General features: G+C 66.7%; 217 protein-coding genes and 2 pseudogenes (1 of these 219 running past the window's edge). 115 read left to right on the forward strand and 104 right to left on the reverse strand.

The genetic code is table 11. The features are described from left to right. The 3 genes from KHN96_RS15275 to KHN96_RS15285 form a co-directional block, all read left to right on the forward strand. On the forward strand, positions 1–861 hold an 861-nt coding region (locus tag KHN96_RS15275; protein WP_211888723.1), incomplete at its 5' end, for a DUF3108 domain-containing protein. Next, the gene (pcaD, locus tag KHN96_RS15280; protein ID WP_062738676.1) at positions 858–1703 is read left to right on the forward strand and encodes a 3-oxoadipate enol-lactonase; all 846 of its coding nucleotides are present in this window, start codon (positions 858–860) and stop codon (positions 1701–1703) included. The genes KHN96_RS15275 and pcaD, both read left to right, overlap by 4 nt. Before the next feature lie 317 nt (positions 1704–2020). Further along, the gene (locus KHN96_RS15285; protein ID WP_045785635.1) at positions 2021–2278 is read left to right on the forward strand and encodes a BTH_I0359 family protein; all 258 of its coding nucleotides are present in this window, start codon (positions 2021–2023) and stop codon (positions 2276–2278) included. A 113-nt stretch (positions 2279–2391) separates the two neighbouring features. On the opposite strand, the gene KHN96_RS15290 is transcribed toward KHN96_RS15285, so the two are convergent. Then, complete coding sequence (locus KHN96_RS15290) at positions 2392–2784, reverse strand: rhodanese-like domain-containing protein (RefSeq protein WP_045785634.1); 393 nt, start codon at positions 2782–2784, stop codon at positions 2392–2394. 149 nt (positions 2785–2933) lie between these two features. Here KHN96_RS15290 and KHN96_RS15295 point away from each other — a divergent pair, with 149 nt between their 5' ends. The 7 genes from KHN96_RS15295 to KHN96_RS15325 all read left to right on the forward strand — a co-directional run bounded on the left by KHN96_RS15295 (position 2934) and on the right by KHN96_RS15325 (position 9454). Then, positions 2934–3986, forward strand: coding sequence for a homocysteine S-methyltransferase family protein (locus KHN96_RS15295; RefSeq protein WP_045785633.1), 1053 nt, complete (start codon positions 2934–2936; stop codon positions 3984–3986). 7 nt (positions 3987–3993) lie between these two features. Further along, on the forward strand, positions 3994–4347 hold the full coding sequence (locus KHN96_RS15300) for a bleomycin resistance protein (protein ID WP_062738677.1): 354 nt from the start codon (positions 3994–3996) through the stop codon (positions 4345–4347). Beyond that, on the forward strand, positions 4344–7082 hold the full coding sequence (metH, locus tag KHN96_RS15305) for a methionine synthase (protein ID WP_258558485.1): 2739 nt from the start codon (positions 4344–4346) through the stop codon (positions 7080–7082). Before KHN96_RS15300 ends, metH begins: the two co-directional genes overlap by 4 nt. A gap of 238 nt (positions 7083–7320) precedes the next feature. After that, positions 7321–7734, forward strand: coding sequence for a hypothetical protein (locus KHN96_RS15310; protein WP_062738678.1), 414 nt, complete (start codon positions 7321–7323; stop codon positions 7732–7734). A 311-nt stretch (positions 7735–8045) separates the two neighbouring features. Then, entirely contained in the window at positions 8046–8678 is a 633-nt protein-coding gene (locus KHN96_RS15315) for a response regulator (protein ID WP_045785630.1), read from the forward strand. 102 nt (positions 8679–8780) lie between these two features. Beyond that, positions 8781–9224: a response regulator gene (locus tag KHN96_RS15320; protein ID WP_045785629.1), complete on the forward strand. Its 444-nt coding sequence runs from the start codon at positions 8781–8783 to the stop codon at positions 9222–9224. A gap of 89 nt (positions 9225–9313) precedes the next feature. After that, positions 9314–9454, forward strand: a complete 141-nt coding sequence (locus tag KHN96_RS15325) for an entericidin A/B family lipoprotein (protein WP_045785628.1) — start codon at positions 9314–9316, stop codon at positions 9452–9454. Positions 9455–9521: 67 nt separating this feature from the next. Here the strand turns inward: KHN96_RS15325 and KHN96_RS15330 are convergent, their stop codons facing one another. Then, positions 9522–10931 carry a sensor histidine kinase gene (locus KHN96_RS15330; RefSeq protein WP_045785627.1) on the reverse strand — a complete coding sequence of 470 codons (1410 nt, stop codon included), beginning with the start codon at positions 10929–10931 and terminating at the stop codon, positions 9522–9524. Between the two features lie 217 nt (positions 10932–11148). Here KHN96_RS15330 and KHN96_RS15335 point away from each other — a divergent pair, with 217 nt between their 5' ends. From KHN96_RS15335 to KHN96_RS15345, 3 genes are all read left to right on the forward strand, one after another. Beyond that, the gene (locus tag KHN96_RS15335) at positions 11149–11322 is read left to right on the forward strand and encodes a DUF1328 domain-containing protein (protein ID WP_045785626.1); all 174 of its coding nucleotides are present in this window, start codon (positions 11149–11151) and stop codon (positions 11320–11322) included. 130 nt (positions 11323–11452) lie between these two features. Continuing rightward, complete coding sequence (locus KHN96_RS15340) at positions 11453–11878, forward strand: DUF883 family protein (protein WP_062738679.1); 426 nt, start codon at positions 11453–11455, stop codon at positions 11876–11878. A gap of 54 nt (positions 11879–11932) precedes the next feature. Then, positions 11933–12496: a ferritin-like domain-containing protein gene (locus KHN96_RS15345; RefSeq protein ID WP_045785624.1), complete on the forward strand. Its 564-nt coding sequence runs from the start codon at positions 11933–11935 to the stop codon at positions 12494–12496. 145 nt (positions 12497–12641) lie between these two features. Here the strand turns inward: KHN96_RS15345 and KHN96_RS15350 are convergent, their stop codons facing one another. Continuing rightward, entirely contained in the window at positions 12642–12962 is a 321-nt protein-coding gene (locus KHN96_RS15350; RefSeq protein ID WP_062738680.1) for a DUF1840 domain-containing protein, read from the reverse strand. A gap of 189 nt (positions 12963–13151) precedes the next feature. Between KHN96_RS15350 and argS the strand changes: the two genes are divergently transcribed. The 5 genes from argS to KHN96_RS15375 all read left to right on the forward strand — a co-directional run bounded on the left by argS (position 13152) and on the right by KHN96_RS15375 (position 18265). Then, the gene (gene argS / locus KHN96_RS15355; protein WP_062738681.1) at positions 13152–14942 is read left to right on the forward strand and encodes an arginine--tRNA ligase; all 1791 of its coding nucleotides are present in this window, start codon (positions 13152–13154) and stop codon (positions 14940–14942) included. 88 nt (positions 14943–15030) lie between these two features. After that, positions 15031–15741, forward strand: a complete 711-nt coding sequence (locus tag KHN96_RS15360) for an SPOR domain-containing protein (RefSeq protein WP_045785621.1) — start codon at positions 15031–15033, stop codon at positions 15739–15741. Positions 15742–15838: 97 nt separating this feature from the next. Beyond that, entirely contained in the window at positions 15839–16519 is a 681-nt protein-coding gene (locus KHN96_RS15365; protein ID WP_045785620.1) for a thiol:disulfide interchange protein DsbA/DsbL, read from the forward strand. A 103-nt stretch (positions 16520–16622) separates the two neighbouring features. Further along, on the forward strand, positions 16623–17420 hold the full coding sequence (locus tag KHN96_RS15370; protein ID WP_045785619.1) for an SDR family oxidoreductase: 798 nt from the start codon (positions 16623–16625) through the stop codon (positions 17418–17420). Further along, complete coding sequence (locus KHN96_RS15375; protein WP_045785618.1) at positions 17420–18265, forward strand: helical backbone metal receptor; 846 nt, start codon at positions 17420–17422, stop codon at positions 18263–18265. Before KHN96_RS15370 ends, KHN96_RS15375 begins: the two co-directional genes overlap by 1 nt. 46 nt (positions 18266–18311) lie before the next feature. On the opposite strand, the gene KHN96_RS15380 is transcribed toward KHN96_RS15375, so the two are convergent. Together KHN96_RS15380 and KHN96_RS15385 are read right to left on the reverse strand one after the other, a co-directional pair. Then, positions 18312–18698 carry an antibiotic biosynthesis monooxygenase family protein gene (locus KHN96_RS15380; RefSeq protein ID WP_062738682.1) on the reverse strand — a complete coding sequence of 129 codons (387 nt, stop codon included), beginning with the start codon at positions 18696–18698 and terminating at the stop codon, positions 18312–18314. A 19-nt stretch (positions 18699–18717) separates the two neighbouring features. Then, positions 18718–19797 carry an MBL fold metallo-hydrolase gene (locus tag KHN96_RS15385; protein ID WP_062738683.1) on the reverse strand — a complete coding sequence of 360 codons (1080 nt, stop codon included), beginning with the start codon at positions 19795–19797 and terminating at the stop codon, positions 18718–18720. A 164-nt stretch (positions 19798–19961) separates the two neighbouring features. On the opposite strand from KHN96_RS15385, the gene KHN96_RS15390 reads away from it, so the two are divergent. From KHN96_RS15390 to KHN96_RS15495, 22 genes are all read left to right on the forward strand, one after another. Next, positions 19962–20459 (forward strand): MerR family transcriptional regulator, encoded by a 498-nt coding sequence (locus tag KHN96_RS15390; protein ID WP_062738684.1) that lies wholly within the window; start codon positions 19962–19964, stop codon positions 20457–20459. A gap of 172 nt (positions 20460–20631) precedes the next feature. Continuing rightward, entirely contained in the window at positions 20632–21813 is a 1182-nt protein-coding gene (locus KHN96_RS15395) for an isovaleryl-CoA dehydrogenase (RefSeq protein WP_045785614.1), read from the forward strand. 151 nt (positions 21814–21964) lie between these two features. Further along, positions 21965–23797 (forward strand): bifunctional isocitrate dehydrogenase kinase/phosphatase, encoded by a 1833-nt coding sequence (gene aceK / locus KHN96_RS15400; protein ID WP_062738685.1) that lies wholly within the window; start codon positions 21965–21967, stop codon positions 23795–23797. A 23-nt stretch (positions 23798–23820) separates the two neighbouring features. Further along, on the forward strand, positions 23821–24501 hold the full coding sequence (can, locus tag KHN96_RS15405; protein ID WP_062738686.1) for a carbonate dehydratase: 681 nt from the start codon (positions 23821–23823) through the stop codon (positions 24499–24501). Positions 24502–25171: 670 nt separating this feature from the next. Beyond that, positions 25172–26353, forward strand: a complete 1182-nt coding sequence (locus KHN96_RS15410; RefSeq protein WP_045785611.1) for an acetyl-CoA C-acetyltransferase — start codon at positions 25172–25174, stop codon at positions 26351–26353. A gap of 9 nt (positions 26354–26362) precedes the next feature. Beyond that, positions 26363–27076, forward strand: a complete 714-nt coding sequence (locus KHN96_RS15415) for an SDR family oxidoreductase (RefSeq protein ID WP_062738687.1) — start codon at positions 26363–26365, stop codon at positions 27074–27076. Between the two features lie 10 nt (positions 27077–27086). After that, positions 27087–28217: an acyl-CoA dehydrogenase family protein gene (locus KHN96_RS15420; RefSeq protein WP_062738688.1), complete on the forward strand. Its 1131-nt coding sequence runs from the start codon at positions 27087–27089 to the stop codon at positions 28215–28217. 28 nt (positions 28218–28245) lie between these two features. Next, entirely contained in the window at positions 28246–28935 is a 690-nt protein-coding gene (locus tag KHN96_RS15425) for an HAD family hydrolase (protein ID WP_045785608.1), read from the forward strand. 14 nt (positions 28936–28949) lie between these two features. After that, entirely contained in the window at positions 28950–29375 is a 426-nt protein-coding gene (locus KHN96_RS15430; RefSeq protein ID WP_062738719.1) for a YchJ family protein, read from the forward strand. 16 nt (positions 29376–29391) lie between these two features. Then, positions 29392–30999 carry a carboxyl transferase domain-containing protein gene (locus KHN96_RS15435; protein ID WP_062738689.1) on the forward strand — a complete coding sequence of 536 codons (1608 nt, stop codon included), beginning with the start codon at positions 29392–29394 and terminating at the stop codon, positions 30997–30999. Positions 31000–31028: 29 nt separating this feature from the next. Further along, positions 31029–31973, forward strand: coding sequence for a dienelactone hydrolase family protein (locus KHN96_RS15440; protein ID WP_045785606.1), 945 nt, complete (start codon positions 31029–31031; stop codon positions 31971–31973). Beyond that, on the forward strand, positions 31970–32764 hold the full coding sequence (locus tag KHN96_RS15445; protein ID WP_062738690.1) for an enoyl-CoA hydratase/isomerase family protein: 795 nt from the start codon (positions 31970–31972) through the stop codon (positions 32762–32764). Before KHN96_RS15440 ends, KHN96_RS15445 begins: the two co-directional genes overlap by 4 nt. A 43-nt stretch (positions 32765–32807) precedes the next feature. After that, a complete protein-coding gene (gene bioB / locus KHN96_RS15450) occupies positions 32808–33890 on the forward strand; it encodes a biotin synthase BioB (RefSeq protein WP_062738691.1) in 1083 nt (360 codons plus the stop codon). Between the two features lie 125 nt (positions 33891–34015). Next, complete coding sequence (locus KHN96_RS15455; protein WP_062738692.1) at positions 34016–36040, forward strand: acetyl/propionyl/methylcrotonyl-CoA carboxylase subunit alpha; 2025 nt, start codon at positions 34016–34018, stop codon at positions 36038–36040. Positions 36041–36124: 84 nt separating this feature from the next. Next, on the forward strand, positions 36125–37066 hold the full coding sequence (locus tag KHN96_RS15460; RefSeq protein WP_062738693.1) for a 2-hydroxyacid dehydrogenase: 942 nt from the start codon (positions 36125–36127) through the stop codon (positions 37064–37066). 1 nt (position 37067) lies between these two features. After that, positions 37068–37997, forward strand: a complete 930-nt coding sequence (locus KHN96_RS15465; RefSeq protein WP_062738694.1) for a hydroxymethylglutaryl-CoA lyase — start codon at positions 37068–37070, stop codon at positions 37995–37997. 22 nt (positions 37998–38019) lie between these two features. Further along, positions 38020–38520 (forward strand): YbaK/EbsC family protein, encoded by a 501-nt coding sequence (locus KHN96_RS15470; protein ID WP_062738695.1) that lies wholly within the window; start codon positions 38020–38022, stop codon positions 38518–38520. An 8-nt stretch (positions 38521–38528) separates the two neighbouring features. Next, positions 38529–38795, forward strand: coding sequence for a DUF1289 domain-containing protein (locus tag KHN96_RS15475; RefSeq protein ID WP_045785599.1), 267 nt, complete (start codon positions 38529–38531; stop codon positions 38793–38795). Position 38796: 1 nt separating this feature from the next. Further along, positions 38797–39744, forward strand: a complete 948-nt coding sequence (locus tag KHN96_RS15480; protein ID WP_062738696.1) for an MBL fold metallo-hydrolase — start codon at positions 38797–38799, stop codon at positions 39742–39744. 179 nt (positions 39745–39923) lie between these two features. Beyond that, positions 39924–42203 carry a TonB-dependent receptor gene (locus KHN96_RS15485; RefSeq protein ID WP_062738697.1) on the forward strand — a complete coding sequence of 760 codons (2280 nt, stop codon included), beginning with the start codon at positions 39924–39926 and terminating at the stop codon, positions 42201–42203. After that, positions 42203–42952, forward strand: coding sequence for a tetratricopeptide repeat protein (locus KHN96_RS15490; RefSeq protein ID WP_062738698.1), 750 nt, complete (start codon positions 42203–42205; stop codon positions 42950–42952). The genes KHN96_RS15485 and KHN96_RS15490 overlap by 1 nt, the downstream gene beginning before the upstream one ends. Continuing rightward, entirely contained in the window at positions 42943–43626 is a 684-nt protein-coding gene (locus KHN96_RS15495; RefSeq protein WP_062738699.1) for a Fe2+-dependent dioxygenase, read from the forward strand. The genes KHN96_RS15490 and KHN96_RS15495 overlap by 10 nt, the downstream gene beginning before the upstream one ends. 15 nt (positions 43627–43641) lie before the next feature. Here KHN96_RS15495 and KHN96_RS15500 read toward each other — a convergent pair whose 3' ends face one another. Continuing rightward, positions 43642–44568 carry an alpha/beta fold hydrolase gene (locus KHN96_RS15500; protein ID WP_062738700.1) on the reverse strand — a complete coding sequence of 309 codons (927 nt, stop codon included), beginning with the start codon at positions 44566–44568 and terminating at the stop codon, positions 43642–43644. A 127-nt stretch (positions 44569–44695) separates the two neighbouring features. Between KHN96_RS15500 and KHN96_RS15505 the strand changes: the two genes are divergently transcribed. The 3 genes from KHN96_RS15505 (at position 44696) to KHN96_RS15515 (ending at position 47950) form a co-directional block, all read left to right on the forward strand. Then, the gene (locus KHN96_RS15505) at positions 44696–45244 is read left to right on the forward strand and encodes a type 1 glutamine amidotransferase domain-containing protein (protein WP_062738701.1); all 549 of its coding nucleotides are present in this window, start codon (positions 44696–44698) and stop codon (positions 45242–45244) included. A 76-nt stretch (positions 45245–45320) separates the two neighbouring features. Further along, positions 45321–46304: an NAD(P)H-dependent flavin oxidoreductase gene (locus KHN96_RS15510; protein ID WP_062738702.1), complete on the forward strand. Its 984-nt coding sequence runs from the start codon at positions 45321–45323 to the stop codon at positions 46302–46304. A 197-nt stretch (positions 46305–46501) separates the two neighbouring features. Beyond that, complete coding sequence (locus KHN96_RS15515) at positions 46502–47950, forward strand: DUF1254 domain-containing protein (protein ID WP_062738703.1); 1449 nt, start codon at positions 46502–46504, stop codon at positions 47948–47950. Between the two features lie 21 nt (positions 47951–47971). On the opposite strand, the gene KHN96_RS15520 is transcribed toward KHN96_RS15515, so the two are convergent. Continuing rightward, complete coding sequence (locus KHN96_RS15520; protein WP_045785590.1) at positions 47972–49003, reverse strand: NADP-dependent oxidoreductase; 1032 nt, start codon at positions 49001–49003, stop codon at positions 47972–47974. Positions 49004–49184: 181 nt separating this feature from the next. Between KHN96_RS15520 and KHN96_RS15525 the strand changes: the two genes are divergently transcribed. Both KHN96_RS15525 and KHN96_RS15530 read left to right on the forward strand, forming a co-directional pair. Further along, complete coding sequence (locus tag KHN96_RS15525; RefSeq protein ID WP_062738704.1) at positions 49185–49769, forward strand: helix-turn-helix domain-containing protein; 585 nt, start codon at positions 49185–49187, stop codon at positions 49767–49769. Further along, positions 49769–50308 carry a GNAT family N-acetyltransferase gene (locus KHN96_RS15530; protein ID WP_045785588.1) on the forward strand — a complete coding sequence of 180 codons (540 nt, stop codon included), beginning with the start codon at positions 49769–49771 and terminating at the stop codon, positions 50306–50308. Before KHN96_RS15525 ends, KHN96_RS15530 begins: the two co-directional genes overlap by 1 nt. Here the strand turns inward: KHN96_RS15530 and KHN96_RS15535 are convergent. The 3 genes from KHN96_RS15535 to KHN96_RS15545 form a co-directional block, all read right to left on the reverse strand. Further along, positions 50305–51162 (reverse strand): PhzF family phenazine biosynthesis protein, encoded by an 858-nt coding sequence (locus KHN96_RS15535; protein WP_045787742.1) that lies wholly within the window; start codon positions 51160–51162, stop codon positions 50305–50307. The genes KHN96_RS15530 and KHN96_RS15535 overlap by 4 nt on opposite strands. A gap of 133 nt (positions 51163–51295) precedes the next feature. After that, positions 51296–51724, reverse strand: coding sequence for an acyl-CoA thioesterase (locus tag KHN96_RS15540; RefSeq protein ID WP_027678466.1), 429 nt, complete (start codon positions 51722–51724; stop codon positions 51296–51298). A gap of 29 nt (positions 51725–51753) precedes the next feature. Next, entirely contained in the window at positions 51754–52608 is an 855-nt protein-coding gene (locus KHN96_RS15545; protein ID WP_045785587.1) for a 3-hydroxybutyryl-CoA dehydrogenase, read from the reverse strand. Positions 52609–52793: 185 nt separating this feature from the next. Here KHN96_RS15545 and KHN96_RS15550 point away from each other — a divergent pair, with 185 nt between their 5' ends. From KHN96_RS15550 to KHN96_RS15580, 7 genes and pseudogenes are all read left to right on the forward strand, one after another. Further along, on the forward strand, positions 52794–53726 hold the full coding sequence (locus KHN96_RS15550; protein ID WP_062738705.1) for a LysR family transcriptional regulator: 933 nt from the start codon (positions 52794–52796) through the stop codon (positions 53724–53726). 255 nt (positions 53727–53981) lie between these two features. Then, a complete protein-coding gene (locus KHN96_RS15555) occupies positions 53982–54665 on the forward strand; it encodes a hydrolase (RefSeq protein ID WP_027678469.1) in 684 nt (227 codons plus the stop codon). Between the two features lie 104 nt (positions 54666–54769). Further along, positions 54770–54910: pseudogene (locus KHN96_RS15560) on the forward strand (alpha/beta fold hydrolase); the annotation flags it as partial. 17 nt (positions 54911–54927) lie between these two features. Then, positions 54928–55248: a XapX domain-containing protein gene (locus tag KHN96_RS15565; RefSeq protein ID WP_045785585.1), complete on the forward strand. Its 321-nt coding sequence runs from the start codon at positions 54928–54930 to the stop codon at positions 55246–55248. A gap of 4 nt (positions 55249–55252) precedes the next feature. Continuing rightward, complete coding sequence (locus KHN96_RS15570; RefSeq protein WP_045785584.1) at positions 55253–55684, forward strand: DoxX family protein; 432 nt, start codon at positions 55253–55255, stop codon at positions 55682–55684. Between the two features lie 4 nt (positions 55685–55688). Next, positions 55689–57527: an amidohydrolase gene (locus KHN96_RS15575; protein WP_062738706.1), complete on the forward strand. Its 1839-nt coding sequence runs from the start codon at positions 55689–55691 to the stop codon at positions 57525–57527. Next, entirely contained in the window at positions 57517–58224 is a 708-nt protein-coding gene (locus KHN96_RS15580) for a YoaK family protein (protein ID WP_062738707.1), read from the forward strand. Before KHN96_RS15575 ends, KHN96_RS15580 begins: the two co-directional genes overlap by 11 nt. Before the next feature lie 12 nt (positions 58225–58236). On the opposite strand, the gene KHN96_RS15585 is transcribed toward KHN96_RS15580, so the two are convergent. Beyond that, complete coding sequence (locus KHN96_RS15585; RefSeq protein WP_062738708.1) at positions 58237–58959, reverse strand: GntR family transcriptional regulator; 723 nt, start codon at positions 58957–58959, stop codon at positions 58237–58239. A gap of 274 nt (positions 58960–59233) precedes the next feature. On the opposite strand from KHN96_RS15585, the gene KHN96_RS15590 reads away from it, so the two are divergent. The 6 genes from KHN96_RS15590 (at position 59234) to KHN96_RS15615 (ending at position 65437) form a co-directional block, all read left to right on the forward strand. Further along, entirely contained in the window at positions 59234–60301 is a 1068-nt protein-coding gene (locus KHN96_RS15590; RefSeq protein WP_115043805.1) for a porin, read from the forward strand. 147 nt (positions 60302–60448) lie between these two features. Then, a complete protein-coding gene (locus tag KHN96_RS15595; RefSeq protein WP_062738710.1) occupies positions 60449–61507 on the forward strand; it encodes an ABC transporter ATP-binding protein in 1059 nt (352 codons plus the stop codon). Positions 61508–61584: 77 nt separating this feature from the next. Then, positions 61585–62850: an ABC transporter substrate-binding protein gene (locus tag KHN96_RS15600; RefSeq protein WP_062738711.1), complete on the forward strand. Its 1266-nt coding sequence runs from the start codon at positions 61585–61587 to the stop codon at positions 62848–62850. A gap of 2 nt (positions 62851–62852) precedes the next feature. After that, on the forward strand, positions 62853–63806 hold the full coding sequence (locus KHN96_RS15605) for an ABC transporter permease (RefSeq protein WP_062738712.1): 954 nt from the start codon (positions 62853–62855) through the stop codon (positions 63804–63806). Between the two features lies 1 nt (position 63807). Further along, entirely contained in the window at positions 63808–64704 is an 897-nt protein-coding gene (locus KHN96_RS15610; RefSeq protein ID WP_062738713.1) for an ABC transporter permease, read from the forward strand. 10 nt (positions 64705–64714) lie between these two features. Next, positions 64715–65437: an aspartate/glutamate racemase family protein gene (locus tag KHN96_RS15615; RefSeq protein WP_062738714.1), complete on the forward strand. Its 723-nt coding sequence runs from the start codon at positions 64715–64717 to the stop codon at positions 65435–65437. Positions 65438–65449: 12 nt separating this feature from the next. Here KHN96_RS15615 and icmF read toward each other — a convergent pair whose 3' ends face one another. Continuing rightward, positions 65450–68737, reverse strand: a complete 3288-nt coding sequence (icmF, locus tag KHN96_RS15620) for a fused isobutyryl-CoA mutase/GTPase IcmF (protein WP_062738715.1) — start codon at positions 68735–68737, stop codon at positions 65450–65452. A 309-nt stretch (positions 68738–69046) separates the two neighbouring features. On the opposite strand from icmF, the gene KHN96_RS15625 reads away from it, so the two are divergent. The 9 genes from KHN96_RS15625 to KHN96_RS15665 all read left to right on the forward strand — a co-directional run bounded on the left by KHN96_RS15625 (position 69047) and on the right by KHN96_RS15665 (position 78519). Beyond that, positions 69047–70075: a hypothetical protein gene (locus KHN96_RS15625; protein WP_045785574.1), complete on the forward strand. Its 1029-nt coding sequence runs from the start codon at positions 69047–69049 to the stop codon at positions 70073–70075. 255 nt (positions 70076–70330) lie between these two features. Further along, the gene (locus tag KHN96_RS15630) at positions 70331–71533 is read left to right on the forward strand and encodes an ammonium transporter (protein ID WP_027678482.1); all 1203 of its coding nucleotides are present in this window, start codon (positions 70331–70333) and stop codon (positions 71531–71533) included. A gap of 84 nt (positions 71534–71617) precedes the next feature. Further along, positions 71618–71974 (forward strand): DUF427 domain-containing protein, encoded by a 357-nt coding sequence (locus KHN96_RS15635; RefSeq protein WP_012760922.1) that lies wholly within the window; start codon positions 71618–71620, stop codon positions 71972–71974. Positions 71975–72148: 174 nt separating this feature from the next. Further along, positions 72149–72871 (forward strand): AraC family transcriptional regulator, encoded by a 723-nt coding sequence (locus KHN96_RS15640; RefSeq protein WP_062738716.1) that lies wholly within the window; start codon positions 72149–72151, stop codon positions 72869–72871. A gap of 106 nt (positions 72872–72977) precedes the next feature. Next, positions 72978–73958 (forward strand): DMT family transporter, encoded by a 981-nt coding sequence (locus KHN96_RS15645; RefSeq protein WP_062738717.1) that lies wholly within the window; start codon positions 72978–72980, stop codon positions 73956–73958. 638 nt (positions 73959–74596) lie between these two features. Next, positions 74597–75232 carry a LysE family translocator gene (locus KHN96_RS15650; RefSeq protein WP_027678504.1) on the forward strand — a complete coding sequence of 212 codons (636 nt, stop codon included), beginning with the start codon at positions 74597–74599 and terminating at the stop codon, positions 75230–75232. 33 nt (positions 75233–75265) lie between these two features. Then, positions 75266–76459, forward strand: a complete 1194-nt coding sequence (locus KHN96_RS15655; protein WP_062737542.1) for a low temperature requirement protein A — start codon at positions 75266–75268, stop codon at positions 76457–76459. 94 nt (positions 76460–76553) lie between these two features. Next, positions 76554–77261, forward strand: coding sequence for a glutathione binding-like protein (locus KHN96_RS15660; protein WP_062737543.1), 708 nt, complete (start codon positions 76554–76556; stop codon positions 77259–77261). Between the two features lie 61 nt (positions 77262–77322). Next, the gene (locus KHN96_RS15665) at positions 77323–78519 is read left to right on the forward strand and encodes an MFS transporter (RefSeq protein WP_062737544.1); all 1197 of its coding nucleotides are present in this window, start codon (positions 77323–77325) and stop codon (positions 78517–78519) included. A gap of 390 nt (positions 78520–78909) precedes the next feature. Here KHN96_RS15665 and KHN96_RS15670 read toward each other — a convergent pair whose 3' ends face one another. The 4 genes from KHN96_RS15670 to KHN96_RS15685 are packed head-to-tail and all read right to left on the reverse strand — an operon-like array spanning position 78910 to position 81312. Further along, complete coding sequence (locus KHN96_RS15670) at positions 78910–79164, reverse strand: hypothetical protein (protein ID WP_062737545.1); 255 nt, start codon at positions 79162–79164, stop codon at positions 78910–78912. Then, positions 79161–79577 (reverse strand): VOC family protein, encoded by a 417-nt coding sequence (locus KHN96_RS15675; protein ID WP_062737546.1) that lies wholly within the window; start codon positions 79575–79577, stop codon positions 79161–79163. Before KHN96_RS15675 ends, KHN96_RS15670 begins: the two co-directional genes overlap by 4 nt. After that, positions 79577–80083, reverse strand: coding sequence for a helix-turn-helix domain-containing protein (locus KHN96_RS15680; protein ID WP_045785567.1), 507 nt, complete (start codon positions 80081–80083; stop codon positions 79577–79579). The genes KHN96_RS15675 and KHN96_RS15680 overlap by 1 nt, the downstream gene beginning before the upstream one ends. A 20-nt stretch (positions 80084–80103) precedes the next feature. Then, the gene (locus KHN96_RS15685) at positions 80104–81312 is read right to left on the reverse strand and encodes an aminotransferase-like domain-containing protein (RefSeq protein WP_062737547.1); all 1209 of its coding nucleotides are present in this window, start codon (positions 81310–81312) and stop codon (positions 80104–80106) included. A 134-nt stretch (positions 81313–81446) separates the two neighbouring features. Between KHN96_RS15685 and KHN96_RS15690 the strand changes: the two genes are divergently transcribed. After that, on the forward strand, positions 81447–81800 hold the full coding sequence (locus KHN96_RS15690) for a VOC family protein (RefSeq protein ID WP_062737548.1): 354 nt from the start codon (positions 81447–81449) through the stop codon (positions 81798–81800). 64 nt (positions 81801–81864) lie between these two features. Here KHN96_RS15690 and KHN96_RS15695 read toward each other — a convergent pair whose 3' ends face one another. Together KHN96_RS15695 and KHN96_RS15700 are read right to left on the reverse strand one after the other, a co-directional pair. Then, positions 81865–82065 (reverse strand): hypothetical protein, encoded by a 201-nt coding sequence (locus tag KHN96_RS15695; protein WP_045785564.1) that lies wholly within the window; start codon positions 82063–82065, stop codon positions 81865–81867. Positions 82066–82123: 58 nt separating this feature from the next. After that, positions 82124–82519 carry a PRC-barrel domain-containing protein gene (locus KHN96_RS15700; RefSeq protein WP_233902665.1) on the reverse strand — a complete coding sequence of 132 codons (396 nt, stop codon included), beginning with the start codon at positions 82517–82519 and terminating at the stop codon, positions 82124–82126. Positions 82520–82784: 265 nt separating this feature from the next. Here KHN96_RS15700 and KHN96_RS15705 point away from each other — a divergent pair, with 265 nt between their 5' ends. Beyond that, positions 82785–83264, forward strand: coding sequence for a hemerythrin domain-containing protein (locus KHN96_RS15705; protein WP_062737549.1), 480 nt, complete (start codon positions 82785–82787; stop codon positions 83262–83264). Between the two features lie 12 nt (positions 83265–83276). After that, complete coding sequence (locus KHN96_RS15710) at positions 83277–85073, forward strand: thiamine pyrophosphate-requiring protein (protein WP_045785561.1); 1797 nt, start codon at positions 83277–83279, stop codon at positions 85071–85073. A gap of 6 nt (positions 85074–85079) precedes the next feature. Here the strand turns inward: KHN96_RS15710 and KHN96_RS15715 are convergent, their stop codons facing one another. Further along, positions 85080–85352 carry a hypothetical protein gene (locus KHN96_RS15715; protein ID WP_045785560.1) on the reverse strand — a complete coding sequence of 91 codons (273 nt, stop codon included), beginning with the start codon at positions 85350–85352 and terminating at the stop codon, positions 85080–85082. 225 nt (positions 85353–85577) lie between these two features. Between KHN96_RS15715 and KHN96_RS15720 the strand changes: the two genes are divergently transcribed. Both KHN96_RS15720 and KHN96_RS15725 read left to right on the forward strand, forming a co-directional pair. Continuing rightward, complete coding sequence (locus KHN96_RS15720) at positions 85578–85847, forward strand: MoaD/ThiS family protein (protein ID WP_045785559.1); 270 nt, start codon at positions 85578–85580, stop codon at positions 85845–85847. Positions 85848–85895: 48 nt separating this feature from the next. Next, positions 85896–87029, forward strand: coding sequence for a WD40/YVTN/BNR-like repeat-containing protein (locus tag KHN96_RS15725; protein ID WP_062737550.1), 1134 nt, complete (start codon positions 85896–85898; stop codon positions 87027–87029). A gap of 84 nt (positions 87030–87113) precedes the next feature. On the opposite strand, the gene glmS is transcribed toward KHN96_RS15725, so the two are convergent. The 3 genes from glmS to ttcA all read right to left on the reverse strand — a co-directional run bounded on the left by glmS (position 87114) and on the right by ttcA (position 91693). Further along, positions 87114–88952 carry a glutamine--fructose-6-phosphate transaminase (isomerizing) gene (gene glmS / locus KHN96_RS15730; protein WP_062737551.1) on the reverse strand — a complete coding sequence of 613 codons (1839 nt, stop codon included), beginning with the start codon at positions 88950–88952 and terminating at the stop codon, positions 87114–87116. A gap of 131 nt (positions 88953–89083) precedes the next feature. Beyond that, positions 89084–90451: a bifunctional UDP-N-acetylglucosamine diphosphorylase/glucosamine-1-phosphate N-acetyltransferase GlmU gene (glmU, locus tag KHN96_RS15735; protein ID WP_062737552.1), complete on the reverse strand. Its 1368-nt coding sequence runs from the start codon at positions 90449–90451 to the stop codon at positions 89084–89086. Positions 90452–90757: 306 nt separating this feature from the next. Beyond that, entirely contained in the window at positions 90758–91693 is a 936-nt protein-coding gene (gene ttcA / locus KHN96_RS15740) for a tRNA 2-thiocytidine(32) synthetase TtcA (RefSeq protein WP_045785535.1), read from the reverse strand. 151 nt (positions 91694–91844) lie between these two features. Between ttcA and panE the strand changes: the two genes are divergently transcribed. Then, positions 91845–92798, forward strand: a complete 954-nt coding sequence (panE, locus tag KHN96_RS15745; RefSeq protein WP_062737553.1) for a 2-dehydropantoate 2-reductase — start codon at positions 91845–91847, stop codon at positions 92796–92798. A 283-nt stretch (positions 92799–93081) separates the two neighbouring features. Here panE and KHN96_RS15750 read toward each other — a convergent pair whose 3' ends face one another. From KHN96_RS15750 to KHN96_RS15770, 5 genes are read right to left on the reverse strand one after another with little or no spacing between them, the layout of a single operon-like run. Further along, complete coding sequence (locus tag KHN96_RS15750) at positions 93082–94665, reverse strand: efflux transporter outer membrane subunit (protein WP_062737554.1); 1584 nt, start codon at positions 94663–94665, stop codon at positions 93082–93084. Positions 94666–94672: 7 nt separating this feature from the next. Next, positions 94673–95848: an ABC transporter permease gene (locus KHN96_RS15755; RefSeq protein WP_062737555.1), complete on the reverse strand. Its 1176-nt coding sequence runs from the start codon at positions 95846–95848 to the stop codon at positions 94673–94675. Continuing rightward, on the reverse strand, positions 95845–96807 hold the full coding sequence (locus KHN96_RS15760; RefSeq protein ID WP_045785531.1) for an ABC transporter ATP-binding protein: 963 nt from the start codon (positions 96805–96807) through the stop codon (positions 95845–95847). The genes KHN96_RS15755 and KHN96_RS15760 overlap by 4 nt, the downstream gene beginning before the upstream one ends. Further along, positions 96804–97769 (reverse strand): HlyD family secretion protein, encoded by a 966-nt coding sequence (locus KHN96_RS15765; protein ID WP_062737556.1) that lies wholly within the window; start codon positions 97767–97769, stop codon positions 96804–96806. Before KHN96_RS15765 ends, KHN96_RS15760 begins: the two co-directional genes overlap by 4 nt. Positions 97770–97825: 56 nt before the next feature. Next, on the reverse strand, positions 97826–98551 hold the full coding sequence (locus KHN96_RS15770) for a TetR/AcrR family transcriptional regulator (protein WP_045785529.1): 726 nt from the start codon (positions 98549–98551) through the stop codon (positions 97826–97828). Positions 98552–98638: 87 nt separating this feature from the next. On the opposite strand from KHN96_RS15770, the gene amaB reads away from it, so the two are divergent. Then, positions 98639–100180, forward strand: a complete 1542-nt coding sequence (gene amaB, locus KHN96_RS15775; RefSeq protein ID WP_373994660.1) for an L-piperidine-6-carboxylate dehydrogenase — start codon at positions 98639–98641, stop codon at positions 100178–100180. Positions 100181–100203: 23 nt separating this feature from the next. Here amaB and KHN96_RS15780 read toward each other — a convergent pair whose 3' ends face one another. After that, positions 100204–101130, reverse strand: a complete 927-nt coding sequence (locus KHN96_RS15780) for a LysR family transcriptional regulator (protein ID WP_045785527.1) — start codon at positions 101128–101130, stop codon at positions 100204–100206. 118 nt (positions 101131–101248) lie between these two features. On the opposite strand from KHN96_RS15780, the gene rocD reads away from it, so the two are divergent. Both rocD and KHN96_RS15790 read left to right on the forward strand, forming a co-directional pair. Then, complete coding sequence (gene rocD / locus KHN96_RS15785) at positions 101249–102475, forward strand: ornithine--oxo-acid transaminase (RefSeq protein WP_045787735.1); 1227 nt, start codon at positions 101249–101251, stop codon at positions 102473–102475. Positions 102476–102499: 24 nt separating this feature from the next. Then, positions 102500–103429: an arginase gene (locus KHN96_RS15790; protein WP_045785526.1), complete on the forward strand. Its 930-nt coding sequence runs from the start codon at positions 102500–102502 to the stop codon at positions 103427–103429. A 285-nt stretch (positions 103430–103714) separates the two neighbouring features. Here KHN96_RS15790 and KHN96_RS15795 read toward each other — a convergent pair whose 3' ends face one another. Together KHN96_RS15795 and KHN96_RS15800 are read right to left on the reverse strand one after the other, a co-directional pair. After that, the gene (locus tag KHN96_RS15795; RefSeq protein WP_045787734.1) at positions 103715–104113 is read right to left on the reverse strand and encodes a dihydroneopterin aldolase; all 399 of its coding nucleotides are present in this window, start codon (positions 104111–104113) and stop codon (positions 103715–103717) included. 20 nt (positions 104114–104133) lie between these two features. Then, positions 104134–104949 (reverse strand): SDR family oxidoreductase, encoded by an 816-nt coding sequence (locus KHN96_RS15800; RefSeq protein ID WP_045785525.1) that lies wholly within the window; start codon positions 104947–104949, stop codon positions 104134–104136. Positions 104950–104965: 16 nt separating this feature from the next. On the opposite strand from KHN96_RS15800, the gene KHN96_RS15805 reads away from it, so the two are divergent. Continuing rightward, positions 104966–106159, forward strand: a complete 1194-nt coding sequence (locus KHN96_RS15805) for a class I SAM-dependent methyltransferase (RefSeq protein WP_062737557.1) — start codon at positions 104966–104968, stop codon at positions 106157–106159. Here KHN96_RS15805 and KHN96_RS15810 read toward each other — a convergent pair. Further along, positions 106151–107449, reverse strand: coding sequence for a muropeptide transporter (locus KHN96_RS15810; protein ID WP_045785523.1), 1299 nt, complete (start codon positions 107447–107449; stop codon positions 106151–106153). The two genes, KHN96_RS15805 and KHN96_RS15810, sit on opposite strands and share 9 nt — an antisense overlap. A 111-nt stretch (positions 107450–107560) precedes the next feature. Between KHN96_RS15810 and KHN96_RS15815 the strand changes: the two genes are divergently transcribed. Further along, positions 107561–108505 (forward strand): M48 family metallopeptidase, encoded by a 945-nt coding sequence (locus KHN96_RS15815; RefSeq protein ID WP_062737558.1) that lies wholly within the window; start codon positions 107561–107563, stop codon positions 108503–108505. A gap of 352 nt (positions 108506–108857) precedes the next feature. After that, positions 108858–109739, forward strand: coding sequence for a hypothetical protein (locus KHN96_RS15820; protein WP_147282521.1), 882 nt, complete (start codon positions 108858–108860; stop codon positions 109737–109739). Positions 109740–109754: 15 nt separating this feature from the next. Here KHN96_RS15820 and KHN96_RS15825 read toward each other — a convergent pair whose 3' ends face one another. Both KHN96_RS15825 and KHN96_RS15830 read right to left on the reverse strand, forming a co-directional pair. After that, entirely contained in the window at positions 109755–110648 is an 894-nt protein-coding gene (locus KHN96_RS15825; RefSeq protein WP_062737693.1) for an EamA family transporter, read from the reverse strand. Between the two features lie 77 nt (positions 110649–110725). Next, positions 110726–111313 (reverse strand): nitroreductase family protein, encoded by a 588-nt coding sequence (locus tag KHN96_RS15830; RefSeq protein ID WP_062737560.1) that lies wholly within the window; start codon positions 111311–111313, stop codon positions 110726–110728. A 117-nt stretch (positions 111314–111430) separates the two neighbouring features. Between KHN96_RS15830 and KHN96_RS15835 the strand changes: the two genes are divergently transcribed. From KHN96_RS15835 to KHN96_RS15845, 3 genes are all read left to right on the forward strand, one after another. Continuing rightward, complete coding sequence (locus tag KHN96_RS15835) at positions 111431–111943, forward strand: MarR family winged helix-turn-helix transcriptional regulator (RefSeq protein WP_045785519.1); 513 nt, start codon at positions 111431–111433, stop codon at positions 111941–111943. Positions 111944–112057: 114 nt separating this feature from the next. Then, positions 112058–112813 (forward strand): YdcF family protein, encoded by a 756-nt coding sequence (locus tag KHN96_RS15840; RefSeq protein ID WP_062737694.1) that lies wholly within the window; start codon positions 112058–112060, stop codon positions 112811–112813. 76 nt (positions 112814–112889) lie between these two features. Continuing rightward, positions 112890–113837, forward strand: a complete 948-nt coding sequence (locus KHN96_RS15845) for a LysR family transcriptional regulator (RefSeq protein ID WP_062737561.1) — start codon at positions 112890–112892, stop codon at positions 113835–113837. A 19-nt stretch (positions 113838–113856) separates the two neighbouring features. Here the strand turns inward: KHN96_RS15845 and KHN96_RS15850 are convergent, their stop codons facing one another. The 3 genes from KHN96_RS15850 to KHN96_RS15860 form a co-directional block, all read right to left on the reverse strand. Beyond that, on the reverse strand, positions 113857–114720 hold the full coding sequence (locus KHN96_RS15850; RefSeq protein ID WP_045785517.1) for an NAD(P)-dependent oxidoreductase: 864 nt from the start codon (positions 114718–114720) through the stop codon (positions 113857–113859). Positions 114721–114916: 196 nt separating this feature from the next. Next, positions 114917–115930, reverse strand: a complete 1014-nt coding sequence (gene argC, locus KHN96_RS15855) for an N-acetyl-gamma-glutamyl-phosphate reductase (protein WP_045785516.1) — start codon at positions 115928–115930, stop codon at positions 114917–114919. Positions 115931–116057: 127 nt separating this feature from the next. Further along, positions 116058–116843 (reverse strand): exodeoxyribonuclease III, encoded by a 786-nt coding sequence (locus tag KHN96_RS15860; protein WP_045785515.1) that lies wholly within the window; start codon positions 116841–116843, stop codon positions 116058–116060. A gap of 32 nt (positions 116844–116875) precedes the next feature. Here KHN96_RS15860 and pyrE point away from each other — a divergent pair, with 32 nt between their 5' ends. After that, positions 116876–117553: an orotate phosphoribosyltransferase gene (gene pyrE / locus KHN96_RS15865; protein WP_045785514.1), complete on the forward strand. Its 678-nt coding sequence runs from the start codon at positions 116876–116878 to the stop codon at positions 117551–117553. A gap of 643 nt (positions 117554–118196) precedes the next feature. On the opposite strand, the gene KHN96_RS15870 is transcribed toward pyrE, so the two are convergent. The 4 genes from KHN96_RS15870 to KHN96_RS15885 all read right to left on the reverse strand — a co-directional run bounded on the left by KHN96_RS15870 (position 118197) and on the right by KHN96_RS15885 (position 121804). Then, positions 118197–119024: a polyphosphate kinase 2 family protein gene (locus KHN96_RS15870; protein WP_045785513.1), complete on the reverse strand. Its 828-nt coding sequence runs from the start codon at positions 119022–119024 to the stop codon at positions 118197–118199. A gap of 49 nt (positions 119025–119073) precedes the next feature. Continuing rightward, a complete protein-coding gene (dapF, locus tag KHN96_RS15875; protein ID WP_045785512.1) occupies positions 119074–119958 on the reverse strand; it encodes a diaminopimelate epimerase in 885 nt (294 codons plus the stop codon). 90 nt (positions 119959–120048) lie between these two features. Next, positions 120049–120942 (reverse strand): lipid A biosynthesis lauroyl acyltransferase, encoded by an 894-nt coding sequence (locus KHN96_RS15880; protein WP_045787731.1) that lies wholly within the window; start codon positions 120940–120942, stop codon positions 120049–120051. A 13-nt stretch (positions 120943–120955) separates the two neighbouring features. Continuing rightward, the gene (locus KHN96_RS15885; protein ID WP_045785511.1) at positions 120956–121804 is read right to left on the reverse strand and encodes a lysophospholipid acyltransferase family protein; all 849 of its coding nucleotides are present in this window, start codon (positions 121802–121804) and stop codon (positions 120956–120958) included. Between the two features lie 243 nt (positions 121805–122047). Here KHN96_RS15885 and metK point away from each other — a divergent pair, with 243 nt between their 5' ends. Then, entirely contained in the window at positions 122048–123238 is a 1191-nt protein-coding gene (gene metK / locus KHN96_RS15890; protein WP_045785510.1) for a methionine adenosyltransferase, read from the forward strand. A gap of 114 nt (positions 123239–123352) precedes the next feature. On the opposite strand, the gene KHN96_RS15895 is transcribed toward metK, so the two are convergent. Next, on the reverse strand, positions 123353–123955 hold the full coding sequence (locus KHN96_RS15895; RefSeq protein WP_062737562.1) for a hypothetical protein: 603 nt from the start codon (positions 123953–123955) through the stop codon (positions 123353–123355). Beyond that, positions 123936–124565, reverse strand: a complete 630-nt coding sequence (locus KHN96_RS15900; RefSeq protein ID WP_045785508.1) for a hypothetical protein — start codon at positions 124563–124565, stop codon at positions 123936–123938. The genes KHN96_RS15895 and KHN96_RS15900 overlap by 20 nt, the downstream gene beginning before the upstream one ends. A gap of 219 nt (positions 124566–124784) precedes the next feature. Here KHN96_RS15900 and KHN96_RS15905 point away from each other — a divergent pair, with 219 nt between their 5' ends. Then, positions 124785–125669 carry an AraC family transcriptional regulator gene (locus tag KHN96_RS15905; protein ID WP_238587534.1) on the forward strand — a complete coding sequence of 295 codons (885 nt, stop codon included), beginning with the start codon at positions 124785–124787 and terminating at the stop codon, positions 125667–125669. A 4-nt stretch (positions 125670–125673) separates the two neighbouring features. Here the strand turns inward: KHN96_RS15905 and KHN96_RS15910 are convergent, their stop codons facing one another. Next, positions 125674–127659, reverse strand: coding sequence for an acid phosphatase (locus KHN96_RS15910; protein WP_062737563.1), 1986 nt, complete (start codon positions 127657–127659; stop codon positions 125674–125676). 240 nt (positions 127660–127899) lie between these two features. On the opposite strand from KHN96_RS15910, the gene KHN96_RS15915 reads away from it, so the two are divergent. After that, a complete protein-coding gene (locus KHN96_RS15915; protein WP_062737564.1) occupies positions 127900–129066 on the forward strand; it encodes an HPP family protein in 1167 nt (388 codons plus the stop codon). Positions 129067–129093: 27 nt separating this feature from the next. Here KHN96_RS15915 and KHN96_RS15920 read toward each other — a convergent pair whose 3' ends face one another. Further along, positions 129094–129708, reverse strand: a complete 615-nt coding sequence (locus KHN96_RS15920) for a glutathione S-transferase (protein ID WP_062737565.1) — start codon at positions 129706–129708, stop codon at positions 129094–129096. 201 nt (positions 129709–129909) lie between these two features. Here KHN96_RS15920 and KHN96_RS15925 point away from each other — a divergent pair, with 201 nt between their 5' ends. Further along, positions 129910–132135 (forward strand): response regulator, encoded by a 2226-nt coding sequence (locus KHN96_RS15925; protein ID WP_045785504.1) that lies wholly within the window; start codon positions 129910–129912, stop codon positions 132133–132135. 64 nt (positions 132136–132199) lie between these two features. Here the strand turns inward: KHN96_RS15925 and KHN96_RS15930 are convergent, their stop codons facing one another. Continuing rightward, positions 132200–132535: a GNAT family N-acetyltransferase gene (locus KHN96_RS15930; protein WP_238587535.1), complete on the reverse strand. Its 336-nt coding sequence runs from the start codon at positions 132533–132535 to the stop codon at positions 132200–132202. Between the two features lie 392 nt (positions 132536–132927). On the opposite strand from KHN96_RS15930, the gene KHN96_RS15935 reads away from it, so the two are divergent. Then, positions 132928–134472, forward strand: coding sequence for a lactonase family protein (locus tag KHN96_RS15935; protein ID WP_062737566.1), 1545 nt, complete (start codon positions 132928–132930; stop codon positions 134470–134472). Positions 134473–134590: 118 nt separating this feature from the next. Here the strand turns inward: KHN96_RS15935 and KHN96_RS15940 are convergent, their stop codons facing one another. The 7 genes from KHN96_RS15940 to KHN96_RS15970 all read right to left on the reverse strand — a co-directional run bounded on the left by KHN96_RS15940 (position 134591) and on the right by KHN96_RS15970 (position 140570). Next, the gene (locus tag KHN96_RS15940; RefSeq protein ID WP_045785502.1) at positions 134591–135328 is read right to left on the reverse strand and encodes an amino acid ABC transporter ATP-binding protein; all 738 of its coding nucleotides are present in this window, start codon (positions 135326–135328) and stop codon (positions 134591–134593) included. Continuing rightward, positions 135315–135968, reverse strand: a complete 654-nt coding sequence (locus tag KHN96_RS15945; RefSeq protein ID WP_062737567.1) for an amino acid ABC transporter permease — start codon at positions 135966–135968, stop codon at positions 135315–135317. The genes KHN96_RS15940 and KHN96_RS15945 overlap by 14 nt, the downstream gene beginning before the upstream one ends. Continuing rightward, positions 135965–136690, reverse strand: coding sequence for an amino acid ABC transporter permease (locus KHN96_RS15950; RefSeq protein ID WP_062737568.1), 726 nt, complete (start codon positions 136688–136690; stop codon positions 135965–135967). The genes KHN96_RS15945 and KHN96_RS15950 overlap by 4 nt, the downstream gene beginning before the upstream one ends. Before the next feature lie 68 nt (positions 136691–136758). Continuing rightward, positions 136759–137586 (reverse strand): transporter substrate-binding domain-containing protein, encoded by an 828-nt coding sequence (locus KHN96_RS15955; protein WP_115043802.1) that lies wholly within the window; start codon positions 137584–137586, stop codon positions 136759–136761. Further along, complete coding sequence (locus KHN96_RS15960; RefSeq protein WP_115043800.1) at positions 137583–138392, reverse strand: FadR/GntR family transcriptional regulator; 810 nt, start codon at positions 138390–138392, stop codon at positions 137583–137585. The genes KHN96_RS15955 and KHN96_RS15960 overlap by 4 nt, the downstream gene beginning before the upstream one ends. 327 nt (positions 138393–138719) lie before the next feature. Continuing rightward, the gene (locus tag KHN96_RS15965; protein WP_062737571.1) at positions 138720–139919 is read right to left on the reverse strand and encodes a DUF2252 family protein; all 1200 of its coding nucleotides are present in this window, start codon (positions 139917–139919) and stop codon (positions 138720–138722) included. 282 nt (positions 139920–140201) lie between these two features. After that, positions 140202–140570: a hypothetical protein gene (locus KHN96_RS15970; RefSeq protein WP_115075808.1), complete on the reverse strand. Its 369-nt coding sequence runs from the start codon at positions 140568–140570 to the stop codon at positions 140202–140204. A 406-nt stretch (positions 140571–140976) separates the two neighbouring features. Here KHN96_RS15970 and KHN96_RS15975 point away from each other — a divergent pair, with 406 nt between their 5' ends. Both KHN96_RS15975 and KHN96_RS15980 read left to right on the forward strand, forming a co-directional pair. Then, positions 140977–141387 carry an SRA domain-containing endonuclease gene (locus tag KHN96_RS15975; RefSeq protein WP_181817636.1) on the forward strand — a complete coding sequence of 137 codons (411 nt, stop codon included), beginning with the start codon at positions 140977–140979 and terminating at the stop codon, positions 141385–141387. Positions 141388–141443: 56 nt separating this feature from the next. After that, positions 141444–142619, forward strand: a pseudogene (locus KHN96_RS15980) (type I restriction-modification system subunit M); the annotation flags it as partial. 63 nt (positions 142620–142682) lie between these two features. Here KHN96_RS15980 and KHN96_RS15985 read toward each other — a convergent pair. From KHN96_RS15985 to dnaA, 6 genes are all read right to left on the reverse strand, one after another. Further along, positions 142683–143435, reverse strand: coding sequence for a radical SAM protein (locus KHN96_RS15985; protein WP_211888724.1), 753 nt, complete (start codon positions 143433–143435; stop codon positions 142683–142685). Further along, positions 143432–143722 carry a His-Xaa-Ser system protein HxsD gene (gene hxsD, locus KHN96_RS15990; RefSeq protein ID WP_045785489.1) on the reverse strand — a complete coding sequence of 97 codons (291 nt, stop codon included), beginning with the start codon at positions 143720–143722 and terminating at the stop codon, positions 143432–143434. Before hxsD ends, KHN96_RS15985 begins: the two co-directional genes overlap by 4 nt. Positions 143723–143780: 58 nt before the next feature. Beyond that, complete coding sequence (gene hxsA2, locus KHN96_RS15995) at positions 143781–144053, reverse strand: His-Xaa-Ser repeat protein HxsA2 (RefSeq protein WP_115077066.1); 273 nt, start codon at positions 144051–144053, stop codon at positions 143781–143783. 308 nt (positions 144054–144361) lie between these two features. Beyond that, positions 144362–146890, reverse strand: coding sequence for a DNA topoisomerase (ATP-hydrolyzing) subunit B (gene gyrB, locus KHN96_RS16000; protein WP_045785487.1), 2529 nt, complete (start codon positions 146888–146890; stop codon positions 144362–144364). A 129-nt stretch (positions 146891–147019) separates the two neighbouring features. Continuing rightward, a complete protein-coding gene (gene dnaN / locus KHN96_RS16005; RefSeq protein ID WP_045785486.1) occupies positions 147020–148135 on the reverse strand; it encodes a DNA polymerase III subunit beta in 1116 nt (371 codons plus the stop codon). Between the two features lie 278 nt (positions 148136–148413). Beyond that, positions 148414–150006 carry a chromosomal replication initiator protein DnaA gene (gene dnaA / locus KHN96_RS16010; RefSeq protein ID WP_062737576.1) on the reverse strand — a complete coding sequence of 531 codons (1593 nt, stop codon included), beginning with the start codon at positions 150004–150006 and terminating at the stop codon, positions 148414–148416. Between the two features lie 630 nt (positions 150007–150636). Between dnaA and rpmH the strand changes: the two genes are divergently transcribed. The 4 genes from rpmH (at position 150637) to yidC (ending at position 153217) form a co-directional block, all read left to right on the forward strand. Further along, positions 150637–150771 carry a 50S ribosomal protein L34 gene (gene rpmH, locus KHN96_RS16015; RefSeq protein ID WP_003262958.1) on the forward strand — a complete coding sequence of 45 codons (135 nt, stop codon included), beginning with the start codon at positions 150637–150639 and terminating at the stop codon, positions 150769–150771. A gap of 62 nt (positions 150772–150833) precedes the next feature. Then, on the forward strand, positions 150834–151241 hold the full coding sequence (gene rnpA, locus KHN96_RS16020) for a ribonuclease P protein component (RefSeq protein ID WP_045787726.1): 408 nt from the start codon (positions 150834–150836) through the stop codon (positions 151239–151241). Continuing rightward, on the forward strand, positions 151238–151549 hold the full coding sequence (yidD, locus tag KHN96_RS16025; RefSeq protein ID WP_082062824.1) for a membrane protein insertion efficiency factor YidD: 312 nt from the start codon (positions 151238–151240) through the stop codon (positions 151547–151549). The genes rnpA and yidD overlap by 4 nt, the downstream gene beginning before the upstream one ends. Positions 151550–151555: 6 nt before the next feature. Further along, the gene (gene yidC / locus KHN96_RS16030) at positions 151556–153217 is read left to right on the forward strand and encodes a membrane protein insertase YidC (RefSeq protein WP_045785484.1); all 1662 of its coding nucleotides are present in this window, start codon (positions 151556–151558) and stop codon (positions 153215–153217) included. A gap of 63 nt (positions 153218–153280) precedes the next feature. Here yidC and KHN96_RS16035 read toward each other — a convergent pair whose 3' ends face one another. Next, entirely contained in the window at positions 153281–153679 is a 399-nt protein-coding gene (locus KHN96_RS16035) for a VOC family protein (RefSeq protein ID WP_062737577.1), read from the reverse strand. A gap of 59 nt (positions 153680–153738) precedes the next feature. On the opposite strand from KHN96_RS16035, the gene mnmE reads away from it, so the two are divergent. Then, positions 153739–155184, forward strand: coding sequence for a tRNA uridine-5-carboxymethylaminomethyl(34) synthesis GTPase MnmE (gene mnmE / locus KHN96_RS16040; protein WP_045785482.1), 1446 nt, complete (start codon positions 153739–153741; stop codon positions 155182–155184). Between the two features lie 5 nt (positions 155185–155189). Further along, positions 155190–155579, forward strand: coding sequence for an NUDIX hydrolase (locus KHN96_RS16045; protein ID WP_115044390.1), 390 nt, complete (start codon positions 155190–155192; stop codon positions 155577–155579). A 34-nt stretch (positions 155580–155613) separates the two neighbouring features. Here the strand turns inward: KHN96_RS16045 and KHN96_RS16050 are convergent, their stop codons facing one another. Together KHN96_RS16050 and rpsU are read right to left on the reverse strand one after the other, a co-directional pair. Next, positions 155614–155865, reverse strand: a complete 252-nt coding sequence (locus KHN96_RS16050; protein ID WP_045785480.1) for a hypothetical protein — start codon at positions 155863–155865, stop codon at positions 155614–155616. 340 nt (positions 155866–156205) lie between these two features. Then, positions 156206–156418, reverse strand: coding sequence for a 30S ribosomal protein S21 (rpsU, locus tag KHN96_RS16055; protein ID WP_003262970.1), 213 nt, complete (start codon positions 156416–156418; stop codon positions 156206–156208). A gap of 236 nt (positions 156419–156654) precedes the next feature. On the opposite strand from rpsU, the gene KHN96_RS16060 reads away from it, so the two are divergent. After that, on the forward strand, positions 156655–157743 hold the full coding sequence (locus KHN96_RS16060) for a DNA topoisomerase IB (protein ID WP_062737579.1): 1089 nt from the start codon (positions 156655–156657) through the stop codon (positions 157741–157743). Between the two features lie 33 nt (positions 157744–157776). Here the strand turns inward: KHN96_RS16060 and KHN96_RS16065 are convergent, their stop codons facing one another. Genes KHN96_RS16065 through KHN96_RS16075 form a run of 3 tightly spaced genes read right to left on the reverse strand, consistent with a single transcriptional unit; the run spans position 157777 to position 163754 of the window. Beyond that, entirely contained in the window at positions 157777–159318 is a 1542-nt protein-coding gene (locus KHN96_RS16065) for an efflux transporter outer membrane subunit (RefSeq protein WP_062737580.1), read from the reverse strand. A gap of 2 nt (positions 159319–159320) precedes the next feature. Continuing rightward, positions 159321–162473: an efflux RND transporter permease subunit gene (locus KHN96_RS16070; RefSeq protein WP_045785477.1), complete on the reverse strand. Its 3153-nt coding sequence runs from the start codon at positions 162471–162473 to the stop codon at positions 159321–159323. Between the two features lie 15 nt (positions 162474–162488). Next, positions 162489–163754 carry an efflux RND transporter periplasmic adaptor subunit gene (locus KHN96_RS16075; protein ID WP_062737581.1) on the reverse strand — a complete coding sequence of 422 codons (1266 nt, stop codon included), beginning with the start codon at positions 163752–163754 and terminating at the stop codon, positions 162489–162491. 570 nt (positions 163755–164324) lie between these two features. On the opposite strand from KHN96_RS16075, the gene KHN96_RS16080 reads away from it, so the two are divergent. The 4 genes from KHN96_RS16080 (at position 164325) to KHN96_RS16095 (ending at position 168355) form a co-directional block, all read left to right on the forward strand. Then, entirely contained in the window at positions 164325–164990 is a 666-nt protein-coding gene (locus KHN96_RS16080) for a TetR family transcriptional regulator (RefSeq protein WP_045785475.1), read from the forward strand. Continuing rightward, on the forward strand, positions 164987–165880 hold the full coding sequence (locus KHN96_RS16085; protein WP_062737582.1) for a patatin-like phospholipase family protein: 894 nt from the start codon (positions 164987–164989) through the stop codon (positions 165878–165880). The genes KHN96_RS16080 and KHN96_RS16085 overlap by 4 nt, the downstream gene beginning before the upstream one ends. A 75-nt stretch (positions 165881–165955) precedes the next feature. Continuing rightward, entirely contained in the window at positions 165956–167347 is a 1392-nt protein-coding gene (locus KHN96_RS16090; protein WP_062737583.1) for a dihydrolipoyl dehydrogenase family protein, read from the forward strand. Positions 167348–167464: 117 nt separating this feature from the next. Further along, positions 167465–168355 (forward strand): DODA-type extradiol aromatic ring-opening family dioxygenase, encoded by an 891-nt coding sequence (locus tag KHN96_RS16095; RefSeq protein WP_062737584.1) that lies wholly within the window; start codon positions 167465–167467, stop codon positions 168353–168355. A 16-nt stretch (positions 168356–168371) separates the two neighbouring features. Here the strand turns inward: KHN96_RS16095 and KHN96_RS16100 are convergent, their stop codons facing one another. Beyond that, a complete protein-coding gene (locus KHN96_RS16100) occupies positions 168372–169400 on the reverse strand; it encodes a D-2-hydroxyacid dehydrogenase family protein (protein ID WP_045785471.1) in 1029 nt (342 codons plus the stop codon). A 412-nt stretch (positions 169401–169812) separates the two neighbouring features. On the opposite strand from KHN96_RS16100, the gene KHN96_RS16105 reads away from it, so the two are divergent. Together KHN96_RS16105 and KHN96_RS16110 are read left to right on the forward strand one after the other, a co-directional pair. Then, positions 169813–171681, forward strand: coding sequence for a phosphoenolpyruvate carboxykinase (GTP) (locus KHN96_RS16105; protein ID WP_062737585.1), 1869 nt, complete (start codon positions 169813–169815; stop codon positions 171679–171681). Positions 171682–172506: 825 nt separating this feature from the next. Next, positions 172507–173346 carry a winged helix-turn-helix domain-containing protein gene (locus KHN96_RS16110; protein ID WP_045785469.1) on the forward strand — a complete coding sequence of 280 codons (840 nt, stop codon included), beginning with the start codon at positions 172507–172509 and terminating at the stop codon, positions 173344–173346. Between the two features lie 73 nt (positions 173347–173419). Here the strand turns inward: KHN96_RS16110 and otnI are convergent, their stop codons facing one another. From otnI to KHN96_RS16140, 6 genes are read right to left on the reverse strand one after another with little or no spacing between them, the layout of a single operon-like run. Then, positions 173420–174214, reverse strand: a complete 795-nt coding sequence (gene otnI, locus KHN96_RS16115) for a 2-oxo-tetronate isomerase (protein ID WP_062737586.1) — start codon at positions 174212–174214, stop codon at positions 173420–173422. Positions 174215–174233: 19 nt separating this feature from the next. After that, complete coding sequence (locus KHN96_RS16120) at positions 174234–175565, reverse strand: MFS transporter (protein ID WP_045785467.1); 1332 nt, start codon at positions 175563–175565, stop codon at positions 174234–174236. Between the two features lie 40 nt (positions 175566–175605). Continuing rightward, positions 175606–176247, reverse strand: coding sequence for a 3-oxo-tetronate 4-phosphate decarboxylase (gene otnC, locus KHN96_RS16125; protein ID WP_045785466.1), 642 nt, complete (start codon positions 176245–176247; stop codon positions 175606–175608). Next, positions 176244–177575 (reverse strand): 3-oxo-tetronate kinase, encoded by a 1332-nt coding sequence (otnK, locus tag KHN96_RS16130; protein ID WP_062737588.1) that lies wholly within the window; start codon positions 177573–177575, stop codon positions 176244–176246. Before otnK ends, otnC begins: the two co-directional genes overlap by 4 nt. After that, a complete protein-coding gene (ltnD, locus tag KHN96_RS16135) occupies positions 177572–178483 on the reverse strand; it encodes an L-threonate dehydrogenase (protein ID WP_045785464.1) in 912 nt (303 codons plus the stop codon). Before ltnD ends, otnK begins: the two co-directional genes overlap by 4 nt. A 14-nt stretch (positions 178484–178497) precedes the next feature. Next, positions 178498–179214 (reverse strand): FadR/GntR family transcriptional regulator, encoded by a 717-nt coding sequence (locus tag KHN96_RS16140; protein WP_062737589.1) that lies wholly within the window; start codon positions 179212–179214, stop codon positions 178498–178500. A gap of 138 nt (positions 179215–179352) precedes the next feature. On the opposite strand from KHN96_RS16140, the gene denD reads away from it, so the two are divergent. Further along, the gene (denD, locus tag KHN96_RS16145) at positions 179353–180336 is read left to right on the forward strand and encodes a D-erythronate dehydrogenase (RefSeq protein ID WP_045785462.1); all 984 of its coding nucleotides are present in this window, start codon (positions 179353–179355) and stop codon (positions 180334–180336) included. 10 nt (positions 180337–180346) lie between these two features. Here denD and KHN96_RS16150 read toward each other — a convergent pair whose 3' ends face one another. Then, the gene (locus tag KHN96_RS16150) at positions 180347–180985 is read right to left on the reverse strand and encodes a response regulator (protein WP_096745609.1); all 639 of its coding nucleotides are present in this window, start codon (positions 180983–180985) and stop codon (positions 180347–180349) included. Between the two features lie 8 nt (positions 180986–180993). Further along, positions 180994–182418, reverse strand: a complete 1425-nt coding sequence (locus tag KHN96_RS16155; protein ID WP_045787724.1) for a cache domain-containing protein — start codon at positions 182416–182418, stop codon at positions 180994–180996. A 265-nt stretch (positions 182419–182683) separates the two neighbouring features. On the opposite strand from KHN96_RS16155, the gene KHN96_RS16160 reads away from it, so the two are divergent. Continuing rightward, on the forward strand, positions 182684–184738 hold the full coding sequence (locus KHN96_RS16160; RefSeq protein WP_045785461.1) for a carbon starvation CstA family protein: 2055 nt from the start codon (positions 182684–182686) through the stop codon (positions 184736–184738). Positions 184739–184746: 8 nt separating this feature from the next. Continuing rightward, positions 184747–184941, forward strand: coding sequence for a YbdD/YjiX family protein (locus KHN96_RS16165; RefSeq protein WP_045785460.1), 195 nt, complete (start codon positions 184747–184749; stop codon positions 184939–184941). Positions 184942–185016: 75 nt separating this feature from the next. Here KHN96_RS16165 and KHN96_RS16170 read toward each other — a convergent pair whose 3' ends face one another. From KHN96_RS16170 to gabT, 6 genes are all read right to left on the reverse strand, one after another. Further along, a complete protein-coding gene (locus KHN96_RS16170; protein WP_062737590.1) occupies positions 185017–185763 on the reverse strand; it encodes a tetratricopeptide repeat protein in 747 nt (248 codons plus the stop codon). Positions 185764–185867: 104 nt separating this feature from the next. Beyond that, positions 185868–186500, reverse strand: coding sequence for a methionine biosynthesis protein MetW (metW, locus tag KHN96_RS16175; protein ID WP_045785458.1), 633 nt, complete (start codon positions 186498–186500; stop codon positions 185868–185870). Continuing rightward, on the reverse strand, positions 186497–187720 hold the full coding sequence (gene metX, locus KHN96_RS16180) for a homoserine O-succinyltransferase MetX (protein ID WP_062737591.1): 1224 nt from the start codon (positions 187718–187720) through the stop codon (positions 186497–186499). Before metX ends, metW begins: the two co-directional genes overlap by 4 nt. A 210-nt stretch (positions 187721–187930) precedes the next feature. Beyond that, positions 187931–189343 carry a GABA permease gene (gene gabP, locus KHN96_RS16185; protein WP_062737592.1) on the reverse strand — a complete coding sequence of 471 codons (1413 nt, stop codon included), beginning with the start codon at positions 189341–189343 and terminating at the stop codon, positions 187931–187933. Positions 189344–189440: 97 nt separating this feature from the next. After that, a complete protein-coding gene (locus KHN96_RS16190) occupies positions 189441–190934 on the reverse strand; it encodes an NAD-dependent succinate-semialdehyde dehydrogenase (protein WP_045785455.1) in 1494 nt (497 codons plus the stop codon). A gap of 4 nt (positions 190935–190938) precedes the next feature. Further along, the gene (gene gabT / locus KHN96_RS16195; protein WP_045785454.1) at positions 190939–192219 is read right to left on the reverse strand and encodes a 4-aminobutyrate--2-oxoglutarate transaminase; all 1281 of its coding nucleotides are present in this window, start codon (positions 192217–192219) and stop codon (positions 190939–190941) included. Between the two features lie 159 nt (positions 192220–192378). On the opposite strand from gabT, the gene pdxR reads away from it, so the two are divergent. Further along, positions 192379–193878: a MocR-like pyridoxine biosynthesis transcription factor PdxR gene (gene pdxR / locus KHN96_RS16200; protein WP_115044449.1), complete on the forward strand. Its 1500-nt coding sequence runs from the start codon at positions 192379–192381 to the stop codon at positions 193876–193878. 63 nt (positions 193879–193941) lie between these two features. Here pdxR and slmA read toward each other — a convergent pair whose 3' ends face one another. From slmA to argB, 3 genes are read right to left on the reverse strand one after another with little or no spacing between them, the layout of a single operon-like run. Next, the gene (gene slmA / locus KHN96_RS16205) at positions 193942–194592 is read right to left on the reverse strand and encodes a nucleoid occlusion factor SlmA (RefSeq protein ID WP_045785453.1); all 651 of its coding nucleotides are present in this window, start codon (positions 194590–194592) and stop codon (positions 193942–193944) included. 48 nt (positions 194593–194640) lie between these two features. Further along, entirely contained in the window at positions 194641–195516 is an 876-nt protein-coding gene (locus tag KHN96_RS16210; protein ID WP_062737593.1) for a pyrimidine 5'-nucleotidase, read from the reverse strand. After that, positions 195516–196445: an acetylglutamate kinase gene (gene argB, locus KHN96_RS16215; RefSeq protein ID WP_045785451.1), complete on the reverse strand. Its 930-nt coding sequence runs from the start codon at positions 196443–196445 to the stop codon at positions 195516–195518. The genes KHN96_RS16210 and argB overlap by 1 nt, the downstream gene beginning before the upstream one ends. A gap of 165 nt (positions 196446–196610) precedes the next feature. On the opposite strand from argB, the gene KHN96_RS16220 reads away from it, so the two are divergent. The 3 genes from KHN96_RS16220 to KHN96_RS16230 are packed head-to-tail and all read left to right on the forward strand — an operon-like array spanning position 196611 to position 197632. Then, on the forward strand, positions 196611–197204 hold the full coding sequence (locus KHN96_RS16220) for a sigma-70 family RNA polymerase sigma factor (RefSeq protein WP_062737594.1): 594 nt from the start codon (positions 196611–196613) through the stop codon (positions 197202–197204). Positions 197205–197234: 30 nt separating this feature from the next. Then, positions 197235–197426 (forward strand): zf-HC2 domain-containing protein, encoded by a 192-nt coding sequence (locus tag KHN96_RS16225; RefSeq protein WP_373994659.1) that lies wholly within the window; start codon positions 197235–197237, stop codon positions 197424–197426. Then, positions 197426–197632, forward strand: coding sequence for a cysteine-rich CWC family protein (locus tag KHN96_RS16230; protein ID WP_045785448.1), 207 nt, complete (start codon positions 197426–197428; stop codon positions 197630–197632). Before KHN96_RS16225 ends, KHN96_RS16230 begins: the two co-directional genes overlap by 1 nt. A gap of 1 nt (position 197633) precedes the next feature. Here the strand turns inward: KHN96_RS16230 and KHN96_RS16235 are convergent, their stop codons facing one another. Continuing rightward, positions 197634–197852: a hypothetical protein gene (locus tag KHN96_RS16235; RefSeq protein ID WP_045787722.1), complete on the reverse strand. Its 219-nt coding sequence runs from the start codon at positions 197850–197852 to the stop codon at positions 197634–197636. A gap of 54 nt (positions 197853–197906) precedes the next feature. Then, a complete protein-coding gene (locus tag KHN96_RS16240) occupies positions 197907–198407 on the reverse strand; it encodes a copper chaperone PCu(A)C (RefSeq protein ID WP_115044447.1) in 501 nt (166 codons plus the stop codon). Positions 198408–198538: 131 nt separating this feature from the next. On the opposite strand from KHN96_RS16240, the gene KHN96_RS16245 reads away from it, so the two are divergent. Continuing rightward, the gene (locus KHN96_RS16245; protein ID WP_062737596.1) at positions 198539–199885 is read left to right on the forward strand and encodes an ATP-binding protein; all 1347 of its coding nucleotides are present in this window, start codon (positions 198539–198541) and stop codon (positions 199883–199885) included. 31 nt (positions 199886–199916) lie between these two features. After that, on the forward strand, positions 199917–200495 hold the full coding sequence (locus KHN96_RS16250) for a response regulator transcription factor (protein ID WP_062737597.1): 579 nt from the start codon (positions 199917–199919) through the stop codon (positions 200493–200495). 17 nt (positions 200496–200512) lie between these two features. On the opposite strand, the gene KHN96_RS16255 is transcribed toward KHN96_RS16250, so the two are convergent. The 20 genes from KHN96_RS16255 to gatC all read right to left on the reverse strand — a co-directional run bounded on the left by KHN96_RS16255 (position 200513) and on the right by gatC (position 220608). After that, on the reverse strand, positions 200513–200716 hold the full coding sequence (locus KHN96_RS16255) for a CsbD family protein (RefSeq protein ID WP_045785445.1): 204 nt from the start codon (positions 200714–200716) through the stop codon (positions 200513–200515). A gap of 78 nt (positions 200717–200794) precedes the next feature. After that, entirely contained in the window at positions 200795–201409 is a 615-nt protein-coding gene (locus KHN96_RS16260; RefSeq protein ID WP_115044388.1) for an HlyD family secretion protein, read from the reverse strand. 206 nt (positions 201410–201615) lie between these two features. Next, positions 201616–202947, reverse strand: coding sequence for an ATP-dependent protease ATPase subunit HslU (gene hslU, locus KHN96_RS16265; RefSeq protein WP_045785443.1), 1332 nt, complete (start codon positions 202945–202947; stop codon positions 201616–201618). A gap of 27 nt (positions 202948–202974) precedes the next feature. Continuing rightward, positions 202975–203511 carry an ATP-dependent protease subunit HslV gene (gene hslV / locus KHN96_RS16270; RefSeq protein ID WP_045785442.1) on the reverse strand — a complete coding sequence of 179 codons (537 nt, stop codon included), beginning with the start codon at positions 203509–203511 and terminating at the stop codon, positions 202975–202977. Positions 203512–203653: 142 nt separating this feature from the next. Then, complete coding sequence (locus KHN96_RS16275) at positions 203654–205246, reverse strand: ABC transporter substrate-binding protein (RefSeq protein ID WP_045785441.1); 1593 nt, start codon at positions 205244–205246, stop codon at positions 203654–203656. Between the two features lie 100 nt (positions 205247–205346). Next, positions 205347–206654, reverse strand: coding sequence for a zinc metallochaperone GTPase ZigA (gene zigA / locus KHN96_RS16280; protein ID WP_062737598.1), 1308 nt, complete (start codon positions 206652–206654; stop codon positions 205347–205349). A gap of 76 nt (positions 206655–206730) precedes the next feature. Then, positions 206731–207402 (reverse strand): RNA polymerase-binding protein DksA, encoded by a 672-nt coding sequence (gene dksA / locus KHN96_RS22815; protein ID WP_233902627.1) that lies wholly within the window; start codon positions 207400–207402, stop codon positions 206731–206733. 166 nt (positions 207403–207568) lie between these two features. After that, positions 207569–208642, reverse strand: coding sequence for a CobW family GTP-binding protein (locus KHN96_RS16290; protein ID WP_062737599.1), 1074 nt, complete (start codon positions 208640–208642; stop codon positions 207569–207571). Further along, a complete protein-coding gene (locus tag KHN96_RS16295) occupies positions 208630–209157 on the reverse strand; it encodes a Fur family transcriptional regulator (protein WP_062737600.1) in 528 nt (175 codons plus the stop codon). The genes KHN96_RS16290 and KHN96_RS16295 overlap by 13 nt, the downstream gene beginning before the upstream one ends. A gap of 88 nt (positions 209158–209245) precedes the next feature. Then, on the reverse strand, positions 209246–210484 hold the full coding sequence (locus KHN96_RS16300; RefSeq protein ID WP_062737601.1) for a lactonase family protein: 1239 nt from the start codon (positions 210482–210484) through the stop codon (positions 209246–209248). 12 nt (positions 210485–210496) lie between these two features. Then, positions 210497–212023 carry an FAD-binding oxidoreductase gene (locus KHN96_RS16305; RefSeq protein ID WP_062737602.1) on the reverse strand — a complete coding sequence of 509 codons (1527 nt, stop codon included), beginning with the start codon at positions 212021–212023 and terminating at the stop codon, positions 210497–210499. A gap of 132 nt (positions 212024–212155) precedes the next feature. Next, positions 212156–212674 carry a metal-dependent hydrolase gene (locus KHN96_RS16310; protein ID WP_045787720.1) on the reverse strand — a complete coding sequence of 173 codons (519 nt, stop codon included), beginning with the start codon at positions 212672–212674 and terminating at the stop codon, positions 212156–212158. A 78-nt stretch (positions 212675–212752) separates the two neighbouring features. Next, positions 212753–213946, reverse strand: a complete 1194-nt coding sequence (locus KHN96_RS16315) for a class I SAM-dependent rRNA methyltransferase (protein ID WP_045785434.1) — start codon at positions 213944–213946, stop codon at positions 212753–212755. Between the two features lie 39 nt (positions 213947–213985). After that, positions 213986–214972 (reverse strand): tyrosine recombinase XerC, encoded by a 987-nt coding sequence (gene xerC / locus KHN96_RS16320; RefSeq protein ID WP_062737603.1) that lies wholly within the window; start codon positions 214970–214972, stop codon positions 213986–213988. A 14-nt stretch (positions 214973–214986) separates the two neighbouring features. Then, the gene (locus KHN96_RS16325) at positions 214987–215676 is read right to left on the reverse strand and encodes a DUF484 family protein (protein ID WP_045787719.1); all 690 of its coding nucleotides are present in this window, start codon (positions 215674–215676) and stop codon (positions 214987–214989) included. Between the two features lie 14 nt (positions 215677–215690). Then, positions 215691–217157, reverse strand: a complete 1467-nt coding sequence (gatB, locus tag KHN96_RS16330; protein WP_045785432.1) for an Asp-tRNA(Asn)/Glu-tRNA(Gln) amidotransferase subunit GatB — start codon at positions 217155–217157, stop codon at positions 215691–215693. Between the two features lie 79 nt (positions 217158–217236). Continuing rightward, positions 217237–218202 (reverse strand): dienelactone hydrolase family protein, encoded by a 966-nt coding sequence (locus tag KHN96_RS16335; protein ID WP_045787718.1) that lies wholly within the window; start codon positions 218200–218202, stop codon positions 217237–217239. Continuing rightward, positions 218202–218684, reverse strand: coding sequence for a hypothetical protein (locus KHN96_RS16340; RefSeq protein ID WP_045785431.1), 483 nt, complete (start codon positions 218682–218684; stop codon positions 218202–218204). Before KHN96_RS16340 ends, KHN96_RS16335 begins: the two co-directional genes overlap by 1 nt. A 43-nt stretch (positions 218685–218727) precedes the next feature. Continuing rightward, positions 218728–220215 carry an Asp-tRNA(Asn)/Glu-tRNA(Gln) amidotransferase subunit GatA gene (gene gatA, locus KHN96_RS16345; RefSeq protein ID WP_062737604.1) on the reverse strand — a complete coding sequence of 496 codons (1488 nt, stop codon included), beginning with the start codon at positions 220213–220215 and terminating at the stop codon, positions 218728–218730. A gap of 93 nt (positions 220216–220308) precedes the next feature. Then, the gene (gatC, locus tag KHN96_RS16350) at positions 220309–220608 is read right to left on the reverse strand and encodes an Asp-tRNA(Asn)/Glu-tRNA(Gln) amidotransferase subunit GatC (protein ID WP_045785429.1); all 300 of its coding nucleotides are present in this window, start codon (positions 220606–220608) and stop codon (positions 220309–220311) included. A 499-nt stretch (positions 220609–221107) separates the two neighbouring features. On the opposite strand from gatC, the gene KHN96_RS16355 reads away from it, so the two are divergent. The 3 genes from KHN96_RS16355 to mreD all read left to right on the forward strand — a co-directional run. Continuing rightward, on the forward strand, positions 221108–222151 hold the full coding sequence (locus KHN96_RS16355; protein ID WP_045785428.1) for a rod shape-determining protein: 1044 nt from the start codon (positions 221108–221110) through the stop codon (positions 222149–222151). Between the two features lie 209 nt (positions 222152–222360). After that, on the forward strand, positions 222361–223413 hold the full coding sequence (mreC, locus tag KHN96_RS16360) for a rod shape-determining protein MreC (RefSeq protein ID WP_045785427.1): 1053 nt from the start codon (positions 222361–222363) through the stop codon (positions 223411–223413). 15 nt (positions 223414–223428) lie between these two features. Further along, positions 223429–223796, forward strand: partial view of a rod shape-determining protein MreD gene (gene mreD / locus KHN96_RS16365; RefSeq protein WP_062737605.1) — the 5' portion only. It continues 145 nt past the right edge of the window; only the first 368 of its 513 coding nucleotides appear in the window; it begins with the start codon at positions 223429–223431; its stop codon lies beyond the right edge, outside the window.

Raw genomic sequence — 223796 nt, forward strand, 5'->3', positions numbered from 1 at the left:
CCGGCCGCGACCCCGCCCGCGCGCGAGCCGATAGCCGCGCCCAGGCCCGCCCCGACCGGGTCGGACCTCTCCGACACAGACTCGTCGGACTTCCTCGGGGCCCAGGCGTCGGGCAATACCGGGATGGTGAAGGACCTCGGCGCAGAGGATCCCGGCGCGGGGGCTGCGCCAGGCGGCGCCGGCTTCTCCCTGCCGCCATCGACGACGCTGCGCTACGCCACGTACGTCAACGGCGTACGCAACGAAGACGGGCTGATCCGGTGGACGACCGATGGCAAAACTTACACGCTCTCCGTCGAAATTCCGTTGCCGCTGTTCTTTGGCGCGCTCGCCTTCCGAAGCACCGGCGCAGCCGGCCCGTACGGTCTGGCCCCCATGCGCTATGAAGAGGTGCGCGGCCGCCGACAGCCGGACGTGACAACGTTCCATTACCCCGATCCCAACGCAGCCACCTCGGGCACGCAGAGCGCACCCACCGTCACTTTTACGCGCACGCCGGCCGTGCTGCCCCTCCCGGAGGGCACGCAGGATCGCTTCAGTGTCTTCCTGCAGCTGACCGGCCTGGCGCGCGGCAATCCGGAACGGATGGCGAGCCCCGGGCTCACGCTCGACATCCCCATCGCGGATACAGACAGCGTGGAGTTCGCCCGCGTGCAGCATGTGGGCGAAGACACTGTCGACACGCCAAACGGCACGATTCGTGCACAGCACTTCATACGACTGCCGCGCCGGGCCGACGACAAGCGGCGCGTCGAAATCTGGCTCGCGGCCGAGCGTGGCTGGCTGCCGGTGCGCCTGCGCCAGACCGAGCCCAACGGCATGCAGTTCGATCTGGTCTACCAATCGCAGGAAGGAGGATGACCGTGTCACCAACCGCCCGCTCCGACTGGGGTGCCGTGCGCGCCAACGGCATCGACATCCATTACCGCATCGACGGCACGGACGGCTCCTGGGTCGTGCTGGCGCACGCGCTCGGCGTGGACCACCGATTGTGGGACGACATCGCTGCGCGCCTGTGCGATCGCCATCGGGTGCTGCGCTACGACGCGCGCGGCCACGGCAAGACCAGCGCCCCGCACGGCGCCTACACCCTCTTCCAGATGGCCGACGACGTGGCCGGGCTGCTCGACGCGCTGTCGATTGCGCAGGTGCATTTCGTCGGCCTGTCGATGGGCGGCATGGTCGGCCAGATCCTCGGCGTGCGGCACCCGCAGCGGCTGCTCTCGCTCACGCTGTGCGACACCGTCTGCTACACGCCGGTCTCTGCGCACGCCATGTGGGACGAGCGCATCGGCCAGGTGGAAGCCCATGGCATGAGCGGCATTGTCGAGCCCACCATCCAGCGCTGGCTCACCACACCGTTTCGCGAGGCCCATCCGGACGCGGTCGAACGCATCCGGGCGCTGTTGCGCGCCACACCGCCGCACGGCTACGTGGGCGCCTGCCTGGCCATCAAGGCGCTCGACACGCGCGGCTCGCTAGAGCGCATTGCCTGCCCCACCCTGGTCATGACCGGCGACCAGGACACCGGCGCACCGGTCGAAGTCGCGCGCGAGATCGCCACGCACATCCCGAACGCGCGCTTGAAAGTGATGTCCCACGCGGCCCATCTTGCCCCCGTCGAACAGGAGGAGGCCTTCCTCACCGCTCTGGATGAGTTCCTCGGGCACGCGGGATGCGGGAGTCAATGCGACACGCCGTAAGTCCCGTTTGCCGTGTCGATCACTGCGGGCGCCCCCCACACCGGGCGCCGGCCACCCGCCATATGGACGACGGTGGCCTGCAGCGTTCGATGCAGGCGCGGAAAGATCTGGTTACGCGATCACGACGCACGTCACACATTTCGCCTCGCATTTGCGAACTTTGTGGCCGATCATGAAGCCCAAGGGACAGATGGGCGGCACGATCATGGGTGGGAGTGGATCGGCTCTTGAAGTCATGGCCACGGGCCCCATCTACCCGGTGCAGCAGTAGAGCAGTCCCCACAACAGCAAGACGATTGACGCCTCGGAGGTGCACCATGCAAATGATCTACAACAGTGACAACTACTGTGTTGTCGAATTCGGTGCCGATGGCCAGCACGCCATGCTTTCCGCAGGCGGCTACGAGATCGTGGACAAAAACCTCAAGCGTGAAATCTTCCTCGGCGGCGAGCTGGCCGAGCATTTCCGCGAGGACGTGAAAAAGCTCATCGCGAGCGAGCCGACGGTCGAGGAGGTCGACGACTTCCTGGGCAAGTTCGACACCGTGATGACGCAGCCGGTCACGATGCACTGAACCGCCGGTGCGGGCCGCCCGCCCGCGTGACGCCTTCCAGAAAAACGCCCGGAGCTTGGCGCTGCCGGGCGTTTTTTCATGCGTGCATCGACTATCGCAGCGATAGTTTCTCTCTAGCACTGCTCCCACGGCAGCCCGGCATGGCGCCAGCCATTGAGCGTGTTGCGATGGCGCGTGGCATCGAGGTCGCCTTCAAAGCCGTGGCGCACGACGTAGACGTCGCTGAACCCCGCCTCTTCCAGCGCACGCGCGGCGGCCGCTGAACGGTTGCCGCTGCGGCAGATCAACACGATCGGCCGGTCAAAGCCGTGGCCGGAAAGCTTGCGCACGGTGGGCACGAACTCGGGGTTCACCTCCCAGTGCGGCCCATCGTTCCACGACACATGGTGCGCGCCGGCCGGATGGCCCACGAACAGGTGCTCCATTTCACTGCGGCAGTCGATGAACAGCGCGGCGGGCGTGCGCTGCAGGAAGGCATGGGCGTCGGTGGGGTCAAGCAGTTGCATGGTGGCGATCAGGACGGGAAGACGGCGTGATGTCGATTATAGGAGCGCGATTGCCCACACCGCCGGCAAGTCATTGATGCGACTGGTAAAATCGGTCTTTGGCCGCAACTTTTCAACCATTGCCGGCCGACGCACCCCGGAGTCCCCCCATGTCCGCGTCCACCATTGCGCCCCTGCCCTATACCCGTGCCGCCACCCTGCCCGCGCTGCTGCGCGAGCGCATCCTGATCCTGGACGGCGCGATGGGGACCATGATCCAGCGCTACAAGCTGACCGAGGCGCAATACCGCGGCGAGCGCTTTGCCGACCACCCCATCGACGTGAAGGGCAACAACGAGCTGCTGCTGCTCACCCGCCCCGAGGTCATCCGCGAGATTCACGAGCAATACCTGGCCGCCGGCGCAGACCTGATCGAGACCAACACCTTCGGCGCCACCAGCATCGCGCAGGAAGACTACAAGATGGCGGATCTGGCCTACGAAATGAACGTCGTGGCCGCCCGCCTGGCGCGCGAGGCCTGCGACAAGTACAGCACGCCCGAGAAGCCGCGCTTTGTGGCCGGCGCGTTCGGCCCGACGCCCAAGACGGCCAGCATCTCGCCCGACGTGAACGACCCCGGCGCGCGCAACGTCAACTTCGACCAGCTGCGCGATGCGTATTACGAACAGGGCAAGGCGCTGCTCGAGGGCGGCGCCGACGTGTTCCTGGTCGAAACGATCTTCGACACGCTCAACGCCAAGGCGGCGCTGTTTGCCATCGATCAGCTGTTCGAGGACACCGGCGAGCGCGTGCCCGTGATGATCTCCGGCACGGTGACCGACGCCTCGGGCCGGATCCTGTCGGGCCAGACGGTGGAAGCGTTCTGGAACAGCCTGCGCCACGCCAAGCCGATCACCTTCGGCCTGAACTGCGCGCTGGGCGCGGCGCTGATGCGCCCGTACATCGCCGAGCTGGCGAAGATCTGCGACACGGCCGTCTCGTGCTACCCCAACGCGGGCCTGCCCAACCCGATGAGCGACACGGGCTTCGATGAAACGCCCGACGTCACATCGAGCCTGGTCGACGAGTTTGCCGCGGCCGGCCTGGTGAACCTGGTGGGCGGCTGCTGCGGCACCACGCCCGAACACATCAAGGCGATTGCCGAACGCGTCGCGAGCCGCAAGCCGCGCGCATGGCCGGGCCAGTACAAGGAAGCCGCCTGAGACCGCCATGACCGCGCGCATCGACAGCACCATCCCCGTGCTGGCCTCGCTGGACCTGCAGGAGTCTGCCCGCTTCTACACGGAGCGGCTCGGCTTTGCGCAAAGGCTGCTGGCGCCGGACTACCTGATCGTGCAGCGCGACGGCGCCGAACTCCATTTCTGGCTGTGCGACGACCGCCGCATCGCCGAGAACACCTCCTGCTACCTGCGCGTGCCGAACACGCAGGCGCTGTTTGAAGAATTCACCGCGCGCGGGCTTTCGCTCGCGCCGCCGGCGGTGCGGCCCTGGGGCATGAAAGAGCTCTACGTGATCGACCCGCACGGCAACCTGTTGAAGCTGGGCGAACACGCCCCCGCCTGACCGAACCCCGCACCATCATGACCGACCATCCCATGCGCCTCTCCGGCCTCGAACCGTTCAACATTGGCGAGGGTACGCTGTTCGTCAACGTCGGCGAGCGCACCAACGTCACCGGGTCCAAGGCGTTCGCGCGCATGATCCTCAACAGCCAGTTCGACGAGGCGCTGGCCGTGGCCCGCCAGCAGGTCGAAAACGGCGCACAGATCATCGACGTCAACATGGACGAGGCGATGCTCGACTCCAAGGCGGCGATGGTGCGTTTCCTGAACCTGATCGCCTCGGAGCCCGACATCGCGCGCGTGCCGATCATGATCGACTCGTCCAAGTGGGAGGTGATCGAGGCGGGCCTGAAGTGCGTGCAGGGCAAGGCGATCGTCAACTCGATCTCGCTCAAGGAAGGCGAAGACGCCTTTGCGCACCACGCCAAGCTCATCAAGCGTTACGGCGCCGCCGCGGTCGTCATGGCCTTCGATGAGCAGGGCCAGGCCGACACGTTCCAGCGCAAGACCGAGATCTGCAAGCGCAGCTACGACTTCCTCGTGAACGTGGTCGGCTTCCCGCCGGAAGACATCATCTTCGACCCGAACATCTTTGCGGTCGCCACCGGCATCGAAGAGCACAACAACTACGCGGTGGACTTCATCGAGGCCACACGCTGGATCAAGCAGAACCTGCCGCACGCGAAGGTCAGCGGCGGCGTATCGAACGTGTCGTTCTCATTCCGCGGCAACGACGTGGTGCGCGAGGCCATCCACACCGTGTTCCTGTACCACGCGATTCAGGCGGGCATGGACATGGGCATCGTCAACGCGGGCCAGCTCGGCGTGTACGAGAATCTCGACCCCGAGCTGCGCGAGCGCGTGGAAGACGTGGTGCTCAACCGCCGGCCTGACGCGACCGACCGCCTGCTCGAGATTGCCGACCGCTACAAGGGCGGCGGCACGAAGCGCGAAGAGAACCTCGCATGGCGCCTGGAGCCGGTCGAGAAGCGCCTTGCCCACGCGCTCGTGCACGGCATCACCGACTACGTGGTCGAAGACACCGAGGAAGTGCGCCAGAAGATTGCCGCCGAGGGCGGCCGCCCGATCCAGGTGATCGAGGGCCCGCTGATGGACGGCATGAACATCGTGGGCGACCTCTTCGGCGCCGGCAAGATGTTCCTGCCGCAGGTGGTGAAATCCGCCCGCGTGATGAAGCAGGCCGTGGCCCACCTCATCCCGTTCATCGAGGAAGAGAAGCGCCAGATCGCCGCCGCCGGCGGCGACGTGCGCTCGCGCGGCAAGATCGTCATCGCCACGGTCAAGGGCGACGTGCATGACATCGGCAAGAACATCGTCACCGTCGTGCTCCAGTGCAACAACTTCGAGGTCGTGAACATGGGCGTGATGGTCCCGTGCAATGAGATCCTCGCGAAGGCGAAGGTGGAAGGCGCGGACATCATCGGCCTGTCGGGCCTGATCACGCCGTCGCTGGAAGAGATGGCCTACGTGGCCTCGGAAATGCAGCGCGACGAGTATTTCCGCGTGAGGAAGATTCCGCTGCTGATCGGCGGTGCAACGACGAGCCGCGTGCACACCGCCGTGAAGATCGCTCCGAACTACGAAGGCCCGGTGGTTTATGTGCCGGACGCCTCGCGCTCGGTGAGCGTGGCGTCGAGCCTGTTGTCGGATGACGGCGCCGCGCGCTATCTCGAAGAACTGCGGGCCGATTACGACCGCATCCGCACGCAGCACGCCAACAAGAAGGCCACGCCGATGGTGTCGCTGGCCGCCGCGCGCGCCAACAAGACGAAGATCGACTGGAGCCACTACACGCCGCCCAAGCCCAAGTTCATCGGCCGCCGCGTGTTCCGCAACTACGACCTCAACGAGCTCGCCCAGTACATCGACTGGGGCCCGTTCTTCCAGACGTGGGACCTGGCCGGCAAATTCCCCGACATCCTCAACGACGAGATCGTCGGCGAATCGGCCCGCAAGGTGTTTTCCGATGGCAAGAGCATGCTCGCGCGCCTGATCGCCGGGCGCTGGCTCACGGCCAACGGCGTGATCGCGCTGCTGCCCGCGAACACCGTCAACGACGACGACATCGAGATCTACACCGACGAATCGCGCTCGGAAGTCGCGCTGACCTGGCGCAACCTCCGCCAGCAGAGCGAGCGCCCGATCATCGACGGCGTGATGCGCCCGAACCGCTGCCTGGCCGATTTCATCGCACCCAAGGACACCGGCATCGCCGACTATATCGGCCTGTTTGCCGTCACGGGCGGCATCGGGGTGCAAAAGCGTGAAGCCGCTTTTGAAGCCGACAACGACGACTACAGCGCGATCATGCTCAAGGCCCTGGCCGACCGCTTTGCCGAAGCCTTTGCCGAATGCCTGCACGCGCGCGTGCGCCGCGACCTGTGGGGCTACGCGCCGGACGAAGCGCTCGACAACGACGCGCTCATCCGCGAGGAATACAAGGGCATCCGCCCGGCGCCGGGCTATCCGGCCTGCCCCGAGCACACCGTCAAGCGCGACATGTTCCGTGTGCTCGACGCGCAGGAGATCGGCATGGGCCTGACCGACGCACTGGCCATGACGCCGGCCGCATCGGTGTCGGGCTTCTACCTGTCGCACCCGGAGAGCACGTACTTCACGATCGGGAAGATCGGGCAGGACCAAGTGGACGATATGGCGGCGCGCAGCGGCGAAGACCGCGCCTTTGTCGAACGCGCCCTGGCCCCGAATCTCTGAATCTGTGACAAGACGTTTAAGACATGGTGTGCGCCGCACCGTGTCTTACGCCTGCAAACCCTTGCCGGCGTTGGCGTTGATGGTGCTTCAAGAGGGGTGATGCTTTCATTACAAAGGCTTACACCCCCTAACAGTCGTAACCGGAAGGGCTCCTTACACTGAACCCATTCACTCGACGCACAGAGTGATGCCGCGACGAATCCCTCGCGTGGCCGTTCAGAATCAAAGGAGCCTCTCCATGAACAAGCTGCTGATCTCCCTGTCCGCCATCGCCATCGCTGCTGCCTCCGCTTACGCCAACGCGCAAACCCCGTCGGTGGGCGCAGGTGCGCAAGCCAACGGCACGGCCGCCGTCGCTCCGGCCCAGGCCAACGTCGGCACGGGCCTGAAGGCCGACGCAGGCGCCAAGCTGGACACCGAATCGGCCAAGACCCAGCTGAACAGCAAGGCCGAGCACGGCGCCAAGGCCGCCCACGAACACAAGGCCAAGTCGGAAGCCGCGCTGGACAAGACGACCGACAAGGTCGGCAAGTCGGTGAACAGGACCGAGAAGTCGGCAGCCAAGACGGCCAAGGACGCCAAGGCTGATCTCGCCGGCAACACCAACGTCGACGCCAGCGTGAACGGCGGTGCCGCCGCGCAAACCAAGTAACAGCGGTCGGCGGGGCGTCGGGTGCCCCACGGCGCACCCAGAGCCACAACGGGGCGGATTTCTCCGCCCCGTTTTCTTTGGCTCCGCGGCCTCGGGCACGTTGATTGCTCCCCTATGGGGCACATCGCATGTTGCGATTCATGCACATCCAGAGGCCTTTTATGGAAACGCAGACCACACCCCTCCAGCCCGTCGGCATGGGGGAGTCCGGTTTCACGCCACAGTCCGATACAATTGCTGTCGTATCGAACCAACAAGTGCGGCGTGAGCACGCGGGCAGTCCGCCGGCCGCGCCGTCCATAAGGAGCAGCATGATTCGCGTCCTGATTGCGGACGATCACGAAATCGTCCGTGCCGGCCTTCGGCAGTTCCTGTCCGAAGAGCGGGACATCGAAGTCGCGGGGGAAGCGGCCAGCGGGGAAGAGGTGATGGAGCAACTCCGCACCGGCGCCTTCGACGTCGTGGTGCTGGATATCTCCATGCCCGACCGCAACGGCATCGATACGCTCAAGCTGGTGCGCCAGCGCCATCCGGATCTTCCGGTGCTGATCCTCTCGACTTTTCCGGAAGATCAGTACGCGATCAACCTGATCCGCGCTGGTGCATCGGGCTACCTGACCAAGGAAAGCGCGCCGGACGAGCTCGTCAAGGCCATCCGCACGGTCTCGCAGGGGCGGCGCTATGTCAGCCCGACGGTGGCCGAACTGCTCATCGGCGGCCTGGAAAAACCGACCGACCAGCCGTTGCACCAGACGCTGTCCAAGCGCGAATTCCAGATCTTCTGCAAGCTCGCGCGGGGGCAGTCGGTGTCCGTCATCGCCGAAGAGCTGTTCCTCAGCGTCAAGACGGTCAGCACCTACCGCACGCGGATTCTCGAAAAGATGGGCATGAAATCAAATGCCGATCTGACCTACTACGCGATCAAGAACGGCCTGGTCGAGTGACACCGGGCGCGGCGTCCGAACCGCCCGCCACCCCGCAAAGCTTGCTGGCATGTAGGACAACGCCTGATACCACCCGGTGCGCCCGCTGGCTACCATCAACGCATGCTGGATCAAGCCGTCACCCTCTCCACCCGTGGCCTGCGCGTCCTTCTGATCGAGGATTCCCCCGTGCTTCGCGGCATGGTGCTCGAATACCTCAAGGCCTCCGCCTTCGTAGCGACGGTCGAGTGGGCAGACACGGAAGATTTGGCGCTGCGCCTGCTCGCGCAGGGTCACTACGATGTCGTCATCGTCGACCTGCAGCTGCGGCAGGGCAACGGATTCAAAGTCCTGCAGACGCTGCGCGACCAGGCCTCGCCGAGCGTGCGCATCGTCTACACCAACCACGCCCAGGTCCCGACCTACCGGCAGCGCTGCCTCGAAGCGGGCGCCAATTACTTCTTCGACAAATCGCTCGAGCTCGACAAGGTGTTCGAGGTCATCGAAGAACGCGCGGGTGTGGCGCGGCCACGCCACCAGCCTGCACAGCACTCCCCTCACGCGTAGGGGGTGCGCCTGCGGACCTGTTGGCGCGCATCGCCCAGTCGCCCAGGCCCATGCCGCTTTCCACGGTTTCTCACCCCAAGGAGCGTTCGATGAAGACCCTGTGTGCCGCACTTGCGCTGACGTGCGTTTTCCTGGCCGGCTGCAACACCATGGCGGGCGCCGGCAAGGACATCCAGACTGGCGGTCAGAAGCTGGAGAATGCCGCCGACAACACCAAGCAGAAGATGTAGCCGCCTGCGCCGCGCAACACGACAAAAGCCCCACGACGGGGCTTTTTCATTCGGCGGCCGGGCCGCATCATGCCGGCGCCGCGCCGCCGGGCAAGGCCTGTAGACCGCTGGCGTCCGGGTGGACAAGAACGGCATCGTTGGAGGGCAGCTCAACGATGATCGTGACGCCGCCACCGGGCATCGAATCGATCGTGAGCGTACCGCCCAGCGCGATGGCGCGCTGCTCCATCCCGAGCAGGCCGTGATGGCCGACCATGCGCCTGCGCTCGATGTCGGCAGGAAAACCGCGGCCGTTGTCGCGCACGCGCAGGCGCACGCCATCCTCGCTGGCATCGAGCGCCACCGACACGGTGGTCGCATGCGCATACTTGGACGCGTTCGTGAGCGATTCCTGCACGATGCGATACAGCGCAATGGCTGCGTCGTCGGTCAGCTGCGGCATCTCGTCGGGGAGGCTAACCTCGGTATGCCAGCCGTTGCGCGTGCCGACGTCCTGGGTGAGCTGGGTCAACGCTTCGGCCAGGCCCAGGTTCAGCAGGATGGTCGGGCGCAGATCTTCGATCAGGCGGCGCTTGATCTGAATGCCCTGATCCACATGCGCCATCACGCGCGTAATTTTTTCGCTCACTGCCGGCTCGCTGGCGTGGATGCGTGAACGCAGCCAGTGGAGGTCCATCTTGGTCGCGGTGAGGATCGCCCCCAGTTCGTCGTGCAGCTCGCGCGCCAGGCGCGTCTTCTCGTCTTCGGTCACGCGCTGCAGGTGCGCGGCCAGATCGGACAACTGGCGCGTGCGCTCGCGCACCATGCGGTCGAGCTTCTGACTTTCTTCCTCGGCCTTGTCGCGCTCCTGCTCGGTGGCGGCGAGGCGCTTGGCGTGCTGCATGCCAAGCACGACCAGCAGGATGATGTTGACCGCGGTGATGAGCGCAATGCCATAGCGCGAAAGCGCCAGGTCGCGCTCGGCATGTTCGAGGCTGCGGGCCACCGTGGCGATCTCGCGCTGGCGCAGGCGGTCCAGCCCCTGGCGCACGGCTTCCATCGACGCCTTGCCGAAGTCGGTGCGCACGAGGTCGAGCGCCACCTCCAGATCGCGCTTGCCGTAGATCAGCGTGAGCTCCATTTCAGTGAGCTTGCGGCTGACCTGCAGCGCCGTCTCTGAAAACAGCTTGAGCGCGTCGGGGTCGTTGGCGTAGTGGTCGCGGATCTCGGCCATCAGCGCATGGATGTGCGGGATGGCCTTGTTGTACGGGTCGAGGTATTCGTCCTTGCCCGTAAGGAGGAAGCCGCGCTGCCCGGCTTCGGCGTTGACCAGCTCGGCCAGCAGTTCGTTGATGGCGGTTTCCGCCTGCTGCGACTGAATCACCTGCCGGTAGCCCTGGCTGAGGCGGACGTTGCCCGTCTCCGAGGCAATGAGCACCCCGAGCGTGAGCAGAATGCCGCCGGCAAGCAGCAGGGTGGAGCGCAAGGATGACCGCATGTCTGCAGACCCGTGTGGAACGCGTCAGGCCGCCCGACGCGGCGCGCGTTGCATATGTGTTTTTGGTAGGGGGCATGATACTCCGTGGGCACCCCGCACGGCACTTGGGGCACACCCGGCCCAGGCACGCGGCGTGCGTGGGACTACACCGCAGCACAGGCTCGCTGCACCACCTCGCGCAGCGGCCTGTATTTCAACCTGATCCGGAGGCAACGACATGCTGAAATGGGCTCTGATCTTCGCCATCATTTCCGTGGTGGCCGGCGTGCTGGGCTTTACCGGCATCGCCGCAGGCGCGGCGAGTATCGCCAAGGTCCTGTTCTTCATTTTCGTGGTGCTGTTCGTGCTGTTCCTCATCCTGGGCCTGACCGTCTTCAAGGCCGTGGATTAGCGTGGCGTCGGGTCCATGTCTTGCTAGCCAGTGTGGCAGACGCCCTGTCTTTCTTCACGAAAGCGAACGCCCAATGACCCCCGCGCCGCGGTGCCTGCCTCCCGCGGCGCCATGACCGAGGAATCCCGCCATGTCTCTTTTTGCCAGCCAACGCGTACGCAGCCGAGTCGATGCCGTCAACGAACGTGCACACCGGGCCCTGAGCAGCGCCGGCGACGCCATCGACGACGCCCGCCATGCCGCCAACCCCGCCGTGCAGGACGTGCAAAAACTGCTGCGCTCCCTTGAAGACGCCATCCAGACACTGACCGACGAAGGCGGCACGGAGGCCAGGAGGGCGCGCAACGCCATCCAGGCGCGCGCCGAGCAGTTGCGCCGCGCGGCCAACGATCGCGCCCATCAGGCGCGCGAAACCATGGACTGGGCCCTGGACCGCACTGAAGACACCATCGCCTCGGCGCCGTTCCGGTCGGTGGGGGTCGCCGTGGCGGTCGGCGCCGTGATCGGCCTGGCCCTGGCGCTCGCCAGCGGCGGCCGGCGCGGTGCCGACGAATAAGCCGGCAAACCGGACGCAAGACGCCCTTTTCCGAGACCCTGCAGGAGTATCCGCATGACCCAAACCAACGCTGCAGACAGCCCGTTTCTCATCGATATCAAGGCGCTGCGCGAACGTGCCCGCAAGCACATCCAGGACGGCGCCGTGACCGGCGACTACAAGGCCGACCGTGAGACGGTGCTCCGGCTGCTCAATGAAGCGCTGGCGACGGAGCTGATCTGCGTGCTGCGCTACCGGCGCCACCACTTCATGGCCAAGGGCATCAACGCCGAGCCCATCGCCGAAGAATTCATGGTGCACGCCACCGAAGAGCAGCAACACGCCGACAAGATCGCCGCACGCATCGTGCAGCTGGGCGGCGAGCCGAACTTCAACCCGGAAGGCCTGTCCACGCGCAGCCATTCGGAATACGTGGAAGCCGATGGCCTGGTCGACATGATCAAGGAGAATCTGGTGGCCGAGCGGATCGCCATCGACAGCTACCTCGAGATGATCCGCTACATCGGCGACCGCGACCCGACCACGCGGCGCGTGCTGGAAGAGATCCTGGCCGTGGAGGAAGAGCATGCCGACGAACTCGCCGACATGCTGCCCCAGGCCGGCACGCAGACGCAGTAAGACGAGATACCGGCGCAACGCGTCAGCCCCCTCCCCGCTCCCGGCCCGCGTGGCCGGATGCCCGGACCACCTTCGGCGGTGGCCGGGCATTTTTTTGAGCGTCTGACGACCGCTCGCTGCGCAACGTCAGCCGCCCGGTCCGCGCTCAGACGCCCCAGAGCACGTTCGCGCCTTCCTTCTGCGATTCCTCCAGCATGTGCAGCAGCGGATAGGCGCGCTGGCCGAGGTGCGGCGGCTCTTCCTCGCCGTCGCCCTCTTCATTGGCGGCCAGCTCGGCCACCTGGATGTGCGCGTGGTGCGTGTCGTCCTTGATGGCGCGCTTGAGGCGTTCGATGGCGTGCGGCATCTCTTCGGGCGTGATGACGCCGCGCTCACCCAGCGTCTTGCCGATCACGCCCAGCAGCACCATGGCGAGATCCTTCTGCATGGAGAACTTTTGCGAAGCGTGCGAGGTAAAGGTGATCATGATTTCGTGGTTCCCTTGGTTGGGTCATGGGTGCCGCAGATTGCCACGGCGGGAGGCAGGTGCCCCTCGGATACCTCTGAGACCGCGGCTCACCTGATAAAATTTCGTACTTTTCCCCGAACAACGCAACTGGCCGCGCCAGAACGGGATTTCAACCCGTTTCAGCACTGCCGGCGTCATGGTTTTCCTATGCTGCCCTCCCATAAACAGACGATCGCCCAACTGCTGTCCGACGCCGTCGGCTCCCTGCTGCCCGAAGGCCAAGCCCGACCGGAGATCGTCCTGGAGCGCCCCAAGCAGGCGGCGCATGGCGACATCGCCTGCAACGTCGCGCTGCAACTGGCCAAGCCGCTGGGCAAGAACCCGCGCGAACTGGCCAGCGGCATTGCCGACGCCATCCGCGCCGATGCGCGCGGCCAGCGTCTCGTTTCGGCCGTGGAAATCGCCGGCCCCGGCTTCATCAACCTGCGCCTGTCACCCGCCGCGCGTGCCGACGTGATTGCCGCCGTCTTTGCCGAAGGCGACCGCTACGGCGCCGCCAACACGCATGACGGCGCGCCGGTGCTGGTGGAGTTCGTCTCTGCCAATCCGACCGGTCCGCTGCACGTGGGCCACGGGCGCCAGGCCGCGCTGGGCGATGCGCTCGCCAGCCTGCTCGACTGGCAGGGCCACAAGGTCCACCGCGAGTTCTACTACAACGACGCGGGCGTGCAGATCCACAACCTGGCCGTCTCGGTGCAGGCCCGCGCGCGCGGCTTCAAGCCGGGCGACGCCAACTGGCCCGAAGCCGCTTACAACGGCGATTACATCGCCGACATCGCCGCCGATTACCTCGCTGGCAAGACCGTGCGCGCCTCCGACGGCGAACCGGTGACCGGCGCCGGCGACGTCGAAGACCTCGAAGCCATCCGCCGCTTTGCCGTCACGTACCTGCGCAACGAGCAGGACATCGACCTGCAGGCCTTCGGCGTGAAGTTCGACCGGTACTACCTGGAGTCGTCGCTCTATACCGAGGGCAAGGTGCAGCAGACCGTCGACGCGCTGATCGCCGCCGGCAAGACGTACGAGCAGGAAGGCGCGCTGTGGCTGCGCACCACCGACGACGGCGACGACAAGGACCGCGTCATGCGCAAGTCCGACGGCGCCTACACCTACTTCGTGCCGGACGTGGCGTACCACACCACCAAGTGGGCGCGCGGCTTCAAGCAGGTCATCAACGTGCAGGGCAGCGACCACCACGGCACCATCGCCCGCGTGCGCGCCGGCCTGCAGGGCCTGAACATCGGCATCCCGAAGGGCTACCCCGACTACGTCCTGCACAAGATGGTCACGGTGATGAAGGACGGCGCCGAGGTGAAGATCTCCAAGCGCGCCGGCTCGTACGTGACCGTGCGCGACCTGATCGAATGGTCCAACGGCGATGCGGAATCCGAAGCCGGCGTGGATACCATCCGCGCCTGCGTGGAAGCCGGCGATCCGAACTGGCCGGCCCGCTTCACGCGCGGGCGCGACGCCGTGCGATTCTTCCTGCTGTCGCGCAAGGCCGATACCGAATTCGTCTTCGATGTCGACCTCGCGCTCAAGCAGAGCGACGAGAACCCGGTGTACTACGTCCAGTACGCCCACGCGCGCATCTGCTCGGTGTTCGAGCGTGCCGGCATGGACCCCGCTTCGCTCAACGGCGCCGACCTGACCCCGGTGACCGGCCCCGACGCCAGCCCGCAGGCCATCGCCCTGGTGCAGCGCCTGGCAGCCTTCCCCGACATGCTGGCCGACGCCGCCCGCGAACTGGCCCCGCACGCCGTGGCCTTCTACCTGCGGGATCTGGCGGGCGACTTCCACGCGTTCTACAACGCCGACCGCGTGCTGGTGGACGACGAGGCCATCAAGCGCGCCCGCCTGGCGCTGCTCGCCGCCACGCGCCAGGTGCTGCGCAACGGCCTGGCGGTCATCGGCGTCTCGGCTCCACAGAAGATGTAAGCGAACGCATCGCGCCGCGCACTTGTCCAGGCGCACGGCAGCGCGCAACACGGCGCTCTTATAATCGGGTCCATTCAGAAGGATCGACATGGCACGCAATACGCAATCTTCCCGTGGCCGCTCGCAGTGGGGCGGCACGTTTCTGGGTCTGGTGCTGGGACTGATCGTCGGTTTGGCGATCGCCGTGGTGGTGGCGGTCTACATCACCAAGGCGCCGGTCCCGTTCGTTGCGCGCAATGGGGCGCAGCCCAAGCCGAGCGAACCGGGCAATGTGGTGGCCCCGCTGCCGGCGCCGGCCCAAACCGCTCCGCAAGCCAGCGGTACGCAGCCGGCCGATCCGAACGCACCGCTGTGGAGCCGCGTGCCGGCCAAACCTGTCGACCAGGCCCCGGAGGCGAACAACCCGCCGCCGGGCATCACCATCCGCCCGGCCCAGCCACAGCCCGGTACGGCCACGCAACCGGCCAGCACGCCGGCCGCCAAGCCGCCCAAGACGGCCACACCGCCTGAAAAGCCGGTGGCCGACCCGATTGCCGAAATCGCCCGCCAGGATGCCGCCAAGACCGGCTACTTCCTGCAGGTCGGCGCTTACAAGTCGGCCGAGGATGCCGAGCGCCAGAAGGGCAACCTGGCCATGCAGGGCTTTGAAGCCAAGGTGACACAGCGTGAAGTGAACGGCACCACCATGTATCGCGTGCGCCTGGGCCCGTTCAACTCGCTGGACGAGATGACCGCCGTGCGCGGCCGTCTGCAGTCCTCGGGCGTGGAATCGTCGGTCATCCGCTTCGCCCGCCAGTGACAGGAAATCGCGCAGCCTCCTGAACCCGCAGGGCTGCCGCAAGTCAGAAGCCTGAGGTTCCGGTTTCCGGTCGTCCTACGCTCTACTTCCATCCACCATGAATAAAATCGCTGCTTTCCTGATTGCGCTGGCCACCGGCGCCGGCCTGTTGATGACTGCCCCGGCGCAAGCCGAGCCCGTGGCCGGCAAGGACTATCAAGTGCTCCAGCCTGCACAGCCGGTGCCGGCAGGCAAGATCGAGGTGACCGAGTTCTTCGGCTACTGGTGCCCGCACTGCAACCACTTTGAAAACACGTGGGAAGCCTGGAGCGCCAAGCAAGGCAAGGACGTGGTCATCAAGCACGTACCCGTCGCATTCAACAACGACGCGCGCCTCGTCCCGTACTCGCGCATCTATTACGCGCTCGAGGCGATGGGCAAGCTGCAGGCCAAGAGCAGCAAGGGCATGTCAATGCACGCGCGCGTGTTTGACGCCATCCACGGCGCGGACCGCCTCAACATCCGCGGCACCAAGGACGAGCAGGACAAGACCGTCGGCGACTTTGCGGCCAAGGAAGGCCTCGACCGCAAGGCCTTCATGGATGCCTACAACTCCTTCAGCGTGAGCTCCAATGTGTCGCGCGCCAACCAGTTGACCGAGCAATACCGCATCCAGGGCGTGCCGACCGTCGTGGTGCAGGGCAAGTACGTGGTGTCGCCCGACGAAGCCGGCGGCTACGTGAAGACCGTGCAAACGCTCGACTATCTCGTCCAGCAGATCCGGGCCGGCAAGATGTAATGGCGCACCGCGCCCGGCATGCCGCGGCGCTACCGCTTGGCCGACGCCCGCCGCTGTGCGGGCGTTTTTTGTACGCCAGCCGCTTTTCCACCAGGACATCGACATGAGCCAGACCGTTTTCATCACCGGCGCGTCCAGCGGCATCGGGCAGGCGCTGGCACGCCAGTACGCCGCCCAGGGCGCCACGCTTGGCCTCGTGGCCCGGCGCATCGACGCGCTCCAGGATTTCGTGCACACGCTACCGGCGAACATTCAAAGCCACTGCCATTGCTATGCCGCCGACGTGCGCAGCGCCGAATCGATGCGCGACGCGGCGCAAGCCTTCATCGCAACGGCCGGCGTGCCTGATGTGGTGATCGCCAACGCCGGCATCTCGGTCGGCACCGACCTGCGCGAGGCCGGCGACCTGAACGCCTTTGCGGCCGTCATGGACACCAACTGGATGGGCGTGCTGAACACGTTCCAGCCATTCGTCCAACCCATGCTTGCGCGCGCAAGGCCCGGGCGGTCCGGTGGCACGCTGGTGGGCGTTGCCAGCGTAGCCGGCGTACGCGGCCTGCCGGGCGCGGCCGCGTACAGCGCTTCCAAGTCGGCCGTCATCAAACTGATGGAGAGCCTGCGCGTGGAGTTCGGCCGGCGCGGCCTCCGGGTCGTGACGATCGCGCCCGGCTACATCCGAACGCCGATGACGGAACACAATCCGTATCCGATGCCGTTCCTGATGCCCGCAGACCGCTTTGCGCAGAAGGCGGTGCATGCGATCCATCGCGGCGTGCGTTTCACCGTGCTGCCATGGCAGATGGGCATCGTCGCCCGGCTGCTGCACGTCCTCCCGAACTGGCTCTACGACGTGGCCTTTGCGCGCGCCCCGCGCAAGCCTCGCAAACCCGAGATTTCCTGATGATGTTTACCGACGCGCTAGGGGTTGCGCATGTACCGGTCGACACCACGCCGCGCATCGCGAGCCTGGTGCCCTCGATCACCGACCTGCTGTTCTCGCTCGGCCTCGGCGACCAACTCGTCGCCCGCACCGGCTTCTGCATCCACCCGCGCGAAGCCGTGCGCAACGTGCCCAAGGTGGGCGGCACCAAGACCGTCAAGCTGGACCGCCTCCGCGAGCTGGCACCCACGCACGTCATCGTCAACATCGACGAAAACACGCGCCCGACCGTCGACAAGCTGCGCGAGTTCATCCCGGACATCATCGTCACGCATCCGTGTGCGCCGGAGGACAACCTCGCGCTGTACCAGCTGCTGGGTGGCATCTTCCACCGCGAGGCGCAGGCGCAGAAGCTCTCCGACGCGCTCGTGCAGGAGCTCGACGCCCTGCGCGGCCGTCATTTCCTGCCGCGCCGCGTGCTGTACGCCATCTGGCAGGACCCATGGATGACGGTGTCGCGCGACACCTACATCTCGCGCATGCTCAAGCTGGTCAATTTCCACACGTGGCCGGAAGATGTCGCGCCCGTGCAATGCGGCATCGAGAAGAGCGGCGATTGCGCCCGCCCGAACCGGCCCGACACGCGCTATCCGACCTTCCGCTGGAGCAGCGACGTCGTGCGCAACATCGACTGCGTGCTGCTCTCCACCGAGCCTTACAGCTTTACCGAAGAGCATGTCGACGCGCTGGAAAAGCAGATCGGCAAGCCGGTCTATCTCGTCGATGGCGAGATGGTGTCGTGGTACGGCAGCAAGGCCATCGAAGGCGCGCGATACCTGGGCGAGTTCGCGAAGGCGCTGCGCTGAAAAAAACCCGCCGGTTGGCGGGTTTCTTGTCGGCCGACGCGACGCCCTATCGCACGAACCCGTAGTCGTACTCCACCTTGGCAATGCGCAGGTGATACGACGCGTACCATTGCTCGCGCCCTAGTTTCTGCGCAGCCAGGTGGTCGCTCTGGTTCTTCCACTCACGAATCGCCTCGAGCGACGACCAGTACGACACCGTGATGCCGGGCCGCCCCTGCGCGGTCGCCGCTTCGTCGCGTACGGACTCGATGCCGAGGAAGCCGGGCATGTTGCGCGCCAGCTCCACCATGCGGTCGGCCATCGCGCCGTAGCCGTTGTCGCCGTCGGTGCGCGTGGAAGCGAAGATCACCGCGTAGTACGGCGCCGTGGGGGTCTGCGCGGGAAACGGCAATGCGACGGCGCTGTCGTCGAGAACGTCGTGCTGCTCAGCCATGGGAGCTCCGGATGTTGGGTCAGCTTGCTGCGTGGAACCGAACGATACCGTCGGCGCCGGTTTCGCGCACCAGTTCGCCTTGATGCCACAGCGCATGCAGGTGGGCAAGCGCCTCGCCCATCGCGAAGGTCATCTGGTGCACGTCGAACTGGCGCTTGAAGATGACGTTGACGATGTCGCGCGCGGATTGCGGCGCGCGGCGGCAGGCCGCCAGCGTGTCGGCCAGGCGATCGGCATGGTGATCGCGCAGTTGGCGGATGCGCGTGTGCAGCCCGCGGAACGGCCGCCCGTGCGACGGCAGGATCAGCACATCGTCGGGCAGCGGCTCGTATTTGCCGAGCGAATCGAGATACAGCGTCAGCGGATCGGCCTCGGGCTCGAGGTCGAACACGCTCACGTTGGTGGAGATGCGCGGCAGGACCATGTCGCCGGAGATGAGCACGTTGGCGTCTTGGCTATAGAGCGCGACGTGCTCGGGCGCATGGCCGAAGCCGGTGATGACGCGCCAGCCGTGCGCGCCGATGGTGACGACGTCGCCGTCCATCAGGCGGCGGTACTGGCCGGGCACGCCGGGCACCAGGGTGCTGTAGTAATCCTTGCGATTGCGGATGCGTTCGATCGCGTCGGCGTCGGTCAGGCCGTGGCGCTCGAAGTGGCGCGCGGCAAATTCGCCGCCGGCATTCGACGCGCCGGTGCCGCCGACGAGCATGCGCGCGAAGGCGTAATCGCCCAGGCTCATCCACAGGCGCACGTTCCAGCGTTTGTGGTCGCCGCCCTCGCATAGCCAGGTCGACAGGCCGATGTGGTCAGGATGGCAGTGGGTGGCCAGCACGCGCAACACCGGCAGGCCATCGAGGTGGTTCGCGAAGATCGTTTCCCAGTAGCCGCGGATGGCTTCGTGGTTGATGCCGCAATCGACGATCGTCCAGCCGTCTTGCCCGTCCTGGTGATCGCGCAGCAGCCACAGGTTGATGTGATCCAGCGCGAACGGCAGTGGCATGCGCAGCCAGTAGATGCCAGGCGCGACCTCAAAGCGCGTGCCGCCTTCGGGCAGCGTGTCGCCAAACGGGTAGTCGAGTTGGTGTTCGAGCGCGTTCATGGGTGGGTGGCCTCGGTCGCCGCCTTGGGTCGGGCGGTCTGTCGTGATTGCGGTTTGGCGCCATTGACGCTAACGTTAACGTCAATTCGCCGTCGGTCCTCCATCTTAAGCGAAAACTTAAGCGGCTTGCCCGGCGCACGCCCCATCACACCGCCCTCTGCTGTATGTCCGCCTCCACTCCGTCTGCCGCCGCCGAGCTTGGCGCCGATCTCGAATCGGTCGATGCCAGCGACGCTGCCGACACCCGCTACACCATCACGGACCTCGCCCGCGAATTCGACATCACGCCACGCGCCATCCGCTTCTACGAGGACCAGGGCCTGCTGGCGCCGGACCGCCAGGGCCCGGGCGGACGCCGCCGGGTGTATTCGGCGCGCGAGCGCACGCGCCTGAAGCTCACCTTGCGCGGCAAGCGGCTCGGCCTGTCGCTGGGCGAGATCAAGGAAATCCTCGACCTGTACGAATCACCGCGCGATACGGTGCCGCAGCTGGAGCGCTTTCTGGCGTCGCTCGCGCAGCATCGCGCCGTGCTCACGCAGCAGCTGGAAGACCTCAACGCCCAGTTGGCCGAGATCGACCAGCACGAGCGCCAATGCCGCCGCCTGCTGGAGGGCGCCCAGGCCGGCCATGCCAGGCCGCCCAGGCGACGCAAGGCCGCGTGATCCGGTATCTTACGTATTTGACGTTTACGTAAACGTCAATACAATACGCAGCATCCTGCAACACCCTCCCGGCAGGGTGCGCCCGTCACAAGCGGCGCGGACCTCACAACGCCAGATCACCACCCAGAGACACGCGCGGCCTGATTCCATGCACGCGCCCAAGGAGACGACCATGATTGAACTGCCCGGCCTGAAATTCGACTTGGGCGAAGACATCGAGATGCTGCGTTCGGCCGTGCGCGACTGGGCGCAGGCCGAGCTGGCGCCGCGTGCGGAGGAAATCGACCGCACCGACCAGTTTCCGATGGACGCGTGGCGCAAGATGGGTGAGCTGGGTGTCCTCGGCATCACGGTGGCCGAGGAATACGGCGGCGCGAACATGGGCTATCTCGCGCACATGATCGCCATGGAAGAAATCAGCCGGGCGTCGGCATCGGTGGGCCTGTCGTATGGCGCGCACTCGAACCTGTGCGTGAACCAGATTCACCGCAACGGCACCCCGGCGCAGAAGGCCAGGTACTTGCCCAAGCTGGTTTCAGGCGAGTGGATCGGCGCCCTGGCGATGAGCGAGCCGAATGCCGGCTCCGACGTCGTGAGCATGAAGCTGCGCGCGGAGCGCAAAGGCGACCGCTACGTGCTCAACGGCACCAAGATGTGGATCACCAACGGCCCCGACTGCGACGTGCTCGTCGTCTACGCCAAGACGGAACCCGAACTGGGTGCGCGCGGCATGACGGCGTTCATCGTCGAGAAGGGCATGAAGGGTTTCTCGGTGGCGCAGAAGCTCGACAAGCTCGGCATGCGCGGCTCGCACACGGGCGAACTCGTCTTCGACAACGTCGAAGTGCCGGCCGAAAACATCCTCGGCCAGGAAAACGGCGGCACCAAGGTGCTGATGAGCGGCTTGGATTATGAGCGCGCGGTGCTTTCCGGCGGCCCGATCGGGATCATGCAGGCCTGCATGGACGTGGTCACGCCGTACATCCACGACCGCAAGCAGTTCGGCCAGAGCATCGGCGAATTCCAGCTCATCCAGGGCAAGATGGCCGACATGTACACCACGCTGCAGGCGTGCCGTGCGTACCTGTACACGGTCGGCAAGAACCTCGATTCGCTGGGCCGCGACCACGTGCGACAGGTGCGCAAGGACTGCGCCGGCGTGATCCTCTACACCGCCGAGAAGGCCACCTGGATGGCCGGCGAAGCGATCCAGATCCTGGGCGGCAACGGCTACATCAACGAGTTCCCGACCGGCCGCCTGTGGCGCGACGCGAAACTTTACGAGATCGGCGCCGGCACGTCGGAAATCCGCCGCATGCTGATCGGCCGCGAGCTGTACGCAGAGACGATGTGAGCGGCGAGCCCGGGCTGGGATGACGGGAGGGCACAAGAGGCCCTATGCAAAACGGATAAGGAGCGAATGCAGGACAGCGAAGCCCATACAATCTAGGTTGTTGCAGCTCGCGACACCTTGCTTCGGCTCCCCCCACCCGCTCGCGCACGCCATGTCCCATTTCCCCAAGCTCCTCTCGTCGCAGATCGCCTTTGACGTCGCGCGCACGATGCTCGACGGCTTCGACAAGCACTACCGCTTGTTCCGGGAGGTGTGCGTGCAGGCCAAGGCGGCCTTCGAACGCGGGGACTGGGCACAGATGCAGCAGCTCCAGCGCGACCGCATCGCGTATTACGACGAGCGCGTGCGTGAAGCGTCCGTCATCCTGGAAGACGAATACGACGCCGAGAACATCGACGACGAAATCTGGCGCCAGATCAAGCTGCACTACATCGGCCTGCTGACCAACCATCACCAGCCGGAACTGGCCGAGACCTTCTTCAACTCGGTGTGCACGCGCATCCTGCACCGTTCGTACTTCAACAACGATTTCATCTTCGTGCGGCCGGCCATCTCGACCGAGTACATCGAGAACGAGGAATCGCCCACCAAGCCGACCTATCGCGCCTACTACCCCGGCTCGCGCGAGGGCCTGGGGGACTGCTTCGAGCGCATCGTGCACAACTTCCAGCTCGAGGCGCCTTTCGAAGACCTGCGCCGCGACATCGGCTACCTGATCCGCGCGGTGGAAGAGCATTTCGGCGACTACCGCATCGCGCCGAATTTCCAGATCCATGTGCTGTCGTCGCTGTTCTTCCGCAACACGGCGGCGTACATCATCGGACGCGTGATCAACGGCGACAAGACGTATCCGCTGGCGGTGCCCATCATGCGCAATGCCGACGGCTCGCTGCGCCTGGACACCGTGCTGCTGCGGCCCGAGCAGCTGATGATCCTGTTCTCGTTCACGCACTCGTATTTCATGGTGGACATGGAAATCCCGTCCGCCTACGTGACCTTCCTGCGTGACCTGATGCCGCGCAAGCCGCGCGCAGAGATCTATACCTCGCTCGGCCTGCAGAAGCAGGGCAAGAACCTGTTCTATCGCGACTTCCTGCACCACCTGCAGCACTCGTCGGACAAGTTCATCATCGCGCCCGGCATCAAGGGCCTCGTGATGCTGGTGTTCACGCTGCCGTCGTACCCGTACGTCTTCAAGGTCATCAAGGACTACTTCCCGCCGCCCAAGGAGACCACGCGCGAGCTGATCAAGAGCAAGTACCAGCTCGTCAAGCGGCACGACCGCGTGGGGCGCATGGCTGATACGCTGGAGTATTCGGACGTGGCGTTCCCGCTCTCGCGCTTTGACGATGCGCTGATCAAGGAGCTGGAAAAGCACGCGCCGTCGATGGTGGAGTACCAGCGCGCCGCCGATGGCAGCGAAGAGATCGTCATCCGCCACGTCTACATCGAGCGCCGCATGACGCCGCTGAACATCTGGCTGCAGGAAGGCACGGATGCGCAGGTCGAGCACGGCATCATCGAATACGGCAACGCCATCAAGGAGCTGATCGCCGCGAACATCTTCCCCGGCGACATGCTGTACAAGAACTTTGGTGTGACGCGCCACGGCCGCGTGGTCTTCTACGACTACGACGAGATCGAATACCTGACGGACTGCAACATCCGCCGCGTGCCGCAGCCGCGCAACGAAGAGGAGGAGATGTCGGGCGAGGTCTGGTACAGCGTCGGCCCGCACGACATCTTTCCGGAGACGTACCGCACGTTCCTGCTCGGCGACCCGCGCGTGCGCGAGGCGTTCCTCAAGCACCACGCAGATTTCTTCGACCCCGCCATGTGGCAGGCATACAAGGACCGCCTGCTGTCCGGCCAGACACACGACTTCTATGCGTATGACGCGAGCGAACGCTTCGTCAACCGCTACGGCGCCAAGGCACCGGACGGCGACGCGCAGGACAGCAGCACGCTGCAACGCGCCGCCTGACTCTCTCAACAAGACAACAAACCATGCCACATCGCATCAAGGAACTGTTCGAAAACAACCGCAAGTGGGTCGAGCGGGTCAACGCCGAAGACCCGGCGTTCTTCTCCAACCTGGCCAACCAGCAGAACCCCGAATACCTGTGGATCGGCTGCTCGGATTCGCGCGTACCGGCCAACCAGATCATCGGCCTGCCGCCGGGGGAGGTGTTCGTCCACCGCAACATCGCCAACGTGGTGGTGCACTCGGACCTGAACTGCCTGTCGGTGCTCCAGTTTGCGGTGGAGGTGCTGAAGATCCGGCACATCACCGTGGTGGGCCACTACGGCTGTTCAGGCGTGAAGGCCGCGCTGACGAAGCAACGCTTCGGCCTGGCGGACAACTGGATTCGTCACGTGCGGGATGTGGCCGAACAGCATGAAACGTATCTGGGCACGGTGGTGCGCGAGCAGGACCAGCATGACCGCCTGTGCGAGTTGAACGTGATCCATCAGGTCAACAACGTGTGCCTCACGACGATCGTGCAGGACGCGTGGGAGCGCGGGCAGCCGCTGACTGTGCATGGGTGGATTTACGGCGTGAAGGATGGGCTGCTGCGCAATCTGGGGATGGCGGCGAGTTCGAATGAGGAACTGCATGCGCAGCTTGCTGATGCTTGGAAGAACTATGGGAAGGAAGGGAGTGTGCCTAGTCCGGTGCGGTTTTGAGCTTTTGCTTTTTTGAGGAATGGATTTGATGTTGGTGGTTCATCCTCCTTTCGTACCCTGCCGGGCACGACCTACTTTTCTTTGTCTTGCCAAAGAAAAGTAAGCAAAAGAAAGGCGCGCCCGAGATGGCGAAAGACTCCTTGAATTTATGTCGCAGGGAAGGGAAGGGAAAAACTCGCTTCGCTCAGACAGTTTCCCTTCCTTTTTCCTCCCTGCAACAGAAATTCAAGGCGCCATCTAGGGCAACAAAGTCAACGGCCAAACCATCGACCACGACTGCAGCAGGAACCAGCAGCACAACGCGAAGCAAAGCGAGCAACACAGCAACAAACAAGAGCCACCTAGGACAGCACACAGATTGTGTGGCCGTACCCTGCCCTAGATGGCGCCTTGAATTTGTGTAAGCGGGCGGAAAAAAGAACGGGAACTGTCTGAGCGAAGCGAGTTTTCCCGTTCTCCGCCCGGTTACACAAATTCAAGGAAGGGGTCGCCATCTCGGGCGCGCCTTTCTTTGCTTACTTTCTTTGGCAAGACAAAGAAAGTGAGTCGGCCCCGGCAGGGGACGAAACGGAGATGGACCAACAAGGCCCACCCAACACGCAAGAGACACACAACCCCTGCACCAAAAGTGCAGAACATGTCCCAAGCACAGTTCCAGGAGATTGCAGCAATGTCCGACCGCATCGTCATCGCCTCAGCAGCCCGTACCCCGATGGGCGCCTTCCAGGGCGAACTCGCCAGCCTCACTGCCCCGCAACTCGGCGCCGCTGCCATTCGCGCGGCGGTCGAACGTGCGGGCCTGAAACCGGAACAGATCGAAGAAGTCATCATGGGCTGCGTGCTGCCTGCGGGCCAGGGGCAGGCACCGGCACGCCAGGCCGCACTGGGCGCGGGCCTGCCGCTGTCGGTCGGCTGCACCACGGTCAACAAGATGTGCGGTTCGGGCATGCGCGCGGCCATGAACGCGTATGACGCGCTGCTCGCGGGCTCGGTCGATGTGGTGGTCGCGGGCGGCATGGAAAGCATGACGAATGCGCCGTACCTGATCCCGAAAGGCCGTGGCGGTTATCGCATCGGCCACGGCATGATCTACGACCACATGATGCTCGACGGCCTGGAAGACGCCTACGAAAAGGGCCGCGCCATGGGCACCTTCGGTGAGGACTGCGCCGAGAAGTACGGCTTCACGCGCGAAGCCCAGGACCACTTCGCGATGACGTCCGTGCGCCGCGCGCAGGAGGCCACCGAATCCGGCGCATTCCGCTGGGAGATCACGCCCGTCACCGTTTCGGGCAAAGCCGGCGACACCGTCATCGACACCGATGAAGGCCCGCGCCGCATCAAGGTCGACAAGATCCCCTCGCTCAAGCCCGCGTTCAAGAAGGACGGCACGGTGACGGCCGCATCGTCTTCGTCGATCAACGATGGCGCAGCGGCGCTGGTGATGATGCGCGAGTCGACTGCCAAGCAGCTCGGCATCACACCGCTGGCGGTGATGCTCGGCCACACCACGCACGCGCAAGAACCCGGCTGGTTCACCACGGCGCCGGTCACGGCCATCGACAAGCTGTTCAAGAAGCTCGACTGGAACTCGGGCAACGTCGACCTGTTCGAGATCAACGAGGCGTTTGCCGTGGTGCCGATGGCCGCGATGCACGACCTGCGCATCCCGCACGAGAAGGTGAACGTGAACGGCGGCGCGTGCGCGCTGGGCCATCCGATCGGTGCCTCGGGCGCACGTGTGATCGCGACGCTGCTGGGCGCCCTGCGACACCGCGGCGGCAAGCGCGGCGTGGCCAGCCTGTGCATTGGCGGCGGCGAGGCCACGGCTGTCGGCATCGAACTCTACTAAGGCGCGCGCATGACGAACGCAACATCGCGCCGCACGCGCACCGCGCTCATCCTGGGCGCGTCGCGCGGCATCGGCCTGGAAACGGTCAAGCAGTACCGCGCAGACGGCTGGCGCGTGATCGCCACCGTGCGCACGCAGGAAGCCGCGCAGGCGCTGCAGGCATTGGGCGCGGAAACGCACGTGCTCGACCTCACCGACCCCAACGCCGTCGCGGGCCTTGCATGGAAGCTTGACGGCGAAGCGCTGGACGTGGCGATCTACGTGGCGGGCATCTACGGCCCGCGCACGCAGCGCGCCACGCCCGTCAGCCAGGCGGATTTCGATGCCGTGATGCACACCAACGTGTGGGGCCCGATGAGCGTGCTGCCAGCCGTGCTGCCCATGGTGGAAGCCGGACGCAATGGTGCGGATGAGGCCGGCGGCGTGCTTGCCGTCATCTCCAGCCGCATGGGCAGCATCGGCGAGATGGAGAGCAACGGCGGCTGGCTGTATCGCGCGAGCAAGGCCGCGGTGAATGCCGTGCTGCGCGCCGTGTCGCTCGACGCCAGGAACGCCACGTGCCTGACCTTCCACCCGGGCTGGGTGCAGACCGACATGGGCGGTGCAGGCGCGGCCATCACGCCGCAGGAAAGCGTGGCCGGCATCCGCCGCGTGATTGCCGGCGCCACGCGCGCCGACAACGGCGGGTTCCGCAACTACGACGGCAGCGTCATTGCATGGTGAGGCCGAAACAATGCTGCTGACCCAAGAGCAAGAGATGATTCGCGACGCCATCCGCACCTTCGTGCGCGAGGCGATCACCCCGCACGCTGCCGCATGGGACCGCGATGCGACGTTCCCGAAAGACGTGCACCGCCAGCTCGGCGAGCTGGGCGCCTATGGCGTGGCCGTGCCGGAAGAGCTCGGCGGTGCGGGGCTCGACTACCTGTCGCTGGCGCTGATCCTGGAAGAGATTGCCGCGGGCGACGGCGGCACCTCCACCGTCATCAGCGTGAACAACTGCCCCGTGTGCAGCATGCTGATGGCGTTTGCGAACGATGCGCAGAAGCAGCAGTGGCTCGTGCCGCTGGCGCGCGGCGAGATGCTCGGCGCGTTCTGCCTGACCGAGCCGCACGTCGGCTCCGACGCGTCGGCGCTGCGCACCACGGCCGTACGCGATGGTGACCACTGGGTGCTCAACGGCGTGAAGCAGTTCATCACCAGCGGCAAGCATGCCGACGTGGCGATCGTCATGGCCGTGACCGACAAGGCGGCAGGCAAGCGCGGCATCAGCGCGTTCCTGGTGCCGACCAACACGCCGGGCTACATCGTCGCGCGGCTCGAGGACAAGCTCGGCCAGCACTCGTCCGACACGGCGCAGATCGTGTTCGAAGATTGCCGCATCCCCGCCGATTGCCTGCTGGGTGAAGAAGGCGCCGGCTACAAGATGGCGCTGTCCGGGCTGGAAGGCGGCCGCATCGGCATTGCCGCGCAGAGCGTGGGCATGGCGCGTGCGGCTTTTGAAGCCGCGCTGGCGTACGCCAAGGAGCGCGAGAGCTTCGGCCAGCCGCTGTTTGCGCACCAGGCCGTGCAGTTCCGCCTGGCCGAGATGGCCACCCGCATCGACGTGGCACGCCAGATGGTCTGGCACGCCGCCAGCCTGAAAGATGCCGGCCGGCCTTGCCTGAAGGAAGCCGCCATGGCCAAGCTCAACGCCAGCGAGATGGCCGAGCGCGTCTGTTCCGACGCCATCCAGGTCTTCGGCGGTTACGGCTACGTCAGCGACTTTCCGGTGGAGCGCATCTACCGCGACGTGCGCGTGTGCCAGATCTACGAAGGCACAAGCGACATCCAGAAAATCCTGATCGCCCGCGCGCTGGCGTAGGCGGTCTGAACCTCTCAACCCACTCGGCATGACTGCAGTCTCCCAACCCACCTCGGCTCACCCGCGCTTTGACGCGATCCTCTTCGATTGCGACGGCGTGCTGGTCGACAGCGAACCCATCGTCAACCGCCTGATCTGGGAAATGCTGACCGAGCTCGGCATCAACATCAGCCTGGAAGATTCCATCAAGCGCTTCCTGGGCAAGGCCATCCGCGAAGAACTCGATGCGATTGCCGAGATGCGCGGCGCGCCGCTGCCGCCGAACTGGCTGTCCACATTCCATGCCCGCCGCAACGCGTTGCTCGAAGCCGAGGTGGAGGCCGTGCCGCACATTGCCGATGCGATCGAGGCGCTGTCCGGTCTTGGCCTGCCGATGGCCGTGGCCTCCGGCGCCGACCGCATGAAGGTTGAACTGCAGCTCAATCGCACGGGCCTGATCCACCGCTTTCAGCCGACGGACGCGCGCATCTTTTCGGCCACCGAAGTCGCACGCAGCAAGCCCGCACCCGACGTGTACCTGCTCGCGGCGAGCAAGCTGGGCGTTGCGCCCGCGCGCTGCGTCGTCATTGAAGACAGCCCGACGGGCGTGACCGCTGGGCACGCTGCGGGCATGACGGTGCTGGCCTACGCCGGCCGCAACGCACCTGGGCCGCTGGTGGCCGCCGGTGCTTCGCGCACGTTCACCGACATGCGCCAACTTCCGGAGCTGCTGGCGTGAGCCCTGCCAAGCCGATCGCCCGCCTCGGCACGAGCGACGCCTGCCCGTGCGGCAACGGTACCTACGCGCGCTGCTGCGGCCCGTTCCACGCGGGCGAAGCGCTGCCGGCCACCGCCGAACAGCTCATGCGCTCGCGCTACAGCGCTTATGTGCTGGGCGATACGGCGTACCTGCGGCGCACGTGGCATCCGTCCACCTGCCCCGCCGATCTCGAGGCGACGGAGGCCGACGCCGCCCCCACGCGCTGGCTGGGCCTGGACGTGAAGCGCCACACGCCGCTGGACGCCACGCACGCGACGGTCGAGTTCGTCGCGCGCTACAAGGTGGGCGGCCGCGCGCATCGCCTGCATGAAACCAGCCGCTTCGTCCGCCTGGACGCCAGCGGCGCCGAATCCCCCGAGGGCCGTTGGCTGTACGTCGACGGCACCTTCTCTGACTGAACCTCGCACTTCTGCCATGCCGACGCTCGAAACCAAGCTGAACCCCCGCGCCGAAGACTTCAAGACCAACGCCGATGCCATGCGCGCGCTCGTCGCCGACCTGCGCGACAAGGTGGCCCGCATCGCCCAGGGCGGCGGCGAAGAGGCCCGCGCCAAGCACCTCGCCCGCGGCAAGCTGCTGCCGCGCGACCGCGTGCAGCAACTGCTCGACCCCGGCACGCCGTTCCTGGAGTTGTCGCAACTGGCGGCGTACGGCATGTACGACGATGCGGCACCGGGCGCCGGCATCATCACCGGCATCGGCCGCATCTCGGGGCAGGAATGCGTCATCGTCTGCAACGACGCCACGGTCAAGGGGGGCACGTATTACCCGATGACGGTGAAGAAGCACCTGCGCGCGCAGGAGATCGCCGAGCAGAACCACCTGCCCTGCATCTATCTGGTCGATTCGGGCGGCGCCAACCTGCCGAACCAGGACGACGTGTTTCCCGACCGCGACCACTTCGGCCGCATCTTCTACAACCAGGCCAATCTGTCGGCCAAGGGCATTCCGCAGATCGCGGTGGTGATGGGCTCGTGCACGGCGGGCGGCGCCTATGTGCCGGCCATGAGCGACGAGTCGATCATCGTCAAGGAACAGGGCACGATCTTCCTGGCGGGCCCGCCGCTGGTGAAGGCCGCCACCGGCGAAGTGGTGAGCGCCGAGGACCTGGGCGGCGCTGATGTGCACACGCGCCTGTCCGGCGTGGCGGATTACTTCGCCAACAACGACTCGCACGCGCTGGCGCAGGCCCGCAGCATCGTCGCGCACCTGAACCGCCGCAAGCCCGAGCAGGTGCAGGTGCATGCGCCCATCGAGCCGCGCTATCCCGCCGAAGAGCTGTACGGCGTGATCCCGACCGACACGCGCAAGCCGTTCGACGTGCGCGAAGTCATCGCCCGCATCGTCGACGATTCCGCCTTTGACGAATTCAAGGCGCGCTACGGCACGACGCTGGTCTGCGGCTTTGCGCGCATCTGGGGTTACCCGGTGGGCATCATCGCCAACAACGGCATCCTGTTTTCGGAGGCGGCGCTCAAGGGCGCGCACTTCATCGAGCTGTGCTGCCAGCGCAAGATCCCGCTGGTGTTCCTGCAGAACATCACCGGCTTCATGGTCGGCCGCAAGTATGAGAACGAAGGCATCGCCAAGAACGGCGCGAAAATGGTGACGGCGGTGGCGACGGCGCAGGTGCCGAAGTTCACGGTCATCATCGGCGGCTCGTTTGGCGCGGGCAACTACGGCATGTGCGGCCGCGCCTATTCGCCGCGCTTCCTGTGGATGTGGCCGAACGCGCGCATCTCGGTGATGGGCGGGGAGCAGGCGGCCAGCGTGCTCGCCACCGTGCGTCGCGACGGCATCGAGGCCAAGGGCGGCCAGTGGAGCGCCGAGGAAGAAGCCGCCTTCAAGGCGCCGATCCGCGAGCAATACGAGCGCCAGGGCCATCCTTACTACGCCAGCGCGCGCCTGTGGGACGACGGCGTCATCGACCCGGCCGACACGCGCAATGTGCTGGGCCTGGGCCTGTCGGCAAGCCTGAATGCACCGATCGGCGACATGAACTTCGGCGTGTTCCGCATGTAAGCGGACCGCCCATCGAACAGGGATCTGCAGTGAATAGCAACACCGCGCGAACGTGGCGCAGCGCCTGGGCAGCCGTTGGCTGCGCGCTATTGCTCACAGCCGCGCACGCCAGTGAACCCCTCCCGCCCGGCATGACCGAAACGGTGGTGGATGTGCCCAAGTCTGCGGGCATCTTCACCATCAAGCTGGAAACCACGATCTACAAGCCCGCCGGCGACGGGCCCTTCCCGCTCATCGTGCTCAATCACGGCAAGGCGCGCGGCAAGGCGGCATTCCAATCGCGTGCCCGTTACAGCGAGCAGGCGGCGGCGCTGGTCGCGCGCGGCTACGTGGTGGCCATCCCGATGCGGCAGGGGTTTTCCAAATCCGGCGGCGCGTATATCGGCAGCGGCTGCAACGTGGAAGCCAACGGCATCATCCAGGCAGAAGACGTGGTGGCCGCGCTCGACTACATGACCGCGCAGCCGTACGTGGACCGCAACCGCATCGTCGTCATGGGCCAGTCGCACGGCGGTTTGACCACGCTGGCCTTCGGCACCATCGCCTACCCCGGCGTGCGCGGGCTGGTTAACTTTGCCGGTGGCCTGCGCAACGACACCTGCGTCGATTGGGAAAGCAATCTCGTGCGCGCCTTTGAAACGTACGGCCGCCAGTCACGCTACCCGTCGCTCTGGTTCTACGGCGACAACGACAGCTACTGGCCCAAGCCGATGCCCGAGAAGATGTTCGCGGCCTACACGAGTGCGGGCGGCAAAGGCCGGCTGGTGGATTTCGGCACCTTCAGGGGCGACTCGCACGGCATGTTTGCCAGCCACGCGGGGTTGAGCATCTGGCTACCGCAGGTCGACGCCTTCCTGCGCGAACTTGGCTTGCCCGCAGGCCCTGTCGGTCCGGTCGGCCCAGCCAGCCCCACAGCCGCAGAGGCCTCCGGCGCAGACGACCCCAAGTCCGACACCAACAAGGACCCGGAATGAACACTTTCGAGACCCTCGCCTTCGCACAGAACGGCGCCGTCGCCACACTCACGCTGAATCGGCCTGACTTGCGCAACGCCTTCAACGAGACCGTCATCGCCGAGCTGACCGGTGCGTTCCGCGCGCTGGCCGATGAGCCCAGCGTGCGCGCCATCGTCCTGGCCGGCAACGGGCCCGCCTTCTGCGCGGGCGCCGACCTCAACTGGATGAAGAAGATGGCCGGCTACTCCGATGACGAGAACCGCGCCGACGCCCTGCGCCTGGCCGAAATGCTGCGCGCCATCTACACCTGCCCCAAGCCCGTGATCGCGCGCGTGCAGGGCGACACGTACGCCGGCGGCGTCGGGCTGGTCGCCGCGTGCGACATCGTCGTCGCCGTCGACACGGCCAACTTCTGCCTGTCGGAAGCAAAGCTCGGGTTGATCCCGGCCACCATCAGCCCATACGTGATCCGCGCGCTGGGTGAGCAGGCATCGCGCCGCTACTTCATCACCGCCGAGCGTTTCTCCGCCGCGCAGGCGCATCGCCTGGGCCTGGTGCATGAGCTGGTGAGCGCAGACGCGCTCGACGCCAAGGTGGGCGACATTACAGCCGCGCTCGTCGCCAACAGCCCGAATGCCGTTCGCGAGAGCAAGCGCCTGGTGCGTGAGGTGGCTGGCGCCGCCGTCAACGACGCCTTGCTGGCGGATACCGCCGAGCGCATCGCCGCCATCCGCGCCTCGGAAGAAGGCCGCGAAGGCGTGCAGAGTTTCCTGGGCAAGCGCAAGCCGAACTGGCTGCTGCCGGCCTGACCCGCATAACAACGAAACCACGCATCACTTGAAGGAAGTCCTCATGCAATCCACTCCACTGAACTTCGTGCCGAACGCCGCCAAGGTGCCGCCCACGCCCGGGCAGAATCCCAACGCCCGCTGGAGCCGCGAAGCCATCGAAGCGCTGTTCGCCCTGCCGTTCAACGACCTGCTGTTCCAGGCGCAGCAGGTGCACCGCGCCAACTTTGATGCGAATGCGGTTCAGCTGTCGACGCTGCTGTCCATCAAGACCGGCGGCTGCCCCGAAGACTGTTCGTACTGCCCGCAATCGGCGCGCTACGACACCGGGGTCGAGGCTGAAAAGCTGATGCCGGTCGACGCGGTGCTCGAAGCCGCCGCACGGGCCAAGCAGAACGGCGCCAGCCGCTTCTGCATGGGCGCCGCGTGGCGCAACCCGAAACCGCATCAGCTCGACGCCGTGGCTGAGATGGTGCGCGGCGTGAAGGCGATGGGGCTGGAGACTTGCGTGACGCTCGGCATGCTGAAGCAGGAACAGGCCGTGCAGTTGAAGGAAGCGGGCCTGGACTACTACAACCACAACCTCGATACCGCGCCCGAGTTCTATGGCGAGATCATCACCACGCGCACGTATCAGGACCGGCTCGACACGCTCGAACACGTGCGCGAAGCGGGCATCAACGTGTGCTGCGGCGGCATCGTCGGGCTGGGGGAATCGGTGCACGAGCGCGCGGGCCTGATTGCCGAACTGGCGAACATGGAGCCGTATCCGGACTCGGTGCCCATCAACAACCTGGTGAAGGTGGAAGGCACGCCGCTGGCGGGCAACGAAGAACTGGACCCGTTTGATTTCGTGCGCACGATTGCCGTGGCGCGCATCACGATGCCCAAGGCGATGGTGCGACTCTCCGCTGGCCGCGAGGCGATGGACGATGCGCTGCAGGCGCTGTGCTTCATGGCGGGCGCCAACTCGATCTTCTATGGCGAGAAGCTGCTGACGACGGATAACCCGGAGGCCGATGCGGATCGGAAGCTGCTGGCGCGGTTGGGGATGCGGGTGGAGGTGCAGGATCATCTGCATCAAAGCGCTGATGCTTCGCACTCGCATTCGTCGCATTGCCATATCGACATTACGCCGGCGGACTGATGCTTTGTTGTGGGGGTGGGTCTTGGTTTTTTGTTGGTGGTCTGCCTCCCTTTCGGCCCCGGCAGGGGATGAAACAAGGAATGCACCACAAGTGCAAAACCAAAACCAGGAGACGTAACAACACCATGATCACCAAGCTCCTCATCGCCAACCGAGGCGAAATCGCCTGCCGGGTCGCCGCCACCTGCCGCAAGCTCGGCATCCGCACGGTCGCGGTCTACTCCGATGCCGACGCCAACGCCCGCCACGTCGCGGCCTGCGACGAAGCCATCCACATCGGTGAGCCCGCCGCCCGCGACAGCTACCTCCGCGCCGACCGCATCCTCGAAGCCGCACGCGCCACGGGCGCGCAAGCCGTCCATCCCGGCTACGGCTTCCTGTCGGAAAACGAAGCCTTCGCCAAAGCCTGCGCAGACGCCGGCATCATCTTCGTCGGCCCGCCGGCCTCGGCCATCGAAGCGATGGGCAGCAAGAGCGCGGCCAAGGCGCTGATGGAAACGGCAGGCGTGCCGCTCGTCCCGGGCTACCACGGTGACAACCAGGACGCCGCGTTCCTGCGCACGCAGGCCGATCGCATCGGCTATCCCGTGCTCATCAAGGCAAGCGCCGGCGGCGGCGGCAAGGGCATGCGCGTGGTGGAATCGGGCGACGCGTTCGAAGCGTCGCTGGCCTCAGTCAAGCGTGAGGCGTCGTCCAGCTTTGGCGATGACCGCGTGCTGATCGAGAAGTACCTCACGCGCCCGCGCCACATCGAAATCCAGGTCTTCGCCGACAGCCTCGGCAATGCCGTCTACCTGTTCGAGCGCGATTGCTCGGTGCAGCGCCGCCACCAGAAGGTGCTGGAAGAAGCCCCGGCCCCGGGCATGACGCTGGAGCGTCGCCGCGCGATGGGCGAAGCCGCCGTGGCCGCCGCGCGCGCCGTGGGCTACGTGGGCGCCGGCACGGTCGAGTTCATCGTCGACGAAGACGGCACGTTCTACTTCATGGAGATGAACACGCGCCTGCAGGTCGAGCACCCGGTCACCGAAATGATCACGGGCGAAGACCTCGTCGAATGGCAATTGCGCGTGGCCTCTGGCGAGCCGCTGCCGCGCACGCAGGACGAACTGCACATTCACGGCCACGCGCTCGAAGCGCGCATCTACGCTGAAAACCCCGACCGGGATTTCCTGCCCTCGATCGGCACGCTGAAGGTGCTGCGCACGCCGGCAGCGGTTGAGTTCACCGTGGGCGCGCAAGCCAATGGCGAACCCGCCGCCGTGCGCATCGACGCGGGTGTGCGCGAGGGCGACGCCATCAGCCCGTACTACGACCCGATGATCGCCAAGCTGATCGTCTGGGGCCGCGACCGTGACGAAGCGCTCGCGCGCATGCTGCAGGCGCTGGGCAGCTTCCACCTGGTGGGGCTGTCGTCCAACGTGGCGTTCCTGCGCCGGCTTGTTGCATCGAAGCCGTTTGCGACCGCCGATCTGGATACCGGCCTGATCGCGCGCAATCACGACACGCTGTTCCCCGCCGCAGCGGACGTGCCGCAAGACGCCATCGCGCTGGCGGTGGCAGCGTTGCTCGCCCGCGAGGCGCGCAGCCTGCGCACCGACACGCGCGACCCGCATTCGCCGTGGGCGCGCGGCAGCGGCTGGCGTCTGAATAGCGAGGCGGAGCGAACGCTGCGTTTCACGCACGGCGATCAGCCGATCGACGCCACGCTCGTCTACGGCCGTGACGGCACGCGCCTGAAAACGAAGGGGCATGAGGCGCCCTTCACCACGCAGCGCCATGCCGAGACCTTCACCGTCACGCTCGGCACGCACAAGGCGACCGGCCAGGTGCACGCCGATGGCGATGCCTTCCACGTCTTCACTGGCGGCGCGCACTGGACGCTCGAGCGTCACGACCCGCTCGCCCATGCCGGCGAAGCCGATGACGAAGGCGGCAAGCTCACGGCGCCGATGCCGGGCAAGGTCATCGCCGTGCTGGCCGCGCCCGGGCAGACCGTCACCAAGGGCGCGCCGCTGGTCGTCATGGAAGCCATGAAGATGGAGCACACATTGACCGCGCCGGCCGACGGCGTGGTCGAGTCGGTGCTGTATGGCGTGGGCGATCAGGTGACGGAGGGCGTGCAGTTGCTGGCCTTCAAACCCGCCGAGTGACGCCACTGCGGGCCGCCGCGCGGCATGGCGGCCCCTGCTACACTGCTTGACGTATACGTCAACTCAGACCCGAAGTTGCCTCACATGCACATCCAGATCTACACGCCCGACGGCAAGCCCCAACCCTGGCTCGATGGTTTTGCGCAGGCGCTGCCCGAAGCGCGGCTGTCGGTGTGGGAGCCGGGCGCGACGCCAGACGCCGACTACGCCGTCGTCTGGCAGCCGCCCGCCGAGATGCTGCGCGGGCGCCGGGATCTGCGTGCGGTGTTCAACCTGGGCGCGGGTGTCGATGCCATTCTGGGCTTGCGTGCGCAGTCGCCGGATGCCATTCCCGAGGGGCTGCCGATCGTGCGCCTGGACGACGCCGGCATGGCCGCGCAGATGAGCGAGTACGTCGCGCACGCCGTGCTGCGCTTCTTCCGTCGGCTCGATGAATACGAGCGCCAGCAGCAGGCCCGGATGTGGCGTTTCCTCAAGCCGTTCAGGCGCGAGGAATTCGTTGTCGGCGTGCTGGGGCTGGGCGTGCTCGGCACGCACATCGCCAGGACGCTGGCCGGCTTCGGCTTTCCGGTGCGCGGCTGGAGCCGGTCGGCCAAGAACATCGACGGCATCGACTGCCGCGCGGGTGCCGATGCCCTGCCCGGCTTCCTGTCCGGCACGCGCGTGCTGGTGAACGTGCTGCCGCTGACGGCCGACACCGAGAACGTGATCGACGCCGCGCTGCTCGCGCAGCTCACGCCGGGCGCGTTCCTCGTCAACGTGGCGCGCGGCAAGCATGTGGTGGAAGACGACCTGCTGGCCGCCGTGCGCAGCGGCCACATTGCCGGGGCCGCGCTCGACGTGTTCCGCACCGAGCCGCTGCCGGCCGACCACCCGTTCTGGACCGAACCGCGCATCCACATCACGCCGCACATTTCCGCGCTGACGCTGCGCGAGATCAGCATTGCGCAGATCGCGGGCAAGATCCGCGCGCTGGAAGCCGGCGAACCGATTGCCGGCATCGTCGATCTGCAACGAGGTTATTGAGATGACACTCCCGCATTTTGTGAAGGTGGTGGAAGTTGGCCCGCGCGACGGTCTGCAGAACGAGAAGTCGCCGGTCTCGGCCGACACCAAGGTCGAACTGGTGAACCGGCTGTCCGACGCCGGCTTCGTCAACGTGGAAGCGGCGTCGTTCGTGTCGCCCAAGTGGGTGCCGCAGATGGCCGACGGCGCCGATGTGATGGCGCGCATCCAGCGCCGGCCGGGCACGCTGTATTCGGCGCTCACGCCCAACATGAAGGGCTTCGAGGCCGCTGCCGCCGCCGGTGCGGATGAAGTCGTGATCTTCAGCGCGGCCAGCGAGGCCTTCTCGCAGAAGAACATCAACTGCTCGATTGCCGAATCGATCGAGCGGTTCGTGCCGGTGGCCAAGGCCGCGAAGGATGCGGGCATTCGCGTGCGCGGATCGATCTCGTGCTCGCTCGGGTGCCCCTATCAGGGCGAGGTGCCGGTGTCGGCGGTGGTGGATGTGATCCAGCGCATGGCCGACCTCGGCTGCGACGAGATCGACATTGCCGACACCATCGGCGTGGGCACGGCCGGGCAGGTGAAAACCGTGATGGAAGCCGCCGCGGCGACGTTCCCGATCGACCGCCTCTCGGGCCATTTCCACGACACGTACGGCCAGGCGCTGGCCAACATCCTCGCCAGCCTGGAAGTCGGCATCGCGATCTTCCACGCCTCGGTGGCGGGGCTGGGCGGCTGCCCGTACGCCAAGGGCGCGACCGGCAACGTCGCCACCGAAGACGTGCTGTACCTGCTGCACGGCCTGGGCATCCGCACCGGCATCGACCTCGACAAGGTGGTGCTGGCGGGTGACTTCATCTCGCAGGCCATCGGCCGCCCGACGGCTTCACGCGCCGGACGCGCGCTGCTGCTCAAGCTGCAGGACCAGGTCGCGCAGGCCTGCATCTGACGACGGACGAAGAACAACGACGATGACTGCTACCGATACGAACGCCCCCCTGCCCGAATCCGCCCAGCGCGTGGCTGACCACCTGCGTGCGCTCGGCTATGAGAAAGACATCTTGATGCTGCCTGCCACCGGCAAGACGTCTGCCGAAGCCGCGGCCGGCCTCGGCTGCTCGGTGGCGGAGATCGCCAAGTCGATCATCTTCCGCCGCGCCGAAGACGATGCGCCCGTGCTGGTGATCGCCAGCGGCACCAATCGCGTCGACGAAGCCAAGGTTTCGGCGCACGTCGGCGCGCTGGCCAAGGCCGATGCCAAGTTCGTGCGCGAGAAGACCGGCTACGCCATCGGCGGCGTGTGCCCCGTCGGCCATGCGGTCAAGCCCATCATGCTGCTCGATCGCGACCTGTTCCAGTACGACAGCGTGTGGGCCGCCGCCGGCCACCCGCATGCGGTGTTCAACCTCACGCCCGCCGAGCTGCAAGCCATGACCGGCGCGCCCGTCGCCGACATCGCCCTGCGCGATTGACCCACGCCATGGATGCCTGCACGCGCGCGCAACTCAAGCTTGCCCTGGGCAAGCTGCGCAACAGCCGTGTGCAGGCCGAGCGCACGCAGCCGGTGGCGTCGCCGTGCATCAGCGTGTGCAAGATGGACGAAGCACGCGGCCTGTGCGTCGGCTGCATGCGCACCCTCGACGAGATCGCCGCGTGGTCGACCATGACCGACGCGGCACGCCTGGCCGTGTGGCAGACCCTGCCCGAGCGCGCCTGCGCATGGCTCAACGACACGTCTGGCGGCTGACATGGCCGAGCACGACGTCGTCGCCTTGCCAGCGTCGATGCGCGTGTTCGAGCGCGGCTGGCTGTCGTCCAACAACATTCTCTTTTTCGATGACGATGCACACGGCGGCTGCGCGCTGATCGACTCCGGCTACGTCACCCACGCGCCGCAGACCACCGCGCTGGTCCAGCACGCGCTGCAAGGCAAGCCGCTGCGCCGCCTGCTGAATACGCACCTGCATTCCGACCACTGCGGCGGCAACGCGGCGCTGCAGGCGCTGTACGGCTGCCACACCCGCGTGCCTGCCGCGCAAGTCGACGACGTGCGCCGCTGGGACACCACCGCCCTCAGCTACGCGCCCACCGGCCAGCAGTGCGCGCGCTTTGCGCTGCCCGAAGCGGGGGCCGGCCTCGCAGACGGCATGACGTTGCGCCTCGGGGGCTTCGACTGGCAGGTCATCGGCGCGCCAGGACACGATCCGAATGCCGTCATCGTCTACAGCCCCGAGACGCGCGTGCTCGTCTCCGCCGATGCGCTGTGGGAGCGCGGCTTTGGCGTGATCTTTCCCGAGCTGGAGGGCGAGAGCGGCTTTGCCGAGCAGCAGGCCATTCTGGAGCGCATCGCCCGGCTCGACGCGCGCGTGGTGGTGCCGGGGCACGGTCGCCCGTTCACCGGCGTCAGCGCCGCCATCGATGCTGCGTTCAGCCGGCTCGCGTATCTGCGCGCCGACCCTGAGCGCAACGCCCTGCACGCCATCCGGGTGCTGGTGAAGTTCAAGCTGCTGGAGCAGCAGGCCCTCACGCACGAGACACTGGCCGCGTGGTTTGCGCAGACCACGCTGATGCCGCGCCTTCAGGCACGCTTCTTTCCCACGACGTCGCTCGCCGAGATGCTCGACGCGGCCGTCGCCGGGCTGGTCAAGGCCGGGGCCGCCACGATCGAATACGGCCGCCTTCACAACCGCGACTGAGACGGCACGTCGCCGCCACGCGGCCGGCCCATGCCGGTAAGCGCCTGACCCCATTCGATATTTTTTGTCAACGTAAGGCAATCGCCAGTTTTTGCGTTGACTCCCTCACATGTAAACAATAACAATTCTCATTTGCATTCATCAGATCATTGGATCTCTCAAGGGAGCGGCATCACGCCATGCAAGCAGCACAGACGGAACGCAAGCGCACCGAACACTCGGTGGTCGGCTACCTCACGGGGGCGATGAGCTTTGCCGTGGCCTCCGCGCCGGCCATGGCGGACACCGACAAGCCTCACGTCACGGCCACGCTGCCCGAGCAGACCGTCACCGGCAGCAGCGGCTTCAAGACCGACGAAGCGTCGACCGGCAAGTTCACCGCTCCGCTGCTCGACACGCCCAAGTCGGTCACCGTCATTCCGGCCGAGGTGCTGCAGGACAGCGGATCCGTCACCCTCACCGAGGCGCTGCGCACGGTGCCGGGCATTGCGTTTGGCGCGGGCGAAGGCGGCAACCCGGTGGGCGACCGCCCGTTCATCCGCGGCTATGACGCCCAGGCGAGCACCTTCCTCGACGGGCTGCGCGACATCGGTGCGCAGTCGCGCGAGCTGTTCAACGTGGAATCGGTGGAAGTCATCAAGGGGCCGTCGGGCGCGTATGAAGGGCGCGGCTCGGCGGGCGGCGCGATCAACATCGTCTCGAAGGCGCCCAAGCTGGAGACGTTCACCGAGGGTACGGTGTCAGTCGGCAACGCGACGTACAAGCGCGCCACGGCGGACGGCAACTACCAGATCGGCGATCACGCCGCCTTGCGCATCAATGGCATGTACCACGATGCCGGCGTGGCCGGCCGCGATGTCACGAGCTTCAGCCGATGGGGCATCGCACCGTCCATCGCCTTCGGGCTGGGCACGCCCACGCGCGCGACGCTGTCGTACTACCACCTGCAGTCGAACGACACGCCCGACACCGGCATCCCCTACAACAACGGCAACTTCAACCGCCGCACCGATGGCCGCCCGCAGCTGTTCGGCCCCGGCGATGGCGCGCCGGTGAACGTCGATCGCAACGTCTACTACGGCCTGGGCCGCGACTTCCGCCGCGACCGCGTCGACATGGGCACCTTCACGCTGGAGCACGATGTGTCCAGCGCGCTGAAGCTGCGCAACACCACGCGCATCGCCCGCACCAGCCAGGACTATATCTGGACGCAGCCCGACGACAGCCAGGGCAACATCTACTACGGCATGGTCTGGCGCCGCACCAACTCGCGCTACGCCGTCGCCAATACCGCCGCCAACCAGACCGAGGCGACGGGCAGGTTCCAGACCGGCAGCCTCAAGCACAGCTATGCGGCCGGCCTGGAGTTCTCGCGCGAGCGCAGCCGCAATGACACCTACACCGTTGCCACCGGCAGCAACCGGTGCCCGAGCGGCACGGGTGCGGCAGGCGGCTACAACTGCACGAGCCTGTTCACCCCCAATCCCAACGACCCGTGGGCGGGCAGCATCACGCTCAGCAACAACCCGGCCGAGACGACCGTGCGCACGCAATCGGCGTACGTGTTCGACACCATCGAGCTGTCGCCGCGCTGGCAGGTCAACGGCGGCGTGCGTTTTGACCGCTATTCGGCATCGGCGACCACGTCGGCCAATGCGCAGGGCGTGCGCTCCAGCTTCTCGCGCGACGACAACCTGCTGAACTATCAGCTCGGCCTCGTCTTCAAGCCGGCGCAGAACGGCAGCATCTATCTCGCATACGGCACGTCTTCCACGCCGTCGGGCTCGGTGGCGGGCCAGGGCGCCGATACCAGCGCACTCACGCCGGACCGCTCGGGCAATCGCGGCGACGTGCTGGCCCCCGAGAAGAATCGCGCCTACGAGCTCGGCACCAAGTGGAACGTGCTCGACAACAAGCTCGCGCTGACGGCCGCGGTGTTCCGGATCGAGACCACCAACGCCCGCATCGTGCAGCAGGACGGCACCGCCGCCATGGCCGGCAACAAGCGCGTCGATGGCTTCGAGCTCGGCTGGTCGGGCGCGCTGACCAGCCAGTGGCAGGTTTTCGGGGGCTACACGTTCCTCAAGAGCGAACTGCGCAACAACGGCGGCGCAGGCGCGGCGTTTGGCGCGACGAACGGCACCGCGTTCCCCAACACGCCAAAGAACAGCTTCAGCCTGTGGACGACGTATCAGCCGATGCCGAAACTCACGCTGGGCGGCGGCGCGTACTACGTCTCGAAGGTATGGGGCAGCGCCAACCCCGCCAGCCCGAAGTGGGTGCCGGCCTACTGGCGCTTTGACGCCATGGCCGCGTACCGCATCGACAAGCACACCACCCTGCAACTGAACGTGCAGAACGTGTTCGACAAGGTGTACTTCAACCAGGCATATGCGTCGCACTATGCATCGCTGGCGCCGGGGCGCACGGCCATCCTGACGCTCGGTATCCGCTACTGATGGCGGTACATGCCGCAAGCACCGCAGCCGATGCGGCGGTCGATGCCATCCACGCGCTGCTGAGCGGCCCCGCCGGCCGCGCCGCGCGCTGGCTTGCCGGTGCCGCACGGCGCGGCCATACGGAGGCGCAGACCCTCTACGGCCAGTGGCTGCTCGATGGGCGCGGCGTCAAGCGCAACGCCACCGAAGCGCTGTACTGGTTCAAGACCGCCGCGCTGGCCGGCCACGCCATGGCGGCCAACATGCTCGGCCGCTGCTACGAGCACGGCTGGGGCACCCCCGCCTGCGACAAGACCGCCACGCATTGGTACGCCCGCGCGGCAGAGGCCGGCCTCGACTGGGGCCAGTACAACTACGCCACGAGCCTGCAGCTTGGACGTGGCGTGCCGGCAGACCGCGCGCACGCATTCGCGCTCTTCCGGGCCGCTGCGGCGCAAGGGCATGCCAAGTCGATCAACGTGCTCGGCGGCTTCTATGAAGACGGCTGGGAAGTCGAGGCGGACCTGGCCATGGCCCTGCGCTGTTACCTGCGCGCGGCCGAAGGCGGCGACTTCCGCGGCCAGTTCAACGCCGCCCGCCTGCTGGCCATGGCCGGCCGCCTCGACGAAGCGCACGACTGGATGCAGGCCGTTCCGCACACCGCCACCCCGGCCTTCCTGGCGAAGGCGCATGACTTTCTTGCCGGCCATCCCGATGCGCGTCTGCGTGCGCTGGCCGGTGCGCTGGAAACCACATCACCATGCTGCTGAAGATTCCGGCCGTCCTCACCAAGCACCAGGTCGCGCAGTGCCGCGCCGTCATCGACGCCGCCCAATGGGTGGACGGCAAGGTCACCGCGGGAGCGCAGTCGGGCCAGGTCAAGCACAACCTACAGTTGCCGGAGGGCTCCCCCGCAGCGCGCGAGGCGGGTACGCTGATCCAGGATGCACTGGCCGCCAACACGCTGTTCTTCTCGGCCGCGCTGCCGCTGAAGGTGTTCCCGCCGCTGTTCAACCGCTACGCGGGCGGCCAGAGGTTCGGCAACCATGTCGACAACGCCGTGCGCCACCTGCGCGGCACCGATTTCCGCGTCCGCAGCGACCTGTCGTGCACGCTGTTCCTGACCGAGCCCGAGGACTACGACGGCGGTGAACTCGTCATCGACGACACCTTCGGCGAACACCGCGTCAAGCTCGCGGCCGGCGACATGGTGCTCTACCCGAGCAGCAGCCTGCACCGCGTGACGCCCGTCACGCGCGGCGCGCGGGTGTGCTCGTTCTTCTGGCTGCAGAGCATGGTGCGCAGCGATGCCCATCGCACGCTGCTGTTCCAGATGGATACGGCGCTGCAACGCCTGATGGCGCTGCTGGGGCAGGAAGAGCCGTCCGTCATTGCGTTGACGGGGACCTATCACAACCTCTTGCGGGAGTGGGCGGAGGCGTAGTCCGTCCCGTCGCGCTCATGCAAAAAATGCCCGCATCTCCTTGAGCAGGGCCTCGGGTGCCTCCTCCGGCACGTAATGCCCGCACGGCACCGTGCCGCCGCTCACGTCGTCCGCCACGGCGCTCCACAGCCCGAGCGGCTGGAAGCACCGCTGGATCACGCCGTGCTCGCCCCACAGCACACGCAGCGGCACGCGCACGCGCTTGCCGGCATCGCGGTCGGCGCGATCGTGTTCGAGGTCGATGGTGGCCGCGGCGCGGTAGTCCTCGCACATGGCGTGCACGCAGTCGGGCTCGCGCATGGCGGCGGCGTAGGTGGCCATCGCTTCGGGGGCGAACGGCTGGAGCCCGGCGTGGCGCAGCCCCATCAGTTTGCTGATGTAGAAATCGGGCGTCGCGTTGATGAGGGTCTCGGGAAACGGCGTCGGCTGGATCAGGAAGAACCAGTGCCAGTAGGCGGAGGCAAACGCCATGTCGGTGTTCTCGTACATCGCCAGCGTCGGGGCGATGTCGAGCAGCATGGCGCGCTCGACGTGCGCGGGGTGGTCGACGCACAGGCGATGCGCCACGCGCGCACCGCGATCATGCGCGCATAGCCGGAAGCGCCCGAAGCCCAGGGCGCGCATCACCTCGACCTGGTCCTGCGCCATGGTGCGCTTGCTGTACTCCACGTGCCGGGCGCTGCCGGCCGGCTTGGACGAGGCGCCGTAGCCGCGCAGGTCGGTGGCGACGACGGTGTAGTCGCGTGCCAGATCCTGCGCGACCTTGTGCCAGATCACATGGCTTTGCGGGTGACCGTGCAGCAACAGCAGGGGCGGACCGCTGCCGCCGATCACCCCCGCGATCTCCACGCCATTGACCGCCTGGCGGAACGGGCGAAAGCCGGGAAACAGCGCGGCGTCTGCCGCGGCGGTGGCGGCGTCGATGGAAAGCGGTGCGGTCATGCGGGTCTCCGGTCAGGTGCGATGCGTGTGCGCTGTTGGAAGTGCGATGTGCGCTCCGCATGCTAGCGCAGACCGGGCACGGCGGTTGCGGCCTCGTCCACTCCGTCTTCCCGACCAGGAGTTCGACATGACCCCGCTACATGACTTGCGCATCGCCATCCTCGTCCATGACCTGTTCGAGCAGGCCGAGCTCGCCAGCCCCAGGCAGGCGCTGGAGGGGGCCGGCGCCATCGTCAGCATCGTCTCGCCCAAGCCGGTCAGCGTGACGGGCCTGCACCATGCGGACAAGGGCGACACCTTCAAGGTGGACATCTCGCTCGACGTCGCCAAACCGGAAGATTTCCACGCGCTGGTGCTGCCCGGCGGCGTGGTCAACGCCGATGCGCTGCGCATCGTGCCCGAGGCCCAGGCCTTTGTAAAAGCGTTCGACCGCGAGCAAAAGCCGATCGCCGTGATCTGCCACGGGCCGTGGCTGCTGGTCTCGGCCGGGCTGGTGCGCGGGCGCACGCTGACGAGCTGGCCCACGCTGCAAGACGACATCCGCAACGCCGGCGGCACGTGGGTCGACCAGGAAGTGGTCACCGACCGCAACTGGGTCAGCAGCCGCAAGCCCGACGACCTGCCGGCCTTCAACCGCACCTTCATCGAACTGCTGGCGCAGCAGGTCCACGCTTGAGCGCATGCGGCCTCGCGCAAGGCAGGGTGCGGGATCGTTCCTATAATCGAACGACGTTCCCCCGCCAGGAGGCGCCATGCCCGCCGCCAAGCATCTGCCGCTCGCGCTGCAGCACCTCACGCTGCCGGTGATCGGCTCGCCGATGTTCATCGTCAGCTACCCCGAGCTGGTGCTGGCGCAGTGCAAGGCCGGCATCGTGGGCGCGTTTCCGGCGCTCAACGCGCGGCCGGCCGAGGTGCTCGACGACTGGCTCACGCAGATCAACGAGGCGCTCGCCGCCTATGGCGCCGCGCACCCGGACCGGGTGGTGGGCCCGGTTGCGGTCAATCAGATCGTGCACCACTCGAACGCACGGCTGGAGCAGGACGTGGCCACCTGCGTCAAGCACAAGGTGCCGATCTTCATCACGTCGCTGCGTGCGCCCGTCAAGGAGATCCTCGATGCCGTGCATGGCTACGGCGGCATCGTGCTGCATGACGTGATCAACCTGCGCCACGCCGAAAAGGCGCTCGAAGCCGGCGTGGATGGCCTGATCCTGGTGGCTGCGGGCGCGGGCGGGCATGCCGGCACGCTGTCGCCGTTCGCGCTGGTGGGCGAAGTGCGGCGCATCTTTGACGGGCCGATCGCGCTGTCGGGCGCCATTGCCACCGGCGACGCCATCCTCGCCGCGCAGGCCATGGGCGCCGACCTCGCCTACATCGGCACGCGCTTCATCGCGAGCCAGGAGGCGCATGCGGCCGAAAGCTACAAGAGCGCCATCGTGCGGGCCGCGGCCTCGGACATCATCTACACGAACCTCTTCACCGGCGTGCACGGCAACTACATCCGCGAGAGCATCGAGCTCGCCGGCCTCGACCCCAACGCCCTGCCGCAGGCCGACAAGTCCGCCATGAACTTCGGCGACGGCACCTCGCGGGCGAAGGCATGGAAAGACATCTGGGGAGCCGGCCAGGGCGTCGGCCAGATCGCCGACCTGCAGCCGGCGGCGGAGATCGTTGCCCGCCTGAAAGCCGAGTACGACGCCGCCCGGCTGCGCCTTGCGCTGCACCTGCGCCTCTAGGCTGAGCGACGCATGAATGCCGTGCAGCACTTGAATTGACTTGCGCGGGCAGCGCTCCTACAGTCCGAGGATTCACGGTTTAATATGCGGCGCCGCAAAACCGACGACCGCGCGCTCGTATGCGCAAGCATCCCGGGGGGGATGTCCGACAGGCGTCTGGTTTCCTGTTGCGCGCGCCGACGACAAAGGAGAACACGATGACGCACTGCCCCGCGCGCGAGCGCCGGCTCACCAAGCTGGCGTCCGTGGCGCTGAGCGTGGCCGCCTTTGCCATGGCAGCCTGCTCCACCCAGAACGCGCCCACCACGGCACCGATCGAACAGCGCCTGCCGCAGCCGAACGAAGCGCTCGTGCGCTCCGCCTATGTCTACGCGTTTCCGCTGATGATGACGGATGCGCTGCTGCAGACCACGTCGGCACTCGCCCCCACCGGCACCTTCATGCATCAGCGCACGCTGGAAGACGAAGCGCTGCCCACCGGCGTGCGCCCGCGCGTGGATGTGCTCGCCAGCAGCGCCTTCGTCGACCTGCGCACCGGGCCGGTCATCCTGAGCCTGCCCGACGCGGGCCGCCGCCACCTCTGGGTCTCGCTGCATGACGCGTGGACGGATGTCTTCGAATCGCTGGGCAACCGCACCTCCGGCGCACGCGCCGCGCACTACGCGATCACGCCGCCAGGCTGGGAAGGCACGCTGCCGCCAGGGGTCAAGCAGATTGCCGCGCCGACCAGCCTGGTGTGGATCGTCGCTCGCACGCAGGTGCTTGGCCAGCGCGACATGGCCTCGGCCAGCCGCGTGCAGGACCGCTACCGCGTCATGCCGCTGGAGACGTTTGGCAAGCCGGCGGCCCGCGAGGCGGCCGGCAAGGTCCGTGCGGACAAGGCCACCGACATCGACGCGAGCCTCGATGCCGCCCGCCGCCGCGTGACCGCGCTCGATGCCAACAGCTATTTCACCCGCTTTGCCGAGTTGCTCAGGACGAATCCGCCGCATACAGCCGACTCGACGATGGTGCAGTCGCTGCGCGAGCTCGGGATCGTGCCCGGCGCCCCGTTTGACGCCAAGGCCGTGAACACGGCCACCCTGAAGGTCATGGACGCAGGCGTGGCCGCCGCGCGGGACACCCTGGCGCTTGCCGCCAGGCAGCCGCCGGTCACGCAGAACGGCTGGTTCATCCCTCGCATGGTCGGCGCCTACGGGCTGGACTATGCGCAGCGCGCCATCGTCGCCTGGGATGGCGGCGGCACCGACCTGCCCGAAGACATGCTCATCGCCACCGCCAGGACGGATGCGAACGGCATGCCCCTGGACAGCACGCACCGCTACGTCGTGCATTTCGACCGGGGCCAGCTGCCGCCCGAAAACGCCGGCTGGGCGCTGGCCGCCGTGCAGCAGCCGCCTCGCACCGCAGACCGCTCGAGCCTGCACAACGTGCTGAGCGAGGCGGACCGCCCGCGGCTGAACCGCGACGGCTCGCTCGACATCCTGATCCAGCGCACCCCGCCCAGCGGCATGCGCAGCAACTGGCTGCCGCCGCCCACCGGGCCGTTCCTGCTGCGCATGCAGCTGACGTGGCCCAAGGAAGAAGCACTCGACGCAACATGGGTGCCGCCGGCCGTCCAGCGACGCGATCCGGCGCCGCAATAGCGGTACCGCCCCATCGGGCGATCACACCTCGGCCACGCGCACCACGAGCTTGCCGAAGTTGCGTCCTTCGAGCAGGCCGAGGAAGGCGGCCGGGGCGTTCTCCAGGCCCTCGACGCGGTCTTCGCGCACCTTCACCTTGCCGGCCGCCACCCACGCGGCCATGTCGCGCTGGAACGCGTCGTAGCGACTGGCGTAGTGGTCGAGGATGATGAAGCCCTGCATGCGTACGCGCTTCTGCAGCACGGTCGCGGTGACCTTGGGCAGCCGGTCTGGCCCGGCGGCGGCCTCGTCGTTGTAGTGCGCAATGAAACCGCACACCGGCACGCGCGCGCCGATGTTCAGCAGCGGCAACACCGCGTCGAACACCTCGCCACCCACGTTTTCGAAGTACACGTCGATGCCGTCTGGGCAGGCCTGGGCCAGGCGCTTCGCGAGGTCGGGTTGCCGGCGGTCCAGGCAAGCGTCAAAGCCGAGCGTGTCGACGGCGTAGCGGCATTTGTCCGCGCCGCCGGCAATGCCGACCACGCGCGCGCCCTTGAGCTTCGCGATCTGTCCGACCACCGCGCCGACCGCGCCCGTGGCCGCGGCCACCACCACGGTTTCGCCGGGCTTGGGCTCGCCAATGTCGAGCAGACCGACGTACGCCGTAAAGGCGGGCATGCCAAGCCCGCCCAGCGCCAGCGATGGCTCCGGCATATCGCCCAGCGCGGTCAACTCGTCGCCGGCGGCAACGGCATAGTCCTGCCAGCCAGCCGCGCCGAGCACCACATCGCCCTCGCGAAACCGCGCGTCCCGCGATGCCACCACGCGGCTGACGGTACCGCCCACCATGGGCGCGCCCACCTCCACCGGCGGCGCGTAGCCGGGGCCGACTTCATCCATCAGATTGCGCATGTAGGGGTCGAGCGACAGGTACAGCGTGCGCAGCAGCACCTGGCCGTCCTGCGGCGTGGGCACGGCAGTCTCTTCGATGCGGAAGTTGTCGAGCGAAGGCGTGCCGCTGGGGCGGCTGGCGAGAACGATGCGGCGATTGACGGCTTCACGTTGCGGCATGGCAATCTCCTGTAGACCAATCGTCTAGAAAACGGCGAAAAAAATTTGCGTGGCTGGGCAATCTAGCAGCAATCGCAAGATTCAGCTGACGGTTGCGCAAGGCACTACCCTCAGCAAGGCCAATCATTCGTCGCTTCATATTCCAGTTTACTAGACGAAGAATTCCATTAAACTGGAATGCATGGACATCCATCAACGTATCGCCCGGCGCCTGCGCGAATTGCGCGACGCCCAGGGGCTCTCGCTCGACGCGCTGGCCGAACGCAGCCAGGTCAGCCGATCGGCCATCTCCCTGATCGAGCGCGGTCAGAGCAGCCCGACCGCTGCGGTGCTCGATCGGCTCAGCTCCGCGCTGGGCGTGACGCTGGCCTCGCTGTTCGAAGACGGTGCGGCGCCGGCCGCGGAGCCCTCGCCCGTATCGCGCGCGGCGGAGCAGCCGGAGTGGACCGACCCCGCCTCGGGCTACGTGCGGCGCAACCTGTCGCCGGCAGCGCGTTCGCCGCTGCAGCTCGTGGAGGTGTACTTTCCGCCCGGCGAGCGCGTCGCCTATGACACCGGCGCGCGCGATGCGGAAATCCACCAGCAGGTGTGGATCATCGAAGGCACGATGGAAATGACCGTGGGCGACGCGCACTGGCGCCTCAATGCAGGCGATTGCCTGACCATGCGGCTGGACTGTCCGATCGTCTATCACAACCCCACGCGGCGGCCGGCCCGCTACCTCGTCGCACTCACAACCGTATCCGCTGCCCACTGGAGGCCCTGATGACCGACACCCTGACCATCCGCCGCGTGGGCGCCAACGAGGCAAGCGCGTGCGTCGATGCCTTAGCCGATGTGCTCATCGACTGCGTGGAGGGTGGCGCGTCGGTCAGCTTCATGGCGCCGCTGTCGCAAGACAAGGCGCGGGCATTCTGGCGCGGTGTGGCCGACGGCGTGGCCAGGGGCGAGCGCGCCCTGCTGATTGCCGAAGACGCGGCAGGCGCCATCCACGGCACCGTGCAACTGGTGCTCGCGCAGCCGGAAAACCAGCCGCACCGCGCCGACGTCGCCAAGATGCTCGTGCACCGCCGCGCGCGCCGGCAAGGCTTGGCGCAGCGGTTGATGGCGGCCATTGAAGACGAGGCGCGCGCCGAGGGTAAGACGGTGCTCGTGCTCGACACCGTGACGGGCGGCGACGCCGAGCGGCTGTACGCACGCGCCGGCTGGCAGCGCGTGGGCGTGGTGCCCAACTACGCGCTGATGCCGGACGGCGCGTTCTGCGGGACGACGTTCTTCTGCAAGCAGCTGGGCGCCGCCGATTAAATCGTCAACGTGCCGCGGCCGATTTCGATCACGCGGCCACCGACGTGGATCGTGCCGTCGGCATCCACACGCAGCGTGAGGTGGCAGGGTCGCCCCACCGCAGCGCCCTGCTCGATGCGGTAACTGGCCGGCAACGCATGGCCCGTCGCGCGCAGCCAGCCGCCGAGGTTGGCACACGCCGAGCCGGTGCCCGGATCTTCGAGCATGCCGGTGCCGTATTCGAAGAAGAAGCGCGACACCACCGGATCATTGCTGCCGGGCTTCGGCATGGTGAAGACGTACGCATTGCGCCCGTCGTTGCGGCTGCGCGGCCACGCGTCGAACACCGACAGATCGGGGCGGGCGCGATCGACATCAGCGCGTGTCTTGACGGGCACCATCAACTGTTCGATACCGGCATCCACCCACAGCGGCGGGCCTGCCAGCGCATCGGCATCCAAGCCCAGCATGGCGGCGATGGCCGGGTCCGCCTCGCGCGTGCTCAGGGCCCCGGAGCGCGGCGGCACCAGCGACCACCCGTCGTCCTGCGCCGTCAGCGACACGATGCCCGACTGGCAACGCAACGTCAGCTCATTGCCGGGGCCATACAGTTCGCGCACCACCTGCGCGGTCCCCAGCGACGGGTGGCCGGCAAACGGCATCTCGTAATCGGGCGTGAAGATGCGGAAGCGCGCCGTGGCGCCATCGGCCTCGTCGGGAAAGATGAAGGTGATCTCGGACAGGTTGAACTGGCGTCCGATGGCCTGCATGGTGGCGTCGTCCAGGCCGCGCCCGTCTTCAAACACGGCGAGCTGGTTGCCGCCAAAGGTGGATTCGGCAAAGACGTTGAGCAGGCGGAAGGCGTAGCGCGACATGGTGGCGTCCGAAGTGTTGGGGAAGAAAAAAAACGGTGTGGCGATGCGTCATCTTCAACGCACCGCCACACCGTCTCCATGCACACTTGCAGACAGTTTGCGCGAATCCGGCCTGACAGTTGGCGGACAGCCGTTACAGCAGCCGGTAGTCGTCCGTACGGGGCGTGCGTTCCATCACGGCGAACAGCGCCGGCGGTGGCGCGGCAACTTTGCGCTCGGCAAGGTCGAACCACGCGCACATGCTGGTGATTTCCGCACACAGGTCGCCCGCTTCATTGCGGATGCGGTTGACCATGATGAAACGCGAACCGCGCTCGTTGCGGCCGGCGGTCTCCACGCTCACGGTAAAGGCATCCATGAGGCGCAGTTCCTTGCGGTAGCTGACACGGTCTTCAAATACCACCGGCCCGAGCTTGTGCTGCGCGAAGGCCTTCGGGCCAAAGCCCTGCTCGGTCAGAAAACGAAACCGGCTGTGCGACGCGTAGTCGATGTAGCGCGTGTTTTTGAGGTGCTGGTTGCCGTCCAGGTCAGCCCACAGCACCTGATACGTATAGATCGACATGGACGGCTCCGATGCGGTGTGGGATTGGCTCACTTGCGATAGTCGTACACGCCGCGGCCGGTCTTGCGGCCCAGGTAGCCGGCGGCCACCATTTCGCGCATCAGCATGGCGGGGCGGTATTTCGGATCACCGAATTCGGTGTACAGCACTTCCATCACGGCCAGCATGGTGTCCAGGCCGATCATGTCGGCCAGCGCCAGCGGCCCGATCGGGTGATTGCAGCCGAGCTTCATGCCTTCGTCGATCTCCTCCGGCGAAGCCAGACCCTCGCCCAGCACGCAGAACGCCTCGTTGATCATCGGACACAGGATCCGGTTGACGACAAAGCCCGGGCTGTTCTTGACCGTGATGGGCGTCTTGCCGAGCTGCTTGGCCAGCGCTTCCACCGCCGCATGCGTGGCATCGCTCGTCTGCAGACCGCGAATGACTTCCACCAGCGCCATCATCGGCACCGGGTTGAAGAAATGCATGCCGATGAAGCGGCTGGCATCCTGCAGCACGGCGGCCAGCTTGGTGATCGAGATGGACGACGTGTTCGACGCCACGATCGCGTGCGGCGCAGCGACCGCCTCGAGCTGCTTGAGGATCTTCACCTTCAGGTCGAAGTTCTCGGTGGCGGCCTCGATGACGAGGTCGGCGCGCTTGAGGTCGTCATAGCTGGTCGAGCCATGGATGCGTGCCAGCGCGGCGGCCTTGTCGGCTTCGGTCAGCTTTTCCTTCTTGATGAGGCGGTCCAGGCTGCCGGCCACGGTGGCAATGCCTTTCTGCACGGCGGCATCGCTGATATCCACCATCACCACATCCAGCCCGACCACGGCGCACGCTTGCGCAATGCCGTTGCCCATTGTTCCGGCACCCACGATGCCGACGACTTGAATTGCCATGAACTGCTCCTCGCTTGGTATTGCTTGGTATTGGAATGGAAGACGGGATGAAACAGATTGCAGAGGATAAACGACGCGACGACGGGCAGAAAAGCCTCGCCGACGCTCCCGTCACATTTCACCGGTTCGCCGTATGATGGCCGGCGTCGCGCCCCCCTTTCACCCCAGGCGCCAGGACGCTGCAAATGGACCGCTTTCTCAGTATCGAAGCCTTCGTGCGCGTGGCAGAAACGCGCAGCTTTGCCGAAGCCGCCCGCCAGTTGGGCGTGACCAACTCGGTGGTCACCAACCGCGTGCAGCAGTTGGAGCGCTTTATCGAAGCGCCGCTGTTTCACCGCAGCACGCGGCACGTGCGCTTGTCCGAAGTGGGCGAGACCTACTACAAGCAATGCGCCGAAGCCGTCTGCATGCTGACGGATCTCACCGACCAGATGCGCGGCCTGCGCGCCACGCCGGCCGGCAAGCTGCGCATCCGCATGCTGCCCGGATACGCGCTCGGCCACTTTGCCGAACCGCTGGCCCGGTTCGGTGCGCAGTACCCCGATATCCAGCTCGACGTGGTGGTGGACGACAGCGTGGTCGACCCCATTGCCGACGGGTTCGACGTGGTGTTCCAGATCTTCCCGCCCATCAACGATTCGCTGATCGAGCGGCGCCTGTTCGCGCTGCGGCGCATGTTCTGCGCCACGCCGGCGTACGTGGAAGAGTACGGCCTGCCGCAGCAGCCGGCCGACCTGCTGCAGCATTCACTGGCGCTGTATTCCGGTTATCCGACACGCAAGCGCTGGGAGTTCTCGCGCAACGGCGAAACGCTCCCCGCGATGGACCTGCCCGAGCGGGTGCGCTCCAACTCCGTGCATCTGCTGCGCGACTACGCCCTGACCAGTGCCGGCATCGCCTGCCTGCCAACGCTCGTCATCAGCGACGACCTGGTCGCCGGCCGCCTCGTGCCCGTGCTGGCCGATTACGACCTGACACCGCTGCATTTCTCGGCCGTGTATCCGGCGACGCAGCGGCAGGCGGTCAAGGTGTGTGCGCTCATCGATTGCCTTGCCAGCCACCATGCCGGCGAGCTGGCTTGGGACAGACCGCTGCTCGAGCGCGGCTGGATCCGCTGACGTTGCTGAGGGCCACGCGGCCCGAATTCCACGACCGGCGCCCTCGGCCCGCGCGCGGATCCAGGGTACCGGCGGAGTGTTTCCGAACGTCGCGACGATTGTTCGGCAATCCCAAAAACTGCACTCGCCAATTCAGCCGTTCCACCCCGAACGCAACTTCCTATCATGGTTGGGCCGCTGATCGCGCCGCGTCGATGCGACGACAGGTCTGCAGCATCCCCTCTCGTAGTTCCCCATCGGAAACTGGATACGGCCATGAATCCCAAGCTGGAAGTCCTTACCCCGCAGAACTGTCAATTGATCTTCATCGACCACCAGCCGCAAATGGCCTTCGGCGTGCAATCGATCGATCGTCAGGTCCTGAAGAACAACACCGTTGGCCTTGCCAAGGCCGCCAAAATCTTCAACATCCCCACCACCATTACGACCGTCGAGTCGCAGAGCTTTTCGGGCTACACCTATCCGGAGCTGCTCGATGTGTTTCCGGATCAGCCACTGCTCGAACGCACCTCGATGAACTCCTGGGACGACCAGAAGGTGCGCGATGCCCTGGCAAAGAACAACCGCAAGAAGGTGGTCGTCTCGGGTCTGTGGACGGAGGTGTGCAACTGCACCTTCGCGCTGTCGGCCATGCACGATGCCGACTACGAGATCTACATGGTCGCCGACGCTTCGGGCGGCACATCGAAAGACGCGCACGACTACGCGATGCAGCGCATGGTCCAGGCCGGCGTGGTGCCCGTGACGTGGCAACAGGTGCTGCTCGAATGGCAGCGTGACTGGGCCCACCGCGACACGTACGACGCCGTCATGAAGCTGGTGAAGGAGCACTCCGGCGCCTACGGCATGGGCGTGGACTACGCCTACACGATGGTGCACAAGGCCCCGCAACGCACCGCGACGCCGCACGAGGCGCTGGCTGCCGTGGCTGCCAACTGATCGCGCCGCCGACCATAAAAGAAGACGCCGCTCCGGCCGGGCGACGCATGTGCAACCGCATGCGTCGCCCAGTCGCCCCTTCAACGCCCCCCTCTCTCATTCCCATGCAAACGATTACCACCCAAGACGGTACGCGCATCTTTTACGAGGACTGGGGCAGCGGCAAGCCCGTCGTCTTCTCGCAGGGCTGGCCGCGCAACGCCGACGCGTGGGACGCGCAGATGCTGGTCTTCGTGCAGAAGGGCGTTCTGGAGCCCTCCTCGTGAAGCCCTATCTCATCTCCATTGCCGTCGGCATGCTGGTTGGCGTCATCTATGCACTGCTGCACGTCCGCTCACCGGCGCCACCGGCAATCGCGCTGGTCGGGCTGCTCGGCATGCTGATCGGCGAACAGATCGTGCCGGCCGCGCAGCGCCTGCTGGCCGGCGAGCCGATCACCATGGCGTGGTTCCGGCACGAATGCGTGCCGAAGATCACCGGCGCGCCGCCTCAAGTGCCGAGCCAAGCGCCGCCCCAGGCGTCCCCCACGGACCTGGCCGCCACCGGCGAATCCGGCAGCGCCACGCCGCGCAATCCGAGCTGATGCCATGACACGCCTGTCGCTCGAACCCTCGCACGCTGCCGCGCCCGCCGGCACCGCGGCGAATGTTGCCCTGCATGCCGGCCTGCTGTTCCTGCGCGTCACCGGCAGCGCCCTGCTGATCGCCGTGCATGGGCTGCCCAAGGTGCTGCACTACAGCCAGGAACTGACGCGCATTGAAGACCCATTCCACATGGGCGCCGCACCCACGCTGCTGCTCGCCATCCTGTCGGAAACACTGTGTCCGCTGCTGATTGCGCTTGGCGTGCTGACGCGCCTGGCGTGTCTGCCCATCATCGCCACGTTGCTGGTGGCCATGCTGGTGGTGCATCCGGACTGGTCGCTTGCCGATGGACAGTTCGGGTGGATGCTGCTGATCATCTTCACCACCGTCCTGATTGCCGGACCCGGACGCTTTTCGATCTATCCCAAATACTGACGCAATGACCGCCGACCTCATCCTGCACAACGGCCGCATCCACACGGTCGACCGCGAACGCCCCACCGCCAGCGCCGTTGCCGTGCGTGAGGGCCGCTTCGTTGCCGTGGGCGACGATGCCACCGTGATGGCCCAGCGCGGCGCTGCCACCCAGGTCATCGACCTGCGCGGGCGCACCGTCATTCCCGGCCTGAACGATTCACACCTGCACCTGATCCGCGGCGGGCTGAACTACAACCTCGAGCTGCGCTGGGAAGGCGTGCCCTCCCTGGCCGACGCGATGCGCATGCTCAAGGAGCAGGCCGCGCGCACGCCGTCGCCGCAATGGGTGCGCGTGGTGGGCGGCTGGTCGGAATTCCAGTTTGCCGAGCGCCGCATGCCGACGCTCGAAGAGCTGAACCAGGCCGCGCCCGATACGCCCGTGTTCGTGCTGCACCTGTACGACCGCGCGCTGCTCAACCGCGCAGCGCTGCGCCAGGTCGGCTACACCAAGGACACGCCGAACCCGCCCGGCGGCGAGATCCAGCGCGACGCATCCGGCGAGCCCACCGGCATGCTGATCGCCAGGCCCAACGCGATGATCCTGTACGCGACGCTCGCCAAGGGGCCGAAGCTGCCGCCCGAATACCAGGTCAACTCCACGCGCCAGTTCATGCGCGAGCTGAACCGCCTGGGCGTGACGAGCGCCATCGACGCGGGCGGCGGCTTCCAGAACTACCCGGAAGACTACGAGGTCATCCGCGAGCTGTCGGCGCAGAACCAGCTCACCATCCGCATCGCCTACAACCTCTTCACGCAGAAGCCGAAAGAAGAGCTGGCCGACTTCAAGAACTGGACCGGCAGCCTGCAATACCGCCAGGGCGATGACTTCTTCCGCCACAACGGCGCGGGCGAGATGCTGGTCTTCTCCGCCGCTGATTTCGAAGACTTCCTGCAACCGCGCCCCGACCTGCCCGAGACGATGGAGCAGGAGCTGGAAACCGTGGTGCGCCACCTCGTCGCGCAGCGCTGGCCGTTCCGGCTGCACGCCACTTACGACGAATCGATTTCGCGCATGCTCGATGTGTTCGAGCGCGTGAACCGCGACATTCCCTTCAACGGCCTGCCGTGGTTCTTCGATCATGCCGAGACGATTTCGCCGAAGAACATCGAGCGCGTGCGCGCGCTCGGGGGCGGCATCGCCATCCAGGACCGCATGGCCTTCCAGGGCGAATACTTTGTCGACCGCTACGGCGCAGCCGCTGCCGAACAGACGCCGCCCATCAAGCGCATGCTGGCCGAAGGCGTGCCCGTGGGCGCCGGCACCGACGCCACGCGCGTGTCGAGCTACAACCCGTGGACGTCGCTGTACTGGCTGGCGAGCGGGCGCACCGTGGGCGGCATGGCGCTGTATCCGGAAGGGCTGCCGCGCGAAGTGGCGCTCGAGCTGTACACGCACGGCAGCGCGTGGTTCTCCGCAGACCAGGGCAACAAGGGGCAGATCAAGGTGGGGCAACTCGCTGATCTGGCGGCGTTGTCGGCGGATTTCTTCAGCGTGCCCGAGGCCGATATCAAGACCATCGAATCGGTGCTGACGGTGGTGGGCGGCCGCATCGTCTACGGCGCCGCCGAGTTTGCCGAATTCGGCCCGCCGCCGATTCCGGTGCTGCCGGAGTGGTCGCCCGTGGCGCGCGTGCCGGGGCACTGGCGGCCGGCTGCGCCCATGCAGCAGCAGGTGCATCAGTGCGTCGGTTCGTGTTCGGTGCACGGCCACGCCCACCAGAAAGCGCGCACGGCCAATGTGCCGACCACCGACTTCCGCGGCTTCTGGGGCGCCTTCGGGTGTTCGTGCTTTGCCTTCTGAAGCGGCGACGGCGGCAACGGCCACACCAGCGTCAGCGCGTTTCCTGATCGCACAGGGAACGCTGCTGGCGTTCGTCGCGGGTTATGTGGATGTGGTCGGCTTCGCGGCGTTGTTCGGACTGTTCACCGCGCATGTCACCGGCAACTTCGTGATGATCGGCCTGGAACTGGCGGGCTCCGGCCAAGGCGTGCTCGCCAAGCTGCTGGCGCTGCCGATGTTCGTGGTGGCCGTGGCAGCGACCAAACTCGCCGTGACGGCGCTCACGCGGCGCGGTGTGGCGCCGCTGCGGCCGCTGCTGCTTGTGCAGGCTGTTCTGCTGCTGGTCTTCATGGCGGCGGGCCTGCTGGCCTTGCCGATTCAGTCGCCCGATGCACCGGCCACCATCGTTGTCGGGCTGATCGGCGTCGCGGCGATGGGCGTGCAGAACGCCAAGGCGCGCATCGTGCTGTCGGAACACGCCCCCACGACGATCATGACGGGCAACACCACGCAGATCGTGATCGATGTGGTGGAGCTGCTGTCGCCGGGCGCTACGCAGAAGGACGTTGCGCGCACGCGGTTGCGCAAGATGGTGCCGCCGCTTGCCGGCTTTGCCATCGGGGCGGTGCTGGGGGCGCTGGCGTTTGCGACGCTGTCGTTCTGGTGCGTGTTGCCGCCCGTGGGGATTCTCGTGGGCCTGGCGATCCTGCAACGCTAGGCCACCGCCCGGTCAGAACTTGACGCGGCGGAAGAGCGTCGAGAAATCGATCGCCTCCACCTGGCGGGGCTCCAGCTCCAGCGCAGCGATGTATTCACCCAGGTGTTCGCCCATCAGCCGCGCCGCGCGCTCGCCGTCGCGGCGCTCCACCGCATCGAGAATGGCCAGGTGTTCGTCATGGCCGCAGCTCGGCCGTGCGGGAGACTCATAAAGCCCGATCAGCAGCGAGGTGCGCGCCACCAGCGTGCGCAGCATCGCCGTGATGATGGGGTTGCCGTTGGCCTCGGCAAGCTGGATGTGGAAATCGCCCGACAGGCGGATCCACTCACGCCAGTTGCCCGATTCCCGGCTGGCATGTTCTGCCGCGGCCAGCGCGCGCAATTCGGCGAGTTGAGCCGCGGTGGCGTGCTGGGCCAGCTCCCGCACCGAGCCGGTTTCCAGAATCAGCCGCGCCCCAAAGACCTGTCGCGCTTCCGCCGCGTCGTGCACGGCGATGATCGCGCCGCGATTGGGCTGCAGCTCCACCACGCCCTCATGCGCCAGCTTCACCAGCACCCGGCGCAATGTCCCCCGCGTAATCCCAAAAGCCTTGCATAGCTGTGCCTCGACCAGGCGCGTGCCCGGCGGCAGCTTCTGCTCAAGGATCGCCTCGTACACCGCATCGGAAATGCGGGCGTCGATTTCGGCGTTGTTGCGGCGGGGCCGGGAGATCGGAGGGGTCGTAGGCGCTGGCATCTCGCCATTCTAATCGAGCAAACCGCGCTTGGATTGTGCACAACCCTGATGCCAATCCGGACGACCTTGGTGCGACATCCTCAAGAAATCTCCCCGCCTCCCACACGGTTTTGCACCAGAAGCAGGCGAAAACCTGGGATTTTGCATGGCACGGTTACTGCATAGAGGACCTCCGTGATTGTGCACAATCCAAACAAAGCTTGTACTCAACATAGAACGCAATGCCGGGAGCGGCCACGCGGTCGCGCCAATTCATTTAGGGGGATCACCTGTCATGAGCACCACCACCAAGCTGGGCGCTGCCGCCCTGGCATTCGGGCTGTCTGGCGTCGCTGCGGCGCAGTCCAGCGTGACGCTGTCGGGCGTCATCGATACCGGCGTGAGCTGGACCAACCATGCCGGCAACGGCTCGCAAAGCCTGACCGGCGTGTCGGACAGCATTCTCGGTGTGTCCAACTTCGGCCTGAGCGGCAAGGAAGACCTCGGTGGCGGCCTGAAGGCGCTGTTCAACCTGCAGGCGGGTTTCAACCCGAGCAACGGGCGCATGTCGTCCAACGGGACGCTGTTCTCGCGCAATTCGTATGTCGGGCTGAGTTCGTCGTCGGGCACGCTCACCGCCGGCAAGCAATGGAACTTCAACGACGACTGGCTGGTGGGCAGCGTCTTCAAGGGCGGCTACAACTCGGGCTCGATCTTCAAGTTCAGCGAGTTCGACGCCGTCAGCGAGATCTACAACAACACGGTCAAGTACGTGTCGCCCGACCTGGGCGGGGCGCAGTTCGGCGCGATGTACGGCTTTGGCGAAGCTGCGGGCTCGATCTCGCAGGGTTCGCTGTTCAACCTGGCGGGGCGCTATAGCGCCGGCCCGCTGTACCTGGCCGCCAGCTACGACCAGGAGCGCGATGGCAGCGGCACCGGCTCGCTCTACAAGCTGATCACCGTGGGCGGCAGCTACACAATTGGCGCGACCAAGCTGCGGCTGGGCGCGGCGCGCGCCGATGTGGGCGGCACGGGCGCGTTCCAGTCGATTCCCAGCATGTCGGCGCGCAAGGCCTACGCCGTGGAAGGCGGCGTCGACTACGCCTTCACCACGGCCTTTACCGGCTCGGCCGATGTGCTGTACCGCCATAACACGACGCTGTCGAACAGCTCGATGGTCTACCGGCTGCTGGGCCTCTACAGCCTGTCGAAGCGCACCACGCTGGTGGCCAACGTGGCGTATCTGAAAAACTCGTCGAGCGCGACGGAAGCGCTTGTCAACACCACGTCGGGCGCCATCGGCGGCGGTGTGCCGGGCACAAGCCAGACGTCGGTGGCGCTGGGCGTGCGTCACACCTTCTGACCCGCGCGAAGCCGGTCGCGCCACCTGCCCCGGTATGTGGCGCGGCTGCCCGCAGATGCGGCCATACGCACCAGAACGACGCATGCCCGGCCCGCGCGCCGTGAAATTGCCGCGCGCAGACAGGCATACCTATTGCACCAACCCGACATGACCCTCGCCCTCACCGCTCCCGCTGCCGTCGCTGCTTCCGCTGCCGACTCCCTCGAACTCGTTGCGCTGACCAAGCGTTACGCGCAAGACGCCGTGGCGGTCGATGCCATCAATCTGCGCGTGCCCGCCGGCAGCTATTGCTGCCTGCTGGGCCCGTCGGGCTGCGGCAAATCGTCAACGCTGCGCATGATTGCCGGCCACGAGCATGTGAGTGACGGCGACATCCTGCTGGGCCACCGCAACATCACCAACCTGCCGGCGGCGTCGCGCGGCACGGCCATGATGTTCCAGAGCTACGCGCTGTTTCCGCATTTGAGCGCGCTCGACAACGTGGCCTTCAGCCTGAAGATGCGCGGCATCAACACACGCGAGCGCCGCCAACGCGCGCAGGCGTTGCTCGAGCGCGTGGCGATGGGCCACCTAGCGCAGCGCCGGCCGGGCGAGTTGTCGGGCGGCCAGCAGCAACGCGTGGCGCTGGCACGTGCGCTCATCATGGAGCCGCGCGTGCTGCTGCTGGACGAACCCCTCTCTGCGCTGGACCCGTTCCTGCGCACGCAGATGCGCGCCGAGCTGCGGCGCTGGCAGCAGGAGCTGGGGTTGACGTTCGTGCATGTCACGCACTCGCAGGAAGAAGCGATGGCGCTGGCCGACCAGATGGTGGTGATGAACCACGGCCGCATCGAACAGGCCGGCAGCCCGCGCGAGATCTACAACCAGCCGGCCAGCGCGTTCGTTGCCACCTTCATCGGCGGACACAACCTGCTGGAAGACGCGCATGGGCCCGTGGCGGTGCGCATCGACCGCATGGCCCTGCACGCCGATGAGGCCACCGCCCGCGACCGCCCGCGCGTGCAAGGCCGCATCTGCGATATCGAATATCAAGGCACGCACGTGCTGGTGAGCGTGGAAGGCGTGGCGCTCTCGCCCTCGCAACGCGTGACGGTGAGCCTGCCCGAGACCGACGCCGCCATCCCACGCCTGGCCCTGCATCAACCCATCTGGGCTTCGTGGGATGCCGCGCAGGCGCACCGTCTTCCGGCCCGCTCCGCCGCCTGACACCCGAGACCCGACATTCCAATCCGCCGCCTGACGGCTTCAGGCGCTGCCTTCACCTTCCTATCAGGGGTTGCAACATGTCTGACGATTCCAACGACTTCAAGGCCGGCCGCCGCACCGCACTCAAGGGCATGGCCGCCATCCTGGCCACCGGCGTCGTACCCGCGATCCACGCGCAAGAAAAGCTGACGCTGCGCTACCTCGGCACGGCGGTCAACCAGGACAAGCTGATCGCCGAAAAATTCGAAGCCGACACCGGCATCCGCGTGCAGTATGTGGCCGTCACCACCGATGAGATCACCAAGCGCGCCGTGACCGCGCCGAGCAGCTTCGACCTGATCGACACGGAGTATTTCTCGCTCAAGAAGATCGTGCCGACCGGCAACCTGCTGGGCATCGACGCGCGGCGCATCAAGAACGCCGACAAGATCACGTCGCTGTTCACGAAGGGCGAGGTGGCCGGCAAGAAGGTGGGCGACCAGGGCACCGCGCCCAAGAAGGTCATGTACCTGCCGGGCGCCAATGCGACCACGTTCGCGACCTCGCCCACGCAGTTCATGACGCTGATCCCGACGGTGTACAACGCCGACACGCTGGGCATCCGTCCCGACCTCATCAAGCGCCCCATCAACTCATGGGCCGAGCTGCTGAACCCGGAATTCAAGGGGCGTGCGTCGATCCTGAACATTCCGTCGATCGGCATCATGGACGCGGCGATGGTGGTCGAAGCCAAGGGCCTGCACAAGTACGCCGACAAGGGCAACATGACCCGCGCCGAAATCGACCTGACCATCAAGACGCTGATCGAAGCCAAGAAGGCCGGCCAGTTCCGCGCGCTGTGGAAGGACTTCAACGAAAGCGTGAACCTGATGTCTTCGGGCGAGGTGGTGATCCAGTCGATGTGGAGCCCGGCGGTGACGGCCGTGCGCAGCAAGGGCATCGACTGCACGTTCCAGCCGCTGAAGGAAGGCTATCGCGCGTGGGCTGCCGGCTTCGGCATTCCGAAGACGGTGTCGGGCAAGAAGCTCGATGCGGCATATGAATTCATCAACTGGTTCCTCGACGGCTGGGCCGGTGCGTACCTGAACCGCCAGGGCTACTACAGCGCCGTGCTCGAAACAGCCAAGGCCAAGATGGAGCCGTACGAGTGGGCCTACTGGATGGAAGGCAAGCCCGCCGCCAAAGACATCAAGAGCCCGCACGGCGATGTGCTCACCAAGGCCGGCAGCGTGCGCGACGGCGGCAGCTACGAACAGCGCATGGGCGGCATCGCCTGCTGGAACGCGGTCATGGACGAGAACGAGTACATGGTCCGCAAGTGGAACGAGTTCGTCGCCGCCTGATCATGACGACCACAGCACCGTCCACATCGTCCGAACCGTCGGCAGCGTCGGCGCCGGCCAACGACGCACCCGCTGCCGCCCGGCGCCCGGTCGGTCCGGGCCTGCAGGCGCTGCCGTTTGCGGCGGTGTTCGTGGTGTTCTTCCTCATCCCGCTGGGGCTGGTCGCGATGGTCAGCTTTTGGGATTTCAACGAGTACGCGCTGCTGCCGACCTTCACCTTGCGCAACTACGCCAAGCTGTGGGAAGGCTGCGGCCACCTCAATGAATACGGCGATCTGTGCGTGACCGCGTCGACGTATCTGTCGACGCTGCGCTTTGCGCTGGGCACCTGGGTGCTCACGCTGGTGCTGGGTTTTGCGCTGGCGTACTTCCTCGCGTTCCACGTGCGCTCGGCTGCCGTGCAGACGCTGCTGTTCGTGATCTGCACCGTGCCGTTCTGGACGTCCAACGTGATCCGCATGATTTCGTGGATTCCGCTGCTGGGCCGCAACGGCCTCGTCAACCAGACGCTGCAGGCCATGCACCTGATCGATCAGCCGCAGGACTGGCTGCTGTATTCGAACTTCTCGGTGCTGCTCGCGTACGTGCACCTCTACACCATGTTCATGATCGTGCCGATCTTCAATTCGATGATGCGCATCGACCGCGCGTTGCTCGAAGCCGCGCGCGATGCGGGCGCCACCGCGTGGCAGACGCTCTGGCATGTGATCGTGCCGCTGTCGCGCAGCGGCATCCTGATCGGCTCCATCTTCATCCTGACCATCGTGATGGGCGATTTCGTCACCGTCGGCGTGATGGGCGGCCAGCAGATTGCCTCGGTCGGCAAGATGATCCAGGTGCAGACGTCGTACCTGCAGTTTCCGCTGGCGGCCGCCAACGCCGTGGTGCTGCTGCTGACGGTGCTGATGATCATCTGGGGCCTGACCCGCGTGGTCGACATCCGCAAGGAGCTTTGACATGCAAGCGCGCTTTCGTGAACCACGCGCCCCCGGCTTCTGGCCGCTGGCATGCCTCTTCGCGCTGTTTGTGCTGTTCCTGTACGGGCCGATGCTGACGATCTTCGCACTAAGCTTCCAGGGCCCGGACGGCGGGCTGACGTTCCCGATGAACGGGCTGTCGCTGCACTGGTATCGCCAGCTGGCCGAGGGGCTGGGCGTGGTGGATATCGGCGCGGCGTTCCGGCGCTCGCTCGCACTCGGCGCGGTGGTGATGGCGCTGACCATGGGGCTCTCGCTGCTGGCCGCGCTGGCGTTTCGCAAGCGGCTGCGCGGCGGCGGTGTGCTGTTCTATGTGACGGTGGCCAGCCTGATCATGCCGTCGATCGTGGTGTCGCTCGGCATCGGCCTGCAGTTCCGGCTGATCGACACGGGCCTCAAGGCGCTGCTCACCGCGATGGGCATGAGCGATCAGGCCGACAGCTTTGGATCGTCGCTGGGCCTGTGGACCTCCGCCCTCGGTGCACACCTCACGTGGACGCTGCCGTTCGGCCTGCTCATCATGTTCGCCGTCTTCAACCGCTTCAACCCGGCCTACGAAGAAGCCGCGCGCGACCTGGGCGCCACGCCGTGGCAGACCTTCCGCCACGTCGTGCTGCCGCTGATCGCGCCGTCGCTCATCGGCGTGGGCATGTTCGGTTTCACGCTGAGCTGGGACGAGATCGCGCGCACCTCGCAGGCCATCGGCGATGTCAACACGCTGCCGCTCGAGCTGCAAGGGTTGACCACCACCGTCACGACGCCGTCCATCTACGCGCTGGGCACGCTCACCACCGTGGTGTCGTTCGTGGTGATGGGGCTCACGATGCTGGTCATTGTTCGACTGCGCCGCCGCCAGAGTGCCGGGCGTGTCGACTGAACGCGTGCCAATGACCATCGCTACCGAATCCTCCCGCCCGCGCCGGCTGCTGTTGATCAACCCCAACACCACAAGCGCGCTCACACAGACCCTCACACGCTTCGTGCAGGCCGCATTGCCCGGCGATGTTGTTGTGGAATCGGTTACCGCCCGATTTGGCGCGCCGTACATCGCCACCGAAGTCGGCTACGCCGTGGCCGCGCATGCCGCGCTCGACGCATGGACGCGGGCGGAGCAGCCAGCCATCGACGCCGCCATCATCGGCTGCTTTGGCGACCCGGGGCTCTTCGCGCTGCGCGAGGTGGCGCCGTGCCCCGTCACCGGCCTGGCGGAAGCCGCGTTGATGGAAGCGGCAACGTACGGCAGTTGCGCGGTCATCACGGGCGGCCACGCGTGGGGCCCGATCCTGGAGCGTTTGCTGCCCACGCTGGAGGGCGGCCACACCGTGCGCGACATCCATACCGTCGAACTCGACGGGGCCGCGCTATACGCCGCGCCGGATGCGGCAGAACAGATCTTGATCGGCGCCTGCACGACCGTCCTGCGGCGCCAGCCCGTGGATGCGATCGTGCTGGGCGGCGCCGGGCTGGCGGGCCTCGCGCAGAAGCTGCAAGCCCACGTTCCCGTACCGCTCATCGACAGCGTGACAGCAGCCGCGCGCCAGGTATGGCATGCCCAGCGCGGCGGGCATGGCGCGCTGCCGGCGTGGATGGCGCCCGCCACGCACGCTTGAACGGGGTGCGGGCTACATGTTGCGCCGGTACTGCCCGCCCACCTCGAACAGCGCATGCGTGATCTGCCCGAGCGAGCAGACGCGCACCGCATCCATCAGCACGGCAAACACGTTCTGATCGTCAATGACCGCGCGCTGCAGGCGCTGCAGCATGGCGGGCGCTTCCCGGGCATGCCGCGCATGAAACGCTTCCAGGCGCGCGAGCTGGCTCTGCTTCTCTTCCTCGCTGGACCGTGCCAGTTCGATGTGCGGCGGCACCACGCTCTCGGCGTCGGGGTTGCGGAACGTATTCACACCGATGATCGGCAGCGAGCCATCGTGCTTGCGCTGCTCATACAGCATCGACTCTTCCTGGATCTTGCCGCGCTGGTAGCCGGTTTCCATCGCCCCCAGCACACCGCCGCGCTCGGCAATGCGTTCGAACTCCTGCAGCACGGCTTCTTCCACGAGGTCCGTCAGCTCGTCGATGATGAAGCTGCCCTGGTTCGGGTTCTCGCACTTGGCCAGGCCCCACTCGCGGTTGATGATGAGCTGAATGGCCAGCGCGCGCCGCACCGATTCGGCCGTCGGCGTGGTGATCGCCTCGTCGTAGGCATTCGTGTGCAGGCTGTTGCAGTTGTCGTAGATGGCGATCAGCGCCTGCAGCGTCGTGCGGATATCGTTGAAGGCAATCTCCTGCGCGTGCAATGACCGGCCCGACGTCTGCACGTGGTACTTCAGCTTCTGGCTGCGCTCGTTCGCGCCGTACTTGTCTCGCAGCGTCACCGCCCAGATGCGGCGCGCGACGCGGCCGAGCACGCTGTATTCCGGGTCCATGCCGTTGGAGAAGAAGAACGACAGGTTCGGCGCAAAGTCATCGATGTGCATGCCGCGCGCGAGGTACGCCTCCACATACGTGAAACCGTTGGCCAGCGTGAAGGCGAGTTGCGAGATCGGGTTCGCGCCCGCCTCGGCGATGTGGTAGCCCGAGATCGACACCGAGTAGAAATTGCGCACCTGGTGGTGCACGAAATATTCCTGGATATCGCCCATCACCTTGAGCGAAAACTCCGTCGAGAAGATGCAGGTGTTCTGCCCCTGGTCTTCCTTCAGGATGTCGGCCTGCACCGTGCCGCGCACGTTCTGCAGCACCCACGCGCGAATCTTTGCCTCTTCGTCCTGCGTCGGCTCTCGCCCATTGTCGGCGCGGAATTTGTCGAGGTTCTGGTCGATGGCGGTATTCATGAACATCGCCAGGATCGTCGGTGCCGGGCCGTTGATCGTCATGGACACCGACGTGTTCGGGCTCGTGAGGTCAAAGCCGTCGTACAGCACCTTCATGTCGTCAAGCGTGGCGATCGACACCCCCGAGTTCCCGATCTTGCCGTAGATGTCCGGGCGCACGGCCGGGTCTTCGCCGTAGAGCGTGACGGAGTCGAACGCGGTGGAGAGCCGCTTGGCCTCCATGCCTTCCGAGACGAGCTTGAAGCGACGGTTGGTGCGGAAGGCATCGCCCTCGCCCGCGAACATGCGCGTCGGGTCTTCGTTTTCGCGCTTGAAGGCGAACACGCCGGCGGTGTACGGAAAGCTGCCCGGCACGTTCTCGCGCATCAGCCAGCGCAGCACTTCGCCGTCGTCTTCGTACGGCGGCAGCACGACCTTGCGGATGGTGGTGCCCGAGAGCGTGGTGTGCGTGAGCTGCGTGCGGATTTCCTTGTCGCGAATCTTGACGACGTATTCGTCGCCGGAATACGCGCGGCGCAGGTCGGGCCACATGGCGAGCAGCTTGCGCTCGGCGGCACCGAGCTGCGCGTCGCGCTCGGCCGCCTGCTTGTCGAGCGCCGACAGCGTCTGCACGGTGGCGCCCGCTTGCTCCAGCATGCGATGGCTGGCACGCAACTGCTGGCGCTCGCGCGCGAGGCGGCTTTGCGCGTCGACGCGGCGGTGGTAGCCGCGCACGGTGTCGGCCACTTCGGCCAGGTAGCGGGCGCGCGCCGGCGGCACGATGGCGTCGTGGCTCGTGGAGCATTTGCCGGCTGGGCGCGGAAGCGTGCGGCTCGACAGCGCCATGCCGCGCTCGGCCAGCCGATCGGCCAGCGCGTGGTACAGCGCCGTCACGCCGTCGTCGTTGAAGTGCGAGGCCTGCGTGCCGAACACCGGCATGTCTTCGGGGCGGGCGTGCCATTGCTCACGGTTGCGCTGCACCTGCTTGGCGACGTCGCGCCAGGCGTCCTGCGCGCCCTTTCGGTCGAACTTGTTGATCGCCACCAGATCGGCAAAGTCGAGCATGTCGATCTTCTCCAGCTGGCTGGCGGCGCCAAACTCGGGCGTCATCACATACAGCGACAGATCGACATGCGGCACGATGGCCGCGTCGCCCTGCCCGATGCCGGAGGTCTCGACGATGACGAGATCGAACCCGCCCGCGCGGCAGGCGGCAATCACATCGGGCAGCGCGTCGGAAATCTCGCGACTCGCCTCGCGCGTGGCCAGCGAGCGCACGAAGATGTTCGGATGATTGATCGCGTTCATGCGAATGCGATCGCCCAGCAGGGCACCGCCCGACTTGCGCCGCGACGGATCGATCGAGATGACGGCAATGCGCAGCGTGTCCTTCTGGTCGAGCCGGAAGCGGCGGATCAGCTCGTCGGTGAGCGACGACTTGCCTGCGCCGCCCGTGCCCGTGATGCCGACCACCGGCGTCGGCTTGACCGCCGCAGCCGCGCGTACGGCGTCGCGCAATGCCGGATCGATGCGGCCCGATTCCAGCGCCGTGATCAGCTGCGCGAGGGCGCGGCGGTCGCCGTTGGCGACGGGCTCCAGCGTGGCAGGTGCATAGACGGAAAGATCGATGTCGCAGCGCTGCACCATGTCGGCAATCATGCCGGCCAGACCCATGCGCTGACCGTCTTCGGGGCTGTAGATGCGGGCGACGCCGTAGTCCTGCAGTTCTCGGATCTCCGCCGGCACGATCACGCCGCCGCCGCCACCGAACACCTGGATGTGCTCGCCGCCGCGGGCGCGCAGTGCGTCGATCATGTACTTGAAGTATTCGACGTGGCCGCCCTGGTAGCTGGACACCGCAATGCCCTGTACGTCTTCCTGCAGCGCCGCGTTGACCACCTCGTCCACCGAGCGGTTGTGCCCGAGGTGGATGACCTCGCAGCCCATCGACTGCAGGATGCGCCGCATGATGTTGATCGACGCGTCATGCCCGTCGAACAACGATGCGGCCGTCACGAAACGCACCTTGTTGCGCACCGGCGCGGCTGCGCTGGCAGGCGTGGGATCGGCCGCGCGGGCAGCGGAAAGATCGGTCATGTCTCCACCTTCGATAAGTGGGGCGCCGGCGCTGGATGTGTTGTACGGCGCACAAGGCGACGCGTGCCGGTCGGCGGGTCGAACAGACAGTATTTTCGGGGTTGGCGCGGTCGTCAACGGGCCGCACGGGCGATGGCCTGTTGAGCCCTCCGCGCAAATAGGCACGTCGCCACCCGGGCCGGTTTGCGCAAATCGCGGACGACCGGAGCGGTCCGATCTCGGTGCAACACCCAGCTTGCACACAATCGATACAACTCGTTAGAGTCGGCTTTTGGTCGGAAACGGGTCCGGCCACAGGGGGAACGTCCAATGCCAAGCCGCGCAACGACGATGCGCTGGTGTCTGATTGCCTTGCTGGCGTGGTCCGGCCACGCCCTGGCGTGGGACTACACGCCCGGCGCCATCCCGGGGCTGATCAGCGTGCTTGGCTTCCTGACGGTGCAATCGCAGGCGCTCGACCGCGCCATCCAGCGCTTTCCCGGCCAGCGTGAAGAGCTGATCCGCGCCCGTACCCAGTTCGACAACACCTTCCCGCAGGCGCTGGTCCGCACACGCCGCCTGATCGCCGGCATTCCGCTCTCCGACGACGAGCGCCAACTGCTGATCGAGCGTGCACTCGACGTCCACCAGCCGAGCGTGGGCATTTCCACGCAGACGCCGCAGACCGCCCACTCGCTGGCCGAACGCGTGGTGGCGCGCGCGCAAGGCAGCCAGGACCGCGCCACGCTGCAAACGCTGCTGGCGGTGGTCTACGACGACCGGCCCGCCGAAGAGCTGAGCAGCCGCTTTACGCAGGCCGTGACGTTGTCTGACTGGCCGAACGCGCGCGGCGCGAGCGTCAACCTGCGGCTGCCGTTCTCGTGGGAACGCGTGCCGCCCACGCCGCCGCGCAAACCCGACCCGGCGCGCGTGGCGATCGGCGCGTGGGCCAACCAGGGCGGCTCGGGGCTCTCGCGCATGGAACTGATCGTGCGCCCCACCGAAGGCGACCTTGAAGCGGTGCCCGACAACCGCGAACCGCGCTGGATGCGCGATGCCGTCAAGCAAGCAGTGGCGGCGCCCTGCCGGCTGCTGGGCTGGGGCACGCAATCGTTCGGCGGGCGCAGCGGCGTGTGGGCCAGCTACATCGGCGAATCGCCCGGGCCGCATCCCCCGCGCGCGACCGGCAACACGCTGGTCGGCCGCGTCTTCATGGTGCCGACCGACGGCGCGCTGCTGATGCTGCACATGCAGTCTCCCGCCACGTCGCCCGAGCAGGCCAGCGCCGTGCGGCTGCGGTACGAGCCGCTGTGGAACGGCGTGGCGACATCGTTCAGCGTGTCAGGCGCCAAGCCGTAACACCCCCCACCGCCGTACGCACCACGACGGCGCATCCCCCCTCCTGCCGCACCAATTCAAAGCAGAGACGCACCGATTTCGAGCCACCTGCAGCGAGCAGTGCGAAGGCGATGTCCTTCGCACGGCCCTGGTGCGCCATGCCACCTTTTTGCACACCGTTGGAACAACTTTTGCATCTGTCGGCGCTTTTTGCGTCATTTATGGGCACACGCTGCACCCGGATGACGCTGACCCTCAACCCGCACGACAACCGCAATGAACTCCATCAAAACCGGGGGCGACGCGCTCTTCATCCTGCTGGGCGCGATCATGGTGCTGGCCATGCATGCCGGCTTCGCGTTCCTTGAGCTGGGCACCGTCCGCAAGAAGAACCAGGTCAATGCACTGGTCAAGATCCTGGTCGACTTTGCCGTGTCGACCATCGCGTACTTCTTCATCGGCTATTCGATCGCGTACGGGGTCAATTTCTTTACCGGCGCCGACGTGCTCGCCCAGCAGAACGGCTACGAGCTGGTGAAGTTCTTCTTCCTGCTGACGTTCGCGGCCGCCATCCCGGCCATCATCTCCGGCGGCATTGCAGAGCGTTCGCGCTTCGAGCCGCAACTGGCGGCGACCTTCGTGCTGGTGGGCTTCGTCTACCCCTTCTTTGAAGGCATCGCCTGGAACCAGCGCTTCGGCATCCAGCACTGGCTGCAGAGCGTGACAGGCGCGGAGTTCCACGACTTTGCCGGCTCGGTGGTCGTGCACGCGGTGGGCGGCTGGATCGCGCTGCCGGCGGTGCTGCTGCTGGGCGCGCGCCACGGCCGCTACAAGGACGACGGCCGCATCGCCGCGCATCCGCCGTCGAACATCCCGTTCCTGGCGGCCGGCGCCTGGGTGCTGGCGGTCGGCTGGTTCGGCTTCAACGTGATGAGCGCGCAGACGCTCGACAAGATGAGCGGCCTAGTCGCCATCAACTCGCTGATGGCGATGGTGGGCGGCACGCTCACCGCGTGGTGGATGGGCAAGAACGATCCGGGCTTTTCGTACAACGGGCCGCTGGCCGGCCTGGTGGCCGTGTGCGCCGGCTCCGACGTGATGCACCCGCTTGGCGCACTGGCCGTCGGCGGCATTGCAGGCGTGCTGTTTGTGTGGATGTTTACGCGCGTGCAGAACGTCTGGCGCATCGACGACGTGCTCGGCGTGTGGCCGCTGCACGGCCTGTGCGGCGCGTGGGGCGGCATCGCGGCCGGCATCTTCGGTTTGAAGGCGCTCGGCGGCCTGGGCGGCGTGTCGTTCTGGGCGCAGGTGGCGGGCACGGCCGGCGGCATCGCGATTGCGCTCATCGGCGGCACGGTGGTGTACGGCACGCTGCGCAAGCTCGTCGGGCTGCGGCTGGACCGCGAGGCCGAATTCATGGGCGCCGACCTGGCGATCCACCGCGTCTCGTCCACGCCGGAATCGGAAACGCACTGGTAAGCACGAACCGGCAGTCAGGGGAAGGCGCGCGCGACGCTTGCTACAGTGAAAGCGTCTTCCCTCGCCCAACTGCAGGAGTGCCGCATGCCCGATATCGATCCGAATCACCCCATCACCGTCGAGTCGAACCCGCGCCGCGTCACGGTGACGCTCAACGGCTTCACCATCGCCAGCACGCACTTGGCGCGCACGCTGCGCGAGGCGTCGTACCCGCCGGTGCAGTACATCCCGCGCGACGATGTGCAGATGAACCTGCTGGAGCGCACGCAGCATCACACCCATTGCCCGTACAAGGGCGATGCGTCGTACTACACGATCGTGGCCGGCGATGTGCGCGCCGACAACGCCGTCTGGACGTACGAACAGCCCAAGCCCGTCGCACGCGAAGTGGCCGGCTATCTGGCGTTCTATCCGAACAAGGTGACGATCCAGGAGGAATGAGGGCGCAGGCGCAGCTGACATGCCGCCGTCATGCCGCTGTCATGCAAGCGGCGCACGATGCGCGTGTTCCTCTTCTCACGGAGCCTCTTTCCGTGAAAGTTCCGAGACCCGGCGCAGACGATCTGTGGCCGGGTATTTTTTTGGGCGAGTGCCGGTGCTATTCTCGGCGGCACCATGCTGGACTTCCGCACTTACGGCCTCGCCGCGCCCCCGCACTCGCACGACTTCATGCAGGTCGTGATGCCCGCACGCGGCATCCTCGAGATGGATGTCGACGGCCGCAGCGGCCGTGTCGACACGCACCACGCCGCGCTCATCCCGGCGGGCGCCACGCACGCGTTTGAAGCCACCGGCGCCAACCGCTTCATCGTCTTCGACATCCCCGGGCAAACCGCAGATGCGCCCAGCCTGGGCGGCCTCGCCGACCGCGTGTTCTTTCCGCTCACGCCGGGCCTGCGGGCACTGACGACATGGCTCCAGGACGCGCCCGTCGTCGACGCCGCGCTGGCCACTGCGTGGTCGTCACTCGCGCTGGCAACGCTGGCCGCGCATCCGGCCAATCAATCCACGCAGATCCGCGCACGCCCCGATGCGCGTGCGGAGCGCGCCTGGCACGCCATCGAGCACCGCTACGCGGAGCCGCTTACCGTCGATGCGCTGGCCGCAGAAGCGGGCGTCAGTGCGCGTCGCCTCGCCACGCTGTTCCGTGCCGCCTACGGCACCACGCTGCATGCGCATCTGGCTGCGGTACGGCTGCGGCATGCATTGACGCTGCTGGAAAGCACCGCCCTGCCGATCGCCGAGGTTGCCGCACGCACCGGCTACTACGACCAAAGCGCCCTCACGCGCCACCTCAAGGCCACGCACGGCATCACGCCCGCCGCGGTGCGCCGCTAGCCCGGGCCCTTTCCGTTTTTGCCAAAGCGCAGCCGTCTTCGCCAAGACGTGCGGCACGCGCACGCGCAGAGTGCCGGTTCGATTGATCTTTTCGGACAGGCGCTCCATGGCTGTTGGCGACACCTCCTCTGCAACGCAGCTGCATCACGGTCAGCACGACGCGCGGCGCGACCACCTCACGGGCATCGGCTACGGCGTCGCGGCCGGCGCGCTGTGGGGCGTCATCTTCGTCGCGCCGAAAATGCTGCCGCAGTTTTCACCGCTGGCGCTGTCGGCCGCGCGGTACGTGCTGTACGGCGTGCTCTCGCTCGCGCTGGCGCTGCCGGTGTGGCGCACGCTGTGGCGCAAGACGACCGGGCGCGACTGGGCGGCGCTGCTGCTGTTATCGCTGCCCGGCAACATCCTGTACTACCTGTGCGTGGCGGGCGGCGTGCAGCGCGCCGGCGTGGCGCCGGTCTCGCTCATCGTCGGGCTGTTGCCCGTGACGGTCACACTGGCCGGCGCGGCCGAACGCGGCAGCCTGCCGTTGCGGCAACTTGCCGTGCCGCTGCTGATGGCCGTGGCCGGCGTGGTGTGCATTTACCTCGATGCGCCCGACGTGCATTCGAGTGCCAGCGGCAGAACCTATTTCATCGGGCTGTTGATGGCAGCGGGCGCGCTGGCCTGCTGGACCGTGTATGCGGTGTGCAATGCGCGGTACCTGCGCGCGCGGCCGCAGTTCACGAGCCGGGAGTGGTCGCTGTTGACGGGCGTCGCGACCGGGCTGCTGTCACTGGCGCTGGCCGTGCCGGCGTTCTTGCTGCCCGGCATGGCGACGGCGTCTGCGCAGCCCGCATCGGCGTGGGCGATGTTCTGGCTGGTGAATATGGGCGTGGCGCTCGGGGCCTCTGTGCTCGGGAACAGCCTGTGGAATGCGGCCAGCCGCAAGTTGCCGTTAACGCTGTCGGGGCAGTTGATCGTGTTCGAGACGGTGTTTGCGTTGGTGTATGGGTTTGTTTATGAGGGTCGGTTGCCGCATGGGTTGGAGGTGGCGGCGGGGGTTTTGTTGGTGAGTGGGGTGGGGTTGGCGGCGAGGCGACATGGGTAGGTTTTTTTTGTGGGTGTTTTGGACTTGGTGGTCCATCCCCCTTTCGTTCCCTGCCGGGACCGACTCACTTTTCTTTGTCTTGCCAAAGAAAAGTAAGCAAAAGAAAGGCGCGCCCGAGATGGCGACTTCCCCTTGGATTTGTGTCGCGGGAAGGGAGGGGAGGCAAACTCGCTGCGCTCAAACAGGCCTCCCCTCTTTATCCTTCCCGCAACAAAAATCCAAGGCGCCATCTAGGGCAAGGGAAAAGCAAACCGTCGAACACGAAGCGAGCTACCAGGGCTCGCTTTTTTCGTTTGCACCGGCATACCGAGTGTTTGGCCGTTCCTGCCCTAGATGGCGCCTTCAATTTTCGTAAGCGGGCGGAAAAAAGGCGGGGAACTGTCTGAGCGCAGCGAGTTTTCCCCGCCTCCGCCCGGTTACGAAAATTGAAGGAGTCTTTCGCCATCTCGGGCGCGCATTTCTTTGCTTACTTTCTTTGGGCAAGACCAAAGAAAGTGAGTCAGCCCCGGCAGGGGATGAAACAAGGGATGCACCACCAACCCAAAAACCAAAAACAAAAAACACCCACCCCATTTGACGCCCCATTTTTTTCATGGATAACTGTCTCCCCTCACCCCAACAACACAGCGAGCCACCCCATGACCCTCCAAACCTGGCTGGCCTTCATCGGCGCCAGCATCATCATCCTGCTCATCCCCGGCCCGACCATCCTTTTGGTGATTGGTGATTCGCTGGCCAACCGTGGCCGCTCGGCGTGGAGCACCGTTGCCGGCGTGGCCGCTGGGGACACCACAGCCATGGCCGTGTCCCTTGCCGGTGCGGGCGCCCTGCTGGCCGCATCGGCGGCGGCCTTCACGGCGCTCAAGCTCATCGGCGGTTCGTACCTCGTCTATCTGGGCATCAAGTCGATCCTCAGCGCCCGCCGCCTGCGCGACGATGCGCCCGAAGCCAGCATCCCGGTGCAGCAGAAGTCCGCCGGCCGCCGCTTCCTGTCCGCCTGGACGGTCACGGCGCTCAACCCCAAGAGCATCGTCTTTTTCGTCGCCTTCGTGCCGCAGTTCATGTCGGCCGAGCAGACCTTCCTGTCGCAGAGCGTGATCCTGCTGCCGACCTTCGTCATCCTGGCCGCCGCCAACGCGTCGATGTACGCGCTGGCCGCCAAGCTGCTCGCCAAGCGTCTGACCAGCGTGGCCGCGCAGCGCCGCTTCGGCTACACGGGCGGTGCGGTGATGGTGGGCGCAGGCACGCTCACGCTCGGCATGCAGTCGGCCTGATCGCCGTTCACAAGGCCGCACCGAGGACACCCGATGCCCCGCAGTTACCTCCGCCCCTCGCCCGAAGGCGCCCACGGCCACCACCGCGTCACCAACATCGAGCTGTTCTTCGATCTGGTGTTCGTGTTTGCGGTGACGCAGCTCTCCCACCTGCTGATCGGCAACTTCACGCTGCAAGGCGGCGCGCAGGCGCTGCTGCTGATGCTGGCGGTGTGGTGGGTGTGGATCTTCACGTCGTGGGTGACGAACTGGCTCGACCCGGACAAGCTCGCCATCCGCATGCTGATGCTCGTGCTGATGACGGGCGGGCTGCTGCTCTCGGCGTCGCTGCCGCAGGCCTTCGGCTCGCGCGGGCTGGCGTTTGCGCTGGCCTATGTGTTCATGCAGTTCGGGCGCACGGTGTTCTTCCTGTGGGCCGTGCGCGGCGAGGCGCTGCCCATGCGGCGCAACTTCCAGCGCATCGCCACGTGGCTCGGCATCTCTGCGGTGCTGTGGCTGGCGGGCGGGCTGTCGGACGGTTCCGTGCGCTGGGCCTGCTGGATCGTCGCGCTGGCCATCGAATGGGTCGGGCCGTCGATAGGCTTCTACACGCCGGGCCTGGGCCGCTCCACCACCAACGACTGGAACGTGGAAGGCGGCCACATGGCCGAGCGCTGCTCGCTGTTCATCATCATCGCGCTGGGCGAATCGGTGCTGGTCACGGGCTCCACGTTTGCCGGGCTCGACTGGACCGCCCAGAACATCGCGGCGATGGCGCTGTCGTTCATCGGCAGCCTGGCGATGTGGTGGCTCTACTTCGACACGATTGCCGAGCGCGGCGCGCACACCATGTCGCATTCGGCCGATCCTGGCCGGCTTGCACGATTGGCCTACACCTACATCCACGTGGTGCTGGTGGCCGGCATCATCGTCGGGGCGGTGGCCGATGAGTTCGTGCTGGCGCATCCGGTGGGCCACCCCCATGCGGGGACGGCGCTGGCGGTGCTGGGCAGCGCGGCGCTGTATCTGCTGGGCAACCTGCTGTTCAAGTGGGCGATCTTCGGCCGGTTGCGCCCAGCGCATGTGGTTGGTCTGGTGGCGCTTGGCGGCGCCTGGATGGTGGCGGGCGAATGGCCGGCGCTGGCGGTATCTGCGCTGGCGACGGGCGTGCTGTGCGGCACGGCGGCGTGGGAAGGGTACGCACGCGCCTGCGAGACAGCCGAACCGGCACAGCCGCACGGGCACTGAGTGGTCACCTGAAAATTCCAGTTTCTGGACATTACAAAAGGCCACTCGCGCGCCTACTCTGTCCACCAACATGACAGAACACGAGGGCCCCGCCATGATCGACCTCTACTACTGCGCCACGCCCAACGGCCTGAAGATGGCGCTGTTCTTTGCCGAAACCGGCTTGCCGCACCGCGTCATCCCCGTCGATATCAGCCGGGGTGACCAGTTCAAGCCCGAGTTCCTGGCCATCTCGCCCAACAACAAGATCCCGGCCATGGTCGATCACGACCCGGCCGAGGGGACCGAGCCGGTGGTGCTGTTCGAATCGGGCGCCATGCTGCTTTACCTGGCCGAGAAGACAGGCCATCTGATGCCCACCGACCTGCACGGCCGCATGGAAGTGCTCAAGTGGCTGTTCTGGCAGGTGGGCGCCCTGGGCCCGATGGCCGGGCAGATCGGCCACTTCAACGTGTACGCCCCCGAGCGCGTGCCCTACGCCATTGATCGCTACACCAAAGAGACCAACCGCCTGTACGGCGTGCTCGACCGCCGCCTGGCCGATCGCCCGTACATTGCCGGCAACGACTACACCATCGCCGACATCGCGGCCTATCCGTGGATCGTCCCGCACGCCGGGCATGGTCAGGACCTGAACGACTTCCCGCACCTGCAGCGCTGGTTCGAAGCCGTTGGCGCACGGCCGGCCACGCAGCGCGCCTATGCCGGGGTGGAACGCGCCTACTCGCGCCGCCGCGAAGACATCTCCGACGACGAGCGCAGCGTGTTGTTCGGCCAGACCGCCAGCACCGCCGCGCGCTGATTCTCGCGGAGCCTCCGCGCTCCGCCTCCATTCCACATTCGTTTTCTGACAGGAGCCGACCATGCCGGCATCGCTGTGGTGGTTGTGCCTGGGTGCGTTCGCCATCGGCACTGAAGGTTTCATGATCGCCGGGCTGCTACCGGCGCTGGCCGCAGACCTGGGTGTGAGCGTGCCGGCGGCGGGGCAGCTCGTCACCGTGTTTGCCGTCACGTATGCCGTGGGCTCGCCGGTGATGGCGACGCTGCTCGGCAATGTCGACCGCCGACGCGTGCTGATCGGCGCGCTGGCCATCTTTGCGGCAGGCAACCTGCTGGCGGCCACCGCGCACGGCTTTGGGCAGTTGATGGCGACGCGCGTACTGCTGGCGCTGGCGGCCGGCGTGTTTCTGCCGACGGCCAATGCGGTGGCGACCTCGCTGGTGCCCGCCTCGCGCAGCGGCTCGGCGCTCGCCATCATCACGGGCGGCGGCACGGTGGCAGTGGCGCTCGGCGTGCCGCTGGGCGCGTGGATTGCGGCGCAGGGCGACTGGCGTTCGACGTTCATCGCATGCGGTGTGCTGTCGGCTCTGGCCACGGCGGGCTTGGCCTTCGGCCTGCCGCGCGCACTGCCGCACAGCGTGACCACGCTGGCGCAGCGCCTCTCCGTGGCGCGCCGGCCCGGCATGCTGGGCGCGCTGGCGGTGTCCACGCTGTGGGCCGCAGGCGGCTTTACGTTCTACACCTACGTCGCCCCGTTCTTTGTGCAGGGGCTGGGCTTCGCGCCGCAGCACGTGGGCATCGTGCTGTTCCTGGTCGGCAGCTTTGCGGCGCTCGGCACGGGCCTGGGCGGCCACATGACCGACCGCGCCGGTGTGGCACGCGTGCTGGCGGTCAGCAGCGCGGGCATCGTGCTGGCGTTCTCGGTGCTGTCGCTGTCAGCGCAGGTGCTGCACGGCACGGTGGCCGGCGCGGTCGCCATCGGCGCGGTCGTGCTGTGGGGCATGGCCGGCTGGGGCTTCGGCCCGGCGCACGCGACGCGCTTGATCCGCCTGGCGCCCGATGTGTCACCGATCACGCTGTCGCTGCATGCATCTGCGGTGTATGTGGGGATTGCGCTGGGGTCGAGCGTTGGCGCCCTGGCCCTGGCGCACGGCGGGCCGGGCATGCTGGGGTGGGCAGCCGCCGCGTGCCACGTGGTGGCGGTGGTGTTGTGGCGCAGGGGCGGCCGACATGAGGCGGCGCTGGCCGATGAACCTGCAGCCACGTCGGTCGCACACTGAACGCCGGAGCGCGGAACGCGACGCGCCGGTTCCGGAGCCCGACGCACGGACGTCAAACCCTCGCGTTCCGAGCTTCGACTGTGGCGATCGAGCCTCAAACCCTCGCGTTCCGACCTTGGACCCCGGCGTTCGAGCCTCAAACCCTCGCGCTCCGAGCTTGGACCCCGGCGCTCGACCCTCAAACACGCACGCTCCGGGCTTTAAGGCCCACGCTTGGGCCTCAGAGGCTCGGCGTCGGGCCTCCGACCCCTCGCGCTTGGGCCTCTGAGCCCGATTTTTTCGACCTCGAACGGTCATGTTCCGGGCGTTGAGCTTGGTGGACGAGCCTCGGACACTCACGCTCGGCTGTCTGAGCCCCGCAATCGGGCCTCAGAGCCTCACGTGCCGCACTCAGACTGCCGCGGTGGGCGTGTCCCGCTCGCCGGTCGAGCGCCGCGCGCCACGCCGATCCAGGTACGGCAGCGCAAACAGGTAGAGCCCCGTGAACAGCAGCAGCGCCAGCGGCAGCAGCGGCGCGTAGGTGATCCACGCCGGCGGCTGTGCACCCTTGCCCAGCCCCAGGGCGACAAAGTTGGCGATGACCGTGAGCGTGAACGCCATCGACACCCAGCGGTGAAACTGGCGGATTGCGTGGCGGGGGCTCACTGGGCACCTCGGGCGGCCTGGATCATCTTCCAGCCGTTGCCGGCCGGGTCACGAAAGCCGGCGTCGACGCTGCCGAAGCGGTCGATCGGCTCCTGCGTGAACTCCACGCCGCGCTCGCGCAGTTGCACATAGGCGGCGCGGCAATCGGCGACGGTCAGCACCAGCGGCGGCATCGCGCCCTTGGCGACCATGGCGCGCAGCGTCTGCGCCGTGGCTTCGTCGTGAATGGGCGGGCCCGGCTGGAACAGGCCGAGCTGAAACGACGGCTGCTCCGGATGCTGCACCGTCAGCCACCGATACGGGCCGTTGCGCACGTCGGTATGCACGCGAAATCCGAGCTTGTCGACATAGAACGCCAGCGCCGCGTCCTGATCGTCCACATACAGCCCGACGACATTGATCCCTTGGCTCATCACCGCTCCTTGTTGTTGATGGGTGACGGATTTGTACCCTCTGCCAGCTGGCGGCGCTTCTCCGAAACTGCTGTGACGAGGTCGGGCCGCTGCGCCGCCTTAAGCACACAGGCGGGCACGCGGTCGAGTTGCTGCAGCGGTGCGGTGGCCTGTGCGTGACGGCGAAGCGCGCTCGGGCTCAGCCCGGTGATGTCACGGAAGATGCGGCCGAAGGTGCCGAGGCTTTCCCAGCCCGTGGCGTAGGCGATTTCGATGATGGGGAGGTCGGTGTCGCGCAGCAGGGTGGTGGCCTGCTCGATGCGGCGCGTCAGCAGGTAGCGGTGCGGCGGAATGCCGAAGGCCTGCTTGAACGAACGCGCAAAATGCGCCGCCGACACGCCGCTCACCTCGGCCAGCCGCTTGACGGGCCATGCCTCGTGCGAGGCGGCGTCCATGCGGTCTTTGGCGCGCAGCAGGCGGCGCAGCAGCGCGGGGTCTTGCTGCGCGTCGGTGTGTGCCTGTGCCACCGCAGCCTGCCCTGGCGAGGTCAGCCCAGCTTGAACTCGCCGATGGCATGCGCGAGCTTGCGCACACCCTCTTCCACCTGCGCCAGCGACGAGGTGGCGTACGACAGACGCAGCGTGGAGCGATCCGGGTCGACCGGGTAGAACGCCGCGCCCGGCACGAACGCCACACCGCGCTCGATGGCCACCTTGGCCACATCGCCGGCATTGCGGCCCGGCAAGGTGCACCACAGGAACATGCCGCCGCGCGGGCGGTTGAAGGTCAGCTCGGTGTCGGGCAACAGCGCACGCAGGCCGTTGGCCATGGCGTGGGCGCGTTCGGCATAGGCCGCACGCGTGCGCGGCAGCACGGTGTCCAGGCGATTGCTGCGCAGGTAGGCAGCGGCCGTGGCCTGCGCAAACGTGGAGGTGTGCGCATCGGCAAACTGCTTGACCATCACCGCGTTGCCCAGCACCGGCTGCGAGGCGATCATCCAGCCCACGCGCAGCCCCGGCGCCACTACCTTCGACAGGCTGCCGAGGTAGATCACACGCCCCTGTGCGCCGTCGGTCTGCTGTGACAGGGCGTACAGCGACGGCGGCGGGGGCGCGTCGAAATACAGGTCGCCGTACGGGTCGTCTTCCACGATCAGCAGGTTGTGGCGCACGGCCACGTCCAGCAGGCGCTTGCGGCGCTCCAGGCTCATCAGCGCGCCGCTCGGGTTGCCGAAGTTGGGAATCACGTAGAGGAATTTGGGGCGCGCGGTCGAAAGCACCTTTTCCAGCGCGTCGACATCCAGGCCGTTGCCATCGGTCGGCACGCCGGCCACCTTGGCGCCGTACAGCTTGAACGCCTGAATGGCGGCGAGGAAGGTGGGCGCCTCGGTCAGCACCGTGTCGCCCTCGCCGATCAGCACCTTGCCCAGCAGATCCAGCCCTTGCTGCGAACCGGTGGTGACGAGGATGTCGGTGTTCGCAACGTTGGCGCCGCGCGACTTCATCAGCGTGACGATGGCCTCACGCAGCGGCTCGAAGCCCTCGGTGGCGCCGTATTGCAGCGCGCGGGCGGCGTCGGTGGTGAGTGCGCTGTCGGCGGCGGCCTTCAGGCCTTCCACGTCAAACAAGGCGGCGTCCGGAAAACCGCCGGCAAACGAGACCAGGCCCGGCTTGCCGAGCACCTTGAACAACTCGCGGATGGCGGAGGTTTCAACGTTTTGCAGGCGGGGTGCCAGCAGCGATTGCAGGAATTCCATGGCGTGCGTGTCTCGATCATTTTGTGTGCCCGCCACTTTACGTGATGTGCGTGGCGCCCGCATGCGCCGGCTCCGTCACAGGCCCAGGGCGCTGACTACAATGCGCTCACCCGTTCACTGCACGAGGAGCCCGCATGGCCGTCAAGCGCATCGTCCCCAACCTGCATGCAGCCAACCCGGCACTGGCGCGTGCGTTCTACGCCGAATTCCTGGGGCTCGACCCTGTCATGGATCACGGCTGGATCGTCACCTATGCCCACACCGGTGCGGCCGCGCCGCCGCAGCTCAGCATCGCCACGGAAGGCGGTGGCGGCACGCCCGTGCCGGCGCTGTCGGTGGAAGTGGATGACGTGGATGCCGCCCACGCGCGCGCGCAGGCGCTCGGCCTGCAGGTCGTGTACGCGCTCACGGATGAGCCGTGGGGCGTGCGGCGCTTCTTCGTCCGCGGTCCGTTCGGCAACGTGATCAACATCCTGGCGCACCGTTGAGGGTGCGCCGCAGCAAAACGCCCGCATGCTTGCGGCGATGCGGGCGGCTGGCCAACAGGGCAGGTCAGCGGTGGCCGCCGTTGTGGCCGCGCTGGTCGTCGCGCGCGGTGCCGTTGCTGTCCTTGCCCTTGTCTTTGTCGACCACGCGCGTGATGCCGCCCGTGGCGGGCGGGTCGCTGGCCGGGAAGGTGTCTTCCACAGCCTTTTCGACGAGGTCCTCGCGCTTGTGTGCAGTCGGGTTCTTTTCCTTCTTACCCTCTTCCATAACGCTCTCCTTTTTCAAGCGGTCCTGACGACACGCACGCGAATCCCGTGCCTGCGCGTCAATATTCCTCCCAGTACGGGCGCGAGCCGTAGTACTCATGCACCGACTGCGCCCATGTCGCGTCGGCCATGGTCGGCCAATGATCCTTGTCGAACCCGGGCGCCGTGTCGAGGCGGTCCTTGTCGGCATCGAGGACGAAGCACTTGCGGTCCACATCGAGCGACATGGCGCTCCATGGCACGGCGAACAGCTTGTCGCCAATGCCCAGGAAACCGCCCACCGACATCACCGCATACGCAATGCGGCCGCGCTGTACGTCGAGCATGATGTCGGTGATCTTGCCGAGGTCTTCCCCATTCAGGTTGACGACGCGATCGCCTTCCAGCGTCCCGGCGGCCATCAGCTCGGGCCCCGGGCCTGGCGACGTCGGATCGGCGCGCCCGATGATGCGCATGCGCACGCCGGCCGTGGTGCTGGCCCCTGCGCCCAGGCCACCGGCAGTAGTCGTGTAATCCATAGCAAATCCCTCCATCAGTTCGGGTTGAGGTTCAACGGTGCGCGACGGCCGTGCGCCGTGCATGTGCGCGCGACCGCCGTGAGCATCCATTGGCGCCAGCATGAAACCTGCCTGCGCTGCGGGCCCTCCCGCCCCGACCCGCGGCATGGCGCTTGCTCGACGGTACGGCGACCCCACCCCAAGGCAACCAGGAGAGATCCCCATGAACAAATCCGAAATTCCTGTGGCGCAGCGCGCCGTGCTGTCGATGCTGCTGGACGATCACCGCGAGGTGAAGAAACTCTTCAAGACGTTCCAGCAGGAAAAGGACAAGCCCAGCGGCGAGCAGATCGTGCGCGAAGCGTGTGAAAAGTTGACCGTCCACACCAAGCTGGAGGAAGAACTGTTCTACCCGTTCGTGCGCGACAACGGCGGCGAGGCCTTCAAGGACATCCTCGATGAAGCGCTGGTCGAGCACGCAACCGCCAAGGATCTGATCAACCAGCTCGCGGGCATGCAGGCGGGCGACGACTTGTTCGAGGCGAAGTTCACCGTGCTGGCGGAGTACGTCGCGCACCACGTGGAGGAAGAAGAAACCGAGCTCTTCCCCAAGCTGATCCGCCAGCATGTCGACCTCTCATCGCTGCAGGAGCCGATGACGGCGCGCAAGGAAGCGCTGCTCTCCGAAGGCGCAACGGCCTGACAAGGACGCACCATGGCACCCACTGTCTGCGATTTCCTTGTCGAACGCCTGTACCAGTGGGGCGTGCGGCGCATCTTCGGCTACCCCGGCGATGGCATCAACGGCATGTTCGGTGCATTGCAGCGTGCCGGCGGCAAGATCGAGTTCGTGCAGGCGCGGCATGAGGAGATGGCCGCCTTCATGGCGTCGGCGCATGCCAAGTTCACCGGGGAGCTTGGCGTCTGCATGGCGACGTCGGGCCCCGGCGCCGCGCACCTGGTCACCGGCCTCTACGATGCGCGGCTCGACCACATGCCGGTGCTGGCGATTGCAGGCCAGCAAGCGCGCACGGCCGTCGGCGGGCATTACCAGCAGGAGGTGGATCTGGTGGCGATGTTCCGCGACGTGGCCGGGGCGTTCGTGCACCAGGCCAGCGTGCCCGCGCAGGTGCGGCACCTGCTCGACCGTGCGGTGCGCATCGCCATTGGCCAGCGCCGTGTGACGGCACTGGTGCTGCCGAACGATCTGCAGGAAATGCCATACAGCTCGCCGCCGCATGCGCACGGCACGCTGCACTCGGGCGTGGGTTACAGCGCGCCCAGCGTGGTGCCGCATGCCGTCGACCTGGAACGCGCGGCGGACGTGCTCAACCGCGGCCGGCGCGTGGCGATGCTGGTGGGCGCAGGTGCACTCGGGGCCAGCGCCGAGGTGGCCGCGGTGGCGCAGACGCTCGGTGCCGGCGTGGCCAAGGCGCTGCTCGGCAAGGCGGTGCTGCCCGACGATCTGCCCTATGTGACGGGCGCCATCGGCCTGCTCGGCACCGAGCCGAGCTGGGAGCTCATGAACCACTGCGACACGCTGCTGATGGTCGGCTCGGGCTTCCCGTACGCCGAGTTCCTGCCCAAGGAGGGCCAGGCGCGCGGCGTGCAGATCGACATCGACCCCGGCATGCTCGGGCTGCGCTACCCGATGGAAGTCAACCTCGTCGGCGATTGCGCGCAGACGCTGCGGGCGTTGTTGCCGCTGCTCCAGCGCAAGACCGACACGTACTGGCCCGAGCGCATCGCGCGCTGGAATGCCGACTGGTGGAAGACGCTGGAAGCACGCGCACTGCAGCCGGCGTTTCCCGTCAATCCGCAGCGCGTGTTCTGGGAACTGTCACCCCGGCTGCCCGACAACGTGATCGTCACCAGCGACTCCGGCACGTGCGCCAACTGGTACGCGCGCGACCTGAAGTTCAAGCCCGGCATGATGGGTTCGCTGTCGGGCGGACTGGCGTCGATGGGCGCGGCGGTGCCGTATGCGATTGCGGCCAAGTTCGCGCATCCCGAGCGGCCCGTCATCGCACTGGTGGGCGACGGCGCCATGCAGATGAACAACATGGCCGAGCTCATCACGGTGGCCAAGTACTGGAAGCAGTGGACATCGCCGAAGTGGATCTGCATGGTCCTCAACAACCAGGACCTGAACGAAGTCACGTGGGAACAGCGCGTGATGGAGGGCAATCCGAAGTTTCCGGCGTCGCAGGACATTCCCGACGTGCCGTACCACCGCTTTGCGGAACTGATCGGCCTGCAGGGGCTTTACGTGGACAACCCCGACCAGCTGGCCGGCGCGTGGGACGAATCCCTCGCCGCAGACCGCCCCGTGGTGTTGGAAGTGAAGACCGACCCCGATGTGCCGCCGCTGCCGCCGCACGTCACCCTGCAACAGGCGCGGAACTTTGCGACCGCGCTGGCCTATGGCGATCCCGATGCCAGTGGCGTGCTGCGCGGGACGGCGCGGCAGGTGCTGTCGGCGCTGTTCCCGGTGCATCGGGATAAGGAGTGAGGCAGATCAGCGGGCGCGCCGCACCGCGTCCGCCATTGGCTTCCAATGCAGGAATCCGAACAGCAGCGTCAGCAGCACGCTGTCGAGCAGCGGGCCCTTGTGCAGCGCAACCTTGCGAAAGCAGAACACCACCTCCAGCAGATGGGCGGCCAGCAGCACGGCCGCCACGATCCGCACCCCATGGATGACGTCGGCCGACAGCGCCAGCGGCGCCGCATAGCTGCCCAGCGCGACGCCGTAGATGGCGAGCAACAGCACTTTGTTCAGGAAGTAGAACACGCAGGTCTCCGGAAACGTTGGTGAGGCTGCGCACCGCAGCATACAAGCTGGCCGGCCAGCGTGCGCGCTTTAAACGCTCGCCGCCACGGGCACGCAGGGGTGCGACTGATGCATCGCTTCGCGGTGTTGCACCTTCCCGGCCGCCCGCGAATCCGCTCCCGCTGCGCGCTGAGCTGCCTACACTACAGAAACACCCGACACGGCCGCCCCCCGTGCGACGCCCCCATGGCGTATCTCTTTTTTGCTGCCTCGATCCAGCGGCACATTCCGACGCCCGAGCGCGAGGTCGATGCGCGCACGCTGGGCGAAGCGCTCGACGCGGTGTTTGCCGAGCAACCCCGGCTGCGCGGCTACATCCTCGACGATCAAGGCGCGCTGCGCAAACACCTCGCCGTGTTCATCGATGGACAACCGGTGCGCGATCGGGAGCGTCTGACCGACCCGCTGGGCAAAGCGAGCCGCGTGTACGTCATACAGGCGCTGACCGGCGGTTAGCGCGCCGCGCATCCACGAATCCGCCCGTCCCTCGCCAGGAGAGCCGACATGGACGATCGATTGCTTGTCGCCACCCGCAAGGGGCTGTTCGCGCTGCGCCCCGGGGCCGAGGGCGGATGGACACTCGGCCAGCCCGACTTCATTGGCGAACCGGTAAGCATGGTGCTGCCCGACCCGCGCGACGGATCGGTGTATGCCGCGCTCAATCTCGGACACTTCGGCGTGAAGCTGCACCGGCGGCGCGCGGGCATGGCCGCGTGGGAGGAATGCGGCGTCCCGACCTACCCACAGCAGCCCGCCGACGAAGCAGATTCCGGTGACCGCGCGGATGCGGATGCGGCAACACCCGGCCCGCCCTCGCCCGCATGGACGCTGCAGCAAATCTGGTCGCTCGAGGCAAGCGGCGCCGAGGAGCCCGGCGTGCTGTGGGCCGGCACGATTCCCGGCGGGCTTTTCCGCTCGGTCGATGGCGGCGACTCGTGGGCGCTGAACCGGGCGCTGTGGGACCGCCCCGAGTGCCGCGAATGGTTTGGCGGCGGCTATGACGCGCCGGGCATCCACTCTGTGATGGTCGACCCGCGCGACAGTCGGCACGTCACGATCGGCGTGTCGTGCGGCGGGGTCTGGCAGAGCACCGATGGCGGCGCGAGCTGGCGCGTGACGGCCGAGGGCATGGAAGCCGACTACATGCCGCCGGAGCGGCGCGGCGATGCGAACGTGCAAGACCCGCACCGCGTCGTGCAATGCGCCGCCAACCCCGACGTGCTCTGGGTGCAGCATCACTGCGCGATCTTTCGATCGACCAATGGGGGCATGCACTGGCAGCGCCTGGAAGCGCAGCCATCGAGCTTTGGTTTTGCGGTGGCCGTGCATCCGCACGAGCCCGACACCGCGTGGTTCGTGCCCGCCGTGAAAGACGCATGCCGCCTCCCGGTGGACGGTCGCCTCGTCGTCACCCGCACCCGCGATGGCGGGCGCACGTTCGAAGCCCTGTCCAATGGATTGCCGCCGGCGCCGGCCTCTGACCTCGTGTATCGGCATGGCCTGGCCGTTGACCAGACCGGCACGTGCCTGGCAATGGGGTCGACCACCGGCGCGCTATGGACGTCTGCAGATGGCGGCAACAGCTGGCAGCTGGTCTCTGCGCACCTTCCTCCGATCTATTGCGTCCGGTTTGGATGACGGCGCCGTGGGGCGAGCACAAAAAAAGCCGCTGCAAACGCAGCGGCTTCTTATCGTCCAAGACGGCACAGCACGCGATACGGCCTATTCCACCGTAACGGATTTCGCCAGATTGCGCGGCTTGTCCACATCGGTGCCGCGCGCCAGCGCGGTGTGATACGCCAGCAGCTGCAGCGGCACCACGTGCAGGATCGGCGAGAGCTGGCCGTAGTGCTCCGGCATGCGGATCACCTGGATACCGTCGCTCGACTGGATATGCGTATCGGCATCGGCAAACACGTACAGCTTGCCGCCGCGCGCGCGCACTTCCTGGATGTTCGACTTGAGCTTTTCCAGCAGCGCGTCGTTCGGGGCGACGGTCACGACAGGCATCTGCTCGGTCACCAGCGCCAGCGGGCCGTGTTTGAGTTCGCCGGCCGGGTAGGCCTCTGCGTGGATGTACGAAATTTCCTTGAGCTTGAGCGCACCTTCCAGGGCGATCGGGTAATGCAGACCGCGGCCGAGGAACAGTGCGTTTTCGCGGCGGGCAAACTCTTCCGACCAGGCGATGATCTGCGGCTCGAGCGCCAGCACCGCGTTCAGCGCCGACGGCAGGTGGCGCAGGTGGCGCAGCGCATCTTCTTCCTGCTCGGTATTCAGATGACCGCGCAGCTTGGCGAACGTCAGCGCCAGCATGTACAGCGCGGCCAGCTGCGTGGTGAACGCCTTGGTGGACGCCACGCCGATCTCGGTGCCGGCGCGCGTGAGGAACGTGAGCTGCGTCTCTCGCACCATGGCGCTGGTCGCCACGTTGCAGATGGCGAGCGTGTGCATGTGGCCCAGTTCGCGTGCGTGGCGCAGTGCGGCCAGCGTGTCGGCGGTTTCGCCCGATTGCGAGATCACGACGACGAGCGCGTTCGGGTTGGGCACGGTCTCGCGGTAACGGTATTCGCTGGCCACCTCGACCTGTGTCGGGATCTTGGCGATCGATTCGAGCCAGTACTTGGCCGTGCAGCCGGAGTAGTAGCTCGTGCCACAGGCCAGGATCAGCACGCTGTCGACCTTGGGCAGCACCTGCGCCGCTTCGGGGCCGAACAGGTCTGGGCCGAAGCCTTGCACGCCTTCGAGCGTGTCGCCCAGGGCGCGCGGCTGCTCGAAGATTTCCTTCTGCATGAAGTGGCGGAACGGGCCGAGCTCCACCGCGGCGGCGTACGTGCCGACTTCCTTCACTTCGCGCTCGACGATGTTGTCCTGCGCATCGGCCACGGTGAAGCCGTCGCGGGTGATCTCCACCACGTCGCCTTCTTCCAGGTACGCCATGCGGCTGGCAGAGCCGGCCACGGCCAGCGCATCCGAGGCGAGGAACGCTTCGTTTTCGCCGATGGCCACCACCAGCGGCGAGCCGGCGCGCGCGCCGACCACCACGTCGGGGTTGTCGCGCGCGAACACGGCAATCGCATAGGCACCGTGCAGGCGCTTGACCGTGGCGCGCACCGAGGCGAACAGGTCGCCGCGCGTGGCGCTGCTCGGGTACGTGTAGGCCTGGTGGATCAGGTGGGCGACGACCTCGGTATCCGTCTGCGATTCAAACCCGTAGCCGGCGGCCTTGAGTTCGTCGCGCAGGACTTCGTAGTTCTCGATGATGCCGTTGTGCACCAGGGCGATGGTGTCGCCCGAGAAGTGCGGGTGCGCGTTGACGGTGTCCGGCCGGCCGTGCGTGGCCCAGCGCGTGTGCGCGATGCCGATGGCGCCATCGAGGTGGCTCGACTGCGCCTGCGCGTCGAGATCTGCCACGCGCGAGACGGTGCGCGCACGCTCGAGCTGGCCGTCACGCTGCACGGCGACGCCGCAGGAGTCGTAGCCGCGGTATTCCAGGCGGCGCAGGCCTTCGATCAGGACGGGAACGATATTGCGCGTGGAAACCGCGCCAACGATACCGCACATGTTGATTTCTCCGGTTGGGGTGCGGCGCCGCTGTCAATGTGCGCCGCACTCGGTATTTCAGTATCGATGCTCGTGTGCCGCAGCGGCATCCGCTGTTCGGCGCAGGAGAAAACCTGTCAAAGCTTGCCGTGTCAGGCCTGCTTCTTCTGCTTGACGGGGCGCTGCCAGTTCTCGATGGTGGTCTGGCGCGCACGCGAGACCGTCAGCTTGCCCTCAGGCGCGTCCTTGGTCAGTGTGGTGCCGGCGCCCAGGGTCGCGCCCTTGCCAACGCGCACCGGCGCCACGAGCTGCGTGTCGGAACCGATGAAGGCGTCGTCCTCGATGATGGTGCGGAACTTGTTGGCGCCGTCGTAGTTGCAGGTGATGGTGCCGGCGCCGATGTTCACGCGCGAGCCGACCGTCGCATCGCCCACATAGGCGAGGTGGTTGGCCTTGCTGTGCGCCGCCACCTGGCTGTTCTTCACCTCGACGAAGTTGCCGATATGCACGTCTTCGGCCAGCTCGGTGCCGGGGCGCAGGCGCGCGTACGGCCCGATGCGCGAATCGGCACCGACCTTGGCCTGTTCGATATGGCAGAACGGCAGGATCTCTGCGCCGGCCTCGATGACGGCATCGCGGATCACCGCATTGGCGCCGATGTGCACGCCATCGCCCAGCGTGACGTTGCCTTCAAAGATGCAGTTGACGTCGATCACCACGTCGCGGCCGCACGTGAGCTTGCCGCGCACGTCGATGCGCGCCGGGTCGACCAGCGTCACGCCATCTTCGAGCAGCTGCTGCGCGAGGTTGCGCTGGTGAATGCGCTCCAGCTCCGCCAACTGCACCTTGCTGTTCACGCCGTGCGTTTCCCACTCGGCCAGGGGATGGGCGGACGTGATGGGCACGCCTTCGCTGGCGGCGCGCTCGATCACGTCGGTCAGGTAGTACTCGCCCTGCGCGTTGTCATTGGACAGCGTGGACAGCCACGCCTTCAGCTTGGCCGTCGGGCACACCAGGATGCCGGTGTTGACCTCGTGGATGGCGAGTTGCGTTTCGTTGGCGTCCTTCTGCTCGACGATGCGCGTGATGCGGCCGGCGGCGTCGCGCACGATGCGGCCGTAGCCGGTCGGGTCGTGCAGGTGCACGGTCAGCACGCCCAGGTGGTTGTGACCGGCCGCGTCGACGAGAGCGTGCAGCGTTTCGGCGCGGGTCAGCGGCACGTCGCCGTAGAGCACGAGGGTGGGCACGCTTTCGTCAAGCTGGTCCAGCGACTGCATGACGGCATGGCCGGTGCCCAGTTGCTTGTCTTGCGTGGCGAAGGCGATGTCGGGCGCGCCCACCATCTCGCGCACGCGGTCGCCGCCGTGGCCGACCACCACCACCAGCCGCGTCGGCGACATGGTGCGTGCGGTATCGATGACGTGCGCCAGCAGCGGTTTGCCGGCCAGGGGGTGCAGCACTTTGGGCAGGGCGGAGCGCATGCGCTTGCCCATGCCTGCAGCCAGGATGACGATATTCACAAGGAGATTCCTAGAGTGACTCGAAGCGATAGCCGCGACGGGAATCGGCATGCAACCCAGCACCGGAAACCCATCGCCCGCCACCTCCCCTCACGATGGCCGGGCCGCCTGCAAACCCTTCTGCGGGGCGCTTTTGCGGCGTATAAGACACAGATGGAAAAATTCTAGCATGGGGGCCACCCTCCCCCAGAACCGGTCAAACGGTGGAATTGTTGCAGTTACGCCATTGCCGGGCTGGTTAGCCCGGCGGCTGGTCGTGCGGACGGGCGACACCTTCCGGCGGCACCGGGTGGCGGCTGCGGCCCGTCAGCCGGCGGCGGCTTCGCTCTTGACGGTGGCGTCGCCAGGCTTGCGCTCGAAGCGCACGAACTCGATGCGGTCGTCATGCGAGCCCGCAAACACCAGCGGCGCCTGGTCGTAGGCGGTCTGGCCGAAGAGCGCGTCTTCGCCGATCTTCGCCAGGCCCGTGGTCAGGCCGTTGAAGTCAAACAGTTTGGTATCGGCCAGGTGCGACGGCACCACGTTCTGCAGCGCAGAAAAGATGTTGTCGATGCGGCCCGGCGTCTGACGCTCCCACTCCAGCAGCATTTCCTTGACCTTCTTGCGCTGCAGGTTTTCCTGCGAGCCGCACAGGTTGCACGGGATGATGGGGAATTCCATCGCGCGGGCATAGGAAGCGATGTCCTTTTCCGCGCAATAGGCGAGCGGCCGGATGACGATGTGGTCGCCGTTGTCGGTGGCCAGCTTGGGCGGCATCGACTTCATCTTGCCGCCGAAGAACATGTTCAGGAAGAACGTGTTCACGATGTCGTCGCGGTGATGGCCCAGCGCGATCTTGTTGGCGCCCAGCTCCTTGGCCGTGCGGTAGATCACGCCGCGGCGCAGGCGCGAGCACAGCGAGCACGTGGTCTTGCCCTCGGGAACCTTCTCCTTGACGATCGAATACGTGTCCGCCTCGACGATCACATATTCCACGCCCAGCTTCTTCAGGTACGTGGGCAGCACGTCTTCCGGAAAGCCGGGCTGCTTCTGGTCGAGATTCATGGCGATGAGCTTGAAGTCGATCGGCGCGCGCTTCTGCAACGCCATCAGGATCGACAGCATCGTGTACGAATCCTTGCCGCCGGACAGGCACACGAGGATGGTGTCGCCGTCTTCGATCATCTTGAAGTCGCCGATGGCGCGGCCGACCTGCGACTGCAAGCGGGTTTCGAGGCGGTGGAAATTGTTGGAGAACGTCATGGCATATCGACCCCGCCAGCGCTGAACAATGGCCGGACGGGCGTCAAATCGTGAGGAAAATCAGTATTTTATCGCGCGCGGAGCGCCCCCTGCAGGGTCGCGTGAACAGGCCTAGAATCGTTTGCCTACCCTTAGCCTGACGGAGACAACGATGCGGATTCTGGTTCTTGGCGCCGGCGGTACCGGCGGCTATTTCGGCGGGCGGCTCGCCCAGGCCGGTGCGGATGTGACGTTTCTCGTGCGCCCCGCGCGCGCGGAGCGGTTGCGCCAGCACGGGCTGGTGATCCGCAGCCCGCAGGGCGACGCGCAGTTGCCCGTGCAGCTCATCACGGCGGACCAGGCGCCCGCCTGGGGCCATGCCGATCTCGTGCTGCTGAGCTGCAAGGCCTATGACCTGGACGACGCCATCACGGCCATTCGCCCGGTGGTGGGCGAGCGCACGGTGGTGCTACCGGTGCTCAACGGGCTGGCGCATCTGGAACGCCTGGATGCCGCGTTCGGCGAATCGCGCGTGCTGGGCGGGCTGTGCCATATCAGCGCGACGACCGCGCCTGACGGTGCCGTGCTGCATCTGAGCATCGGGCAAGGCCCGGCCGTGCACTCGCTCACCTTTGGCGAGCGCACGCCGCATGCGCCGCGCGAGCGCACCGAGGCCATCCGCGATGTGTTCGCCACGGCCAACTTTGATTCCGTGCTGGCCGAAAACGTCATGCAGGACATGTGGGAGAAGTTTGTCTTCCTCACGTCGCTGGCGTCGATGACGTGCCTGATGCGGGCGACCGTCGGCGAGATCGTCGCGACCGACGAAGGGCGTGCGCTGAATGAAGCGATGTTTGCGGCGTGCGAGCAGGTTGCGGCGGCATCGGGTTATCCGATCCGGCAGGCGGCCCGCGAACGTGGGCTGCAGGTGCTGACGCAGGCGGGGTCGCCGTTGACGGCGTCGATGCTGCGCGATCTGGAGAGTGGGGCCCGCGTGGAGGCGGATCACATTGTGGGGGATATGTTGCGGCGAGGGCGGACGCTGGGGACGGATGTTGCGCTGCTGCGGGTGGCGTTTGCGCATTTGCAGGCTTATCAGCAGCGGGTGTTACGGGCGGCGGGCTGACTGTTTGCTTTTTTTCGCTTTCGGTTCGCCCTTGTTTCACCCCCTCCCGGGGGCGACTCACTTTTCTTTGTCTTGCCAAAGAAAGCAAGCAAAGAAAGGCGCGCAAGAGATGGCGACTTCACCTTGAATTTGTGTCGCGGGGAGGGGAAGGAGCCAAACTCGCTGCGCTCAGACAAGGCTCCTTCCTTTTTTCCTCCCCGCAACAGAAATTCAAGGCGCCATCTAGGGCAGGAACATCAACGGCCAAACCGGCAGGGTTCGAGCGTGGGCGCCACGATCTTCTTTACTGCCAGCCGCCGCCGAGGGCTTGCATCAGGGCGGCGGAATCGAGCAGGCGGTCGGCGCGGCTTTGTAGCTGTTGCAGAGCAAGCTGATCGCGCTGACGTTGCGCATCGAGCAGCGCGAGCGTGCTGATGCCGCCCGCGGCATGGCGGGCCTCGGCGGTGCGCAGCGTCTGTTCGGCTTGCTCGGTGGCGGATGCGCGGGCCTGCAAGGTTTGCGCGTCGTTGTGGACGGCGTGCAGCGCGTCGGCGACTTCCTGCAGGCCTTGCAGAACGGTCTGCTTGTAGGCGGCGCCGGCGGCGTCGTAGGCGGCTTCGGCTTCGCGCTGTCTTGCGCGCAGGGTGCCGCCGTGGAAGATCGGCTGGGTCAGCCCCGCGCCGAGATTCCAGATGCTCGATCCGGCGCCGAGCAGGCTGCGAAAGCGCGTGGTTTCCGAGCCAAGACCTGCGGACAGCGTGATGCGCGGGAAGAGATTCGCGGTGGCCACGCCCACGTTGGCGCTGGCTTCGTGCCACATCGCCTCGGCCGCGCGGATGTCGGGGCGGCGCTGGGCGAGCGCGGATGGCAGCGACACCGGCAGCGGGTCAGGCAGATGCAGCGCGTCGAGCGTCGGCAGGTCGGGCAAGCCCGCGCCGGGCTCGCGACCCAGCAGGACCGACAGGCGGTGCCGCTGCTGCGCCGCCTGCTGCATGAGCGGCGGCAGCGTGGCTTCCGTCTGCGCAACCAGCGTGCGCTGCGACAACACATCGACCCGCGCGACACCGCCCAGGCCCAGACGCCGCTCGGTGATGTCGAGCTGCTTGCGCTGCTCGGCGAGCAGTGTCTGCGTGGTGGCGATCTGCGCGTCGAGCGCCGCGATGCGCACCGCCGCCGTCAGGACATTGCCGGCCAGCGACAGGCGCGCCGCTTCCATCTGATAGCGCTGCGTGTCCACCTGCGCGCGCGACGCCTCCAGCGCCCGGCGCACGCCGCCGAACATATCCAGCGCATACGACACCGACAGCGACGCCGAATACAACGTGAACGGCCCCGGCTTGGGCGTGTTGAACCCGAACGCCTCGGGATTCACCTGCTGCCGCATCGCAGACACGGAGCCATCGACCGACGGCCACGCATAACCGAACTGCGCCTGCGCCTCGGCCTGCGCCTGGCGCAAGCGCGCCTCCGCCTGCGCGACGGATGGGCTCGCGCGCAACGCCTCGTCCACCAGCGCATCCAGCGCCGGCGATCGGAACAGGTGCCACCAATCCGCTGGCACATTGGCATCGACCAGATGCTGCGCTTCGCCGCCAACAACGGGCGCGGATGCGGTTTCGCGCGAAACAGGTTGCGCGGAATAGCCGGTAGCCGCAGGCCCAGCGGACGCTTTGAAATCGGGACCGACGGCACAGCCGCTCACAGCCAGCGCGGCAATCAACACCGCCCCAGCCGCCCGCTCGCACCCGTTCAACGCTCGCCGCAACGCCAACAGGTGCCCACCGACGGTTTGGCCGTACCGAGACAAAGAAAGCAAGTCGGCACCGGCTGCGGACGAAACAAGCAATGCACCACCAGCGTCAGCACGTCGAATCCACAGCGTCCACATAGCCACCTCAATCCAACGTCTTCCGATAAAACCGCACCGCCACCCCCAACACCACCACGGTGAAGAGCATCAGCGGCCAGATGCTCGGCCACAACTCCACCCACCCATTCCCCTTGAGCAGGATGCCGCGCGTCAACCGATGAAAATACGTCATCGGCAGCACGTTCCCGATCACCTGCGCCCATTTCGGCATCCCCACGAACGGAAACATGAACCCCGACAGCAGGATGCTCGGCAGGAAGTAGAAGAACGTGAGCTGCGTCGCCTGCAACTGGTTCTGCGCGAGCGACGACAGTGTGATCCCCACCGTGAGGCTCGCCACGATGAACAGCAGCGCCGCCACATAGACCATCCAAACGCTGCCCACGAACGGCACGTGGAAGATGTAGTACGCGGCCAGCAGGATGATCGTCACCTGCACGAGCCCGATGAAGATGTACGGCACGATCTTGCCGGTCATCACCTCGAGCGGGCGCACTGGCGTGGCCAGCAGGTTTTCCATCGTGCCGCGCTCGCGTTCGCGCGTCATGGCCAGGCCCGTCATCATCACCATCGTCATCGTGAGGATGGTGCCCATCAGGCCGGGGATGATGTTGTACTGCGTGATGCCCTCGGGGTTGTAGAGCCTGTGCAGGCGCACGTCGAACGGCGGCGCGCCGGCACGGGCACCCTCGCCCCCGCCTGCACCGCCTGCCAGCGGCGACAGCGCGCCCTTCATGTCCTTGCTGACCACGCCTTGCACGAGCTGCGGCAGCGAGGCCAGCGCGAGCCCCGTGGCGGCCGGGTCGGTCGCATCGGCCTCGACCAGCAGCGACGGCCGTTCGCCGCGCACCAGCTTGCGCGTGAAGTCGGGCGGGATCGACACCACAAACTGCAGTTGCCCCTTTGCCAGGGCCTCGCGCCCGGCAGTCTCGTCGGGAAGGTTCTGCCGCAGCTCGAAGTAATCGGAGTGCCGCATGCTGGCCAGAAAGCTGCGCGTGAACTCGCTCTGGTCTGCCGCGATCACGCCGGTCAGCAGGTGCTTCGGGTCGGTGTTGATGGCAAAGCCGAACAGGAACAGCTGCATGATCGGGATGCCGATCATCATGGCGAACGTCACGCGGTCACGCCGCAGCTGCAGAAATTCCTTGAGCACCACGCTCCACCAGCGCTGGAACGAGAACCGGTCTGTGCCGAAGCTCATGGCTGCGCTCCGTAGTTGTCGGACGAGCGCTTCATCATGTGGATGAACACGTCTTCGAGCCCCGTGCCGATGGGCTCGGCGCGCACGCCCGATGTCTCGGCGAGACGGCGCAGCGTGGCTTCCAGCGCCTGCGCATCCGCGCCAGTCACGTGCAGCACGGAACCGAACGCGACGGTCTGGTCCACGCCCGGCTGCCCTTCGAGCTTGCGGCCGAGCTCCACCAGATTGCCGCCCGAAACAGACCACGTCGACAGGCGCTGGCTGGCGATCACCTCGTCCGCCGTGCCTTGCGCTAGCAGTTCGCCGTACGCGATGTAGGCGAGCTTGTGGCAGCGTTCGGCTTCGTCCATGTAGTGCGTGCTGACGAGCACCGAGATGCCTTCCGCTGCGAGCCGGTGCAGCTCTTCCCAGAAGTCGCGCCGTGCTTTCGGGTCGACGCCGGCGGTCGGTTCATCGAGCAGCAGCAACTCAGGCTTGTGGAGCATGCACGCGGCCAGCGCCAGGCGTTGCTTCCAGCCGCCCGACAGCGAGCCCGCCAGTTGCCTGGCACGCGAAGCCAGCCCAAGATGCTCCAGGGCGTGGTCCACCACCTCGCGCCGATTGGGCATCTCGTACAGGCGCGCCACGAAATCCAGGTTCTCGCGGATGGAAAGATCATCCCAATACGAGAACCGCTGCGTCATGTAGCCCACGCGGCGCTTGATCTGGGGCGACTCCTTGAGGATGTCGTAACCGAGGCACGTGCCGCTGCCGCTGTCGGGCGTGAGCAGCCCGCACATCATCCGGATCGACGTGGTCTTGCCGCTGCCGTTGGGCCCGAGAAAGCCGAAGATCTCGCCGCGCGCGACCCGCATGGAGAGGTCCTTGACGACGTGCTTGTCGCCAAAGTGCTTGTTCAGGCCGTGCACGTCGATGGCGTAGTCGCCATTGCCGCCGTTGTGCCGATGCGAGGCGTTCATGGCAGCGTCACCTCCACCGGCTGGCCCGGGCGCAGCCTCGGGCCGTCGGCGGCGGCAGGGCGCGCTTCGACCATGAAGACGAGCTTGTCGCGCGTGGTGTTGCTGTAGATGACGGGCGGTGTGTACTCGGCCTCGTTGGCGACGTAGGTGACGGTGGCGTTGATGTCGGCCGCGCAGCCGTCGCAGTGGATGCGTGCGGCCTGCCCCGGCTTGAGCGCGCCCATCACGCCTTGTGGCACGAAGAAGCGTACCTTCACGTTGGCCGGCGGCAGCATGCGCACGACCGGGCTGCCCGCGCCGACCCATTCGCCCTCGCGATACAGCGTGTCGAACACCAGGCCGCCCTGCATGGCCTTCTGCGCCTTCTGATCGAGCCGCCATTGCGCTTGCGCCACCGCCGCGCGCGCGGCTTCCACCTGCGCCGACTGCGCGCGGATCTGGTCCTGGCGCGCCGGCAACTGGGCAATGCGCAAGTGGTTGGTCAACTCGCGCACACGCTGCGCATTCGCCTGCGCGGTGGATCGGCTGCTGTCGAGCTGCGCCTGCGCGATGCCGCCCGCACGAAACTGCGCCTCATCGCGCGCGAGCTGCGTGGACGAGAGCTTGTCTGCCGCCACGGCCTGCGCCAGCTGCGCGCGCACGGCGTCCACTTCCGGCACGCGCTTGCCGACATTCAGGTCGGCGAGCTGCGCTTGCGCGGCCTGCAGCTGCGCCTGCGCTTGCTGGCGGGCCGCGGCTTCGTCGACGGATTCCAGCACGAACAGCGGTGCACCGGCGTCGACGGTCTGCCCACGCTGCACGCCCAGATGCTCGAGTCGGCCGCCCACCGGCGACGCGACGTAGACGAACTCGCCTTCCACGTAGCCCTGATACGTGTGGTCGTCCTGCTTGGCGCAACCGGTCAATGCCACCGCTGCCGCCGCCAACCACCCTGCCCTGCCGATGTACGACCCCTGCCGCATGCCGCCCTCCGCCGGATTCGTTCGATGCGTTTGAACTGCCTGAGCTGCCGTACCGCCTAGCTGCGCGGCCTTGTCTTGCGTTTGGTCCTCTTGCCCACGTCGTCCGGCGCGCCGCCGACCGCCCCGATGCCGTGCAGCAGCAGCGCTGCCACGTGTTGGCCGATGTCCTCGTCGGTCACGCGATCGGCCAGCGGCAGGCGGCTCCACAGCGTGCGCGTCGCGAAGGGCAGCATCGCCAGGCCAATGAGCGACACCATCACCAGCGGCGGCTGCAGCGCCGGGTTCACCGCACCGGCCGCCTGCGCGCGGGCAATGCGATCAACCAGCAAGGTCGCGCGCTCCAGTGCGATGCGTGCGAACACCCGTTCGCGCAGCTGGCCGCCTTCGCTCGCGATCTCGCGGATCCACAGCGTCGGAAACCACGGCGTGGCCGCCGCCACCGCAACCATGCGCCGCGCAACGCCGGCCACGGTCTGCGCGAGATCCGCCTGGCCGGTGTCGCTGGCCAGGATCGCCAAGGCCGGGCCCGTCACCTCGTCGATGAGCGGACGGATGCGCGCCTCGACCACCGCGTCGAGCAACTGGTCGCGCGTCTTGAAGTGGTAATGCACCATGGGCGCCGTCACCCCGGCTTCACGCGCGATTGCGGCAAGCGTGGTGGGGCCCACGCCATCCTGCGCAAACAGCGCGACGGCGATATCGAGCAAGCGGTCACGCAGGTCATCCTGGGACGGCCCCCTGGGCCGGCCTGGGCCGCGCGGAGAAGGTGTGCGCGTCGTCATGGCGTGAATATTAATCTGTCAATTAATTTATGCAAGGCGCGGCAGCGTCGCTTGCGGATCGCCCGGTCGCGGCGCATGCTGAACGGGATGCCGTGCTCGCTCGACTCTCCTGCCCCTGCCATGCCGACCTCCGCCCGCGCCTTGTTGCAACGCCTGCATCTCGATAGCCTCATCGACAGCACCGGGCCGCTGCAGGCGCGTTCGCCCATCGACGGTGCGGTGCTCGCGGGCGTGCCGGCCATGACGGCGGACGACGCCGATCGCATCGTCGCGCAGGCGCACTCCGCATTTCAGGCGTGGCGCACCGTGCCCGCACCGCGCCGCGGCGAACTCGTGCGCCTGCTGGGGGAGGAACTGCGCACGCACAAGGAAGACCTCGGCGCGCTCGTCACGCTGGAGGCCGGCAAGATCACACAGGAAGGCCTGGGTGAGGTGCAGGAGATGATCGACATCTGCGATTTTGCCGTGGGGCTGTCGCGCCAGCTGTACGGGCTGACCATCGCGAGTGAGCGGCCCGCGCATCGCATGATGGAGACGTGGCACCCGCTAGGCCCGTGCCTCGTCATCACGGCATTCAACTTCCCGGTGGCGGTGTGGTCATGGAATGCGGCGCTGGCCCTGGTGTGCGGCGACCCGGTCATCTGGAAACCATCAGAGAAGACGCCGCTGACGGCGCTGGCCGTTGAGCGCCTGTTCCTGCGCGCCTGCCAGCGCTTTGGCGAAGCGCCGCCGCACCTCGCGCAAGTCGCGATCGGTGAACGCGGCCTGGGCGAAGCGCTCGCGCATCACGCCGGCATTCCGCTCATCTCGGCCACAGGCAGCACGGGGATGGGGCGGGCGGTGGCGCAAGCCGCGGCACCGCGCTTTGCGCGCACGATTCTCGAGCTCGGCGGCAACAACGCGGCCATCGTCTGCGCCAGCGCCGACCTGCCGCTGGCCGAACGCGCCATCGCTTTCGCAGCGATGGGCACGGCGGGGCAGCGTTGTACGTCGCTGCGGCGGCTGTTCGTGCATCGGTCGGTGTACGACACGCTCGTGCCGCGGCTCGTGACGCTGTACGAACGCGTGCGCGTGGGCGATCCGCGCGACGCCGATACGCTGGTCGGCCCGCTCATCGACGCGCAGGCGCATGCGCGCATGCAGGCCGCCTTGGCACGCGCCCGCGCCGAAGGCGGCACCGTGCATGGCGGAGACCGCGTGGATTGTGCGTTCGGCAGCGAGGCGTACTACGTGCGCCCCGCCCTCGTCGAAATGCCGGCGCAGCGTGGCGTGGTGTGCGAGGAGACCTTCGCACCCATCCTCTACGCCATGCCGTTCGACACGCTGGACGAGGCCATCGCACTGAACAACGCCGTGCCGCACGGCCTGTCGTCGAGCATCTTCACGCTCGACATGCGCGAGGCCGAGCGTTTCATCTCGGCCACCGGCAGCGACTGCGGCATCGCCAACGTCAACATCGGCCCGAGCGGCGCGGAAATCGGCGGCGCGTTCGGCGGCGAGAAGGACACCGGCGGCGGCCGCGAAGCCGGATCCGACGCGTGGAAAGCCTACATGCGCCGCGCCACCAACACCGTCAACTACGGCACGGCGCTGCCGCTCGCGCAGGGCATCCGGTTCGACGTCGATTAGGAACAGGCCCCACGCCGCACGCCCTACGCCGGGGTGGCCCCCGCATCCAGCTGCGCCAGCCGCACCAGCAGCCGATCCTGCGCCTCGCTCGGGAAGCTGGACGTCCGGCGCACGGCGAACACAGTGTTGAGGCAGCGCCGCGCGACGATGGGCCGCACCACACGCAAGCGCCCGCGCTCGACCGCATCGCGAATGCCGTGCAGCGGCAGCACCGACCACCCCACGCCGGCCTCCACCAGCGTGCTCACCTCTTCCAGGTCCGACACGTGATGCGCGCTGACGGTGGTCTCGGGCAGGCGCCGGAACAGCGCCTTGAACCACAGGCCGTACACGGCATCGGACTCGTCGTACGTCACGAACGGCAGCGCCGCGCAGTCGGCCAGGGTGCGCGGAGCGCCGTGCTCGCGTAACGCGCGGGCGCTGCACGCGAGCACGAATTCCTCGGTGTACACGGCGTGGTGCTGGAACAGCCGCGAGGTGCGCGGCGTGTAGACGAAGCCGAGATCGGCGCGGCCGGATTCCACGTGAGCGAACACCTCGTCGTCGCTGCCGAAGGTGAGCTCGAGGCGCACGTCGTCGAGCAACGGCGCGTCGGATTCGGGCGACGGCGTGACCAGTGCGGGCATCAGCACGTAGCGGCCGAAGCTGGAGCCGCTCGCCAGCTTGAGCGAAACGCGCTCGACCTCGCCGCTGTGCAACGCAGCGCGCAGCTCGTCCAAGCCCGCAAAGGCATCGCGGCACCAGGCGCGCACCGAGGTGCCCGCACGCGTGAGCACCAGCTTGCGCCCCGAGCGCTCGAACAGCGGCACGCCCAGCCACTGCTCCAACTGCCGCATCTGGTACGACAGCGCAGGCTGCGACACGGCCAGGCGATCGGCTGCGCGCACGAAGCTGCCCTCGTTGGCAACCGTCAGGAAGCTATGCAGATAGCGCAAGGGCGAATGCGACATGAGCGGAGGAATCCTCGTCGATCCATCAAATTTTTGGATCGAAAAACGAAAAACATTCGATTTGATTTCAAGTCTGTCAGATCGCACAATCCGCCGCAACAACGCGATGGAGGCCATCATGACGACCGCAATGCAACATCCGAGCTACGCATTGGAAGACCGTTATGGCGCACGCAACTACGCGCCCTTGCCCGTCATGCTGGAGCGCGGGGAAGGCGTGTGGCTGTTCGACACCGATGGCCGGCGGTACCTGGACATGATGTCGGCGTACTCGGCGGTCAGCTTTGGGCATTCGCACCCCAAGCTCGTGGCCGCGCTGGTGGAGCAGGCCGGCCGCCTGACGCTGACCTCGCGCGCGTTCCACAACACCGAGCTCGGCCCCTTCCTGGCTGACGTCTGCCGCGTCACGCGCATGGACCGCGCGCTGCCGATGAACACGGGCGCCGAGGCCGTCGAAACCGCCATCAAGGCCGCCCGCAAATGGGCGCGCGACGTGAAGGGCCTCGCGCCCGATGCGGCCGAGATCATCGTCTTCGACAACAACTTCCACGGCCGCACCACGACGATCGTCGGGTTCTCCTCGCATGACCAGTACCGCTATGGGTTCGGGCCGTTTGCCGCGGGCTTCCGGCGCATTCCGTTCGGCGATGCCGATGCACTGCGCGCCGCCGTCGGTCCGAACACGGGCGCCATCCTCATTGAACCGGTTCAGGGCGAAGGCGGCATCGTCGTACCGCCGCCGGGCTACCTGAAGCTTGCGCGCGAACTCGCCACGCAACACAACGTGCTGCTCGTCTGCGATGAAGTGCAAACCGGCCTGGGCCGCACCGGCGATGTGCTCGCAAGCTGGCACGAAGGCGTCGAGGCGGACCTGGTGGTGCTGGGCAAGGCACTCGGCGGCGGCATGGTGCCGGTATCGGCCATTGCCGGCCGGGAGGCGGTCATCGGCGTGTTCCAGCCAGGCGACCATGGCTCCACGTTTGGCGGCAACCCGCTGGCGGCGCACATCGGCCGTGCGGCACTCGCTTTGCTGATGGAAGAGCAACTGCCGCAGCGTGCGGCGCGCGTGGGCGACGCGTTCATCCGCGAATTGAAGGCGCTCATCGGCCACGGCGTGCGGCAGGTGCGCGGACGCGGCCTGATGATCGGCCTGCAGCTTGACGCCGACATCGACGCGCACGACTTCGCGTTTGCGCTGGCCGAACGCGGCGTGCTGACCAAGGACACCTACGGCAACGTGGTGCGCCTGACGCCGCCGCTGGTGATCGGCGAGGCGGAACTCGCGCTGGCGCTGGAGGCGATCCGCGCCACGCTGGCCGGCTGGCCGCGACGCAAGGCAGCTTGACCACGAAATACCAAGGGGAGTGACATGACCATCATCGACCTGATCGGCGCGGCCATCGGCTGCGGCGCGCAAGACGACGGCTGCAAGCACGGCCCGCGCGCGCTGATCCATGCGGGCGCCCTGGCGCGGCTGCAGGCGCCTGGCACGCATGCCGACCTGGCCCACGACATCGAGCTGGCCACGTCGGCAGGGCACAACCGTGCAGCGCGGCTCGCGACGCTGCCCGGCGTGGCGGGCTTCTCGCGCGCGCTGGCCGATGCCACCGCGCACAGCGTGCACGCCGGCCATGTGCCCGTCGTCGTCGGTGGAGACCATTCGTGCGCGATCGGCACGTGGTCGGGCGTGGCAAACGCGCTGCGCCCGCAAGGCGCGCTCGGCCTCATCTGGATCGATGCGCACCTCGACAGCCACACGCCGCAGACCAGCGAATCCGGCGCCATCCACGGCATGCCGCTGGCCGCCCTGCTCGGCCACGGCGCACCGGCCCTCACGCAGATCCGCGACGCCGAGCCCAAGCTGCTGCCGCAGCACGTCGTGGTCGTCGGCGCACGCAGCTACGAGCCGGCCGAGCGCGCGCTGCTGGGCCAGCTGGGCGTACGCGTCATCGACGCCGCAGAGGTGGCGCGCACCGGCCTGCGCGCTGTCATGGCCGAAGCGACCCGCGTGGTCACCTCGGGCACCGTCGCCTTCGGCGTCACGCTGGACCTGGACGCCTTCGATCCTGCCGTTGCACCGGGCGTCGGCACCCCCGAAATGGACGGCCTCACCGCGCACGGCATGACCCAGGCGCTAGCCGCCTGCGCCCGCGACCCCCGCTTTGCCGCATTCGAACTCGTGGAGTACAACCCGCGCCACGACAAGGGCGGGATCACCGCGCAGCTTGCGCTGGACCTGCTAGGCAGCGTAGCGGGCGCATTGCACGCCCAGCGCCGCGAATACGCGACGGCGGCTTGAACCGCTATCAAAAAAGCGCACCGCCAACGCGCGCACACAGACGGTGTGGCCGTACCCTGCCCTATGCGGCGCCTTGAATTTCTGTTGCAAGGAGGAAAAAGGAAGGGAAACTGTCTGAGCGCGGCGAGTTTTTCCCTTCCCCTCCTTGCGACATAAATTCAAGGAGTCTTTCGCCGCATCGGGCGCGCCTTTCTTTGGTTACTTTCTGTGGCAAGACAAAGAAAGTGACTCAGCCCCGGCAGGGGATGAAACAGAGAACGCACCAACAACAACAAAAACAGCCGCTCAGGCCTGGTCCTTGATGCGGAACACCTCCACCCCCACCGACTCACAATCCGGATACACATCCGGCTTCTCCGTCGACACCCGCGCCGCGAGCACATGCGGATGCTTCAGCATCGCATCGAGCACGTCATCGCACAGCGTCTCCTGCAAGTGGATATGCCCCTGCGCCATGCGCCGCGCCACCGTCTCGCGCATGAAGTCGTAATCCACCACCTCGTGCAGCTTGTCCTGCGTGGGCGACGAATACTCCAGCGGCACGTACAGCTCGATGTTGATCAGGACGCGCTGCTCGCCCTTCTTCTCGAATTCATGCACGCCGATGTTGATCTGCACTTCGTAGTTGCGCAGAAACATGCGACGGCAATGCGACAGGCGCGGGTGGGATAGCAGGGAAAGCATGGAAGCGTCCGGGGGAAAGATCATTCGGTGAGGAACATCACGTCGCGGGCGAGCGGCATCAGGTGCTGGCCCCCGTCGACGAACAGGGTGGTGCCGGTGACGGCGCGCGCGGTGGCCAGGTAGCAAACCGCCTCGGCGATGTCTTCCGGCGTGGACGACTGCCCCAGCGGCGTCATCTGGTGTGCGCGCGCAAACCCGCCCTGCGACTGATCGCCCGACACCATCGTGATGCCCGGCGCCACGCCCACCACGCGCAGCGTCGGGGCGAGTGCCTGCGCCAGCTGCATCGTGGCCGTGGACAGCGCCGCCTTCGACAGCGTGTACGAGAGGAAATCGGGGTTCAGGTTGTCGAGCTTCTGATCCAGCAGGTTGATGACCACGCCGCGCAGGGCATGGCTGTCCGGCTGCGCGGCCACCAGCGCTCGATGCAGCTCGCGCGAGAGCAGCAGCGGCGCCGCCACGTTCGTGCGCATGTGGGTGTCGAGCGACGCGTAGCTGAAGCTCGTCGCCACGTCGTACTGGAACAGCGAGGCGTTGTTCACCAGGCACGTGGGCGTACCGAGCGCAGCGATGCAGTCGGTGATGAGGCGGCCGGCGGCGGCTTCGTCCGACAGGTCGGCCTGGAGCACGGCGGCGCGCCGGCCCATGGCGACGATCTCGGCGGCCACGGCGTCGGCCTCGGCGCGCGAGCGGTGGCAGTGCACGGCCACATCCCAGCCGTTGCGGGCCAGGGCCAGGGCGATCACGCGGCCCACTCGGCGCGCAGCGCCCGTGACCAGGGCGATGCGACGCTGTGTGGTGGATTCGGCGTTCGGTTGAGTCGGCGTCTGCGCCATTGTTTACAATCCGGCGATGAGCAAAACCGTGAGTTTACCGCTTCCCAACGAGGCGGCGCAGGCGCAGTCCGCGCGCCTGTTCGCCCGGATCGCCGATGCCATCGCGGCCGCCGGCGGCTGGCTTCCGTTCGACCGCTACATGGAACTGGCGCTCTACGCGCCGGGCCTGGGCTACTACAGCGGCGGAGCCGCCAAGTTCGGGCGGCGCGTGGAAGACGGCGGCGACTTCATCACCGCGCCGGAACTGACGCCATTCTTCGGCCGCACCATGGCGCACCAGGTCGCGCAGGTGCTGCGCGTGCTGCCGGAGGGCCAGCGCCACGTGCTGGAATTTGGCGCCGGCACCGGCAAGCTGGCCGCCGACATCCTCACCGAACTCGATGCGTTGGGCGTGCGGCCCGACAGTTACGGCATCGTCGAATTGTCCGGCGAACTGCGACAGCGCCAGCAGCAACGCCTGGCCGCGCTGGGCGCGGAATTCAGCGCGCTCGCCCACTGGCATGACACGCTGCCCGCGCCGTTCACCGGCGTGATGGTCGGCAACGAAGTGCTCGACGCGATGCCCGTGTCGCTGTGGGCACGCCGCGGGGGCGTATGGCACCGGCGCGGCGTGGTCCTCGATGCGCAGCATGGCCTGCAGTGGGAAGACCGCCCCGCCGATCCGTCCGAGGTGCCGGCCAAACTCGCTGCGCTGCCCGGCGCGCACGACATCGTCACCGAATCGCACGAAGCCGCCGAGGGCTTCATCCGCAGCACCGGCGCGGCGCTTGCTCGCGGCCTGCTGCTGCTGATCGACTACGGATTCCCCGCTGCCGAGTACTACCACGCGCACCGCGCCGACGGCACGCTGATGTGCCACTACCGCCAGCACGCGCACGATGATCCGTTCTGGCTGCCCGGCCTGCAGGACATCACCGCGCACGTCGATTTTTCGGGGATTGCCCAGGCGGGGCAGGAGGCGGGGCTGGAGCTGCTCGGCTACACGAGCCAGGCGCGCTTCCTGTTGAGCGCGGGCGTCGGCGAGCTGCTGATGACGCTCGACCCGTCCGACCCGATGCAGTTCCTGCCGGCGGCCAACGCGGTGCAGAAGCTGCTCTCAGAGGCCGAGATGGGTGAGCTGTTCAAGGCGATTGCCCTGGGCAAGGGCATCGATGCGGCGCTGCCCCTGGTCGGCTTCGGCAACGCCGACCGCTCTGACCGCCTAGGCTGACGCCGCCTTGCTGGATTGCGACGACTGGGCGGTCATGGCGCGCTCGGTCTGCTCGGCTTCATAGCGGCCGATCGTGCCGCGCATCCACCACAGCAGCGCCAGGCCCGGGAAGGCAAACGCCACCGTCATCAGATAGAACGCGGGCCAGCCGTAGGCCTCCACGAGGTAGCCGGAGGTCGGCCCCACATACACGCGACCGATCGAGGCCAGCGCCGACAGCAGCGCGTACTGCGTCGCCGAGAACGACCGGTTGCATAGCGCCATCAGCAGCGCCACGAAGGCCGCCGTGCCCATGCCGCCGCAGACGTTCTCGACGCCGATGGCCACCGCCATCGTCCAGAGGTGCTGCGGCGTGACGGCCAGCACCCAGTACCCGAGGTTCGACACCGCCTGCAGCACGCCGAAGAGCAGCAGCGCGCGCACCAGCCCCAGCCGGACCATCAGCGTGCCGCCGTACAGCGCACCGACGATGGTCGCCGCCAGCCCCAGCGTCTTGTTGACGATGCCGACCTCGCCGGCGGAAAAGCCGACGCCGCGGATCAGGAACGTGGTCGACAGGCTGCCTGCAAACGCATCGCCGAGCTTGTACAGCACGATCAGCGCGAGCAGCGCCCAGGCCCCGCGGCGCGAGAAGAAATCCTTCAGCGGGCCGACGACCGCTTCCTGCAGGCTGCGCGGCGGCCGCGCCGACACGTCGGGCTCGGGCGACCACAGCGTCGTGACGATGCCCAGCGCCATCAGGCCGGCCATCAGCAGGTACATGTTGCTCCAGCCCATCACGCGATCGGCCAGCCACAGCGCAAGGCCGCCCGACACGAGCATCGCCAGCCGGTAGCCGAGCACCTTCACGGCCGCGCCGACGCCGCGCTCGCTCGTGTGCAGCACATCGGTGCTGTACGCATCGAAGACGATGTCCTGCGACGCCGACAGAAACGCCACCAGCACCGCCAGCCCCGCCAGCGCCCACAGCGCGGCGTGCGGCGGCGTGAACGCCATGGCGGCAATCGATGCCACGAGCCCCGCCTGCGTGAGCACGAGCCAGCCGCGGCGCCGGCCCATGAGCGGCGGCGTGAAGCGGTCCATCAGCGGCGCCCACAGAAACTTGAAGATGTACGCCTGCCCCACGAGCGAGAACAGCCCGATCGTGCGGATATCCAGCCCCTCCACCGTCATCCAGGCCTGCAACGTGCCGGAGGTCAGCGCCAGCGGCAGCCCGGAGGCAAAGCCCAGCAGCAGCATCGCCCCGATGCGGCGGTTGCGGAAAACGTCGAGGTAGTCGTGATAGGTCATGCGGCGGGCTGAATGCGGTCGGCGGTCGGCGGGCGGGGTGCGGGTTGCCACGTAGCGTGGCGCGGCGCGTTGGCCGATATTATGTCGCAGTCGATTCGGCCTCCTGCCTTTATGTCGCGCTGCTCTCGTTCCGTGTTGCTGCTGGCCGGCCTGGTGCTTGCCACCTGGGCCACCGCCATGGACGGCCCGCTGCCGGTGCCGGCCGACGGCGTGAGGCTCGAAGCGCCGACCACCACCTCGCCCAACATCCGCCTCGTCATCCCGGCCGAAGAAATCGACCGGCGCGCCCAGGCCGAATACAGGCAGATCGTCGAGAACGCCGCGAAGGAAGGCGCGCTCGCGCCAGACACCGTGCCGGACCTCATCCGCATCCGCGCCATCGTCAAGCGGCTGATTCCGCAGGCGCCGCGCTGGAACCCCGACGCCGCGCACTGGCAGTGGCAGATCAACCTGATCGGCGCCAACCAGGTCAACGCGTTCTGCATGCCCGGGGGCAAGATCGCCGTGTTCTCCGGGCTGGTCGAGCAGTTCAGGCTGACGGACGACGAACTCGCCATGGCGCTCGGTCACGAGATCGCCCATGCGCTGCGCGAGCACGCCCGCGCGCGCGCCGGCCAGCGCGAGATCACCAACCTGGGCGCCAACGTCATCTCGCAGCTCTTCGGCTTCGGCAACCGGGGTGATACGGACCTGGGCGAAGGCGCCAAGATGCACCTGCTGGCGTTCTCGCGCGCGGAGGAAACCGAGGCGGATCTCGTCGGCATGGACATCGCCTCGCGCGCCGGCTACGACCCGCGCGCGGCGCTCACGCTGTGGCAGAAGATGGGCTCCATCGGCGGGGCGGAGCAGAAGCAGTTCCTGTCGACGCATCCGTCCGGACGCACGCGCATGGCGGTGCTGTCGCGTCATCTGCCCGAAACGCTGCCGCTGTTTGCCGAGGCCCTGCATATGCCGATGGGGAGGCTGCCGGAATATCGGTCGAATATGCAGTATCTGGGGGCGGCACCTGTTGATAATGGGGATGAGGCGCCGATGCGGCCAATGGTGCGGCGATAGATGACCAAATGATCATAATCAGCCGATGAAAAGACGAATGCCTACGCATTCCGTATTCCGCTGCAAAAGCGGGGGCCCGCGAACGCCCATCCTTTCGAGGGGAAACCGGTTTTCGTAAGGAAATCCTAAGGAGACAATTTGGCCCTGCTTGTACCCTGCGCGCGCAGCATTTCTGCTGCCAATACATCCTCACAAAATCAGGGATACGGAAATAATGAACGCATGGGGCAAGGGGTTTACGAGTATCGCGTTGGCTTGCGTATTGAGCGCCTGCGGCGGCGGAGACGGTGGCAATGGCGGTGTAGCCGATCCGAACAGCTTTACGCTTAGCGCCACGGTTGGCGGCACCAAGGTGCAATCGTTTAACCTCGGCAGCGGCCAGACGACCGAACTGACGGTCAAGTCGGGGCAAGACCTGCGTCTGGACAGCAGCAGCGACGTCAACTGGAAGTCCGGCGACGCAACGCCCAATACCGAAGTCGCGGTCAAGGGCGCCAGCACGCAGAGCTGGACGGCCGGCCTGAAGAGCCCGCCGGGCGGCACGTTCACGCTGATCGTGACGTCGGCCAAGGACGCGAGCAAGACGGCCAAGGTGACGGTCACGGTGACGCCGCATGAGTACACGGCAGGCACGGCGCAAGTGGGTCGCGTCATCACGTGGAAGGAAACGAGCAACTACGTGGACGGCTCGACCGCGCAGAAGACGCGCGTGAACACCACGGCAGCCGTCGACGCCAACACGGGCATCACGACCGTGACGTCCACCCTGAACAACGTGACGGATGACACGTTCACGCAAGACGCCGACGGCAACCGCCTCAAGCGCACGTTCCCGAACGGCGCCTCGTGCACGTACAACCCCAAGCGCAATCTGCTGAACTTCCCGTTGTCGGTGGGCAAGACGTGGACGTCGGGTTGGCTGTACACCTGTACGGCCGGCTATACGGAAACGGTCAGCATGACCTCGACCGTGGAAGCGTATGAACCGGTCACCACCGATGCCGGCACGTTCAACACGCTGCGCATTCACCATATCGAAACCATTACGAAATCCAACGACGGTCAGCTTCAGAATGGCCCCGCCGGCAACGCAGCCTACGCCATCGACATGCGCTGCTGGTGGGACGTCGCCGGCCAGCGCACCGTGAAGTGCGACAACGCCAACACGTACCAGGGCCCGGCCCCGGCGAATTACGTGAAGACCTTCTCGCAGTCGATGACGTCAGTCCAGTAAGCACCGCACGCAGCTTCACCGCTCTACCAGCCCCGCAGCCTTTACTGGCCTCGCGGGGCTTGTTGTTTGTACGGCCGCCTTCGTCCGCCGCGACAACGCCATCCCCGCCACCGTCGCGCCCAGGATCAGCACCGCGCCGCCCGTCTGCATCGGGCTGAACCATTCGCCCAGGACGAGCGCGCCGAGCACCGTCGCCGTCAGCGGGCTGAGCAGCGACAGGAACGTCACGTCTGCGCCGAGCACGCCGATACCGCGCACCCACAGCCAGTAGCCCAACGCCGTGCCGATGACGATGAGGTACGCAAAGCCCACCGCGTTACGCGCCGTGAGCGCGGGCGGCAGGCCTTCCACGAACAACGCCACCGGCAGCAGCACCAGCCCGCCCAATGCGAGCTGCCATGCCGCCACCGCCAGCGGCGTGCCGATGCGGCCCCAGCGCTCGATGAGCACCGTGCCCATCGCCATCGACAGCGCGGCGGCCAACGAAGCCCCTACGCCCACCGCATCCAGCCGTGCCGCAGGCCCGAGAATCAGCAGCCCCACGCCGACTGAGCCAGCCAGCGCCGCAGCCAGTTGCGCCGGGCGCGGCTTGCGTGCGAGCAGCGGCCAGGCCAGCAGCGCCACCACAAGCGGTTGCGCCGACATGATCGTCGCGGCCACGCCGCCCGGCAGACGCTGCGCCGCCACGAACAAGAGCGCAAAGAACAGCCCGATGTTGGCCAGCCCCAGCACCAGCAACCGCAGCAGCTTGTCGCGCGGCGGCAGGCCCGCGCCGAGCAGCATCAGCAGCACGCCAGCGGGCAGCGCACGCAGCGCGCCCACCAGAAGCGGGTGTCCGAGCGGGAGCGTCTGGGTGAAGACGAGATACGTCGTTCCCCACAGCACGGGCGCCAGGGCGGTGATGAGCATCACGGTGAGGCGTTTGAATGGCACGATGAAGCTCCACGTAACGTTATTTGATATCGAAATAAAAGGCGCTACAAAATTCAGTCCGGAAACCGTCCGCTGAATGCCAGTTCGCTGAGCGGTCGCCGCGGCGTCGGCCGCTCCTGCGGCTGAAGTGCGGCCGGCAACGACGCGACCTCGCCGCGGCGGCCGATGGCGACGGCGATTTCGATGCGGAAGCGCTCCGGCACGCGCAGCGCGGCACGGGCCCGGTCGAAGTCGGCGCCCGCCATGCCGCGCGCGTGATAGCCGAGGCTGGCCGCCTGCAGCGCCAGTTGTGCCCACGCGGCGCCGGCATCGAAGCTGTGGCTGCGCGAGGGCACCGCCTGCGCCGGGTCATCGCGGTGGATGAGCGTGTCGGACAGCACAAAGACCAGCGCCGCCGCATGCCGCGCCCAGTCTTCATTCAACGGCACGAGCAGGCTCAGGAACGTTGCCCAGTCCGGATCGCCGCGCCGCGCGTAGAGAAACCGCCACGGCTGATAGTTGTAGGCCGATGGCGCCCAGCGCGCCGCCTCGAGCATGCGCAGCAGATCGGCCTCCGGCATGGGCTGCGCGTCGTAGGCGCGGGGTGACCAGCGCGCCAGAAACAGCGGATCGATCGGATGATCGGCAAGTCGTTCGGTCATGAGGGTCTCGCAATAGGGGCGGGGGATGACGATTGCATCGCACCGGCAAAGCCGATACGATTGCAAGCATCTCGACATAACGTAATTTGATGTCAAAATACTACGATGAGGTCTTCAATGGGTCAAGGTGATCCCACATCCCCACAAGGGGGACCGATGGAGGGCATCCTCGCGCAATGGCGGCGCGAGCGCCCCGACATCGATGCGAGCCCGATGGCCGTTTGCGGCGAAGTCTGGCGCGCCGGTGAGCGGCTGCGCCAGGGCGTGGTCGCGAACGTGGCCGGCGCCGACCTGGACCTGGCCGGCTTTGACGTGCTGCTCACCCTGCGCCGCAACGGCCGCGACCGGGCGCTGTCGCCCTCGGCGTTGGCCAAGGACATGATGCTGTCCACCTCCGCCATGACGAACCGGCTCGACCGGCTGGAAAAGCGCGGCCTCATTGCCCGCAAGACCGACCCGGAAGATCGGCGCGGGCTGCAGATCGTGCTGACTGACGAGGGCTTCGCGCTCGTCGATGGCCTGGTCGCCTCGCACGTGGCAACGGAAGAGCGGATGCTGGCCGCGCTCACCCCGGCCGAGCGCGCGATGTTGCGCGAGTTGCTGGCCAAGATCGGCGGCCCGGCCGGCTGATCGGCACGGCAAGCGCGCCGCCCCCCCCCTTAAGAAGACGGGTCGCACGCCCGCCCATTCCTCTTTACGATGACGCTCCATGCACGCGCGTGGCGTGCCGATGCGGAGGAACTTGTGAGCCTGGCTGTCCTGTGTGTGCTGGTGATCGTGGCAGCGGTGTGTGCGGCGCGTGGGCGCCGCCGGGCTGCGCGTGGCTTGGCGGCGGTATCGGCGGTGCTGGTCGTGGCGGTCGGCTGCGGCGCGGTGCCTGCGTGGCTGCTGGACTCGCTCGACAAGCCGTTCGAGAACGAAGCGCGCATTCAATGGGGCGCCCGCAACGCCATCGTGCTGCTCGGCGCGGGCACGTTCCGCGTGGGCGGGCGGGTCGAGCCGAGCCTGTTCTCGTACCCGCGCGTGGTGGAAGCGGCGCAGTTGTACCAGGCCTGCCGCAAGTCAAACGGCGACTGCAAGATCCTCGTCAGCGGCGGAGATGCGCGCCACCACGGCGAACCCGAGGCCACCGTCTACGGCCGGGAGCTGGTCGCGCTCGGCGTTGACCGCGCCGACGTGCTCGTGGAGCCGAAGAGCATGAACACGTGGCAGAACGCGCAGTTCTCGCGCGCCGTTCTTGGCGAATACGCGCCGGACCGCACGGTGCTCGTGTCGTCTGCCATCCATCTGCGGCGCAGCCTGCTGTATTTCGCGCACTTCGGCATGACGCCCATCCCGGTGCGCGCCGATGACCTGCAGGCCACCGCGTCGCCCCTGCCGCTCGCGTACAACTTCACGCTGACGGACTACGCGCTGCACGAGTGGATCGGCATTGCGCGGTATCACGTCTACAACGCCCTCGGCTGGAACCCGGCGCGCATCCACCCCGGCGACGCCTGAGCCGCCGATCGCACCTTGCCGCCACGGCGCCCGGCCGCTATAAGAGAATGCTCGCCGCTCTTCCCCCGACATCAGCATGCGCGATATCAGAACGCTCGACCTGAACCTGCTCAAGGCCCTCGATGCCTTGCTGGATGAGCGAAACGTCACGCGCGCGGCGGCGCGGCTGGCGATCACGCAGCCGGCCATGAGCGGCATGCTGACGCGCCTGCGCGAGAGCTTTGGCGACCCGCTGTTCGTGCGCACGCAGCGCGGCGTCGTCCCCACCCAGCGCGCGCTGGAACTGACCGGGCGCGTCAAGCAAGTCCTCAGCGAAATCGATGCGCTGCTTCAGCCGTCCGCGTTCGATCCGCAGACCGCGGAGCTCACCGTCTCCATCGCCGCCACCGACTACGGGCTGCGCGCGGTGGTCGTCCCCTTCCTGCGCGCGCTCAGCCAGCACGCGCCGCGCATCCGCGTGGCGGCGCGGCCGGCCGAGTACGCACTGACGAAGGCCCAGCTCGAGCGCGGCGAAGTCGACCTCGCCCTGCTCACGCCCGAGCGCACGCCGCCAGACCTGTACGCGCGCCACCTGTTCGATGAGCGCTACGTCTGCGCGCTGCGTCGCGACCATCCCGACGCGCACGGCAGCACGCTGCCTCTCGACCGCTTCTGCGCACTCGACCACGCGCTCGTCTCCTACGCCGGCGGCGATTTCACGGGCGCCACCGACGACGCACTGGCCAGGCTTGGGCGTGCGCGCCACGTGTCGCTCTCGGTGGCGAGCTTCCTGATCCTGCCCGAAGTCCTGCGCGCGACCGACCTGGTGGCCGTGGTGCCCCGCCGGCTGGTGACGGAGGCAGACGGGCTGGCGCTGCTCGATCCGCCGATCGAGATCCCGGGTTTCACCAAGGTCATCGCCTGGCATGCGCGCACGCACCTGCACCCGGGCCATCGGTGGCTGCGCACGCTGCTGTTCGAGACCTGCGGCACATCCGATGCCGCGCCCTCGCGGCCCGATGTGTGCGTCCGCGAGCGCGCCTGAAGCGCGCACAACACGTCAATTACGCGGTGAACAAGCGCACGACGCTGGTCATGTTGGCCTGGCCCAGCCCGCGCGACATGGCTTCTCGGAAAACGCCCCGCGCGGCTGCCAGCACGGGCGCCGCCTCGGCTGAACCCGCCGCGTCCACGGCATAGCCGAAATCCTTCTCGATCAGCGAGACGGGAAACTGCGGCGCGAAATTGCCCGCCAGCATGGAATCCGTCAGGCGCGTGGCCACGGGGCTCCACACAGGCGTGGCGGCAACGGCCTGCAACGCCTGCGCGGCATCGGCGCCGCAGCGCTTCAGCATCCCGATCAGCTCGGCCAACACGGCCAATTGGGCGCCGAGCAGCGCATTGGTCGAGAGCTTGACCAGCGCGCCGGCCCCGAGGGGGCCGACCCGGTGCACGGCCGCTCCCATCGCCTTCAATACCGGCTCCGCCAGCTCCGCCGTGGCGGGCTCGCCGCCCACGAGGTAGATCAGCTGCGCGGCGTCGGCCTGCGGCAGCGAACCGGCCACGGGCGCTTCGAGCAGCTTGACGCCCTTGTCCATCGCAGCCGCGCCCAGCGCCTTGACCCAATCGGGCGACAACGTGGAGCTTTCAATCGCAACGGTGCCCGCCGCCATGCCGGCCAGCGCGCCGGTTTCGGGCGCCAGCCAGACTTGGCGCGATGCCGCGTCATCGCGCAGCATCGTCACCACGAAGGCGGCGCCGGCAGCGGCCTCACGCGGCGTCTGCGCGACCTTGGCGCCGGCGGCGGCCAGCGCGGACGCAGCCTCGGGCGAACGGTTCCACACCGTGAGGTGGTGGCCAGCGCGAACGAGGTTCAGCGCCATGCGGGAGCCCATCGCTCCCAGGCCCAGGAATGCAATCTCTGCCATGGGGTTCTCTCCTGTGTGCAAACGCGTCGGGACCGCGCTGGCCCCGTGTCGCCCGGCATGATGCGCGTGCCGCAATGATCGATCCAATCGTCATTGCAGATGGCAGTCATTGCCTCCTCTGATATCAGCGCGGCAGGCAAGCCCCAAAGAAAAACGCGCCCGAAGGCGCGTTCCTGTTGATTCGGTCGCGTGCCGATCAGCTCGCAAAGCCGGGCGCAGCCTCGCGCACGGCATGGGCGGCGCCTTCCTCGGGAATCGGCGCTTCCACATGCAGGCTCGTCGCCTCGTCCACTCCCAGATGCACGTTCATGCATTGCACTGCTGCGCCGGCCGCGCCCTTGCCCAGGTTGTCCAGACGCGCGGTGACGACCATGCGCTCGTCCGAACCAAACACGAACAGGTCGGCGCGGTTGGTGTCGTTGGCGCCCTGCACATCGAAGAAGCCGTTGTCGAGCGTCGCAACGTTGTCGGCCGGCGCCACGCGGATGAACTGCTCGCCCTGGTAGTAATCGGCCAGCACACGGGCGATGTCGGTCGGGCTCACCTTGCGCGCCAGGTGCTGCGGATGCAGGCCGATCGTCACGGCCAGGCCCTTGAAGAAGTTGCCGACGACCGGCGTGAAGATCGGCGCGAGGCTCAGGCGGCTCTGCACGCGCATCTCCGGCAGGTGCTTGTGCGCCAGGGCCAGCGCGTACGGGCGCGGGCTGTCGAGCTTCGGGTTATCGGCGGCGAGGTAGTCGGCGATCATCTTCTTGCCGCCGCCGCTGTAGCCCGTGAGCGAGAACGCCGTGACCGGGTAGTCGGCAGGGACGATGCCCGCATCCACCAGCGGACGCATCAGCAGCACGAACGCGCTGGCGTGGCAGCCCGGCACGGCGATGCGCTTGGTGTTGCGCAGGCGCTCGCGCTGGCCCTGGGCCAGTTCGGGCAGGCCGTAGACCCAGTCGTCCGACGTGCGGAACGCGGTGCTGGCGTCGATGATGCAGGTGTTCGGGTTGTTGACCAGCGAGACGGCCTCGCGCGAGGCGACATCCGGCAGGCAGAGGAATGCAACATCGGCGGCATTCAGGAATTTGGCGCGCTCGGCCGAATCCTTGCGCTTGTCTTCGGCGATGCGCAGCAGCTCGATATCGTCGCGCTGCGACAGATAGTCGAGCAGGCGAAGGCCGGTGGTGCCTTCCTGACCGTCGACGAAAACCTTGAATGCCATGGTGATCTCGCTAAAAAACTGGGGGCCAAAGACAACGCCGGCAAGCGGTGCCGGCGCGTAAGGTTTGCATTGTAGCGGCTGACGAAGACATTTCCGCGGCAGCGCCATGAAGTGACTTTGATGCCGCTTACCAGTGCGGCTTCGTGTCGTAATCGATCGTCAGCGGCGCGTGATCGCTGAACTTGATGTCCTTGAAGATCGACGTGCGCCGCGCCGTGGCGGCAATGCCCGGCGTGGCGATCTGGTAATCGATACGCCACCCGACGTTCTTTGCGTACGCCTGGCCGCGGTTGCTCCACCAGGTGTACTGCTCGGGGCGCTGGTCGAGCGTGCGGAACACATCCACATAGCCGACCTCGTCGAACAGCTTGGTCAGCCACGCGCGCTCTTCGGGCAGGCAGCCGGAGTTCTTCTGGTTGCCCTTCCAGTTCTTGATGTCGATTTCCTTGTGGACGATGTTGACGTCGCCGCACAGCACGACCTCGCGGCCCTTTTCGTGGCGCAGGTCCTTGAGGTGCTCCATGAACAGGTCCATGAAGCGGAACTTGGCCTGCTGGCGCTCTTCGCCGCTGGAGCCCGACGGCACGTAGACCGAGATGATCGACAGCTTGCCGTAGCGGGCCTCGACGTAGCGGCCTTCCGCATCGAACTCGCCGTTATCGAAGCCGATGATGACCTCGTCGGGCTTGTGGCGCGTGTAGATTCCCGCGCCGCTGTAGCCCTTCTTCACCGCGTGCTGGAACACGCCGTGGTAACCGTGCGGCGCCAGGAATTCAGGCGTCATGTCGTCTTGCGCGCATTTCAGTTCCTGCACGCAGACGAAATCGGCGTCCTGCTTGCCCATCCACTCGAAAAAGCCCTTGCTGGCAGCGGAGCGAACGCCGTTGAGGTTGGCGGAAATGATGCGTAACATGGCGGGACTTTTTTGCGGACCAGAGAAAAAAGATGAGCCAAAACAGCGAGTTGCGCCAATCCTTCATCCGCTTTGCGGTGGAAGCCGGCGTGCTGTCGTTCGGGGAATTCGTGACCAAGGCGGGGCGGACGTCGCCCTATTTCTTCAACGCCGGCAAGTTTGCTGACGGCGCACTGCTGGGCCAAGTCGCGCAATTCTATGCGAAAACCCTGCTCGACTCGGGCGTGGAGTTCGACATGCTGTTCGGGCCGGCATACAAGGGCATCACCCTGGCAAGCGCCACGGCCGTGGCATTGGCCGGGCTCGGACGCAACGTCGGCTTTGCGTACAACCGCAAGGAAGCCAAGGACCACGGCGAGGGCGGCAGCCTCGTCGGCGCCAAGCTGCAAGGGCGCGTGGTGATCGTCGATGACGTGATCTCTGCCGGCACCTCGGTGCGCGAATCGGTCGAGCTGATCCGCGCGGCGGGCGCCACGCCTGCGGCCGTGCTGATCCTCATGGACCGGATGGAGCGCAGCGGCAATGCGCAGGATATCGGCGAGCGCTCTGCTGTGCAGGATGTGCAGGCTCAATACGGTATGCCGGTTGTGTCGATTGCCAATCTGGATGACTTGCTGGGGTATCTGGATAGCGCCGGCGACCCGGCGCTGGCGGGGTATCGGGATAAGGCTGCGGCTTACCGGGACAAATACGGCGTTAGCGCTATCTGATTCTTCTTCGCGTTCGAGAAAACCCCGGTGGTGTTGTTCGCCGGGGTTTTGTTTTTTTTGGCACATCCCTTGTTTCACCCCCTGCCGGGGGCGACTCACTTTCTTTGTCTTGCCAAAGAAAGTAAGCAAAGAAAGGCGCGCCCGATGCGGCGACCCCCTCCTTGAATTTCTGTGACCGTGCGGGGAAGGAGGCAAACTCGCTTCGCTCAGACAAGCCTCCTTCCTTTTTCCGCCCGCTCACACAAATTCAAGGCGCCGCACAGGGCAGGGAAAGGCCAAACCATCGATTACCAGTGCCGTAGCAATCCACAGCACAACGCGAAGCAAAGCGAGCAACAGCAACACAATCCGGAGCCACCCACGTCAGCACACCGACGGTGTGGCCTTTGACGTTCCTGCCCTAGATGGCGCCTTGGATTTTTGTAAGCGGGCGGAAAAAAGACGGGAAACTGTCTGAGCGAAGCGAGTTTTTCCCGTCTCCGCCCGGTTACAAAAATCCAAGGAGGGGGTCGCCATCTCGGGCGCGCCTTTCTTTGGTTACTTTCTTTGGCAAGACAAAGAAAGTGACTCAGCCCCGGCAGGGGATGAAACAAGGATGCACCACCAGCAACAAAATCAAACAACAAAACCAACCACCAAACCCCTACTCAATCCTAAGCGCCTCAAACGCCGGATTCCCCTCCGGATACTGAGGCTTCATCCCCTCGAACACCTCCAACAGGATCTCCGCGACCATCAGATTCCGGTGCGTCTTGGAATCCGCGGGGATCACATACCACGGCGCGTGCGGCGTGGCGGTGGCGTTGATCGCCGCCCCGTAGGCCTCCATGTACCCGTCCCACAGCTTGCGCTCTTCCATATCCGCCGGGTCGAACTTCCAGTGCTTGTGCGGATCGTCGATGCGTTCCTGCAGGCGCTTGCGCTGTTCGTCCTTCGAGATGTGCAGGAAGCATTTGACGATGGTCGTGCCGGTATCGACGAGCATCTGTTCAAACGCGTTGATGTGGCCGTAACGGCGCTTGCATTCGGCGGCGTCGATGTCGCCGTGCACGCGCGTGATCAGCACGTCTTCGTAATGGCTGCGGTTGAAGATGACGATCTCGCCGCGGGCGGGCGTCTGGGCGTGCACGCGCCACAGGTAATCGTGCGCGAGCTCTTGCGGCGTCGGTGCCTTGAAGCCGACCACGCGCAGGCCCAGCGGGTCCATGGCGCGGAACACGCCTCGCACGGTGCCATCCTTGCCTGACGTATCCATGCCCTGCAGGATGACAAGCACCTTGCGCCGATGCTCGGCATAGAGAGTGTCCTGCAGCGCATCGAGCCTGGCCGCCACCTCGGCCAGCCGCGCGTTGTCGTCGGACTTGCTGCCAGTGGAGAAAGGCTTGGCGGAGGCATCCAGCTTCGCGATCTTGAACTTGCTGCTGCCGTCGAAGCGATAGTCGTCAAGCCGGTTCGTGCCGTTCGAGCCCACGGTGCCTCCTGTTGTTCTGACGATGCGGCAGCCGGCCGCGCGGTACGGCTTATGCCTGGCGGCCTGCGGGAAGCTTCAGCGCGTCCAGGTCCAGCGTGCCCTCGAACACCGTGGTGGCGGGGCCGGTCATCATCACGGGTTGGCCGACACCGGCCCACGCGATGGTGAGATCGCCGCCGTGCGTAGCCACCTTGACGGGCGAATCGAGCAGCCCGCGCCGGATGCCGGCCACCACGGCCGCACAGGCACCCGTGCCACAAGCAAGCGTCTCGCCTGCGCCGCGCTCGTACACGCGCAGGCGGATGGAATGGCGGTCGACGATCTGCATGAACCCCGCGTTCACGCGACGCGGAAACACCGTGTGCGATTCGATCAGCGGGCCGTCTTCGAGCACGGGAAAGGCCTCGGCGTCGTCGACCACCTGCACGGCGTGCGGGTTGCCCATCGACACGGTGGACAGCCACGCCGTGCGGCCATTGATCTGCAGCGCGTGAAGCGTATCTTCGCCTTCCACGCGCGTGGGCAGGCCGTCCGGCACGAACGGCAAGCGCTCGGCCTCGAACACGGGCGCGCCCATGTCGACGGTCACCTGGCCATCGTCCTGCATCGTGAGCGTGGCGATGCCGTTCATGACTTCCACGCGCACGGTGCGCTTGTCGGTCAGGCCGCGGTCGGTGACGAACTTGACGAAGCAGCGGGCGCCGTTGCCGCAGTGCTCCACCTCGCCGCCGTCGTGGTTGAAGATGCGGTAGCGGAAATCGACGTCGGGCCGTGTCGAGCGCTCGACCAGCAGCAGCTGGTCTGCCCCCACGCCAAAGTGGCGGTCGGCAATGGCGCGCCACTGCTCGGGCGTGAAGTCGATGGGCGTCTGGATGCCATCGAGCACGACGAAGTCGTTGCCCGCGCCGTGCATCTTGGTGAAGTGCAGTTTCATGGCAGGCCGCGCAGACGCGGCAATGAGCGATCGGAAAGCGCCCATTCTAAAGCGAGCCGGGCGGCCGCGGCCGAAGCCGGGAACCGCGGCTCAGTAGATGCCGGGCATGCCCTCGGGCCGGTGCTTGAAGCGCTTGTGCACCCAGTAGTACTCGCTGATGCGCGGACGGATGGCGTCTTCAAAGAAGGCGTTGATGCGGCGCGTGTCGGCGGTCAGGTCGCCGGTGGGGTAGTTTTCCCACGCGGGCAGGATGCGCAGCGCATAGCCCTGGTAATTCGGCAGGATCTCGGTGTACATCGGCACGACCTTGGCGCCCGTCAGCGCCGCCATGCGCGGGATGGCGTTGAGCGTCAACGCCGGCACGCCGAAGAACGGCACGAACTCGGCGTCGCGCTCGCCGAAATCCATGTCGGAGATGAGCTGCAGCGCCTCGCCGCGCTTGAGGGTGCGCATGATCTGGCGGATGTTCTCGCTGCGCTCGAGCATGGTCGCGCCAAAGCGGCTGCGCAGCGTCTTCACGGCGGCGTCCAGCGCCGGATTGGCCATGTGCGTGTACAGCGAACAGCCCGCGTTGCCGACGTTCTTGCGCAAATAGTCGGTGAGCGCCAGCGCGCCGATCTCCACACCCGACAGGTGCAGCGTCACGAGGATATGCGGCTGGCCGTGCAGCGCCGGCAGGTTGGCCCGGTCGTCGATCCTCACCACGCGGTTCAGGCGCTTCTCCGATGCGTACCAGGCAAACGAGCGCTCCGCAAAGCTGCGGAACACCTTGCGGAAGACCTCGTGCGCCAGCGCCTCGCGCTCGGCATCGGACTTCTCGGGAAAGCACGCCTTCAGGTTGGCCAGCACCACGCGGCGCCGGCTGTTCGGAATGCGGTACAGCAGCCCGCCCAGCCCCTCGCCAAAGCGGGCGACAAACCCGTACGGAAAGAAAGACAGCAGCCACAGGAAACCCAGGCCGAGTTTGGCAAAGAAACGTTCCATAAAGTCAGCAGCGTCAGACAGCGGGCGGGGCGTCCACACCCTTTGGCTGCTTGTAGCGGTTATAGCCCCAGAGATATTGCGTCGGCGCCAGGGCAATCAATTGTTCGATTTCGGCATTGATCCGGCCGGCGGCCTGCGCCACGTCTTCGGGCAGCGTTTCTAGCACGCGCATGTGGGCCCGATAGCCTTTGCCGCGCGGCAGGCGCTCGCCGAACATCAGTACGATCGGCGCGCCGGACAGCCGGTGCAGCCGGTGCACCAGCGTCATCGTATACGCAGGCTTGCCGAAGAACGGCGCCCACACGCCTTCGCCGGCAGTGGGCGTCTGGTCGGGCAGGATGCCGACGGCCTCCCCGCGCTTGAGCGCGCGCACCACCATGCGCACGCCGCGCGGGTCGGCCGGCGCCATGTGCATGTTGGGCCGGGTGCGCATGGTCTCGATCCAGGCGCGCAAGCGCTCCTGGTGCGGCGGCTTGAACATCGCCGTGATCGGGCGGCGCTGCGCATACGCCTGCGGCAGCACTTCGAAGCAGCCAAGGTGCGGGGTCAGGAAGATGATGCCGCGGCCGTCCTCGAGCAGGCGTTCGTAGGTCGGCCAGCAATCGTCGAGCAGGCCGGGCGCGACCTTCAGTGAATCCTTGCGCACCCAGAAGTACGGCATCTCGAACACCATGCGGCCCGCGGACCGGCCGGCCTCCTTCAGCATGGCGGGGGTGACGTCGGGATAGGCGTGGCGGAAGTTGGCGATGAGCCGGTCGTGATAGCGCCCCGGCACCTTCGCGGCCAGGGCCCCCAGCCAGCCGCCCAGCGCCTGCAGCCACGACAGCGGCCAGCGTGAAAACAGCCAGAACAGGAAGGTCATGCGTGCGTGCGCGAAAGCAGTGTTGGTCGCAGTCGACAGGGCAGCAGGGTCTTGACAGGCCGTGCTGCGGCCCCAAAAAGTGCCGCGTATAATAGCGCGATTCGCCGAGTTAACTGACAACTTGCGGGGCGAATCCTCGGGCCGGGCCACAAACCTGGGCGAGGCAGCAAAATACCGCTAAAGCGTCGCCGGCCGTGGCACAAACGGATTGGCAACGTGATAGCCAATCTGGAGCTAACAGCCGTGTCAAACGACTTCCTCTTCACCTCGGAGTCGGTCTCCGAGGGCCATCCCGACAAGGTCGCCGACCAGATTTCCGACGCCATCCTCGATGCCATCCTGGCCGAGGACAAATATGCGCGCGTCGCTGCAGAAACGCTGTGCAACACGGGCCTCGTGGTGCTCGCCGGTGAAATCACCACGTCGGCCAACGTCGATTACATCCAGGTCGCGCGTGAAACCATCAAGCGCATCGGCTACGACAACACCGACTACGGCATCGACTACAAGGGCTGTGCCGTACTCGTCGCTTACGACAAGCAATCGCCCGACATCGCCCAGGGCGTGGACCGCGCCTCGGACGACTATCTGAACCAGGGCGCCGGCGACCAGGGCCTGATGTTCGGCTACGCGTGCGACGAGACGCCCGAGCTGATGCCCTTCCCGATCTATTACGCGCACCGCCTGGTCGAGCGCCAGTCGCAACTGCGCCGCGACGGCCGCCTGCCCTGGCTGCGCCCGGACGCCAAGTCGCAGGTGACGGTGCGTTATGTCGACGGCAAGCCGCACAGCGTGGATACCGTGGTGCTGTCGACCCAGCACGCGCCGGAGATGTCGCAGGAGGCCATCCGCGAAGCCGTGATCGAAGAGATCATCAAGCCGGTGCTGCCGTCGCACATGCTGGCCGACACAAAGTACCTGGTGAACCCGACCGGCCGCTTCGTCATCGGCGGCCCGCAAGGCGACTGCGGCCTGACCGGCCGCAAGATCATCGTCGACACGTACGGCGGTGCGGCACCGCACGGCGGCGGCGCGTTCTCGGGCAAGGATCCGTCGAAGGTCGACCGCTCGGCCGCGTACGCCGCGCGCTATGTCGCCAAGAACGTGGTGGCGGCCGGTCTGGCGCGCCAGTGCCAGGTGCAGGTCAGCTACGCGATCGGCGTGGCCCGCCCGATCAACATCACGGTGTACACCGAAGGCACGGGCGTGATCCCGGACGAGCAGATCGCCAAGCTCGTGCACGAGCACTTCGACCTGCGTCCGAAGGGCATCGTGCAGATGCTCGACCTGCTGCGCCCGATCTACGGCAAGACCGCCGCCTACGGTCACTTCGGCCGCGAAGAACCGGAGTTCAGCTGGGAAGCGACCGACAAGGCGCTGCTGCTGCGTGAAGCGGCCGGGCTGGCCGGCGAGCCGGTGAAGGCGCTGGCCTGAGCCTGCGTTCGCCTCAACAAGAAACCGCCCTTCGGGGCGGTTTTTTGTGTCCTGCCCGTTGTCATGAAAAAGGCCACCCGAAGGTGGCCTCTTCATGGAGTGCCGAACCGCAACCTACTGCTGGGCAACCGCCGCACGAAACGCCGCATCGTCCAGCAAGGCACCGACCAGCTTCCGGTACAGCGCCTCGTACTGGCCGGCTGCCTGCGGGATCGCAGAGACACCCATGAACGGCGAGTCCCACGACGCCTGCGTACGCAGCGCGCGATCGTAGCGGACGGCGCCCGCCCGCGTGACGACGAACCGCGCGGCCAGCGCCGCCTTGCCGGTGCCGACCGGCGCCTCGACCGTGCTGTCGAGCAGCGTGCCGGTGATCACCGCATCCGACCTGGCATCAAGCAGCCCCGCCGATTGCAGCTCCACGCGCAACATCTCGCGCAGGTATTGCGCGAACGAGCCCGCCACCGGCGAGCGCACCATGTTGCTGCGGATGCTGACACCCTTGTCGATGCTCGCCGACTGCGCCGCATCCAGCGTGAACGTGCCTACTTCGACCGGGCCGATGGCGGGGGTGCCGCCGCGCAGCTTCGCCGCATTCTCGATGGTGGGTTTCGGCGGGCTCATCGGCATCTCGGCGCAGCCGGCCAGCAGCGCGGCGGCCAGCAGCCCGAGGCCGAGCGCGCGCACCGCGCCGGCGTCAGTTGAAGGCCGTGTCATATGACAGGTCCTTCAGCGCGTTGCTCACCACATCGCGCGTCATCTGCTGGACAGCATCGAGCATCGACGCCGATTTCTGCACGCCCGCGGGCGGATTCGCGTTGCCGATCGTGGTGTGGATAGCGTGGCGCGCCGTCTTGACGATCGGCGTGGTCTGCCCTGCCGGCAGGTAGCTGACCGTGCAGATGTAGCCGTCCGTCACCGCGCTGCCCGCCAGACCGAACGTAAGCCCGGTCACGAAGCCCTTGGCGGCCGGGTTGTCGGTCAGCGGCACATTGTTCAGCGTCACATTGAGCATGCCGACGTTCGGAGTCGGCTCAGTCGAGACCTTGGCGAACAAGCCCGTGTCGGTCACTTCCTTGGCGACGGTATCCTTGAGCAGCGTCGTGGCACGCGGGTTCGGTGCGCCCTTCGTCTGGAACTCGAACACCAGCTGGACCGGTTTCGGGTCTGCAACCTTCTTCATCTCGGACGGCGGCACCAGCTTGGTCGCCGTGTCGACGTAAGTACTTGCGCACCCGGTCAGCAACGCCGCGCCAGCCAGCGCCGCAGCCATGATTACGCGGCGCACCAGCGTCCCGCCCCCAAATCTGCTGTTGTTGTTTTGCATACCCTGATTCTTCTGTGTGGTGGTTTGAACGTCAGTACGGGCAGCTACGCTTCGTCCGCGCCCGCCGGACGGCGCCCCGGAAGGGCTCAGGGATGCTATCAGAGCGATGTGCCCGGCGCGCCCCTTTCGAAGAAGGGTATGCGAGCCAACCGAGCAACTTCGGTCAGGCGCCCCGGGCCCCTTCCGGCTACCGTATCGCCACCCAGGAGCCCCTTCCAATTGACGACCACCGCCACCGACCGCTACCTCGTCCGCATGCGCGCCGTGCTCGCGCACATCGATGCGCACCTCGAAGACGCGCTGAATGTGGAGCAGCTGGCCGGCGTTGCGGCGTTTTCGAAGTACCACTTCCACCGCCAGTTCACGCTGCTGTTCGGCATGAACGTCGGGCGCTACGTACAGTTGCTGCGCCTGAAGCGCGCCGCGCACCAGCTCGCCTATCGGGACGACGCGCGCATTACCGACATCGCGCTGGCGTGCGGGTACGAGGGGCCGGAAGCCTTTGCGCGTGCGTTCCGCAGGCAGGCGGGGCAATCGCCGTCGGACTTTCGCCCCGCGCCGGAGTGGGCGCTCTGGGCCGCCGACCTGCACGCGCTGTGTGCGCTCAGGAGCCAACACATGCCCGCACAACCGCAAACCCAGTCCGTCGAGATTGTCGAACGCGACGCCATACCCGTGGCTGCCATCGAGCACCGCGCAGACCCGGCCCGGCTGGGCGAGACCCTCCGCGCCTTCATCGCCTGGCGCCGCGAGCACCGGCTGCACCCGAGCATTTCGGCCACGTACAACATCGTCTACAACGACCCCGACGATGTGCCGCCCGAAGACTTCCGTATCGACATCTGCGCGGCAACGCCAGAGCCCATCGCGCCGAATGCGGCGGGCGTCATGGCCAAGACACTGGCCGGCGGCCGCTACGCCGTACTGCGCCATACCGGCTCCGACGACACGCTCGGCCAGAGCGTCGCCTCTCTGTATGCCGAATGGCTGCCCGCCAGCGGCGAGGAACTGCGCGATGCGCCGCTGCTGTTCCAGCGCGTGCGCTTCTACCCAGATGTGCCCGAGCACGAAGCCGTGACGGACATCCTGCTGCCGCTCAGATAAGCGCTCAGGCGTCGAGCCGGATCTGGATGCCGGTGGCCGTGTAGACGGCCGTGGCCTTGAAGCCGTCCACCACCACGGAAGCGAACTGGCGGTTCGGGCCCGCGCCGTCGACCACCGCAATGGTGTCGCCCACCTTCGGTGTGTAGCCGTTCACGAACTTCACGTGCAGCGTGCCGCCGGCGATCGTGGTGAGCCCGGCCACGCTGAGCCTGCCCTGGCCGTTCGGGCCGATGGCCAGGTCCAGCGTGGTGCCCTGCAACTGCGTGAACTTGCCGGCAATCGCCACGGCCGCCGGCGCGTTGACGGCCAGCGTGCCGGCACCGAGATAGACATCGCCCGTGCCCAGTGCATTGGCCGACTCGGCCTCCAGCACGCCGCCCGCGATCTGCGTGCCGCCGCTGTAGGTATTGGTGCCCGCCAGGCGCAGCGTGCCGGTGCCCTGCAGCGTCAGCTTGCCCGCGCCCGAGATGGCGTTGCGCCACGTGTCGGCCGCGTTGAAACCGCCCAGGGTCGCGTCCATCGACACGACCACGTTGCCGTTGAAGGCGCCGTAGCCATCGGCGGCAGCAAACAGGTTCAGGCGGCCCCAGCCTTCGGCATCATCGAGCACGGGGTAGCCGGAGGGCAGCTCGGTGGTCTTGAGCACCACGCGGCGCTGCTCTGCGCTCAGGTATGGGAAGCGCGTTTCCAGCAGCACCTCGGCGCCCTTGGGCACCACCGGCGCAAGCGCCGTGCTGCCGATCGGCGTGAAGCCGAAGGTCATGCGGCGCGTGAAGTTGGCCTGGTTGGTGGCGTAGTCGGCAAAGCGATCGGTGGCGGGCGTGCCGGACTGCGCAAGCGCCGGGAAGCTCGTGGCGTCGGTGCCCGTCTGCGCCATCAGGCCGGCGTGGGCCTGGCGGAATGCATCTGCCTTCAGCGTGGCGTTGGCCGGGTCCGCCAGGTTGGCCGCCGCCGCCGCAATGCCGAGCATGCGCCCAGACATCACGTCCAGCGGCGAGTGCATGCCGGCCAGGATGCGGTTCTCACCGAGCTCCATGCCGCGCGCGAGCATCTGCTGGAAGCGCTCGGGCACCAGGTAGGCCATCGCCACGGCATCGCGCATGGCTTCCGCCGAATGGCCGCTGATGAAGCCACCATCAGTGGCGGGCGTGGGGCTTTCGGCCGGCACCAGCGTCGGCACGACGACCACGCTGCTGCTCCATCGATACGGCCGCGCATATTTGTAGAAGCGCTTGGCCGGCTCGGTCGAGGCGTTGTTGCCGAGCGTGTTGATCAGGTCGACGACCTTGCCGAACGCCGTGTTGCCGCCCGCGGTGCCCACGCCCGTGTTGTTGCCGCTATCGTTGTAGAGCACGGTGCTCGCGTCCGCCGGGATGGTGGTGATGGACGTGGTCTGCTGCGCCAGCGTGCGCCAGGCCGCTGTGAGCGGCCCCATGCCGTCGGTCACGCTGTAGCCCTTGCCGCGGCGGTCGTCAAAGTAGGCCGCATCGGCCTGGGCCTGCGTGCGGTTGGTCGTCGCGTTCACCACGTATTGCACGTTTGCGTTCAGGACCGGCAGATTGAGCGGTGTGCCGCCCGGCGTGCCGTCGTTGGGCAAGCCCGTCCAACTGGAGGCCACCACCGCCGGAAACGCCCCGTTGGCCGGCGCGTTCACGCCCGCGTCGACGATCTCCGTGAGCGGCTGCCACAGATCGAGGAACCGCGTGAACAGCCGCACCCCGGCATTGGTGCCGAGCGTGGCGTACCGCGCGTCGCCGCGCTGGTTCGTGGCGATGTTGTCCACAAAGGGCGGCACCCCGCTGGGCGCGGCGGCCGTGTCGACGAAGCCCGGGTCTGCCGGGGGTGCCGGAATGGCCTGTGTGGCTACCGGCGTGCTGGCAGGTGTGTCGTCGCCGCCACCGCAGGCAGCGAGCGCGAGCACCGCGGACAGCGCCACCAGGCTGGCATACACGCGCGGGCGGACAACAACGGAGCGGGCGAGAGAAGACATGGTGCAGGCGGGCCGTCGGCCAAAGAGACGCTGGAAGCCCGGCAGTCTCGGCCCAGCGTGTGAAACGCGCGTGACGGCTGCGTGACAAACGTGCGCGCCGCTGCACCACCTCAAGGCACGGCGCGTAAGGGCAGAGGCAGCGGCCGGTTATGTCACAGCGTGATAGAATCGCCGGCTGCATTTTTGTGACTTCTGGTGAAGCCTCGCGCGTGTTCACGGGCCATCGCCGTCCCGTCGACCATGTCCGCCCCGTTCCTGCCCCCCGCCCTGCGCCGCTGGCTCCATAGCTTTGTCCCCGCCCCCGTCACGGTGCGCTGGAGCGAGCGCGTGCGCTCCGCCGTCGGCGCGCTCGTCGGCATTCTCTTTACGGGCACGATGATGAAGCTGGTGCCGGGCGCACCGACGCTGATCCCGCTGCTGGTGGCACCCATGGGCGCCTCGGCCGTGCTGCTGTTCGCGGTGCCGGCCAGCCCCCTGGCGCAGCCGTGGTCGATCATCGGCGGCAACCTGGTCGCGGCCACCGTGGGCGTGACGTTCGCGCTGCTGGTCGATGATCCTGTGATTGCCTCGGCGCTGGCCATCTCGGCGGCCATTGGCGGCATGTTCGCGCTGCGCTGCGTGCACCCGCCCTCGGGCGCGGTGGCACTCACGGCGGTGATCGGCGGGCCGGCCGTGCATGCGCTGGGCTATCGCTTCGTGGCCGAGCCGATCCTGATCCAGTCGGCGCTGCTGCTGGTGGGCGCGCTGGTGTATCACGCCGCCACCGGCCACCGGTATCCGCACGCGCAGCGCCTGCCCGCCGCAGAGCGCCCGCCCACCGCCGCCGGCTTCACCCGCGCCGACATCGTCGCCGCGCTGCGCCGCCAGAGCGAGCTGCTCGACATCGACCCGGAAGACATCGAAGCCGTGCTGCGTGAGATGCAGCTCCAGGCCTACACGCGCACGTTCCAGGCGCTCACCTGCGCCGACATCATGACCCGCCCGGTGGTGACGGTGACGGCCAACACGTCGATCCCGCGCGCGCTGCAATTGCTGCGCCAGCACGGCTTCAAGGCGTTGCCGGTGGTGGACGACAGGCAGCACGTGGTCGGCATCGTCACCCGCACCGACCTGCTGGGCCTCGCCCCCGCCGACCTGCGCCAGACCCTGCGCCGGTGGTTCAGCATCGGCGCGCTCACCCCGCCGCGCGTGGCCGACCACATGAAGACGCGCGTGCAGACGATCCCGGCCAGCGCGTCGATGTCGGATCTCGTGCCGATGTTTGCCAGCGCCGGCCACCACCACATTCCCGTGCTCGAGGCCGACGGGCGGCTGGCCGGCATCGTCACCGAGTCCGATCTCGTGGGCGGGCTGTACCGCCAGGCCAACATCGAGCCGCACCCCACGCAGACGGCGCAGCGCGCCTGAGGCGCGCGGCCGGGCATCGTCAGGTCGTCAGACCGCGTCGATGGGCGTGTCGCGAAACACGCTCAACTGCTCGGCGGCCGCCGAATACGCCACCAGGCGCGGGTAGTCCGCCGCCGGCACGCGGTCGGCCACCATCAGCTGGATGAAGGCCCACGACACGGCCACCGTCACACCGGCCTGCGTGAGTTCGCCGGCCTCCACCGGCAGCGGTACGTCCTTCCACTCGGCCTCCAGCGCATCCACTGCGGCCAGCAACTGGCTGTGCACGCGCTCCACCCACGGCCCGTGCACCTTCTCGGTCGGGCGCAGGTTGTGTTCGTAGACGATCTGCACGGCCTTCTCGCAGGCGGCCAGCGCCAGGCCGATGACCCGCAGCGCGTGCTGGCGCCGGGCAATCTCGGCGGGCATCAGGCTGCGGCCGGCCACACATTCCGCGTAGTCGATGATGAGCGTCGAATCCATCAGCACCGTGCCGTCGTCGCACACGAGCGTGGGCGCCTTCACCACCGGGTTGATCTCGCGAAAGCGGTCGACATGCCGGAAGACCGACACCGACGCATGCTCGAACGGCACGCCGAGCAGCTTGAGCGAAATGGCCGTGCGGCGCACGTAGGGGGAGTCGAGCATGCCGATCAACTTCATGGGTTCTCCTGGTGTGTGTGAAAGGGACGTCCATGATAGTCAGCCATGGCCGAGCGCGCTGGCTGCCTTGGGCACGTTTCCTGCGTCCGCGGCATCCACCGGTGCCGCCCCGTGCACCCTGCGAGCGGTATGCAGCTGGGTGCGTGCGTTTCTAAAATGCCTTCACGTTCATTGCAGTGACTCGGCCACACAGGAGACCCTATGCCGTTTCTCGCGCATCACCATGACTGCCCCGGCTGGAACGGTGAGATGGCGCAACGTGTGCTCGCATTCGATTGGTCGGCGACGGAGCTTGGCCCCATCGACGCCTGGCCGCACAGCCTGCGTGCGGCCGTGCAGATGGTGCTGGCCAGCCCGGTGCCCCTCGTCATGCTCTGGGGCAAGCATGGCTACATGATCTACAACGACGCGTATGCCGGCTTTGCCGGCGGCCGGCACCCGTATCTGCTCGGCTGCCCGGTCGAACTCGGCTGGCCCGAGGTGGCGGATTTCAACCGCCACGTCATGGAGGTCTGCCTGGCCGGCGGCACGCTGTCGTACCGCGACAAGGAACTCGTACTGCTGCGCAACGGCCGGCCCGAAGACGTCTGGATGGACCTCTACTACAGCCCGCTACCCGATGACGACGGCAATCCGGCGGGCGTGCTCGCCATCGTGGTGGAGACCACCGAGCGCGTGCTGACCGAGCGCGAGCGCCAAGCCGCGGAGCAATCGCTGCGCCAGCTGACGGAAACGCTGGAACAACGCGTGGCCGACGCGCTGGCTGCCCGCGCCGAGGTGGAAGCGCAGTTGCGCCAGGCGCAGAAGATGGAAGCCATCGGCAGCCTGACCGGCGGCGTGGCGCACGACTTCAACAACGTGCTGCAGGTGATTGCCGGCAACCTGCAGATGCTGGCCGTGGAAGCCCCGGAGAGCCCCCGCATCCAGCATCGCATTGCCGCCGCCAACCGTGCCGTGCAGCGCGGGGCGACGCTCGCCGCGCAATTGCTGGCGTTTGCGCGGCGGCAGCCCTTGTCGCCGGCGGTCATCGAGCCTGCACACCTCATCCAGGGCATGAGCGAAATGCTGCACCGTGCGCTGGGCGAAACCGTCAAGGTCGAAACCCGGCTCGCCGACGATCTCTGGAACGTGCTGGCCGACCGCAACCAGCTCGAAAACGCGCTGCTCAACCTGGCGATCAACGCGCGCGATGCCATGCGCGGCGGCGGCGTGCTCACCATTGCGGCCAGCAACGTCACGCTCGACCGTACGCAGGTGCAGAGCCATGAGCTCGATGCGCTGGCGCCGGGCGACTACCTCGTGTTCTCCGTCACCGACACCGGCGTCGGCATGCCGCCAGAAGTGATCGAGCACGTCTTCGAGCCGTTCTTCACGACCAAGCCCGACGGCCACGGCACGGGCCTCGGCTTGAGCATGGTGTTCGGCTTCGTCAAGCAGAGCGGCGGGCATGTCGTCATCCGCAGCCAGGTCGGAAAGGGGACGACGGTGCAGCTGTACTTCCCCCGCTGCACCGAGGCCGCCCCGGCCGACACCCCCGGTGCACACGAAGCCACCGCCGCGCCCGTCCCCCAGGGCGGACGCGAAACCATTCTCGTGGTGGAAGACGACACCGACGTGCGCTGCACGGCCGTCGACATGCTGACCCAGCTCGGCTACCGCGTGCTGACCGCCCCCAACGGCGACGCCGCGCTCGAGCTGATGAACAGCGACACGCACATCGACCTGCTGTTTACCGATGTGATCATGCCGGGCGCCATCAAGGGCGGCGAGCTGTCGATCCGGGCCGCGCAGCGCGTGCCGCCGCTGCCGGTGCTGCTGGCCTCGGGCTACACGCGCGACGAGGTCGTGCGTGACGGCCGGCTGCCCGCCGGCGTCACGCTGCTGGGCAAGCCGTACCGCCGCGACGACCTGGCCCGCCTCGTGCGCAGCGTGCTCGACAGCCACCGCGGCGCCCAGAAGACGACACCGGCCCCCGTGCCCGCCGCCCTGGCCGCCGCCAGTACAGCACCGCACGCCGACATCAGCGTCGCACGCCCCGCCGCCAGCCCGACGCTGCTGCTGGTGGAAGACGACGCCGCCTCGCGCGAGGCCATGCACGAATTGCTCACGGGGTTCGGCCTGCACTGCATGGCCGCCGCCAACGCCGAAGACGCCCTGGCCCTGGCCAGCACGCGCCCGTTCCACGTGCTGCTGGCGGACCTGACCCTGCCTGGGCAATCCGGCGCCGACCTTGCCCGCGCTCTGGTGCGCCGTCAGCCGACGATGCAGGTGATCCTGATGTCCGGCTACGGCACGCACGCCGAGATCGGCGAGCCGATTGCGGGGGCCCGGCTGCTGGGCAAACCCGTCGATCTGTCGGCCCTGCAGCAGGCCCTGGCGCCCTGGCTGAGCGCCGGCCCGCCGCGCAGCGCGACGCACGCGGCATAGTCGCCGCGGTGCACCCCGCCGATTGCAGTACGGCGGTGCCTGCGTGCCAACGTAGGCGCCGCACCTACACCGGCAGGAAACGCACCATCCGGACTTCGTCGGCATAGCCCTGCGCAGACTTGAGCGCGCGCGGCTCCAGGCCGTACGCAGTGAAGCCGCATTGCGCATACAAGGCCAGCGCCGCCGCGTTGGTGCGCACGACGGACAGGGTGAGCTGTTCCACCCGGCCCGTGGCCGCCGCCACGATGCCGTCCATCAGCGCCCGGCCCACACCGCGGCCCCGCGCCCGTGGCGCCACGTAGCCCCCCACAAACCCCTTCTGCGCGTGCCTGGCGCCGGTCTGCGCCTTGAAGCCGACCATGCCGGCGATGCCTGCGCCGTCATACGCGCCCAGCACCACCGACGTCGCCAGCCGCTTGGCAAACGCTTGCCAGGCCAGGGGGCCTCAGCGGCGTACGTCGAACCAAAGGCCTCCGGTGCACCCTGCAGCGCTGCAAGGCGGATGGCGCGGCAGTCGGCCACATCGGCGGTGGTGCGAGGACGGATGGCAATGCTGCCGGGCGAGGTGGACATGGCAAGACGTGAACGCGCGCAAACCCTGACGAGTGCCAGTATCGCGCCGAATGCGCCGCTCTACCACGCGCGCTGGCGTGCACCTACAGCCGCGCCTCCGTCCATGAGGCCGAGGACCTTGTCGGCGGATTGGCCTATGTCGGCACCCCATTGCGCGTTTCTATGCTTGCCGTAAGCGCGGGTCTACGCAACACGTGACACCGACAACGAGGGGGAATCATGGCCAAGCTTTTCACAGCCCAAGCGGCACGCATCTGCAGCGCAACCGGGCAGCCCTCGCCGGCCCCGATTCCTCCGTCGCAGCGACGCACACACGGCCTGCAAGGCGCGGCGCTGGTGATGGCCGCAGCGCTGTCGGTCGGGCTCACGGCCTGCGGTGGCGGCGACGACGGCGGTACCACGCCGCCCACCGGCAACAACGCACCGGCGCCAACCCCCACGCCAACGCCAACACCTGCGCCTGCACCGAGCCCGGCACCGGCCCCCACGCCCACACCCGTACCTGCCACCTATTCCGTTGGCGGCACGGTCAGCGGCCTGGCCGCCGGCAAGAGCGTCACGCTGCTCAACAACGGCGGCGATGCGGTGACGGTCGGCGCCAACGGCAGCTTCCAGTTTCCGACCAGGCTTGCGCAGGGCAAGCCGTATGCGGCCACGGTCGGCACGCGGCCCTCGGGCGAGAACTGCACCGTCGCCAACGGCACCGGCACGGTCGGCACCGCCAACGTGACCAACATTGCCGTCACATGCACGCTGCGGCCGCTGTTCGGGTATGCGGTGAACTCGCTCGACGGCACCGTCTCGGCGTACACGTTGGACGCCACCACCGGCCTGCCCACGCAGATCGGCTCGACCGCCGTATCCGTGGGGAACGAGCCGCTGTCGCTCACGATCGATCCGGCGGGCAAGTTCGTCTACGTGGCCAACGCCAACGACAACACCGTGACGACGCTGTCCATCAACCAGACCACCGGCGCGCTCACCGTGGTGGGCTCGCCCACGCCCACCGGCAGCCAGCCCTACAGCATTACGCGCACGCCCAGCGGCAAGTTCGTGTACACCGCCAATTTTGGAGACAACACGCTCTCGGCGTTCTCGGTCAACACGACGACGGGCGCGCTCTCATCGCCGGCGACGGTGATCCCGGCCGGGGTCAACCCGTACACCATCGCCACCAACAGCGCTGGCACGTTCGCGTATGTCGTCAATGCCGACACCGCCAACACAACGGGCACGGCCATGGCGTTTGCCATCAACAGCACCACGGGCCTGCTCACGCAGGTGGGAAGCACCGTCACGGCGGGCAGCGTGCCGCAGTACATCACCCTCACGCCCGACGGCAAGTTCGCCTACGTTGCCAACTCCGGAGACAACACGCTCGGCGTGTACAGCATCGATGGCACCGGGGCGCTGACCGCATCGGGCTCGCCCGTGACGGCAGGTACCAACCCCTATACGATGGCCGTGTCGCCGGCGGGCAACTTCCTGTACGTGGTCAACATCCTCAGCAACAACGTGAGCGTGTTCTCCATCAACGCCGCCAACGGGGCGCTCACGCTGGTCGACACCACCGCCACGGGCGCCAACCCTGTCACCATCGTCATCAACCCGGCCGGCACGTTTGCCTACGTGGTGACGGCCAATGACAACACCGTCACCGCATACAGCATCAACGCCACCACCGGCAAGCTGACGGCCGTGCCCAGCGGCACCGCGGCCACGGGCCTGCTGCCGCGCGGAATGGCGCTGGTGGCCGTGCCCTGAGCCGCACTGCAGCGGCCTGCAGAAGCGCCAAGCCCCTTGCTCGCACAAGGGGCTTTGTGCGCCGGGCGCGCAGACAGCGCGGCCAGCCATCGCAAGTCACCCGAGGCGCTTTCCGGCGCTACTGCACCGCCCCAATGAACGCCGCCAGCTCCGCCGTCTTCGGGTTGGCGAACACCTCCTTGGCGGGGCCGCTTTCATGGATCAGCCCCTGGTGCATGAACACGAGCTGATCGCCCACATCGCGCGCGAAGCGCATCTCGTGCGTGACCATGATCAGCGTCATGCCTTCGGCGGCCAGTTGCTTCACCACGGCCAGCACCTCGTTGACGAGCTCCGGGTCGAGCGCCGACGTGATCTCGTCGCACAGCAGCACCTTCGGCTGCATGGCCAGCGCGCGCGCAATGGCCACACGCTGCTGCTGGCCGCCGCTGAGCTGGTCGGGGTACGCATCAAACTTATCGGCCAGGCCCACCTTGGTCAGCATCTGGCGCGCGAGGTCATTGGCGTCGGCCTTCCTCATGCCCTTGACCACCACGGGCGACAGCGCCACGTTCTCGCCCGCCGTCAGGTGCGGAAACAGGTTGAACTGCTGGAACACCATGCCCACGTTCAGGCGCAGCGCGCGCAGTTGCGCGGGCGTGGCCTGCGAGCCCTTGAGCACCGCGTTGTCGACCACGATCTGCCCGTCGTCGATGGCCTCCAGCCCGTTGATGGATCGCAGCAGCGTGCTCTTGCCCGAGCCGCTGCGCCCGATGATGGCGACCACCTGGCCGCTTTCCACGCGCAAGTCCACGCCCTTGAGCACATGGTTGTTGCCGTAATGCTTGTGTACGGCGCACAGATCAACGAGCGGCATAGAGCTTCTTTTCCAGATGAGAGGCACAGAGCGACAGCGGCCAGCACAGCGCGAAATACCCCAGCGCCACCAGCCCATAGATGAGGAACGGCTGGAACGTGGCATTGGCCAGCACCGAGCCCAGCTTGGACAGATCTTCAAACCCGATGATGGACGCCACCGCCGTCCCCTTGACGATCTGCACCGAGAACCCGACCGTGGGCGCAATCGACAGGCGCACCGCCTGCGGCAGCACCACGTGCCGCATCTGCTGGAAGTAGCCCATCGCCAGGCTGGAAGACGCTTCCCACTGCCCGCGCGGGATGGCCTCGACGCAGCCGCGCCACACCTCGGCCAGGTAGGCGCTGGTGTACAGCGTCAGGCCGATGGCGGCGGCCGTCCACGGCGACATCTCGAACCCCGCCATGGACGCCCCGAAGAACACCAGGAACATCTGCATGAGCAGCGGCGTGTTCTGGAAGACCTGGATGTACGCCTTGCTCACGCGCTGCAGGCTGGCGTTGCGGCCCACGCGTGCAAACAGCACCGCCAGGCCAGCGGTGCCGCCCAGCACAAAGGCCATGAGCGACAGCACCAGCGTGGCAAGCAGGCCCTCGCCAAGCTTGAGCAGGATGGGCAACAGAGGGATATCGGCGATCATGCGGCGGTCTCCGCAGGCGTGGTCGCAACGGTGCGCACGGCAGCGGGTGCCGCGGGCGCCCGGCGCACCACCACAAAGCGCTGCCCCACCCACGCCAGCAGCTGGCGCAGCAGCAAGGCCAGCGCGAAGTACAGCGCGGTGACGATCAGGTACGTCTCAAATGCGCGGAAGTTGCGCGACTGGATGAAGTTGGCGGCAAACGTCAGGTCCTGCGCGGCGATCTGCGAGACGACCGACGTGCCCAGCATCACGATCACGATCTGGCTGCTCAGCGCGGGCCACACCTTCTGCAGCGCGGGCCGCAGCACCACGTGCCGGAAGATCGCCCAGCGGCCCATGGCGAGCGCGCTGGCCGCTTCCAGCTGGCCGCGCGGCGTCTCCTGGATGCCCGCGCGCACGATCTCGGTGATGTACGCGCCGAGGTTGACCACCGTGGTGAGCAATGCGGCCTGCCACTCGTTGATCTGCACGCCGAGCGACGGCAAGCCGAAGAACACGAACATCAACTGCACGAGAAACGGCGTATTGCGGATGGCCTCCACGTACACCTTGAAGAGTGCGTTGAACGGCCGGAGGCGCCACGCGCGGCACACGCCCCCGGCGATGCCGATGGCGCCGCCCGCCAGCGCGCCCGCCGCCGTGAGCGCGAGCGTAAAGCCCACACCCTGCGCCAGCTGGCCGCTGTAACCGAAGACCGCGCCAAAGTCGAATTGATAAGCCATAGAAAGATCCCGGATGCCGGGCCGCCGCACGTGGCCGCTGGCGTGCGGCCCATGCGGATGCGGCGTGCTTACAGTTGGGTGGGCAGCGGCATCTTGATCCAGCGCTGCGACAGCTCGTTCAGGCGCCCGTCCGTCTTGAACTTGGTGATGGCGGCGTTCACCTTGTCGAGCAGCGCGGTTTCACCTTTGCCAACGCCCACATAGCACGGCGTGTCTTCCACGGGGAACTTCACGTCGAGCTGGCGCAGGCGCGTGCGCTCGTTGACCGCGTTGGCCACGATGTTGCCCAGCGTGACGAGCTGCACCTGGCCGATCAGGTAGCTCTGCGCAGTGGCGTTGTTGTCTTCATAGCGCTTGATGGTGGCGGAGGCCGGCGCCAGCGCCGTGAGGGCGAGGTCTTCCGTCGAGCCGCGCGTCACGCCGATCGTCTTGCCGGCCAGGTCTGCAGGCTTCTTGATCGACATATCCTTCGGGCCGTACACGCTCTTGGGGAACGGCGCATACGCCTGCGTGAAGTCGATCACCTTCGCGCGCTCGGGGTTCTTGCCGAGGCTCGAGATGACGATGTCCACCTTGCCCGTGGTCAGGAACGGAATGCGGTTGGTGCTCGTCACGGGCACCAGTTCGGCCTTCACGCCGAGCTCTTTGGCGACGAGGTTGGCCATGTCGATGTCATAGCCCTGCAGCTTGAGATCCGGACCGAGCGAGCCGAACGGCGGGAAGTCGTTCGGGATCGCCACGCGGATCACGCCGGCCTTCTGGATGTTGGCGAGCGCATCGGCATGTGCCGGGCGGCCGGGCAGCAGCGCAGCGACCGCGCTGGCCGCCATGGCGGCGTAGAGGAACGTGCGGCGCGACGTGGAGCGCAGGGTGTGGCGGACGGCAAGGCGAGTCATTCAAATACTCCTTCAGATTCAGAAATGGAGACGAGGCGAAAAGAAATCGGGGCGTAGCGCAAAGGCTCGGGCAAAGGCTCCGGCGCTGGATGCTGCGAAGGCTGCGGCGCGCTCGGGTCGATGCCGCTGCGGCGTGCGGCGGATAGAAGGTGGGCGCGCATGGCCTCTGCGCTGGCGGCGGCATCGCCTGCGGCAATGGCTTGCACGATGGCGTCGTGCTCGTGCGCGGGGTGGTCGTCTGCGCCATTGCGCGCAAACGGCAGGCGCAGGCTGTGGCCGATGGCGTGCTCCAGCTGGCCCGCCATCGCCATCAGCCCCGGGTTGCCCGACAACTGCGCGAGCAGCAGGTGGAAGTGCAAATCCGCCTCGGCCGCGCTCAGCAGGTCATTGCGCGCCAGCGCATGGGCCAACTGCTGTTGCAGCCATTGCAGGTGGCGCAGGCCGGCGGCATGCATGCGGGCGGCGGCCAGCGCTGTCCAGCCGGGCTCGAGCACCAGGCGCAGGTCGATCAACTGACGCGGCGACAGCGTGCCCAGCGCCGGCGTGGCAAACGAGCGGTGCATGCGCTCGGCACTCGCCCCTTCTGCGCCAAACTTCTGGCCGCGCACCACCACGCCGTGGCTGGGCAGGATGTCGACCAGGCCCAGCGTCTCGAGCACCGTCAGCGCCTCGCGCAACGACGCGCGGCTCACGCCCAGGCTTTCTGCCAGCTCCCGCTGCGGCGGCAGGCGGCTGCCGCTCGGGTAATCGCCGCTGACGATGCGCCGCTGAAGTGCCTGCGCGACGGAGGATGGAATGCTGTGCATGGGCCGGATTGAAGAAAGACACGGTCGTGGTCTGACCGGTCGCCCACCCCTTATGCGAGTTTTGTGCCATGCAGCAATGTGCGGTGTGCGGGGCCGGCGTGCGAGCGGTTGATTGCCTGGGCTGCGCTCTCGAGCGAGGGCTGCGCTGCGGGACGGGGCAGCGAAAGCTTGCAGTTGGTGCGCAATGGCACCGGTTTGGACCGACCGCCGTTTGGGGCAAGCGAAGCCCGGCCACGCATTGCGGAGGCAGCGCAGCCGCGCCGCTATCGTGCCGTCACCAGAAGCGGGACCACAGCGGCCGCGATAGACAAGTTGTGGCCATGCCGCCTACCGCGCCCACGCGCGGCAATGCTCGAGATACTGCCGTTCGTGCAGGCCGATCAGATCGACAATCGACGTCCAGAGCCAGAACGGTGCGTCGATCGATTTGCCATGGCGTGACTTCAGATCGCGGCGCCATGCGAGTGCGACATCGCGCGGCATCTGCTGCCCATGCGCCAGGCCGACCACGTGGCCGAGGTACGTCGCCAGCGATACGGCGTCGCGGCTGCCCAGCGTTTCGACGTCGAGCTTGAGGTCTTGCGGCAGCAGCTCGCGCACGAAGAAGCTTGTGCCAAGCATGCGCACCCACGCCATGCGGTTGCCCAACTCGGGGCAGACGTGGCGCGCCCCGGTAACCACGCGTTCGCCGTTGTGCCGCGGCATGTCTGCACCCGGTGCGCGAGGTGCGGCGGGCGCCACGGCCTCCTTGAAATCGAGCAGGCGATACGGGCGTTCGGCACACCCCCTGGCCGAGACCAGCACCGCATAGCGCCCCTTGCCGAGCGAGCTGCAGCCCTTGACCCAATAAGCCGCGTCGACGATTTCCGCATCGTCCCGATGGCTGCCGTAAAGATGGCCGACCAGCTCCAGCAGCCCGGGCTCATGCGTCAGCCGCTTCAGTTCGCGCTGCTCTTCACGCGCCAGCGGCCAGAAGCGCTTGCCCAGCGGGATCGTGGGCGACGCGTCTTCCAGCCGGTCGCGGGCGAGCTGCTTCCACGTGCGCGCCGTGGCGGCCTTCATGGCGGTATGCACAGCGGCCGGCCGCTCGGGCCGCGACATGCCGCCGTCGGGATCGATGCCGTCCAGATAGCCCGTCATCAGGCCTTCGACCATGCGCGCGGTGACGATGCCGGGCAAGTCTGAACCGCGCGCCGCCGTAGCGAGGGACACGCCCAGCCGGATGAGGTCGTGCGCAGGATTGCCGATGACCGTCTGATCGAGATCCCGAATCTGGATGCTCGTGCTGCCCCGCATGTCGCCAATGGGCCCGAGATTGCCGACATGGCAGTCACCGCAGATCCAGATGCTGGGCCCTTCGGGCAGCAGGTGTGGCTGCACCGTGGCCAGCCATTCGTAGAACTTCTCGGTATTGCCGCGCACGTAGCTGTGCACCGACCTGGCCATCTTTGCCTGCCGCAGACGCATGAGGACCGGGCCACGGTCTTTGGGCTTGACGGCTTTGGTGGGGCGCTTTTGCTCGGGCATGCCTGCCTCCTGTTGTGTCATGGGACATGCAGGTGCATGTTTCTATGCCGTAGCAGTAAAGGGGCCTGCATGGTGTGGGCGGCTCGGCCATGGCGGAGCCGCCTGCGGTGGGCGAGCGGGAATACGTTCAGCGTTACGGAAGCGGCAAGCACAAGGCGTTGATCGAGCCGGAGCCGGTGCCCGCTACGGTGACTTGGTTGCCTGGGTATCGGAGAGAGGGGCGTCACGGGCGTTAATCGGACCTGGCATTCCCGCCCGTCACGGGAATGCGTCAATCTGTTGTTATTGGCTGTAGCCACGCCGCTCTATGGCGGCTAGCACGTCCCACGATTGCGGATCGACATCGCGGCCCCCGAGCGACATCGATACGTACGCATCAATCGCATCCATAAAGCCTTTGATGAAGGCCGGCGGGAACGCGTGTGCGGAGAGGTGTTGAAGCTCCTCACGCAGCATGCCCGGGCGGCATTGGCCGTGGCTGCGCATGGCGGCGCGTGTGCGCCTGAGATACGCCTGCGCTGCGATTGCGCCGTTCAGGTAGGTACGGTTTTTTGTGAGCGTGCCTGCGTCAGACGACGTGGGCGCGTGCGTGGGTGGTTCGGGTGGAGATGGATAAGACGCGGGGCGGTGCCCGCTGGGATTTGCAGTCATGACAGCCTCTCTGGGTTGATGGAGGCTCGCCATCTCGTCGCCAGACGGGGGTGGCGGGCCTGACGGCGGGGCTGGCGAACCGACCCCCAGAGAAAGCCGGCAGACCCGAAGGTCTCCCCACCCGGCCCGCCATAAGGGCATGCACGAGTGCATACGGACGAGACCGCTGCGGCGGGTGTCCGTCTTCTCTGGTATTGCCATGTCAGGTCGCCAAACCCGGCTGCCGTTGGTGCGGCAGCGCTGGGGATTATACGAAAGCGAAGCGCAAGAGCAGCCCCTAATTTCCGGCGGGAAATGTGCACACGGATTGAAGACGCAGGGCTTGCGCAACGGAGGGCACCGCTCAGCGCGGACTAGCGTGACATAAAATGGGCACAAAAATTTACAGCCAATCCGGGGGGATTGCATGCTGCCCAGTAACGACCAGGAGACCGTTCAGCCCAAGGCTGCAACGGCGACCGAGATTCCCGAGTTCGTCATCGGGAAGGCCTACAACCGCAAAAAAGAGATCACGGGAAAGTTCGGAGGCAGCGGCCAAAGCGGCATCGCGCCCTCCCGACAATCCCCGGCCATCTTTCTGTTCACGGGGACTGGCGGGCAGCACGGCTACACAGACGAGTTCGACGCATTTGGTTATGTAAATGGTGCGCTCATGCAGTCAGTGTCTAAGGCGCAAACCACGCAGAAATGGCTTGGCGCGGTGGCAACTAGCTTGGCAGCGATCTGGCTAACGGTTACCGCTCTACACATTCGTAGCGGAAAAGCCGCCCAGCGCATCAAGGACCGTGTCTGCCGGGCACCGGCCCAGACGCCTTAGAATTCCGGGCTACCGATGCAGACCCCACCGGCTACGCTCACTCACAGGCAACAACAATGAACCATCAAGCACTTTCCTCGTTCATCTGGTCGGTCGCAGACCTACTTCGCGGGGACTACAAGCAATCCGAATACGGGCGCGTCATTCTTCCGTTCACGGTACTGCGGCGCTTGGACTGTGTGCTGGAATCGACTAAGGCCAAGGTATTGGCCGAGTTTGAAGCTAAGACGAAGGCTGGCGTGAACCCGGAGCCGTTTCTCTTGCGCAAAGCTGGCCAGAGCTTTTACAACACCTCACCGCTAGACTTGGCCAAGCTGCTTGGCGATCAAGATCACATCCGCCAGAACCTCTACGCCTACTTGCAAGCCTTTTCACCGGCGGCGCGCGACATCTTCGAGCGCTTTGACTTCCATACGCACATCGAGCGCCTAGCGAAGGCCAACCTGCTCTACCTCGTAACGGAGAAGTTCGCCAACATCGACCTGCACCCCGAGAAGGTCGACAACGCGAGTATGGGCCTAGTGTTTGAGGAGTTGATTCGCAAGTTCGCGGAAATCTCGAATGAAACCGCAGGGGAGCACTTCACGCCGCGCGAAGTTATTCGACTGATGGTGAATCTGTTGTTTGTCGAAGATAGCGAAGAACTCACCCCCGGCAATGCGGTTGTCCGCACGATCTACGACCCCACAGCAGGCACGGGCGGCATGTTGTCCGTCGCCAGCGAATACCTGCACGAACACAACCCGCAGGCGCGGCTGACGGTGTACGGCCAAGAGCTCAACGATGAGTCCTATGCGATCTGCAAGGCAGACATGCTCATCAAGGGACAAGACGTTGCCAACATCGTTGCTGGTAACACGCTGAGCGACGACGGCCACGCCGGCCGCAAGTTCGACTATATGCTCGCCAACCCGCCGTTTGGCGTGGAATGGAAGAAGGTCGAAAAAGTGGTGCGCGATGAGCATGAGAAGAAAGGCTTTGATGGCCGGTTCGGCCCTGGGCTTCCGCGCGTGTCCGATGGGTCGATGCTGTTCTTGATGCACCTACTGTCTAAGATGCGCCCGGCGCAGGAGGGGGGCAGCCGCTTTGGCATCGTCCTCAACGGCTCACCTCTTTTCACTGGCGGCGCGGGTAGCGGGGAGAGTGAAATCCGGCGCTATGTGCTGGAGAACGATTTGGTGGAAGCCATCGTCGGCTTGCCAACCGACATGTTCTACAACACGGGCATTAGCGAGCTATCAGGCTGGGGCTTGCCCTTGTGCTTACCTTTGGTGCCAAGGACGATTTTGCCGCTCTCATCTCGGAGCGGTCGCTCGACTGTGATGGAGGTGTACCCGAAGTCTTCGTTCTTGAAGATGCGGGCGATAGGCACGCGCTTGAGCCTGCCGCCTTTCGGCGCGGTGGGCAGCGTGTCGGTAAATGCGGTGATCTCTGCAGTACTCCAGAATTTCCTCTGTGGCCAGAGAGAGGGTGGTTGTAATCACGCACTGCAAGTCTCTGCCTTCCGATCTTGCGCGTGTTTCGGCCTTTTCAACGATGTAGCGGACAAGTTCAAAGTTGAGTAAAGGTTCGCCGCCTTGAAACTCAATCTTGATGGCAGGATTCGGCGAGCGGAAGGTCAGTTCTAGCGCACGGTCCGCCGTCTCCTGTGTCATGTCAAACGCAGCTTTATCTTCTGACTGGCGCGAGACCTGGCAATACTGGCAGCTGTGGTCACAACGTAGTGACACTACGAAGATGTGCAGATTCGTGAAGTTCGCCAGACGACTAAGGCGGGTGCGGGTTTTCAAAGCTAGGAGCTCGAGTGCAGCCTCATCCCCCTCTTCCCGAATGAAGTGCTTGGCGCGCAGCACCGCGTAATCTGGGTCCTCCGGCCCTAGGCGGCGGGCCACAAGGTCCTGGAGCTTGCTGCGTGAGAGGAAGGTGAACTCCCCAACCGCATTGGTCAGTACGACCTCATCGTCAGATATCGACTCGAAGCGCAGAGGTAGCAACTTGTACTGCCCCTTGGCGCTGAGGTAGCTCTCCAGTGGTTCGAACTTGCTCATCCCTGCAGACCCGTCCGAGAGAACGCGTAAGCCAAAATGAGGTCGCGCGTTGGTGCCGTCTCCTCCTTGATTTGGAGGCGCAGCTCTTGATCGAGCAGCTCGCGCTTGAAGTCTGCAAGCAGCGCCCCGGAAGGATCTCCGTCACCTTTGACAAGGGTCATTTCACAAACTAGCTTGTCGCCGTCTTGCGAAATAAGGACCGTCATTCTGTCAATGAAGCGATAGGCCGCCTTCTGGACAGCTTCGAGACGATAAACCGTCTTGTCGAGTTCCAAACGAGTCGACATGCAGCACCCAATAGAAACGGCCCCCTCGTGAGGGGGCCTATTTTCGGAACGATCGGAATCAATAACCCGAATAATGAGACCGGTGGGAAGCGTGCGACGCGTGCGAAGCATGGGACGAATGCCACGCCATCAGCTTGTTGTCCTTCGTGGAGCGCCTAAGCACAAACTTGAAGGCATCGCCTTGGCTGGTGTGGACGGCAATCTGTTCTGAAGGCTGCGTCGCCTGCGGCACCGCGGCAGTCGTTGCGGGCTCGACATTCGCTTGTGGCACTTGGGCAGCAGTAGCAGCGTGCGCAGCAAAACCCGATGCCACGGCGGCGAACGATTTCATGAATCGCTTCATTATCCTCTCCCCATGTTTGTTTTCCGCAGGCTACGGCATGCACCAAAACGGGTAAACCCCCCTGAAGGATTAACCTCACCCATTCCCCAAATTATCTAGACACCGGAATCATGGTGGCCAAAGATCCTACGTGGAGAGATTGGCCAGGATGGCACCCACGATTTTCCCGCGAAGGAATGTCTTACGAGGCCGCGGATACAGCGACCCCTAGATAGGGATGTCGAAATAAAAAGGCCCATAAGTCTCACAACTTATGGGCCAGCTCTCTGAGGTGATGAGGCTAATTACAAACCGCTTTAGACGTCAATATTCCGCGCCACCAACGCATTCGTCTCAATGAAGTTCCGGCGCGGTTCCACGTCGTCGCCCATCAGCGTCGTAAAGATCTGGTCCGCCGCAATGGCGTCTTCAATCTGCACGCGCAGCAGGCGGCGCTGGGTAACGTCCATGGTGGTTTCCCACAGCTGCTCGGGGTTCATTTCGCCCAGGCCCTTGTAGCGCTGGCGGCTCACGCCGCGCTCGGCTTCGCTCAGCAGCCACGTCATGGCGGCGTGGAAGTCAGACACGGGCTGCTCGCGCAGCTTGTCGCCAGTGCCGCGGCGTACCTTGGCGCCTTCGCCAATCAGGCCCTGGAAGGTCTGGGCGGTCTGGGCCAGGGCGGCGTAGTCGGCGCCGGCCACGAAGTCGGCGTCGATGTGGCTGAGGCGCTGGTTGCCGTGCTGGCGGCGCACGACCATCACGCGGTACTTCTCGGTCTTCTCGTCGTACTGCATGAAGGCGTCGGCCGTGGCGCCGCCGTTGGCGTTGCTGGCATTGCCTTGCATTTCCAGCAGGCGGGCCTTGAGCGCGCGGGCGCTGGCCTCGGCTGCGGCTTCGTTGCTGAGGTCCAGCGCCACGCCTTCGGCAATGGCGCGCAGGGCGTCGGCGTCAATCACGCGAGACAGGCGCTCGATCACGCCGCGGCTGAGCTGGTACTGGCGCGCGAGTTCGGCCAGGGCGTCGCCCGAGATCTCGGTGCCATCGGCACGCACGAGGGCGGCGGTGTCCAGCGCCTGGCGCACGAGATAGGCGGCCATCTCGTTGTCGTCTTTGATGTAGCGCTCTTCCTTGCCGTGCTTGATCTTGTAGAGCGGCGGCTGGGCGATGTACACGTGGCCGCGCTCGATGATCTCGGGCATCTGGCGGTAGAAGAACGTGAGCAGCAGCGTGCGGATGTGCGAGCCGTCCACGTCAGCATCGGTCATGATGATGATGCGGTGGTAGCGCAGCTTGTCGAGGTTGTAGTCGTCCTTGCCGATGCCGGTGCCCATGGCGGTGATGAGCGTGAGCACTTCCTGGCTGGAGAGCATCTTGTCAAAGCGCGCGCGCTCGACGTTCAGGATCTTGCCCTTGAGCGGCAGGATCGCCTGGAACTTGCGGTCGCGGCCCTGCTTGGCGGAGCCGCCTGCGGAGTCACCCTCGACGATGAAGAGTTCAGACAGCGCGGGGTCTTTCTCCTGGCAGTCGGCCAGCTTGCCGGGCAGGCCCATGCCGTCGAGCACGCCCTTGCGGCGCGTCATCTCGCGGGCCTTGCGGGCGGCTTCACGCGCGCGGGCGGCTTCAACGATCTTGCCGCAGATGATCTTGGCGTCGTTGGGCGTTTCATCCAGGAACTCGGCCAGCGCCTTGCTGACGATGTCTTCCACCGGCAGGCGCACTTCCGACGAGACGAGCTTGTCCTTGGTCTGCGAGCTGAACTTGGGCTCCGGCACCTTGACGGACAGCACACAGGTCAGGCCTTCGCGCATGTCGTCGCCCGAGGTCTCGACCTTGGCCTTCTTGGCGATCTCGTTGTCGGTGATGTACTTGTTGATGACGCGCGTCATGGCGGCGCGCAGGCCCGTGAGGTGGGTGCCGCCGTCGCGCTGCGGGATGTTGTTGGTGAAGCAGAGCACCTGCTCGTTGAAGCCGTCGTTCCATTGCATCGACACTTCAACGCCCACGCCGTCTTTCTCGCCTTGGGCGTGGAAGATGGTCGGGTGCAGCACGCTCTTGTTCTTGTTGATGTACTCAACAAAGCCCTTCACGCCGCCCGAGAAGGCGAAGTCTTCTTCCTTGCCAGTGCGCTGGTCGGTCAGCTTGATGTGAACGCCGTTGTTCAGGAACGAGAGCTCGCGGATGCGCTTGGAGAGGATCTCGTAGTGGTATTCGACGTTGGTGAAGATCTCTTCGTCGGCCAGGAAGTGGACTTCGGTGCCGCGCTTGTCGGTGGTGCCCGACACACGCAGCGGCGAGACTTCGACCATCTTGCCGTCCGGCGCTTCCATGGTTTCCAGCAGGCGGTTCTGCGGAATGCCGCGCGCGAAGTCCATCTGGTGGACCTTGCCGTCGCGGCGGATCGTCAGCTTGAGCCACTTCGACAGGCCGTTGACGCAAGACACGCCCACGCCGTGCAGGCCGCCCGAGACCTTGTAGCTGTTCTGGTCGAACTTGCCGCCGGCGTGCAGCTCGGTCATGACGATTTCGGCCGCGCTGCGCTTGGGCTCGTGCTTGTCGTCAAACTTGATGCCGGTCGGGATGCCGCGGCCGTTGTCCACCACCGAGATGGAGTTGTCGGTGTGGATGGTGACGTGGATCTCGGTGCAATGGCCGGCCAGCGCTTCGTCGATGGAGTTGTCCAGCACCTCGAAGACGAGGTGGTGCAGGCCGGTGCCGTCGGACGTGTCGCCGATGTACATGCCCGGCCGCTTGCGTACCGCCTCCAGGCCTTCCAGGATCTGGATCGAGGCGGCGCCGTAGCTGCTGCCGTCGGCGGGGGTGGATTGCGGTTTCTGCTCTTCGGTCATGTCGTTCTGCTCGCTGCCATGGGCGCGGAGATGGTTGTCTCAGCGCACACAGCGGGGTTGCTTAAAAACGGCGAAGGGGCGGATCTTTCCGATCCAGCCCCTCGTCTTGCTTTCGATGGTGCGTCTTCGTCAGATGCGCATCGGCATGACGACGTACTTGAAGGTGTCGTCGTCGGGCAGGGTGATGAGCGCGCTCGAATTGGAGTCGCCCAGGCTCACCTGCACCTTTTCGGCCTTGAGGTTGGCCAGTACGTCCAGCAGGTAGGTGACGTTGAAACCGATGTCGAGCGCGTCGCCCTGGTAGTCGATTTCGAGTTCTTCCTGCGCTTCTTCCTGGTCAGCGTTGGTGGAGCTGATCTTGAGGACGTTGGTGTCGAGCATGCAGCGCACGCCCTTGAACTTGTCGGTGGTCAGGATGGCCGTGCGTTGCAGGGCGCTCTGCAGGAACGCGCGGTCGATCGTGAAGCTGTTGCGGTAACCCTTCGGGATCACGCGCTGGAAATCCGGGAACTTGCCTTCGACCAGCTTGGAGATCAGCTCGATATTGCCGAAGGTGAACTTGACCTGGTTCGACGCCAGTTGCACCGAGACGGGATCGTCCACGTCTTCGAGCAAACGTTGGAGTTCGAGAATCGTCTTGCGCGGGATGATGACTTCGTGCCGGCCGCCGGCGCCTGCCGGTTGCTCGCCGGTCTCGACGCCGCAGTAGGCCAGCCGGTGGCCATCGGTGGCGACGGCCATGACCTGCTTGCCGTCAACCACCAGCAGCATGCCGTTGAGGTAGTAGCGGATGTCCTGCTGGGCCATCGCGAAGTGCACCATCGCCAGCAGGTGCTTGAGCGTCTTCTGCGGCAGCGTGATGCGTGCGCCGAAATCGGTGGCTTCCGCCACGGTCGGGAATTCTTCGGCCGCCAGCGTCTGCAGCGCAAAGCGGCTCTTGCCCGATTGCACCGTCATGCGCTTGTCGTTGAGCGTGAGCGCCACTTCGCCGTCGGGCATCGCACGCAGGATGTCGACGAGCTTGCGGGCGGCCACGGTGGTGGCGATGTCGCCGGCGCCGGCGCCGCAATCGGCGTGCGTGGTGATCTGGATTTCGATGTCGGTGGACAGGAAGGAAACCCGTTCACCCTTCTTGGTGATGAGCAGATTGGCCAGGATGGGCAGCGTGTGACGGCGTTCCACGATGCCGCTCACGATTTGCAGCGGACGCAGCAGGTTGTCTCGCGAGGTTTTGACCAATTGCATGAAGGCGATCCTTGCAGTTTGAGGTGGCACCGCGCGCGCCCCTCATGGCGTGTGCCTGCAGGAGCATTTGCGATTGACCCCCAAAGTCTTTGTAAATCAAGGGGTTAATCACAAATTATACCGCAAAGAAGGGGGCGCTGGATAGCGTCGCGCGCGCGGCAAATACGGCTATTGTGCATGAAAAGACGCCCGCATTCGAGCGGGCGTCTGCATGCGGCCAATTCTGTGCAGATGGCGCTGCCATGCGCTTTGGTGGCATGCGGCAGCGCGATGCGCCATCAACCCTTGAGCGTTTGCTCCAGCACGTGCAGCTCGTGGTTGAGCTGGGCGTCCTTGGTGCGCTCGTCGGCGATCTTGCGCACGGCGTGCAGCACCGTGGTGTGGTCGCGCCCGCCGAACAGTTCGCCAATCTCGGGCAGGCTCTTCTGCGTGAGCTCCTTGGCCAGATACATGGCGATCTGGCGCGGGCGCGCGATGTTGGCCGGCCGCTTCTTGGAGTACATGTCCGCGACCTTGATGTTGTAGAAATCCGCGCAGGTCTTCTGGATGTTCTCTACCGAAATCTGGCGGTTCTGCACTGTCAGCAGGTCCTTGAGCGCCTCGCGCGTGACCTCGATCGTGATTTCTTTGCCGTGGAAGTTCGAGTACGCCAGGATCTTGCGCAGCGCGCCTTCGAGCTCGCGCACGTTCGAGCGCAGATGCTTGGCGACGAAGAAGGCCACCTCTTCCGGCACAGTCACGTTCTCGGCCTGCGCCTTCTTCATCAGAATCGCCACGCGCATTTCCAGCTCGGGCGGCTCGATGGCGACCGTGAGCCCGGAGTCGAAGCGCGAGATCAGGCGGTCATCGATGCCGGTGATCTCCTTCGGATACGTATCGCTGGTGATGATGACCTGCGCGCGGTTGGCGATCAGCGCCTCGAACGCGTAGAAGAATTCTTCCTGCGTGCGGTTCTTGCCCGAAAAGAACTGGATGTCATCGATCAGCAGCAGATCCAGCGAGTGGTAGTAGCGCTTGAAATCATCAAACGCCTTGCGCTGGTAAGCCTTCACTACGTCGGAAACGTACTGTTCTGCGTGGATATAGCGGATGCGCGCACGCGGATTCTCCATCAGCATGAAGTTGCCGATGGCATGGATCAAGTGCGTCTTGCCCAGGCCCACGCCGCCGTACAGGTACAGCGGGTTGTACGACTTGCCGGGGTTGTTGGCGACCTGGATGGCCGCTGCGCGCGCCAGCTGGTTGGCCTTGCCGGTGACGAAGTTGTCGAACGTGAGGATCGGGTTCAGGCGCGAGCGCTCGTGCACGGTGTCGTCCACGGGCGCCTGCGGCGGCGTGGCCAGGCCCAGGTTGGGCGCCACCGCCGGGGCAGCCGGCGGCATGCGGTATGACCGGGCGCTGGCCTCGGCGGCATCCATGACCGGCACGTCGATGTCGGCCACGGCGTGGCTGGCCGTGGCGAGCGCGGTTTCGCGGTACATGGCAGGCGCGGGGCGCATGGCCGCCGCGTCGTGCGTGATGCCGGCGGCAGGCATCGCCTGCGCCGGTTGAATCGATTGCGCCGCCAGCGGCTGCATGGGCACCGGTGCCAGCGCCGGCTGCAGGGCCGCCTGGCGCTGGCCGGCCGTCGGGTCGAGCACGAACTGCACGTCGACGGGCATCTCCCAGTAGTCGCACGCGAGCGACTGGATGCGGCCCGAGAACTGGCTCTTGACCCAGTCGAGCTTGAAACGGTTGGGCGCGGCAATCCGCAGCATGCACGCCTGCTCGTCGAATGACAGCGGCGTCAGCGGCTTGATCCACGTCTTGAATTGTTGCGGCGTCAACTCACTCTCGAGCTGGGCAGACGCCGCGTGCCAGAAATCCTGCATCGTTATCGTTAGGTGTTTGACCGGCGCCACACGCATCGCCCCAGGCGATGCCCCCGTGAGGGCCGACCGCCGGGCCTTGGCGCAGGCCAGAAACCGGGCGGCTTTCGTTATTGGAACGGGATTGTACCCCCGCCCGAAAGTTATCCACAAAGGATAAGTCTGTGGATAACCTGTGGACCCGCTGTGAGTAGCGGTGGACAACCGATTTTGTGCGTTGGCTGCAAACCCAATGCCGGCAAGGCTTTCCGCAAAGCACACCAAGCCGCACAAGGCGCTGGGGACAACTCGCCCCAAGGTGGATTGTTGGCGTTTGCCGCACGTTATCCCCAATCGGCGAGGGTTGACAGGCGCGGTAAATATCGTTTAAATGGCGGGTTCTGCGATGCGCGGCAGGGGAGCGCACGCTTGTTCGCGTCAGACGTGGCGGCGGGGTCCAACCCGTTGCGCATGATCCGGCGGGGCCCGCAGCTTTGGCCCGCCATGCCGGTGACGCCCAGACCTGAACAACACAGCGCACGGCGGTCTGCGTGGGCGATTTCTCCTACTGAATCGACACCAGGCTGGACGGGGCGACCCTAAGCCCGGCGCGTGCGGCAGCGTCCGCACCACCCATTAACAAGAGAGTGCATCATGAAGCGTACCTATCAACCTTCCGTTACCCGTCGCAAGCGCACCCACGGTTTCCGTGTCCGCATGAAGACCCGTGGTGGCCGTGCCGTGCTGAACGCACGCCGCGCCAAGGGTCGCAAGCGCCTGGCCATCTGACAGTGCCGCGCCCGGGCAGCGGCCTCCGGCTGTTTGCCCATGGCTTCTGCGGCACGCCGGCGATGGGCCCGCACGCCTACCCCAAGGCCGCAAGGCTGACGAAAACGGATGAGTTCTCATCCGTTTTTGCTTTGCGGCCGGTCCGGCGTAGTCGTCACTTCGTGCTGTACGTCCGCGCGAACGGACATCCGCAGGCACGCCTTGGCGTGGTGATCGGGAAGAAGTTTGCGCGCCGCGCCGTCGAGCGCAATCTCATCAAGCGCCAGTGCCGCGAACTCTTCCGCCTGCGGCAGCCCTTGCTGGGCGGGCGTGACGTGCTGATCCGCCTGCAGGCCAAATTCCCCCGCGAAGACACGCCCACCGTGGCGGCCTTCAAGCGCATCTGCCGCGAAGAGCTGTCTCACCTGTTCGATGTTGCGGCACGCCCGCTGCCGGCCCCACCCGCGCCCAGGCCCGGGGGCGACGCATGACGCGCGTGCTGCTGTTCCTGTTGCGCGTGTACAAGGTGGCGTTCAGCCCCTTCGTGGGTGCGCAATGCCGTTTCCTGCCGACCTGCTCGGACTATGCACGCGACGCCGTGCTGCTTCATGGGCCCGGCTACGGCAGTTATCTTGCGGCAAAACGTCTATGCCGCTGTCATCCGTTCGCTCAAGGCGGGTATGATCCTGTGCCGCCCGCTGCTGGCGACGCTGTGCCCCGCTCCGATTCCGCATCGACCGACGCGCCCGCAGCTGACGCTCACGCTGCGCGGCCGTCGATTCACCTTCCCAGACCGTAATCCGACATGGATATCAAACGCACCATTCTCTGGGTGATCTTCTCGCTGGCGGTTGTCCTGCTGTTCGACAACTGGCAACGCGCGAATGGCCACCAGTCGATGTTCTTCCCGACGCCGCAGACGGCCACGGCCCCTGCCGCCGCGCCGGGCGGCACGCCTGCCGGCGACGTGCCGAAGAGCGCCGCCACCGCGGCGGCAGGTACGCAGGCCGCCCCGGCCACGGGCGCAGCCTCGCAGGCACCGGCTTCGGAAAAGATCGTCATCACGACCGACGTGCTGCGCGCCACCATCGACACGGCGGGCGCGATCGTCAGCAAGCTTGAACTGCTCACGCAGAAGGACCACGACGGCAACCCGGTGGTGCTGTTCGACCGCAGCGTCGAGCGCACGTACCTGGCGCGCTCGGGCCTGATCGGCGGGGATTTCCCGAACCATACGACGGTGTTCGCCGCATCGGCCGGCCCGCGTGACCTGGGCACCGGCAACGATATCTCGATCACGCTGACGGCCGACAAGGGCGGTGCGAAGCTCGCCAAGACGTACGTCTTCAAGCGCGGCAGCTACGTGATTGACACGCGCTTCGACGTGACGAACGACGGCACGGCGCCGATCAACCCGACGCTGTACATGGAGCTGGCCCGCGACGGCGGCGCCGTGGAGCAATCGCGCTTCTACAGCACGTTCACCGGCCCGGCCGTCTACACCGACGGCGACAAGTACCACAAGATCAACTTCTCCGACATCGACAAGGGCAAGGCGCACGTGCCGGCCCCGACCGACAGCGGCTGGGTCGCGATGGTGCAGCACTACTTTGCCTCGGCGTGGATTCCGGCGGCGAACGCCAAGCGCGAGTTTTACGTCGACCGGATCGACACGAACTTCTACCGCGTCGGCATGCAGGAGCCGCTGGGCACGGTGGCGCCGGGCGCGAGCGTGTCGGCCACGGCACGCCTGTTTGCCGGTCCGCAGGAAGAGCGCATGCTCGAGGGCATCACGCCGGGCCTGGAACTCGTGAAGGACTACGGCTGGCTGACGATCATCGCCAAGCCGCTGTTCTGGCTGCTCGAGAAGATCCACAAGCTGCTCGGCAATTGGGGCTGGTCGATCGTCGCGCTGACGGTGCTGGTCAAGCTGGTGTTCTTCCCGCTGTCGGCGACGAGCTACCGTTCGATGGCCAAGATGAAGGATCTGCAGCCGCGCATGACGGCCATCCGCGAGCGCCACAAGGGCGACCCGCAGAAGATGAACCAGGAGATGATGACGCTGTACCGCACCGAGAAGGTCAATCCGCTCGGCGGCTGTCTGCCGATCGTGATCCAGATCCCGGTGTTCATCGCGCTGTACTGGGTGCTGCTGTCTTCCGTGGAAATGCGCGGCGCGCCGTGGCTGGGCTGGGTGCATGACCTGGCTGCACCGGACCCGTTCTACATCCTGCCGATCCTGATGGCCGTGTCGATGTTCGTGCAGACCAAGCTGAACCCGACGCCGCCGGACCCCGTGCAGGCCAAGGTGATGATGTTCATGCCGATCGCGTTCTCGGTGATGTTCTTCTTCTTCCCGGCCGGCCTGGTGCTGTACTGGGTGGTGAACAACTGCCTGTCGATCGCGCAGCAGTGGTCGATCAACCGCATGCTGGGCACCAACAAGAAGGCCGCAGCTGCCAAGTAAGGCAGACGCACTCGGCAAAAAGGGCACCTTCGGGTGCCCTTTTTCGTGCGGCTCGGATAGGGTCTATGCGGGTGCGTGGCAGACGGCCTCGATGTTGTGGCCGTCGGGGTCGCGCACGAAGGCGCCGTAGTAGTTCGGGTGGTAGTGCGCCCGTATGCCGGGCGCGCGGTTGCCGGTGCCGCCTGCTGCCAGCGGCGCACGGTGGAGCGCCTCGACCTCGGTGCGCGTGTCCACGCGAAACGCCACGTGCAGCGGCGGCCGGTTCGGCGTCTGGCCCGCCATCGCAGCAGAAATCCAGCACTCCGCCTTGCCCGGTGGGCCGAACCCGGCCACGTCGGTGTGGCCCGTCACGGCGGCAGGAAACTCCAGCACCTTGACGAGGCCGATGGCGCCGAGCGCCTGCCCATAGAACCGTTTGCCGGTCTGGAAGTCCCTGAGGACGACGCCGGTGTGATCGATCATCCGAATCCCCCTGGCTGGAAACTGGCGCGCAACTGCGCGGCTGCCGCACAATACCGCCCATGACTGCCGCTGACCACTCCCCGAACTTGCCGAACGCTTCCGAGCCGCCACGCGCCCCCATCCGCACCATCCCGATCGCGGCGATTGCCACTGCGCCGGGGCGTGGCGGCATCGGCGTGGTGCGCGTATCGGGGCCCGATGTACGCGCTGTCATGCAAGCCGTGTGCGGCCGGCTGCTGACGCCGCGCCAGGCGACCTACCTGCCCTTCCTCGATGCGGACGGCAGCGCCATCGATCGCGGCATCGCGCTGTGGTTTCCCGCGCCGCATTCCTACACGGGCGAAGACGTGCTCGAACTGCAGGGCCACGGCGGCCCGGTGGTGATGCAGCTTTTGCTGCAGCGCTGCCTCGCCGCCGGCCGCGAAATCGGCCTGCGCGTGGCCGAACCCGGCGAATTCACCCGCCGCGCGTTTCTCAACGACAAGATGGACCTCGCGCAGGCCGAGGCCGTGGCCGACCTGATCGAAGCCAGCACCGAAGCCGCCGCGCGCTCGGCAGCGCGCTCGCTTGACGGCGCGTTCTCGCAGGCCGTGCATGCGCTGGTGGAGCGCGTCATTCATCTGCGCATGCTGGTGGAGGCGACGCTGGATTTTCCCGAGGAAGAGATCGACTTTCTGGAAGCCGCCGATGCGCGTGGTCAGCTTGCGGGCATCCGTGCCGCGCTGGACGGCGTGCTGGCGCAGGCGCGGCAGGGTGCGCTGCTGCGCGAGGGGCTGCACGTGGTGCTGGCCGGGCAGCCGAACGTGGGGAAATCGTCGCTGCTCAACGCGCTGGCCGGCGCGGAGCTGGCCATCGTGACGCCCATCGCCGGCACCACGCGCGACAAGGTGCAGCAGACGATCCAGATCGAGGGCATCCCGCTGAACATCGTGGACACAGCCGGACTGCGCGACACCGAGGACGAGGTCGAGCGCATCGGCATCGAGCGCACCTGGGCCGCCATCGCCCGCGCGGACGTCGTGCTGCATCTGCTGGACGCGGCGGACTACCGCGCGAACGGCCTCTCTGCGGAAGACGCCGCCATCGACGCGCGTATCGCCGAACACGTGCCGGCCGGTGTGCCGACGCTGCGAGTCATCAACAAAATCGACCTGTCCGGCGTGGCCGTACCCGGTCGCGTGGATGCGCAGCCGCCGGAAGTGTGGCTATCGGCGCGCAACGGTGTCGGCATCGAATTGCTGCGCGCCGCGCTGCTGGAGATTGCCGGCTGGCAGGGCGGCGGCGAGGGCCTGTACCTGGCGCGCGAACGCCATCTGGCGGCGCTGCGTACGGCCAAGGAACATCTGGCCACCGCGGCCGAGCATGCCGATCAGCAGGCGCAATCGCTGGATTTGTTTGCCGAAGAACTGCGCCTGGCGCAGGAGGCGCTGAACAGCATCACGGGGGCGTTCTCCAGTGATGATTTGCTGGGTGTGATCTTTAGCCGGTTCTGCATCGGCAAGTGAGCGCTATGCCTACCTACCCCGTCTCCATCAAGGGCGTCCTGCGCGCGCCAGGCGGTGAGATCGTGCTGCTGCTGAACGAACGCGAAGAGTGGGAGTTGCCGGGTGGCCGCATTGAACACGGCGAATCATCCGCCGAATGCTTGCAACGCGAGATTGCCGAAGAGTTGGGCCTGCGCGTGCAGGTTGGGCCGCTGCTCGACACGTACCTGTTCGAAGTCGCGCCCGGCAAGCATTTGTTCATCGCCACCTACGTGTGCTCGCTGATCGGCGCGTTTGAACCGACGCTCAGCCACGAACACAAACGCCTTGGGCTCTTTGCTGCGGATGCCTTGCCGCACAATCTGCCCGAGGGATATCGAACGTCGATCGAGACGGCACTCGGGGCATCGACCTAGTGGGACGTGCATATGCTCGCCGCTGCCGGGCCGTTCAATCGCGCCCCCAGCGCCAGCGCGGCGGCTCGCCCTTCCACCAGCACACCAGCACCAGCAGCGCGCTCACGGCGAACATGTACAGCACAAAGCCCGTCGGCGTACGGTCGGGCGGCAGCCCGACGATGCCCGCAGCGACCAGCCCGGCGTACACGGCAAACGCGACCCAGCCTTGCCAGCGAGCGGGCCAACCCCATCCCCAGCCATAGCGCTTGGCAGGGAACCAGTAGTCTTCGGATTTCGTAGGCATGCTTGCGCCCCCACGCGTACACAGGATAGGTCCGACTGTACACGTGCGCAGGTTCCAGGCAACAAACGCCAACAGCCAGCCGGTCGATCACCGCTGGCAGAGGTCGTTTGCAACAGAGAGAGCACGCCAAGGCGCGCCGAAGCTGCGGAGAACGGCACACAGGCCATCAACCGCGTCTTGCAGGCTGCTGTATCGGGGAGTGGAGCGTTGGCTGGATCCGGAAAGGGCTCCCGGGGCGCACAAGGCGCGACACAGGCCAAGCTCGGCGGACCGGAGGTCGGATGACTTCACGCCGCCAGCGGCAGCACCCGATTGGTGCTACCGAAACAACCGCGCGATCTTAGTAGAGCTTCTTCGGCAGCATTTGCGAGCGCAGGCGCTTACGCGTACGCGACACGGCAGCAGCCTTCTTGCGCTTGCGTTCGGTCGTCGGCTTTTCGTAGGCGGTGCGGGCGCGCAGTTCCTTGATCAGGCCGGTGCGCTCGATTTCACGGCGGAAGCGGCGCAGCGCGACTTCGACCGGCTCGTTTTCTTTCAGGCGGATGGTGGTCATCGGGTCCCTTGCTCAGTATTCGGGTGGACGGCGAAACAGCGGATTATATACCGCCCAGAGGGCGTGCAGTGTAGTTGAATCTGTTTACCGACGCAAGCCATTCCCTGATGTGGAGAGAAGCCCATTTTCTGCCGCATTTTTATGCAGCGGCGTGGTCTGGATGCTACGTCAGCGCGCGTCATCTCGCATGGAGGAACGCCGCTTGCTGGGCGCGGGCATACCCCCGGACATCCATCGTGGAACGCGCCCCCGACCTCGCGCCGGCACCTGCCGCCTGCACACCCCTTTTCGCTGAAACGCTGCCGGCGCCCCTGCGCTATGTCGACGACACGCGGCCCGGCTACACGCGGCGGCGCGAGCGCGGCCGCTTCGTCTACTTTGATACGCGCGGCGAGCGCATCCGCGACCCCGCCGTCATCGCGCGCATCAACAAGCTGGCGATCCCGCCGGCCTATACCGACGTGTGGATCTGCCCTCACGCGAACGGCCATCTGCAGGCGACCGGTCGCGACGCCCGGGGCCGCAAGCAGTACCGCTATCACCCCGACTGGCGAGCCTTTCGCGATGCGGACAAGTACGGCCGGCTGCTGGCGTTCGGAGCGGCGTTACCGCGGGTGCGCCAGGTGGTGACCGCGCAACTGGCGGCACCGGGCCTGTCGCGCGAGAAGATGCTCGCCACCGTGGTCTACCTGCTGGACGTGACGCTGGTGCGCGTGGGCAATGCGGCCTACGCGCGCGAGAACCGGTCGTACGGGCTCACGACGCTGCGCAACCGGCACGTCGAGGTGCGTGGCAACACGGTGCGGTTTCACTTTCGCGGCAAGAGCGGCGTCGAGCACGACGTATCGGTGTCGGACCCCCGCCTGGCGCGCATCATCCGGCGCTGCGTCGATCTGCCGGGCCAGGAACTCTTCCAGTACATCGACGAGGCGGGCGAGCGCCGCGCAGTCGATTCCGCCGATGTGAATACGTACCTGCAAACCCTCACGGGCGCGGATTTCACGGCGAAGGACTACCGCACCTGGGCCGGCAGTGCGCTGGCGCTGGAGCTGCTGCGTGGGCGGGCACCGGCCAGCCCCGCCGATGCGCGACGGCAGGTCGTGGAGGCGATTGCCGCCGTGGCGCAGCGCCTGGGCAACACGCCGGCGGTCTGCCGCAAGTGCTATGTGCATCCCGCCATCGTCGATGCGTTTGCGGCGGGTGAACTCGCCACGCTGGCACCGGCACGCGCGCGCAACGGCCTGCGCCGCGAGGAAGTCACGCTGATGCGCTTTCTCGAGACTGCCGCCGACCGCGACGCGGCGGACAAGAAAAAGCCCGCCTGAACGGCGGGCTCGGGGGCCTGGCAGAACGCGCGCTTACTTGCTCTGCGGCGTCATGTCGGGCGTGGCCGGCGACACACCTGGCGCAGCCGTCGGCTGGGCCTGCTGGGTCGCTGTCACCGTGCTGTGCTCCTGCAGGCCGCCGCCCAGCGCCGTGTACAGATCGATGGCGTTGGTCAGGCGAGCCAGGCGCGTCTGCACCAGGGTCTGGTCGGCGCTGAACAGGTCGCGCTGCGCATCAAGCACGTCGAGGAAGCTCGACACGCCGTTGCGGTAGCGCTGGTCCGACAGCGTCAGGCGCTCGGCGGTGGCATCGCGGAAGCGCTTCTGCGCGGCCACCTGCTCTTCGAGCGTGCCGCGCGCCACCAAGGCGTCAGACACTTCACGGAAGGCCGTCTGGATCGTCTTCTCGTAGTTCGCCACCGCAATCTTCTGGTTGGCCTTCGTGAGGTCCAGGTTGAAGACGTTGGTGCCCCAGTTGAAGATCGGCAGCGTCAGGTTCGGGACGAACGACCACAGGCCCGTGCCGCTCTTGAACAGGTCGTGCAGCGCCGTGCTGGCCGTGCCGATGTTCGAGGTCAGCCCGATGCTCGGGAAGAACGCCGCGCGCGCCACGCCGATGTTGGCGTTGGCCGCGATCAGCTGCTGCTCGGCCTGGCGGATGTCGGGGCGCTGCTCGAGCAGCTCCGACGGCAGACCGGGCGGAATATCCGCCACGATCTTCTCCGAGGACACCGTGGTCGGGGCCGGCAGGTCGGCCGGCAGCGGCGCACCGACCAGCAGCACCAGGGCGTTGGTCGCCTGGGCGTACTGGCGCGTGAGTTGCGCCACCGACACGCGGGCCGATTCGACCAGTGTCTCGGTCTGGCGCAGGTCCAGTGCCGACGACGCGCCAACGTCAAAGCGCTGCTTGGCGAGCCTGTAGTAGTCTTCGCGGCCCTTCAGCGTCTGCTGGGCCAGCTCGAGCTGCTCCGCATAGGCGCGCTCGTTCAGGTACGCCTTGGCCACCTGCGAGATCAGGCTGATCTGCGCGGCGCGGCGGCCTTCGTCGGTCGCCAGGTAGCTGGCGCGCGCTGACCGCGTGACGTCGCCCACGCTGAACAGGTTGACCTGGTAGTTGCTGATGCCCACGCCGAGCTGATACTGCTTGGTGTAGACGTCGCCACCGGTTTGCGAGATCGACGGCGGCGTATGGCTGCGCGTGTACACCGCGGACGCATTGACCGGCGGCAGCAGGTCGGCGATCTGCAGGCGGTACTGCGCACGCGCGGCCTCGACGTTGAGCATGGCGACGCGCAGGTCGCGGTTGTTCTCCAGCGCCAGGCCAATCAGCTTCTGCAGCCGTGCGTCGGGGAAGAACTCGCGCCAGCCCAGGTCGACCGCGCGCGGGGCGTTCTCGCCCGGCTTGGCGCTGTCCGCCGGCACGGCGTAGCCGGCCGGCGCCTGCGGGTACGTGCCGGTGACCGGGGCATCCGGGCGCTCGTAAGTCGGCGCCAGCGAGCAGCCGGACAGGATGCCGGCGGCCAGCAGGAGCGCCGGCAGCAGCGCGGGGGTTCGGAAAGTCATGTTGTTCTGCATGTTCAGATTTCCTCGTCCAGCGGACGGTGCGCGGCATCCAGGCGGCGTTGACGCTCGCTGCCCTTGAAGATGCGGCGGACCACCACGAAGAACACAGGCACCAGCACCACGGCCAGCACCGTCGCGGTGATCATCCCGCCCATCACGCCGGTACCGATGGCACGCTGGCTGGCGGAGCTCGCACCCGTGGCAATCGCCAGCGGCAGCACGCCCAGGATGAAGGCGAACGACGTCATGATGATCGGCCGGAACCGCAGGTGCACGGCTTCCAGCGTCGCCTCGATGAGGCCCTTGCCTTGCGCCTGCAGGTCCTTCGCAAACTCGATGATCAGAATCGCGTTCTTGGCGGACAGGCCCACCACCGCAATCAGGCCGACCTTGAAGTACACGTCGTCAGGCATGGCGCGCAGCGTCACGCCCAGCAGTGCACCGAGCACACCCAGCGGCACCACTAGAATCACCGCCGCCGGGATCGACCAGCTCTCGTAGAGCGCCGCCAGCACCAGGAACACCGCCAGCAGCGACAGCGCATACAGCGCCGGCGCCTGCGAGCCGGATTCCTTTTCCTGCAGCGACTGCCCCGTCCACTCGTAGCCGATGCCCGCCGGCAGCTTGGCCGCCAGACGTTCCATCTCGGCCATGGCGTCACCCGAGCTGGCACCCGGCGCAGCGGCACCCGAGAGGCGAACCGCCGGATAGCCGTTGTAGCGCACGAGCTGCACCGGGCCGACGATCCAGTGGCCCTTCGCGAACGTCGACATCGGCACCATGTTGCCCTGCGAATTGCGCACGTACAGGTTCATGATGTCTTCGGGCTGCATGCGGTTGATCTTGTCCGCCTGCACGATCACACGCTGCTGACGACCGTAGTTCGGGAAGTCGTTGGCGTATGCCGAACCCAGCGCCGTCGACAGCACGGAGTTGATGTCGGTGAACGAGACGCCCAGCGCATTGGCCTTCTCGCGGTCGATATCGACCTGGTACTGCGGCGAATCTTCCAGGCCTTCCGGACGCATGCCGGTGATGATCTTGCTCTGCGCCGCCATCCCCATCAGTTGATTGCGGGCGGCGATCAGCGCGTCGTGGCCCAGGCCCGCGCGGTCCTGCAGACGGAACGTGAAGCCCGTTGCGTTGCCCAGTTCCGGAATCGGCGGCGGGTTCAGCGGGAAGACGATCGCGTCGCGGATGCCGCCGAACAGCGCACCGAAGGCACGGCCGACTACGGCATCAGCGGTCTGATCCTTGCCCTTGCGCTCGCTCCAGTCCTTGAACGGGGTGAACACGATACCGGCGTTCGGGCCGTTGCCCGAGAAGCTGAAGCCCTGCACGGCCACGATGTTCTCGACCGCCTTTTCCTGCTTGTAGTAGTTCTCGACCTGCTTGATCACCTCCAGCGTGCGGTTGGCCGATGCCCCCGGCGGCAACTGGATGTTGGTCACGATGTAGCCCTGGTCTTCGGTCGGCAGGAACGAAGACGGCAGACGCAGGAACAGGAACACCACCGCAACGATCAGCGCCGCGTAGATGACCATGTAGCGGAAGGTCTTCTTCAGGATGCGTTCCACGAAGCTCTGGTAGCGGCTCGTGGTGGTGCTGAACATGCGGTTGAACCAGCCGAAGAAGCCTTTCTTTTCGTGGTGCGAACCCTTCTCGATCGGCTTGAGCAGCGTCGAGCACAGTGCCGGCGTGAGCGTCAGCGCCATGAGTGCCGAGAAGAAGATCGACGACACCATCGACAGCGAGAACTGTCGATAGATCGCGCCCACCGAGCCCGAGAAGAACGCCATCGGGATGAACACGGCCATCAGCACCAGCGTAATGCCGATGATGGCGCCCGTGATCTGGCCCATGGCCTTGCGGGTCGCTTCGCGGGGGGGCAGGCCTTCTTCGGCCATGATCCGCTCGACGTTTTCCACCACCACGATGGCATCGTCAACGAGAATACCGATCGCCAGCACGAGGCCGAACATCGTCAGCACGTTGATCGAGAAGCCCATCGCGTTCATGACGGCAAACGCGCCGAGCAGCGAGATCGGCACCACGATCGACGGCACCAGCGTGTAGCGGATGTTCTGCAGGAACAGCAGCATCACCAGGAACACCAGCACCATGGCCTCGAACAGCGTCTTGACCACTTCCTCGATCGAGATCTGCACGAACTTCGAAGTGTCGTACGGCACCTTGTACTCCACGCCCGGCGGGAAGTACTTCGACAGCTCTTCGAGCTTGGCCTTCACCGCCTTGGCGGTGCCCAGCGCATTGCCGGTCGGCGAAAGCTGCACGCCAATGGCCGAGATCGGTTGGCCGTTGATCCGCGCAGACGTCGAATAGGTCTGGCCGCCGAGTTCCAGGCGCGCCACGTCCTTCACGCGCACGAGTGAGCCGTCCGGCTTGGCCACCAGCACGATGTTGCCGAACTGCTCGGTGGTCGTGAGCTGGCCTTCCACCACGACCGTCGCCGCGAGCGGCTGGTCGGCCACGGACGGCAGATCGCCGATCGTACCGGCCGAGACCAGCGCGTTCTGCGCACGGATGGCGTTGTAGACGTCCGTCGGGGTCAGCTTGTAGCCGACCAGCTTGGCCGGATCGATCCAGACGCGCATCGCGCGCTCCGTACCGAACAGCACCGCCTGACCCACGCCCGGCACGCGCTTGATTTCGTTCAGCACGTTGCGCGAGATGTAGTCGCCCAGTGCCACCGGATCCATCTTGCCGTCGGTGGATGCCAGCGTGGCGAACAGCAGGAAGTTCGAGCGGGCCTTGTCGACCTGCACACCCTGCTGGGTCACCTGCGAAGGCAAACGCGCTTCCACGCGCTTCAGGCGGTTCTGCACGTCCACCTGCGCCAGTGCCGGATCGGTACCGGCCTTGAACGTCACGGTGATCTGCGCCTGGCCGTTACCGCCCTGGCTGACCGACTCCATATAGAGCAGGCCGTCCGCACCGTTCATTTCCTGCTCGATGATGCTGGTGACGGATTCGTCCAGCGTCTTCGCATTGGCGCCCGGATACGTTGCCGTGATGATGACGGACGGCGGCGCAATGGTCGGGTACTGCGAGATCGGCAGCTGGGTGATCGAAATCGCCCCGGCAAGGATGATGAACAGCGCGAGCACCCAGGCAAAGACCGGGCGATCGATGAAAAACTTTGCCATGCGATGGCTCCTTAGTTACTGCTTGGCTGCCGGTGCGCTGGCAGCGGGTGCGCTGGCTGCGGCGCCGCTGGCCGGGGCCGTGCCGCCGCCCTGGCCTTGCTGAGGCTTGCCCGGGCCCTGTTGGCCCGGTGCTGCGCCCGGCTGCCACGGCACGGCCTTGACCGGTGCGCCGGGACGGACCTTCTGCAGACCGTCGACGATGACCTTGTCGCCGGCCTTCAGACCGCTCGAGACGATCCACTCGGTGCCGATCGAACGGTCCGCCTTGACCTGGCGTACGGCGACCTGCCCCTTCTCATCGACGACCATGACGGAGGCGCCGTCCGGGCTGCGCGTGACAGCCTGCTGCGGCACCGTGATGGCCTGCTCGTCGACGGCCTGCTCGATGCGGGCGCGGACGTACATGCCGGGCAACAGCGTGCGCTCGGGGTTGGGAACGATCGCGCGCAGCGTGATCGTGCCCGTAGCCGGGTCCACCGTGAGGTCGGAGAAGTACAGCTTGCCCGGCTGCGCATAGGCGCGGCCGTCTTCGGTCACGAGGGTGACCTTGGCCGCATCGCCGCCCGCCTTGGCCAGCTTGCCGGCCTTGAGGGCTTCCTGCAGGCGCATCACCTCGGTGCTCGATTGCGTGAAGGTCAGATAGATGGGGTCGATCTGCTGCACGGTCGTCAGCAGCGTGGCCTCGCCCTGGCCGACCAGCGCACCTTCGGTGACCTGCGCCAGGCCGGCGCGGCCGGCGATCGGCGACGTCACGCTGGCATAGCCAAGGTTCAGCTTGGCGGTTTCCACGGCGGCACGCGCGGCCGCCACGTCGGCGGTGGCCTGCTTGGCCGCGGCGACGGCGTCGTCGTAATCCTGCTTGCTGATGGCGTTGGTGGCGACCAGCGGCTTGTAGCGCTCGGCCTTGATCTGCGCCTGCGATTGCGTGGCCTCCGAGCGTGCCAGTTGCGCCTTGGCGCTGTCGAGCGACGCACGATACGGCGCCGGATCGATCTGGAACAGCTGCTGGCCGGCCTTCACGTCGCTGCCTTCGGCATACATGCGCTTGAGCACGATGCCAGCGACCCGCGCACGCACCTGCGCCACGCGCGTGGCTTCCAGGCGGCCCGGCAATTCGCTGGTCAGGCCAACGGCATGCGGCTGCACGGTCACAACGCCGACTTCGGCCGGAGGCATGCCGGCGCCGCCCGGCCCTTGTGCCTGCTTGTTGCCGCAGGCTGCAAGCGCCACCACCACGAATGCGGCGGCGGCGAGTTGGTGATAACGGCGGGTGTTCGTCATAGATGACCCCATGTGGCGATAAGCGGAATGCCGGCGGATCGCATACCGGACAGCGCGCAAACGAGTGCGACGCCGGCAAACCGTCAGCGAAACAAAAAAACAGAAAACGAAAACGTCCGATGCTAGCCGTATCTGGCTGCATGCGATATGGCCTGTGCGACGAACTCGCAACAACCGGGGCCAGAATGCGAGAAGCGGGAGCGATCGGCAGTCGGTCTCCGCGCCCGGCGCCGGCGAACAGAGCCAGCGCCGGACCGCGAGCCACACCACGAAGTGGCGCAAACGACCATGGGCAAGCGACGGAGTGCGCGCTATTATAGATACGTTCGCGTATGTATGTAAGTCGGCCTGCGATCAGTACGGACTCCGTTGACACGTTTCCGGAGTGCGTAGCAAGCAGGGCGGCGTGCCGAACGTGCGGCGCATGCCGCGCTGCGACAAGCATTGTCGGCGAGCGGAGCGTCTGCCGCGTTGTGCAAAGCGCAATGCTGCGTTGCCCGGATTTGTGCGACGCACAAAAGCCAATCGAAAGAACGACGGCACGCTGGGCCGGCGTTCCTCTGGAACATCATGGTCAGACGAACCAAGGAAGAAGCCCTGGAAACACGCAACCGCATCCTCGACGCGGCGGAAGACGTGTTCTACGCGCGCGGTGTGGCGCGCACATCGTTATCGGATATCGCCCAGGCGGCGGGGGTGACGCGCGGCGCCATCTATTGGCACTTCCGCAACAAGACCGACGTGTTCTCCGCCATGTGCGAGCGCGTGAAGCTTCCGATGGAAACGATGTGCTCGCCGCCCGGTGTGGAAGCCGACGACCCGCTCGGTGAGTTGCGCAACGTCGGCAATTTCCTGCTGCGCCAACTCGTCGAAGACGCGCATTGGCGCAAGGTGTTCGAGATCATGTTCAACAAGTGCGAGTTCGTCGAAGACACGAGCCCGATCCTCAAGCGTCAGCAGGAATCCTATGAAGAAGGCATGGCGCGCCTGAGCAGCATCATCGAGCAGGCCACGCGGCGCGGCCAGTTGCCGGCCGACCTCGACATCCCGCTGGCCGTCGCGCATTTCCATGCGGCATTCAACGGCATCATGGGCGACTATCTCTTCTATCCCGATGCGTCCAGCCTCGCCAGCAAGCGCGAGCGCCTGCTCGATGCGTGCATCGACACCCTGAAATACTCGCCCGCGCTTCGCCGGTCGCAACCGGCTGCCAGTCGGGCCGAGGCCTCGGCATGAGCGCGCCCGCGTTCGACCAGATGGTGTTTGCCGGCGGCGGCAACCGGTGCTGGTGGCAGGCCGGCTGGTGGGATGTCGTGCAACCGGAGCTCGGCCTGGCGCCGCGTGTGATTGCCGGCATCTCGGCGGGCGCATCGACGGCGTGCATGCTGCATGCGTGGAATTCCGCCGAGCTGATGGACTACTACGGCGAGGCGCTGCGCCACAACACCCGCAACGCCCACTGGGGCAACCTGCTGCGCGGCGAACGGGTGTTCCCGCATTACGGCATGTACCGCGCGGCCCTGCTGACGGTGTTCGGTGAGGGCCGCTTGGGGCGGCTTGCGCAGGCACCCGAAATCCGCATCGGCGTCGCGCACATTCCGCGCTGGATGGGTGCGCGCACGGCGGTGGCGGCTGGGCTGATCGCGTACAACATCGAAAAGCACGTCCGCAAGACGCTGCACCCGACGCTCGGCAAGCGCCTCGGCTTCACGGCGGAGATCGTGCGCGCACAGGATTGCGCCACGCCCGAAGAGCTGGCCGACCTGCTGCTGCAGTCCGCCTCCACGCCGCCGTTCACGCCAGTGCTGCGACGCGCGGGGCGGCCGGTGCTGGACGGCGGCATGGTCGACAACGTGCCGGTGCACGCGCTCGACCCCTCGCCCGGCGATGCGCTGGTGCTGGTCACGCGCCTGTACCCGCGGCCCACGCATTTCCGCATGGATGTGCCCGTGGCCGGCGGCGTGCAGCGCCGCTTCTACGTGCAGCCCTCGCGCAAGGTGCCGATCTCCAGTTGGGACTACACCCGCCCCGAGGCCATGCGCGACGCCTACGCGCTCGGCCGTCATGACGGCGAAACGTTCCTGCGCGAACTTCCTCGCGGGTTCGCCACAGCCGTCGCGGCATAGCCGCTGCGCAGGGCCGGCGCGCCCGCCGGCGTGCCATCCGGGCCGCCCGGCCGTTGCCTCCTGGACGGACCTGCCATGCCCGCCAACCCCGCACATGCGTTTGACCTGATCGTGATCGGCGCCGGCCCGGCGGGGCTGGCTGCGGCGCATCGATCTGCACAACTCGGTGCGCGCACGTTGCTCATCGACCGCGCGCACGCGGGCGGCACCTCCGGCAATCGGGGCTGCATTCCCAAGATGCTGCTCCGATATGGCGCGGCGATGGCACGGTGCTCCGGCGCGAACCCCGCCGCCCACGCCTGGGCAGACACCATCGCACGGGCCCGCGGCGAAGTCGCACGACAGCGCGATGCCCACCTCGCCGAGCTCGCCGATGCCGGCGTCCAATGGATGCGCGGCATGGCGTCATTGCGCGGCCGAGGCATCGTGCGCGTGCAGACCGACGCAGGCAAGACCACGCTGCGCGCGCGGCAGATCGTGCTGGCCGCCGGCGCCCATCCCATGCCGCTGTCCGCGCCCGGCGCCGAGCTGGCGTGCACCTCCGACGACGTACTCGGGTGGGACGCGCTGCCCGCGTCACTGATCGTGGTCGGCGGCAGCGCCATTGCCGTGGAGCTCGCGTCCACGCTGGCGGGCTTTGGCGTGCGCGTGACATTGCTGGCGCGCGATGCGCGCGTGCTGCCCGAATTCGACGACGCATTGTCTGACGCCGCAGCCCGCGCGCTCGCTGCGAGCGGCGTCGAGCTGATCGCGGGCGCCGACATCGCCCGCATCGAACGCGACGCCGTCAACGGCGAGGGCGTGGTCGTCCACGTGAACCCGGCAGGCAACGGGGTCTCGCGCCTACTGCGCGCCCAGCACGTGCTCAGTGCCGTCGGCCGCGCCCCGAATACGGCCGGCCTGGGCGTGGAAGCCGCAGGCGTCACGCTGGATGCGCGTGCGCGCATTGCGGTGGACCGCCACTTCCGCACGCGCGCACGCGGCGTGCATGCGGTGGGCGACCTCTGCAGCGGCAGCCCGCTGCAGCTGGCGCCGGTGGCGGCGGCGCAAGGCCGCTACGTGGCCGAGCGGCTCTTTGGCAAGGGCGTCAAGTTGCCCGACATGAGCATGGTGCCGATGGCCGTGTTCTGTGATCCGGCCATCGCCAGCGTGGGCCTGACCGAAGCCGAAGCCCGCGCGCGCTGGCCCGAGACCGACAAGCGCACCGCAGCCGACCGCATCGACGTGGTGGTGCGCCGCTTTGTGCCGCTGGAGCAGCGCTTTGCCGGCACGGGCCGGGAATCGCTGATCAAACTCGTCTGCAACGCGCGCAGCGGACGCGTGCTCGGTGCGCACATCGTCGACAACGCGGCGCCCGACCTCATCCAGACCCTGGCCGTGGCGGTGCGCATGGGCGTGCGGCTCAAGCACCTGCGCACGACCGTCGGATTGCACCCGAGCGTCGCCGAGGCGCTGGTGGCGGGGTGATGGAGCCCCGGGGGTCGCACACTCGTTCAATTTTCCTGATGGCTCTCTGCAAAACCGTGCATGCTGCGGGCTCGACACGGGCGCAGAATGGCAAGCCTATCTTTCAGGAAATTTGACATGCTTCCCGTGCTCTACCTTTCTCATGGGTCGCCCATGCTGGCGGTCGATCCGGGCCCGGTCGGCAAGGCGCTGGCGACACTCGGCCAGGACATGGCGGCGCTCGCGCCCCGTGCCATCGCGGTGATTTCGCCGCACTGGATGACGCGCCGTCCGGCGGTCACGGCCCGCGCGCAGCAGGAGGCGTGGCACGACTTTGGCGGCTTCCCGCCGCAGCTGTATGCCCTCGAATATGCGCCCGCCGGCGCGCCCGACGTGGCCGAGCGCATCCGTGCGCTGATCGACGGCAATATCGTCCCCGGGCTCGAAGAACAGGCCTCCACGGTGCTCGACCCGCGCCAGCCGCTCGACCACGGCGCATGGATTCCGCTGATGCTGATGCTGCCTGAGGCGCAGATCCCGGTGGTGCAGGTGTCGCTGATGCCGGGCCTGTCGCCGGCCTGCCAGATGGCGATGGGGCGCACCCTTGCGCCGTTGCGCGACGAGGGTGTGCTGATCGTCGGGTCGGGCAGTTTCACGCACAACCTGCGTGCGCTGATGCGCGGTCCCGGCACGGCCCAGCACGGCATGGCCGTCGAGCCATGGGTCGTGGCGTTCCGCGAATGGATGCTCGAAGCGATGTCCGAAGGGCTGCGCACGGGCGACTTCGCTACCCTGTGCGACTACCGCGCGCAGGCTCCGCACGCGGCGCACGCCCACCCGACCGACGAGCACCTGATGCCGTTCTACGTGGCACTGGGCGCCGCCATGGGCCAGCCGGGGCAGGCCACGCCCGGCGGCGTGCAGGCACGGCATGTCGTCGATACGGTGACGTACGGCTCGCTGGCGATGGACAGCTTCCGCTTTGAGGGCGCGGGCGCCATCCAGCCGCCGCTGCACGCCGCGGCCTGACCGGCCGAGGCTGGCGTTACGCGCGAATCAGCGCAGGCGCCAGCGCCGTTGGGTTGACCACGCTGTCGACATTGCCCTGCAGCACATCGAGGATGTTCTGGAAGGCGACGCGGAAGTACATCTCGTAGCTGTCGCGCTCCACGTAGCCGATGTGCGGCGTGCAGATGCAGTTCTCCATGCGCAGCAGCGTGTGGCCCTGGAGGATGGGCTCCGTCTCGAAGACGTCGATGGCCGCCATGCCGGGGCGGCCTCGGTTCAGCGACGTCACCAGGCCGTTTTCCTCCACCAGCTCGGCGCGGCTCGTGTTGACGAAGAGGGCGGTCGGCTTCATCCGCGTGAGGTCGGCCACCGTGACGATGCCGCGCGTCTCGTCGTTCAGGCGCAGGTGCACGGACAGCACGTCGGACCGCTCGAACAGCGCTTCCTTCGATTCGGCCACGTCAAAGCCATCGGCACGCGCGCGCTCCTGCGAGCCCTCGCGGCCCCACACCAGCACCTTCATTCCGAATGCGCGGCCATAGCCGGCCACGAGCTGGCCGATCTTGCCGTAGCCGAAAATGCCGAGCGTCTGGCCCTTGAGCACGCGGCCGATGCCGAAGTTGGGCGGCATCGTCGTGGATTTCAGCCCCGACTGCTGCCACGCGCCATGCTTCAGGCTCGCCACGTACTGCGGAATGCGGCGCTGCGCGGCCATGACCAGCGCCCACGTCAGCTCGGCCGGCGCCACCGGCGAGCCCTTGCCCTCCAGCACGACGACGCCCTTGTCGGTGCAGGCGTCCAGATCGATATGGCCGCCCGCATCGCGCGACACGCGGCCGGTCTGGCTGATGATCTTGAGCTTGGGCAGGCGATCGAGCAGCTGGCGCGTGACGCGCGTGCGCTCCCGGATCAGCACGATGGCTTCGACATCCGCCACGCGTGCGGCCAGCTGGCCCACACCCTTGACGGTGTTGTTGAACACTTTGACTTCGTGGTCTTGCAGCAGGCTGAAGCAATCCAGCTTGCGAACGGCGTCTTGGTAGTCGTCCAGTACGGCAATCTTCATCGACATCTCACTTCGGACAATGGTGCGCAGCAAAAAACAGCGATCCCTCGCGGTGGTATTCTTCCCATCCCCCGTCGCACGGCAATCCGTGGCGACGTTCGGAAATGCCCGCCGCGGGCACGCAACTTGCGCAGCCACGCTGGTGACGAGTCCTTATTCTTAATGTCCCGCCACTTTAGCGCACGCGGCCCCCGCTGCCCGGAAAAACCCGTATTCCGGCCGCGCACCGCTTTGTAACTGAATGTGAAATCAGCACGGACATCCTCCCTCCGCCTGCGTCGCCGCTCCCCCTGGAAACCGCTGATCCGGCCTGTTCACGATGCGCCGTCGATCGCTTTCCCCCCGCCGCTGGGCGCGGCCTCCGTGCTGACCTGCCGCCGATTTCTTTTTCACTTCCATTGGAGTTTTGGTCATGAATCAACCCGTGATGCAGGGCGTTCCCGCACTGAACGTGCCCGATTACGTCAAACACCCGCGCCTGATCGCGTGGGTGAGCGAAATTGCCGCGCTCACCCAGCCCGAGCGCATCGTGTGGTGCGACGGTTCGCAGGAGGAATACGACCGCCTGTGCGCGGAGATGGTCGCCGCGGGCACGATGAAGCGGCTCAACCCGGCCAAGCGCAAGAACTCGTACCTGGCCCTGTCGGATCCGTCGGATGTGGCGCGCGTGGAAGACCGCACCTTCATCTGCTCGGAGAAGAAGGAAGACGCCGGCCCCACCAACAACTGGATCGCCCCGGCCGAGATGCGCCAGACGCTCAACGGCCTGTTTGACGGCTGCATGCGCGGCCGCACGCTGTATGTGGTGCCGTTCTCGATGGGCCCGCTTGGCTCGCCGATCGCGCACATTGGCGTGGAACTGTCGGACAGCCCGTACGTGGCGGTCAACATGCGCATCATGACGCGCATGGGCCGCGCCGTGTACGACGTGCTGGGCACCGACGGCGAGTTCGTGCCGTGCGTGCACACCGTCGGCAAGCCGCTCGCGGCCGGTGAGAAGGATGTGCCGTGGCCGTGCAACCCGACCAAGTACATCGTGCACTTCCCTGAATCGCGCGAAATCTGGTCGTTCGGCTCGGGCTACGGCGGCAACGCGCTGCTCGGCAAGAAGTGCTTCGCGCTGCGCATTGCTTCCACGATGGGCCGCGACCAGGGCTGGCTGGCCGAGCACATGCTGATCCTGGGCGTGACCTCGCCCGAGGGCAGGACGTACCACGTCGCCGCCGCCTTCCCGTCGGCCTGCGGCAAGACCAACTTTGCGATGCTGATTCCGCCGGCCGGCTTCAACGGCTGGAAGGTCACGACCATCGGCGACGACATTGCCTGGATCAAGCCCCGCAAGGACGCGGACGGCCAGACGCGCCTGTACGCCATCAACCCGGAAGCCGGCTACTTTGGCGTGGCCCCCGGCACGAGCGAGAAGACCAACTTCAACGCGATGGCCACGCTCAAGGAAAACGTCATCTTCACCAACGTCGCGCTGACGGACGACGGCGACGTCTGGTGGGAAGGCATGACCGACACGCCGCCCGCGCACCTGATCGACTGGCAGGGCCAGGACTGGACGCCCGAGACCGCCAAGGAGACCGGCCGCAAAGCCGCGCACCCGAACGCGCGCTTCACGGCACCGGCCGCGCAGTGCCCGTCGATCGATCCGGAATGGGACAACCCGGCCGGCGTACCTATTGATGCGTTCATCTTCGGCGGCCGCCGTTCGACCACCGTGCCGCTCGTGACCGAAGCGCGCGACTGGACCGAAGGCGTGTACATGGCCGCGACGATGGGCTCGGAAACCACCGCGGCGGCTGCCGGCCAGCAGGGCGTGGTGCGCCGCGACCCGTTCGCCATGCTGCCGTTCTGCGGCTACAACATGGCCGACTACTTTGCGCACTGGCTCAAGCTCGGCGAACAGCTCGCCCAGAGCGGCGCCACGCTGCCGAAGATCTTCTGCGTGAACTGGTTCCGCAAGGACGAAAACGGCAAGTTCGTGTGGCCGGGCTTCGGCGAGAACATGCGCGTGCTGAAGTGGATGATCGACCGCATCGAGGGTCAGGTGCAGGGCGAGGAGCACGTTTTCGGCGTGTCGCCGCGTTACGAAGAGCTACGCTGGGACGGTTTGGACTTCACGGCCGAGCAGTTCGCGAAGGTGATCTCGCTGGACGCCGCTGCCTGGAAGGAGGAGCTGGCGCTTCACGAGGAGTTGTTTGCACAACTGGCGCACGGACTGCCCCAGGCCCTGCCCGCCGCCAAGAGCCGCCTGGAGGACCGCCTCGAAGGCTGATCCAGCCTCATCGGCATGAAGAAGCCCGCCTCGCGCGGGCTTTTTATTTTTGGGCTCGGGCGACCATCATTGCCCAAACAACGGGCAGTAATCCAAAAGATTTAAATCGCCTGAATTACCCCTCACCGCAAAACGGGTCAATTGATTTTTCTGAAAACAGAAGCGGATTGTAAAAAATACCGCCCGGCACATGAGACCGAGCATTATGCCAGGCTCAGCATAATAGGCGCGTGTTTATGCGGGAACCGGATCACGCACCGCCAAGATCGTTGCCTGGCATAGCTTTGTGAAGAACCGATGTCAACCATTCCGCTGCGCGGCGGCGTGCCGGAACGAATTTCCGAATTTTAAAATTCCCGCGTGACGAATGCCGACGGGATTCTTATAATCCGGCAAAACAGAATCGCTTCTCGCTGAGCCCGATAGGCGATTCATGACAACGAGGAAACGGGAAAGGCGGACAAGCCTAATTGCCAAACGAGGGTGGGGTTCCCATCCTCCCGGCGCTCGGGGGGGCGCCGGTCCAGGTTGCACGCAAACGGCCACAGACAGTGCAAACGATTGCACGTCTGACGGGCGAAGGCGGGCCGCCGAAGGTTTGCACACCTTGCCCATGACCACCCTGGAACCACCCAGGAGGCTCCGCTGGCGATCGTCGACGGGAACGCAGCACGAAGATTCGGCAACAGCGTCCGCAAGAACGACATGCGAGCACAGGCGCAAGGCCCGCATGGCACTCATAACAACGCGCACCGCAGACAGCAGAGCGCGGCCGCAAGGCCGCTCGCCGGAATGTGTCGGCTGGTTAGACGGGAGGTAATACACGTGGGTATTCAGATCATGCTGGTCGAACAGGACCAGGCAGAGGGGGACCGTTTGTCGTTTTCCCTGCGCGACGGTGGACACGAGGTTGTGCGGGTCAGCCACCCCGCACAGGCTCAGGGGGCCATCCAGCAGACGGCGCCGGAGTTGCTGCTGATGGAGTGGACGTGGCCGGAGCGCGAATCGATCGACATGCTGCTGGCGTTGCGCGCGAACACGCAGACGCGCGGGCTGCCGGTCATCGTGCTGTCACGCCATGGCGATGCGCGCGCCAAGATCGCCGCGCTCGATGCCGGCGCCGACGACTACGTCGTCAAGCCGTGCGATACCGGTGAGTTGCATGCCCGCATCCGCGCGGTCGTACGCCGCCGCGCACCGCAACAACACGGCGACGACGTCCTGCAGGTCAACGGCCTGCGTCTGGATCCGCTCACGCTCGGCGTGACCGCGCAGACCGACACCGGCCCGCGCGCCATCCCGCTCAGCCCGCTGGAATTCCGCCTGCTGCACTTCCTGGTAGCGCATCCGCAGCGCGTGCATTCGCGCACGCAACTGCTGGATCGCGTATGGGGCAACCACGTGTTCGTGGGCGAGCGCACGGTTGACGTGCACGTCCGCAAGCTGCGCGTCGCGCTGGCGGGCACGGCCTGCGACGGCCTGATCCAGACGGTGCGCGGCGGTGGCTATCGCCTCGTGGTGGGTGCCGGCGGCGCGAGCGCTGCACACGCAGCCGACACGATCGGCATGCAGCTCGAGGCCGCGACGCGCAAGGCCGGCCCGGTGGTCGAAAGCCCGTTCGCGCGGGCCCCGATCCGCCCTGCAGCGGTGCGAATGTCGGCCTGACGACGAAGCCCCAACGAAAAAACGGCCGGACTGCCCACGCAGTGCCGGCCGTTTCGCTTCAGCGCAACGCACATCAGCGCTGGCTCTCGCGCCAACGCTTGAGCCACCCGAGCCCCTCGGTGGTGCCAGCGCGCGGACGGTATTCACAGCCGACCCAGCCGTCATAGCCCAGCGCATCCATCAATGCAAACAGGTGCGGATAGTTGAGTTCGCCCTCGTCCGGCTCATGGCGATCGGGCACGCCTGCAATCTGCACGTGGCCGACAGCGCCCGCGCCCACGTACTGCTTGAGCTTGACCGACAGATCGCCCTCCATGATCTGCGCGTGGTACAGGTCGAACTGCACCTTCACATTCGGTGCGCCGACCTCCTTGCAGACGGCGTGCGCCTGCGCCTGGTGCGTGAGGAAGAAGCCCGGCATGTCGCGCGTGTTGATGGGTTCCAGCACGATGGTGATACCCGCCCCCGCCGCCTCGCGGGCGGCATGGGCGACGTTGCTGACGTAGGTCGCGTGATGACGTGCGTGGTCCGCATCGGCAGGCAGCAGGCCGGCCATCACATGCACGCGCGTGTTGCCGAGCACCTGCGCATATTCCAGCGCCGTCGCAATGCCGCGCCGGAATTCCTCTTCGCGTCCGGGCAGTGACGCGATGCCGCGCTCGCCGGCCGCCCAGTCGCCCGGCGGGGCGTTGAACAGCGCCTGCCTGAGGCCCGCGTCATCAAGGCGGGCGCGGATCTCGGCCTTGTCGAAGTCGTAGGGGAAGAGAAACTCCACGCCCTCGAAGCCGTCCTTTGCCGCGGCGGCAAAGCGGTCGAGGAACGCGTGCTCCTGATACATCATGGAGAGGTTGGCGGCAAAGCGGGGCATGGGAAATCCTGGAAGCGAGTTACTTGTTGACCAACCTGGCCGGCGTGCACAGCACGGCGATGCAGCCGAGCACCAGCACACCCGCCAGCGCGTACATGCCCGCTGCGGTGCTGCCGGTCATGTCCTTGAGCGCGCCAATCATATAGGGGCTCACGAAGCCGGCAAGGTTGCCCACCGAATTGATGGCCGCGATGCCGGCGGCGGCGGCCGTGCCCTGCAGGAAGGCGGTCGGCAGCGACCAGAACAGCGGCGCGCACGTCAGCACGCCCGCCGCAGCCAGCGACAGGAAGACGATCGACAGCGCCACGTTGTTGCCCGCCGTGGCCACCACCGCAAAGCCGACCACGCCCATCATCGCCGGCACGACGAGGTGCCAGCGGCGCTCGCGGCGTGCATCCGCGCTGCGGCCGATGAGCACCATGGCAATCGCGGCGCACACGTACGGGATGGCGGACAGCACGCCGACCATGAAGGTGTCCTTCACGCCGGCGTTCTTCACCAGCGACGGCATCCAGAACGTGAGCCCGTACTGGCCCATCACGAAGGCGAAGTAGATCAGGCTCATGCCCCACACGCGCGGGTCGGAGAACACCTTGCCGATGCCGGGGTGCACCACCTTGCCATGGTTGTCGGCAGCGATGTTGGCTTCGAGGATCTGCTTGTCTTCCTCGCTCAGCCACCTGGCCTTGCGGATGCTGTCGTCAAACTTCCACAGCACGAGCAGGCCGACCAGCACAGCTGGAATGGCCTCGATCACGAACATCCACTGCCAGCCCTGCCAGCCGCCGCCCACGCCTGTCCCGTGGAACGCGCTCATGATCCAGCCCGAGAGCGGGTTGCCGAAGATGCCCGAGATCGGGATCGCCGCCATGAACATCGCCACGATGCGTGCGCGCCGATGCGACGGGTACCAGTACGTCAGGTACAGGATGATGCCGGGGTAGAAGCCCGCCTCGGCCAGGCCCAGCAGGAAGCGCATCACGTAGAACTGCGTGGGCGTCTGCACGAACGCGAATGCACCCGAGATGAGGCCCCACGTGATCATGATCCGCGCAATCCACACGCGCGCGCCGATCCTGTGCAGCAGCAGGTTGCTCGGCACCTCGAAGAGAAAGTAGCCGATGAAGAAGATGCCGGCACCCAGCCCATATACCGTCTCTGAAAAATTCAGCGCCTGCGACATCTGCAGCTTGGCGAAGCCGACGTTCACGCGGTCGAGATAGGCGACCACGTAGCACAGCATGATGAGCGGGACGATGCGGCGCGACACGCGTGCGTACACGCTGTCTTCCTTTGAAACGGCGTGCGACGCGGGGTGCGCAGACCCGGCCGCCGTGGCGGTGGTGTTCATGTGGTCTCCAATCTAGGTTTTATATGGGGCCGTGGTGGGGTTACCAGCGGGCCCCGAACGTCTGGCGCAGTTCGTCGATCTGCGCATCGGACAGCGGCGCGGGCTTGGGCTCCGTCATCAGCCAAAGCCTGGCGGTTTCTTCCAGTTCTTCCAGCGCGTAGGCGGCGTTCGATGCCGAGCTGTGCCATACCACGGGGCCGAGCCGATCGAGCAGCACCGCGCGCACGTCGTTGGCCAGCGCCGCAATCTGCGCGGCCACATCCGGGTGCCCGGGACGTTGGTATGGGATGAGCGGCACATGGCCGACCTTCATCACGTAGTACGGCGTGATGGGCGGCAGCACGTCGCTCGGGCGCCAGACGCCGGCCAGCGTGAGCGCCACCAGATGCGTCGAATGCGTATGCACGACGGCATGCGCGTCGGCATTGCGGTCATAGATGCCGCGATGCAGCGCGAGCGTCTTCGATGGCTTGTCGCCGCTCATCCATTCGCCGGCCGTGCTGACCTTGGCGATGCGCGCGGGGTCGAGCGTGCCGAGGCACGCATCGGTCGGCGTGATCAGCCAGCCGTCGGGCAGGCGTGCACTGATGTTGCCCGCGGTGCCGACCGTGTAACCGCGCGCGTACAGGCTCTGGCCCACGCGCGCGATCTCTTCGCGCAAGGCGTTCTCCGCGGCGCTCACGCTGCGACCTCCTCGGTGGCCCGTGCGAACTGCACGAGCGCCTTCTCGAAGAAATCGACCGAACCGAAGTTGCCCGACTTGAGCGCCAGCGCGACCGGGTCATCGCCGATGGTCGCCGTCCAGGGCACGCCCGGATCGATCTGCGGGCCGATGCGCAGCGCCCGCACGTCGAGCGCCTGCACGACCGCGCCCGAAGTCTCGCCGCCGGCGATCACGAAACGGCGAACGCCGTCGGCATGGACGGTGCGCGCGATGCGCCCAAGCGCCTCTTCGACGAGCTTGCCGGCGCGCTCCACGCCAAGCGCCTTCTGCACCTGCGCCACCTGCTCCGGCGCGCTCGTGGCGTAGATCAGGACCGGCTGGCCGGCATGGCGTTGCACGAAATCGAGCGCATCCACCACCACCGGCTGCCCTTCGGCCAGCGCCAGCGGATCAATCTGGAACGCCGGGCGCGACACACGCCAGTGCGCCACCTGCGCGTTCGTCGCGCGCGAGCAGCTGCCCGAGAGCACGATGGCCGATTCCGCCACGGCGGGCAATTGCGCAGCGTTGCCATGCTCGGTGATGAGCCCCGCGCGGCGATATTGCGCCGGCAGGCCCAGCGCCAGACCCGAGCCCCCCGTGAGCAGCGGCAGATCGGCAAAGGCCTCGCCGAGCACGATCAGGTCGTCGTTGGAGATCGCATCCGCAATCGCCAGCTTCACGCCGTCGGCGCGCAGCCGCTGAGCCTGGTCGCGCGCGGCCTGCGCGCCGCGCATGACCGCGTCGTAGCGCAGCAGGCCGACCTTGCCCTGGCTCTGGCGCGCGAGCACCGGCACGAGGTTCGGATCGCGCATCGGCGTGAGCGGGTGGTGCTCCATGCCCGACGCATTGAGCAGCACGTCGCCCACGAACAGGTGGCCACGGAAGATCGTGCGGCCGTTTTCGGGGAATGCCGGACAGGCCAGCGTGAAGTCGGTGCCAAGCGCCGTCATCAGGGCCTCGGCCACGGGGCCGATGTTGCCGTCGTCGGTCGAGTCGAACGTCGAGCAGTACTTGAAGAAGAAGCGCGAGCAGCCTTGCGCCTGCAGCCAGCGCAGCGCTGCCAGCGACTGCTGCACGGCATCGGCCGCCGGAATCGTGCGCGACTTCAGCGCCACGACGATGGCATCGGCATCCGCACCGATGGCCTCATCGCCGGCGTGCCCGTCGTGAGGAATCCCGATGGTCTGCACGGTGCGCATGCCCGCACGCACGAGCATGTTGGCGAGGTCGGTGGCGCCGGTGAAGTCATCGGCGATGCAGCCCAGCACGGGGCGGGAAGCGGGGCGGGACGTCGTGGTGCTCATTTCGACTTCGCCTCCGGCAGCGTGATGCCAGGGAAGATCTTGATGACGGCCGAATCGTCTTCCTTCGCATAACCGGCCGTCGATGCCTGCATGAACATCTGGTGCGCGGTGGCCGCCAGCGGCAGCGGAAACTTGGTCGCACGCGCGGTGTCGAGCACGAGGCCCAGGTCTTTCACGAAGATGTCGACGGCGGACAGCGGCGTGTAGTCTCCGGCCAGCACGTGGGCCATGCGGTTTTCGAACATCCAGCTGTTGCCGGCGCTGTTGGTGATGACTTCGTACAGCGCGTCGGCCGCCACGCCTTCGCGCAGGCCGAGGGCCATGGCTTCTGCCGCAGCGGCGATGTGCACGCCGGCCAGCAACTGGTTGATGATCTTGACCTTGCTGCCGGCGCCGGCCTTGTCACCCAGGCGATAGACCTTCCCGGCCATCGCGTCGAGCACGCCGCCCGCAGCGGCATACGCCTGCGGCGTGGCGGACGTCATCATCGTCATCTGGCCCGACGCCGCCTTGGCCGCGCCGCCCGAGATGGGGCCGTCCACGTACAGGATGCCCTGCTGCGCCAGGCGTGCCTCCAGCGCGATCGACCAGTTCGGGTCCACGGTCGAGCACATCACGAAGGTGCTGCCCGGCTTCATGGCTGCGGCCGCGCCGTTCTCGCCAAACAGGACCGACTCTGTCTGCGCGGCGTTGACGACCACCGAGACGATCACGTCGGCGTGGCCAGCCACCTCGGCCGGTGTCGCGCACGCGATGCCGCCCTCCCTGGCGAACTCGGCGGCAGCGCCGGGGCGCACGTCGCACGCGGCGACGGTGTAACCGTTGTGGCGCAGGGTCTTGGCAATGCCAAGGCCCATGGCGCCCAGGCCAATGACGCCGACCTTCCGGTCAGCCGTGGTTTGCGTCATGAAACACTCCTGGATCAGTCTTGCGCAGCGTCCCCGCCCTCGCCCAGGCGACGTGCGGCATTGAACATGTGGGTCTGCGCGGCATTGCGCGCGGCGAGCGCGTCGCGGTGTCGGATCGCCTCGACCATCGCGCGGTGCTCGTCGCGCACCTGGCGGGCGAAGTCTTCGCGGCGCGCTTCGTTGCTGCGCGTCACGCCAATCGCCTCTTCCAGGTACTGGCTGAAGAAGCCCAGTGCCTGCACGAGGAACGGGTTGCCGCTGGCGGCCGCAATGGCGCGGTGAAAGCGCAGATCCTCGGCCACGCCGTCACCGCCCGCAGCGACGGCTGCGTCGATGCCATCGAGTGCGGCGTCGATCTCGACCATCTGCGCGTCGGTGCGGCGCTGGGCGGCCAGGGCAGCACCTTCGGCCTCCAGCGCGCGGCGCAGTTCGATGATGTGCAGCACGGCGTCCATCGACCCGGCCTGCGCGGCATCGATGCGCAACGGCTTCAAGCCCGCCTGCTGCGTGACGTACACGCCGCTGCCCTGGCGCGCCTCGACCACGCCCTCGTGGCGCAGGCGCGAGATGGCCTCGCGGATGACGGTGCGGCTCACGCCGAATTCCTGGCCCAGCACGGTTTCAGACGGCATGCGTTCGCCGCGGCGCAGCTCGCCGGCGTCGATCTTGTCCATCAAGGCTTGGGCCACGCGGTCGGAGAGGGAAGGCGCGGCATCGAGGCGTTCAAACATGGTGGCGGCTTGGCAAGCGTAAATTCGTCGTGTCATCATACAAGTTGAGTGGCAGAGCATCATCCACGTTTACCCCTAGGCTTTCATCAGATCCCGTCAGGCGGCCCGCGCGGCCGACACCGGCGGCAAGGAGACACCATGAACATCGTCATCACCGGCGGCGCCGGCTTTCTGGGCCAGCGCATGCTGGCCGCACTGCTCCAGCAACCCGGCCTGCCCGGCCCGGACGGCACCGCTGAGCCGGTCGAGGCGTTCATCGTGCTGGATCAGGTGCCCGGCCAGATTGCCGACCCGCGCGTGCGCTATGTGACGGGCGATGCCTCGGACCCGACGCTGATCGCCCGGACGATCGACGAACACGTCGGCGGCGTGTTCCACCTCGCCGCCGTGGTGAGCGGCACGGCGGAAGCGGATTTCGATCTCGGCATGCGCGTGAACCTCGACGGCACGCGCGCACTGCTGGACGCACTGCGCGCGCAGCAGGCCAGGACGGGCCGCGCATCGCGCGTGCTGTTTGCGAGCTCGGTGGCGGTGTTCGGCGGCCCATTGCCGGCGGTCGTGACCGACGACACGGCGCCCACGCCGCAGGCGTCGTACGGCGTGCAGAAGCTGATGGGCGAGCTCCTGGTGGGCGAGTATTCGCGCAAGGGCTACATCGACGGCCGCGCGGTGCGCATCCCGACCGTGTCGGTGCGCCCCGGCAAGCCGAATGGCGCCGCGTCGAGCTTTGCCAGCGGCATCATCCGCGAGCCGCTGGCGGGCGAGGAGGCCAACTGCCCGGTGGAAGCCGAAACCGAGCTGTGGCTGGCCTCGCCGCGCCAGGTGGTGGCGTCGCTGCTGCATGCGTACAGCCTGCCGGCGTCGGCGTGGGGCAACCGCCGTGCGCTGAACCTGCCGGGCATCACGGTGCGCGTGGGGGACATGGTGCAAGCGCTGCGCAAGGTGGCGGGCGAGGCGCCGGTCAGCCGCATCCGCTGGGAGCCGGACGCGCGCATCAAGGCCATCGTGCAAAGCTGGCCGGCGCGCTTCGATACCGCCCGCGCCGATGCGATGGGCTTTGGCCGCGACACCTCGTTCGAGGCGATGGTGCGCGACTACGTGGAAAGCCTGGACGCGCGCTGAAGGCCGGCGCCTAGCGGCCTTTGGCAAGCTCCACCGCAAACTTCACGAGTTCCGCCTGCCCCTCGATGCCCAGCTTGCGCTTTAGGTTCAGGCGATGCGACTCCACCGTCCGCACGGACAAGCCGAGTTCATCGGCGATGCGCTTGTTGGCATAGCCCTTGGCGATGCCGTCGAGAATGTCGCGCTCGCGCGGCGTGAGCGCCTCGACCGGCGTGGGCGTGACGGCTTGCTGGGCCATGCGCATCGCCAGCTGCGCGCTGTAGAACGGCCGGCCGGCCAGCACGGCGTCAATGGCCTCGACGAGTTCGCTGGCGGGCGCGTCCTTCAACACATAGCCTCGCGCGCCGGCGCGGATGACCTGCCGCACATATTCGAGGTTGTCGTGCATGGACAGCACCAGCACCGCGATCTCCGGAAACTCCTCGGCAAACTTTTCGGTGAGCGCGATGCCGTTCATGCCGCGCATGCCGATGTCCATCAGCGCGAGGTCCGGGGCGAGCGTGCGCGCGGCCTGCAGCGCCGCTTCGGCGTCGCCGGCTTCGCCCACGACTTCAAAATGCGGCACGGCCTCGAGCCGTACGCGCACGCCGTCGCGCACAAGCGGGTGATCATCGACGAGGAGCAGTTTGACGGGCGCGGGTGTGCTCATATTCAGACTCATACGGATGCGGAGCGTGCCGCAGAAGCGAGTTGCGCGATGACGGCGTGCGGCAGGACGGCGCACACCTCGGTGCCGTGCGCATCCGAGGCGATGGTACAGCTGCCGCCCAGCGCGGCCATGCGTTCGCGCATGTTGCGCAGGCCGATGCCGTGCTGCGGGTCGACCTGGACGGACTCGACGTCGAACCCGGGGCCGTTGTCGCGGATGGACAGCCGCACGGCGTCGACGTCGTTCTCGAGCAGCACGCCGATGCGCGTGGCCTGCGTGGCATGGCGCTCGATGTTGGAGATGGCCTCCTGCGCGATGCGGAACAGCGCGGTGTTGCACGCGTCCGGCAAGTGCACGGTCGGGCCGACAAGCTCCAGCGCAATGGCCAGCTCGGGCTGCCGGCCTTCGTGGGCCTCGCGCGTTTCGCGCACCAGCAGTTCGAGCGCGGGCGCCAGGCCGAGATCATCGAGCAGCGCCGGGCGCAGGTTGTGCGACACACGCCGCACTTCGCCCAGCGCGCCGTTGAGCCGATCCAGCGCACGCCGCAGCATGCCGGCCGCCCGCTCGATCGACGCGGGCGCCACGGCCGCCGTTTCGAGATGCCCGTGCGCCGTCTCCAGCAGCAGCTTGGTCGACACCAGCACCTGGCTGATGCCGTCGTGCAGCTCGCGCGACACGCGTGCACGCTCGTCTTCCTGCGATGTCACGACCTGCTGCGCGAGCTGCCGCAGCTTGGCGTCGGCCTCGCGGTGATCGCTCACGTTCAGCGCCAGGCCGCTGCCGGCCACCAGCAGGATGCTGATCGCCGCAATGCCGACCACCCAGGCCAGCGTCTGGTCAATGTTGGCCTGGGCGCGCCGGTCGATCTCGCGCAGCGTCTGCTCCACGTCATCGAGGTACAGGCCGGTCCCGAGCATCCAGCCCCACTGCGGGATCGGCTCGACGTAACCGAGCTTGGGCACGCTCTGGTGCGTCGACGGCTTGTCCCACATGTAGCGCACGAACCCCCCACCGGCCTGCGCGGCGGCCACGAGTTTCTGGATGGTGGGCTCGCCGCCGGCGTCGGTCAGGTCCCACAGGTCGCGGCCGACGAGCTCTGGCTGGCGCGGGTGCATGAGGTTGCGTCCGCGCAGGTCGTAGAGGAAGAAATAGCCGTCGGTGCCGAAATCGAGGCGGGCGAGGGTGCGCATGGCCTCGTCGCGCGTGGCCTCATCGTTGCGGCCGGACGCGAGCAAGGGGGCGATGGCGCTCTGCGCAAGCTTCACGTAAGAGCGCAGCTCGGTCTCCTTGGCCTGCAGGTACGCCGATTCGACAAGCTGCCGTTCATGCCGCGCCAGCGCGATCGACTGGTGACGCACGGTCAGCATGATCGCCAGCATGGCGATGGTCAGCGGCGCGACGGCAAGCAGCAGGATTTTCTGGCGGAGCTTCATGGCGGAACGCGGCGTCTTGCGCTGCAGCATCGCAAGGTGGCGCGCAGTCTCGATGGAAAGTCGACGCCGATTGCGTAGAACTACGGAAGCGTGCTGCGTAGTCCTCCGCTTGTGGGGGCGTCCAGGCTGGCAAATACTACACGCCCTTGCCGTCCGGCCACCCGGGCGGCATGCAAACCCTGCACGGGGCAGGGCCAACCGCAGGGATGAACCCACATCCCGCATCGCAATCCAGCAACTTCGACCAAGGTTCGAGGAGACCGACATGAGCTTCGTCAGGCAACACCTGATCTGGCTGGTCGTCGCCATTCTTGGCGCGTTTGCCTTTGCCACCGTTGCGCTTGCGCGCGGCGAGGCAGTCAGCGCGCTCTGGGTGGTGGTGGCCGCCGTATGCATCTACCTGATCGCATACCGTTACTACAGCCGCTTCATCGCCGACCGCGTGCTCGGTCTGGACGGCACCCGCAAGACGCCCGCCTGGCGTTACAACGACGGCCTCGACTACGTCCCGACCAACAAGCACGTGCTGTTCGGTCATCACTTCGCGGCCATTGCCGGTGCCGGCCCGCTGGTCGGCCCCGTGCTCGCCGCGCAGATGGGCTACCTGCCCGGCATGCTGTGGATCCTGGCCGGCGTGGTCTTTGCCGGTGCGGTGCAGGATTTCATCGTGCTGTTCATCTCCACCCGCCGCGACGGCCGCTCGCTGGGCGATCTGGTCAAGAGCGAGATGGGCACGGTGCCCGGCGTGATCGCGCTGTTCGGCGCGTTCCTCATCATGATCATCATCCTGGCCGTGCTGGCGCTGATCGTGGTGAAGGCGCTGGTCGGTTCGCCGTGGGGCACGTTCACGGTGGCCGCGACGATTCCCATCGCGCTGTTCATGGGCGTGTATGTGCGCTACATCCGCCCGGGCCGCATCGGCGAGATCTCCATCATCGGCTTCGTGCTGCTGATGCTCGCCATCATCGGGGGCCAGGCCGTGCACGAGAACGCCGCGCTGGCGCCGCTCTTCACGTTCGACGGCAAGGCGCTCACGTGGATGCTCATCGGCTACGGCTTTGTCGCGTCGGTGCTGCCGGTGTGGCTGCTGCTGGCCCCGCGCGATTACCTGTCGACGTTCCTGAAGATCGGCACGATCGTGGCGCTCGCCATCGGCATCCTGATCGTGGCACCGCAGATGCAGATGCCCTCGCTCACACAGTTTGCCCAGGGCAACGGCCCGGTGTGGTCGGGCAACCTGTTCCCGTTCCTGTTCATCACGATCGCGTGCGGCGCGGTGTCGGGCTTCCACTCGCTCATCTCGTCGGGCACCACGCCGAAGCTGCTCGAGAACGAAACGCAGGCGCGCTTCATCGGCTACGGCGCGATGCTGATGGAATCGTTCGTCGCCATCATGGCGCTGGTGGCCGCATCGGTCATCAACCCCGGCGTGTACTTCGCGATGAACAGCCCCGCTGCGCTGGTGGGCAGCACGCCGGAAGCCGTGGCGCAGACGCTGTCCACGTGGGGTTTCGTCATCACGCCGGATGTGCTGCTGCAGACCGCCAAGGACGTCGGTGAGAACACCATCCTCGCGCGCGCGGGCGGCGCACCGACGCTGGCCGTCGGCATGGCCCACATCCTGCACCAGGTCGTGGGCGGCCAGGCCATGATGGCGTTCTGGTACCACTTCGCGATCCTGTTCGAGGCGCTGTTCATCCTGACCGCCGTGGACGCGGGCACGCGCGCAGGCCGCTTCATGCTGCAGGATCTGCTGGGTACGTTTGTGCCGGCGCTCAAGCGCACCGATTCGCTCGTCGCCAACCTCATTGCCACGGCCGCGACGGTCGCGCTGTGGGGCTACTTCCTGTACCAGGGCGTGGTCGATCCGCTGGGCGGCATCAATACGCTGTGGCCGCTGTTCGGCATCTCCAACCAGATGCTGGCCGCGATTGCGCTGACACTGGGCACCTGCGTGCTCGTCAAGATGAAGCGCGACCGTTACGTGTGGGTGACGCTGCTGCCGACCGCCTGGCTGCTGATCTGCACGCTCACGGCCGGCTGGCAGAAGCTGTTCGATCCGGACCCGAAGATCGGCTTCCTGGCCCACGCCAACAAGTACGCGGGCGCAATCGCCGAGGGCAAGCTGCTGGCGCCGGCCAAGTCGGTCGCGCAGATGCAGCAGATCGTGCTGAACGACCGCATCGATGCGTTCCTGTGCGGCCTGTTCGTGCTGGTGGTGGTGAGCATTGCCTGGTATGGCGTGAAGACGGTGCTCAAGGCGCGCGCCTCCAGCCGCCCGACCGCCAACGAGACGCCGTACGAAGCCCTGGGCGCCTGAGTACGGCCATGCGCGAAGAACTCGAGAACTTCGGCCGCTACCTGGGCCAGACGCTGCGCCTGATGGTCGGCGTGCCGGACTACGACACCTACGTGCGCCACATGCAGGAGACCCATCCAGGGCAGCCCGTCATGACGTACGAAGCGTTCTTCCGCGAGCGCCAGGATGCACGCTACAAGGGCCGCGTCGGGCGCTGCTGCTAAAACGGCGCCCGCGCACTGCCCAAAAACAAACCGCCGGTGCATGCAGCCATGCCCGGCGGTTTTTTCATCAGCGCGCTACATCGATGGACGCGCCGGCGCAGGCGGGTCGCCATGCTTGGCGCGGTACGTTTTCTCCACCAGCTCGCGCAGCTTGGCCAGCGCGCCCACGTCGCCCTGTGCAGCCGCCTTGCCGTACCAGTTCTTCGCCTGCTCGATGTCCTGCGGCACCACGCCCGGTTCGCCGCGCTCGTAGTAGCTGCCCACGATGTACTGCGACGGCCCGTCGCCGGCCTCAGCCGCTTTCCTGTACCAGGTGAACGCGCGCTTGTAATCGCGCGGCACGCCGCGGCCGGTGAAGTAGTTGGTGGCCAGGGCGCGCTGCGCCTCGATGTGCCCTCCGGTGGCGGCGCGCTCATACCACTTGTTGGCTTCTTCCAGCGAGCGCGGGACCAGCTCGCCGCGCTCGAACAATTCACCGTACGCGAACTGCGCGTGCGTCATCTGGTTGTCGGCGGCGCGGCGCAACCATTTGACGGCCTCGTCGGGCCGCGCGACGGTGCCTTCGCCGCGCATCAGCATCATCGCGTAGTTGAACTGCGCGAGGCGGTTGCCGCGCTGCGCCGCTTCGGCAAACTCGTCGAAGGCGTGGCCGAAGTCGTTCTGCTCGTAGTGCGCGATGGCAATCTGGGTGAGGGCGGCGGCATCGGCCTGCGCATCCTTTGGCGATGGCGTGCCCGATGCCAAGGCCATCGCCGTGCCCATCGCCAGCCCCAGCACCGCCTGCAGCAGGCGCGGACTTCTGCGCCGGATCTGTCTGCTCATCGCGCGCTCCTCACCGGAAGAAGGGCCCAGTGTAGCGCGCCCGCTCAGGGCATGCGGCGGCCTCGGCGAGCGGCCGCATCGCAGCCGCCTGGATGCCGCGGCAATCAGCCCGCGCGCACCCGGTACACCGCCACGCTCCCGCGCCAGTTGGCGCCCCAGCGCACGACGTTCCCTTCGTGCAGCACCACGCGATCCAGGATCACCAGCCCTACCTTGGGTGCCAGCGCTTCGAAGTCGCGGATGGTCAGCACGCGCACGTTGGGCGTGTCGTACCACTCGTAGGGGAGCGATTCCGACACCGGCATGCGCCCGCGGAAGATCGACAGCCGGTGCGGCCAGTAGCCGAAGTTCGGGAACGACACGATGCACTCGCGTCCCACGCGCAGCATCTCGCGCAGCACCTGTGCCGTGTTGTGGATGGTCTGCAGGGTCTGCGAGAGGATGACCGTGTCGAAGCTCTTGTCCTCGAACAGCGCCAGGCCGCCCTCCAGGTTCTGCTGGATCACATGCACGCCCTTCTGCGTGGCGGCGAGCACACCGGCGTCGTCGATCTCGATGCCATAGGCCAGCACGTCGAGTTCCTGCTGCAGCACGCTCAGCAGGCTGCCATCGGCACAGCCGAGGTCGAGCACCGTCGAGCGCGGCTCGATCCAGCGCGCGATGGCGCGAAAGTCGGCGCGGTCGGCCAGGATGTTCGGCACCGGCGCGTGCGTCGTGTTCAGCGTTTGCGTGCTCATACGCCGATCTCCTGGGCGATGCGTTCGTAATAGGCGCGCACCAGCGCGTGGTAGCGCGCGTCTTCGAGCAGGAAGGCGTCGTGGCCGTGCGGCGCGTCGATTTCGCCGTACGTGACGGGGCGCTTGTTGTCGAGCAGCGCCTTGACCAGCTCGCGGCTGCGCGCGGGGGCAAAGCGCCAGTCGGTCATGAAGCTGATGACGAGGTAGCTGGCCTTGGTATGGGCGACGGCCTTGGTCAGATCGCCGCCGTACGCCAATGCCGGGTCGAAGTAATCGAGCGCGCGCGTGATCAGCAGGTACGTGTTGGCGTCGAAGTACTCGGCAAACTTGTCGCCCTGGTAGCGCAGGTAGCTCTCGACCTGGAATTCGACATCGAACGAGAAGCGGATGTCTTCGGCCTTGAGCTCGCGGCCGAACTTGGCCGCCATGTCTTCGTCCGACAGATACGTGATGTGGCCGATCATGCGCGCCACGCGCAGGCCGCGCTTGGGCTTGACGTTGTGGGCGTAGTAGTCGCCGCCGTGGAAATCCGGGTCGGAGAGGATCGCGCTGCGCGCCACCTCATTGAACGCGATGTTCTGCGCGGACAGCTTCGGCGTCGATGCCACCACCACGCAGTGCCGCAGGCGGTCCGGATACATCAGGCTCCACGCCAGCGCCTGCATGCCGCCGAGGCTGCCGCCCATGACGGCCGCGAACTGCTGGATGCCGAAGCGGTCGGCGACGCGCGCCTGGGCATTGACCCAATCCTCCACCGTCACCACGGGAAAGCGCGCGCCATACGGCTGGCCGGTTTCCGGGTGCGGGCTCATCGGGCCCGTGGAGCCGAAGCACGAGCCGAGGTTGTTCACCCCGATGACGAAAAAGCGGTTGGTATCGACCGGCTTGCCTGGGCCGACCATGTTGTCCCACCAGCCGACCTCGCCTTCGGCATGCACACCCGCCACGTGGTGCGACGCATTGAGCGCGTGGCAGATGAGCACGGCGTTGGACCGCTCCGCGTTGAGCGTGCCGTAGGTCTCGACCATGAGGTCGTAGCCGCTGATCTGCGAGCCGTTGCGCAACTGCAGCGGCTCGGCAAAGTGCATGCGCTCGGGCACGACCAGGCCCAGCGCATTGGCTGCCTTGCCTGTCTGGGCCGTGGAAGCCGGCCGGATATCGGTACTGACCGCAGCCACGGTGTCGGCGGCAGCGGTGGAATCAGCCTGGGTGTCTGTCATGGCGCCAAAGAAAAAACCCGACCGGCAACGCTGTTCACGCAACCAATCGGGTTCTCTCGTGGCGCACGCCGGGCGGACGCCCAGCGTTCTGACCGAACCTCTTTAGCCGCATTTGTAATGAGAGCCCAGGACCACATTCGTGTGGCGAAGACTCCCGCGCGCCCGCAAGCCAGTCGTCAAATCGGCGCGCCAGAGGTTGGGGATTATAGATCAGACCGCGGACGATGTGACGCGCGCCTGGGCGCCCGCGGCGACGGCCTCCGGTGCGGCCATCCGCGCACGGCGGTTCAGCCACGCGGCCGCCACGATCAGCAACGCCAGCAACGCCGTCGCCCCTACTTCCATGCGGTGGCCCGGCAGCATCAGCATGGCGATCAGCACCCCGCAGATGAACAGGATGACCGCCCATGTCAGCCACGGAAACAGCCACATGCGCAGCGGGAGATCCACACGCGACGCGCCCAGCGCGGCCCGCATGCGCAGCTGCGAGACCGCGATGACGAGGTAGACCAGCAGTGCAATCGCGCCGGATGTCGCCAGCAGGAAGGCAAACACCTGCTCGGGCATCACGTAATTGGCGATGACGGTGGCAAACCCGAACGCGGTCGACGCCAGTACGGCGGCGCGCGGCGTGCCGTTGGCGTCGGTGCGGCGCAGGGCGGCCGGCGCGTCGCCGCGCACCGACAGCGAGAACACCATGCGCGATGCCGTGTACAGCGCCGAGTTCAGGCAGCTCGCCACCGACACCAGCACGATCACGTCGACGATCGCCTTGGCATGCGGCACGCCGATCAACTCCAGCGCCCTCTGGTACGAACCGTGTGCGGCGAGCAGCGGATCGTTCCACGCAACGAGCGAGGTCACCACGAAGATGGAGCCGAGATAGAACAGGCAGATGCGCCAGATGACCGAACGCGTGGCCCGCACGATCTGCCGGGCCGGATCCGCCGATTCCGCCGCCGCAATGGTGACGATCTCGGTGCCGAGAAACGTGAACATGGTCGTCAGCAACGCGGCCAGCACGGCGCCGAACCCGTTCGGCATGAAGCCCCCGGCATCGAACAACCGGGCCGCGCCCGACACCCCCGAGCCCGGCAGCCAGCCCAGCACGGCCGCGCCGCCCACCGCCAGAAAGACGACGATGGCCACCACCTTGATGAGCGCAAACCAGAATTCGAACTCGCCGTAGTTCTTGACAGAGAACAGATTGGTAAGCGTGAGCACGAAGGTCACGCCCAACGCCCACACCCAGGTGGCGACGCCCGGAAACCATGTGTTGAGGATCAACGCCGCCGCAGTCGCCTCGATCGGGATGACGAGCACCCAGAACCACCAGTACAGCCAGCCGATGGTGAAGCCCGCCCAATGCCCGATGGCGCGGTCGGCATAGGTGGAAAACGAACCGGTGTCCGGATGCGCGACGGCCATCTCGCCAAGCATGCGCATCACCAGCACGACGAGCAAGCCGGCGATGCCGTACGCGATGATGGCGGCCGGCCCCGCCTTGGCGATCGCATGCCCCGAGCCGACGAACAACCCCGCACCGATCACGCCCGCAATCGAGAGCATGGTCACGTGGCGCGGCTTGAGGCCCGAGCTCAGGCCTGTCTTGGATCCTGTCATGTCTCTTCCTTGTTGCTTTCCATCCCCGGGATGGCGAAAACGACGACGGCCGGATTCTGGTGTCCGGCCTGTCGTCAGGTGCGCAGCGTACGGTGGTTCAACCGAGGCCGGCCATGTTGATGTACTTGATCTCGAGGTATTCGTCGATGCCGTACTTGGAGCCTTCGCGCCCCAGGCCCGATTGCTTGACGCCGCCGAACGGCGCCTCGGCCGTCGAGATCAGCCCGGTGTTGACGCCCACCATCCCCGACTCCAGCGCTTCCGACACGCGCCAGGCGCGGCCCAGGTCGCGCGTGTAGAAGTACGCGGCCAGGCCGAATTCGGTGTCGTTGGCCGCGGCCACGGCTTCGTCTTCCGTATCGAACGGGATCAGCGCCGCCAGCGGGCCGAAGGTTTCCTCATGCGCGAGCAGCATGCCGGGTTTCGCATCGACCACGACGGTCGGCTCGAAGAACGCACCGCCCTGGGCAGACAATGCGTGCGGCTTGCCGCCCACCAGCACGCGCGCGCCCTGCGATAGGGCGTCGTCGAGATGCTGCTGCACCTTCTCCATCGCGCGCTTGTGGATCAGCGGGCCTTGCTGCACGCCAGGCTCGGTGCCGTTGCCGACGCGCAGCGCACGCACGGCATCGGCCAGCTTGGTGGCAAACGTATCGTAAATGCCGCGCTGTACATAGAAGCGGTTCGCGCACACGCACGTCTGGCCGGCGTTGCGGTACTTGGCGACCATCGCGCCTTCCACGGCGGCGTCGACGTCCGCATCGTCGAACACGATGAACGGCGCGTTGCCGCCGAGCTCCAGCGACAGCTTCTTGATGTCGTCGGCGCATTGGCGCATCAGCAGGCGGCCAACGGCGGTGGAGCCCGTGAAGCTCAGCTTGCGCACGATCGGATTGGAGGTCAGCTCACCGCCAATCCCCTGCGAGTCGCCGGTGACAACCGACAGCAAGCCGCTCGGCACGCCGGCGCGCGCGGCCAGCTCCGCAAACGCGAGCGCGGAGTAGGGCGTCTCCAACGCGGGCTTGACCACCATCGAGCAGCCGGCGGCGAGCGCCGGGCCGACCTTGCGCGTCAGCATGGCAATGGGAAAGTTCCACGGCGTGATGGCCGCGCTCACGCCGATCGGCTCCTTCTGCACGACGATGCGGCGATCGCCCTGCGGCGACGGGATCGTGTCGCCATAGATGCGGCGCGCTTCTTCGGCAAACCATTCGATGAACGAGGCGGCGTAGGCGATCTCGCCTGCCGCCTCGGGCAGCGGCTTGCCCTGTTCGGCCGTGAGGATGGCGGCCAGGTCCTGCTGGTGCTCCATCATCAGGTCGGCCAGCTTGCGCAGGATGCGGGCGCGGTCGCGCGCGCTGACCTTGCGCCATGCGCGCTGCGCGACTTGCGCGGCCGCGATGGCGCGGCGCGTTTCTGCGGCGCCCATCGCAGGCACGGTGCCGATGGTGCGGCCGGTGGCCGGGTCGGTGACATCGCGCGTGCCGCCGTCATCCGCATCGGCCCACGCGCCGGCGAGAAACGCCTGCGTGCGCCACAGGCCCGGGTCTTTCAATGCAATCGGTGCGCCCGGCAGATCGGTGCGGGTCATGGTTTCAGCCCTCCAGTGCGCGTTGCAGGATGGCAAGGCCCTCTTCGAATACCGCGTCTTCAATCGTGAGCGGGAACAGGAAGCGGATCACGTTGCCGTACACGCCGCACGACAGCAGGAGCAGGCCGGCTTCGAGCGCCCGTTGCTGCACGAGCTTGGTGAAGTCGGCGTCGGGCTTGCCGTCCGGCGTATTGAACTCGACAGCAACCATCGCACCCACGCCGCGCACTTCGGCGATGCGCGGCTGCTTGGATTTCGCAGCGTTGAGCGCATCGACCAAGCGGGCTCCCAGCGCGGCGGAGCGCTCGCAGAGCTTCTCGTCGGCAATGATGTCGAGCACGGCATGTGCGGCCGCCACCGCCAGCGGGTTGCCGGCATACGTGCCGCCGAGGCCGCCGGGGGCGGGGGCGTCCATGATCTCGGCGCGGCCGGTGACGGCGGACAGCGGCAGGCCGCCGGCCAGGCCCTTGGCCATTGTCATCAGGTCCGGCAGCACGCCCGTGTGCTCCATGGCGAACAGCTTGCCGGTGCGCGCAAAGCCGGTCTGCACTTCGTCGGCGATCATCACGATGCCATGCTCGTCGCACAGCGCGCGGATGGCGCGCACGAAATCGGCCGGCATCTGGTAGAAGCCGCCTTCGCCCTGCACCGGCTCGAAGATGATGGCCGCCACCTGGTGCGGGTCGATATCGGCCTTGAACAGGCGCTGGATCGCGTCGAGCGCATCCTGCGTGGTCACACCGTGCAGCGCGACCGGTGCCGGTACGTGATAAATGCTGCCGGGGAACGGCCCGAAGCCCGTCTTGTAGGGCACCACCTTGCCGGTGAGCGACATGCCCATGAACGTGCGGCCGTGGAACGCGCCCGTGAGCGCGATCACGCCCGGACGGCCCGTGTGGGCGCGGGCGATCTTGATGGCGTTTTCGACGGCCTCGGCGCCGGTGGTGAAGAACGCGGTCTTCTTGGCATGCGAGCCCGGCGTGATCGTGTTCAGGCGTTCGGCCAGTTCGACGTAGGAGCCGTACGGCACGATCTGGTAGGCGGTGTGCGTGAAGTGGTCGAGCTGCTCACGCACGGCCTGCACCAGGCGCGGATGACGGTGCCCCGTGTTGACCACGGCAATGCCGGCCGCAAAGTCGATGTAGCGTCGGCCTTCCACGTCCCAGAACACGGCATTCTCGGCGCGTTCGGCGTAGCGGTCGGTCATCACACCAACGCCGCGCGGCGTGGCGGCCAGGCGGCGGGCATTCCATTGGGCGTTCTGTTGCGGGTCTCGGGCGTTCATGGCAGTCGGATGCTTGGGTCAAGAAAGATGCAGTGCGAGCCAGTGTGGCGTCATTGGCTCTGTACAATAAGACCCAATCATGTTTTTCTGATGGAGCCATTTTCAGCATCCGGCTCCCCATTCCGCATGGCCGACCATTCCCCTGCCCACCGCGCCAGCATGCTGGTCGACTATCTCCAGCGCCGCTTCGATCGCGCCGACCCCGGCGGCGAGCCTGACCACCGTCGCCTGTACCGCGTGCTGCAGGAAGGCATCCTGCGCGACGAGCTGCAGCCCGGCACGCGCCTGCCGTCGTCGCGGCAGCTGGCGGCGGAACTGGGCATCGCGCGCAACACCGTGATCCACGTGTACGAACAGCTCGGCGTGGAGGGCTACGTCTCGGCAGGCGTGGGCAGCGGCACGTTCGTCGCCGACACCGCGCCGGACCGGCTCGACACGCCGCCCGCACCCGCCGCGGTGGCCTCCCCCATCACCGAAGCCGCCACGCCGTCGGCGCCGATGCTCTCTGCACGCGGCCGCGCCCTGGTGCGCGATGCCGGCGCCAGTTCGCGCCAATGGGGGGCCTTCATGCCCGGGGTGCCGGAGGTGCGGATGTTTCCGGCACGCATCTGGTCGCGGCTGCACAACCGCCTGCTGCGCAAGCCGTCGCCGGCGCTGCTGACGTATCCGGTCGGCGCCGGCTACCTGCCGCTGCGCACGGCGCTGGCCGACTACCTGCGCACCGCGCGCGGCGTGCGCTGCGAGCCCGAGCAGATCATCATCACCGCGGGCATCCATCCATCACTCCAGCTCATCGCGCAATTGCTGTGCGACGCCGGTGACACTGCGTGGATCGAAGAGCCGGGCTACTGGGGCGTGCGCAGCGTGCTCACCGCTGCGGGCGTGCGCACGGTGCCGCTGCCGGTGGACGACGAAGGCATGCGCTTCGACCTCCCGACGCGCGGACGCCAGCGCAGCAAGCCGCCCAAGCTCATGGTGGTTTCGCCCTCGCACCAATATCCACTTGGCTCGGTGATGAGCCTGGCGCGACGCCGCGCGCTGCTCGCCACCGCACACGCCACCGACGCATGGATCGTCGAAGACGACTACGACAGCGAATTCCGCTACGGCAGCCGGCCGCTGCCGTCATTGCAAGGGCTGGACGAAGGCGGGCGCGTCCTTTACATGGGCACGTTCTCGAAAGTGCTGTTCCCCAGCTTGCGGATCGGCTATCTGGTCGTGCCGCCGACGCTGGCAGATGCGTTTGCGACGGGCTTGTCCGAGATGTTCCGGGGCGGCCAGATCCTCACGCAGGCGGTGCTGGCGGACTTCATTGCCGAAGGGCACTTCGTCTCGCACATCCGGCGCATGCGCGGCGTGTATGCGGAGCGGCGCGAGACGCTGCTGGGCGCCATCGCGCAGGAATTCGGGGACACCCTGCCCGTGCATGACGGCGCGTCGGGGCTGCATCTCGTCCTCGGCTTGCCGGCCGGCACCGACGACGTGGCCGTGGCCGAATGCGCGCTCGCCAACGATGTCGTCACGCGGCCGCTCTCTCGCTATTACCAGGACGATGCGCGCCGGCAGCCCGGCCTGCTGCTCGGGTACGGCCACGTGGAGACCGAGGCCATCGCGGCGCGGTTCCATACGCTGGCGCAGGCCATCCGCACCGCCGGCTGAACGCGGGCGCCCATGAAAAAAGCCCCGAGGTTCGGGGCCTTGGCGGGTGCGTGCGTTGGCCGGTCAGCTCAACAGGACCCGCAGCTGCGCATCGGCGCCGTCCACCGGCGACTTGCGGAACCCGCTCTTGGCATACCGGTGCCAGCGCCCGAGCACCGCACAAACGATCAGGTTCGCACGCGAAGCGATATCGGTATCGGCCGGCCAGGCGCCTTGCGTGACAGCCATGCGCAGGCTCTGCTTGAGCGAGGCCTCGATGCGGTCCAGGCACTGCGCCATGCGCTCGGGCAGGCGCTCGTCTTCCCCGACCAGCGCGTCGCCGACCAGCACGCGTGTCATGCCGGGGTTCTTGTCGGCAAACGAGAGCAGCATGTGCGCAATCGCATGGGCCTGGCGCAGGCCGTGTTCCTCGCGCAGCGTGATCTGGTTGATGAGACCGAAGACGGTCTGCTCGATGAACTCGATCAGCCCTTCGTACATCTGCGCCTTGCTTGCGAAATGGCGATACAGCGCCGCTTCCGACACATCGAGCTTGGCGGCAAGCCCCGCCGTGGTGATCTTTTCGCCACGCGGATGCTCGAGCATGCCGGCCAGCGTCTGCAGAATCTGCACGCGGCGCTCGCCCGGCCGGGGGCGCTTGCGTGCGCGTGGTGCTTCCATCGCGGCTTCCGCGACCGGCTCGGCGGTCGGAAACTCCGTGTGCGCGTTGCTCATGACTTCCTGGCCCCTCTCCCGTTCTGACGACGGAGACACCGTCACTGCCTAACCGCGTCGAACAAGCCTTCGTTGTAGTTGAAGCACCGATTTTACTTTCACGCCCACGTAGCCGGGCCGGTTGGCGAACAAAATCGGTGCGGCCGCCGGTGGATGTGGTGAATTTGCACGCGCGCCCATGGCGGCAGCTTGCATTGGATGCAATGCATCGGCGGCGGGAGCCTGCTGGTCGCCAGCAGCAGCCGCGGGCGTGACTTTCCGCAGATAGCCCGTGACCCACACCGTCCTGATCCCGAGGCGCCGGTAGCGCTTGAGGTGGGACAGGGTGTCTTCCACGAGGATGGCGCGCGATGGCGCGATCCGCTCGCGCGCCAGCAGCCGGCGCAGCATCAGCGGATCGGGCTTCGGGCGCAGCCGCCGGTGCACCCACATGTGTTCAACGGCGATCTCGCGCATGAACGCGCGCTTCAGGCCGATGTGCCGCACCACCTCGCGCGCGTAGGCGGCCGGCGCATTCGTCAGCAGGATCTTGCGCCCGGGCAGCGCGCGCAGCAGCTGGGCGAGACCGCGCTCGGCGCGCACCATGGCACGCAGGTCGTCAAAGGTATGGGCGTGCGCGAGGAAGTCGGCCGGGTCCACGCCATGATGGCGCACCAGGCCCAGCAACGTGGCGCCGTAGCGCCGCCAGTAGTCGACACGCACCTGGCTGGCGGTGGCCTCGTCGGTGCCGAGGACGCGCGCCATGTAGGCCGTCATCAGCCGATTGATCTGCGGGAAGATCGCGTGCGAGGCGTGGTGGAGGGTGTTGTCGAGGTCGAACAGCCAGACCGGCTGCTGCCTGGGCGCCCCGTGCATTGGGGAGGGCGCCACCTCGCGTGGCAAGGCGTGCGCGCGGCGCGCCCGGGCCACCCGGGTGGTGTGCATCAGTGCGAGCGGATCATCGTGCCGAACGCCTGTTCGGTCAGGATTTCCAGCAGCAGCGAATGCTCGATGCGGCCATCGACGATGTGCACCGAATTCACGCCGCTCTTGGCCGCATCCAGCGCGGACGAAATCTTCGGCAGCATGCCGCCCGAGATCGTCCCGTCGGCAAACAGCTCGTCGATCTCGCGCGCCGACAGGTCGGTCAGCAGGTTGCCCTGCTTGTCCATCACGCCCGGGATGTTCGTCATCATGACGAGCTTCTCCGCCTTCAGGATCTCGGCCATCTTGCCGGCCACCACGTCCGCGTTGATGTTGTAGGCCTGGCCGTCGTCGGAGAAGCCGATCGGCGAGATGACCGGGATGAACGCGTCGTCCTGCAGCGCCTTGACCACGGCGGGGTTGATCGCCTCGATGTCGCCCACGAAGCCGATGTCGATGAACTGGCCGGGGTTCTCGCGGTCCGGCATCTTCAGCTTGCGGGCGCGGATCAGGCCGCCGTCCTTGCCGGTCAGGCCGACTGCCTGGCCGCCGTACTGGTTGATCAGCATGACGATGTCCTGCTGGACTTCGCCACCGAGCACCCATTCGACCACTTCCATGGTCTGTTCGTCGGTCACGCGCATGCCCTGGATGAAGGTGCCCGTCTTGCCGACCTTCTTCAGCGCTTCGTCGATCTGCGGGCCGCCGCCGTGCACCACCACCGGATTCATGCCGACCAGCTTGAGCAGGATCACATCGCGCGCGAAGCCGTGCTTGAGCTTTTCTTCCGTCATGGCGTTGCCACCGTACTTGATGACGATGGTCTTGCCGTGGAACTTGCGAATGTAAGGCAGCGCCTGTGCGAGAATCTCAGCCTTCAGCGCCGGCGCGATGTGCGCGAGTTCGGGGGCGAGGCCAGCAGGGTCGGGGGCAGCAGCAGAAGCGGTCATGACGGTGACATCCGGTTTGGGCGGGTATGATGGAACGCCGAATGTCGCCTGCAACACATAAAAACGAAGCAGCCCATTTTCGGCAGGCGCGATTTTACAAGAAAAGGCGCTACGGTCTGGCGGCGCACCTTGCGTGCCTGCCGCACCGTTGCAGGCAAAGAACACATGGCCATCACACCCGACCAGCTCGAGGCGCTACGCCCGCACCTGCAGCGCTTTGCACAGCTCCAGTTGCGGGATACGGCACTCGCCGAGGACGTGGTGGCCGACACCCTTCTCGCCGTGCTCGAACATCCCGAGCGCTTTGCCGGCAGCGCGTCGCTCAAGACGTACGTGATTGGCATCCTGAAGCACAAGATCGTCGATGCGATCCGCTCCGGCCGGCGCGAAGTGCGCGTCTCGCTGCTTGCCGGAAGCGAGTCGGACGAAGCCGGCATGCGCTCCGACGAAGCCGTCTTCGACACCCTGTTCGCCGCCGACGGCCATTACGTGAGCCCGCCGTCGGACTGGGGCAACCCCGACGCGGCGTTGTCGCGCCGCGAATTCTTCGACGTGCTGCAGATGTGCGTCGATCGCCTGCCCCCCCGCGTGGGCCGCGTCTTCATGATGCGCGAATGGCTGGAGCTCGAAACGGACGAGATCTGTCAGGAATTGCAGATCACGGCGACCAATGCCTGGGCACTGCTCTATCGTGCCCGCATGCGCCTGCGCGAGTGCCTGGACCTGCACTGGTTCGGCCATCAACCGAGCCAGGCCTGACCAAGGACCACCATGCCGAACCGTTGGGGAATGCTGACCTGCAAAGAGGCGCACCGTGTGCTGGTGAGCCGGATGGACCGCGAGCTATCCACCGGCGAGCGGCTGCGGCTGCGCGTGCACCTGATGGCGTGCGACGCATGCACGCGGTTCTCGCAGCAGATGGGGCTGCTGCGCGAGGCCATGCATCGCCTCGGCCAGGACGATGACGGAGCCGCGCGCTGATGACGCCCAACACGGCCTGCGCGATCTGCGGTGCGGAGCTGCGCTGCGGCGCCATCGGCGATGGCACGCGGCCCGACGCGACGTGCTGGTGCATGCACGAGGAAAAGCTGCCCGCCGCCGCGCAGCGGCTCGGTCAGGGCTGCCGATGCCAGCGCTGCCTGCGCGAAGCCATCGCCCAGACGCGCGCAGCGGCCGATTTGCGCTGATTCACGCGTCCTTGCTGTCTTCGTCCAGCGTGCGCAGTGCGCGGCGGACATCGGCCCGGCCACGCTGACGTTCGGCGTGGCCGCTGGCGGTGTGGGCGCCGGCCTTGCGGCCGCGTGCGAGCGGCACCAGGACATTGCGCGGGCGCGCCGTGCCGGCCCGCGTGGAAGGTTCGATGCGAAAGGTCAGTTTCTGGCGAGTGCCAAGCGTCTTGTTGGCCATGGACTCCATTCCCTGCGATCTGCAAGGCCCGCAGCGCCGATCCGCCGGTGGCCCTCAATGTTGATGTTCGCCGCCGTGATCGTGGTGCTTGGCGGGCATGTTGCCTGCGGTGAGGTCGCGCACCTTGGCATCCACCTTCTGCTCGACGACGCGCTTGTCTGCGAGTTCGATCTTGAGCGTGAGCGGCACGGTGGTGTCCTTGACCAGCGGTTGCTTCACGTCCATGAGCATCACGTGATACCCCCCCGGCTTGAGCTGCACGGCCTGGCCCTTGGGCAAGTCCAGCGAGGGCAGCGCGCGCATGCGCATCACGTTGCCTTCCATCTTCATTTCGTGGATTTCAGCCGTGGCGGCCACGGGCGTCGAGACGCCGACCACCTTGGCCCCCTCCGCCGACTGCAGCGTCATGAACGCGCCGCTGGACGTCTGGCCCGGCACCGTGCCGCGCACCCACGGGTCCTGCACGGTCACCTGCGCAAGCGCTGCCGTACCGGCAAGCAGGCCGGCGGCCAGCACCGCCACACGGGCAGAACAACGGATCGATCGGGACGTCATCATGAAAGCTCCTGTCGAGACTAACGTGTTGCGCATTAAAGCACAGCGCCTCTGCCGTGATAGGTTGCATGCACAATTGTGCGGCCGATTGACGCATCGTCGCCGGGTGCGCACGTTTACACTTATTCGCCATGCTTTCCACCCTCTCGCTCGCCGCCCCGCTGATCGACGCGTCCAGTCTACGCCGCCTGTTCTGGCTGCGATGGAGCCTGCTGGGCACGCAACTGATCCTGATGCTGCTCGCGCCGATGGTCTTCGGCGTGCAGCTGCCGGTGGTGCCGCTGCTGAGCGTGATGGGCCTGCACGCGCTGTTCAACGTGCTGACCGGCTGGCGCGTGCGGCGCAACCCGCCCGTGCAGCACATCGAGATCACCGTGCAGCTGCTGGTGGACCTGAGCGCGCTGTCTGCGCTGCTGTACTTCACGGGTGGGGCGACCAACCCGTTCGTCTCGTTCTATCTGCCGGCGCTGGCCATTGCCGCGGCCATGCTGCCGATTGCCCACGTGGTCGGCCTGACGCTCTATGCACTGGCGGCCTACAGCATGATGCTTGGCAACTACATCCCGCTGAAGCTCGCCAACCAGGCCGATGGGGTGGCGTATCACCTCGCTGGGATGTGGATCGATTTCGTGGCGAGCTGCGCCATGATCGCGGGCTTCACGGCCCGCCTGTCCGCGGCGCTGCGCGAGCGCGACGCGCAGTTGACCGAGGCGCGCGAGCGGCTGCTGCGGGAGCAGCGCATCGAAGCACTGATGGCGCAAGGCGCCAGCGTGGCGCACGAGATGGGCACGCCGCTGTCCACGGTAGCCGTCATCACGGGCGAGCTGCAGCACGATGCGAAGCAGCCGAACTCGCCGCTGGCACCCTACCGCGAAGACCTGCGCGCCATCGAGCAGCAGCTCGAACTGTGCCGCGCCGCCCTCGCCCGGCTGCAGCGCAAGGCCAACGACGGCGCGCCGGAACCGCTTGGCCAGTGGCTGCCCGAGTTCACCCAGACGTGGCAACTGCGCCATCCCGATATCCGTCTTCACACCGAGACCTCGCCGGCGGCGCAGGCGGTGGAACTCGACCCGGTGAACGTGGGCCAGATCCTCACCATCCTGCTCGACAATGCGGCGCGCAGCCAGCAGCAGGCCGGCCGCGACCAGGTGCCGCTGCTGCTCACCGCCAGGATCGACGCCACGCCCGATGTCTTGCGCGATGCGCCGCGGCAGATCGTGCTGTCGATCGTCGATACGGGGCTGGGACTGCCCGAAGACCTGCGCACATCGCTGGGCCGTACGCCGGTGCCGAGCCGGCACGGCGGTCATGGCATCGGCCTGTACCTGGCCTCCACCACGGCGCGACGGCTGGGCGGCACCGTGGTGCTGCGCCCGAACCCGCCGCAGGGCGCGATCGCCGAACTGCGGCTGCCGATCGGTGGTCCGAAAGAACACGCAACGGCGCACGTCATCGGTGCGCCGACCCTCTTCACATAACGCGACCGTTCCACGCGGCCCGGAGAACGCCATGCAGCAACCCGCCCCCTTCCTCATCCTCGACGATGACGACGTCTTCGCGCAGACACTCGCGCGCGCCCTCACGCGCCGCGGCTTTGCACCGCAGATCGCCCACACGGGCGGCGAAGCGCTGGCGCTGGCGCGCCAGACGCGCTTCGCCTATGTCACCGTCGACCTGCATCTGGCCGCCAGCGACAGGGGCCTGATGCCGCATGGCGGCACCGATTCCGGCCTGCACTGGATCGCCCCGCTGCGCCAGGCGCTGCCCGACGCGCGCATGCTGATCCTGACCGGCTACGCGAGCATCGCGACCGCCGTGCAGGCCGTGAAACTGGGTGCCGATGACTATCTCGCCAAGCCGGCGAACGTGGATTCGATCCTGCTGGCCTTGCAGGTAGGGGTGTCCGAAGCGGTCGCGGAGCAAACGATGGAAAACCCCACACCGCTGTCGGTTGCACGGCTGGAGTGGGAGCACATCCAGCGCGTGCTGGCCGAGCACAACGGCAACATCTCGGCCACCGCGCGCGCACTCAACATGCACCGCCGCACACTGCAGCGCAAGCTGGGCAAGCGCCCGGTGGCCAAGTAGCCGCCGTCGCCGACCGCTCACCAGGTCGTGTCGCGCTCCCACGCCTTGAGTTCGTCTTCGGCGCGCTCCTTGGTGTAGCCGTAGCGCTCCTGGATCTTGCCGGCAAGCTGGTCGCGCTTGCCGCGGATCACGGTCAGGTCATCGTCGGTCAGCTGGCCCCATTTCTCCTTGACCTTGCCCTTGACCTGATCCCATTTACCTTCGACTTGGTCCCAGTTCATCACGTCCTCCGTTTCGGTTGAGACAAGACAGGGGCGGCCTGCGGGCCGCCCGATTGAAAACCGTCGTGCGGCCCAGGCTTACTTCTTGTACTTGGCCGCCACGTCGTTCTGGCACTTCGACTTGGCATCGCCGGACATCGCATCGCAGCGTTCCTTGGCGGCCTTGTAGTTGGCGTCGTTGGTGTCCTTGACGGCATCGCGGCGCGCTTCGCTCACGTCCTTGGCGTTGCCCGTGGCCTTGGCGTGGCTCACCTCTTCGCCGCTCTTGGCGCGCGTGTAGGCTGCCCTGGCGTCCTTCACGCAGGTGTCCTTGTCGTTGCCCTTGAGCGCATCGCACTTCGTCTTGGCGACGTCGTAGTCGGCCTCGGCCTTTTCCTTGGCAGCGTGGTCGCGAGCCGCTTCGGTGCCGTCGCGTTCAGCCTTGGCGTTGGCTTTGGCGACGTTGTAATCGCCCTTGGCCTGCGCGCGGCAGACATCGCGGTCGTTGCCCTTCATCGCGTCGCATTTGTCCTTGGCGGCCTTATAGTTGGCGTCGGCCTGCTTGACGGCGTTGTCGTAGGCCGTGCGTTTGGCATCGTTCGGCGCGGATGCCGTCGCGGGCCCGGTAGGCGCCGGCGTGACCTGAGCATGGGCAATGCCCAACGGAGCGCAGGCAAGCACGCAGCACAGGGCCAGGCGTTGGATCGGTTTCATACGCTTTTCTCCTTGTCGTGGTGTTGGGATCGCGCACGCAAAGTGCGCGGCGCGCATTGTCCTAGCGGCAACATCCATTCAGCAGATAACGGGCCCGAGCGCACCTGGTCTGGCGCAAAGTGTTGTCAGTGCTGGCTTGGCGGCACAAAAGCAAGCGGGCCGCATCGTCTCCGATGCGGCCCGCGAGGGGGTGAGGTTTGTCGCGCTTACAGCACGTAGCGTGAAAGGTCTTCGTTGCCCGACAGTTCACTCAGGCGTTCATCGACGTACGCAGCGTCGATCGTGACGGTCTCGCCCGCGGACTTGTGCGCGTGGAACGACAGGTCTTCGAGCAACCGCTCCATCACCGTGTACAGGCGGCGAGCACCGATGTTCTCGACCTTCTCGTTGACCGAGCATGCAATCTCGGCCAGGCGGTGGATGCCGTCCTCCGCAAAAACGAGGTCCACGCCTTCGGTCTTCATCAGCGCCTGGTATTGCTTGGTGAGGCTCGCATCGGTCTGCGTGAGGATGGCGCGGAAGTCTTCCACCGAGAGCGAATCGAGCTCCACGCGAATCGGGAAACGGCCCTGCAGCTCGGGGATCAGGTCGCTCGGCTTGGACAGATGGAACGCGCCCGACGCGATGAACAGGATGTGATCGGTCTTGATCATCCCGTACTTGGTGTTGACCGTCGTGCCCTCCACCAGCGGCAGCAAATCGCGCTGCACGCCCTGCCGCGACACCTCGCCGCCGCCGTATTCGCTGCGGCTGGCGATCTTGTCGATCTCGTCCAGGAAGACGATGCCGTTCTGCTCGACGTTGGCCACCGCCTTCTGCTTGAGTTCGTCTTCGTTCACGAGCTTGGCGGCCTCTTCGTCGATGAGCAGCCTGAAGGCTTCCTTCACCTTCATCTTGCGGCGGTTCTTCTTGCCCTGGCCAAGGCCCGCGAACATCGAGCGGATCTGCTCGGTCATGTCTTCCATGCCAGGCGGGCCCATGATGTCCATGCTCGGCAGCGCCGCCGACACTTCGAGTTCGATTTCCTTGTCGTCGAGCTGGCCTTCGCGCAGCTTCTTGCGAAAAGCCTGGCGGGCAGCGGAATCCTTCTCTTCCGGCTGCGCAAACCCGATGTCGCGCGGCGGTGGGATGAGCACGTCGAGGATGCGGTCCTCGGCAGCGTCTTCAGCCTTGGCGCGCACCTTCTTCATCTCGGACTCGCGCGTCTGCTTGACGGCCATCTCGGCCAGGTCGCGCACGATGGTGTCGACATCGCGGCCGACGTAACCGACCTCGGTGAACTTGGTCGCCTCGATCTTGATGAACGGCGCGTCGGCCAGCTTGGCCAGGCGGCGGGCGATTTCGGTCTTGCCGACACCGGTCGGCCCGATCATCAGGATGTTCTTGGGCGTGATTTCCTGGCGCAGCGGCTCACCGACCTGCTGGCGGCGCCAGCGGTTGCGCAGCGCCACGGCCACGGCCTTCTTGGCCTTCTGCTGGCCGATGATGTGCTTGTCGAGTTCGGAGACGATCTCCGACGGCGTCATGGTTTCAGACATGGGAATCCTGTGGATGAAGGCGCTCGCTTATTCAAGCGTCTCGATCACGAAATTGGTGTTGGTGTAGATGCACAGCTCGCCGGCGATCTTGAGCGACTTCTGCACCACGTCCCGCGGCGAGAGATCGGTGTTCTCCATCAGCGCCTTGGCGGCCGATTGCGCATAGGCGCCGCCCGAGCCGATTGCGGCGATGCCGCCTTCCGGGTCCAGGACGTCGCCGTTGCCGGTGATGACGAGGGTGGATTCGCGGTCGGCGACGATCAGCATCGCTTCAAGGTGGCGCAGGGCGCGGTCGGTGCGCCAGTCCTTGGCGAGGTCGACCGCCGAGCGCAGCAGGTTGCCCTGGTGCTTCTGCAGCTTCGCTTCGAAGCGGTCGAGCAGGGAGAAGGCGTCGGCGGTGGCACCGGCAAAGCCGACCAGCACCTTGCCGTCATAGATGGCGCGCACCTTGCGGGCCGAGCCCTTCATCACGATGTTGCCCAGCGTGACTTGGCCGTCGCCGCCGAGTGCGACCTGATTGCCGCGCCGCACGCTGACGATGGTGGTGCCGTGATACTGTTCCATGCGCTTGTTCCTAGGGGTCCGGCTTGGCGCGGCCCCCAGCGGGCCGGCCAAAGAACTTCATACTTGACGCCAGCCCCCCAGGATTTCAAGCCCGATTTCCGTCACGGCGTGCGCTTTTTGTGCGCCGCAAATCGCTTCCCGCTCAATGCCTCACGTCAAAGGCGTACGTGCGCTCATCCAGACGCGGCGTCACCGTGTAACCTTTGCGCGCCGCCCACACGTTGATGTTGAAGTAGAGCGGAATGACGCCGGCGTCGCGCATGCCGATCTCGGTGGCCTCCTGCAGCAGTTTCTCGCGCTTGGCGTCGTCGATGGTCTGCAGCGCCTCGGCCAGCTTGGCGTCGAGCGCCGGATTGGAATAGCGCCCGCGGTTGGAGGCGCCCCAGCCGCGCGCCGGATCATACGTGGCCAGCAGCGCCTTCAGGCTCGAACTGGCCTCGCCCGTATCGGCGCCCCAGCCGGCCTGCAGGAACGAGAAATCGAGCTTGTTGGCCCGCGTGAAGAACGTCGCCGACGGCATCGTCTCCACCTTGGTCGCGATCCCGATGCGCGACAGCATCGCGGCCACCACCTGTGCAACGCGGTCGTCGTTGACGTAGCGGTTGTTGGTGGCATGCAGCGTGATGGCGAAGCCGTCGGGGTAACCGGCCTGGGCCAGCAGCTTCTTGGCCGTGGCCGGATCCGCCGCCGGTGCCTTCAGGCCCGGCACATGCCCGAACAGCGCGCTGTTGACGAGCTGGCCGGTCGGCTCGGCGGCGCCTTCCATCACGCGGTCGACGATGGCCTGGCGCGAGATGGCCAGCGAGATCGCCTGCCGCACACGCGCATCCTTGAGCGGGTTCTTCGGCAGCGGCTTGCCGGCCTTGTCCGTCACGAACGGCGACACGTCGCGGTCCGAATCCATGTGCAGATACATCATCCGGAACACCGGCATCTTGAACAGCGAGACGCTCGGATCGGCGGAGAGCTTCTTGATGTCGGACGTCGGCACGTTTTCGATGACCTGCACATCACCGGCCAGCAGGGCCGCCACGCGCGGCGCGTCGGCGGTCAGGATGCGCAGTGTCACGCGCTGCCACTGCGGCTTCTTGCCCCAGTAGCCGTCGAAGCGCGCCAGCTCCACGCGGTCACCCCGGCTGAACGAGACGAACTTGTACGGCCCCGTGCCGATCATCGCGCGGCCGCTGTTGAAGTCGTCGGAGCTGGCTTTCTCGGCCGCCTTCTTCGACACGATATAGATCGTCGACAGGTCGTTCGGCACCAGCGGGTACGGGCCGTTGGTGGTGATGCGCACGGTCAGCTTGTCGACCGCCGTCACGTCCTTGAAGCCGCGCGTGTAGATCGTGTACGGCGATGGGCTGTTCTTGATGGTGGCGGGGCGCGCCAGCGAATAGACGACATCGGCCGAGGTGAACTCGCTGCCGTCATGGAAATGCACGCCGGGGCGCAGCTTGACCTCCCATACCGTATCGTCCACGGCCTTCCACGAGGTGGCGAGGCCCGGCTTCAGACGCATCTTCTCGTCCTTGGCGATCAGCGTCTCGAACATGTGCTCGGCGACGTTCGCGTTCGGCGTGACGTTATGGAAATGCGGATCGAGCGACGTGATATCGCCCGACAGCCCGACCACCAGCGTGGAAGCGGGCTGGGCATGCCCCGCAACCGGCGCAAGCGCCGTGGCCAAGGACAGCGCAGCAACCACACCCGCAGCGCGCAGCAGACGCAGAACCGGCATGACGAATCTCCCAATGTTTCGTGACGGAAACAGCCCGTGGGGGATTGTCGGGATCGGACGACGCCGGTGTCAACGTCGGCGAAGCGGGGTACTCGCGTGCTCAGTCGTGGTGCCCGCAGTCGCAGTCGTCACCATGGTGGTGATCGTGGTCGTCGCTGCCGTCTTCGTCGTCGTGGTCGTCGAAGGCCCACGCCGGGAACGGATCGGGCAGCGCGGCCCACGCATCCGGGCCGGCCGCCATTTCGGCGTCGGTCAGCAGGCAGGCATCGAGTTGCGCGACGAGCGCGGCTTCGTCCAGGTCCGTGCCGATGAAGACGAGCTCCTGGCGGCGGTCGCCCCACGGCGCGGGCGCACCGTTGTCGTGCAGCTTGTCCATGATGTCAGCGCGGGCTTCTTCCTCGTCGGGCCATTCGACCTCGTCGACGGCGGCCCACCACGCGCCCGCGCCGCCGTGGCGCATCACGCCGCCGGCCTGGCCCCAGCTTCCGGCGATGTCCATGCGCGACGCCAGCCAGAAATAGCCCTTCGAGCGCAGCACGCGGCCATGCTCGCGCAGCCATTCGGTGTGCATCAGGTCCCACAGACGCTGCGGGTGGAACGGCACGCGGCGGCGATACACGAAGCTGCGGATGCCCAGCGCTTCGGTCTCGGGCACATGCTCGCCGCGCAGTTCGGCCAGCCACGCGGGCGCAGCGGCCGCGGCATCGAAGTCGAACCGGTGCGTGTTGAGGATGGCATCGAGCGGCACCTTGCCGAACGATGCTGGCACGATGCGCGCCCGCGGGTTCAGCGAATGCAGGATGGCCGCCAGGCGATCGCGCTGGGCATCACTCACCAGGTCGATCTTGTTGAGGACGATCACGTCGCAGAATTCGACCTGCTCGATGAGCAGGTCGACCACGGTGCGGTCGTCGTCTTCATCGCGGGCCTGACCGCGATCGGCCAGGAAGTCGGCCGCATCGTAGTCGGCCAGAAAATGCTGGGCATCGACCACCGTGACCATCGTGTCCAGGCGCGCGAGGTCGGACAGCACGTCGCCTTGCGCGTCCTCGAAGGTGAAGGTCTCGGCGATCGGGAGCGGCTCGGCCACACCGGTGGATTCGATGAGCAGGTAGTCGAACCGGTCTTCGCGCGCGAGGCGGGCCACCTCGTCGAGCAGGTCTTCGCGCAGCGTGCAGCAGATGCAGCCGTTGGACAGCTCGACCATGCGCTCATCGGTGCGCGAGAGCTGCGCGCTGGTCGCGGTGCCGTCACCGACGAGCTGGGCGTCGATGTTGACGTCGGACAGGTCGTTGACGATCACGGCCACACGCTTGCCCTCGCGGTTGGCGAGCACGTGGTTGAGCAGCGTGGTCTTGCCGGCGCCGAGGAAGCCGGACAGCACGGTAACGGGAAGCGGACGGGGCATGATCGAAGGCCTGCAAAAGCAAACAGCCCGGCTGGCTACCGGGCTGCGAACTGGAAAACCACTGCGGCGGGCGGCGTCAGTCGCCCTGCAGCTTCTGACGCTTTTCGCGGCGCTCCTGCGCCTCCAGCGTCAGGGTGGCGGTCGGACGGGCAAGCAGGCGCGGAATGCCGATCGGCTCGCCGGTTTCGTCGCACCAGCCGTACTCGCCGGCATCGATCCGCGCGATCGACTGCTCGACCTTCTTGAGCAGCTTGCGCTCGCGGTCGCGCGTGCGCAGTTCCAGCGCATGCTCTTCCTCGATGGTGGCGCGGTCCGCCGGGTCCGGAACGATCACGGTCTCGCGCAGGTGCTCCGTCGTCTGGTTGGCGTTCGCGAGAATCTCGTCGCGCATCTTTTCAAGCCGGTCCCTGAAAAAGGCGAGCTGCGCCTCGTTCATGTAATCCTTTTCGCCCATCTTCAGGATTTCGGCTTCGGTGAGTAGTTTCTTGCTGCTCATGGTTGCTGCAGATGATCCTGGTAAATCGCGCGCCGTGTCGGCTGTCGCGTCGTCCTTGCGCGGGGATGCGCCGGACTCATTCTGGCTGGCGGCGGACTTGCCGCCCCGCGCGCCTCCTTTTGCCTCTCCCGCAGCGGCGCCCCCTGCCGCTTTTTTTCGGGTGGCTGGCGCAGCCTGGGCTGCCGCCGACTCCGTTCCGGACTGCCCGGCTCCAACGTTGGCGCCGCGCCCTTCCTTGGTCTTAGTCACCATCGCCTGCTCTCCTATCGGACGTGCTTGGGACGACGTGCTTCTAAATCGACCTATTGTAGCTGAACGATCTTACCCGAACTATCGGAGAAACACGGACACAAAATCCGGCCCGGATTCTGCCTGAAAGCGCGGCGGGACCACCCAAAAGGAGGGTAAAGCGGCCGGATCAGGCCAGGCAGTTCTCCAATCCTTTCAGAATCGTTTCGCGCGGCAGGTCGACGCCGATGAACACCATCCGGTTGGAAGGGGTCTCGCCGTCCCATTTGCCGCCCACATCGCTGCCCATGAGCTGGTGCACGCCCTGGAACACGACCTTGCGGTCGACGCCCTCCATGTACAGCACGCCCTTGTAGCGCAGCAGCTTCTCGCCGTAGATGTTCAGCACGCCGGAGAGGAACTCCTCCAGCTTGGTGTAGTTGAACGGCCGTTCGCTGCGGAAGACGAACGAGGCAATGCGGTCGGTATGGTGCGCGTGCCCGTGATGATGGTGGTGGCCGTGGTGCTCATGATCGTGGTCGTGATCGCAATCGGCCGAGCAGGCGTGGTCATGATCGTGATCGTGGTTGTGATCATGACCGTCTTCGCGCAGGAAGTCGGGGTCGATCTCCAGCTTGGCATTCAGATTGAAGCCGCGCAGATCGAAGATGGTGTCGATCGGCGCGTCGCCAAAATTGGCGGTGCGGATCGGGGCGCGCGGGTTCATGTGCAGGAGGCGGTGGCGCAGTGCGTTGACATCGTCGGCGGACACGAGGTCGCTCTTCGTGATGAAGATGGCGTCGGCAAAGCCCACCTGGCGCTGCGCCTCTTCCTGCTTGTCGAGCTGCATGTTGCCGTGCTTGGCGTCGACCAGCGTGATGACGGCATCCAGCAGGTAACGGCTGGCGATCTCGTCGTCCATGAAGAAGGTCTGCGCAACGGGGCCGGGGTTGGCCACGCCGGTGGTCTCGATGACGACGCGGTCGAACTGGATCTCGCCCTTGTCGCGGCGCGTGAGCAGGTCGGACAACCCCTTCACCAGGTCGCCCCGGATGGTGCAGCAGATGCAGCCGTTGCTCATCTGCACGATCTGCTCGTTGCCGTCCTGCACGAGGATGTCGTTGTCGATGTTCTCTTCGCCGAACTCGTTCTCGATCACGGCGATCTTCATGCCGTGGTGTTCGTTCAGGATGCGCTTGAGCAGCGTGGTCTTACCGCTGCCGAGAAAGCCCGTCAGGATGGTGACCGGGATCATTTTGGACATGATGCGTTTCCTGTCTTGTGATGAGACGCCAGATGCGCGCAATCCGCGCAAGCGCCCTTGATGGTGAGTTCGGCATGGTCGGCTGCGAAGCCGGCGGGCAGGGCGGCCTTGGGCATGGCCGGCGGCTCGGCCCCCTCCAAGCAGAAGTCGCGCCCGCATTGCGTGCAGTGGAAGTGACTGTGCGAGCGGTGCGCCGCTTCGCGCGCGGCATCGTGCTCGGCCAGGCTGAAGCGGAAGACACGATCGGCCCCGGCCGTCTTGTGGACGATACCGCCTGCCACGAGCCAGTCGAGCACGCGGTAGACGGTCACGCGGTCGATGCCGGAGTCGGGCGGTAGCGCGTCGCATACCGCCTGGTGCGAGAGTGGGTCGGCGCCCTGCATCAGCACGGCGAGCACGCGCACGCGCGGTTCCGTCACGCGGCTGCCCAGGCCACGCAGGCGCGTGCGGGCCATCGATTCAGGGGAATCGGGCCGGGAAGTGGCAGAAACGTCGCGCGAAGCCGGGGAAGTCATGCGCGGGATTGTCCCACGCTCGAACGGTTGCTGCAATTGAGTTGCAACTGAGCGGCCTTGCACCGCCCAGGGGTTTCCGCCGTGCTCACTACCCCGCCCACACCAGACACACCGGCGTCGGCACCTTCGCCACCACCGCCGGCTGGTCCAGCTTGCCGGTCTGGCCGTCGATGCGCAGCCGCAGGATGGTGTCGCCCTTCTGGTTCAGCACGTAGAGGTGGCTGCCGTCGGGCGCCATCGTCATCGCCCGCGGAAAGTGCACGCCCTCGCTCCAGTACTGAAGCGGCGCGAGCTTGCCTGAGGCATCGATGCTGAATGCGGCCACGCTGTCGGCCAGCGGATGGTCGGACTTCAGCTTCCGGTTGCTGGCGTAGAGGAACCGCCCGGACGGGTGCATCAGCAGCTCGGCGCCGCTCTTCTGGCCGGTGTAGTCGGCAGGGGTGGTGGAAATGCGCTGACGCTCTTCCTGCACGTGGCCGGTGGCGGGGTCGTATCCGTGGCAGGCGACCGAGCCTTCCAGTTCGTTGATGACGTAGAGCAGCTTGCCTTGCGGATGGAGCGCCAGGTGGCGCGGGCCACTGCCGGGCTTGAGCTGCGCGCGGTCACGCGGGGCAAGCTTGCCACCCTCAATGGCAAACACGTTGATGCGATCGGTGCCCAGGTCGGTACCGATCACGTGCTGGCCGGTGGTGTCGAACAGCATCATGTGCGCGTGCGGCGCCTCCTGTTCGGGGCGGGGGCCGGAGCCGGTGTCCTTGAAGATGCCGGAGACGGTGCCGAGCTTGCCGTCCTCGCCGATCGGCAGGAGGTTGTACGCGCCGCCGCTGTAGATCGACACGCACAGGTGCTTGCCGTCCGGCGACACGACCACGTGTGCAGGGTTCGTGCCCGACAGCGACAGCGGCTGGCGGTTCAGCAGCGTCAGCTTGCCGTCGCGCGCGTCGATCGCATAGGCCTCGGCGCTGCCGTTCGGCCGACCTTCATACACCTCAAGTTCGTTGATGGCGTACAGGAACCGCTGATTCGGGTGCACGGCCAGGAACGACGGATTGGCGCTTTCGACGACCTGCACCTGCGTCCATGCATCGCCGCGCGGTTCGAGCACATAGATGCCGCGCGCGGCCGGGCCGCCCGCGGTGCCGCCCGGCGCATTGAACGTGTAGGTGCCGACATAGGCGAAGCGGGGAGCGCGCGCATTGCCTGCGGGCTGCGCGCCCGACGCGGCAGGTTGTTCGGCCGCCTGGGCCATGACGGTTTTGGGAAGAGCGCCCAGCAAAGGCAAGCTACCGGTCCACTGCATGAAGGTTCGACGAAGACGATTGGTCATTGGATGGCTCCATCAAACACGCACGGACATGGCGTGGTGGAAGATGTTGTTCGGATCATACCGGCGCTTCACATCCTGCAGAAATGGGTACAGGTCGCCGCTGCCGTAGTAGAGCTGCGGCCAGAACGGGTAGGCGAGCATGTCGACGTCGGGGTAGTTGATGTAGCAGCCCTCGTACCGGTCGCCCGGGTAAGGTGTGCCGCTGTGCGGCGCGGGCACATCGGGCGCGCCGTAGACGTCGCGATAGAAATCGCTGATCCAGCGCAAGTGGCCGGCATCATCGGCCGCGGACGTCCAATACGTCTGGTACTGCAGCTTCATGATCGAGGCCCGCTGCGGCACGGCGGTGTCGCCAATGCGCTCGGCCTTGTTGACAGCGCCGCCGTACGAATCGACTTGCAGCAACGACTGGCTCAGATCGACGCCCGGCATCGTCCGCGTGAGGTGGGCGTAGATGCGCTGCGCCTCGCGCGCCGTGAAGCCGCGCTTCATGTAGGCCGATTTGTACTTGCCGCGCTGATTGGCCCCTGAGCCGTTCAGGTACTGCGTGGCCGTCAGCCAGTCGTATTGCACGATGGTGTGCGGCTTGGAGCAGAGCAGTTGCCCCACGCCCTGCTTGTGCGCAGGGCCGTAGCCGGGCGGGCGCCCCTTGACCGGCGTGGGCGCGCAAGCCTGGAAGCGGCTCAGAAAATCGTTGAGGACGGAGAGATCGCGGCACGTGCCATCCGGGTTGCAGAACTGCGTGAGCAGCACGATCTGCCCCGACGATTTGTGCGTGAGTTTGAGCAGCGAGAACATGCCCCACGTGTCCGGATCCTTGCCGCGCGTCTCCCAGTATTCGCCGTAGATGCGCAGCAGTTCGGCAAAGCGTTGCGGTGTCATGGTCGCCCAGTCGAACGCCACGGTGGCGAGCGCCACTTCCTGCGGCGCCTCGGGCAGCTTGGCGAAGGTGTAGCCCGTGATGACGCCGAAGTTGCCGCCGCCCGCGCCGCGACATGCACGGAACAGATCCGGATCGTGCGCCGCATCCACCGTGCGCGCAGCGGCCTTGCCGGTCTTGTCGACTGTGACGATGTCCACGGCCGAGAGCCAATCCACCGTCAGGCCCTGCAGCCGCGACAGCAGCCCGTACCCGCCGCCGCAGATATGCCCGCCCGCGCCGACCGAATAGCAAGAGCCGCCGGGCAGCGTCACGTTGCGGCGCTTGTACAGCTCCAGGTAGCCGTTCCAGTTCTGCGTGCCGGCCGGAATGCGCACCGAGCCGTCGGCGCGCACTTCGGGCGTGGCGAGCAGGCTCAGGTCGACGATCGTGCCGTCGGGGTTGTTGGAGACGAAATCCTCGTAGCAATGTCCGCCGCTGCGCACGGTCGGGCGCTGGCCCGCGTTGACGATGCGCTGCACGGCGGGCGCCACATCGTCGGGCTTTTCAATGAGGGCGATGCGGCTCGCGGCCTGCGCGTCCGTCGAGGGCCAGCGCAGGTTGAAGCCATGTTTGAGCGTGTTGTAGCGAGGGTCTTGGCGCGTCACATCCAGTGTCATCGACGACTCCCGGTGAGGGCGTTTGCGCAACGCTTGCGCAAACGGAGTTGGATTCGGACGCGGGGCGTCCGGCGGTTCCAACTTAGTCGTTCGCAGGCCCGGCTTCCATCAGACAATGCCGATACGGCGGGCTCATCGCGCCACGTGTGCGAACCATCCGACCACGCGCGCTGCCGTTGCCGCCCACAGCGGCCGCACCAGCCAGCACGCCGCGGCCCACGCGAGGATCACCACGACCAGATCGCAGCGACCGCTCTTCCACAGGTTCAGGGAATGGCGCCCCCAGATCCAGGGCACGCCCAGCGGATTGGGCCAGTCCGCCAACAGATGCATCAGCCCACCGCAAGCGAAGCCGAACAGCAGCGGTGCCCACACGTGCGCATGGCCCAGCGCCTGGTATGACAGAACAAGCGCCGCCACCCAGCCGATGCCCCAATGGGTGGCGGTGCGGTGCGTGATCCACAGGCGGCGCGCGCGGGTCCACCAGGCCACCTCCATCCAGTCGGGCGCGGTGCTGCCGGCCACCGCCGCGCAAAACGCCAGGAGGCTGCCGAGATGTTCGAGAGACGTGTGCGAAGCCTGTGCGACGAGGGTGGCGGCAATCAGGCCTGCCGCCCAACCCGTCGCGTGATGGGCAGCGTTGGAAGCCATCGACGTGATGCGGAAAACGAAGGACCGCATCTTCGCAATGGCGGCTTGCCGGGACAAGCCAAAAATTGCGACAAATTGCTAGCCGACTTGCAGCAGCAGGCCCTTGAGGTATTCGCCTTCCGGGAAGCTCGTCAGCAGCGGGTGGTCGACGCCGCCCGCCAGCCGGCGCTGGATGCGCGCCGTCACCTTGGCATCGGCCGCCGCACCCGCGACGATCTTCTGGAACAGGTCTGCGTCGATCGCGCCCGAGCACGAATACGTAAACAGCAGGCCGCCCGGGCGCAGCAACTGCATGCCAACCAAGTTGATCTCCTTGTATGCGCGCGCCGCGCGATCGACCTGCTGCGCCGAGGCCGCAAACTTGGGCGGATCCAGCACGATCAGGTCGAACTGGCGGCCTTCCGCGCGGAAGTTGCGCAGCGACTTGAAGACGTCCGCGTCCAGCCACTCGGCGCGCGCCGGATCGAAGCCGTTGAGCGTGACGTTGCGCTCTGCCACCGCCAGCGCCTCGCCCGACGAGTCGATCGACACCACCGAGCGCGCCCCGCCCTTGAGCGCCGCCAGCGAAAACCCGCCGGTATAGCAAAAGCAGTTCAGCACATCGCGATCGCGCGCCAAGGCGCCGACGAGCGCGCGGTTGTCGCGCTGGTCGATGTAGAAGCCCGTCTTGTGGCCTTCGCGCACGTCCACGTAATAACGCACGCCGTGCTCGGTGGCGGACAGATCGGCGGGCGGCTCGGCGCCGGCCAGCACACCGGTCATCTGCTCCAGGCCTTCGCGCTCGCGCACGCTCACATCCGACCGTTCGTAGACGTTCGGGCAACCCGTCTCTTTGATGAGCGCGGCGACGATCGCCTGCTTCCAGTGCTCCACGCCCGCGGCGCTGAACTGGCAGACGAGCTGGCCCGCATCCCCTGTGCCGTACTGGTCGACGATCAGCCCGGGCAGGCCGTCGGCTTCGCCCATGACGAGGCGCACGGCGTCGGTGTCGTGCACCCACGCGCGGCGGTACGCCACGGCCGCGGCAATGCGGCGCTTGAAGAACGCGTGGTCGACGGGCTCCGATTCATCAAAGCTCCACACGCGCGCGCGAATCTGCGAGACAGGGCTGAACGCGGCGCGCGCCAGAAACTGGCCGTTGTGCGCGCGCACGATGACGGTCGCGCCGGAGGCCGGCTTGCCCTCCACGCGATCGATGGCGTTGGCGAAAATCCACGGGTGCCGGCGCAGCAGCGAGCGCTCCTTGCCGGGCTTCAGAATCAGGGTTTGCATACGACTGGGGATGGGGCGCCCGAAGGTTCGGACAATGCGCTACTTCTTTTTTGCGCGGGGATGCGCCTGATCGTAGATCTTGGCCAGGTGCTGAAAATCGAGCGAAGTATAAACCTGCGTGCTGGCAATGCTGGCGTGGCCGAGCAGTTCCTGCACCGCGCGCAGATCACCGGAGGACTGCAGCATGTGCGTGGCAAACGAATGCCGCAGCACGTGCGGATGCACATCCGCCGGCACACCCGCCGCGATGGCGTTGCGCTTCATGCGCAATTGGATCTGCCGCTGCGCCAGCCGCTTGCCGCGCGGCGAGAGAAACAGCGCGTGCGCGTCTTCGGGTACCGCGTCGGGCTGGGCAAGCTGCTCGCGCACCGCCAGCCATGCAGCCAGCGCCTCCGCCGCCTTAGTGCCCACCGGCACGGTGCGCCGCTTGCTGCCCTTGCCGAGCACCTGCACCGCGCGCGCCTCCAGATCGAGCCAGCTCGCCGATTCATACGCGCCGGCCTTCACGTGGCGCATGTCGAGGCTGACCAGCTCGGAGAGCCGCAGCCCGCACGAATAGAACAGCTCGTTGACGGCACGGTCGCGCACCGTTTCGGCATCGTCGCCGGGCAACTGCTCCATCAGCGCGACAGCTTGCTCCACGGACAGCGCTTTCGGCAGCCGCTTCGGGTTCTTCGGGGCGCGTACGCCATCAACGGGATTGGCGGTGACGGCGGCATCGCGCAGCGCCATCCATTTGAACCAGCCGCGCCACGCCGACAGCGCCCGCGCAATGCTGCGGCCCGACAAACCGTCGCCGTGCAGCTGCGCCATCATGCGGCGGATATGGTGAGACTGCAGTTGCGTGAGATCGACATTGGCGGCGTGCTGCGCACCGAGGCGCTGGAGCACGGCCAGCTCGCGGGTGTAGCTCTCCAGCGTGTGCGGCGAGAGCTGCCGCTCGAACTTCAGCGCGTCAAGGTACGCCGCAATCTGCGGATGCGGCGCCTGCGCGCCAGATGCATCGGCTGAAGCAGATTGCGGCATGCGGTGGGCGGCGCTCAGTCGCGCAGGCGGTTGAGCGCGGCAGCGGCCAGTTCGCCGATCTGCGCGAGGTAGGTCGTGCCCATGCCGTCATGGAAGCGGCGGGCGTCCGGCGAGCCGAGCACCAGCAGGCCGAATGCCGGCGCGGCGCTGGCATCGGCATCGCCACGCACCGGCACGCGCAACGTGACAATGGCGAGCGATTCGATGGGCGCGCCGCCGGTATCCGATGTATCGAGCCAGCCGGCCGCTTCAAAGCCGGCATTGGCGCCGCAATACGGCGCACGCAGGCCGGCTGCAAACAGGCGCACTTCCTCGCTCACGCCCTGCGCGACTTCCAGGTGTGCAAATTCCTCGCCGACCTGCCACACGCGCAGCGCCACCGCGGGCACGTCAAAGATTTCACGCAGACCATCCTGCACGGCGTACGGCAGCGCATGCGTGTCGGCCTCGCCCAGCAGGCGCGTCGTCCAGGCGTGCACACGCTGCTGCGTACGGTCGTTCTCGTTGCCGTGGCGCATCAGGTCCGACAGCTTGAGTTCGAGGTGCTTGTTCTTGTCGCGCAGGATTTCCATCTGGCGCTCCTGCAGCGACACCGCGCGATGGCTGTGCGGGCTCGTCAATTGAATGGCGGCCAGCAGCTCGGCGTGCTCTTCAAAGAAGGCCGGATGCGCCTGCAGGTAGTTGGCGACGTCTTGTGCGTTCATCGTGGAGGTGCTCATCAGGCTGCGCCGAGTTTCTTCTTCAGCAGTTCGTTGACTTGTGCGGGGTTGGCCTTGCCGCGCGTGGCCTTCATGGCCTGGCCCACCAGCGCGTTGAATGCCTTCTCCTTGCCGGCGCGGAATTCCTCGACCGACTTGGCATTGGCGGCCAGCACGTCGTCGATGATCTTCTCCAGCTCGCCGGAATCGGACATCTGCTTCAGGCCCTTCTCGGCGATGATCGCGTCGGCATCGCCGCCGTGTTCGCCGGCCCACATGGCGGGGAAGACGTCCTTCTTGGCCGTGTTGTTGCTGATCGTGCCGTCGGCAATGCGCGCGAGCAGCTTGGCGAGTTGCGCGGGCGACACCGGCGCGGCATCGATCTCCAGATCGGCGCGGTTCAGGTTCGAGGCCACCTCGCCCATGATCCAGTTGGCCGCGGCCTTGGCATTGGCAGCGCCCGCATCCGCCACGACGGCTTCAAAGTACGCCGCCGTCGCCTTGGTGGCGGTGAGGATGCTGGCGTCGTACTTCGGCAGGCCGTAGGCCGATTCAAAGCGCGCGGCCATGGCGGCCGGCAGTTCGGGCAGCGTGGCGCGCACGCGCTCGATCCAATCGTCGCCAATGACGAGCGGCAGCAGGTCTGGGTCGGGAAAGTAGCGGTAATCCTGCGCGTCTTCCTTGCTGCGCATCGAGCGCGTTTCCTTGCGGTCCGGATCGTACAGGCGCGTTTCCTGCACCACGGTGCCGCCGTCTTCGATCAGCTCGATCTGGCGGCGCACTTCGTAGTTGATCGCCTCTTCCAGGAAGCGGAACGAGTTCAGGTTCTTGATTTCGCAGCGCGTGCCGAACGGCGCATCCGGGCCCGGGCGCACCGACACGTTCGCGTCGCAACGGAAGCTGCCTTCCTGCATGTTGCCGTCGCAGATGCCAAGCCACACCACCAGCGCGTGCAGCGCCTTGGCGTAAGCAACGGCCTCGGCAGCGCTGCGCATGTCGGGCTCGGTCACGATTTCCAGCAGCGGCGTGCCGGCGCGGTTCAGGTCGATGCCCGTCATGCCGGCAAAGTCTTCGTGCAGCGATTTGCCGGCGTCTTCTTCCAGGTGCGCACGCGTCAGTTGCACGGTCTTCTCGTACCCGGGCTGGCCGTTCTTGCCTTCCACCTGGAAGGTCAGCGAGCCGCCCTGCACCACCGGAATCTCGTACTGGCTGATCTGGTAGCCCTTGGGCAGATCGGGGTAGAAGTAATTCTTGCGCGCGAAGATGCTCTTGGGCGCGATCTTGGCGCCGATCGCCAGGCCGAACGTGATGGCGCGCTCAACGGCGCCCTTGTTCAGCACCGGCAGTACGCCCGGCAGCGCCAGATCCACCGGCGCGGCCTGCGTGTTGGGCTCGGCACCGAAGGCGGTGGAGGCGCCGGAGAAAATCTTCGAGACCGTCGAGAGCTGCGTGTGCGTCTCGAGGCCGATCACCACTTCCCATTGCATGTTGCGTGTGTCCTGTCGATTGTTGTGGTGTGAATGTCTAGGTACTCAGGTATTCGTGTGTTCGTGTACTGCCGTGCGGTCAGGGGCGGGGCGCATCGAGCCATGCCGCGAGCTTCGCGAATGCCGCTTCGCGCGCGGCCGGATCGCCGCCGACCGTGACGGTGCCGTGCCGGCGCCCACTCGGGATGCCGCTGCGCTCCTTGACCGGCGCCGTACCATCAAAACCGTGGTACGCGCCGCCAAACACGTCCAGCTCGAAACGCGCCTGCGGCTGCCGCGCCAGCACGGCCGCCTGCAAGGCCTGGCAGTGATCGGCCGGCGTCCAGTCGTCGTTGCCGCCGGCCAGCAGCAGCAACGGCGCGTTCAGGCGATAGTCGGACCGCTTCTGCGCCGCGACGCAGCCCGGATAGAACGCCACGGCGCGATCCACGGGCGGCGTGTCCGCAGGCCAGGCCCGGCTGCCATCGACGGCTTCGAGCACCGCCTGCGCGCCATTGGACCAGCCCAGCAGCACGATGCGGCGCGCATCCACGCCGGGCTGGCCGGCCACCCAGCGCATCGCCGCCAGAATGTCGGCGCGCCGCACGGCGCCGTCGATGTCGCGGGCGGCAAGGCGCTCGGTGCAGATGCCATGCGGCTTGCCGCGCGGCCCGAAGCTGTCGGGAAACACGACCGCATAGCCGCGCGCACGCAGCCATTGCGCATAACCGCGATACCGCGAACCGAGCGCCCTGGCGTCCGTGCCCGACGGCGTGTAGAGCCCGCTGCATCCGTGCAGCGCAATGACCACCGGCGCACCGGCGGCAGGCACCTTTGCGGCCGGGGCGATCCAGTAGGCGGTCAACGTTTGCGGCGCGTCCTCGGCATCCTTCATGAATGCGCGAGGAATCTCGACCGTCTGCACACCCAGCTCCGCCGACGACGGTGCGCGGGCCGCCGGCATATCCGGCAGGCCGCCTTCAGCATCCGGGGTCGGCTGAGCGAATGCCTGCAGCGACAGCGCGGCACAGGCCACGGCGGCCAGCGCGCGGAGCGATGCGGGCATCACCGGGCATTCCGGGCGCATTGGCCCGTCTGCGGGTCGAACATCACCGGCCAGGCTTCTTCATAGATGCCGGGCGTGCAATGCGCTTCGCAGTTGGCATGTGCCAGCGTGACGCGGCGCGGGTCCTGCCAGACCATCAGCGTGCAGTTGCCGTAGCGCTCGCGCAGCTCGATGCTGGGGCGGCGCTTGGTCTGCTGGAACGTCGACAGATCGAACTGGCACGAGCCGCGCCGGCCGACCCACAACTGCCATTGCATGGCCGTGACGTTGTTGTCGGCCACCGTCAGCGTCGCCTGCTCGCGGAAACCGTCTTCTTCGGTCTGGCTGCAGTAGCCGTTGATGTCGATGCGGCGGTCGGAAATCGGCGGCGGCTTGGACGGCCGGCTGATGCCAGGAATCGACGGCAGCGGAATCGGCACGCATGCCGCCAGCAGGCCAGCGGCCAGCGCCAGCCCGAGTACGTTGCGGATGCGATGGTTCATGCCTGCCTCCTGCTGCGCAGCGGGTACGTCGGTACGGCAGGGCTCACGCCGCCGGCTGGCGAATGTGCCAGTCGGTCGCCTGCTGGAACGCATGCGCGATCTGCAGCATGCGTGCCTCTTCAAAATAGTTGCCGATGATCTGCAAGCCAACCGGCAGACCATTGGCGCCGAAACCGGCCGGCACGCTCATGCCCGGCAGGCCCGCCAGGCTGGTCGACAGCGTGAAGATGTCTTCAAGGTACATCTGGACCGGATCGTCGCTCTTCTCGCCGATCTTCCAGGCAACGGTGGGGGCGACGGGGCCCATGATCACGTCGCACTGCGCGAATGCGTTCTGGAAATCCTGCGCGATGATCCGGCGGATCTTCTGCGCCTGGAGGTAATAGGCGTCGTAGTAGCCGTGGGACAGCACATATGTACCCACCAGGATGCGGCGCTTGACCTCCCAGCCGAACCCTTCGGCGCGGGACTTGCGGTACATGTCGGCCAGATCCCGGTATTCCGCGGCGCGGTGGCCGTAGCGCACGCCGTCAAAGCGCGACAGGTTCGACGACGCCTCGGCCGGGGCGATCACGTAATACGTCGGGATCGACAGCTCGGTCTTGGGCAGGCTGATGTCGACGAGCGTGGCGCCGAGCTTTTCCATTTCGGCCAGTGAAGCCCGCACGGCGGCGCGCACGTCATCGGCCAGGCCTTCGCCAAAATACTCCTTGGGTAGGCCGATGCGCAGGCCGGCCAAGGGGCGGGCAGCATCGGCGCCTTGCAGCGGCTGGCCGAGCAGACGGCTGAAATCTTCCACGTCGCCGCCGCGGCCCGGTTCCAGGCTGGTGGAATCACGCGGGTCAAAGCCGGCCATGGCAGACAGCAGCAGCGCGCAATCCTCGGCGGTGCGGGCCATCGGGCCGCCCTGGTCCAGCGACGAGGCGAACGCGATCATGCCGTAGCGCGACACGCGGCCGTACGTCGGCTTGATCCCGGTGATGCCCGAGAACGATGCCGGCTGGCGGATCGAGCCGCCCGTGTCCGTCCCGGTTGCCGCGGGCGCCAGATCGGCTGCCACCGCCGCCGCCGAGCCGCCGGACGACCCGCCCGGCACGTGTTCGACGTTCCACGGGTTCCGGACCACGCCGAAGGCCGAGTTTTCGTTGGACGAGCCCATCGCGAACTCGTCCATGTTCGTCTTGCCCAGCGTCACCATGCCGGCGGCAGCCAGGCGCTCGACCACGGTCGCGTCGAACGGGCTCACGTAGTTGGCGAGCATCTTCGAGCCCGCCGTGGCGCGCCAGCCGCGCGTGACAAACACGTCCTTGTGCGCGATCGGCACGCCGGTCAGCGGCGGCGCGCTGCCGGCCGCGATGCGCGCGTCGGCGGCCTGGGCCTGCGCGAGCGTGGCCTCGGCATCGACCTGGGTAAAGGCGTTGAGATGCGCCCCGGCCTCGATGCGCGCCAGGTAGTGGCGCGCCAGTTCCACCGCCGAAACCTCCTTGGCGGCGAGTTGGGCAGACAGGGCTTTGATCGTGGATGCGGTCATCGAATGCGTTCGGATGGGCTGCCGGCAGCGGCCGGCGACGTCAATTTGGGGAAAGTGAATTAAAGGCGCACAGGCGCCCGCCGTTTAAACGGCCTACTCGATCACCTTGGGCACGAGGTAGAGGCCGGCTTCGGTGGCGGGTGCGCATTGCTGGTATTCGGCGCGGCGGTCGGGTTCGGTCACGGCGTCCTCGCGCAGGCGCTGGGCCTGGGGCTGGACCTGCTCGATCGGGTGGGCCATCGGCTCGATGCCGGTGGTGTCGACGGCCTGCATCTGCTCGACCAGGGCGAAGAACTGGTTGAGCTGCGTGAGTGTCTGCGCGGCCTCGCCGTCGGAGACTTCGATGCGGGCCAGGTGGGCGATGCGTTTGACGTCGGAGAGTTCGAGTGCCATCGGAGTGGATCAGTGAGTGCGGCGGCGGGCAGGACGAGCTGGTTCTGGCATGCGACGGCTACTGCGCGCAGGGCGCGCCCCGGGTCGAGCCCCGGCAGTGCCGATTTGCCGCAAATTTGGCGCCAAATGCCCGCGAAACGTACGAATTATAAGGTATGATTGCCGACTAAATTTCTAAGTCAGCAGGCGACTTCGTGCAGCCACGGACCCTCTGATTAAGTCCCGCCGGGAACCTCCCGGCCGTCGCGCCGTCAGCAGTTGGCGACACTTAATCAAAGGTTCCTTGGGGCCGCCCTCTCCGGGCGGCTCACTCCGGCAGGATGGCCAGTGCCACGGCACCCCACCGCCGACCGCCACGGAGCCCGCGACACATTCCCGGGAGCGCAGCAGCAGGATCGGACCGCATGGGCATGCCACGCGAGGTCCGCGCGTCGGTGCAGCCGTAGCACCGCGATCCTGCCGCCGTGCCGCCCATGACTCGAAACACAGGATTCATTCGATGTTCGGCTTTTTGCGCAGCTATTTCTCCAACGATCTCGCGATCGACCTCGGCACTGCCAACACCCTGATCTACGTGCGCGACAAGGGCATCGTGCTTGACGAGCCGTCGGTGGTGGCCATTCGCCAGGAAGGCGGCCCGAGCGCCAAGAAAACCATCCAGGCTGTGGGCAAGGAAGCCAAGCAGATGCTGGGCAAGGTGCCGGGCAACATCGAGGCCATCCGCCCGATGAAGGACGGCGTGATCGCCGACTTCACCGTCACCGAGCAGATGCTCAAGCAGTTCATCAAGATGGTGCACGACAGCAAGCTGCTGCGTCCGTCGCCGCGCATCATCATCTGCGTGCCGTGCGGCTCGACCCAGGTCGAGCGCCGCGCCATCCGCGAATCGGCGCTGGGCGCCGGTGCATCGCAGGTCTACCTGATCGAAGAGCCGATGGCGGCTGCCATTGGCGCCGGTCTGCCGGTGTCGGAGCCGTCGGGCTCGATGGTGGTGGACATTGGCGGCGGCACCACCGAGGTGGGCATCATCTCGCTGGGGGGCATGGTCTACAAGGGCAGCGTGCGCGTGGGCGGCGACAAGTTCGACGAGGCCATCGTCAACTACATCCGCCGCAACTACGGCATGCTGATCGGCGAGCAGACCGCCGAAGCCATCAAGAAGGAAATCGGCTCGGCCTTCCCGGGTTCGGAAGTGCGCGAGATGGAAGTGAAGGGCCGCAACCTGTCGGAAGGCATTCCGCGCGCCTTCACGGTGTCGTCCAACGAAATCCTGGAAGCGCTGACCGATCCGCTGAACCAGATCGTGTCGTCGGTGAAGATCGCACTGGAACAGACCCCGCCGGAACTCGGCGCAGACATTGCCGAGCGCGGCATGATGCTCACGGGCGGCGGCGCACTGCTGCGCGACCTCGACCGCCTGCTGGCCGAAGAAACCGGCCTGCCGGTGCTGGTGGCAGAAGACCCGCTGACCTGCGTGGTGCGCGGCTCGGGCATGGCGCTCGAACGCATGGACAAGCTCGGCAGCATCTTCTCGTACGAATAACGGGACCATGCGCCACGCTCATCCGCGTTCCGTATGGATGGCTGCCCCAGCAGCCTTTGCGGTTCGCTGAGATGCGTCCCGCGCCGGTGCGCCGTGCTCCGCCCGCCCCGGGCCACTGCACCGCACCGGCGCCACCCCCAAACTGTTGCCGGCAGGCCGCCGACCTTGGTCGCGACGCGTCTGCCGCGCCTATCTGAAGCGTCCGGGTCATGGATTACTCCCCGCCGCCCCTCTTCAAGCAGGGCCCGTCCGCCACCGCGCGGCTGGTCGCCCTGCTTGCGCTTGCGCTGATGCTGCTCGTGGTCGATGCCCGCATGTCGGTACTGGGCGTGGTCCGGCAGGTCGTGTCGGTGGTGCTGTACCCCATCGAGCGCGTGGTGCTGATTCCGCGCGATACGGTGCGTGCGGCGCTCGACTACACGCAGTCGTCCACCAAGCTGGCCACCGACAACCGCAGCCTGCGCGAATCGGCCGTCGCCCAGGCGCAGCAGTCGCTGCGCGCCACGCAGCTCGAAGCCGAGAACCGCAACCTTCGGACGCTGCTGAACCTCAAGCAGCATGCCGCGGTGCCGACCGTGGCGGCGGAAGTCCTGTACGAAGCGCGCGATCCGTACACGCAGCGCATCGTGATCGATCGCGGCTCCAAGGACGGCGTCCGCGCCGGCTATCCGGTGATCGACGACCGGGGCGTGGTCGGGCAGGTCACGCGCGTGTCGCTGTTCGAATCGCAGGTGACGCTGCTGACGGACAAGGACCAGGCGATCCCCGTGGAGGTGGTGCGCAATGGGCTGCGCAGCGTGGCCTTTGGCGGTGCCCGGCCCGGCGCGCTGGACTTGCGCTTCATGGCAGCCTCGGCCGATCTACAGCAAGGCGATCTGCTGGTGACGTCCGGCCTGGACGGCGTCTATCCAGCCGGCCTGCCGGTCGCCCGCATCACGCAGATCGAGCGCAAGGCCGACACGGCGTTCTCGCGCGTGATCTGCGAGCCCGTGGCGGGCATCCGCAGCAACCGCCACCTGCTGATCGTGAAGTACGAGTCGGGCTTCCCCCCGCCGATGGACCTGTCGCCGGCGCCCGCCGCCAAGGGCAAGAACGCCGCGCGCGACGCCCGCGAAGAAAAGGACCGCGCCGCACGCGCAGCGGCCGAGGCGAACGTGCCGGCGCCCGCTGCGGCAGCCGCGGCCGACGACAACACCACGCCGCCGCGCCCTACCGACGCCGACGGCAATCCGCTGGATACCGATTCAGCGCCAAAGCGCTAAGCGAGGCCACCGACCATGAACTCGCCCCAATACCTGCTGCGCCCGGTCAACCCCGGCTTCATCGCCTTCAGCTTCATCGTGGCGTTCCTTTTCAACCTCATGCCGTGGGGCCACACGCAGTGGATTCCCGATCTGGTGGCGCTGGTGCTGGTGTTCTGGAACATCCACCAGCCGCGCCGCGTGGGCATGGTGGTGGCCTTTCTGCTGGGCCTGCTGATGGACGTGCACGAGGCGCGCCTGCTCGGCGAACACGCGATGGCCTACACGCTGCTGTCGTACTTTGCGATCACCATCCACCGACGGGTGCTGTGGTTCTCGGTGCTGTCGCAGGCGCTGCACGTGCTGCCGCTGCTGGTGCTGGCGCATGCCGTGCCGATCGTCAT

The organism is Ralstonia mannitolilytica, assembly GCF_905397375.1.
Classification (GTDB): domain Bacteria; phylum Pseudomonadota; class Gammaproteobacteria; order Burkholderiales; family Burkholderiaceae; genus Ralstonia; species Ralstonia mannitolilytica.

Bases quoted from the DNA above. Each gene is read 5' to 3' on its own strand.
- pcaD (WP_062738676.1), top strand. From the start codon at position 858: ATGACCGTGTCACCAACCGCCCGCTCCGACTGGGGTGCCGTGCGCGCC.
- KHN96_RS15285 (WP_045785635.1), top strand. From the start codon at position 2,021: ATGCAAATGATCTACAACAGTGACAACTACTGTGTTGTCGAATTCGGT.
- KHN96_RS15290 (WP_045785634.1), bottom strand. From the start codon at position 2,784: ATGCAACTGCTTGACCCCACCGACGCCCATGCCTTCCTGCAGCGCACG.
- KHN96_RS15295 (WP_045785633.1), top strand. From the start codon at position 2,934: ATGTCCGCGTCCACCATTGCGCCCCTGCCCTATACCCGTGCCGCCACC.
- KHN96_RS15300 (WP_062738677.1), top strand. From the start codon at position 3,994: ATGACCGCGCGCATCGACAGCACCATCCCCGTGCTGGCCTCGCTGGAC.
- KHN96_RS15310 (WP_062738678.1), top strand. From the start codon at position 7,321: ATGAACAAGCTGCTGATCTCCCTGTCCGCCATCGCCATCGCTGCTGCC.
- KHN96_RS15315 (WP_045785630.1), top strand. From the start codon at position 8,046: ATGATTCGCGTCCTGATTGCGGACGATCACGAAATCGTCCGTGCCGGC.
- KHN96_RS15320 (WP_045785629.1), top strand. From the start codon at position 8,781: ATGCTGGATCAAGCCGTCACCCTCTCCACCCGTGGCCTGCGCGTCCTT.
- KHN96_RS15325 (WP_045785628.1), top strand. From the start codon at position 9,314: ATGAAGACCCTGTGTGCCGCACTTGCGCTGACGTGCGTTTTCCTGGCC.
- KHN96_RS15330 (WP_045785627.1), bottom strand. From the start codon at position 10,931: ATGCGGTCATCCTTGCGCTCCACCCTGCTGCTTGCCGGCGGCATTCTG.
- KHN96_RS15335 (WP_045785626.1), top strand. From the start codon at position 11,149: ATGCTGAAATGGGCTCTGATCTTCGCCATCATTTCCGTGGTGGCCGGC.
- KHN96_RS15340 (WP_062738679.1), top strand. From the start codon at position 11,453: ATGTCTCTTTTTGCCAGCCAACGCGTACGCAGCCGAGTCGATGCCGTC.
- KHN96_RS15345 (WP_045785624.1), top strand. From the start codon at position 11,933: ATGACCCAAACCAACGCTGCAGACAGCCCGTTTCTCATCGATATCAAG.
- KHN96_RS15350 (WP_062738680.1), bottom strand. From the start codon at position 12,962: ATGATCACCTTTACCTCGCACGCTTCGCAAAAGTTCTCCATGCAGAAG.
- argS (WP_062738681.1), top strand. From the start codon at position 13,152: ATGCTGCCCTCCCATAAACAGACGATCGCCCAACTGCTGTCCGACGCC.
- KHN96_RS15360 (WP_045785621.1), top strand. From the start codon at position 15,031: ATGGCACGCAATACGCAATCTTCCCGTGGCCGCTCGCAGTGGGGCGGC.
- KHN96_RS15365 (WP_045785620.1), top strand. From the start codon at position 15,839: ATGAATAAAATCGCTGCTTTCCTGATTGCGCTGGCCACCGGCGCCGGC.
- KHN96_RS15370 (WP_045785619.1), top strand. From the start codon at position 16,623: ATGAGCCAGACCGTTTTCATCACCGGCGCGTCCAGCGGCATCGGGCAG.
- KHN96_RS15375 (WP_045785618.1), top strand. From the start codon at position 17,420: ATGATGTTTACCGACGCGCTAGGGGTTGCGCATGTACCGGTCGACACC.
- KHN96_RS15380 (WP_062738682.1), bottom strand. From the start codon at position 18,698: ATGGCTGAGCAGCACGACGTTCTCGACGACAGCGCCGTCGCATTGCCG.
- KHN96_RS15385 (WP_062738683.1), bottom strand. From the start codon at position 19,797: ATGAACGCGCTCGAACACCAACTCGACTACCCGTTTGGCGACACGCTG.
- KHN96_RS15390 (WP_062738684.1), top strand. From the start codon at position 19,962: ATGTCCGCCTCCACTCCGTCTGCCGCCGCCGAGCTTGGCGCCGATCTC.
- KHN96_RS15395 (WP_045785614.1), top strand. From the start codon at position 20,632: ATGATTGAACTGCCCGGCCTGAAATTCGACTTGGGCGAAGACATCGAG.
- aceK (WP_062738685.1), top strand. From the start codon at position 21,965: ATGTCCCATTTCCCCAAGCTCCTCTCGTCGCAGATCGCCTTTGACGTC.
- can (WP_062738686.1), top strand. From the start codon at position 23,821: ATGCCACATCGCATCAAGGAACTGTTCGAAAACAACCGCAAGTGGGTC.
- KHN96_RS15410 (WP_045785611.1), top strand. From the start codon at position 25,172: ATGTCCGACCGCATCGTCATCGCCTCAGCAGCCCGTACCCCGATGGGC.
- KHN96_RS15415 (WP_062738687.1), top strand. From the start codon at position 26,363: ATGACGAACGCAACATCGCGCCGCACGCGCACCGCGCTCATCCTGGGC.
- KHN96_RS15420 (WP_062738688.1), top strand. From the start codon at position 27,087: ATGCTGCTGACCCAAGAGCAAGAGATGATTCGCGACGCCATCCGCACC.
- KHN96_RS15425 (WP_045785608.1), top strand. From the start codon at position 28,246: ATGACTGCAGTCTCCCAACCCACCTCGGCTCACCCGCGCTTTGACGCG.
- KHN96_RS15435 (WP_062738689.1), top strand. From the start codon at position 29,392: ATGCCGACGCTCGAAACCAAGCTGAACCCCCGCGCCGAAGACTTCAAG.
- KHN96_RS15445 (WP_062738690.1), top strand. From the start codon at position 31,970: ATGAACACTTTCGAGACCCTCGCCTTCGCACAGAACGGCGCCGTCGCC.
- bioB (WP_062738691.1), top strand. From the start codon at position 32,808: ATGCAATCCACTCCACTGAACTTCGTGCCGAACGCCGCCAAGGTGCCG.
- KHN96_RS15455 (WP_062738692.1), top strand. From the start codon at position 34,016: ATGATCACCAAGCTCCTCATCGCCAACCGAGGCGAAATCGCCTGCCGG.
- KHN96_RS15460 (WP_062738693.1), top strand. From the start codon at position 36,125: ATGCACATCCAGATCTACACGCCCGACGGCAAGCCCCAACCCTGGCTC.
- KHN96_RS15465 (WP_062738694.1), top strand. From the start codon at position 37,068: ATGACACTCCCGCATTTTGTGAAGGTGGTGGAAGTTGGCCCGCGCGAC.
- KHN96_RS15470 (WP_062738695.1), top strand. From the start codon at position 38,020: ATGACTGCTACCGATACGAACGCCCCCCTGCCCGAATCCGCCCAGCGC.
- KHN96_RS15475 (WP_045785599.1), top strand. From the start codon at position 38,529: ATGGATGCCTGCACGCGCGCGCAACTCAAGCTTGCCCTGGGCAAGCTG.
- KHN96_RS15480 (WP_062738696.1), top strand. From the start codon at position 38,797: ATGGCCGAGCACGACGTCGTCGCCTTGCCAGCGTCGATGCGCGTGTTC.
- KHN96_RS15485 (WP_062738697.1), top strand. From the start codon at position 39,924: ATGCAAGCAGCACAGACGGAACGCAAGCGCACCGAACACTCGGTGGTC.
- KHN96_RS15490 (WP_062738698.1), top strand. From the start codon at position 42,203: ATGGCGGTACATGCCGCAAGCACCGCAGCCGATGCGGCGGTCGATGCC.
- KHN96_RS15495 (WP_062738699.1), top strand. From the start codon at position 42,943: ATGCTGCTGAAGATTCCGGCCGTCCTCACCAAGCACCAGGTCGCGCAG.
- KHN96_RS15500 (WP_062738700.1), bottom strand. From the start codon at position 44,568: ATGACCGCACCGCTTTCCATCGACGCCGCCACCGCCGCGGCAGACGCC.
- KHN96_RS15505 (WP_062738701.1), top strand. From the start codon at position 44,696: ATGACCCCGCTACATGACTTGCGCATCGCCATCCTCGTCCATGACCTG.
- KHN96_RS15510 (WP_062738702.1), top strand. From the start codon at position 45,321: ATGCCCGCCGCCAAGCATCTGCCGCTCGCGCTGCAGCACCTCACGCTG.
- KHN96_RS15515 (WP_062738703.1), top strand. From the start codon at position 46,502: ATGACGCACTGCCCCGCGCGCGAGCGCCGGCTCACCAAGCTGGCGTCC.
- KHN96_RS15520 (WP_045785590.1), bottom strand. From the start codon at position 49,003: ATGCCGCAACGTGAAGCCGTCAATCGCCGCATCGTTCTCGCCAGCCGC.
- KHN96_RS15525 (WP_062738704.1), top strand. From the start codon at position 49,185: ATGGACATCCATCAACGTATCGCCCGGCGCCTGCGCGAATTGCGCGAC.
- KHN96_RS15530 (WP_045785588.1), top strand. From the start codon at position 49,769: ATGACCGACACCCTGACCATCCGCCGCGTGGGCGCCAACGAGGCAAGC.
- KHN96_RS15535 (WP_045787742.1), bottom strand. From the start codon at position 51,162: ATGTCGCGCTACGCCTTCCGCCTGCTCAACGTCTTTGCCGAATCCACC.
- KHN96_RS15540 (WP_027678466.1), bottom strand. From the start codon at position 51,724: ATGTCGATCTATACGTATCAGGTGCTGTGGGCTGACCTGGACGGCAAC.
- KHN96_RS15545 (WP_045785587.1), bottom strand. From the start codon at position 52,608: ATGGCAATTCAAGTCGTCGGCATCGTGGGTGCCGGAACAATGGGCAAC.
- KHN96_RS15550 (WP_062738705.1), top strand. From the start codon at position 52,794: ATGGACCGCTTTCTCAGTATCGAAGCCTTCGTGCGCGTGGCAGAAACG.
- KHN96_RS15555 (WP_027678469.1), top strand. From the start codon at position 53,982: ATGAATCCCAAGCTGGAAGTCCTTACCCCGCAGAACTGTCAATTGATC.
- KHN96_RS15570 (WP_045785584.1), top strand. From the start codon at position 55,253: ATGACACGCCTGTCGCTCGAACCCTCGCACGCTGCCGCGCCCGCCGGC.
- KHN96_RS15575 (WP_062738706.1), top strand. From the start codon at position 55,689: ATGACCGCCGACCTCATCCTGCACAACGGCCGCATCCACACGGTCGAC.
- KHN96_RS15585 (WP_062738708.1), bottom strand. From the start codon at position 58,959: ATGCCAGCGCCTACGACCCCTCCGATCTCCCGGCCCCGCCGCAACAAC.
- KHN96_RS15590 (WP_115043805.1), top strand. From the start codon at position 59,234: ATGAGCACCACCACCAAGCTGGGCGCTGCCGCCCTGGCATTCGGGCTG.
- KHN96_RS15595 (WP_062738710.1), top strand. From the start codon at position 60,449: ATGACCCTCGCCCTCACCGCTCCCGCTGCCGTCGCTGCTTCCGCTGCC.
- KHN96_RS15600 (WP_062738711.1), top strand. From the start codon at position 61,585: ATGTCTGACGATTCCAACGACTTCAAGGCCGGCCGCCGCACCGCACTC.
- KHN96_RS15605 (WP_062738712.1), top strand. From the start codon at position 62,853: ATGACGACCACAGCACCGTCCACATCGTCCGAACCGTCGGCAGCGTCG.
- KHN96_RS15610 (WP_062738713.1), top strand. From the start codon at position 63,808: ATGCAAGCGCGCTTTCGTGAACCACGCGCCCCCGGCTTCTGGCCGCTG.
- KHN96_RS15615 (WP_062738714.1), top strand. From the start codon at position 64,715: ATGACCATCGCTACCGAATCCTCCCGCCCGCGCCGGCTGCTGTTGATC.
- icmF (WP_062738715.1), bottom strand. From the start codon at position 68,737: ATGACCGATCTTTCCGCTGCCCGCGCGGCCGATCCCACGCCTGCCAGC.
- KHN96_RS15625 (WP_045785574.1), top strand. From the start codon at position 69,047: ATGCCAAGCCGCGCAACGACGATGCGCTGGTGTCTGATTGCCTTGCTG.
- KHN96_RS15630 (WP_027678482.1), top strand. From the start codon at position 70,331: ATGAACTCCATCAAAACCGGGGGCGACGCGCTCTTCATCCTGCTGGGC.
- KHN96_RS15635 (WP_012760922.1), top strand. From the start codon at position 71,618: ATGCCCGATATCGATCCGAATCACCCCATCACCGTCGAGTCGAACCCG.
- KHN96_RS15640 (WP_062738716.1), top strand. From the start codon at position 72,149: ATGCTGGACTTCCGCACTTACGGCCTCGCCGCGCCCCCGCACTCGCAC.
- KHN96_RS15645 (WP_062738717.1), top strand. From the start codon at position 72,978: ATGGCTGTTGGCGACACCTCCTCTGCAACGCAGCTGCATCACGGTCAG.
- KHN96_RS15650 (WP_027678504.1), top strand. From the start codon at position 74,597: ATGACCCTCCAAACCTGGCTGGCCTTCATCGGCGCCAGCATCATCATC.
- KHN96_RS15655 (WP_062737542.1), top strand. From the start codon at position 75,266: ATGCCCCGCAGTTACCTCCGCCCCTCGCCCGAAGGCGCCCACGGCCAC.
- KHN96_RS15660 (WP_062737543.1), top strand. From the start codon at position 76,554: ATGATCGACCTCTACTACTGCGCCACGCCCAACGGCCTGAAGATGGCG.
- KHN96_RS15665 (WP_062737544.1), top strand. From the start codon at position 77,323: ATGCCGGCATCGCTGTGGTGGTTGTGCCTGGGTGCGTTCGCCATCGGC.
- KHN96_RS15675 (WP_062737546.1), bottom strand. From the start codon at position 79,577: ATGAGCCAAGGGATCAATGTCGTCGGGCTGTATGTGGACGATCAGGAC.
- KHN96_RS15685 (WP_062737547.1), bottom strand. From the start codon at position 81,312: ATGGAATTCCTGCAATCGCTGCTGGCACCCCGCCTGCAAAACGTTGAA.
- KHN96_RS15690 (WP_062737548.1), top strand. From the start codon at position 81,447: ATGGCCGTCAAGCGCATCGTCCCCAACCTGCATGCAGCCAACCCGGCA.
- KHN96_RS15695 (WP_045785564.1), bottom strand. From the start codon at position 82,065: ATGGAAGAGGGTAAGAAGGAAAAGAACCCGACTGCACACAAGCGCGAG.
- KHN96_RS15700 (WP_233902665.1), bottom strand. From the start codon at position 82,519: ATGCGCATCATCGGGCGCGCCGATCCGACGTCGCCAGGCCCGGGGCCC.
- KHN96_RS15705 (WP_062737549.1), top strand. From the start codon at position 82,785: ATGAACAAATCCGAAATTCCTGTGGCGCAGCGCGCCGTGCTGTCGATG.
- KHN96_RS15710 (WP_045785561.1), top strand. From the start codon at position 83,277: ATGGCACCCACTGTCTGCGATTTCCTTGTCGAACGCCTGTACCAGTGG.
- KHN96_RS15720 (WP_045785559.1), top strand. From the start codon at position 85,578: ATGGCGTATCTCTTTTTTGCTGCCTCGATCCAGCGGCACATTCCGACG.
- KHN96_RS15725 (WP_062737550.1), top strand. From the start codon at position 85,896: ATGGACGATCGATTGCTTGTCGCCACCCGCAAGGGGCTGTTCGCGCTG.
- glmS (WP_062737551.1), bottom strand. From the start codon at position 88,952: ATGTGCGGTATCGTTGGCGCGGTTTCCACGCGCAATATCGTTCCCGTC.
- ttcA (WP_045785535.1), bottom strand. From the start codon at position 91,693: ATGACGTTCTCCAACAATTTCCACCGCCTCGAAACCCGCTTGCAGTCG.
- panE (WP_062737553.1), top strand. From the start codon at position 91,845: ATGCGGATTCTGGTTCTTGGCGCCGGCGGTACCGGCGGCTATTTCGGC.
- KHN96_RS15750 (WP_062737554.1), bottom strand. From the start codon at position 94,665: ATGTGGACGCTGTGGATTCGACGTGCTGACGCTGGTGGTGCATTGCTT.
- KHN96_RS15755 (WP_062737555.1), bottom strand. From the start codon at position 95,848: ATGAGCTTCGGCACAGACCGGTTCTCGTTCCAGCGCTGGTGGAGCGTG.
- KHN96_RS15760 (WP_045785531.1), bottom strand. From the start codon at position 96,807: ATGAACGCCTCGCATCGGCACAACGGCGGCAATGGCGACTACGCCATC.
- KHN96_RS15765 (WP_062737556.1), bottom strand. From the start codon at position 97,769: ATGCGGCAGGGGTCGTACATCGGCAGGGCAGGGTGGTTGGCGGCGGCA.
- KHN96_RS15770 (WP_045785529.1), bottom strand. From the start codon at position 98,551: ATGACGACGCGCACACCTTCTCCGCGCGGCCCAGGCCGGCCCAGGGGG.
- amaB (WP_373994660.1), top strand. From the start codon at position 98,639: ATGCCGTGCTCGCTCGACTCTCCTGCCCCTGCCATGCCGACCTCCGCC.
- KHN96_RS15780 (WP_045785527.1), bottom strand. From the start codon at position 101,130: ATGTCGCATTCGCCCTTGCGCTATCTGCATAGCTTCCTGACGGTTGCC.
- rocD (WP_045787735.1), top strand. From the start codon at position 101,249: ATGACGACCGCAATGCAACATCCGAGCTACGCATTGGAAGACCGTTAT.
- KHN96_RS15790 (WP_045785526.1), top strand. From the start codon at position 102,500: ATGACCATCATCGACCTGATCGGCGCGGCCATCGGCTGCGGCGCGCAA.
- KHN96_RS15795 (WP_045787734.1), bottom strand. From the start codon at position 104,113: ATGCTTTCCCTGCTATCCCACCCGCGCCTGTCGCATTGCCGTCGCATG.
- KHN96_RS15800 (WP_045785525.1), bottom strand. From the start codon at position 104,949: ATGGCGCAGACGCCGACTCAACCGAACGCCGAATCCACCACACAGCGT.
- KHN96_RS15805 (WP_062737557.1), top strand. From the start codon at position 104,966: ATGAGCAAAACCGTGAGTTTACCGCTTCCCAACGAGGCGGCGCAGGCG.
- KHN96_RS15810 (WP_045785523.1), bottom strand. From the start codon at position 107,449: ATGACCTATCACGACTACCTCGACGTTTTCCGCAACCGCCGCATCGGG.
- KHN96_RS15815 (WP_062737558.1), top strand. From the start codon at position 107,561: ATGTCGCGCTGCTCTCGTTCCGTGTTGCTGCTGGCCGGCCTGGTGCTT.
- KHN96_RS15825 (WP_062737693.1), bottom strand. From the start codon at position 110,648: ATGCTCATCACCGCCCTGGCGCCCGTGCTGTGGGGAACGACGTATCTC.
- KHN96_RS15830 (WP_062737560.1), bottom strand. From the start codon at position 111,313: ATGACCGAACGACTTGCCGATCATCCGATCGATCCGCTGTTTCTGGCG.
- KHN96_RS15835 (WP_045785519.1), top strand. From the start codon at position 111,431: ATGGGTCAAGGTGATCCCACATCCCCACAAGGGGGACCGATGGAGGGC.
- KHN96_RS15845 (WP_062737561.1), top strand. From the start codon at position 112,890: ATGCGCGATATCAGAACGCTCGACCTGAACCTGCTCAAGGCCCTCGAT.
- KHN96_RS15850 (WP_045785517.1), bottom strand. From the start codon at position 114,720: ATGGCAGAGATTGCATTCCTGGGCCTGGGAGCGATGGGCTCCCGCATG.
- argC (WP_045785516.1), bottom strand. From the start codon at position 115,930: ATGGCATTCAAGGTTTTCGTCGACGGTCAGGAAGGCACCACCGGCCTT.
- KHN96_RS15860 (WP_045785515.1), bottom strand. From the start codon at position 116,843: ATGTTACGCATCATTTCCGCCAACCTCAACGGCGTTCGCTCCGCTGCC.
- pyrE (WP_045785514.1), top strand. From the start codon at position 116,876: ATGAGCCAAAACAGCGAGTTGCGCCAATCCTTCATCCGCTTTGCGGTG.
- dapF (WP_045785512.1), bottom strand. From the start codon at position 119,958: ATGAAACTGCACTTCACCAAGATGCACGGCGCGGGCAACGACTTCGTC.
- KHN96_RS15880 (WP_045787731.1), bottom strand. From the start codon at position 120,942: ATGGAACGTTTCTTTGCCAAACTCGGCCTGGGTTTCCTGTGGCTGCTG.
- KHN96_RS15885 (WP_045785511.1), bottom strand. From the start codon at position 121,804: ATGACCTTCCTGTTCTGGCTGTTTTCACGCTGGCCGCTGTCGTGGCTG.
- KHN96_RS15895 (WP_062737562.1), bottom strand. From the start codon at position 123,955: ATGACACGGCCTTCAACTGACGCCGGCGCGGTGCGCGCGCTCGGCCTC.
- KHN96_RS15900 (WP_045785508.1), bottom strand. From the start codon at position 124,565: ATGCAAAACAACAACAGCAGATTTGGGGGCGGGACGCTGGTGCGCCGC.
- KHN96_RS15910 (WP_062737563.1), bottom strand. From the start codon at position 127,659: ATGTCTTCTCTCGCCCGCTCCGTTGTTGTCCGCCCGCGCGTGTATGCC.
- KHN96_RS15915 (WP_062737564.1), top strand. From the start codon at position 127,900: ATGTCCGCCCCGTTCCTGCCCCCCGCCCTGCGCCGCTGGCTCCATAGC.
- KHN96_RS15920 (WP_062737565.1), bottom strand. From the start codon at position 129,708: ATGAAGTTGATCGGCATGCTCGACTCCCCCTACGTGCGCCGCACGGCC.
- KHN96_RS15925 (WP_045785504.1), top strand. From the start codon at position 129,910: ATGCCGTTTCTCGCGCATCACCATGACTGCCCCGGCTGGAACGGTGAG.
- KHN96_RS15935 (WP_062737566.1), top strand. From the start codon at position 132,928: ATGGCCAAGCTTTTCACAGCCCAAGCGGCACGCATCTGCAGCGCAACC.
- KHN96_RS15940 (WP_045785502.1), bottom strand. From the start codon at position 135,328: ATGCCGCTCGTTGATCTGTGCGCCGTACACAAGCATTACGGCAACAAC.
- KHN96_RS15945 (WP_062737567.1), bottom strand. From the start codon at position 135,968: ATGATCGCCGATATCCCTCTGTTGCCCATCCTGCTCAAGCTTGGCGAG.
- KHN96_RS15950 (WP_062737568.1), bottom strand. From the start codon at position 136,690: ATGGCTTATCAATTCGACTTTGGCGCGGTCTTCGGTTACAGCGGCCAG.
- KHN96_RS15955 (WP_115043802.1), bottom strand. From the start codon at position 137,586: ATGACTCGCCTTGCCGTCCGCCACACCCTGCGCTCCACGTCGCGCCGC.
- KHN96_RS15960 (WP_115043800.1), bottom strand. From the start codon at position 138,392: ATGCACAGCATTCCATCCTCCGTCGCGCAGGCACTTCAGCGGCGCATC.
- KHN96_RS15965 (WP_062737571.1), bottom strand. From the start codon at position 139,919: ATGCCCGAGCAAAAGCGCCCCACCAAAGCCGTCAAGCCCAAAGACCGT.
- KHN96_RS15970 (WP_115075808.1), bottom strand. From the start codon at position 140,570: ATGACTGCAAATCCCAGCGGGCACCGCCCCGCGTCTTATCCATCTCCA.
- KHN96_RS15975 (WP_181817636.1), top strand. From the start codon at position 140,977: ATGCTGCCCAGTAACGACCAGGAGACCGTTCAGCCCAAGGCTGCAACG.
- KHN96_RS15985 (WP_211888724.1), bottom strand. From the start codon at position 143,435: ATGAGCAAGTTCGAACCACTGGAGAGCTACCTCAGCGCCAAGGGGCAG.
- hxsD (WP_045785489.1), bottom strand. From the start codon at position 143,722: ATGTCGACTCGTTTGGAACTCGACAAGACGGTTTATCGTCTCGAAGCT.
- hxsA2 (WP_115077066.1), bottom strand. From the start codon at position 144,053: ATGAAATCGTTCGCCGCCGTGGCATCGGGTTTTGCTGCGCACGCTGCT.
- gyrB (WP_045785487.1), bottom strand. From the start codon at position 146,890: ATGACCGAAGAGCAGAAACCGCAATCCACCCCCGCCGACGGCAGCAGC.
- dnaN (WP_045785486.1), bottom strand. From the start codon at position 148,135: ATGCAATTGGTCAAAACCTCGCGAGACAACCTGCTGCGTCCGCTGCAA.
- dnaA (WP_062737576.1), bottom strand. From the start codon at position 150,006: ATGCAGGATTTCTGGCACGCGGCGTCTGCCCAGCTCGAGAGTGAGTTG.
- rpmH (WP_003262958.1), top strand. From the start codon at position 150,637: ATGAAGCGTACCTATCAACCTTCCGTTACCCGTCGCAAGCGCACCCAC.
- rnpA (WP_045787726.1), top strand. From the start codon at position 150,834: ATGGGCCCGCACGCCTACCCCAAGGCCGCAAGGCTGACGAAAACGGAT.
- yidD (WP_082062824.1), top strand. From the start codon at position 151,238: ATGACGCGCGTGCTGCTGTTCCTGTTGCGCGTGTACAAGGTGGCGTTC.
- yidC (WP_045785484.1), top strand. From the start codon at position 151,556: ATGGATATCAAACGCACCATTCTCTGGGTGATCTTCTCGCTGGCGGTT.
- KHN96_RS16035 (WP_062737577.1), bottom strand. From the start codon at position 153,679: ATGATCGATCACACCGGCGTCGTCCTCAGGGACTTCCAGACCGGCAAA.
- mnmE (WP_045785482.1), top strand. From the start codon at position 153,739: ATGACTGCCGCTGACCACTCCCCGAACTTGCCGAACGCTTCCGAGCCG.
- KHN96_RS16045 (WP_115044390.1), top strand. From the start codon at position 155,190: ATGCCTACCTACCCCGTCTCCATCAAGGGCGTCCTGCGCGCGCCAGGC.
- KHN96_RS16050 (WP_045785480.1), bottom strand. From the start codon at position 155,865: ATGCCTACGAAATCCGAAGACTACTGGTTCCCTGCCAAGCGCTATGGC.
- rpsU (WP_003262970.1), bottom strand. From the start codon at position 156,418: ATGACCACCATCCGCCTGAAAGAAAACGAGCCGGTCGAAGTCGCGCTG.
- KHN96_RS16065 (WP_062737580.1), bottom strand. From the start codon at position 159,318: ATGCAGAACAACATGACTTTCCGAACCCCCGCGCTGCTGCCGGCGCTC.
- KHN96_RS16070 (WP_045785477.1), bottom strand. From the start codon at position 162,473: ATGGCAAAGTTTTTCATCGATCGCCCGGTCTTTGCCTGGGTGCTCGCG.
- KHN96_RS16075 (WP_062737581.1), bottom strand. From the start codon at position 163,754: ATGACGAACACCCGCCGTTATCACCAACTCGCCGCCGCCGCATTCGTG.
- KHN96_RS16080 (WP_045785475.1), top strand. From the start codon at position 164,325: ATGGTCAGACGAACCAAGGAAGAAGCCCTGGAAACACGCAACCGCATC.
- KHN96_RS16085 (WP_062737582.1), top strand. From the start codon at position 164,987: ATGAGCGCGCCCGCGTTCGACCAGATGGTGTTTGCCGGCGGCGGCAAC.
- KHN96_RS16090 (WP_062737583.1), top strand. From the start codon at position 165,956: ATGCCCGCCAACCCCGCACATGCGTTTGACCTGATCGTGATCGGCGCC.
- KHN96_RS16095 (WP_062737584.1), top strand. From the start codon at position 167,465: ATGCTTCCCGTGCTCTACCTTTCTCATGGGTCGCCCATGCTGGCGGTC.
- KHN96_RS16100 (WP_045785471.1), bottom strand. From the start codon at position 169,400: ATGAAGATTGCCGTACTGGACGACTACCAAGACGCCGTTCGCAAGCTG.
- KHN96_RS16105 (WP_062737585.1), top strand. From the start codon at position 169,813: ATGAATCAACCCGTGATGCAGGGCGTTCCCGCACTGAACGTGCCCGAT.
- otnI (WP_062737586.1), bottom strand. From the start codon at position 174,214: ATGCCCCGCTTTGCCGCCAACCTCTCCATGATGTATCAGGAGCACGCG.
- KHN96_RS16120 (WP_045785467.1), bottom strand. From the start codon at position 175,565: ATGAACACCACCGCCACGGCGGCCGGGTCTGCGCACCCCGCGTCGCAC.
- otnK (WP_062737588.1), bottom strand. From the start codon at position 177,575: ATGAGCACCACGACGTCCCGCCCCGCTTCCCGCCCCGTGCTGGGCTGC.
- ltnD (WP_045785464.1), bottom strand. From the start codon at position 178,483: ATGACGCAAACCACGGCTGACCGGAAGGTCGGCGTCATTGGCCTGGGC.
- KHN96_RS16140 (WP_062737589.1), bottom strand. From the start codon at position 179,214: ATGTTTGAACGCCTCGATGCCGCGCCTTCCCTCTCCGACCGCGTGGCC.
- denD (WP_045785462.1), top strand. From the start codon at position 179,353: ATGAACATCGTCATCACCGGCGGCGCCGGCTTTCTGGGCCAGCGCATG.
- KHN96_RS16150 (WP_096745609.1), bottom strand. From the start codon at position 180,985: ATGAGCACACCCGCGCCCGTCAAACTGCTCCTCGTCGATGATCACCCG.
- KHN96_RS16155 (WP_045787724.1), bottom strand. From the start codon at position 182,418: ATGAAGCTCCGCCAGAAAATCCTGCTGCTTGCCGTCGCGCCGCTGACC.
- KHN96_RS16160 (WP_045785461.1), top strand. From the start codon at position 182,684: ATGAGCTTCGTCAGGCAACACCTGATCTGGCTGGTCGTCGCCATTCTT.
- KHN96_RS16165 (WP_045785460.1), top strand. From the start codon at position 184,747: ATGCGCGAAGAACTCGAGAACTTCGGCCGCTACCTGGGCCAGACGCTG.
- KHN96_RS16170 (WP_062737590.1), bottom strand. From the start codon at position 185,763: ATGAGCAGACAGATCCGGCGCAGAAGTCCGCGCCTGCTGCAGGCGGTG.
- metW (WP_045785458.1), bottom strand. From the start codon at position 186,500: ATGAGCACGCAAACGCTGAACACGACGCACGCGCCGGTGCCGAACATC.
- metX (WP_062737591.1), bottom strand. From the start codon at position 187,720: ATGACAGACACCCAGGCTGATTCCACCGCTGCCGCCGACACCGTGGCT.
- gabP (WP_062737592.1), bottom strand. From the start codon at position 189,343: ATGACAGGATCCAAGACAGGCCTGAGCTCGGGCCTCAAGCCGCGCCAC.
- KHN96_RS16190 (WP_045785455.1), bottom strand. From the start codon at position 190,934: ATGACCCGCACCGATCTGCCGGGCGCACCGATTGCATTGAAAGACCCG.
- gabT (WP_045785454.1), bottom strand. From the start codon at position 192,219: ATGAACGCCCGAGACCCGCAACAGAACGCCCAATGGAATGCCCGCCGC.
- pdxR (WP_115044449.1), top strand. From the start codon at position 192,379: ATGCTGGTCGACTATCTCCAGCGCCGCTTCGATCGCGCCGACCCCGGC.
- slmA (WP_045785453.1), bottom strand. From the start codon at position 194,592: ATGAGCAACGCGCACACGGAGTTTCCGACCGCCGAGCCGGTCGCGGAA.
- KHN96_RS16210 (WP_062737593.1), bottom strand. From the start codon at position 195,516: ATGCACACCACCCGGGTGGCCCGGGCGCGCCGCGCGCACGCCTTGCCA.
- argB (WP_045785451.1), bottom strand. From the start codon at position 196,445: ATGACCGCTTCTGCTGCTGCCCCCGACCCTGCTGGCCTCGCCCCCGAA.
- KHN96_RS16220 (WP_062737594.1), top strand. From the start codon at position 196,611: ATGGCCATCACACCCGACCAGCTCGAGGCGCTACGCCCGCACCTGCAG.
- KHN96_RS16225 (WP_373994659.1), top strand. From the start codon at position 197,235: ATGCTGACCTGCAAAGAGGCGCACCGTGTGCTGGTGAGCCGGATGGAC.
- KHN96_RS16230 (WP_045785448.1), top strand. From the start codon at position 197,426: ATGACGCCCAACACGGCCTGCGCGATCTGCGGTGCGGAGCTGCGCTGC.
- KHN96_RS16235 (WP_045787722.1), bottom strand. From the start codon at position 197,852: ATGGCCAACAAGACGCTTGGCACTCGCCAGAAACTGACCTTTCGCATC.
- KHN96_RS16240 (WP_115044447.1), bottom strand. From the start codon at position 198,407: ATGACGTCCCGATCGATCCGTTGTTCTGCCCGTGTGGCGGTGCTGGCC.
- KHN96_RS16245 (WP_062737596.1), top strand. From the start codon at position 198,539: ATGCTTTCCACCCTCTCGCTCGCCGCCCCGCTGATCGACGCGTCCAGT.
- KHN96_RS16250 (WP_062737597.1), top strand. From the start codon at position 199,917: ATGCAGCAACCCGCCCCCTTCCTCATCCTCGACGATGACGACGTCTTC.
- KHN96_RS16255 (WP_045785445.1), bottom strand. From the start codon at position 200,716: ATGAACTGGGACCAAGTCGAAGGTAAATGGGATCAGGTCAAGGGCAAG.
- KHN96_RS16260 (WP_115044388.1), bottom strand. From the start codon at position 201,409: ATGAAACCGATCCAACGCCTGGCCCTGTGCTGCGTGCTTGCCTGCGCT.
- hslU (WP_045785443.1), bottom strand. From the start codon at position 202,947: ATGTCTGAAACCATGACGCCGTCGGAGATCGTCTCCGAACTCGACAAG.
- hslV (WP_045785442.1), bottom strand. From the start codon at position 203,511: ATGGAACAGTATCACGGCACCACCATCGTCAGCGTGCGGCGCGGCAAT.
- KHN96_RS16275 (WP_045785441.1), bottom strand. From the start codon at position 205,246: ATGCCGGTTCTGCGTCTGCTGCGCGCTGCGGGTGTGGTTGCTGCGCTG.
- zigA (WP_062737598.1), bottom strand. From the start codon at position 206,654: ATGCCCCGTCCGCTTCCCGTTACCGTGCTGTCCGGCTTCCTCGGCGCC.
- dksA (WP_233902627.1), bottom strand. From the start codon at position 207,402: ATGGTGACTAAGACCAAGGAAGGGCGCGGCGCCAACGTTGGAGCCGGG.
- KHN96_RS16290 (WP_062737599.1), bottom strand. From the start codon at position 208,642: ATGTCCAAAATGATCCCGGTCACCATCCTGACGGGCTTTCTCGGCAGC.
- KHN96_RS16295 (WP_062737600.1), bottom strand. From the start codon at position 209,157: ATGACTTCCCCGGCTTCGCGCGACGTTTCTGCCACTTCCCGGCCCGAT.
- KHN96_RS16300 (WP_062737601.1), bottom strand. From the start codon at position 210,484: ATGACCAATCGTCTTCGTCGAACCTTCATGCAGTGGACCGGTAGCTTG.
- KHN96_RS16305 (WP_062737602.1), bottom strand. From the start codon at position 212,023: ATGACACTGGATGTGACGCGCCAAGACCCTCGCTACAACACGCTCAAA.
- KHN96_RS16310 (WP_045787720.1), bottom strand. From the start codon at position 212,674: ATGGCTTCCAACGCTGCCCATCACGCGACGGGTTGGGCGGCAGGCCTG.
- KHN96_RS16315 (WP_045785434.1), bottom strand. From the start codon at position 213,946: ATGCAAACCCTGATTCTGAAGCCCGGCAAGGAGCGCTCGCTGCTGCGC.
- xerC (WP_062737603.1), bottom strand. From the start codon at position 214,972: ATGCCGCAATCTGCTTCAGCCGATGCATCTGGCGCGCAGGCGCCGCAT.
- KHN96_RS16325 (WP_045787719.1), bottom strand. From the start codon at position 215,676: ATGAACGCACAAGACGTCGCCAACTACCTGCAGGCGCATCCGGCCTTC.
- gatB (WP_045785432.1), bottom strand. From the start codon at position 217,157: ATGCAATGGGAAGTGGTGATCGGCCTCGAGACGCACACGCAGCTCTCG.
- KHN96_RS16335 (WP_045787718.1), bottom strand. From the start codon at position 218,202: ATGCCCGCATCGCTCCGCGCGCTGGCCGCCGTGGCCTGTGCCGCGCTG.
- KHN96_RS16340 (WP_045785431.1), bottom strand. From the start codon at position 218,684: ATGAACCATCGCATCCGCAACGTACTCGGGCTGGCGCTGGCCGCTGGC.
- gatA (WP_062737604.1), bottom strand. From the start codon at position 220,215: ATGACCGCATCCACGATCAAAGCCCTGTCTGCCCAACTCGCCGCCAAG.
- gatC (WP_045785429.1), bottom strand. From the start codon at position 220,608: ATGGCACTCGAACTCTCCGACGTCAAACGCATCGCCCACCTGGCCCGC.
- KHN96_RS16355 (WP_045785428.1), top strand. From the start codon at position 221,108: ATGTTCGGCTTTTTGCGCAGCTATTTCTCCAACGATCTCGCGATCGAC.
- mreC (WP_045785427.1), top strand. From the start codon at position 222,361: ATGGATTACTCCCCGCCGCCCCTCTTCAAGCAGGGCCCGTCCGCCACC.